The sequence below is a fragment of the Serratia sp. CY47444 genome, from assembly GCF_052168635.1.
GTDB classification, from domain to species: domain Bacteria; phylum Pseudomonadota; class Gammaproteobacteria; order Enterobacterales; family Enterobacteriaceae; genus Serratia; species Serratia bockelmannii.
The window spans coordinates 1-172,199 of the sequence record NZ_JBJNMH010000010.1; the positions used below are offsets into that span (position 1 = coordinate 1).

At 59.2% G+C, this 172,199-nt stretch carries 164 protein-coding genes, 1 other RNA gene and 1 pseudogene; 108 read left to right on the forward strand and 58 right to left on the reverse strand.

Going from position 1 to position 172,199, the window contains the following annotated elements; genetic code table 11:
- Positions 1-318 precede the first annotated feature (318 nt).
- Complete coding sequence (locus ACJ8IL_RS14155; RefSeq protein WP_025304008.1) at positions 319-1,629, forward strand: MFS family transporter; 1,311 nt, start codon at positions 319-321, stop codon at positions 1,627-1,629.
- Positions 1,630-1,665: 36 nt separating this feature from the next.
- Here the strand turns inward: ACJ8IL_RS14155 and pssA are convergent, their stop codons facing one another.
- The 4 genes from pssA to trxC form a co-directional block, all read right to left on the reverse strand.
- Positions 1,666-3,021 (reverse strand): CDP-diacylglycerol--serine O-phosphatidyltransferase, encoded by a 1,356-nt coding sequence (pssA, locus tag ACJ8IL_RS14160; protein ID WP_442516613.1) that lies wholly within the window; start codon positions 3,019-3,021, stop codon positions 1,666-1,668.
- Between the two features lie 151 nt (positions 3,022-3,172).
- Positions 3,173-5,821 carry a bifunctional acetate--CoA ligase family protein/GNAT family N-acetyltransferase gene (locus tag ACJ8IL_RS14165; protein ID WP_442516614.1) on the reverse strand — a complete coding sequence of 883 codons (2,649 nt, stop codon included), beginning with the start codon at positions 5,819-5,821 and terminating at the stop codon, positions 3,173-3,175.
- A 48-nt stretch (positions 5,822-5,869) separates the two neighbouring features.
- Positions 5,870-6,559: a tRNA-uridine aminocarboxypropyltransferase gene (locus tag ACJ8IL_RS14170; RefSeq protein WP_038629863.1), complete on the reverse strand. Its 690-nt coding sequence runs from the start codon at positions 6,557-6,559 to the stop codon at positions 5,870-5,872.
- Positions 6,560-6,674: 115 nt separating this feature from the next.
- The gene (trxC, locus tag ACJ8IL_RS14175; RefSeq protein WP_004928868.1) at positions 6,675-7,094 is read right to left on the reverse strand and encodes a thioredoxin TrxC; all 420 of its coding nucleotides are present in this window, start codon (positions 7,092-7,094) and stop codon (positions 6,675-6,677) included.
- A 207-nt stretch (positions 7,095-7,301) separates the two neighbouring features.
- Here trxC and ACJ8IL_RS14180 point away from each other — a divergent pair, with 207 nt between their 5' ends.
- Positions 7,302-8,390, forward strand: coding sequence for a tRNA/rRNA methyltransferase (locus ACJ8IL_RS14180; protein WP_025304005.1), 1,089 nt, complete (start codon positions 7,302-7,304; stop codon positions 8,388-8,390).
- A 60-nt stretch (positions 8,391-8,450) separates the two neighbouring features.
- Here the strand turns inward: ACJ8IL_RS14180 and emrB are convergent, their stop codons facing one another.
- The 7 genes from emrB to ACJ8IL_RS14215 form a co-directional block, all read right to left on the reverse strand.
- A complete protein-coding gene (emrB, locus tag ACJ8IL_RS14185) occupies positions 8,451-9,989 on the reverse strand; it encodes a multidrug efflux MFS transporter permease subunit EmrB (protein WP_043143795.1) in 1,539 nt (512 codons plus the stop codon).
- Between the two features lie 17 nt (positions 9,990-10,006).
- Positions 10,007-11,179 carry a multidrug efflux MFS transporter periplasmic adaptor subunit EmrA gene (emrA, locus tag ACJ8IL_RS14190; protein WP_043143796.1) on the reverse strand — a complete coding sequence of 391 codons (1,173 nt, stop codon included), beginning with the start codon at positions 11,177-11,179 and terminating at the stop codon, positions 10,007-10,009.
- 23 nt (positions 11,180-11,202) lie between these two features.
- Positions 11,203-12,654 carry an efflux transporter outer membrane subunit gene (locus tag ACJ8IL_RS14195; protein ID WP_025304002.1) on the reverse strand — a complete coding sequence of 484 codons (1,452 nt, stop codon included), beginning with the start codon at positions 12,652-12,654 and terminating at the stop codon, positions 11,203-11,205.
- Positions 12,655-12,681: 27 nt separating this feature from the next.
- Positions 12,682-13,200 (reverse strand): transcriptional repressor MprA, encoded by a 519-nt coding sequence (gene mprA, locus ACJ8IL_RS14200; protein ID WP_025160249.1) that lies wholly within the window; start codon positions 13,198-13,200, stop codon positions 12,682-12,684.
- 161 nt (positions 13,201-13,361) lie between these two features.
- Positions 13,362-13,709: an L-valine transporter subunit YgaH gene (ygaH, locus tag ACJ8IL_RS14205; protein WP_025304001.1), complete on the reverse strand. Its 348-nt coding sequence runs from the start codon at positions 13,707-13,709 to the stop codon at positions 13,362-13,364.
- Positions 13,699-14,445 carry an AzlC family ABC transporter permease gene (locus ACJ8IL_RS14210; protein ID WP_025304000.1) on the reverse strand — a complete coding sequence of 249 codons (747 nt, stop codon included), beginning with the start codon at positions 14,443-14,445 and terminating at the stop codon, positions 13,699-13,701. The genes ygaH and ACJ8IL_RS14210 overlap by 11 nt, the downstream gene beginning before the upstream one ends.
- A gap of 121 nt (positions 14,446-14,566) precedes the next feature.
- Positions 14,567-15,766 carry an MFS transporter gene (locus ACJ8IL_RS14215; RefSeq protein WP_442516615.1) on the reverse strand — a complete coding sequence of 400 codons (1,200 nt, stop codon included), beginning with the start codon at positions 15,764-15,766 and terminating at the stop codon, positions 14,567-14,569.
- A gap of 105 nt (positions 15,767-15,871) precedes the next feature.
- Between ACJ8IL_RS14215 and ACJ8IL_RS14220 the strand changes: the two genes are divergently transcribed.
- Positions 15,872-16,750 (forward strand): LysR family transcriptional regulator, encoded by an 879-nt coding sequence (locus tag ACJ8IL_RS14220; RefSeq protein WP_414104915.1) that lies wholly within the window; start codon positions 15,872-15,874, stop codon positions 16,748-16,750.
- Positions 16,751-16,780: 30 nt separating this feature from the next.
- Here the strand turns inward: ACJ8IL_RS14220 and proX are convergent, their stop codons facing one another.
- The 5 genes from proX to ACJ8IL_RS14245 form a co-directional block, all read right to left on the reverse strand.
- Complete coding sequence (gene proX / locus ACJ8IL_RS14225) at positions 16,781-17,782, reverse strand: glycine betaine/L-proline ABC transporter substrate-binding protein ProX (protein ID WP_025303998.1); 1,002 nt, start codon at positions 17,780-17,782, stop codon at positions 16,781-16,783.
- Between the two features lie 68 nt (positions 17,783-17,850).
- Complete coding sequence (proW, locus tag ACJ8IL_RS14230) at positions 17,851-18,957, reverse strand: glycine betaine/L-proline ABC transporter permease ProW (protein WP_043143799.1); 1,107 nt, start codon at positions 18,955-18,957, stop codon at positions 17,851-17,853.
- Positions 18,950-20,152 (reverse strand): glycine betaine/L-proline ABC transporter ATP-binding protein ProV, encoded by a 1,203-nt coding sequence (gene proV / locus ACJ8IL_RS14235; RefSeq protein WP_016929846.1) that lies wholly within the window; start codon positions 20,150-20,152, stop codon positions 18,950-18,952. Before proV ends, proW begins: the two co-directional genes overlap by 8 nt.
- 407 nt (positions 20,153-20,559) lie before the next feature.
- Positions 20,560-21,246 (reverse strand): response regulator, encoded by a 687-nt coding sequence (locus ACJ8IL_RS14240; RefSeq protein ID WP_025303996.1) that lies wholly within the window; start codon positions 21,244-21,246, stop codon positions 20,560-20,562.
- A gap of 32 nt (positions 21,247-21,278) precedes the next feature.
- A complete protein-coding gene (locus tag ACJ8IL_RS14245) occupies positions 21,279-22,871 on the reverse strand; it encodes an ATP-binding protein (RefSeq protein ID WP_142591355.1) in 1,593 nt (530 codons plus the stop codon).
- Between the two features lie 326 nt (positions 22,872-23,197).
- Between ACJ8IL_RS14245 and ACJ8IL_RS14250 the strand changes: the two genes are divergently transcribed.
- On the forward strand, positions 23,198-24,553 hold the full coding sequence (locus tag ACJ8IL_RS14250) for a 2-hydroxycarboxylate transporter family protein (protein ID WP_033635692.1): 1,356 nt from the start codon (positions 23,198-23,200) through the stop codon (positions 24,551-24,553).
- Between the two features lie 98 nt (positions 24,554-24,651).
- On the opposite strand, the gene ACJ8IL_RS14255 is transcribed toward ACJ8IL_RS14250, so the two are convergent.
- Positions 24,652-25,623, reverse strand: a complete 972-nt coding sequence (locus ACJ8IL_RS14255; protein WP_060448130.1) for a patatin-like phospholipase family protein — start codon at positions 25,621-25,623, stop codon at positions 24,652-24,654.
- Between the two features lie 206 nt (positions 25,624-25,829).
- On the opposite strand from ACJ8IL_RS14255, the gene ACJ8IL_RS14260 reads away from it, so the two are divergent.
- The 5 genes from ACJ8IL_RS14260 to ACJ8IL_RS14280 all read left to right on the forward strand — a co-directional run bounded on the left by ACJ8IL_RS14260 (position 25,830) and on the right by ACJ8IL_RS14280 (position 28,579).
- Positions 25,830-26,774 carry an MBL fold metallo-hydrolase gene (locus ACJ8IL_RS14260; RefSeq protein WP_308381423.1) on the forward strand — a complete coding sequence of 315 codons (945 nt, stop codon included), beginning with the start codon at positions 25,830-25,832 and terminating at the stop codon, positions 26,772-26,774.
- A gap of 153 nt (positions 26,775-26,927) precedes the next feature.
- On the forward strand, positions 26,928-27,668 hold the full coding sequence (locus tag ACJ8IL_RS14265; RefSeq protein WP_442516616.1) for an SDR family oxidoreductase: 741 nt from the start codon (positions 26,928-26,930) through the stop codon (positions 27,666-27,668).
- A 64-nt stretch (positions 27,669-27,732) separates the two neighbouring features.
- The gene (locus ACJ8IL_RS14270; RefSeq protein ID WP_049205216.1) at positions 27,733-27,927 is read left to right on the forward strand and encodes a DUF1289 domain-containing protein; all 195 of its coding nucleotides are present in this window, start codon (positions 27,733-27,735) and stop codon (positions 27,925-27,927) included.
- A gap of 77 nt (positions 27,928-28,004) precedes the next feature.
- Positions 28,005-28,292 carry a CopG family ribbon-helix-helix protein gene (locus tag ACJ8IL_RS14275; protein WP_038872812.1) on the forward strand — a complete coding sequence of 96 codons (288 nt, stop codon included), beginning with the start codon at positions 28,005-28,007 and terminating at the stop codon, positions 28,290-28,292.
- Positions 28,292-28,579 carry a type II toxin-antitoxin system RelE/ParE family toxin gene (locus ACJ8IL_RS14280; protein ID WP_043138388.1) on the forward strand — a complete coding sequence of 96 codons (288 nt, stop codon included), beginning with the start codon at positions 28,292-28,294 and terminating at the stop codon, positions 28,577-28,579. Before ACJ8IL_RS14275 ends, ACJ8IL_RS14280 begins: the two co-directional genes overlap by 1 nt.
- A 43-nt stretch (positions 28,580-28,622) precedes the next feature.
- Here ACJ8IL_RS14280 and nrdF read toward each other — a convergent pair whose 3' ends face one another.
- The 5 genes from nrdF to ACJ8IL_RS14305 form a co-directional block, all read right to left on the reverse strand.
- Complete coding sequence (gene nrdF, locus ACJ8IL_RS14285) at positions 28,623-29,594, reverse strand: class 1b ribonucleoside-diphosphate reductase subunit beta (RefSeq protein WP_033639549.1); 972 nt, start codon at positions 29,592-29,594, stop codon at positions 28,623-28,625.
- 8 nt (positions 29,595-29,602) lie between these two features.
- Positions 29,603-31,747, reverse strand: a complete 2,145-nt coding sequence (gene nrdE, locus ACJ8IL_RS14290; RefSeq protein ID WP_197819499.1) for a class 1b ribonucleoside-diphosphate reductase subunit alpha — start codon at positions 31,745-31,747, stop codon at positions 29,603-29,605.
- Positions 31,729-32,133, reverse strand: coding sequence for a class Ib ribonucleoside-diphosphate reductase assembly flavoprotein NrdI (gene nrdI / locus ACJ8IL_RS14295; protein WP_004928930.1), 405 nt, complete (start codon positions 32,131-32,133; stop codon positions 31,729-31,731). Before nrdI ends, nrdE begins: the two co-directional genes overlap by 19 nt.
- A 9-nt stretch (positions 32,134-32,142) precedes the next feature.
- Positions 32,143-32,373 (reverse strand): glutaredoxin-like protein NrdH, encoded by a 231-nt coding sequence (gene nrdH, locus ACJ8IL_RS14300; protein ID WP_004928934.1) that lies wholly within the window; start codon positions 32,371-32,373, stop codon positions 32,143-32,145.
- Between the two features lie 272 nt (positions 32,374-32,645).
- Positions 32,646-33,077 (reverse strand): carboxymuconolactone decarboxylase family protein, encoded by a 432-nt coding sequence (locus tag ACJ8IL_RS14305; RefSeq protein ID WP_025303985.1) that lies wholly within the window; start codon positions 33,075-33,077, stop codon positions 32,646-32,648.
- Between the two features lie 95 nt (positions 33,078-33,172).
- Between ACJ8IL_RS14305 and pdxR the strand changes: the two genes are divergently transcribed.
- On the forward strand, positions 33,173-34,606 hold the full coding sequence (pdxR, locus tag ACJ8IL_RS14310) for a MocR-like pyridoxine biosynthesis transcription factor PdxR (RefSeq protein WP_147824210.1): 1,434 nt from the start codon (positions 33,173-33,175) through the stop codon (positions 34,604-34,606).
- Positions 34,607-34,667: 61 nt separating this feature from the next.
- Here pdxR and ACJ8IL_RS14315 read toward each other — a convergent pair whose 3' ends face one another.
- Positions 34,668-34,976 (reverse strand): DUF883 family protein, encoded by a 309-nt coding sequence (locus tag ACJ8IL_RS14315; RefSeq protein WP_004928950.1) that lies wholly within the window; start codon positions 34,974-34,976, stop codon positions 34,668-34,670.
- Positions 34,977-35,205: 229 nt separating this feature from the next.
- Here ACJ8IL_RS14315 and asr point away from each other — a divergent pair, with 229 nt between their 5' ends.
- Positions 35,206-35,556 (forward strand): acid resistance repetitive basic protein Asr, encoded by a 351-nt coding sequence (gene asr / locus ACJ8IL_RS14320; protein ID WP_004928953.1) that lies wholly within the window; start codon positions 35,206-35,208, stop codon positions 35,554-35,556.
- A gap of 195 nt (positions 35,557-35,751) precedes the next feature.
- Here asr and ACJ8IL_RS14325 read toward each other — a convergent pair whose 3' ends face one another.
- Both ACJ8IL_RS14325 and ACJ8IL_RS14330 read right to left on the reverse strand, forming a co-directional pair.
- Positions 35,752-36,132, reverse strand: a complete 381-nt coding sequence (locus tag ACJ8IL_RS14325) for a DUF4440 domain-containing protein (RefSeq protein ID WP_043138374.1) — start codon at positions 36,130-36,132, stop codon at positions 35,752-35,754.
- Positions 36,129-37,511 (reverse strand): MFS transporter, encoded by a 1,383-nt coding sequence (locus ACJ8IL_RS14330; RefSeq protein ID WP_025303982.1) that lies wholly within the window; start codon positions 37,509-37,511, stop codon positions 36,129-36,131. The genes ACJ8IL_RS14325 and ACJ8IL_RS14330 overlap by 4 nt, the downstream gene beginning before the upstream one ends.
- A gap of 105 nt (positions 37,512-37,616) precedes the next feature.
- Between ACJ8IL_RS14330 and ACJ8IL_RS14335 the strand changes: the two genes are divergently transcribed.
- From ACJ8IL_RS14335 to ACJ8IL_RS14345, 3 genes are all read left to right on the forward strand, one after another.
- Positions 37,617-38,522, forward strand: a complete 906-nt coding sequence (locus tag ACJ8IL_RS14335; RefSeq protein WP_442516617.1) for a LysR substrate-binding domain-containing protein — start codon at positions 37,617-37,619, stop codon at positions 38,520-38,522.
- 90 nt (positions 38,523-38,612) lie between these two features.
- Positions 38,613-39,785 (forward strand): MFS transporter, encoded by a 1,173-nt coding sequence (locus ACJ8IL_RS14340; RefSeq protein WP_089196196.1) that lies wholly within the window; start codon positions 38,613-38,615, stop codon positions 39,783-39,785.
- 102 nt (positions 39,786-39,887) lie between these two features.
- The gene (locus tag ACJ8IL_RS14345; protein WP_025303979.1) at positions 39,888-40,226 is read left to right on the forward strand and encodes a DUF2002 family protein; all 339 of its coding nucleotides are present in this window, start codon (positions 39,888-39,890) and stop codon (positions 40,224-40,226) included.
- Between the two features lie 26 nt (positions 40,227-40,252).
- Here the strand turns inward: ACJ8IL_RS14345 and ACJ8IL_RS14350 are convergent, their stop codons facing one another.
- Positions 40,253-40,699 (reverse strand): DUF1198 family protein, encoded by a 447-nt coding sequence (locus ACJ8IL_RS14350; protein WP_033639556.1) that lies wholly within the window; start codon positions 40,697-40,699, stop codon positions 40,253-40,255.
- 67 nt (positions 40,700-40,766) lie between these two features.
- A complete protein-coding gene (locus tag ACJ8IL_RS14355; RefSeq protein WP_004928976.1) occupies positions 40,767-41,102 on the reverse strand; it encodes an MbeD/MobD family mobilization/exclusion protein in 336 nt (111 codons plus the stop codon).
- A 184-nt stretch (positions 41,103-41,286) separates the two neighbouring features.
- On the opposite strand from ACJ8IL_RS14355, the gene smrA reads away from it, so the two are divergent.
- The gene (gene smrA, locus ACJ8IL_RS14360) at positions 41,287-41,859 is read left to right on the forward strand and encodes a DNA endonuclease SmrA (RefSeq protein ID WP_261127854.1); all 573 of its coding nucleotides are present in this window, start codon (positions 41,287-41,289) and stop codon (positions 41,857-41,859) included.
- Between the two features lie 50 nt (positions 41,860-41,909).
- Here the strand turns inward: smrA and ACJ8IL_RS14365 are convergent, their stop codons facing one another.
- Complete coding sequence (locus ACJ8IL_RS14365; RefSeq protein WP_261127853.1) at positions 41,910-42,323, reverse strand: DoxX family protein; 414 nt, start codon at positions 42,321-42,323, stop codon at positions 41,910-41,912.
- Positions 42,324-42,515: 192 nt separating this feature from the next.
- On the opposite strand from ACJ8IL_RS14365, the gene ACJ8IL_RS14370 reads away from it, so the two are divergent.
- Both ACJ8IL_RS14370 and ACJ8IL_RS14375 read left to right on the forward strand, forming a co-directional pair.
- The gene (locus ACJ8IL_RS14370) at positions 42,516-42,746 is read left to right on the forward strand and encodes a (4Fe-4S)-binding protein (RefSeq protein WP_173888379.1); all 231 of its coding nucleotides are present in this window, start codon (positions 42,516-42,518) and stop codon (positions 42,744-42,746) included.
- Position 42,747: 1 nt separating this feature from the next.
- A complete protein-coding gene (locus tag ACJ8IL_RS14375; RefSeq protein ID WP_047730014.1) occupies positions 42,748-43,026 on the forward strand; it encodes a GNAT family N-acetyltransferase in 279 nt (92 codons plus the stop codon).
- Between the two features lie 32 nt (positions 43,027-43,058).
- On the opposite strand, the gene ACJ8IL_RS14380 is transcribed toward ACJ8IL_RS14375, so the two are convergent.
- On the reverse strand, positions 43,059-43,241 hold the full coding sequence (locus ACJ8IL_RS14380; protein ID WP_025303973.1) for a YodC family protein: 183 nt from the start codon (positions 43,239-43,241) through the stop codon (positions 43,059-43,061).
- 120 nt (positions 43,242-43,361) lie between these two features.
- Between ACJ8IL_RS14380 and ACJ8IL_RS14385 the strand changes: the two genes are divergently transcribed.
- Positions 43,362-43,877, forward strand: coding sequence for a DUF1543 domain-containing protein (locus ACJ8IL_RS14385; protein ID WP_350428419.1), 516 nt, complete (start codon positions 43,362-43,364; stop codon positions 43,875-43,877).
- Here ACJ8IL_RS14385 and ACJ8IL_RS14390 read toward each other — a convergent pair.
- Positions 43,872-44,798 (reverse strand): LysR substrate-binding domain-containing protein, encoded by a 927-nt coding sequence (locus ACJ8IL_RS14390; RefSeq protein WP_350428420.1) that lies wholly within the window; start codon positions 44,796-44,798, stop codon positions 43,872-43,874. The genes ACJ8IL_RS14385 and ACJ8IL_RS14390 overlap by 6 nt on opposite strands.
- Positions 44,799-44,883: 85 nt before the next feature.
- Between ACJ8IL_RS14390 and ACJ8IL_RS14395 the strand changes: the two genes are divergently transcribed.
- Positions 44,884-45,381, forward strand: a complete 498-nt coding sequence (locus tag ACJ8IL_RS14395; protein WP_141967070.1) for a GNAT family N-acetyltransferase — start codon at positions 44,884-44,886, stop codon at positions 45,379-45,381.
- A 62-nt stretch (positions 45,382-45,443) separates the two neighbouring features.
- Here ACJ8IL_RS14395 and ACJ8IL_RS14400 read toward each other — a convergent pair whose 3' ends face one another.
- Positions 45,444-46,178: a class I SAM-dependent methyltransferase gene (locus ACJ8IL_RS14400; RefSeq protein ID WP_442516618.1), complete on the reverse strand. Its 735-nt coding sequence runs from the start codon at positions 46,176-46,178 to the stop codon at positions 45,444-45,446.
- A gap of 100 nt (positions 46,179-46,278) precedes the next feature.
- On the opposite strand from ACJ8IL_RS14400, the gene ACJ8IL_RS14405 reads away from it, so the two are divergent.
- The 12 genes from ACJ8IL_RS14405 to ACJ8IL_RS14460 all read left to right on the forward strand — a co-directional run bounded on the left by ACJ8IL_RS14405 (position 46,279) and on the right by ACJ8IL_RS14460 (position 59,802).
- Complete coding sequence (locus tag ACJ8IL_RS14405) at positions 46,279-46,731, forward strand: GNAT family N-acetyltransferase (RefSeq protein ID WP_442516619.1); 453 nt, start codon at positions 46,279-46,281, stop codon at positions 46,729-46,731.
- 112 nt (positions 46,732-46,843) lie between these two features.
- A complete protein-coding gene (locus ACJ8IL_RS14410; RefSeq protein WP_212637294.1) occupies positions 46,844-47,260 on the forward strand; it encodes a DUF2946 domain-containing protein in 417 nt (138 codons plus the stop codon).
- A 71-nt stretch (positions 47,261-47,331) separates the two neighbouring features.
- Positions 47,332-48,993, forward strand: coding sequence for a DUF2534 family protein (locus tag ACJ8IL_RS14415; protein WP_442516620.1), 1,662 nt, complete (start codon positions 47,332-47,334; stop codon positions 48,991-48,993).
- 352 nt (positions 48,994-49,345) lie between these two features.
- On the forward strand, positions 49,346-49,993 hold the full coding sequence (locus tag ACJ8IL_RS14420; protein WP_147827566.1) for a hypothetical protein: 648 nt from the start codon (positions 49,346-49,348) through the stop codon (positions 49,991-49,993).
- The gene (locus ACJ8IL_RS14425; protein ID WP_055317294.1) at positions 49,953-50,177 is read left to right on the forward strand and encodes a hypothetical protein; all 225 of its coding nucleotides are present in this window, start codon (positions 49,953-49,955) and stop codon (positions 50,175-50,177) included. The genes ACJ8IL_RS14420 and ACJ8IL_RS14425 overlap by 41 nt, the downstream gene beginning before the upstream one ends.
- A 301-nt stretch (positions 50,178-50,478) precedes the next feature.
- Complete coding sequence (locus ACJ8IL_RS14430) at positions 50,479-51,399, forward strand: helix-turn-helix transcriptional regulator (protein ID WP_442516621.1); 921 nt, start codon at positions 50,479-50,481, stop codon at positions 51,397-51,399.
- Between the two features lie 9 nt (positions 51,400-51,408).
- Entirely contained in the window at positions 51,409-52,383 is a 975-nt protein-coding gene (locus ACJ8IL_RS14435) for a dynamin family protein (protein ID WP_442516622.1), read from the forward strand.
- Positions 52,384-52,397: 14 nt separating this feature from the next.
- On the forward strand, positions 52,398-54,656 hold the full coding sequence (locus tag ACJ8IL_RS14440) for a dynamin family protein (RefSeq protein WP_173888367.1): 2,259 nt from the start codon (positions 52,398-52,400) through the stop codon (positions 54,654-54,656).
- A gap of 11 nt (positions 54,657-54,667) precedes the next feature.
- A complete protein-coding gene (locus tag ACJ8IL_RS14445; protein WP_442516623.1) occupies positions 54,668-55,534 on the forward strand; it encodes a hypothetical protein in 867 nt (288 codons plus the stop codon).
- 10 nt (positions 55,535-55,544) lie between these two features.
- On the forward strand, positions 55,545-58,799 hold the full coding sequence (locus tag ACJ8IL_RS14450) for an ATP-binding protein (RefSeq protein ID WP_173888365.1): 3,255 nt from the start codon (positions 55,545-55,547) through the stop codon (positions 58,797-58,799).
- Positions 58,796-59,395, forward strand: coding sequence for an HNH/ENDO VII family nuclease (locus ACJ8IL_RS14455; RefSeq protein ID WP_173888363.1), 600 nt, complete (start codon positions 58,796-58,798; stop codon positions 59,393-59,395). The genes ACJ8IL_RS14450 and ACJ8IL_RS14455 overlap by 4 nt, the downstream gene beginning before the upstream one ends.
- Positions 59,392-59,802: an SMI1/KNR4 family protein gene (locus ACJ8IL_RS14460; RefSeq protein WP_173888362.1), complete on the forward strand. Its 411-nt coding sequence runs from the start codon at positions 59,392-59,394 to the stop codon at positions 59,800-59,802. Before ACJ8IL_RS14455 ends, ACJ8IL_RS14460 begins: the two co-directional genes overlap by 4 nt.
- Positions 59,803-59,869: 67 nt before the next feature.
- Here the strand turns inward: ACJ8IL_RS14460 and ACJ8IL_RS14465 are convergent.
- The 3 genes and pseudogenes from ACJ8IL_RS14465 to smpB all read right to left on the reverse strand — a co-directional run.
- Positions 59,870-60,433 (reverse strand): annotated as a pseudogene (locus ACJ8IL_RS14465) (IS3 family transposase); the annotation flags it as partial.
- A 231-nt stretch (positions 60,434-60,664) separates the two neighbouring features.
- Positions 60,665-61,028, reverse strand: a transfer-messenger RNA (tmRNA) gene (gene ssrA, locus ACJ8IL_RS14470).
- Between the two features lie 49 nt (positions 61,029-61,077).
- On the reverse strand, positions 61,078-61,560 hold the full coding sequence (smpB, locus tag ACJ8IL_RS14475; protein ID WP_016929804.1) for an SsrA-binding protein SmpB: 483 nt from the start codon (positions 61,558-61,560) through the stop codon (positions 61,078-61,080).
- A 161-nt stretch (positions 61,561-61,721) separates the two neighbouring features.
- Between smpB and ACJ8IL_RS14480 the strand changes: the two genes are divergently transcribed.
- On the forward strand, positions 61,722-62,156 hold the full coding sequence (locus ACJ8IL_RS14480; protein ID WP_033648948.1) for a type II toxin-antitoxin system RatA family toxin: 435 nt from the start codon (positions 61,722-61,724) through the stop codon (positions 62,154-62,156).
- Complete coding sequence (locus tag ACJ8IL_RS14485) at positions 62,149-62,433, forward strand: RnfH family protein (RefSeq protein WP_049204931.1); 285 nt, start codon at positions 62,149-62,151, stop codon at positions 62,431-62,433. Before ACJ8IL_RS14480 ends, ACJ8IL_RS14485 begins: the two co-directional genes overlap by 8 nt.
- A gap of 118 nt (positions 62,434-62,551) precedes the next feature.
- Here the strand turns inward: ACJ8IL_RS14485 and bamE are convergent, their stop codons facing one another.
- From bamE to nadK, 3 genes are all read right to left on the reverse strand, one after another.
- Positions 62,552-62,890, reverse strand: coding sequence for an outer membrane protein assembly factor BamE (gene bamE / locus ACJ8IL_RS14490; protein WP_004929101.1), 339 nt, complete (start codon positions 62,888-62,890; stop codon positions 62,552-62,554).
- Positions 62,891-63,130: 240 nt separating this feature from the next.
- Positions 63,131-64,792: a DNA repair protein RecN gene (recN, locus tag ACJ8IL_RS14495; RefSeq protein ID WP_049204928.1), complete on the reverse strand. Its 1,662-nt coding sequence runs from the start codon at positions 64,790-64,792 to the stop codon at positions 63,131-63,133.
- Positions 64,793-64,878: 86 nt separating this feature from the next.
- On the reverse strand, positions 64,879-65,757 hold the full coding sequence (gene nadK, locus ACJ8IL_RS14500) for an NAD(+) kinase (protein WP_049209576.1): 879 nt from the start codon (positions 65,755-65,757) through the stop codon (positions 64,879-64,881).
- A 125-nt stretch (positions 65,758-65,882) separates the two neighbouring features.
- On the opposite strand from nadK, the gene grpE reads away from it, so the two are divergent.
- Positions 65,883-66,467 carry a nucleotide exchange factor GrpE gene (gene grpE, locus ACJ8IL_RS14505; protein WP_025303955.1) on the forward strand — a complete coding sequence of 195 codons (585 nt, stop codon included), beginning with the start codon at positions 65,883-65,885 and terminating at the stop codon, positions 66,465-66,467.
- Positions 66,468-66,523: 56 nt separating this feature from the next.
- Here grpE and ung read toward each other — a convergent pair whose 3' ends face one another.
- The gene (gene ung, locus ACJ8IL_RS14510) at positions 66,524-67,207 is read right to left on the reverse strand and encodes a uracil-DNA glycosylase (protein WP_033635636.1); all 684 of its coding nucleotides are present in this window, start codon (positions 67,205-67,207) and stop codon (positions 66,524-66,526) included.
- A 346-nt stretch (positions 67,208-67,553) separates the two neighbouring features.
- Between ung and grcA the strand changes: the two genes are divergently transcribed.
- The 3 genes from grcA (at position 67,554) to ACJ8IL_RS14525 (ending at position 69,831) form a co-directional block, all read left to right on the forward strand.
- Positions 67,554-67,937, forward strand: a complete 384-nt coding sequence (gene grcA / locus ACJ8IL_RS14515; protein WP_004929114.1) for an autonomous glycyl radical cofactor GrcA — start codon at positions 67,554-67,556, stop codon at positions 67,935-67,937.
- Between the two features lie 183 nt (positions 67,938-68,120).
- Positions 68,121-69,083, forward strand: a complete 963-nt coding sequence (locus tag ACJ8IL_RS14520) for a phospholipase (protein WP_442516624.1) — start codon at positions 68,121-68,123, stop codon at positions 69,081-69,083.
- A complete protein-coding gene (locus ACJ8IL_RS14525) occupies positions 69,076-69,831 on the forward strand; it encodes an ankyrin repeat domain-containing protein (protein WP_049209574.1) in 756 nt (251 codons plus the stop codon). Before ACJ8IL_RS14520 ends, ACJ8IL_RS14525 begins: the two co-directional genes overlap by 8 nt.
- 52 nt (positions 69,832-69,883) lie before the next feature.
- Here ACJ8IL_RS14525 and srmB read toward each other — a convergent pair whose 3' ends face one another.
- Positions 69,884-71,206, reverse strand: coding sequence for an ATP-dependent RNA helicase SrmB (gene srmB, locus ACJ8IL_RS14530; protein WP_025303951.1), 1,323 nt, complete (start codon positions 71,204-71,206; stop codon positions 69,884-69,886).
- 99 nt (positions 71,207-71,305) lie between these two features.
- Between srmB and trmN the strand changes: the two genes are divergently transcribed.
- Positions 71,306-72,085 carry a tRNA(1)(Val) (adenine(37)-N(6))-methyltransferase TrmN gene (trmN, locus tag ACJ8IL_RS14535; RefSeq protein WP_025303950.1) on the forward strand — a complete coding sequence of 260 codons (780 nt, stop codon included), beginning with the start codon at positions 71,306-71,308 and terminating at the stop codon, positions 72,083-72,085.
- 38 nt (positions 72,086-72,123) lie between these two features.
- Here the strand turns inward: trmN and nadB are convergent, their stop codons facing one another.
- Positions 72,124-73,725, reverse strand: a complete 1,602-nt coding sequence (gene nadB / locus ACJ8IL_RS14540; protein WP_442516625.1) for an L-aspartate oxidase — start codon at positions 73,723-73,725, stop codon at positions 72,124-72,126.
- 214 nt (positions 73,726-73,939) lie between these two features.
- On the opposite strand from nadB, the gene rpoE reads away from it, so the two are divergent.
- From rpoE to rseC, 4 genes are read left to right on the forward strand one after another with little or no spacing between them, the layout of a single operon-like run.
- Positions 73,940-74,515 (forward strand): RNA polymerase sigma factor RpoE, encoded by a 576-nt coding sequence (rpoE, locus tag ACJ8IL_RS14545; RefSeq protein ID WP_004929136.1) that lies wholly within the window; start codon positions 73,940-73,942, stop codon positions 74,513-74,515.
- 30 nt (positions 74,516-74,545) lie between these two features.
- Positions 74,546-75,199, forward strand: coding sequence for an anti-sigma-E factor RseA (rseA, locus tag ACJ8IL_RS14550; protein ID WP_016929795.1), 654 nt, complete (start codon positions 74,546-74,548; stop codon positions 75,197-75,199).
- Positions 75,199-76,155: a sigma-E factor regulatory protein RseB gene (rseB, locus tag ACJ8IL_RS14555; RefSeq protein WP_141967088.1), complete on the forward strand. Its 957-nt coding sequence runs from the start codon at positions 75,199-75,201 to the stop codon at positions 76,153-76,155. The genes rseA and rseB overlap by 1 nt, the downstream gene beginning before the upstream one ends.
- The gene (gene rseC, locus ACJ8IL_RS14560; protein ID WP_025303947.1) at positions 76,155-76,631 is read left to right on the forward strand and encodes a SoxR-reducing system protein RseC; all 477 of its coding nucleotides are present in this window, start codon (positions 76,155-76,157) and stop codon (positions 76,629-76,631) included. The genes rseB and rseC overlap by 1 nt, the downstream gene beginning before the upstream one ends.
- Here the strand turns inward: rseC and ACJ8IL_RS14565 are convergent.
- Positions 76,628-77,464 (reverse strand): hypothetical protein, encoded by an 837-nt coding sequence (locus ACJ8IL_RS14565; protein WP_025303946.1) that lies wholly within the window; start codon positions 77,462-77,464, stop codon positions 76,628-76,630. The genes rseC and ACJ8IL_RS14565 overlap by 4 nt on opposite strands.
- A 519-nt stretch (positions 77,465-77,983) precedes the next feature.
- Here ACJ8IL_RS14565 and lepA point away from each other — a divergent pair.
- The 7 genes from lepA (at position 77,984) to acpS (ending at position 84,535) form a co-directional block, all read left to right on the forward strand.
- Positions 77,984-79,783, forward strand: coding sequence for a translation elongation factor 4 (gene lepA / locus ACJ8IL_RS14570; RefSeq protein WP_025303945.1), 1,800 nt, complete (start codon positions 77,984-77,986; stop codon positions 79,781-79,783).
- Positions 79,784-79,815: 32 nt separating this feature from the next.
- Entirely contained in the window at positions 79,816-80,793 is a 978-nt protein-coding gene (gene lepB, locus ACJ8IL_RS14575) for a signal peptidase I (protein ID WP_015378805.1), read from the forward strand.
- Positions 80,794-81,028: 235 nt separating this feature from the next.
- Positions 81,029-81,709, forward strand: a complete 681-nt coding sequence (gene rnc / locus ACJ8IL_RS14580; protein ID WP_004929158.1) for a ribonuclease III — start codon at positions 81,029-81,031, stop codon at positions 81,707-81,709.
- The gene (gene era, locus ACJ8IL_RS14585; RefSeq protein WP_025303944.1) at positions 81,706-82,614 is read left to right on the forward strand and encodes a GTPase Era; all 909 of its coding nucleotides are present in this window, start codon (positions 81,706-81,708) and stop codon (positions 82,612-82,614) included. Before rnc ends, era begins: the two co-directional genes overlap by 4 nt.
- Positions 82,615-82,620: 6 nt before the next feature.
- Positions 82,621-83,352, forward strand: a complete 732-nt coding sequence (gene recO / locus ACJ8IL_RS14590; RefSeq protein ID WP_004929165.1) for a DNA repair protein RecO — start codon at positions 82,621-82,623, stop codon at positions 83,350-83,352.
- Between the two features lie 71 nt (positions 83,353-83,423).
- Positions 83,424-84,155 (forward strand): pyridoxine 5'-phosphate synthase, encoded by a 732-nt coding sequence (pdxJ, locus tag ACJ8IL_RS14595; RefSeq protein ID WP_025303943.1) that lies wholly within the window; start codon positions 83,424-83,426, stop codon positions 84,153-84,155.
- On the forward strand, positions 84,155-84,535 hold the full coding sequence (acpS, locus tag ACJ8IL_RS14600; protein ID WP_004929169.1) for a holo-ACP synthase: 381 nt from the start codon (positions 84,155-84,157) through the stop codon (positions 84,533-84,535). Before pdxJ ends, acpS begins: the two co-directional genes overlap by 1 nt.
- Positions 84,536-84,579: 44 nt before the next feature.
- On the opposite strand, the gene ACJ8IL_RS14605 is transcribed toward acpS, so the two are convergent.
- From ACJ8IL_RS14605 to ACJ8IL_RS14615, 3 genes are all read right to left on the reverse strand, one after another.
- Positions 84,580-84,840 (reverse strand): YfhL family 4Fe-4S dicluster ferredoxin, encoded by a 261-nt coding sequence (locus ACJ8IL_RS14605; RefSeq protein WP_025303942.1) that lies wholly within the window; start codon positions 84,838-84,840, stop codon positions 84,580-84,582.
- Between the two features lie 91 nt (positions 84,841-84,931).
- Entirely contained in the window at positions 84,932-86,476 is a 1,545-nt protein-coding gene (locus ACJ8IL_RS14610; RefSeq protein WP_442516626.1) for a phosphoethanolamine transferase, read from the reverse strand.
- Positions 86,477-86,619: 143 nt separating this feature from the next.
- Positions 86,620-87,468, reverse strand: coding sequence for a MurR/RpiR family transcriptional regulator (locus tag ACJ8IL_RS14615; protein WP_016929788.1), 849 nt, complete (start codon positions 87,466-87,468; stop codon positions 86,620-86,622).
- A 167-nt stretch (positions 87,469-87,635) separates the two neighbouring features.
- Between ACJ8IL_RS14615 and murQ the strand changes: the two genes are divergently transcribed.
- The 3 genes from murQ to yfhb are packed head-to-tail and all read left to right on the forward strand — an operon-like array spanning position 87,636 to position 90,575.
- Positions 87,636-88,529, forward strand: coding sequence for an N-acetylmuramic acid 6-phosphate etherase (murQ, locus tag ACJ8IL_RS14620; protein ID WP_025303940.1), 894 nt, complete (start codon positions 87,636-87,638; stop codon positions 88,527-88,529).
- Between the two features lie 18 nt (positions 88,530-88,547).
- Positions 88,548-89,915, forward strand: a complete 1,368-nt coding sequence (locus ACJ8IL_RS14625; protein ID WP_025303939.1) for a PTS transporter subunit EIIC — start codon at positions 88,548-88,550, stop codon at positions 89,913-89,915.
- A gap of 3 nt (positions 89,916-89,918) precedes the next feature.
- Positions 89,919-90,575, forward strand: a complete 657-nt coding sequence (yfhb, locus tag ACJ8IL_RS14630; RefSeq protein WP_043138142.1) for a phosphatidylglycerophosphatase C — start codon at positions 89,919-89,921, stop codon at positions 90,573-90,575.
- Positions 90,576-90,620: 45 nt separating this feature from the next.
- Here yfhb and ACJ8IL_RS14635 read toward each other — a convergent pair whose 3' ends face one another.
- Positions 90,621-91,673, reverse strand: a complete 1,053-nt coding sequence (locus tag ACJ8IL_RS14635; protein WP_197781156.1) for a DUF2157 domain-containing protein — start codon at positions 91,671-91,673, stop codon at positions 90,621-90,623.
- A 117-nt stretch (positions 91,674-91,790) separates the two neighbouring features.
- Here ACJ8IL_RS14635 and tadA point away from each other — a divergent pair, with 117 nt between their 5' ends.
- The gene (gene tadA, locus ACJ8IL_RS14640; protein ID WP_033644114.1) at positions 91,791-92,297 is read left to right on the forward strand and encodes a tRNA adenosine(34) deaminase TadA; all 507 of its coding nucleotides are present in this window, start codon (positions 91,791-91,793) and stop codon (positions 92,295-92,297) included.
- Here tadA and mltF read toward each other — a convergent pair whose 3' ends face one another.
- Positions 92,298-93,758: a membrane-bound lytic murein transglycosylase MltF gene (gene mltF / locus ACJ8IL_RS14645; RefSeq protein WP_025303935.1), complete on the reverse strand. Its 1,461-nt coding sequence runs from the start codon at positions 93,756-93,758 to the stop codon at positions 92,298-92,300.
- 275 nt (positions 93,759-94,033) lie between these two features.
- On the opposite strand from mltF, the gene purL reads away from it, so the two are divergent.
- The 15 genes from purL to ACJ8IL_RS14720 all read left to right on the forward strand — a co-directional run bounded on the left by purL (position 94,034) and on the right by ACJ8IL_RS14720 (position 116,089).
- Positions 94,034-97,927 carry a phosphoribosylformylglycinamidine synthase gene (gene purL, locus ACJ8IL_RS14650; RefSeq protein ID WP_197781267.1) on the forward strand — a complete coding sequence of 1,298 codons (3,894 nt, stop codon included), beginning with the start codon at positions 94,034-94,036 and terminating at the stop codon, positions 97,925-97,927.
- Between the two features lie 887 nt (positions 97,928-98,814).
- Positions 98,815-100,251 (forward strand): sensor histidine kinase, encoded by a 1,437-nt coding sequence (locus tag ACJ8IL_RS14655; RefSeq protein WP_025303933.1) that lies wholly within the window; start codon positions 98,815-98,817, stop codon positions 100,249-100,251.
- 3 nt (positions 100,252-100,254) lie between these two features.
- Entirely contained in the window at positions 100,255-101,127 is an 873-nt protein-coding gene (gene qseG / locus ACJ8IL_RS14660) for a two-component system QseEF-associated lipoprotein QseG (protein ID WP_050505132.1), read from the forward strand.
- On the forward strand, positions 101,124-102,464 hold the full coding sequence (gene glrR, locus ACJ8IL_RS14665) for a two-component system response regulator GlrR (RefSeq protein ID WP_025303931.1): 1,341 nt from the start codon (positions 101,124-101,126) through the stop codon (positions 102,462-102,464). The genes qseG and glrR overlap by 4 nt, the downstream gene beginning before the upstream one ends.
- A gap of 130 nt (positions 102,465-102,594) precedes the next feature.
- A complete protein-coding gene (locus ACJ8IL_RS14670; RefSeq protein WP_025303930.1) occupies positions 102,595-104,217 on the forward strand; it encodes an NAD+ synthase in 1,623 nt (540 codons plus the stop codon).
- 11 nt (positions 104,218-104,228) lie between these two features.
- On the forward strand, positions 104,229-104,567 hold the full coding sequence (gene glnB / locus ACJ8IL_RS14675; RefSeq protein WP_004847623.1) for a nitrogen regulatory protein P-II: 339 nt from the start codon (positions 104,229-104,231) through the stop codon (positions 104,565-104,567).
- A 330-nt stretch (positions 104,568-104,897) separates the two neighbouring features.
- Entirely contained in the window at positions 104,898-105,821 is a 924-nt protein-coding gene (locus tag ACJ8IL_RS14680) for a LysR substrate-binding domain-containing protein (protein ID WP_015378793.1), read from the forward strand.
- 115 nt (positions 105,822-105,936) lie between these two features.
- Complete coding sequence (locus ACJ8IL_RS14685; protein WP_442516627.1) at positions 105,937-107,400, forward strand: gamma-aminobutyraldehyde dehydrogenase; 1,464 nt, start codon at positions 105,937-105,939, stop codon at positions 107,398-107,400.
- Positions 107,401-107,473: 73 nt separating this feature from the next.
- The gene (ydcS, locus tag ACJ8IL_RS14690) at positions 107,474-108,628 is read left to right on the forward strand and encodes a putative ABC transporter substrate-binding protein YdcS (protein ID WP_025303928.1); all 1,155 of its coding nucleotides are present in this window, start codon (positions 107,474-107,476) and stop codon (positions 108,626-108,628) included.
- Positions 108,629-108,681: 53 nt separating this feature from the next.
- On the forward strand, positions 108,682-109,710 hold the full coding sequence (locus ACJ8IL_RS14695; protein ID WP_015378790.1) for an ABC transporter ATP-binding protein: 1,029 nt from the start codon (positions 108,682-108,684) through the stop codon (positions 109,708-109,710).
- A 1-nt stretch (position 109,711) separates the two neighbouring features.
- On the forward strand, positions 109,712-110,656 hold the full coding sequence (locus tag ACJ8IL_RS14700) for an ABC transporter permease (protein ID WP_025303927.1): 945 nt from the start codon (positions 109,712-109,714) through the stop codon (positions 110,654-110,656).
- Positions 110,646-111,452, forward strand: coding sequence for an ABC transporter permease (locus ACJ8IL_RS14705; protein WP_004941378.1), 807 nt, complete (start codon positions 110,646-110,648; stop codon positions 111,450-111,452). Before ACJ8IL_RS14700 ends, ACJ8IL_RS14705 begins: the two co-directional genes overlap by 11 nt.
- Positions 111,453-111,487: 35 nt before the next feature.
- Positions 111,488-112,912, forward strand: a complete 1,425-nt coding sequence (gene patD, locus ACJ8IL_RS14710) for an aminobutyraldehyde dehydrogenase (RefSeq protein ID WP_197769677.1) — start codon at positions 111,488-111,490, stop codon at positions 112,910-112,912.
- An 85-nt stretch (positions 112,913-112,997) separates the two neighbouring features.
- Positions 112,998-114,908 carry an NAD(P)-binding protein gene (locus tag ACJ8IL_RS14715; protein WP_342095898.1) on the forward strand — a complete coding sequence of 637 codons (1,911 nt, stop codon included), beginning with the start codon at positions 112,998-113,000 and terminating at the stop codon, positions 114,906-114,908.
- Positions 114,905-116,089: a c-type cytochrome gene (locus ACJ8IL_RS14720; protein ID WP_368908855.1), complete on the forward strand. Its 1,185-nt coding sequence runs from the start codon at positions 114,905-114,907 to the stop codon at positions 116,087-116,089. Before ACJ8IL_RS14715 ends, ACJ8IL_RS14720 begins: the two co-directional genes overlap by 4 nt.
- Before the next feature lie 37 nt (positions 116,090-116,126).
- Here ACJ8IL_RS14720 and hmpA read toward each other — a convergent pair whose 3' ends face one another.
- Positions 116,127-117,317: an NO-inducible flavohemoprotein gene (hmpA, locus tag ACJ8IL_RS14725; RefSeq protein WP_110612416.1), complete on the reverse strand. Its 1,191-nt coding sequence runs from the start codon at positions 117,315-117,317 to the stop codon at positions 116,127-116,129.
- 357 nt (positions 117,318-117,674) lie between these two features.
- Between hmpA and glyA the strand changes: the two genes are divergently transcribed.
- Together glyA and ACJ8IL_RS14735 are read left to right on the forward strand one after the other, a co-directional pair.
- Entirely contained in the window at positions 117,675-118,928 is a 1,254-nt protein-coding gene (gene glyA, locus ACJ8IL_RS14730) for a serine hydroxymethyltransferase (protein WP_442516628.1), read from the forward strand.
- A 156-nt stretch (positions 118,929-119,084) separates the two neighbouring features.
- The gene (locus ACJ8IL_RS14735) at positions 119,085-120,230 is read left to right on the forward strand and encodes a 3-phenylpropionate MFS transporter (RefSeq protein WP_141967200.1); all 1,146 of its coding nucleotides are present in this window, start codon (positions 119,085-119,087) and stop codon (positions 120,228-120,230) included.
- Here ACJ8IL_RS14735 and csiE read toward each other — a convergent pair whose 3' ends face one another.
- Positions 120,231-121,496 carry a stationary phase inducible protein CsiE gene (csiE, locus tag ACJ8IL_RS14740; protein ID WP_442516629.1) on the reverse strand — a complete coding sequence of 422 codons (1,266 nt, stop codon included), beginning with the start codon at positions 121,494-121,496 and terminating at the stop codon, positions 120,231-120,233.
- A 182-nt stretch (positions 121,497-121,678) separates the two neighbouring features.
- On the opposite strand from csiE, the gene ACJ8IL_RS14745 reads away from it, so the two are divergent.
- On the forward strand, positions 121,679-122,314 hold the full coding sequence (locus ACJ8IL_RS14745) for a DUF1007 family protein (RefSeq protein ID WP_025303919.1): 636 nt from the start codon (positions 121,679-121,681) through the stop codon (positions 122,312-122,314).
- On the forward strand, positions 122,305-123,327 hold the full coding sequence (locus ACJ8IL_RS14750) for a nickel/cobalt transporter (protein ID WP_173888340.1): 1,023 nt from the start codon (positions 122,305-122,307) through the stop codon (positions 123,325-123,327). Before ACJ8IL_RS14745 ends, ACJ8IL_RS14750 begins: the two co-directional genes overlap by 10 nt.
- 56 nt (positions 123,328-123,383) lie before the next feature.
- On the opposite strand, the gene suhB is transcribed toward ACJ8IL_RS14750, so the two are convergent.
- Entirely contained in the window at positions 123,384-124,187 is an 804-nt protein-coding gene (gene suhB, locus ACJ8IL_RS14755; protein WP_025303917.1) for an inositol-1-monophosphatase, read from the reverse strand.
- Between the two features lie 119 nt (positions 124,188-124,306).
- On the opposite strand from suhB, the gene trmJ reads away from it, so the two are divergent.
- The 22 genes from trmJ to ACJ8IL_RS14865 all read left to right on the forward strand — a co-directional run bounded on the left by trmJ (position 124,307) and on the right by ACJ8IL_RS14865 (position 144,400).
- Positions 124,307-125,041, forward strand: coding sequence for a tRNA (cytosine(32)/uridine(32)-2'-O)-methyltransferase TrmJ (gene trmJ / locus ACJ8IL_RS14760; protein ID WP_025303916.1), 735 nt, complete (start codon positions 124,307-124,309; stop codon positions 125,039-125,041).
- A 193-nt stretch (positions 125,042-125,234) separates the two neighbouring features.
- Positions 125,235-125,729 (forward strand): Fe-S cluster assembly transcriptional regulator IscR, encoded by a 495-nt coding sequence (gene iscR, locus ACJ8IL_RS14765; protein ID WP_004941404.1) that lies wholly within the window; start codon positions 125,235-125,237, stop codon positions 125,727-125,729.
- A 54-nt stretch (positions 125,730-125,783) separates the two neighbouring features.
- Complete coding sequence (gene iscS / locus ACJ8IL_RS14770) at positions 125,784-126,998, forward strand: cysteine desulfurase (RefSeq protein ID WP_016929764.1); 1,215 nt, start codon at positions 125,784-125,786, stop codon at positions 126,996-126,998.
- 24 nt (positions 126,999-127,022) lie between these two features.
- Positions 127,023-127,409, forward strand: a complete 387-nt coding sequence (gene iscU / locus ACJ8IL_RS14775; protein ID WP_004941408.1) for a Fe-S cluster assembly scaffold IscU — start codon at positions 127,023-127,025, stop codon at positions 127,407-127,409.
- Between the two features lie 54 nt (positions 127,410-127,463).
- The gene (gene iscA, locus ACJ8IL_RS14780) at positions 127,464-127,787 is read left to right on the forward strand and encodes an iron-sulfur cluster assembly protein IscA (protein ID WP_004941410.1); all 324 of its coding nucleotides are present in this window, start codon (positions 127,464-127,466) and stop codon (positions 127,785-127,787) included.
- A gap of 62 nt (positions 127,788-127,849) precedes the next feature.
- Positions 127,850-128,371, forward strand: coding sequence for a co-chaperone HscB (hscB, locus tag ACJ8IL_RS14785; protein ID WP_043138098.1), 522 nt, complete (start codon positions 127,850-127,852; stop codon positions 128,369-128,371).
- A gap of 32 nt (positions 128,372-128,403) precedes the next feature.
- A complete protein-coding gene (gene hscA / locus ACJ8IL_RS14790) occupies positions 128,404-130,254 on the forward strand; it encodes a Fe-S protein assembly chaperone HscA (RefSeq protein WP_197781166.1) in 1,851 nt (616 codons plus the stop codon).
- A gap of 2 nt (positions 130,255-130,256) precedes the next feature.
- Positions 130,257-130,592 (forward strand): ISC system 2Fe-2S type ferredoxin, encoded by a 336-nt coding sequence (gene fdx, locus ACJ8IL_RS14795; RefSeq protein ID WP_004941417.1) that lies wholly within the window; start codon positions 130,257-130,259, stop codon positions 130,590-130,592.
- 32 nt (positions 130,593-130,624) lie between these two features.
- Positions 130,625-130,825, forward strand: a complete 201-nt coding sequence (gene iscX, locus ACJ8IL_RS14800; RefSeq protein ID WP_006327336.1) for a Fe-S cluster assembly protein IscX — start codon at positions 130,625-130,627, stop codon at positions 130,823-130,825.
- Positions 130,826-130,908: 83 nt separating this feature from the next.
- On the forward strand, positions 130,909-132,204 hold the full coding sequence (gene pepB, locus ACJ8IL_RS14805) for an aminopeptidase PepB (RefSeq protein ID WP_197781167.1): 1,296 nt from the start codon (positions 130,909-130,911) through the stop codon (positions 132,202-132,204).
- An 88-nt stretch (positions 132,205-132,292) separates the two neighbouring features.
- The gene (gene sseB / locus ACJ8IL_RS14810; RefSeq protein WP_049204939.1) at positions 132,293-133,123 is read left to right on the forward strand and encodes an enhanced serine sensitivity protein SseB; all 831 of its coding nucleotides are present in this window, start codon (positions 132,293-132,295) and stop codon (positions 133,121-133,123) included.
- 162 nt (positions 133,124-133,285) lie between these two features.
- Positions 133,286-133,711 carry a nucleoside-diphosphate kinase gene (ndk, locus tag ACJ8IL_RS14815; RefSeq protein WP_004941424.1) on the forward strand — a complete coding sequence of 142 codons (426 nt, stop codon included), beginning with the start codon at positions 133,286-133,288 and terminating at the stop codon, positions 133,709-133,711.
- Between the two features lie 236 nt (positions 133,712-133,947).
- Complete coding sequence (locus ACJ8IL_RS14820; protein ID WP_004941426.1) at positions 133,948-135,144, forward strand: bifunctional tRNA (adenosine(37)-C2)-methyltransferase TrmG/ribosomal RNA large subunit methyltransferase RlmN; 1,197 nt, start codon at positions 133,948-133,950, stop codon at positions 135,142-135,144.
- 98 nt (positions 135,145-135,242) lie between these two features.
- Positions 135,243-135,992, forward strand: a complete 750-nt coding sequence (gene pilW / locus ACJ8IL_RS14825; protein ID WP_142591384.1) for a type IV pilus biogenesis/stability protein PilW — start codon at positions 135,243-135,245, stop codon at positions 135,990-135,992.
- The gene (rodZ, locus tag ACJ8IL_RS14830; RefSeq protein WP_049204899.1) at positions 135,982-136,956 is read left to right on the forward strand and encodes a cytoskeleton protein RodZ; all 975 of its coding nucleotides are present in this window, start codon (positions 135,982-135,984) and stop codon (positions 136,954-136,956) included. Before pilW ends, rodZ begins: the two co-directional genes overlap by 11 nt.
- A gap of 45 nt (positions 136,957-137,001) precedes the next feature.
- A complete protein-coding gene (ispG, locus tag ACJ8IL_RS14835) occupies positions 137,002-138,123 on the forward strand; it encodes a flavodoxin-dependent (E)-4-hydroxy-3-methylbut-2-enyl-diphosphate synthase (protein ID WP_016929756.1) in 1,122 nt (373 codons plus the stop codon).
- A 139-nt stretch (positions 138,124-138,262) separates the two neighbouring features.
- Positions 138,263-139,537, forward strand: a complete 1,275-nt coding sequence (hisS, locus tag ACJ8IL_RS14840) for a histidine--tRNA ligase (RefSeq protein WP_442516630.1) — start codon at positions 138,263-138,265, stop codon at positions 139,535-139,537.
- Between the two features lie 13 nt (positions 139,538-139,550).
- Positions 139,551-140,171: a YfgM family protein gene (locus ACJ8IL_RS14845; RefSeq protein WP_442516631.1), complete on the forward strand. Its 621-nt coding sequence runs from the start codon at positions 139,551-139,553 to the stop codon at positions 140,169-140,171.
- An 11-nt stretch (positions 140,172-140,182) separates the two neighbouring features.
- Complete coding sequence (gene bamB, locus ACJ8IL_RS14850; protein WP_025303907.1) at positions 140,183-141,364, forward strand: outer membrane protein assembly factor BamB; 1,182 nt, start codon at positions 140,183-140,185, stop codon at positions 141,362-141,364.
- A 255-nt stretch (positions 141,365-141,619) separates the two neighbouring features.
- Complete coding sequence (gene der, locus ACJ8IL_RS14855; RefSeq protein ID WP_019452357.1) at positions 141,620-143,110, forward strand: ribosome biogenesis GTPase Der; 1,491 nt, start codon at positions 141,620-141,622, stop codon at positions 143,108-143,110.
- A 99-nt stretch (positions 143,111-143,209) separates the two neighbouring features.
- Positions 143,210-144,166, forward strand: a complete 957-nt coding sequence (locus ACJ8IL_RS14860) for an AEC family transporter (RefSeq protein ID WP_025303906.1) — start codon at positions 143,210-143,212, stop codon at positions 144,164-144,166.
- Positions 144,167-144,178: 12 nt separating this feature from the next.
- Entirely contained in the window at positions 144,179-144,400 is a 222-nt protein-coding gene (locus tag ACJ8IL_RS14865) for a zinc ribbon domain-containing protein (protein ID WP_025303905.1), read from the forward strand.
- Positions 144,401-144,404: 4 nt separating this feature from the next.
- On the opposite strand, the gene ACJ8IL_RS14870 is transcribed toward ACJ8IL_RS14865, so the two are convergent.
- The 3 genes from ACJ8IL_RS14870 to ACJ8IL_RS14880 form a co-directional block, all read right to left on the reverse strand.
- Positions 144,405-144,746, reverse strand: coding sequence for a protealysin inhibitor emfourin (locus ACJ8IL_RS14870; RefSeq protein WP_016929750.1), 342 nt, complete (start codon positions 144,744-144,746; stop codon positions 144,405-144,407).
- A complete protein-coding gene (locus tag ACJ8IL_RS14875; RefSeq protein ID WP_049296118.1) occupies positions 144,746-145,771 on the reverse strand; it encodes a M4 family metallopeptidase in 1,026 nt (341 codons plus the stop codon). The genes ACJ8IL_RS14870 and ACJ8IL_RS14875 overlap by 1 nt, the downstream gene beginning before the upstream one ends.
- A gap of 62 nt (positions 145,772-145,833) precedes the next feature.
- Positions 145,834-146,916, reverse strand: coding sequence for a LacI family DNA-binding transcriptional regulator (locus ACJ8IL_RS14880; RefSeq protein ID WP_442516632.1), 1,083 nt, complete (start codon positions 146,914-146,916; stop codon positions 145,834-145,836).
- 358 nt (positions 146,917-147,274) lie between these two features.
- Here ACJ8IL_RS14880 and ACJ8IL_RS14885 point away from each other — a divergent pair, with 358 nt between their 5' ends.
- Positions 147,275-148,585, forward strand: a complete 1,311-nt coding sequence (locus ACJ8IL_RS14885; protein WP_099816858.1) for an MFS transporter — start codon at positions 147,275-147,277, stop codon at positions 148,583-148,585.
- An 11-nt stretch (positions 148,586-148,596) separates the two neighbouring features.
- Positions 148,597-150,963: a TIM-barrel domain-containing protein gene (locus tag ACJ8IL_RS14890; RefSeq protein ID WP_442516633.1), complete on the forward strand. Its 2,367-nt coding sequence runs from the start codon at positions 148,597-148,599 to the stop codon at positions 150,961-150,963.
- Positions 150,964-150,968: 5 nt separating this feature from the next.
- Here ACJ8IL_RS14890 and xseA read toward each other — a convergent pair whose 3' ends face one another.
- Positions 150,969-152,345 carry an exodeoxyribonuclease VII large subunit gene (gene xseA / locus ACJ8IL_RS14895; RefSeq protein ID WP_308381454.1) on the reverse strand — a complete coding sequence of 459 codons (1,377 nt, stop codon included), beginning with the start codon at positions 152,343-152,345 and terminating at the stop codon, positions 150,969-150,971.
- Positions 152,346-152,515: 170 nt separating this feature from the next.
- Here xseA and guaB point away from each other — a divergent pair, with 170 nt between their 5' ends.
- The 5 genes from guaB (at position 152,516) to ACJ8IL_RS14920 (ending at position 158,830) form a co-directional block, all read left to right on the forward strand.
- Entirely contained in the window at positions 152,516-153,979 is a 1,464-nt protein-coding gene (gene guaB / locus ACJ8IL_RS14900; protein ID WP_038629838.1) for an IMP dehydrogenase, read from the forward strand.
- A 102-nt stretch (positions 153,980-154,081) separates the two neighbouring features.
- Positions 154,082-155,659, forward strand: a complete 1,578-nt coding sequence (gene guaA / locus ACJ8IL_RS14905; RefSeq protein ID WP_043138057.1) for a glutamine-hydrolyzing GMP synthase — start codon at positions 154,082-154,084, stop codon at positions 155,657-155,659.
- Positions 155,660-155,967: 308 nt separating this feature from the next.
- Complete coding sequence (locus ACJ8IL_RS14910) at positions 155,968-157,176, forward strand: tyrosine-type recombinase/integrase (RefSeq protein ID WP_024248387.1); 1,209 nt, start codon at positions 155,968-155,970, stop codon at positions 157,174-157,176.
- A gap of 284 nt (positions 157,177-157,460) precedes the next feature.
- Positions 157,461-157,691 carry a helix-turn-helix transcriptional regulator gene (locus ACJ8IL_RS14915; protein ID WP_000410046.1) on the forward strand — a complete coding sequence of 77 codons (231 nt, stop codon included), beginning with the start codon at positions 157,461-157,463 and terminating at the stop codon, positions 157,689-157,691.
- An 80-nt stretch (positions 157,692-157,771) separates the two neighbouring features.
- On the forward strand, positions 157,772-158,830 hold the full coding sequence (locus ACJ8IL_RS14920) for a replication initiator protein A (RefSeq protein ID WP_021577798.1): 1,059 nt from the start codon (positions 157,772-157,774) through the stop codon (positions 158,828-158,830).
- A gap of 1,097 nt (positions 158,831-159,927) precedes the next feature.
- Here the strand turns inward: ACJ8IL_RS14920 and ACJ8IL_RS14925 are convergent.
- The 5 genes from ACJ8IL_RS14925 to ACJ8IL_RS14945 form a co-directional block, all read right to left on the reverse strand.
- Entirely contained in the window at positions 159,928-160,254 is a 327-nt protein-coding gene (locus ACJ8IL_RS14925) for a hypothetical protein (RefSeq protein ID WP_021241842.1), read from the reverse strand.
- Between the two features lie 2 nt (positions 160,255-160,256).
- On the reverse strand, positions 160,257-161,900 hold the full coding sequence (gene trbL, locus ACJ8IL_RS14930; protein ID WP_021241841.1) for a P-type conjugative transfer protein TrbL: 1,644 nt from the start codon (positions 161,898-161,900) through the stop codon (positions 160,257-160,259).
- Positions 161,901-162,087: 187 nt separating this feature from the next.
- Positions 162,088-162,879: a P-type conjugative transfer protein TrbJ gene (gene trbJ / locus ACJ8IL_RS14935; RefSeq protein ID WP_000425121.1), complete on the reverse strand. Its 792-nt coding sequence runs from the start codon at positions 162,877-162,879 to the stop codon at positions 162,088-162,090.
- A 270-nt stretch (positions 162,880-163,149) separates the two neighbouring features.
- On the reverse strand, positions 163,150-163,374 hold the full coding sequence (locus ACJ8IL_RS14940; protein ID WP_000844753.1) for a hypothetical protein: 225 nt from the start codon (positions 163,372-163,374) through the stop codon (positions 163,150-163,152).
- A 2-nt stretch (positions 163,375-163,376) separates the two neighbouring features.
- Positions 163,377-163,586 carry a TraC family protein gene (locus tag ACJ8IL_RS14945; protein WP_000101767.1) on the reverse strand — a complete coding sequence of 70 codons (210 nt, stop codon included), beginning with the start codon at positions 163,584-163,586 and terminating at the stop codon, positions 163,377-163,379.
- A gap of 324 nt (positions 163,587-163,910) precedes the next feature.
- Between ACJ8IL_RS14945 and ACJ8IL_RS14950 the strand changes: the two genes are divergently transcribed.
- From ACJ8IL_RS14950 to ACJ8IL_RS14980, 7 genes are all read left to right on the forward strand, one after another.
- A complete protein-coding gene (locus tag ACJ8IL_RS14950) occupies positions 163,911-164,441 on the forward strand; it encodes a plasmid mobilization protein (protein ID WP_442516634.1) in 531 nt (176 codons plus the stop codon).
- Positions 164,438-166,390: a TraI/MobA(P) family conjugative relaxase gene (traI, locus tag ACJ8IL_RS14955; protein WP_021577797.1), complete on the forward strand. Its 1,953-nt coding sequence runs from the start codon at positions 164,438-164,440 to the stop codon at positions 166,388-166,390. The genes ACJ8IL_RS14950 and traI overlap by 4 nt, the downstream gene beginning before the upstream one ends.
- 133 nt (positions 166,391-166,523) lie before the next feature.
- Complete coding sequence (locus ACJ8IL_RS14960) at positions 166,524-167,531, forward strand: PIN domain-containing protein (protein ID WP_029392364.1); 1,008 nt, start codon at positions 166,524-166,526, stop codon at positions 167,529-167,531.
- Between the two features lie 185 nt (positions 167,532-167,716).
- Positions 167,717-168,541 carry a hypothetical protein gene (locus ACJ8IL_RS14965; protein ID WP_021577795.1) on the forward strand — a complete coding sequence of 275 codons (825 nt, stop codon included), beginning with the start codon at positions 167,717-167,719 and terminating at the stop codon, positions 168,539-168,541.
- Positions 168,542-168,631: 90 nt separating this feature from the next.
- Positions 168,632-168,793 carry a hypothetical protein gene (locus ACJ8IL_RS14970; protein ID WP_430407852.1) on the forward strand — a complete coding sequence of 54 codons (162 nt, stop codon included), beginning with the start codon at positions 168,632-168,634 and terminating at the stop codon, positions 168,791-168,793.
- Complete coding sequence (locus ACJ8IL_RS14975) at positions 168,790-169,488, forward strand: competence protein CoiA (RefSeq protein WP_442516635.1); 699 nt, start codon at positions 168,790-168,792, stop codon at positions 169,486-169,488. Before ACJ8IL_RS14970 ends, ACJ8IL_RS14975 begins: the two co-directional genes overlap by 4 nt.
- A 159-nt stretch (positions 169,489-169,647) precedes the next feature.
- Positions 169,648-171,756: an AAA family ATPase gene (locus ACJ8IL_RS14980; RefSeq protein ID WP_137510350.1), complete on the forward strand. Its 2,109-nt coding sequence runs from the start codon at positions 169,648-169,650 to the stop codon at positions 171,754-171,756.
- Positions 171,757-172,199 lie beyond the last annotated feature (443 nt).

Genomic DNA, 172,199 nt, shown 5'->3' on the forward strand with positions numbered 1-172,199 from the left:
AAACGCCGTAGCGCCGATGGTAGTGTGGGGTCTCCCCATGCGAGAGTAGGACACTGCCAGGCATCAAATAAAGCCGAAAGCCCTGAACTGACGTTCAGGGCTTTTTGCTATGCGTAAAATGGAAAATCCCCGTTGTAATCCGCTTCAGCTTTCATCGTACTGTTTAATATTCATCACAAAACCAACGCATTGTTTCTCTGAATATCAGATATTCTTCGTCCGCTATTAAGTTTGGCTGTTAACTTATAAATAACAATGAAGTAACACCTGGCGGCAGGACGCCGAATTTCATCATTGCTATGGCTCGGAGAAAACATCATGACAGAAACAACCTCGGCTCTTGGGGATGAGCACGGCACCGAACAGGGAGCGCTGGATAACAAGAAACGCATTTTCGCTATCGTCGGGGCTTCGTCAGGCAATCTGGTGGAGTGGTTTGATTTTTACGTCTACTCCTTCTGCTCAATCTACTTTGCTGCCTCATTTTTTCCGGCGGGCAACAGTACGACACAGCTGCTGCAAACCGCCGGGGTATTCGCCGCCGGCTTCTTCATGCGACCTATCGGAGGTTGGTTATTCGGCTACATCGCTGACAAGCATGGCCGGAAAAACTCGATGCTGATTTCGGTCTGCATGATGTGCGCCGGATCGCTGGTGATCGCCTGCCTGCCGACTTATGAATCAATCGGCAGCTGGGCGCCGGCGCTGCTGCTGATTGCCCGCCTGTTCCAGGGGTTGTCGGTAGGGGGGGAGTATGGCACCAGCGCCACCTACATGAGCGAGGTGGCAATCAAGGGGCGGCGTGGCTTCTACGCCTCGTTCCAGTACGTGACGCTGATCGGCGGGCAACTGTTGGCGCTGCTGGTTTTGGTGATCTTGCAGCAAATATTGTCCGGCGAAGAGCTGAAAGCCTGGGGATGGCGTATTCCGTTTGCCTTGGGGGCGGTGTTGGCGGTGGTGGCGCTGTACCTGCGCCGCTCGCTGAATGAAACCTCCGATGCGAAGACGCGTAACCACAAAGATGCCGGTTCGCTGACGGGGCTGTGGAAGAACCGCAAGGCGTTCCTGATGGTGCTGGGCTTTACCGCCGCCGGTTCGCTGACCTTCTACACCTTCACCACCTACATGCAAAAATACCTGGTGAACACCGCTGGTATGGACGCCAAGCTGGCCAGCGCCATCATGACCGTGGCGCTGTTCGTCTTTATGCTGCTGCAGCCGGCGGTAGGCGCGTTTTCGGACAAAATCGGCCGTCGCAGCTCGATGCTGATCTTCTCAGCCTTCGCCACGGTGTTGACGGTGCCGATCCTGTTTGCCTTGAAAGAGGTGACCAACCCCTTTATGGCGTTCGGTCTGATCGTGTTGGCGCTGTTCGTTGTCAGCTTTTACACCGCGATCAGCGGGTTGCTTAAAGCCGAGATGTTCCCGCCGGAGGTACGCGCGTTAGGGGTAGGCTTGTCTTATGCGGTGGCGAATGCCCTGTTCGGTGGTTCGGCGGAATATGTCGCGTTGTCGCTTAAATCGTTTGGCGTGGAGAACGCTTTCTTCTGGTACGTTTCCGGCATGTGCCTGCTGGCGTTGCTGGTCTCGCTCCGGTTGCATCGCAAAGGCAAGGAGATACAGCTGTAATAAAAACCCCGGCCTTGGCCGGGGTCAGAGTCCATCTTACAGGATACGGCTAATCAGCCGATCGATGCGGATACGCCGCAGACGGCGAATCAGCTTACGCACCTTGATCGGGTACTGCTGAATGCTTTGCAGCTCCTGATAATGGCCGACCACGGTGGTGTGAGTGCGGATGCATTCCAGCTCTTTTTGCCGCTGCTCGCGCATTTCCTGCTTGGGATCGTGGATCAGAATGGCGTTTTCCAGATCCAGCCGCCAGGCGCGCGGGTTGAGGTTATTGCCGGTAATCAGCTGCCACTCTTCGTCTACCCACATGCCTTTCAGGTGATAGCTGTTATCGCCATCCTTCCACAGACGCACGATCAGCTGCCCGGTGTCGATATAACGCTGCAAGCGGCTCAGAAAGCGGCGCAGGTTGATCTCGTACAGGTAGGGCAGCGCGCCGATGATTTTGAACGGCTGGTCCTCCGGAATATAGAAGTCGTTGGCGGTCTTGTCGCCGACGATGATCTCCACCTGTTTGCCCTGGCGCAGCAGATAAATGATGTTGCGCACCAGCAGCGCCGGCAGGTTGAAATAGGGAGTACACAGCGTCAGTTTCTGGTCGGCGCACGACATCAGGTGATGAATGGTTTTATTCAGCACGCTTTGCTTGCCAAGCCCAACCAGCGGCGTCAACGCCAGCTCATCGTTGCCGGCCTTGCCGCGGAAGTGGTAACCCGCGCGGCGCAGGGCGAAACGGAACAGACGGGTCTCGTTTTTGATCTCCGGGCTTTTCGGCCGATCGCTGCGATCGAGGCGTTGTACGGCGCCGGCGGTGAGCAGATGCTGCTTGATGTAATCGATCAGGGTATCGGCCAACACCTCATTGGTGATCAGCTGGTAGCGATCGTAACGGTATTTCTCATGCTGATGCAGATAAACGTCGTTGATGCTGGCGCCGCTGTAGATCACGGTATCGTCGACCACAAAGCCCTTCAGGTGCAGAACGCCCAACGCTTCGCGGGTATTGACCGGCACGCCGTAGATCGGCACCGACTGTTCCGGATGTTGGCTGGCCATGGCGCAGTACCAGTCGGCGTTGGTATTGGCGGCGGCGGCGCCGATTCGCCCGCGCTGTGCGCGGTGCCAGTCGACCAGTACGCAGATTTCCAGCTCGGGCCGACGCTGCTTGGCTTGATACAGCGCGTTGAGGATCTCGCGCCCGGCGTCGTCATGCTCCAGATACAGGGCCACCAGATAGATGCGTTGGGTGGCGTTGGCGATGGCGCTCAGCAGCGTGGTGCGAAAATCGGACGGCGCGTACAACGTACGAACATCAGCAACCGTCTGGGGGAGTTTGGGCAGTTGTGCAAGGTGTTGTTGATGTTTGCTACGTTTAAATTTTGACAACATCACAGTGCGTTTCTTCTCTCATGATTGATGGCCGGAACGCCACAGGCATAAAAACAATAACCGAATAATCGGGCGATAATACCATTAGTTGCCCCGATTGTGCGTATGTTTTGGCGTTAAGTGGTGGATTCGTAGCGCATTGCGACGCAGGTCACTGCGCGTCGGCGGCCTGCAGCGGCAGCGTCAGATTGACGATGCCGTCCTCAAGCTGCACCTCGATGCCAAAGCCCAGTCGCTGCGCCAGCGCGATCATGCCGCGGTTATTCGGCATGGTGATGCCGCTCAGGCGGGTCAGGCCATGCGCGCGCGCGTAGGCGATCATTTTCTCCAGCAGCTGACGGCCTAGGCCCACGCCTTTGAGATCGGAACGCACCAGTACGGCGAACTCGGCGTCGGTGTTGTCCGGATCGGACAGCGCGCGGGTCACACCGATGATCTCGTCTGCGCGCACCGCCACAAAGGCCATTTCTCGATCGTAGTCGATCTGCGTCATGTTGGCCAAATCGTCATGGGTAAACTCGTTGATCTCGCTGAAGTAGCGATAATAGAGGTCTTCCTTGGTCACCCGGTCGATGAAATGTTTCAGCGCCGGTTCGTCTTCCGGCAGGATCGGGCGGAACAGGCATTGGCTGCCGTCTTTCAGCGCGATGGTCTCTTCCAGCTCATGCGGATAAGGCCGAATCGCCAGCCGCGCCTGCGGATCGCCGCTGAACGGTGCGAGCTGCATCGAAACGTCCAGCAGGGTGAACTCGCTGCCGGAAGCCAGCACCGGGTGAATATCCAGCCGGGCGATCTCAGGGCAGTCAAGGATCAGGTTGGAAACCTGCACCAGCAAGCGGCTCAGCCCGGAGATATCTAAAGGCCGCAGTGCGCTGCGCCCGCGGATCTTGCCGCCTTTCACCGCCTGCAGCACCAGATAACGCGCCAGCGCCATATTCAACGGCGGCAGCGCGACCGCGACCTGATTTTCCTGGCGCCACTCTACGCCGCCTTCTCCCAGCATGATCAACGGGCCGAAAATGGCATCCTGCTCCACGGCGATGCGCAGCTCCTGGGCGCCGGCGCGGTTGGCCATGCTCTGCACCAACAGGCCGTGGATGCGCGCCTGAGGATAGGTACGCTTCACGCGGTCGAGGATCGCCTCCGCCGCGCGTTGCACTTCGGTCGCGGTGCGCAGGTAGAGCATCACGCCCTGAACTTCCGATTTGTGCGGGATATCCGGCGAGCGCAGCTTCAGCGCCACCGGGTAGCCGATCTGCTCGGCGATGTGCACCGCTTCGGCGCTGTCTTCGGCGATCCAGGTCGGCAGGGTGCTCAGATCGTAGGCCTGCAGAATGGATTGCACCTCGTGGGTATCCAACTGGGTAGCGCCTTCGGCCAGCGCCTGATGGATCAGGCGGTGAGCGTCGGCGGTATTGGCGGTCAGGCCGACCGGCAGCGCCGGGGTCTCTTTCAGTTGTTTTTGGTTGCGGCGGTATTCCACCATATGCATAAAGGCGGTGACCGCGCCTTCCGGCGTGCGGTAGGTGGGAATGGCGGCCTCGGTAAACAGCCGGCGCGCCTCTTGAGAAGAGTATTCGCCGCACCAGTTGGTCAGCAAGGTGATGCGCTTGCCGCGCGCATGGCGATGCAGCGCGTCAATCAGCCGCTGCGCCGTGGCGGTGCCCGGCGCCGCCGCACTCGGCGCATGGATCAGAAGCAGCGCGTCATAGTCGTGGCTGTCGAGCAGCGCTTCGAGAGCCGCCAGGTAGCGCTGCGGCGTGGCGTCGTCGCGCAGATCGAGCGGGTTGCCGGCGCGAATGAAATCCGGCAGCGCATCGCTCAGCGTCGCCAGGCTTTCCTCGCTCAGCGTCGCCAGCTTGCCGTTGCGGCCGAGCAGTTCGTCCAGCGCCATCGCCGCCGGCGCCGCCCCGTTGCTGACGATCATCAACCGTTCCCCCCGCAGCGGATGCATATGGCTGAGGGTTTCCACCGCGGAGAACAGCTCGTGAGTATCCTGCACGCGCAGCAGGCCGGCGCGCTGGATGGCGGCGTCATAAGCGGCGTCCAGCCCCAGCTGGCTGTTGAGCAGCAATTGCGCCTGTTGGCTGCGGCCGCTTTTGATCACCAGAATGGGCTTGTTGCGCGAGGCGCTGCGCGAGGCGGAGAGAAAGCGTCGTGCGTCGCTGATGTTTTCCAGATACAGCAGGATGGCGCTGGTCTTGCTGTCGCGCGCCAAAAAGTCGAGCAGGTCGTCGACGTCGATGTCCAGGCTGTCGCCCAGCGCGATGAAGTAGGAGAAGCCGACTTCGCGCTGCTGCGCCCAGTCGAGAATGGTGTTGGCCACGGCGGCGGACTGCGAGATAAACGCCAGCTTGCCCTTTTGGATCGGCACCGGCGAGAAGCTGGCGTTGATGCCCTGCCACGGCGCCAGCAGCCCCAGGCTGTTGGGGCCCAACAGCCGCATGGCGTGGCGCTGAGCGCAGGCCTTCAGCTCGGCGAACTGTTCCGGTGGCGAAGAGAGCACGATGGCGGTTTTGCAGCCGCGTTGGCCCAGCGCTTCAATCAGCGCCAGATTACGGCTGGCGTGGGTGCAGATGATCGCCAGATCCGGCGTCAGCGGCAGGCTGGCGACGTCGGGATAGGCCATGACGCCGCATACCGCCTTGTAACGCGGCGTCACCGGCAAGATGGGCCCGCCGAAACCGCCGGCCAGCAGGTTGCTCATCATCAGGTTGCCGGCGCGGCCCGGCTGCTGCGAAGCGCCCAGCACGGCGATCGATTTGGGACGTAGTAGCGCTTCTAACCCTCGCTGGCTCATGCACGGCTCCTTTTGGCAACGTTACGCCTGATTTTAGGCGCTTTATGGCTACATTGCTGTGACCGGTGCCTCCGGCCGGGTCGGTTTCCCCGCCAGATACTGTTGACGGAAATAGCGGAAATGCTGATTCAATCCGTCGGCGGCCGGCAGATCGCCCGCCTGTTGCAACAGGGCGGCGGCCACTTCCGCCGTGCAGTGCTGCTCGGCGCGGCTGGCTTCGCGCAGCTGATAGTCGGATGCGGCATCGACGTTGAGTGAAAACACCGGGAATTGATTGAGATACGGGCTTTTACGGAACATTTTGCGCGCTTCTGCCCAGGTGCCGTCCAGCATGATGAACAGCGGCGGTTTACCGCCGACGGGCAGCTCATTGAACACCGGCCGTTCGGCGTCGGCGTAGGACGCGGGGAACACCACATAAGGCTGCCGCGTCGGATCGTTGATGGCTGCCAGCAGGGCGGGATCGACCTCGGTACGCGACCAGAGGAACGCCTGGGTGTCCGGCAGGATATCGGCGATCAGGCGCCCGGTGTTGCTGGGCTTGAGCGGCTCGGCGCCGAACATGATCAGGCAGAAGCGGCTGCCGGCCTGCTGCGGGCGAATGGTGTCACACAGGCAGTTTTTATGCGGCAGCAGGCAACCCTGACAACGCGCCACCCGGCAACCGCGCGCCAAAAAAGGGCGGGTGGCGCGGTCTAAACGGAATTGGCGCAGGCGAAGTACGGCGTTGTCGGTCATAACGATCCTGGGGGAAAAACCGCTATTGTAACGCAGAAAAAAGCCCGCCGGGAGGGGCGGGCTCGATCGGGGCGCGTTCGCGCGCGATGGCGGGATACGGCCTATACTTGCGGAATCACACTAACTCGTTGAGCCAGTTGTCAAACGGCGCTTTTGGCATCGCGCCGTTGAGCATGTCGACCATCTTGCCCTGACGGAACACCATGATGGTCGGGATGCTGCGGATGCGGAAACGGGCGCTCAGCTCCGGTTCGGCTTCGGTGTTCACTTTCACGAAGCGCACTTTGCCGGCGCGCTCTTCGGCCACGTCTTCAAAGATCGGCGCAAAGCTGCGGCACGGGCCGCACCACGGCGCCCAGAAATCGACCACGACCGGCAGATCGTCCTGCAGCAACTGGTCCAGCGTGGCGGCGGTGGCGTTGATCACTTCACCGTCGAAGAGCTCGTGGCCGCAGCGGCCGCATTTCGCGTTGTCCGCCAGACGTTCTTCCGGCACACGGTTGGTGGCATTGCAAGCTGCACAAACTGTATTCATGTTGACCTCGGGTACTGAGAAAACCGGGTCCCCGCAACGCGGTTGCGGAGATGTTTCTTTAATGCTGACAATTATCGGCAAAACCCGGCGCGTGAACAATGAGGTTTGTTCAATGGATGTGATAGTTGGGAGCTTTTAGCGCAAGTTGGTGGCTTCGTGCACCAACATCAGGTAATCTTCGCGCCCTGCGCGTTGGTGGAGAAGACAATGAACGATTCATTTAGTGGCAAGAACGGTAAAGTCAAAGTGATGTACGTCCGCAATGACGACGACAATGGCGATGACCGCAACAAGAATAAACGTCCGGCTGGCAAAGGCCGTCCGGCTGACGGTGCGCGCTCGGGCCGCACTGGTCAAGACAAGGCGCGTGGCGGCAACGATCGCCGCGGCGCCGACTCCCGCCGCAGTGAAAGCGATCGTCCTCGCCGTCCGGCGCGCACTGAAGATCGCGGTGGCAACGAGTCACCGTGGAGAACCGTCTCGCGGGCACCGAATGAAGAGCCGGCGTTCGATCACGGTGGCATCAGTGGCAAAAGCTTCATCGATCCGGAACAGCTGCGCCGCCAGCGCGCGGAAGAAACCCGCGTTTACGGTGAAAACGCCTGTCAGGCGCTGTTCGCCAGCCGCCCGGAAGCGATCGTGCGCGCCTGGTTCGTGCAGTCGGTCACGCCGCGCTTCCGTGAAGCGCTGCGCTGGATGGCGGCTAACCGCAAAGCCTACCACGTGGTGGATGAGGAAGAGCTGGCCAAGGCTTCCGGCACCGAGCACCACGGCGGCGTCTGCTTCCTGATCAAAAAGCGTCAGGGCCTGGATGCGCAGACCTACCTGAAAACCGCACCGGCGACCGACTGCGTGCTGGCGCTGGAAGAAGTGGGCAACCCGCACAACCTGGGCGCCATCGTCCGTTCGTGCGCCCACTTTGGCGTCAACGGCGTGCTGCTGCAGGATCCGGCGCTGCTGGAGTCCGGCGCGGCGGTGCGTACCGCAGAAGGCGGCGCGGAGCACATCAAGGCGATCAACGCCGATGATTTCCTGTCGGTGCTGGATACCTTCCGCAAGGCGGGTTACACCATCGTCACCACCTCCAGCCACAAAGGCACCGCGCTGGCGCAGGCCAAGCTGCCAGCCAAGATGGTGCTGGTGCTGGGCCAGGAGCGTGACGGCCTCAGCGACGGCGCCTGGCAACAGGGCGACATGAACGTGTCTATCGGCGGCACCGGCAAAGTGGAAAGCCTGAACGTTTCCGTGGCGACCGGCATTCTGCTGGCGGACTGGTGGCGTCAGAATCAGGCGTAATCTGTTCTACGTCGGATAAAAAAACGGGCGCCCCAGGGCGCCCGTTTCGTTTATTGAAGCTTAGTGAGCGCCGCCGCCCCCACCGCCGCCAGAGCTGAACGGCGGTTTCGCCACCCATACCAGCACCAGCAGTACCAGGAACACCCCGGCCGACAGCCAGAAGATCTCGTTGGCGGAGATGATCAGGCCCTGCGCGGTGATCTCGTTGGCGATATACGCCGACGCCTGCTGCTTGCTCATGCCGAGCTGCTCCAGTTGCCGGTACATCTCCTGCGACTGCGGGTTGTACGGGTTGACGAACTCCGTCAGCTGCGAATGGTGCTGCGATTCGCGCTGCGTCCACAGGGTGGTGGTGATCGAGGTACCGATCGAGCCCGCCAGGGTTCGCGTGAAGTTCGACAGGCTCGATGCCGCCGCCATACGCTCCGGCGGCAGGCCGGACAGCGTAATGGTGGTCAACGGCATGAAGAAGCAGGCGATGGCGAAGCCCTGGACGAACTGCGGCCAGGCGGAAGCGCCGAAGTCCATGCCCGGTTCAAACGTATAGGCGCGCCAGTAGAAGCACACGGCATACATGATGAAGCTGAAGGTCACCAGCCTGCGCATGTCGAGCCGGTTGCCGAACTTGCCGATGATCGGCGACAGCAGCACCGGGATCAGCCCGACCGGCGCCGACGCCAGCCCGGCCCAGGTGGCGGTATAGCCGTACACCTCTTGCAGCAGCTGCGGCAACAGCACGATGGCGCCGAAGTACAGCATGTACGCCAGACTGATGCACAGGCAGCCGATGGTGAAGTTGCGCGACTTGAACAGCGACAGATCCACCACCGGATGGTCATCCGTCAGCTCCCAGACCACCAGGAACAACAGCGCTACGACCGCCACGACGGTCAGGGTGATGATCTCGGTCGAGTTGAACCAGTCCAGCTCCTTGCCCTGATCGAGCATCACCTGCAGCGAACCGATGCCGACGATCAGCAGCACCAGTCCAACCGTGTCGATCGGTTTGATCTCGGTTTTGGTTTCTCGCCCCTTCAGCGTCGCCATCGCCGCCATGATAACGAAGGCGCCGATCGGGATGTTGATGAAGAAGATCCAACCCCAATGGTAGTTGTCGCTGATGTAACCGCCGAGGATCGGCCCGAAGATCGGCGCGACGATAACGGTCATCGACCAGAGCGCCAGGGCCATCGCTCGCTTGGCGGGCGGGTAGTTGTTCAGCAACAGGCTCTGCGACAGCGGGATCAGCGGCCCGGCCACCACGCCCTGGATCACGCGGAAGAAGATCAGCATGCCGAGGCTGTTGGAGATGCCGCACAGCCAGGAAGCGAGGACGAACAGCGCGGTGGACCAGAGGAACAGCCGCACTTCGCCGATGCGCTTCGCCAGCCAGCCGGTGATCGGGATCGAGATGGCGTTCGCCACGCCGAACGAGGTGATCACCCAGGTCCCCTGCGAGTTGGAGGACCCGAGGTTACCGGCAATGGTGGGGATCGCCACGTTGGCGATGGTGGAGTCCAGCACCTGCATGAAGGTCGCCATGGCGAGCGCGACCGTCATCCAGGCGAGCTGGGCGCCTTCAAGCGGTTTCTGTGGCAAGATGGCCTCCCGCGCGCTTAGCCGGCGTTCGCATGGATCACGTCAGCGATCAGCTGGTTAACCGGCGCCAGATTCAACGCCAGCGCGTCGCTCTGGTACAGCGGTTTGTCGCGCACCACGTCAGAGAGCACGCGGCCGTCCAGATTGGCGGTGTCGACGGTCACCAGCGTCGAAAGACCGATGCGCAGCGGATGATCGGCCACCTGCTTGGCGTCGAGCTCAATACGCACCGGCAGACGTTGCACCACCTTGATCCAGTTGCCGGTGGCGTTCTGGGCCGGCAGCAGCGAGAAGGCGCTGCCGGTGCCCATATCGATACCGACCACTTTGCCTTGATACACCACGTCATCGCCGTAGACATCGCTGACTACCGTTGCCGGCTGGCCGATGCGCATGTTGGCGATCTGGGTTTCCTTGAAGTTGGCGTCAACCCAGATGTGATCGGCCGGCACCACCGCCATCAGCGGCGAACCGGCGGCGATCTGCGCGCCGACCTGCACGCTGCGGCGCGAGACATAACCGGTAATGGGGCTGATCACTTTGGTACGCTGCAGCGCCAGCCAGGCGTCACGCATCTGCGCGGCGGCCTGTTGGATTGCCGGCTGCTGTTCCAGCGGGGTATTCAGTACCATCGCCTGGTTGGCGTTGTATTGCTGCACCGCCACTTCCAGCGCGGCCTTGGCGCTGTCGACCGCATCGCGAGCGTGTTGCAGCTCTTCGCGGCCGATGGCGTCAACGCTGCCCAGCACCACGCGGCGTTTCAGATCGTTCTCGGCCTTGCTCAGATCGGTCTTGCGCAGGGCGATGTTGGCCTGATACTGCTTGCTGTTGATGATCAGCTGGTGGGTCTGACGCACGCTGTTGGCCAGGCCGGTTTTGGCGCGTTCAAACGCCTGCTCGGCATCGGTCGGATCGAGCGTCAGCAGTACGTCGCCCTGCTTGACGTAGTCGGTGTTGTCGAAATTGACGCTGTTCACGCTACCGGACACCTGGGCCATGATCTGCACCTGGTTGCCGGAGACGTAGGCGTCGTCGGTTTCCTGATGATGACGCAGCACCAGGAACCAATACACTAAGTAAGCCACCCCTATAACAATGAAAATAACCGTCAGCAACAGCAGCCAAAATTTACGCTGCTTCTTTTTGCCGCTCGGCTGCTGCGGGTTTTGGATTTCCGCGCTCGCGCTCATGGTGTTCTCCAAGCCTTATATTATTATGCTTTCGAATCCGCTGCGGCCGGGGCCTGATAGCCACCGCCCAGCGCACGGATCAGTCCTATCTTCGCCTGCAGTAAGTTGCTGCTGGCATTTAACTCCGCCTGTTGCTGCTGCAATAGCTGCGTCTGGCTGGTCAACAGATCGTCGCGCCCGATAATCCCTGCCTGGTAACGGGCGTTAGCGACCTGATACACCTGTTGCATCGACTGGGCCGCGGACGCCGCCTGCAGCTGCTGTTGCGCAGAACTCTGCTGGATGGTGATGGCGTCGGCGGTTTCCTGTACCGCATTCAGGATGGTTTGGTTATAGGATTCCACCGCTTCGTCATACAGCGCGGATTCCTCGCCCAGCTTGCTGCGCAGCGCCCCGGCGTGGAAGATCGGCAGCGAAATCGCCGGCATCACGTTCCAGGCCTGGCTGGCCGCTTCAAACAGATTCGGGCTGGTGCCACTGGTGTTGGTGGTCATCAGGCCGGCGAAGGCTGAAATGGTCAGGCTGGGGTAAAACTCCTTACGCGCGGCGCTGACGCGCTGGCTGTAAGACTCCACCAGCTGGCGTTGCGCGGCGATGTCCGGGCGTTTGCCCAGCAGATCCGCCGTCAGCTCGCCCTGTGGTGCCATCAGGTTGTCTGCGGGCAACGGCACCTGACGCAAGTGCTGCATGGCGTTCGGCCCTTGGCCCGCCAGCGCGGCGAGCTGGTGTCTGAGCTGTTCGATTTGCGACTGCAACTGCAGAATCTGCTGTTTGGCGACGTCGGACTGCGCCTGGGTTTGTTGCGGCACGTCGACGCCGGTCAGCCCGGCCTGATAGCGCTGTTGGCGCAGCGCGGTCAGGCGTTCATTGTTGTTCACTTCCTGCTGCAGCAGCTTTTCGAGCGCCAGATTGCTTTGCAGCTGGTAGTAGGCGGACGCCACCGAACTGGTCAGCGTCAGCGCCGCCTGTTCCTGCTCGGCGCGCGCAGCGTTCACTTGCGCTTTGGCTGCGTTCACCTGGTTGCGGTATTTACCCCACCAGTCGAATTCGTACGCCAGGTTCAACCCCAGGGAGTTGGAGCTTGAATAGATCGGCTTATGCGGATACCCCAACCCCATATTGACGTTTTGCGGCACGCGTTGACGCTGGGTGCTGGCGTTCAGATCCAGGTTCGGCCCGTTGGCGGCGTTGGCTTCGCCCACCACGCTCTGCGCTTCGCGCACGCGGGCGGCGGCTTGACGCAGGGTCGGCGAGTTTTGCAGCGTCTGCGTCATCAGGGCATCCAACTGCGGATCCTTGAGGGCGCGCCACCACTGCGGGCTGACGGCCAGCGAACTGACTTTCGGCTGAGCCAACTGCAGGCTCTGCGGATCCATCAGCGTGGATTGCGGGGCAATATTATCGGTAGAAGCACACCCGGCCAGCAGCAATACGGCGAACAGCGGGGTGAATCTCCAGTTAAATGGGGATCGCATAATAGGTACCTGAACAGAAATTGTGAATTAGGATAACTGTTCTGTGATTTCCATTTGATCCAGACGTGCCAGCAATTTGCGCGTCAGCTGTTCCAGCTGTTTTTGCTCATCGTCGGTCAGCGTGGACCACAGGAAATGCAGACATTGGTGCTGCGGCGGCAGCAGTTGACTGAGAAATTCTTCCCCCTGCGGCGTCAGATGCAGATGCAGGCAGCGGCGATCGTTATCGCTTTCACGGCGCTCGATCCAACCGCGTTTCTCCAGCTCGTCGGCGATGCGGGTCGCATTGGTGCGCGAGGAGCCTAAGGCAGAGCTTAGCTCAGAAGGTTGGATGCTGTGGCTCTCCTGCGCATCCAGGGTAATCAGCGCCATAAACAGTGTTTCGTTAATCCCCTGCGCCTTCAGCATCTTGTTGCGATTTTCCAGCAACTTGCCTTGCATGTGCATGCACAGGCGGGTCAGCAGGATTTCCTGATACGGGAAATCTTTCTGCCGGGTGGCGCGGAAATTCAGCATTTGTTCTATGGGGGCAAACGAGCTTTCCATAATTTAGGGCCTCATTAATTTCGTTCGAGATAGTAACGACGGTGACTAATAATGTAAATGTTCAGCCGTGCGGATAATTTAGCAATTCGTGTCATTTGTCAGAGTTTGTAAAGATGTGGCGCATGAAAACGCCAAAGCGAAGCCAAACGTTCGGCGCGGCGTCAGCCTGGACCGAAAAGCATTAACAGCTTTAATGTGACGCCAAAGGCCGTCGCGCCGAGCAGCGTCGACAGAATGATGCTTTTACTGCGGTAGAAGCACAGCGCCAGCGCGGCGAACCCCGCCAACGTCGGCAGCAGCTTGTCCGGTTCGCGCATCACCACCGGCGTGCTGGAGACCACCAGCAGGGCGCAGATCGAGGCGATGCCAATGCTGTCGAGTAGCAGGGCGGCTTTACCGCGTTTGAGGCCGGGCTGGGCGCGCGCCGGCGCCAGCCGCAGCGGCAGATAACGGAACAGGTAATTGGCGCAACCCACCACCAGGCCGATCACCAGCACATCAGTGTTCATGGCTGGCCTCCGCAGGGGCAGGTTGGAACAGAGCGGCGACGCAACCGGCGCCGATGCCGGCCAAAATGGCGACCGGGATGGAGAACAGCACCACGCCGAGCAGCGCACCGGCCAATGAGGCAGCGATGGTCAGGCTCTGCGGGCGCCGGAAAGCAGCCAGCAGGAAACTGAGAAACAGCGCCGGCAGCATGAAGGCCAGCGAGGCCTCGATCACCGGGAACTGCTCCAGCGGGCCGTTGCCGAACAGCGCGCCGAGCGCGGTGCCGGCTACCCAGGAAAGCCAGGAACAGAGCGCGATGCCCAGCATCCAGTTTTCGCTCCAGCTGCGGTTATTGCGCATCAGCTTGGCGGTGGCGGCGGCGAAGACCTCATCGGTCAGACCAAAAGCCCACATTGCCGTTTTACCGGGCGACATGCGCGAGACGATACGGTGACGCAGCGCCGGGCCGTACAGCAGGTGGCGCACGTCCATCGCCATCACCGTCAACGCGGAGACCCACAGCGACATGCCGGCGCTCAGCAGGGCGGTGATCACGAACTGGCTGGCGCCGGCGTAGATGATGCAGGAGAAGAAAAGGCTTTCCAGCGGGGAAAAGCCCAGTTTGACGGCGCTGAGGCCGAAGGCGAACGCCACCGGGACATACCCGATGACGATCGGCAAACTGTCGACGACGCCGTTGGCGAAGGTGGCGCTGACGGCGGGCGGATTGAGGCTGTCTGCAGCTTGGCTTTGCATGGTTGTGGATCGCAGGGTAGATAGGACTTCAATAGTTTATGCCCAGAACATTACCAGAGAGTAAGTAATGTTTATACCCTGCACCGCTAATAAATTTCTTTAGTGACTATTTGCACGATAATCAGATTGTCGCTGGCCCTTGCGGATCGTGGTGCTTGCCGAGCCACCAGGTCAGCAGGTTGAGCAGGCATAACACCCCGCCGGCGGCGGCCACGCCGTACCAGCCGGCATGCTGATAGGCCGAGGCGGAGAGCAGAGAACCGAGCGCGCCGCCGATAAAGTAGCTGGTCATGTAGCCGGCTGTCAGGCGGTTGCGCGCGTCCGGCATGATGCGGTACATCACGCTCTGGTTGGTGACGTGCACCGCCTGCACCGCCAGATCGAGGATCAGAATGCCGGCGATCAGCGCCCATAGCGACTGTTTGGCTAACGCGATAGGGATCCAGGACAGCAGTAACAACACCAGGCCGACGGTGGTGGTCAACCCGGCTTTACCTTTGTCCGCCAGATGTCCGGCGCGCGAAGCGGCCAGCGCCCCGGCGGCGCCCACCAGGCCGAACAGCCCGATCACCCCCTCGGAATAGTTGAACGGCGGCGCGGCGAGCAGAAAGGCCATTGAGGTCCAGAGCACGCTGAAGTTGGCGAACGAAAGGGCGCCGAGGATGGCGCGGGTGCGCAGCAACGGCGTGCGGCAGAACAGGCTGAAGATCGAGGCCAGCAGCTGCGGATAGTTCAGCCCGGAGTGTTGCTTATAGCGCGGCAGCGCGCGCCACAGGATCAGCGCCATCAGGATCATCAGCACGCTGGCGACCCAGTAAATGGTGCGCCAGCCGCCGAACGACGCCAGCGCGCCCGCGACGGTTCGCGCCAGCAGGATGCCGAGCAGCAGGCCGCTCATGATGATGCCAACGGTCTTGCCGCGCTTTTCCGGGTGGGCCAGCGTGGCGGCCAGCGGCACCAGGATCTGCGCCACTACCGAGAACAGCCCGGTGAGCGCGGTGCCGAGGATCATCATCGGCAGCGTGGCGGAGGTGGCGGTGATCAGCATGCCCCCGGCGGCCAGCAGCGTCATGAACACGATCAGGCCGCGGCGTTCGAACATATCGCCGAGCGGCACCAGCAGCAGCAGGCCGGTGGCGTAACCGAGCTGCGCGGCGGTGACGATAAAGCCGGCCTGGTTGACCGACAGGTTGAAACTGGTGGCGATGGTTTCCAGCAGCGGTTGCGCGTAATAGTTGCTGGCGACCGCCAGACCGGTGGCGATGGCAATCAGCACGGTCAGCGCCGGACTGAGGCCCGGATGGGCGTTTTGTTGGTTCATGTTTTTTTCATCACGGGAAGAAGATAGCGCGCAGTATCCGGCAACGCGTCTGCGGAAACCAATGTATAATTTTCATTTGATTTATCTCATTTCAAGATAGATGCCATGAACCTGAAACAGATCCGCTATGCGCTGGCGGTGGCGGAAGAACAGAGTTTCACCCGGGCGGCGCAGCGTTGCCATACGGTGCAGTCGGCGCTCAGCCACCAGATCGCCAAACTGGAAGAAGAGCTGGGCTGTACGCTGTTTGAGCGCACCTCGCGCCGGGTGCGGTTGACCCCCGCCGGCCAGGCTTTTATTCCGTCGGCGCAGCGCCTGTTGGCGGCGCAGCAGGCGCTGGTGGAAGAGGTGACCGCCGCCGGCGATGCGGTGTCCGGCACCCTGACCATCGGCACGATTTCAACCATAAACGCGATTGATCTGACCGAAAAGCTCGACAAGTTTCATCGCCACTATCCGGCGGTAAATATTCGCCTGTACGTTGGCATGAGCGAAGCCCTGCTGGAGGACGTGCGTCAGCAGAAGTGCGATATGGCGTTCGTCGGCATCTGGCCCGGCGATGTCGATTTACTGCCGATGTCGCACCGGCAGTTGACCGATGAGCCATTGGTGGCGCTGGTGGCGCCGCAGCACCCGCTGGCCAACCGCGAGCGGGTGAACCTGCAGGCGCTCGCGGAAGTGCCGCTGGTGGATTTCTACAGCGGCACCGGTGCGCGACGCCAAACCGATCGCGCCTTCCAGGCGACGGGTATCCGCCGGCACGTCAGTTTTGAAATCGATCATATCGAATGGCTGGAAAATCTGGTGCGGCGCGGATTGGCGGCGGGTATCGTACCTGTCTCGACCGCGCAACGCTTAAGTGCGCTGGTGTCGATTCCGATTGAAGACGGGCCGCGGCGCCAGGTGTATTGCATCTGGCCGCAGCCTTTGTCGAACGCCGCCGCACGTTTTTTACAGTTCAGCGGCATCGATATGGCGGGGTAGGGGCGCGGCAAAGGCGGCGCCCCTGAACGGTTACGACTTCGCCGCTTCGGCGGCGGTTTTCACCCAGCCGTCGAAGGTCGCCTGGTGCGCCTTGATCCAGCCGTTAACGTGGTTCTGGATATCGGCCTCCGAAGCCTGGCCTTCATGCATGCGCAGGTTTTGCGCATTGATGTCGGCGATCGGCAGCTTCATGATGGCGAACAGCTTGGCGGCCGCAGGATTGGCTTCGGCCCACTGCTTGTTGGCGGCGATGCGCATGGTGTTGACCGGGAAGCCGTAGTTGGCGCCGTTAGGCAGCTTGGTGTCGACGTTCTTCTGCTCGCCCGGCAGCGAAGAGAATGGCACCTGCAGCCAGACCACGTCGCGGCCCGGCACCATCACATCACTGACCCAGTACGGTGTCCAGGTGTAATACAGCACCGGTTTGCCCTCTTTGTAGCGGGTGATGGTGTCGGCGATCATCGCCGCGTAGTTGCCCTGGTTGTGCTCGACGGTATTGCTCAGGCCATAGGCCTTGATGTGGTGGTTGATCACCGCTTCGCAGCCCCAACCCGGGGTGCAGCCAGTCAGATCGGCCTTGCCGTCGCCGTTAGTGTCGAACAGCTTGGCGATCTTGGGATCCTTGAGCTGTTCGACGTTGGTGATGTGATACTGCTCGGCGGTTTTCTTGTCGATCAGGTAACCCTGCGCGGCGCCGTTGACGTAGACGCCTTCACGGTAGAACTTGGCGTCGCCGCCGGCGGCCTTGTACTGATCGGCGTGCAGCGGGTCCCAGTTGACCGCGATAAAGGTCGCATCGCCGGAGGCAATGGAGGTGTAGGCGACGTTGTAATCCACTTCACGCGGTTCCTTCACGTCGTAACCCAATTTCTCCAGCGCCTTGCTGACCAGCAGCGTCTGGAACGTCTCTTCGGAAATGGTGCTTTGCACCGGCTGTACCGCGATCCCCTTGCCGGGTAAGTCTGCCGCGATGGCGCTCTGTGAGCCAATCAGCGTCGTCAGGGCGAGAGCCCAGATGCCCGTGGTGCGCATAGTGTTTCCCTCTTTCGATGTGGTGGTGTCATAGCCCGCCGGGGCCGCAGCCGCCGGCGGGAAAAGCGTCAGGCCTGTTTGATGAACGGGCGAGTCAGCAGCCCGATGGGGCCACGGCGATACCAGCGGCCGATGCCCTTGCTGCGGCGATCGCGCCCCAGCGATTGGGTGAGGCGATCGAGAATGATCGCCAGGATCACGATGCCGACCCCGCCGACGGCTGCCAGGCCCATGTCCAACCGGCCGATGCCGCGCAGCACCATCTGCCCCAGACCGCCGACCGCGATCATCGAGGCAATGACCACCATCGACAGCGCCAACATCAGCGTCTGGTTCACGCCGGCCATGATGGTCGGCATCGCCAACGGCAGCTGCACCTTGAACAGCAGCTGCCGCGGGCTGGCGCCGAAGGATTCGGCGGCCTCGATCAGATCTTCCGGCACCTGCTTGATGCCCAAAATGGTCAGGCGCACAATCGGCGGCAGCGCGAAGATAATGGTGACCACCACGCCCGGCACGTTGCCGATGCCGAACAGCATGACGATCGGCACCAGGTAAACGAAGGCCGGGGTGGTTTGCATCGCGTCGAGCAGCGGCCTTATCACCTTGGCGGCGTGCTTGCTGCGCGCCAGCCAGATGCCGAGCGGCAGGCCGATAAGAATGCAGAAGAACAGCGCGGTCAGCACCAGCGCCAGCGTAACCATCGCCTGCGACCAGGCGCCGATGGCGCCGATGGCGACCAGGGAGAGCAGCGTGGCGGCGCCCATGCCGAGGCCCGAGACCTGCCAGGCGAGCAGCGAGAACACCAGAATGGCGATCGGCGCCGGCATGCCCAGCAGCAATTGCTGGAAGCCACTCAAGATCATATCCACCGGCACGCGAATGCCCTGGAACAGTGGACGGAAGTGCAGCACCAGCCAGTCGATGCCTTGCGTGACCCAGGAGTCGAACGGCACCCAGGCCTTATGGAACGGGTCGAGCAGGCTGAAGTGTTCAGGCTGCGCCGGGGCGCTGCTGAGCCAATCTGCGCCTTGTCCGGCGGCGTCATGAGCGGCCGGCGGCGGCGCGCTGGACCAGGCGTCGCCGGCGTTGGCGGCGACATCGTGAGCGGGTGCGGCGCCGGCATCTGCCGGTGCGGTAGCCCAGGGATCTTGGGTTTGCGTGGTATCACTCATTGGTTGAGCCCTCCTTGTCCAACGCCTGCAGCAGCATGGCCTTGGAGATGATGCCGAGATAGTTATGTTCTTCGCTCACCACCGGCACCGCGCAGGGCGCCTGGGCGACCAGGGAAATCAGATCGCTGAGCGGCGTATCGGCCGGCACGGCGGCAGGGGCTTCGAGCAGGGCATCGTCCAGCGTTTGATTGGCGGACAGCGCCTTTTTCAGCGACTCTATCGACACCACGCCAATAAATTTCTTCCCGCGTTCAACAACATAACCATAATCACGGTCCTCATCGCGCAGCAGCTGCAGCGCCGATCGGGGGCCAAAGCCGGGGGTTTTGCGGATCAGCGTCACCGGGCGCCGTTGGGCGATATCCTTGGCGCTGAACACGTGACTGATGTCCACGCCGCGGAAGAAGGTGCGCACATAGTCGTTGGCCGGGTTGTTCAGGATCTCGTCCGGTGTGCCGACCTGGATCACCTCACCGCCCTGCATGATGGCGATGCGATCGCCGATACGCATCGCCTCGTCCAGATCGTGGGAAATAAACACGATGGTGCGCTGATGCTGGGCCTGTAATTTCACCAGCTCATCCTGCATTTCGGTGCGAATTAACGGATCGAGCGCAGAGAAGGCCTCGTCCATCAATAATATATCCGGGTTATTGGCCATGGCGCGGGCTAATCCTACGCGCTGGCGCATACCGCCGGATAATTCATCTGGATAAGACAGCGCATAATTCTCCAGCCCGACCTGACGCAGGGCATCCAGCGCTTTTTCCTGACGTTCCTGCAACGGTATGCCGGCTAATTCCATACCAAAGGCGGTATTATTCAGGACATTCATGTGCGGCATCAGCGCGAATGATTGAAATACCATGCTGATCTTATTTCGCCGCACGGTGCGCAGCGCGGTGTCGGATATTTTGGCGATGTCCTCACCGTCGATCAGCACCTGGCCGCGGGTGGGTTCTATCAGACGATTGAGAAGGCGTACCAGGGTGGACTTGCCGGAACCGGAGAGCCCCATGATGACAAATATCTCGCCTTCTTCAATGGCCAGAGTGGCGTCTTTTACGCCGAGCGATAAGCCGGTTTTTTCAAACAGCCGATCTTTTGTCAGACCTTTATCCAGCAGTTTGAATGCGCGTTCCGGGTGTTCGCCAAATATCTTATACAGGTTCTTTACTTCGAGTTTAATTGCCATGCAATTTGCTGTTTCCTCTGGTTTAATTAACGCGTTATGGGCTGTCCTTAGCAAAATAAAAGAGCTTTTTACCCTAACACAGTGAATATCTGAGACAACCCTCAATGTCATTTAAATGGGATATTAGTGGTTTACATCAAGGTTTTAATTAGCTATGGTAATTTGGCCCGTGACTCAAAATTGACGGCCGTTATTCGCCATAATGGTTTGGTTTTTGAGGAAATAACGCGGTGTGGGGCGATGAGCTATTTCGGTTTTACGCCTGCCGTTCGGATAATAAAAAACCCGACCAGAGGCCGGGTAAAAAGTCATCAGTATTTCATCAGTTTTAACGACAGGTGCCGATATCGAGGGGGATATCGTCGAGCGCTATGTTATCGCCGTAATATGACAGCCAGATGGCAGCCTCAGGCCTTGCGGTACAGCCGCCGCGGATGGCCGATATTGCCGTACAACATCTCTACCCGCACGAACTGGGTGGCGACGCAATATTCCAGATAACGCCGGGCGGTGGTCTTGCTGATGCCGACCTGCTCCACCACGTCTTCCACCGCATGCGCTACCGTCGGCTGGGCGATAAACAGCGCCTGCACCAGCTCAAGGGTATTGGTTTCGATGCCTTTGGCGCTCGGCTCGCTGGAGAACTGCTTCGACTGCAGGTTGTACAGCGCATCGACGTTATCCTGATCGATGATCTTGAAGGTACGCTGGGTCTGTACGAACTGCATGAAACGTTCGAGCGAATTGCGCAGCCGCTTGTAGGACACCGGCTTGATGATGTAGTCGAAGGCGCCGTTGCGGATCGCTTGGCTGCAGGTATGCATGTCGCTGGCGGCGGTGATGAAGATCACCGAACAGGCGGGGTTCTTCACCGCCGGCTCTTCCATCAGCTCGATGCCCTGACCGTCCGGCAGAAAGTTATCCAGCAGGATCAGGCGCGGCTGATGCGCGTTGGCTTTGGCTCGCGCTTCGGCCAGCGTGGCGGCGTAAGCCACCACCCGCAGGTTGAAATTTTTCTCGATGAACTCCGCGTGCAGCGTCGCCAGTTGCGGCTCGTCTTCCACGATCAGAACGTCCAGTGCTTGGTGTGACATAATCGGGTGCTCAAAAAATCGGGTTATGGGTTTTATTTAGGGATAAATATAGAGAATATCGCGCCGTGCGGCTCGTTGTCTGACACTTCTATGCTGCCATGCGCCTGCGCCACGTGGCTGGCGACCAGATGCAGGCCGATGCCGTGGTCGCTTTTATCCGCTTTGGTGGTGACGCCCTGTTCAAACAGCGTATCACGGATCTCCTCGGCGATGCCGGTACCGCGATCCGCCACCTCGATCACCAGCTCGTCGCTACCGTCGCTGATATAGAGTTCGATCGCATCGTGCGGGGCCGGGCGGTGCAGCGTCGCCTCCACCGCATTATCCAGCAGGTTACCGACGATCGACATCAGTTCGGTCTCATTCAGCGCCGCCGGGATCTGCCGCAGCTGGCAGGCCGGATCGAAGCGCAGCTCGATGCCTTTTTCTTTGGCGCTGGAGTATTTGCCCAACAGCAGGCCACACAGCGCCGCCGAACTGAAGCGCTGCGAGATGAAATCGAGGATCTCCTGCGCGCCCTCCGACTGGGCTTCCACATAGCGAATAGCCTCGTCGTAGCGCTGCATATGCAACAGCCCGGCCAGCGTGGCGGTCCAGTTCAGCTGCTCGTGGCGCATGATGCGCAGGTTGTCGGCATAGCGTTTCACCTGGCTGAGCTGGCTGCTCAGGGTATTGATATCGTTCTTGTCGCGGAAGCTGATCACCCAGCCTTGCAGCTCCTGCTCCTGCATGATGCGCACCCGGCTGGCGATCACCCGCACGTGGTTGAAGCGGCACACCTCGTCGTGCGTATCCAGGCCCAGTTGCGCGGCGGCGAAGAAGTTCGGCTGCGCCTGGATCACGTCGCCGATTGGTCGGCCCAGCAAGCTGGCGGCGGGCTGGTGTAGATCCAATAGCTCGCGCGCCGCATGGTTGATGGTGATGATCCGCAATTGCGGATCGATGGCGATCACGCCCTCATAAATGGCTTCCAGCAGCGCTTTTTGCTGGCGCACCAGCAGCGCGATCTCTTTCGGTTCCAGCCAGAACATCTGGCGCTTGAGATTTTTCGACAGCAGCCAGGAAAAAACGAACAGGGCAATCAGCAGCAGCACGATAGAGCCGATAATTTGCGTCAACGTCCTGGCATTTAAATTATCGATATGCGATTTCAAATAACCGACGGAAACGATGCCGATCACCTGATTATTTTCATCCAGGATCGGCGCCTTGCTACGTAATGATACGCCGATGCCGCCCTTGCGAATGGAAATAATGCTTTTCCCTTCCAGTACCTCTTTATTATCGCCGCCGATCATCGGTGTGCCCAGGCGGCCTTCGTATTCGGAATGATAAAGATGGCGGGCATGATTATCGCCGATGACGATATAGCTGGCGTCGCTGCTGGCGCGGATTCTTTTCATCAGTGCGGCGATCCTGGCGGCGTCGTTGTTTTCCACCGCGTCCACCAGCGAAGGGATAAGGGCGATTTCCCGCGCCTGCACCTGGGCGCGGGCGCCGAGATCGCGGTGCAGTTGCGCATCCAACTGGTAATAGGTATAGGCGCCGATACAGGTCAGCAGCAGGCAGGAGAAGGCCACCAGGCACAGAAACAGTTTGATTTGAAATGAGAGTTTGAGGCGCATGGTGGAGCTTCACCGTAAAGAGATCCTGAAGCCTTACCCTATCACGATAAGCGGGGTCTGTAATATTGCGCTCGATCAACTTGTGATCCCTCACACGGGATTAGAGTGAACCGGACGAGAATTGTTCGTCTGCGATAAAGTTGATAAGCTTTAAAATAAAAACGGTATTAACACCATTAAAACCACGTTGGTTTTTACATAATCTTAATTAACCCCATAGAAACCATAACCACCATTAAAAACCCTTTTTAACTTTGAACATAATCACAGCAGATAATCCGTGCGCTTCTCTATGATGGCTGAACAAACTAATAAGAGGCCAGATTATGAGCACAACAGATGATTCTTACCTCGTAGCCAAAGACAAGGCCGCTGATATTCCTCTGCGTGAGAAATGGTGGCGGATACTGGACAATTATAAAGTAGGGATTATTCCGTTACCGTTCTTTATTCTGGCCGGCGTATTGATTCTGCTCGACTGCCTGGAAGGCAAATTGCCGAGCGATATCGTGGTGATGGTGGCTACCCTGGCGTTCTTCGGTTTCGCCTGCGGCGAATTCGGCAAGCGCCTGCCGCTGATCGGCAAAATGGGCGCGGCGGCGATCTGCGCCACCTTCATTCCTTCCGCGCTGGTGCACTATGGCCTGCTGCCGGACGTGGTGGTGGAGTCGACCACCAAGTTCTACAAATCGACCAACATTCTTTATCTCTACATCTGCTGCATCATTGTCGGCAGCATCATGAGCATGAACCGCCAGGTGCTGATCCAGGGCTTCCTGCGCATCTTCATTCCGATGCTGTGCGGCGAGATCGTCGGTATGCTGGTGGGGATGGGCGTCGGCATGGCGCTGGGCCTGGAGCCGTTCCAGATCTTCTTCTTCCTGATCCTGCCGATCATGGCCGGCGGCGTGGGTGAAGGGGCGATCCCGCTGTCGATGGGCTACGCGGCGATCCTGCACATGGAGCAGGGCGTGGCGTTGGGGCGCATTCTGCCAATCGTGATGCTCGGCAGCCTGACTGCCATCGTCATCGCCGGCCTGCTCAACCAGTTGGGCAAGCGTTATCCGCACCTGACCGGCGAAGGCAGCCTGATGCCGAGCAAGCAGGGCGACAGCGACATGAACGCCGTGGAAAAAATCAGCGGCAAGGTGGACGTCAGCACCATCGCCTGCGGCGCGCTGTTGGCCATTCTGCTGTATATGGTGGGCATGCTGCTGCACCGTCTGATCGGCCTGCCGGCGCCGGTGGGCATGCTGTTCGCCGCCGTGGCGGTGAAGCTGGCGCACGGGGTATCGCCACGCATTCAGGAAGGCTCGCAGGTGGTGTACAAATTCTTCCGCACCGCCGTGACTTATCCGATCCTGTTCGCGGTCGGGGTGGCTATCACGCCGTGGCAGGAGCTGGTGGACGCGTTCACCGTACAGAATCTGATCGTGATCGTCACCACCGTCAGCGCGCTGGTGGCGACCGGTTTCTTCGTCGGCAAGAAAATCGGCATGCACCCTATCGACGTGGCGATTGTCTCCTGCTGCCAGAGCGGGCAGGGCGGCACCGGCGACGTCGCGATCCTCACCGCCGGCAACCGCATGTCGTTGATGCCGTTCGCCCAGATCGCAACCCGTATCGGCGGCGCTATCAACGTTTCGCTGTCTCTGCTGGTGTTGGCCAAGTTCTTCGTATAACTCCTATAAATCCTTAGCGTTACTTTGCCTTTCCCCGCCCCCGCGGGGATTTTTTTTGCCCGCGCGCCGGCCTGACGTGCGGGCGGGGATAATACCGGTTACGCTGCCTGTTTCATGGCGGCGTCGTACCAGGCGAAGTAGCGCTCTACGCCGCGGCGGCCGGATTCGATCAGCGCGCGTTTCTTCTCCTCGCTGATGCCGAACTCCAGCGTGCCGACGTCGAGCGTATCGACATACACGGTGCGCTTCCAGTCATCGCTGTCCAGATGCACCTTGGTTTGGATGTCCAGCATCACGTTGGCCACCGCCAGGGTGAAATCAAACAGGTTGTTGACCGGCGTGCGCGGGCCGGCCTGACCGGCGGCCTGGGCGATTTCGCCGGCGGAGTCGAGGCGAAGGCCCAGGGTGCGGGTGTTGATGCGTTGGCTGGAGGCGTCGATGTAAGGCGGCGTGGCGGAGAAGTCATAGTCGAACAGTCGCACCGGGTAGTTGTCGATCATGCCGCCATCGATGCACAGGTCGCCCAGAGTATTGTTCTTCGCCACGAAGGCGAAGGGGAACGACATCGAAATGCGCAGGCCGTCCGCCACTTTCATGCGCGGCGTGGTACGGTGAGAATAAACCTCTCGCTGGCCGCTGTTGAGGTTGGCGCCGATAAAGTAAATCGACTTGAACCCTTTCGCCGCCTTCATCGCTTCGAACTGCTCGAAGGTGATATCCGGGTTGCCGGTATACTGCTTGATAATATCGCGTGACCATTGATAGAAATAATCGCCGGGCGCGATGCCGTACTGATTAAACAGGCGATAGGCATCCTGGAGCGTACCGAAAAAGCCGCCGTTATAATCGAGGAATTTTTTAAAATCCATCGCCGACAGAATCTTGGTGACGTCCGCCGAGCTGCAGCCCAGGCCGACCAGCAGCGCGGCGATGGCGCCCGCCGAGGCGCCGGAGGTTTGCTTGATCTGCGGCATGATGCCTTTGGCTTCCAGCAATTCCAGCGCGCCGCCATAGGCGATGCCTTTTACGCCGCCGCCTTCAAAGACCAGGTTTTCGAATTGGTAGTTCATGATATTTCCTCACTCGTGGTTTAGGGAGTAAGAAAAATAACGAAGTGGCGAGCGAGAAAATATTGATTGGGGTTGTGTGAGTCGGCAAACAAAATTATTCACAATAAATATATTGTTCATATATTTATCAAAGGCATTTATTAAACAGGCGCATCGGGATTTTTGCGTCAATACTTAGCGCTGTTCAATTCTCGCAAGGAGTCATCATGTTCTGGAAACGTTGTCTGCTGGGCGCGGCGCTGGCCGTTATGTCATTACAGGCCGGGGCCGCCGCGCCGCAGGCCAAAACCCCGACGCCGGGATTTTACCGCATCATGCTGGGCAATTTTGAAGTGACCGCGTTGTCCGACGGCATCATTCGTTTGCCGGCGGACAAGCTGTTGCTGAACACCACGCCGCAGCAGATCGCCGCCGGGTTGGCCGAGCGGCATCAAAGCCTGCCGGTGGTCACCTCGGTCAATGCCTATCTGATCAATACCGGCGATAAGCTGGTGATGATCGACAGCGGCGCCGGCCAACTGCTGGGCGACGGCCTGGGCAAGCTGGTGGATAACCTGCGTGCGGCGGGCTACCAGCCGGAGCAGGTGGATGAGATCTACCTGACCCACATGCACCCGGACCACCTCGGCGGCCTGACGCACGACGGCAAGGCGGTATTCCCCAATGCGGTGGTGCGCGCCGCCAGTCAGGACGCGGACTTCTGGCTAAGCGCGGACAAACTGAAACAGGCCAGCGCGGGCAGTAAAAGCAACTTCGAACGGGCCCAGGCGGTGATCAAGCCGTACCAGGCGCTGGGCCACTTTAAGCCGTTCAGCGGCGACGGTGAACTGTCGCCGGGTATTGCCGCCTTCGCCGCCCACGGCCATACGCCGGGGCACAGCGTGTATCAGGTGACCAGCCAGGGCAAGAAGCTGTTGCTGTTGGGGGATCTTATCCACGTGGCAGCGGTACAGTTGCCGCATCCGAAGGTGGCGATTAGCTTTGACAGCGACGCCAAGGCGGCGGTCGCTCAACGGCTGCGGATATTTGGCGACAGCGCGCGACAGAGCGAACTGGTCGGCGGCGCACACCTGTCGTTCCCGGGGTTGGGGTATCTGAACCGCCAGGGCGACGGTTACACCTGGGTGCCATTGAACTACGGCGCGCTGTAAGGGAGATGGCCGCCCAACGGGCGGCCATCGTAAGCGCCTTGGGGACATTGTTCGATAATTTGGGATGATGATGCCAGAGAATCGGGGCTTATTCGCCGTGATAAAGAGTGCATGATTAACGTTACCCTCGTCGTTTTCTTTAAGGATCTCCCGATGAATCAGAAAACTCCCTCCGTCGCCATCGTCACCGGCGCATCGCGCGGCATCGGTGCCGCCATCGCCGAGCGTCTGGCCATCGACGGCTTTACCGTCATCATCAACTATTCAGGCAACCCGGCGCCGGCCGATGAGCTGGTGCGCAAGATAGAACAGCGCGGCGGCCGCGCGCTCGGCGCCAAAGCCGACGTCAGCGATGCGGCTGCGGTCACCCAGCTGTTCGACAGCGCCGAACAAGCGTTTGGCGGCGTCGACGTGCTGGTCAATAACGCCGGGGTGATCGCGTTGGCGCCGGTGGCGGACATGCGTGATGAAGACGTGGATCGCCTGCTCGACATCAACCTGAAAGGCAGCTTCAATGCGATGCGCGAGGCGGCGAAGCGCCTGCGCGACAACGGCCGCATCATCAACTTCTCTTCCAGCGTGGTGGGGTTGCTGCAGCCGGGTTACGGTATGTATGCCGCCAGTAAGGCGGCGATCGAAGCGCTGACCAGCGTGCTGGCGAAAGAGCTGCGCGGCCGCAATATCACGGTGAACGCCGTCGCGCCGGGGCCGACCGCCACCGGCTTGTTCCTCGACGGTAAAACCCCGGAGCTTATCGAGCGGCTGGCGAAGATGGCGCCGCTGGAGCGTCTGGGCACGCCGGACGATATCGCTGCAGCGGTGGCTTTCCTCGCGGGGGCCGACGGCGGCTGGATCAACGGCCAAACCCTGCGCGCCAACGGCGGCATCATCTGATTGACGACGCGCCGCCGCAGGATCGGGTATCCTGTGGCGGAACTCATCACATCAAGGGCAGCGTATGGCGGGCGACAATCAGCAATTCCAGCACGGCGTGAGATCGCCCTGCGTCAGCCTGTGCCGCATCGACGACGAAACCCAGCAGTGCCGGGGATGCCGGCGCACGCGGGCGGAAATCGCCGCCTGGCCGACCGCCAGCGACGCGGAGAAACGCGCTATTTGGCGGCAGCTTGAGCTGCGTCAATCGGTGAAATAATCCTCTGCATTATTGCGCTGTCAGACTTCATGTAGCACAATTGAGCTACATGTGATTGACCGACGTTGGGAGCGATTATGTCGACGACGACCATCCGTATTCCAGATGAGCTTAAAGCCCGAGTCGCTGCCGTCGCCGAGCAGGCTGGCGTGACGTCTCACAGCTTTATTTTGCAGGCAATAGCGGAGAAAACGCAGCAAGAAGAGTTGCGCCGCGACTTTGAGAATGAAGCGGAAAAACGCTATGCCAAGATAATTGCGACGGGAGAGACGGTCTCTTGGAAAGAGATGCGCGGTTATTTGGAAAATTACGCAGCCGGTAACACTGACGCTGTTAAACCTCCGGTAAAAAAATTGGGGCGCTGATGGCAAACGTCGAGTTGGCGCCAGAGGTCAGGGATGATATCGAACGTATTCTCGCTCATTTGGCTCAGTATGGTGCCGTGGATCCAGGGCGGCGCATTCAGGAAATCATCCAGGCGATTGCGGTATTGGAACATAATCCATTGATCGGACGAGCCCTTGGCTCAGGGCTGCGTGAATTGATTATTGGGCAGCAAGTTCGCGGTTATTTGGCGCTCTACAAATATATCCCTGATATCGATACGGCGTTTGTTCTGGCGATCCGTAGTCAGAAAGAACAAGGGTATTGAATGCACGATACCGGCCTGAAAGACCGGTATCGCTGTCATGTTCTCAGAAGTCCCAGTCCTCATCCTCGGTGTTGACCGCCTTGCCGATGACGTAGGACGACCCTGACCCGGAGAAGAAGTCGTGGTTTTCGTCGGCGTTTGGCGACAGCGCCGACAGGATCGCCGGGTTGACCTCCGCCATCGCCGGTGGGAACAGCGCTTCATACCCCAGGTTCATCAGCGCCTTGTTGGCGTTGTAGTGCAGGAAGGTCTTCACGTCTTCCGTCCAGCCGACGCCGTCGTACAGCTCCTCGGTGTAGCGCACCTCGTTGTCGTACAGGTCCTGCATCAGATCGAAGGCGAAATTTTTCACCTGTTGGCGCCGTGCGGCGTCCACTTTCTCCAGCCCTTTCTGGAACTTATAGCCGATATAGTAGCCGTGCACCGCCTCGTCGCGAATGATCAGGCGGATCAGATCGGCGGTGTTGGTCAGCTTGGCGCGGCTGGACCAGTACATCGGCAGGTAAAAGCCCGAATAGAACAGGAACGACTCGAGGAACACGCTGGCGACCTTTTTCAGCAGCGGATCGTCGCTGCGGTAGTGCGCCAGAATGATGCCGGCTTTCTTCTGCAGCGCGCGGTTTTCCTCGCTCCAGCGATAGGCGTCATCCACGTCCGGCGTTTGACACAGGGTAGAGAAGATTGAGCTGTAAGAGCGGGCGTGCACCGCCTCCATAAAGCTGATGTTGGAGTACACCGCCTCTTCGTGCGGCGTCAGCGCATCGGCGATCAGGGCCGGCGCGCCGACGGTGTTCTGGATGGTGTCCAGCAGCGTCAGCCCGGTAAACACCCGAATGGTCAGCTGCTGCTCCTTCGGCGTCAGCGTGGCCCAGGACGGGATATCGTTGGACAGCGGCACCTTCTCCGGCAGCCAGAAGTTGGAGGTCAGGCGGTTCCACACCTCCAGATCCTTGTCGTCTTCGATGATGTTCCAGTTGATGGCGCGCACCAGCGGCGCCGATGTTACGGTCGTCATAAGTTGCCTCACAGCGCGCAGGACACGCAGCCCTGCACCTCGGTGCCTTCCAGCGCCATCTGGCGCAGGCGGATGTAGTAAATGGTCTTGATGCCTTTGCGCCAGGCGTAGATCTGCGCGCGGTTGATGTCGCGGGTGGTGGCGGTATCGCGGAAGAACAACGTCAGCGACAGCCCCTGATCGACGTGTTGCGTCGCGGCGGCATAGGTATCGATGATTTTTTCCGGGCCAATCTCGTAGGCATCCTGGTAATACGCCAGGTTGTCGTTGGTCATGTACGGCGCCGGGTAGTAAACGCGGCCGATCTTGCCTTCCTTGCGGATCTCGATACGCGAGACGATCGGATGGATGCTGGAGGTGGCGTTGTTGATGTACGAGATGGAACCGGTCGGCGGCACCGCCTGCAGGTTCTGATTGTACAGCCCGTGCATCATCACCGACTGGCGCAGCGCGCGCCACTCGTCGCGGCTCGGAATGGCGATGTTGGCGGCGGCGAACAGCTCGCGCACCCGCTCGGTCTGCGGTAGCCAGTCGCGCTCGGTGTACTTGTCGAAGTACTCGCCGCTGGCATAGCGAGAGTGCTCAAAGCCGTCGAACGTGCCGCCGCGTTCGATCGCCAGCCGGTTCGAGGCGCGGATGGCGTGATAGGCCACGGTATAGAAATAGAGATTGGTGAAGTCGATGCCTTCTTCCGAGCCGTAGAAGATGCGCTCGCGCGCCAGGTAACCGTGCAGGTTCATCTGGCCGAGGCCGATGGCGCGGGCGCTGCGGTTGCCTTCGGCGATCGACGGCACCGAGCGGATATCGCTCATGTCGGCCACCGCGGTCAGCGCGCGGATCGCGGTCTCGATCGCCTTGCCGAAGTCCGGCGCGTCCATGGTTTTGGCGATGTTCAGCGAGCCGAGGTTGCAGGAGATGTCCTTGCCGATGCGATCGTAGCTCAGATCTTCGTGATACGTACTGGCGCGGTTGACCTGCAGGATCTCCGAACACAGGTTGCTCATGTTGATGCGCCCGGCGATCGGGTTCTCCCGGTTGACCGTGTCCTCGAACATCACGTAGGGGTAACCGGATTCGAACTGGATCTCCGCCAGCACCTGGAAGAACTCGCGCGCGTTGATGCGCGACTTGCGGATACGCTTGTCGTCCACCATCTCGCGGTATTTTTCACTGACGCTGATTTCAGACAGCGGCGTGCCATACACCCGTTCGACGTCGTAGGGCGAGAACAGGTACATCTCTTCGTTGTTCTTCGCCAGCTCGAAGGTAATATCCGGGATCACTACCCCCAGCGACAGCGTCTTGATGCGGATCTTCTCGTCGGCGTTTTCCCGCTTGGTGTCGAGAAAACGCAGGATGTCCGGGTGGTGGGCGTTGAGATACACCGCGCCGGCCCCCTGGCGCGCGCCGAGCTGGTTGGCGTAGGAGAAGGCGTCTTCGAGCATTTTCATGATCGGAATGACGCCGGAGGACTGATTCTCGATGCGCTTGATCGGCGCGCCCACCTCGCGAATATTGCTCAGCATGAAGGCCACGCCGCCGCCGCGTTTCGACAGCTGCAGCGCGGAGTTCACCGCCCGGCCGATCGATTCCATATTGTCTTCGATGCGCAGCAGGAAGCAGGAGACCAGCTCACCGCGCTGGCGTTTGCCGCAGTTGAGGAAGGTCGGCGTGGCCGGCTGGAAGCGGCCCGAAATCATCTCCTCCACCAGATCCTGCGCCAGGGCGGTGTCGCCCGCCGCCAGCGTCAGCGCCACCATGCACACCCGGTCTTCGTAGCGTTCCAGATAGCGCTTGCCGTCGAAGGTTTTGAGCGTATAGCTGGTGTAGTACTTGAAGGCGCCGAGGAAGGTCTCGAAGCGGAATTTCTTGGCGTAGGCCTGCTGGAACAGCTGCTTGATAAACGGGAATTCATACTGCGCCAGCACCTGCGGCTCGTAGTAGCCTTCCTCCACCAGATAGCGCAGCTTTTCCTCCAGGTTATGGAAGAACACGGTGTTTTGGTTGACGTGCTGCAGGAAGTAGTGCCGCGCCGCCAGCCGATCTTTATCGAACTGGATCCGGCCTTCCGCATCGTAAAGATTGAGCATCGCGTTGAGCGAATGGTAATCCAGCGCGCCCGTCTCGGGCCTGGTCAGTTCTGTCGTTGCCAAAATGCGGTTACTCCCTGTCTAACGTTTTCAACGTCTTGCGTCGTGCCGAGCAGCTCGAAGCGGTACAAAAAAGGCACCTGGCATTTTTTGGCGATGATGTCGCCGGCGATGCCGTACGCTGCGCCGAAGTTGGTGTTCCCGGCGGCGATGACGCCGCGCAGGTATGAACGGTTTTGCGGAACGTTGAGAAAGCGGATCACCTGGATCGGCACCGCGCCGACGGCGCTGCCGCCGCCATAGCTGGGTACGATCAAGATATAGGGTTGTTCCATCAGCAATTTGCTGCGGGCGCCGGCGATCGGAATGCGGATCGCCGGCAGGCCCAGTTTCTCAACGAACCGATGGGTGTTCTCCGAACTGCTGGAGAAATAGACCAGCGGATTCATCGTCGAGCCTCAGCAGGTGAGCGCCAGCGCGCCGATTTTGTCCGGCCGGAAACCGGACCAGTGGTCGTCACCGGCGATAATGACCGGAACTTGCTGATAACCTAAGGATTTAACGTGGTTCAGCGCCTGCTGATCCTGGGTGAGGTCGATCACCTGATAATCAATCCCCTGTTTATCAAATGCGCGATAAGTGGCGTTGCACTGGACACAGTCCGGTTTACTGTAAATAATAATGCTCATGATTCGCATTTACCTTTAGGCTGAAGGAAAGGCGGGCAAGTCAGATAACGGAGCATCGTTCCTGGCGTTTCTGACGGCGTTATCAACCGAACGACATTCCCTGCGGTTGACTCATAAAATACTATATGTAGATATTTGTTTTATCAACCACGCCATATATGGTGTTTTGTGGGATTGAGTGCGCAGGCCGCGCTGGGGCTGGAAAAGGCGAGGGAAAAATTTTTTGCGGGTGAGAAATTCCCCCTCTCAGCGAAGAGGGGGAGTCGAGCGCATTACTGACGCATGCTGACGGCCAGACGATTAAAGGCGTTCATGATGCTGATGGCGAAAGTCAGATCGGCGATCTCGGTATCGCTGAAGTGCGCTTTCAGCGCCTCGAAAGCGCTGTCCGGCGCGCCGGTGGCGGCGATCAGCGTCACTGACTCGGCCCATTCCAGCGCGACGCGCTCGCGCTCGCTGAATTCATGGCTGACGCGCCAGCCCGCCAGCGTATCCAGCTTGGCATGGCTGAAGCCGCTTTCACGTAGCGCTTTGCCGTGCATGTCCAGGCAGTAGGCGCAGCCGTTGATCTGCGAAACGCGCATAAACATCAACTCGATGGTCGCCTTGTCCAGGGCGCCTTTCTCCAGCGCCATCAGCGCGCCCACCATATTTTTGTACGGGGCGGGCGCCAGCTCGGCATAGTTCAAACGTTGCTTAATCATGGTCAACCTCAATCGGTAGTAACGAAATCATGGCGCTACTTTAGCGGCCTTATGGTCTATGCTATAGGGCCATAAAATGATTATTTAACCGGGCCATGATGCCAACTTTCCTGACCTCGCTGCGGCTGGACAGCCGGCTCGCCGAGCCGCTGTACCGGCAGATTTACCAGCGGATTAAAGACGCCATTACCCAGGGCAGCCTGGCGGCAGGCAGCCGGTTGCCCTCAGTGCGCGGGTTGGCGAGCGATCTGGGCGTGGCGCGCGCTACGGTGGAAAGCGCCTACGCGCAACTTATTGCCGAAGGTTTCTTGCAGAGCCGCGGGCAGGCGGGCACCTATGTCTCGCCGCAGCTGCCACACATGCCGCCGGGCGCGGTCCCCGCTGCGCCACCGCTGGCGGCAATGGCGCCCGATCCGCTGCAGCCGCAAGGCATGCTGCAGCCTTTCCAACTGGGGGTACCGGCGCTGGACGCGTTTCCACGGGCGCTGTGGCAGCGCATTGTCGCCCGCCAGCTGCGCGGTTCCACGGTGGCTTCTCTGGCGCTGCCGCCGGCCGGCGGCCTGCCTGAACTGCGTGAGGCGATCGCCCATTATCTGCATTTGTCGCGCGGCATCAGCTGTCGGCCGGAGCAAATTTTCCTCTGTGCCGGTTATCCGGCGTTGTTGGACTGGGTGACGGAGACGCTGTTACATGCCGGCGACGCGGTATGGATCGAAGATCCCGGCTATCCGGTCACGCGTCCGCTGCTGCTGGCCGCCGGCGTCAGGCCGGTCGCTGTGCCGGTGGATGAACAGGGCATGGACGTGGCCGCGGGTATGCTGACGGCGCCTGAGGCGCGGCTGGCGGTGGTGACGCCGACCCATCAAAGCCCGCTCGGCGTCTCGCTCAGCCTGGCGCGGCGCATGGCGCTGCTCGACTGGGCGCAGCAGCGCGGGGCCTGGATCCTCGAGGATGACTACGACAGCGAGTTTCGCTATCACGGGCGGCCGCTGCCGCCGCTGAAAAGCCTCGATGTTCAGGGTCGGGTGCTGTACGCCGGCACCTTCAGCAAAACGCTGTTCCCGGCGCTGCGCATGGCTTATCTGGTGGTGCCCGTCGGTCTGACGGAAACATTCGCGCGCAGCAGCCGGCTGCGTGGCTGCGGTTGCCCGCCGCTGCTGCAGGCCGGCGTGGCGGATTTTATCCGGCAAGGGCATTTCTATCGCCACCTGAAACGCATGCGGCCGTTGTACCGCCAGCGGCGCGAGTGGCTGACGCAGGCGTTGGAGCGGCAGCTGGGGGCGTGGCTGACGACGGTGCCGCAACAGGGCGGCATTCAGCTGTTGGCCCGGCTGCGCGACGGCTTGGCGGATGCGCCGTTGGCGGCGCAAGCCTGGCAGCAGGGGCTGGCGGTGCAGGCGTTGTCTGACTGGCGAATCGACCATCCGGTAGGGCAAGGGTTACTGCTGGGGTTCGCCAATTTCAGCCGGCGAGAGGAGGCGGAGCGGGCGGTACAGGGGCTGGCACAGCTGTTTAAACACGCAAATTAAACGGCCCGCGATTTCCGCGGGCCAGACGCACATCTGTTTTATCTTTATGACTGCAGGGGTGTTAACGCCGGGCCAGCAGCACGCCGAGCACGATGCCGACGGCGGCACCGATCCCTACGCCCTGCCAAGGTTTGTCACGCACATAGCTGTCGGCTTGATCGACGGCGTCGCGCGCATGCTGTGTCAGACTGGTGGAGCCATTGAATCGCGCCCGAGCGTCGCGCAGCACGCCTTTCGCCTTGCTGTGCAGCTCTTTCAGTTCCTCTTTGGTCTTATCACCGGACTCGCGCAACACTTCATCCAGCGTATCGGCCAACAGAGTGACGTCCTGATCGATATCGCGTTCTGTTCTTTCCGCTTTCTTAAACATTCAGCTCTCCATTTCGACACATGTCTTTTAAGTGTAGACCATGCCGAGAATTGTGTGGCCGATCACGGAAAAAAACCGCCGTCACGCAGGTGTTTGCCGGTGCGTGGGCTTTGTACATTTGGTTACTCGGCGAAACCAATCACTCACGGAAGCGGCGGTTTGATTCCACTAGTATCTGTTTCAACGGCTCCACCGGGGCTTACCGAAACAACACTCTGAGGATTTAAAGATGAAAAAAGTATTAGCGCTGATCGTTGCTGCCACTATGGGTCTGTCTTCTGTTGCTTTCGCTGCTGATACCGCAGCTACTGCTCCGGCTACCACCACCGCGCCAGCTGCGACCACCACTACCGCTGCGCCAGCGGCTGCTGCTGAAAAAGCGCCAGCTAAAGCAACGCATCACAAGAAAGCTAAGCACCACAAAAAAGCGCCAGCCCAGAAAGCTCAGGCCGCTAAAAAGCACCACAAAAAAGCGCCAGCTCAGAAAGCCCAGGCTGCTAAAAAACACCACAAAAAAGCGCCAGTGCAGAAAGCTCAGGCCGCTAAAAAACACCACAAAAAAGCCGGTAAAAAAGCTTAATTAAGTGATGGTTGCGGAACCGGAAGGTTCCGCACTCTCCAGCCCGTATTCCAGACACCCGGTTCTTCCGGGTGTCTTCTTTTGAGGCGACGCACGATGATCCATCGCTATCTGTTTGAAGTCATTTTCAGCGCGGTAACCCTGTGTGGGGTGATCGTCGGTTGGGAATTGTTTTTGGCCGGCAGCTTCCTGTGATCATTGCGCTGCGGCAGTTTCGTGCAAATGCCGCCAGCCGAGCGCGTCGGGCAGGCGTTCAAACACCACCGTGGAGTAGCGCAGCGTGGCGCTTTGTCCCGGCAGACTCTGTTTTTCCCGGTAGCTGACTACCGCGCCCGTCGGCCATTCGGCCACCAGCTTCATCTCTTCTATCTCGATTTCCAATCCCGGTTTGGCGGCGCGATGCGCGCGGAAAAAAGCGCACAGCGCGGTGAAATCCAGCGGCGCGCCGTTCAGCGCGATCATGCTGAATTCCGGCGTAAAGCGCGCCAGCAGCGCTTGCTCTTCTCCGGCGCCTTTGCCCAGCCAGCGTTCAATGGCGATGTGGGCGTCGATCACTTCGGTAAAATACGGGTTCATAAAGCATCCTGTTGAGCGTTGAGTTGGCGCACGATGGCGCGGTTGGCGAGGCGCAGGCACAGCAACAGCGGGATAAATACGCTGGCGCCCGCCAGAATGAAGCAGGTTCGGTAGGCCGCCGCGGGCGGCAACACGGTCAGCAGCAGATTCAGCAGCAGGCTGAGCAGCGCCACGCCGAGGCAAAAACTGAGCTGGCGGTTGATGTTCCACAGCGCGCTGGCGTCCGCCAATTGGCCGTCGGGGATCTGCAGGAACGCGCTGCTCTGTGCGGTGCTGCTGCACAGGCTGCCGCCAAACCCCATCAGGGCGAAGGCGGCAATCTGCAACGCGTGCTGCCCGGCCAGGTCGATCTGCGCCAGCGTCAGCATGCCGGCGCCTTGCAACAGACAGCCGGCGATCAGCAGCGGCCGCGGGCCGAGGCGGTTAAAGCTTTTGCCGGTCAGCGTGATGGCCAGGAACGACGCCAGCGCCCAGGGCAGCATCAGGCCGCCGACCTGTGCGGCGGGCATCCCCAGCTGGTTTTGCAAATACAGCATCGCCACCAGGCTGACGCCGATGAACAGGCCGGGAATGCACAAATAAACCGCCATGGCGTTGCGCAGCAGCGGATCGGCGACCAGCCGCAGGTTCAGCAGCGGCTGCGGGGTACGCAGGCTATGGCGCAGATAATAGGCCAGCACCAGCAGACCGGTGGCCAGCAGCGCCGCGCCGGAAGCTTGATGGCCGGCTTCGCTCAGCCGGGTCAGGCCGAGCAGCAGCAGCGTCAGCGCCGCGCAGGCGCTCAGTAATCCTGTCGCGTCGAGCGGTTTGCGCGCCGCCGTCGGCGTTTCCGCACGCAGCCACAGCGCCGCCAGCGCCAGTGCCAGGGCCGCCAGCGGCAGGTTGGCGAAAAACACCCAGCGCCAGTCCAACCGATCGACGAGCCAGCCGCCCAGCGCCGGTGACAGCGCCGGTGCCAGCAGCCCCACCAACATGATGGCGGCCGACAGCCCGGCGCGTTCATGGCTGCGGTACAGCTGATAGGTCAGCGTTTGGCCGATGGGGATCAGCAAGCCGCCGCCCATGCCCTGCAGGGTGCGCCAGCCGATCAGCGCGCCGATGCTGTCGGCGTTGCCCGCGCCGAGGGTGGCCAGCATGAACAACGCCAGCGACAGCAGAAACACCCGCCGTCCGCCGATGCGCTGCGCCAGCCAGGCGCTGAGCGGGATCACCAGCGTCAGGCCGAGAATATAGCCGTTGCTGACCCACGCCAGTTGGCTGACCGACGCCCGCATCACCTGGCCGATGGCGGGGTAGGCGACGTTGGCGATAAACATATTGATCAGATCGACGAAAAAGCCGAGCAGATAGACGATTGCCACTTTGCTGCGATAAGACATGGTGCCTCCGGTTGAAGGCGAGCAGTGTATCGGGGGGAAAAGTGCGGATAAATCGGCGGCGGGCGATTACACTGTCAAAATGATTTTGACAATAAGGGCGGCGAAATGCTGAATTTGCAGCGCCTGGCGATCTTCGCGGCGGTGGTGGAAGCGGGCAGCTTTACCGCGGCGGCGGCGGCGCTGGGGCAAACCAAGGCGGTGGTGAGCTTTAACGTCAAGCAGTTGGAGAACGAGCTGGGGGTGTCACTGCTGGCGCGCAGCACCCGACGGCTGTCGCTGACCGATGCCGGCGAACGCTTTTACCAGCGCAGCCTGCAGCTGCTGCAGGAGGCGGAAAACGTGCTGGACGACGTGCGTCGCGATCATCACGGGCTGAGCGGCGTGCTGCGCATCACCAGCACGCCGGAGTACGGCGCGCAGGTGGTGGTGCCGGCGCTGGCGGCATTTTCGCGACAGCATCCGCGGCTGCGCATCCAGCATGTCTCTTCTTCTTATCATGCCGATCTGATCTCTGAGCGCTTCGACGTGGCGATCCGTCTGGGCCAACTGGCGGATTCCAGCCACCGCGCGGCGCTGATCGACAGCTTTGCCATTTTTCCGGTGGCGTCGCCGGATTATCTGGCCGACCGGCCGATTCATTCGCTGACGGATCTGGCGCAGGCGCAGTGGATCGCCCACAGCCGGCTCAGTTCGCCGCTGAGCTGGCAGGTGGTCACGCCGCAGCGCGAAGCGGTGCTGTTCAAGGTCGCGGACGCCGCTACGCTCACCGGCGACAGCGCCGCGGCATTGCTGGCGTTCACCCTGCATGGCGCCGGGGTGGCGCTGCTGCCGGCGTGGCTGGCGCAGCCCGACATCGACGCCGGCCGGCTGCAGCGGTTGCTGTCGGATCACCGTTTCCCCGAGCAGAGCATCTATGCGCTCTACCCGAACACCCGCCATGTGCCGGAGAAGGTACGAGCCTTTATCGATTTTCTGCGTGCGCGGGTGGCGGCAAAATCGTTAGCGAAATAATAATTCGTTATAACTCTCTCATTTATCATCAAATCTCATCGGGGTATGCTGGAGGGCTTCGTCTACCCCGTCCGATGCGAGCCACCTTCGATGACCGCAGAAAATAACCTCCAGCTGAACCGACGTATTTTGTCCGTGGTGATGTTCACCTTCGTCTGCTACCTGACCATCGGCCTGCCGCTGGCGGTGTTGCCGGGATTTGTGCATGACCACCTGGGCTACAACTCGGTGTTGGCGGGCCTTATCATCAGCGCGCAATACTTCGCCACGCTGTTCAGCCGCCCGCACGCCGGGCGTTACGCCGATCAGCTGGGGCCGAAGAAGGTGGTGCTGTTCGGCCTGGCCTGCTGCGGTGCCAGCGGCCTGTTTTACGCGCTGGCGTTCGGCGTTGACGGTTACCCGTGGCTCAGCCTGCTGTTGCTGTGTGTGGGGCGGGTGTTTCTCGGCGTCGGCGAAAGCTTCGCCAGCACCGGTTCCACGCTGTGGGGCATCGGCCGGGTCGGGGCGATGCACACCGCGCGGGTGATTTCCTGGAACGGCGTTGCCACCTACGGGGCGATGGCGGCCGGGGCGCCGCTTGGCGTGTACCTGAATCAGCAGTGGGGATTGGCCGGGGTGGCGGCGCTGATCGTGCTGGCGGTTGCGGTGGCGCTGCTGTTGGCGAGCGGCAAGCCGGACGTCTCGATCGCCGCCGGGCAGCGCATCGCCTTTAGCGCGGTGTTCGGCCGCATCTGGGCCTATGGTCTCGGTCTGGCGATGGGCACCGTCGGTTTCGGCGTGATCGCCACGTTCATCACACTTTACTATGCCGACAAAGGCTGGAGCGGCGCGGCGTTTTCGCTGACGCTGTTCAGCTGCGCCTTCGTCGGCATTCGCCTGATCTTCAGCAACGTCATTAACCGCCACGGCGGGTTGAAGGTGACGCTGGCGTCGTTTCTGGTCGAGATCGTCGGGCTGCTGTTGATCTGGCAGGCTGGTGAGCCCTGGATGGTGCAAACCGGCGCGTTGCTGGCCGGCGCCGGTTTCTCGCTGGTGTTCCCGGCGCTGGGCGTCGAGGCGGTGAAACAGGTGCCGCCGCAGAACCAGGGCACGGCGCTCGGCACCTATTCGGCGTTCCTCGACCTGGCGCTAGGCATCACCGGCCCGCTGGCCGGGCTATTGATCGGGCAGACGGGCGTGCCGTCGATCTATCTGGCGGCGGCGCTGCTGGTGGCGCTCGGGGTGTTGCTCACCCTGCGCCTGCTGCAACGCAGCCGGGCCTGATTCAGGAATAGTCCGAAACCCGGATTCCTTCCCAGAAAATCATTGTTTCGGTGAATGATTACGGTAAGGTCGCTCAGCGGTCCAGAATGAGAGGAGGAATCGATGTATTTACGGCCGGATGAAGTGGCTAAAGTGTTGGAGAATACCGGCTTTGAGCGTGATTATGTCACCGATCAGGCCTATGGTTACCGCAAGGGCGCACACTACGTGTATGTGAATCGCGAAGCGCGGATGGGCAGAACCGCGTTGGTGATCCACCCGGCGCTGAAAGAGAGAAGCGTGCATTTCGCCACGCCGACCTCCCCGGTGCGCTTCAGCGAGCAGTATCTGGAGTTTCCCCTGGATTTAAGCAGCGACACCCCGAACCAGCGCTACGGCATCGCACACGGCTTCAGCTCGCGCGAAGCGCTTTCGCGCTACCTTTACAGCATGTTCCTGTAATCGGTCCCCCGACCCGGGGGACGCTATCAGCCGTGGGCCAACGCTTCGCGGTTGAAACGCTCGTTGTAGGCGCGGCGGAATTGCGCCAGTTCAAACGCATCAATATCCAGCTCGGCGAAGTAAAACAGCGCCGCTTCGGTGTGCTCGGCGTGTAGCTCCGGTGACAGCCCGGCGCGCAGCAGCACGTCGCGCCACAGGGCAATCTGTTCGTCGTCCGCCTGTTTGATGAACGTCAGGTAGATGAACAGCAGATAAGCCGCCTGGTGCATCTCTTCGGTGTAGCCGTTGTTCAGCATGCGGATAAAGGTCTGGCTTTGGCGGCCGCCCATTTCCTGGATCATCGATTCGATCAGCATCGGTTTGACTCTCAGCAGATGGGCCAGCGAATCGATGGCTTTGCGGGTGTCGGACGTCAGGACGCGGTAACCGATAATGAATACGACGATCAGGGCGGCGAGGATGATCCAGGTCATTTAGGCTTTATTACACTCTCAATACGCCAGAAGAGGGGCGGGAGGCGCTGTGCGACAGCGCCCGCTATCAATGCTGTTCGCCGCTGAAATTACCGACCGCGCTCTGTTGGCGCAGGTGGTGATTGAAGGTGGCCGCGTCTTTGGCCAGCGCGTCCAGATGAGCGCCGAGCATTTTAATCTGCTTCACCAGCGCATGCTGTTCCGGTACCGAGCTGGCGGTGCTCAGCTTACGCGCCAGTTGTTCATTCTGCGCCCGCAGCGCGGCTTCGCGCTGTTTGGCTTCTTCCAGCAGTTGCTGCAGCGCCTGGTAGCTCTGCTGCCATTCGCGGTGTTGCCGTTCGAAGCTGCTCTGCAACTCATTCATCGCATTTTGAAACTGGATTTCCAGCTCGCGCATTGTCATGGGCTCGATCCTTTGCGGCACTCAATGATGGCTTAGCAGTATAGCGAAAACTGTTCGCAAGCTCACCCGTTGACGACAAATGAGACAAATGCCGCTGACAATTCCCGGCTTGCAACCGCGCCAAGGCGACTTACAATCGACCCCATTCCCAGCCGTAAAGGCTGCCGTTCAAGAGAGGTGGAACATGAGCGAGCAGGAAAAAGACTTTTTTGAACAGGCGATGGCGGACGTGGTGCCGCTGGAGAGCGGACGGCAGACGCTGTACCTCAAGCCGCAGGAGGCGGTGGACAAAAGCGCGCGGCGCGAAGCGCAGCGGCTGCGGCAGGAAAACTTCCTCAGCACCGATTTTCTCGAGGTGATCCCCTGCGAACAGCCGCTGGAGTTCAAAGGGGAAGGCATTCAGCAGGGCGTGCTGGACAAGCTGCGCAACGGCCGTTACCCGCCGCAGGCGTCGCTGAACCTGCTGCGCCAGTCGGTCGAAGCCAGCCGGCAGGCGCTGTTTCGTTTCATTATGCAGGCGGAGGCGCAAAACCTGCGTTCGCTGCTGATCGTGCACGGCCGCGGGCGGCAGAACGAAAGCCATCCGAATATCGTGCGCAGTTACGTCGCCAAGTGGCTGGCGCAGTTTGAACAGGTACAGGCATTTTGCCGCGCCTTACCGCGCGACGGCGGCGAGGGCGCCTGCTATGTCACGCTGCGTAAATCAGCGCAGGCCAAGGCAGAAAACTTTGAGCGCCACGCCAAGCGCAGCCGTTGAAAGGATAGCCGAAATAAAATGGCCGGCGAATATCGCCGGCCATCGATGAATTATTTATTAAATATTTTATAGTCCAGCGAATAACGGCCGGCGCCGGTTACCGCCAGCAACAGCAAGCCGCCAATGATGCTGATGTTTTTAAAGAAGTTGATTTCATTGCCCATCATTTCCATGCCGGTCATTTTCCAGAACGGATGGCCGATAAACGCGGTGCCCAACACGTATAGGGCGAAAATGACCGCGATAGGGCGAGTAAACAGACCGAGAATAAGCGCGATGCCGAAAATAAACTCCACCACCACGGCAACGATCGCCGCCAAATAAGGCATCGGCGTGCCATAGCCTTCCATCGCCGTGACGGTCGCACCGAAGTTGACCAGTTTCATCCAGCCGAAAATGATAAACAGAACCATCAGTAATATGCGGGACAGCAGAATTACGCCGTCTTTTGAGCCATCACCCATTTCGAACTCCTTAGCCACTGTCGGAATGATGTTGTCTTGCTGATTAAAGATTAGAACAATTTACGGTTTTTTCTAGCGGTGACGGGCGGTTGCGCCACTTTTTTCGGTGAGCGAGACGCGTGGTGAAGCCGGTGGCATTGCCTATACTTGAGCCTGGAGCAAAAACAATAAAACAGGCAATGTGAGGCCAAGATGGACGAGGAATTGACTGCCGCCGGTTACCGCCGTTATTCCGGCGACAAGATTGACGTTTATTTTAACAGCGCGATATGCCGCCATTCCACCAACTGTGTGCGTGGCAACGCGGCTATTTTTACCCTGAACCGCCGGCCGTGGATTATGCCGGACAATGCCGACGCGGCGGAGGTGAAACGCGTTATCGACACCTGCCCCAGCGGCGCACTGAAATATAGGGAGAAATAATATGGAACATAAAATACTGGCAGACGACAAGCGTTTTTATATCAATGACGAGCAGGGCAAGCTGATCGCCGAGATCTCTTTCGTGCCGAGCGGCGACAAGCTGACCATTATTGATCACACCTGGGTGGATGAGTCATTGAAGGGGCAGGGCGTCGGCAAAAAGCTGGTGGCGCTGGTGGTGGAGAAGATGCGCGCGGAGCAGCGTAAAATCATTCCACTGTGCCCGTTCGCCAAGCATGAGTTTGATACCACGCCGGCTTATCAGGACATTCGCGCCTGAAGCGATAACGGGGCGCGGCGCGCCCCGGTCATTCAGCAGACGCCGAAATCGCCGTCTTCGTGGTACAGCGCCACGTCGCTGGCCTGCACTTCCGTGCGCTGCTCTTTGCCCAGTTCATTCCAGCTGCAAACCAGGGTTTCGCCGTCGATCGCTACCACGGTCATCTTTGGGCCGCCGGTGGTGCGTTGTACAAAATCACCGATATTGAATGCCATGCGTTCCTCCACAACAGATTAAACCTCATCTATTGATAACACAGAATGCCGCCGCCGTTGGCAGGAGTTTCGTTATGTATTAATTTATACAGCGATTATCACTAAGGAGAGCAGACTAACATGCCGGGATTATTGATGTTTTATGTGGGCGGTACGGCGCCGGGCGCCAATATTGAGTTGCACGACGTGCAGTTCGCGGCGGCGGATCGGCCGGAAGAGGCGTATCCGCTGCTGCGTGAAAAGTGGTTCGGCGATAAGCGCAAGGTGCATGTCGACGGCTATGCGCGCATCGACTGGGCGGACGGTTACGACGTGAGCCTGGAGCCTGCGCCGTTCGCCGGTGAAGAGAAGCTGTTTTTCGTCAACGTGGGCGGCTACCGCAGCGATGAGCTGGCGGAATTGCACCAGTTCGGCCTGTTTGTGGCGCGCTCCGCCGACGAGGCGAAGGAGAAAGCCAAACGGGTACTGCTGACGGACAGCGCGCAGCAGCACAAGGATGACCTGGCCGACGTGGACGACTGCCTGCTGCTGCAGTCGCTGCAGGGCTACCACGTTCATTTGCGCGCCAACCCGCACGGCAAACCGGCCCGGCCGCTGTGGCAGGGGTATCTGCCAATCGGCGAACCCGCGTTATAACGCCGCCAGCGCCTGCAGCTGTTGCCGCAACCAGCGGCAGGCCTCCGGCCGGCCGTTCTTGCGGTGCAGGTAGATTTTGATCTGATACGGCGGCACCGGAAACGGCAGGGGATGGATATCCAGCGCCGTCGCCTGCCGCAATTTTTGCGCGGCGTAACGCGGCATGCTCATCACCAGTTCGCTGTCGGCGACGATGAACGGCGCGCCCAGCAGCGAAGGCGTGCGGATGGCGATATCGCGCTGCAGCCCCAGTTTGTCGAGCTGGTAGTCAATGACGCCACGCTGTTCGTTCCACGGTGTCACCACCAGATGACGCGCCTGCAGGTAGTTTTCCAGCGTCAGCTCGCCGTATTTCGCGCTGAACGTGGGCGAACAGATCGCCACATACTCATCCTCCAGCCAGCTCACCTCGTCGATCTCCGGGTAGCTTTCGCCATCGGTTTCGGTAAAGCCCAGCGCGAAGTCGATGCGCCCCGCCAGCAGATCGTTCAGCGCCACCTTGCGCTCGGAATAGCGCAGCTGAAACGATAACCCCGGCGCCAGGCGCTGCATCTGCGCCATCAGTGCGGGAAACACCGCGAAAGCGGTGTAATCGGTAATGGCGAAGGTGAAGCTCTCCCGGCTTTCGGCGGGGACGAAGCGCGGGCGCGGATGCAGCCCTTTGGCCAGCAGCGCCAGACTTTCGCTGACGGTCGGGGCCAGGCTGTCGGCATACACCGTCGGGTGCATGTCGTTGCCGACCCGGTAGAACAGCTCGTCCGCCAGCGCCTTGCGCAGCCGGATCAGCGCGTGGCTCAACGCCGACGCGCTGAGGGCCAGCTCCGCCGCGGCGCGCGTCACCGACCGCAGCCGATACACTGCTTCGAACACCAGCAGCAGGTTGAGATCGAGGCGTTTCAAATCCAGATGCATGATATTCATTACCTGTTGATGAAAATGCAGTTCATACAGTATTGGAGGCGCGATATGCTGGCAAGCACAGTCATTAACACACTCAGGATTTGCCATGACCATTGAGATTTACCCGGCGCAGAAAAGCGACGCCAAACTGATTCTGGATATGATTATCGAGCTGGCGGTGTACGAAAAGGCGCGCGAGCAGGTGCTGGCCAGCGTGGAAGATATCGAACGCAGCCTGTTTGGGCCGGGCGCCTGTTCCGAAGCGCTGATTTGTACGGTGAACGGCGAGCCGGCGGGTTATGCGGTGTTCTTTATGAGTTACTCCACCTGGCTGGGTAAAAACGGCATCTATCTGGAAGACCTGTACGTGGCGCCGAAGCATCGCGGCGCGGGCGCAGGTAAAAAGCTGCTGCGGCACATCGCCCAGCTGGCGTGCGAACGGCAGTGCGGTCGCCTGGAGTGGAGCGTGCTGGACTGGAACCAACCGGCCATCGATTTCTACCTCAGCATCGGCGCGCAGCCGCAGGGCGAGTGGGTGCGCTATCGTATGGAAGGCGAGGCGCTGACGCACTTCGCGGCGCACGGGGTGGCGTTGCCGGCATAATAGCCGTTGGGGGGAGGCGGCCTCCCCAACTGTGGTGGTTTGAACGGTTTACTGCGGATCAATCAGGCGGGTTTGCGGGCGGCGAGAATGAAGATCATCGGGCGCTCCTGCTCTTCGTCCAGCGCCGGATTAGCGGCGATTTGCTGCGCGCTGGGGCCCCATTCGTTCAAATGCTGGATGATAAACCCTTGCTGCGCCAGCGGGTTGATATAGCCGCCAAGCGTGCGGTGCTGCTTGATGACGCCTTCCGCCAGCCAGTTGGAAACGCGCTGGCCTTCTCGCTGGTAACCGTTGACCGGCCAGGATTTCTGCCCGTTGCCGTCGGTCAGCCAGCCCTGCTGCGCCGGGGCGGTGTAGATCGGGTGTTCGGCGGTGAAGATGAACTGCCCGCCGGGTTTCAGTGCGGCGTACACCGTGGCGAACAGCGCGGGCAAATCCTCGAGGTAGTGCAGCGTCAGCGAGCTGTAGACCAGATCGTAACTTTCCGGCGGCAGCTGCAGCTGCGCCAAATCCTGCCGACGGTACTCGATGCCCGCGTCGGCGGTCATTTCCCGCGCTTTGGCCAGCATCTTTTCCGAGACGTCCAGCCCCAGCACGCTGACTGCGCCCTGTTCGCGCGCGCTGCGGCAGAACCAGCCGTAGCCGCAGCCGAGATCGACCACGCTTTTGCCCTGTAAATCCGGCAGGATGCGGCGGATGGCGGGCCATTCCGGCGCGCCGTCCAGGCCGTGCTGCGAGCGGCTGAGCTGCGCATAGCCGTCGAAGAAGGCCTGATTGTCATAGATGTTTTGCGTCATGATGACTCCTTGGGGTGAATGACGGCGGCGGAATGCCGCTGCCATACCCTGCATATTGCTGCATAATTCTACGCTGACAACATGAATAACGGGAATGACGATGGACATGATTTCGGTGCGGCAAGCGCCCGAGCTGGCGCCGTGCGCCATTGCGTATTTTCAGCGGCACTGGGCCACGGCAGAGACGCTGATGATGTATGAAGACGCCATCAACCGCAGCCTCGGCGCCGCCAACCCGCTGCCGCAGTGGTACCTGCTGATGGAAAATGACCAGATCCTCGGCTGTGCGGGGCTCATCACCAACGACTTTATCAGCCGTGGCGAGCTGTATCCCTGGCTGTGTGCGCTCTACGTAGAGGAAACGCAGCGCGGCCGGGGCTACGGCGCCAAACTGATTGAGCATGTGGCGGCGGAAACCCGCCGGTTGGGCTTCCCGCAGCTGCACCTGTGCACCGATCTGGAGGGCTACTACGAGCGCAACGGCTTCGTTTATAACGGGCTCGGGTATCACCCCTGGGGCGAAGCCTCGCGGGTCTATTCGCGGGTGCTGTGATCGCCCTCGCCGGGGGCGTGTAAGACAAACCTGACTTTTCTTTCACCTCATTGCGCAACGCGGGTTACACTGGCCGCTTGTTCGCCACCGACCGGGTTAATTCGCCGCCGCGATGAGAGTGCCACGTCAGCTACAGCAACGCGTTACCGCCTGCATCGCCATTATGGCGGTGCTGTTGCTGTTTGTGGCGCCGGTGGTGTCGAAATCGCTGATGCACCACCCGATGATGGGCGGCATGATGCAAACGGACGCCGCTATGCCGCACGACATGCACGGGATGGCGATGCCCGCCGCCGAGCATGCCGGCCACCACGGCATGGATCCTGCGGAGATGATTTTCTGCGGCTATTGCGAGCTGCTGATCCACGTGCCGCTGCTGCTGTGGGCATTCGTCCCGCTGCTGTGGCTGATGGCGCGCATCGCGCGCCTGCCTTGCGCGCCGCGCATCGTTTCTCCGCCCCTTCGGCGCCTGACTCTGCGTCCGAGCCCGCGCGGGCCGCCCGGCCAACCGTTTTTCCCTATTGCTTGATCATGGGTAACGCCGTCCGTATCGCTGCGGACGGTTTGCCTGCGCGCACAGTTTGAAAAACGAGAAAGGCCATGTCTTCAATAACCAAAACTCCACCTGCCGCATCGCCGCGTGGCGCGATGCTGAACCTGATCAGACGGCTGCATTTTTATATCGGCCTGCTGGTCGCTCCTTTTATTCTGGTCGCTGCACTGACCGGCACGCTGTATGTGCTGACGCCGCAGCTTGAAGAGGCGCTGTATCGCGATGCGCTTTTCACCGAACCGCACGGGCAGGCGAGATCGCTGGCTGACCAGATCGCCGCCGCCCGCCGTGCGGCGGGTGACGAGGCGCGCATTTACGCCGTGCGTCCGGCACCCGGCGCAATGGACACCACCCGCGTGCAGTTCGCGAGTGCCGATCTGGGCGCCTCCGAGTCGCGCGCGCTGTTTGTCGATCCTTACACCCTGGCGATCAAGGGCGACATGACGGTGTACGGCACCTCTGGCGTGCTGCCGCTGCGCACCTGGCTGGACAAGCTACACAGCAGCCTGTTGCTCGGCGACCTGGGGCGCAACTACAGCGAGCTGGCGGCCTCCTGGCTGTGGGTGGCCGCGCTGGGCGGCGTGGCGCTGTGGCTGGCGACGCGGCCGAAGCGCAAGCTGAAAAGGGTGAAAGGAGGCTTTGCCGCCAGCCGCCATTGGCATATCACGCTGGGCGTGGCGCTGCTGGCCGGGCTGCTGTTCTTCTCGGCTACAGGGTTGACCTGGTCGCAGTGGGCCGGCGGCAACATCGACGCGCTGCGAGCCAACCTGGGCTGGTTGACGCCGCAGGTCAACACCAGCCTGCAGGCCGATGCGCCGCAGACGCCGGCCGATCCGCACGCCGAGCACCGCGGGATGATGCCGGGCATGAAGATGAACCCTGCCGCGCAAAGCAATGCGCTGAACGGTGATTGGGATCGGGCGCTGCACGCTGCGCGCGCCGCCGGGATCGACGCCGCCAAGGTCGAGCTGCGCCAGCCGAAAGGCGAGGGCAAAGCCTGGACGGTAACCGAAGTGGATCGCAGCTGGCCGACGCAGGTGGACGCGGTTGCCATCGCGCCGCAAAGCTTCGCCGTCATCGATCAGGTGCGGTTCGACACCTTCCCACTCATCGCCAAGCTGACCCGCTGGGGCATCGACGCCCACATGGGCATTCTGTTCGGCTTGCCGAATCAGCTGCTGCTGGCGGCGTTCGGCCTCGGGCTGTGCCTGATGATTGCGCTGGGTTACCGCATGTGGTGGAGTCGCCGCCCGGCGGCGGGTGCGCAGCATCCGGTGCATACGCTGGTTGCCGCCTGGCTGGCGCTTTCCCTGCCGGCACGCGTCGTCACGCTGCTGTTTGCAGCCGTACTGGGTTATTGCCTGCCGGTAATGGGCGTGAGCCTCGCGGCGTTGCTGCTGGTGGACGTGTGGCGCTGGCGCGGCCAGCGGCAAGGCCAGCGGGATGAAACGCCGGAAGCGGCCGCCCGCCGCGCCGAGGTGCGCAAGTTCCGCGCGGCGGTGGCGACAGTGGCGGTGGCGGTCGGCTGCGTGATGGGCCGAGCGATCCTCGGTGGCACCGTCGAACAGTTTCAGCTGCCGATCGGTGACTGGAGCGCACAGATGGTGATCATGCAGAGCCTGATGGTGCTGCTGTATACGCTGGTGTTTACCCTGCTGCTTTCCATTCCGCTGTGGTATTTCTTCCTGGGGGAGAAAGAGGGGCGGTGAGGTAGCGTCCGGCATGCCTGCGGGCATGCCGGATATTTGGGAATAGGGCTTAAGCGCGTATCATCTCACCAGATAGGCAATTTCCACTGAAAGGAAGCGAACGATGACGTTTGAATAAGTGTGGGATATGTATAACTAAGTGTATTTATTAATATTTTTGTGCTGTGCTCTATCCATCTGCGCAATTTTGTTCAGAAAGATTTTTCAGTTCTGATCTTCTATAAAATATCCCATCGGGCCGTGCCAAGCCTGGGGCTTTGGCGTACTCCCAAACTGAAAAATGCGTGAATTGGTAATCGCTCCCTGGTTTGGTTATTCTCTGAGCTGGACACATTTTGCTTAAGGAAAGCGAATGGACGCAAAGCAAATTGCACATGGAATTTTGGATGGAATTTCGACTATTCCCAGCGGGATGTATCATGGTGTCGTTCGCACTTGGCAAGGAGCTGGATTGGCTGGTAGCAACCTTAAGACTAGAAACCAAGAAGAAACAGAACGTTTCGCCCGTATGGTCAAGTCGATGGGTAACAGTGAAGAGCCCTTACGACGCCTGATTACTATTGTGATCACTGATTTCTATCAGAAATTAGACGCTAGCGGCAAAGAGTCCATCAATAATAAACTAGCCTATGGTGCCGGTCGTCTTGGTGGACGAACTGGGGGCCAATTTGCATTGGCGCAATTTGTGGCTCACATGATGCTAAGGAAAGCGACCTCTGCATTAGCCTATAAACAATTTGTACGCTTTGGCGCTTCGTTCACTCTCAACCTTGTAATGTTACAGGGACTTATCGAAGAGGCAGCCCAAGCATCCCGACGAATGCAAGTTAAGTTTCCTCAAACATACCGGAAGGTGTCGGCGTTAAATTTAGATATGGCATATTTCTTGGTTGAGGCGCAACTAGAGCCATATCTCCAATTCATTAACAGCCACCCTATGCTTTGTAAAGGTATTCAGAATGAACTCTGCAAAATCCTCTCTAACCAGAAAACTCACTAAGTATATAGGGTTAGGTGCTTCACATGCTTTGGAAGCCATAGTAACCGGCGTTTGCGCGATTGCTGCTTTCATGTCGCTGTTCTTACTTGATGGGGCAGTGATGAAGGTTGCTGGCTTTGTTGGTTTCTTCGTTGCCGGCTATCTAATCACCCTGGCGATTGCATGGCTGCGCGGGGAGCGGTAACAAAGTGGCGACGTAATTTTCTTGTCGCCATTACAAATGGTTCCACTGTGCTCATTACTTCACATACTGTATTCCCAAAGCTCTCGGGGGACTGTTTTTTTACTGGATCTGTGCGGAGCCTTGGCTTGTTCCCTTGATCTCTTCCCTGAAAACAGTACCAGTCTAAACTAAAGCCGGGATGCTTACCTAATCAGCACTAGGCGGAATAAGTTATTGTTGTCTCATAAACTCTTAGTTACGCTAGCAAGTAATTTTTCAACCGTGACATAACCTGTCAACCTGCTCATGTAAGATCGTAAACATGATGAACAACACGGAAGTGAAAATGAGTAAGAAGAATCTCTTATTGGCCACGCGGCTTGCGGATATCTTGCTACGTTTAAACCGTGGAGAGACGTTAACGCTTAGCGGTCTGGCAGAAGAATATGGTGTGCATCAACGTACCATCCGTCGCGATATAGAGGAACGGCTCGCCGTTGCGGGGATAGAAAAAGACGTAGAGCTAAATGGCTACACTCTGCGGCCTGAGTATCTCGGCAAGTTTGATGCGTCAAGTATTGATACTTTTGCCAAAGTAGCTGGGGTTAAAGGGCTGTTTCCCGTGATGGACAGAAAAATGCTCCAGTCCATTTTTTACCCGACAATAGCACCGAATATTCTGGTTAAAGGCCATCATTATATTAAGAATGAGCAGCAAACCGAGAACTTCGTGCGTTTGCAGCAGGCGATTGATGAGCGCCGCCGCGTATCATTTAGTTTTTATAAGCGTGCTGAGCAGAAAATCTACACCGTAGAGCCTTACCAGCTGATTAACCATAACGGAGTCTGGTACCTCGCCGCCAAGCATCAACAAAAAATTAAGAAATTTACGCTTGGTAAAATATCAGCTCTCAACTGCACCTTTGATCTTTTTGAATGTTCACCTTTGTTGCTCAAAGAGTTGGAAAACGAAGAAAGCGTGTGGAGTAATGAGCAGAAATTTGAAGTGGTAATTAAAGTTTCCCCCGCTGTGGCTGAATATTTTCAGCGCCGTGCTCTTGTGGTTGGACAGGTTATCGAAAAAGAACTACACGATGGTGGATTAATTATCTCAAGTAATGTTTCGCATAAAAATGAGGTTTTTCCTGTGGTGCAATATTGGCTCCCTCATTTGAGAATTATTTCACCTGAAAGTTTACAGCAAGAAATGGAAACAGAGATTAAAAAATATCTGGGTATATAAGGGAAGGGCATGGCAGGAAAGAAAAAGGGTAAAAATGAATTTACCAAAAAAATATTAAAGGTGGCTGAGCATTACAATGTGATTGTTGCGGCCACGATGAGTGCGGGAAAATCCTCCCTTATTAATGCGCTATTGGGTAATGAAGTTCTTTACTCAGCCAATGAAGCCGCAACTGCGACGCTGACGCGTATTACCCATAATAGAAATTTACGCAAGCGAATAGAAGGGGTGAGCTACACCCAACAGGGTGAGCGCCATGAACGTAGTAAAAATGTGCAAAGTGCGACCCTTAGGGAGTGGAACGACAATCAGGCAGTGAAGTATATAGAGCTGGATTGCCGTATTGAGGGCCTGTGTAAAACGACTAAGCCGCTGGCTATTTACGACACCCCTGGGCCGAACAACAGCCAGGATGCTAGCCATAAAGCCCTGCTAGAGGCGGCTCTGACGCTACCGGGGAAAAAACTGCTGGTCTACGTGCTCAATGCAACCCAACTGGCGACTCAAGACGACAAAAAACTGCTACAGGAGATTAAAGATAGTCCGGCCTTGGCTTCAGGTAACCAGATTATTTTTATCCTTAATAAAGTAGATCAGCTTGATGACGAACGTGGCGAGACGATCGAGCTTTTCCTTGAAAAAACCCGGAACTACCTGGAGAAAACGGGATATTCACGGCCAGTGATTATCCCGGCGATGGTGCAAATATCCTTAATTGCAAAAAAAGTGCTCAACAGAAAAAACATTACCCGTAATCAAAAACATCGCCTGCAGGCTGAGCTTCAACGATTTAGGGAGAGTAAATTTAACCTCAATGAAGCGTCGCATGTACCTCTCGCTATTAAACGTCAGGTTCGTGCTGAATTAAAAGGAAGTCAGCCTGTAAATGCGCAGTCCGACATTTTTGATAAAACTGAGTTGACACAGTTTATTGCCTGCAGCGGTATTCGTACCCTGGAAATTTTTCTTTCACAGCATAATTAATTATTCGGAGAACTATGAACAGTATTTATCTGGAACATAACCCCTTTACCGTTGAAACAATATTTCTGGTTAACGGTGTAGAGCCTGCGTCAGGCTGTAAACTCTCCAGTTATAAAGAAGCACGTTTGCAGCTTTGGGTAGAATCATTGTTTGCTGAGTTGCAGGCGCTGCTAAACGGCGAAACGCAGCTTGACGTGGAGTTCAAAGGCGTTGAATCCGACTTTATGGATGTGCAGGATGCTGCTGCTGTAGCCCGCGATAACGGTATGGAAATCAATCTGCGCTGGCAGCCAGTGCGGGCAACAGAAGATCGCCTGGACGAGATTAACGCGCTGATGGAGGAGGCTAAGCTCAACCCGCAGTTCAAGGACTACATCGTTAACAATGAACAGGTGCGTAACGATTTTCATGAGACGTTCAACAACGATTTTAACGTGTATGTGGTTGCGACCATGTCGTCGGGTAAATCTACGTTAATCAATGCCATGCTCGGACAGGATCTACTACCAGCGGCGAACGAAGCCACCACGGCGACTATTGCACAAATCATTGATGATAAAACGACGGGGAATAGTTTTGCCGCGCGCCGTTTTTCCAGCAGCGGCGAGGAAGAATCGCGGCCCGAAATCAATGCCGATACACTCAAAGAGTGGAACCAACGGCCAGATACCCAGGAAATTGAGCTACGTGGCAATATCGTGGCGATGCAGCCACGTGATCATGTTCGCCTGGTGCTAACCGACACGCCGGGGCCAAACAACAGCCAGGATGCGGATCACGCACTGAAAACGATGAGCTTCATCAAGGACTCCAGGCGTAACCCGCTGATCCTCTATGTGTTAAATGGCACTCAGTTAAGCACCGACGATGATAAACGATTGCTGAGCCTGGTTTCGGAAACTATGCAAAAAGGCGGTAAGCAAAGTAAGGACCGCTTTATTTTTGTGGTGAACAAGATGGACGCCTTTGACCCGGAAAAAGGCGAGTATGTCGGTGCCGCACTTGAGCGGGTTAAAGAATATCTTGAGAATAATGGTATCAATAATCCGCAAATTTACCCTGTCTCTGCACAGTTAACTTACCTGTTGCGGAAACATCCTGACAGCTTGACTCGTAAAGAGCGCGGAGATTTAAACGGCATGACGGACCTGTTCCTTGAAGAGTCTACTATGAACTTCCCGGAATACATGCCGCTCACCTCGCGTGTGCGCCGGAGCCTTGAAGAACGTGGCCTTACCAATGCTCTCAAACGCAGCGGTCTGCCAGCCGTAGAGGTCATGATTGATGAATATATCGATAAATATAACGTTCCCACGCGTTTGAATCGTGCTTATGCTGCTCTGCGTCGTGCAATCGAGCTGGGGATGAAAGAAACTCAACTGGCTGAACAGCTTAAGAAAGATGAGAAAGAGCTGATGATGATTAATGATGAAATTAATCTTCTGCAGGAACGGCATAAAAAAGGGCTGGATACTGAAGCGTATAAAGAACAGATTCACCGTGAAGGGAAAGGATTACCACCATTCGTTGCTGATAAAATCACCCATGAGGATAACAAGTTCCGAAGCCTAATAAAGGCATTGACTAATGACATTTCCCCTCTGGGCGAGGTGGATATAAACCGAGCAAAAATTGAATTAGAAAATGCCGAGCGGAAACTGACCTTTGCCAGTAATGATGTGATCGGTAATCTTGAAATCGCCTTCTCGGATGCCCAACAGTATATCAAAGATGAATTGCAAAAAGAGTATCTGAATTTTATCGCTGAGATATTCGATGGAGCCCGCACGCTGGCTTTGCCTATGCTGCAGGGACTCAAAGAGAGTATGGAGGATATGTCGCTTAACCTGAGTCTCAATGAGCGCAATGTTAAGACCAAAGAGGAATGCTATAACGGCCGCGGGGTCAGTGATTCCAACTGGTATAACCCTTTCTCCTGGGGGCGCACCCGTATCGTGTACGATTATCGCACCGTTGAATATGTCGATATGAATGAAACCTGGAAAGAGAAACGAACCATTATCGAAAGTGAGTTTAATGACTTCCGGGCGAGCGCGCTGAAAAAAGTGGAATCCGATAAAGACAAGCTAGTGGAAAGCTATCTAGCCTTTATTGAGCGTGAATTCAATGAAAAGTTTGACGCTTTAATCGGCACTATGCAAGAGCAGCTAAATAATAAAGCAGTTCGAGAGCAGACCATCGCAGAGGCGAGAGAGCAGCAGCGCTGGATTATTGATTTCAAAGCGAAGCTTGATAACACGCTGGCCATTTAATAAAGGGAATCATGATGGACGATAAAGCAAAAAATCGGCAAACCCTGCGCCAAAACCTACTGGAACAGCTAACCCGTAATGAGCTGGAAAGCGGTGAAATACGTCAGATTGTTGCTTCCAGTGTCGCTATTGCCGATTTTTTTGATGACTACCAGGTCAACGAGATCTTCGCTGCCATTGAGCCAGATGAACTTGACTGGAACGCAGGTTATTTCGACCGCCAACGCAAACTGGCGCAGTACAACTTCGCTGAGAAGCGGGTCAGTCATCTTATTGATGTCCGTGAGTATCTTATTAGTAATGGGATTGCTGGATTTGCAAAAGCCCCGCTTGCAGGGCGCACTGAGGAAGCGAAAACAATGAATATGCAAGGTTACACACCTGGTGCAACATTAGCGAAAATGGTTGAACACGGCACTACCAGTCAGGCTCGTTCAGCGCTTATTAATGAACTTGAAGATAATAGACTTGATGATGCTGAAATCGAACGAGCTGTCGTATGGGCTCAGTCACAGGTCGCCGATTTGTTTGTCGATTATGAAGAAAATACGTTGGCTGGGAAGATGAATAACGATCCTGAACAATGGGATGAGAATTACTACTACCAGCAAACTTCCAATATCAATGTCAACTTTGCCAAAGTTCGTTTTGAACATTTGATTACAGTGCGCAATACGCTGCGCCAGCGTGGAGTGAAAGGCTTTGAGCGCATTATCCTCAAGCCCAAAGCTCAACCACAACCCCAACAGGCGCAGACAACTCCTCACCCGCGCCATGATTCCTCTTCTGCTCCCACTCAGTCGGGCTTCTTGCGCGTTGCGCTGATGGTGGGGGGGGCGCTTGCGGTGCTGGCGGCGCTGGTGATTTCTTTACTCTAAAGGTGGATTTATGTCGCAAAAAATGATGACACCGTCGCGCCTCAAAGAGCTTGAGCAGCGCACAGATGTGACTTTGCAATCGGCAAGAGTGCTTATCAACCGCAGTTATCTGGCGGAGATGAAAAACTACCCTTTGCAGTCCGTTTCTACCCAGACAGGGCTGTCCGTCAACCGTGCCGGGGATATCCGTATATTCCGCATTGAGCGCATCGTGCAGGAAAACAAACAATCGGTGCTTGAAAGCACCACCGCTGCCTATACTGCGCTGGGAGCAGCCGGTTATGCCGTGTTTCTGTTCCTGAAGTCCGATGGACGCGAAACCAATTTGTACATTGGTACGCGTGGTACGCCGGGCAAAATGCTGGGGCATAATTCTGGCGAGCTGCTTAAAGAAACCTTTAAAGGGCATTTTTCCGGTAGTAGCCTGGTGCCGCTAGCGGCAGATGAAACCGACGAACTCCTTGAGGGGGCGCTGGCGCAGCAGGATGAGCCTTCGGCAACCATCACCGCCGTTACCGGTGTACCGTCCTTGTCCACGGATAATCATGAACATTTCATGCAGGGGCTGGAACATTTTATCGACGCTGCGGAAAGCCGGGTTTATCAGGCTCTGATCCTCGCGGAGCCGGTTTCGCCACAAAATCTGGACGTGATTCGCACAGGTTATGAGCAGGTGGCGACCCAGCTTTCCAGTCTGGCAAAAAGGCAGTACTCGTTTGGCGTTCAGGACAGTGAAAGCGTAGGTTTGAGCATCAGCGAGGGGTTAAGCCAGTCGCTGGGCGAAAGTCTGGGAATGACCGAAACTAAAGGTACCTCGGATACTACCAGTAAATCGACCAGTAAAAGTTGGGGAGAGTCGCAAACCGTCAGCACGTCCGATGCTTTTACTCGCACCTATGATGAATATCACCAGGCACGTGCTAAGGGCGATAGCATGGGGATGGCTCGCGGTATTGGAAGCTTGCTGAAAAACGCGGTGTTACCAAGAAATATTTCTGGCAGCATAAATAGCGGCGGCTCGGAAAGTCTTTCCGAAAGCCATACTGACAACCTGTCGCAAGCCAGCAGCACAACGACAAGCAAAACCGATACTACCAGCCGCACCGGTAGCCACTCTCTGAACAAAACCCAGGGCAGCAGCCAGCAAATCTCGCTGGAAATAAGTGACAAGACCATCGAAAAGATGTTGGAAAAAGTTGACCACCACCTGGAGCGCGTAAACGAAGCTCGTACCTATGGCGGCTGGCAAACCGCGGCCTACTTTATCGGTGACAGCGCCGCCTCGTCTGAATCCTTAGCGAGCATTTTCCTCGGGCTAATGCGTGGCAGTCGCTCCAGTACTGAAGACTTTGCTCTGACGACCTGGCAGTCTCAAAACAAAAGGGTGGTTCTCGATTGGCTAGCTACGCTTACGCACCCGCGTCTTACTCCAGCCTTCTCTGAAGGAATCAATATTGATTACCTGACGCCCGCTACGCTGGTGTCGGGTAAAGAAATGGCGATTCAGCTTAGTCTGCCGCGCCGCTCAACCTCCACTGTGGCGGTACTTCAAACTCAGGCTTTCGGACGTAAAGTTCAGCGTCTTGATAGCAATAGGGAGAGAACGCGTGCCGATCGTGAAATCAGCCTCGGTTCTATACGCCACTTGTGGAATGATTTGCCGCAAACCATCAATCTGGATGTCAACCAACTGGCGAGCCATCTTTTTGTTACGGGCTCAACCGGGGCCGGGAAAAGTAGTACCATTTATGAGCTTCTTTCCCAACTAGGCCGCCATCAGGTGCCGTTTATGGTGATTGAACCGGCAAAAGGTGAGTACAAGCATATGTTTGGTCACCGTAGCGACGTCCGGGTGCTAGGTAGCAATGCGAAGTACAGCGAGCTGCTGCGAATCAACCCCTTCCGTTTCTCGGATGAGACGCACGTCCTTGAACACATCGATCGGCTGGTGGAGATTTTCACCATGTGCTGGCCGATGTATGCCGCGATGCCTGCCATCCTGAAAGAGGCCATTCTGCAAAGCTACAGCGAATGTGGTTGGAATATGGTCAGTTCTGTTAACCGTTTCACCCCGGCTTTGTTCCCGACGTTCAACGATCTGCTGGTGCAGTTGAAAGCCGTGATCGATGATTCTGCCTACTCCCAGGAGCTTAAAAGCAATTATACCGGCTCGTTGGTGACGCGAGTGAAATCATTGACCAACGGACTAAATGGGCTGATTTTCTGCGGTGAAGAAATTGATAACGCAGAGCTGTTCGACAGAAACGTGATTGTCGATCTCAGCCGTATTGGTTCTCAGGAAACGAAATCCCTGATTATGGGGATCCTGGTCATCCGCTTGAGTGAACATCGTGCTGCATTTTCAGGCATGAATCAGCCGCTAAAACACGTCACCGTGCTGGAAGAGGCACACAATATCCTCAAGCGCAGCATCTCCGGCGGCGGTGGGGAAGGGAATGACATTACGGGAAAATCGGTGGAAATGCTTTCCAACGCGATTGCCGAGATGCGTACGTGGGGAGAAGGATTTATCATTGCCGATCAGTCACCTTACGCCGTTGATATTTCAGCGATTCGTAATACCAATACGAAAATTATTATGCGTCTGCCGGATGAAGCCGACCGACGTATCGCGGGGAAATCCGCTGGATTAAACGACGATCAGCTTGATGAGCTTGCGCGTCTGCCAAAAGGAGTGGCGCTGGTTTACCAGAATGACTGGCTTGAGCCTGTGCTGTGCCGGATTAATAAGTTTGCCGGGAAAGAAGTGGCCTACCGCTATGAAGCCGCCGCGGTGAGTTCGGACGGCACCCAACGTTTTAACCAGCAACTGATTGCCTGGCTGATGTCTTCGCGTCTGCGGCAGCCGCTGGCGATCTCGCTGGAAACTCTGGAGGCCGGGTTGGAAGGTAGCCCGCTGGCAACCGGGCAAAAAATTGTGCTGAAAGCACTATTTGAAGAGTTCCGTGCAACTGGAGAAATCAGACTCCAAAACGAACAGCATTTTGCCAGCCTGGCAAAGCTAGTCGTTAACCTGCTGGATTGCACCTCCGCTATTGAACGATGCGTTCGTACTACGTCGGGCTTTGATGAATTGGCGCAGTCGTTCCGTCAACTTATTGTTAAGCAAACCGGTGAATTGTCTACGGGGCTTGAACTGGCGGTACAGCAGTGCTTCATGCGTGAGCTGGCTGGCAGAAATGATGAATACCTGAAGGTATATGCCGCATGGCGTAAACACGTCATCCCGGAGACTGTAGCATGATTGAGATGACCGTTTTAAAAGAACTGGTGGCGGAGTCGCTGGGGGAGCTGTTGGAAAGCGTGAAGGATATACGCATTGAAGACATTAATGTCGAAGAGCTCGACAAGCCTGTTGATCTGGAACTGCCGCGTAATGAGTTGACTCCGCTATCCGAAGAAACCAAAGAGGTCTTAAGCGAGGAAGGGTACACAGATGAGGTGGTCGAAAGTATCAACAGCGAAGAGGAGGCAGCAATTTATCGGGATGCAGGTCTGGAATGTCAGACTGTTAACGGTAATGACGCATTAATTAATACTGAAATCGACCTGGATCAAACTGATGCGTTGGGTGACACCAATCTCGAACGTATGGAAAAAGGCAAGTCGCCGTTGGATGCAAATGGTAAACCAATTGAGTTACATCACGTTGGGCAGAAGGCTGATTCCCCGCTGGCGGAGCTGACGCACGCGCAGCACATGGAAGGTGGCAATAACACCATTTTGCACGACACAACAAAAGAGTCTGAAATCGATCGTGGCTCGTTTGCCAAAGAGCGTGAGGCGCACTGGAAAGCACGAGCTGAAGAGATTAAACAACGTCAGGAGGAGGCAGCATGAAGAAGTTAGCGCAACAAGTTGCGGCGCAAGGTGCCGATATTCGCCCTGCCGAAGAGAATGAAATTACCACTGCGGAACAGGTGTTACGGATGCAATTTTCCCCAGAGTATAAAGCCTATTTGTCTGAGTTCGGTTTGATTGCCTTTGGGGCAACTGAGATTAGCGGCCTTGGGGTTCCTGCGACGTCGCATCTGAATATTCTGAGCGCGATAGAGCCGCTTCGTGAGGGTAAGGACTATCCGCCCCAGGCTGTACCGCTTTGTGATATTGGTGATGGATACTATTACCTTTATGATAATCAGCAGCACAAAATCCTCACTTGGTCGATGATTAACGGAGTAGTAGAAACGAGTGAGGAGAAGCTGGAAGCCTTTCTGCTGCGTATCATCTTTGACGTTGAGTCATAAAAACTGACGCATTATTCTTTTATAGTACAAACCCACCAGTCACGAAAAACTGGTGGGTTTGAAGTGGTCAACAAAAACTGGCTACCGCGTCAGAGTTTTTCCAGTATCGGTTTTCCGATTCGTTTGGTGGTAACCCACCATTATATTCGTGCGGTCTTAGTACGCTGTAATATCTAACGATATAGTCCGTTATTGCGTGAACTGCATCGCTGAAGCTTACATAGCCCGTCACCGGCACCCATTCGTTCTTCAGACTCCTGAAGAAGCGCTCCATTGGGCTGTTATCCCAGCAGTTTCCACGCCGACTCATACTCTGCTTGATCCGGTATTTCCACAGTAATTGCCGGAACTGCCTGCTCGTATAATGACTGCCTTGATCGCTGTGGAACACCACTCCGACGGGCTTACCACGCGTTTCCCATGCCATTTCCAGCGCTTTCATGGTGAGTCGGCTGCCCGACGAGAACGACATTGCCCAGCCCACTGGTTTTCTTGCGAACAGATCGAGAACAACTGCGAGGTACGCCCAGCGCTTACCAGTCCAGATATAGGTCACATCACCGCACCACACCTGGTTTGGCTCCGTTACGGCGAACTGTCGTTCAAGATGATTCGGGATGGCAATGTGCTCATAACGGAGAGAGGTTTGTCTTGCCATTGCCGGGTTTCCATAGTTTTAGGCACCTCAAAAACAATATAGATTTATGAGGTGCCTAACAATGTGCCTAAAAGGTTCGGATTTAATTAGTTTTCTTCGGACTTTGCAGGACAAATTGAGGGCACAAAAAAGCCCGCAGGGCTTGCGCCGTGCGGGCTCTTAGGACTTCATCGAATGACTCTGGTAATCACCGATGGAGAATTTTGGTGGAGCTGGGGGGATTTGAACCCCCGTCCGAAATTACTACACCGTCGGCACTACATGCTTAGTCCAATCTTTACATTCGCCGGCCAGCTGCGGATGGACACGCTACTGACAGACTAGCCTGATTGAGTTTAACGCTTCAGCCCCAGGCAGGACGTCCACGCGATCTCTTTTGGGTTTGACCTCTCTTGATCCCCGTCCTAAGAGCGGAGGCTAGGGAGAGAGGGCTCTAAGCAGGGTATTAAGCTGCTAAAGCGTAGTTTTCGTCGTTTGCGACTATTTTTTTGCGGCTTTTTACGAGGCCAACCGCCCCTCGGCATGCTCCTAGGGCTTCGCAAATCCCGTCGAATCCAGAATCAGCCCCAAGTAACTTTGTGTAGTATACCAGAAGTTTACCTCGATAAGCCAGCGGCTTAACGATTGGCGTGCTTCATGATACGGGCTTTCGCCGTCTGCCATTCGCGATCTTTGATGTCATCGCGTTTGTCGTGCTCTTTCTTGCCTTTGGCTACGCCGATCTTGATCTTGCTCCAGGCATTTTTCCAATACAGGGACAAGGCCACCACGGTGTAACCGTCGCGGTTGACGCGGCCGAGCAGGGTGTCCAGCTCGCGTCGGTTCAGCAGCAGTTTACGGGTACGCGTCGGATCGCACACCACATGCGACGAAGCCACGTTGAGCGGGGTGATGGTGGCGCCAAACAGATAGGCTTCACCGTCACGGAACGTCACGTAGCTGTCGCTGAGGTTGGCTTTGCCTGCACGCAGCGATTTAACTTCCCACCCTTGCAGCGACAGGCCCGCCTCGAACTCTTCTTCAATGAAGTATTCGAAACGCGCGCGCTTGTTTTGGGCAATGGTGGCGGAACCGGGTTTGTGTGCTTTTTTCTTTGTCATAGTGCGTTCATTATACTGGATGCTTCAGCGAAAGAAATCCTTTCCCGTTCAGCACCTGCGCAATTTTTCGCATTTTTGGTTCCCTCATCCCGTAGCAGATTTTTTGTTTGCCGCCAGATAAATGGTATTATCTGTACGTTTTATGTCTTACAGGAAATGATATGCCCCAGATCAGTCGGTCTGCATTAGTGCCGTTCAGCGCCGAGCAGATGTATCAGTTGGTTAACGATGTTCATTCTTACCCCGATTTTCTGCCAGGCTGCACCGGCAGCCGGGTGCTTAATGCTACCTCCAACGAGATGACCGCCGCGGTGGACGTCGCCAAGGCCGGTATCAGCAAGACTTTCACCACGCGCAATACGCTACTGGATAACCAGAGCATCAATATGCAGCTGGTCGATGGCCCGTTCCGCAAGCTGATGGGCGGCTGGCAGTTCACGCCGCTGAGCGAAGAGGCCTGCAAGGTGGAGCTGCACCTGGACTTCGAGTTCACCAACAAACTGATTGAGTTGGCGTTCGGCAAGGTATTCAAAGAGCTGGCGGGCAACATGGTGCAGGCATTCACCCAGCGGGCGAAAGAGGTCTACAGTGTCTGACATCCAGGTCGAGGTGGTGTACGCCTTGCCGGAGCGGCAGTACCTGCGCAAGGTGAAGCTGGCCGAAGGCAGCAGCGTCGAGCAGGCGATCCAGGCTTCGGGCCTGCTGGAGCTGCGCCAGGATATCGATCTTAAAAGCAATAAAATCGGCATCTACAGCCGCCCGGCCAAGCTGGGCGATAGGCTGAACGATGGCGACCGGGTGGAGATTTACCGGCCGCTGATCGCCGATCCGAAAGAGCTGCGCCGGCAACGGGCAGAAAAGGCAAAAAAATAAGGCGCTTATAGCGCCTTATTTTTTTATCTGAAACTGATTTTCTCTTCCGCGTTGCAGCCTGCGACTGTCATGAGGAACACCATGCCCCCTCATGGGCCGGAAGAGCGGGCGGCGCCGATTACTTGGTCAGCGCCGGTTTGTTCTGGATATCGGTCAACACGCCTGCGCTGTCGAAGGTCAGCGTCAGCGTCTGCTGGGTGATATCTTCATGGCCAGGCTGCTGGCGGAACACATAGAACCACGTCTGAGTTCCGAACGGGTCTTGCAGCATTGGGGTACCCAATGTGTAAGCGACCTGTTGTTGGGTCATCCCTTTCTGAATTTTCGCCACGTCGGTCGACGTCAGGTAGTTCCCCTGGTTGATGTCAGGACGATAAACCACCTTTTCAAAAGTAGAACAGCCTGCAGTCAGCATCACAAGAACTACAGCGGCGGCAGTCAGCGTTTTACAGCGCATAGTAATCACATTCCTTTAGGGCATAGGATGCCGATGATAATAGACCTTGCGGCAGTTGGAAACCTTTATACCCTTCATCTTTCACGTTGCGACGCATTGGCTTTCCTTTAGCACCTCAAGCGCTTGACCTGTTTCGGGCCGTTGAGGAGGCTTAAGATCACCGCCGCGCCGCACTTTAGATATATTTCGGGTCAACAGCGTCACTGTCAGACCGCAGGAAAGTGAAAAAGTTGAGCTTTTTTATGCCGCCAGCAGTTCTTTGGCGTTCGCCAACGTATTGCGGGTGACTTCGCTGCCACCGAGCAGGCGCGCCAGCTCCTGCAGCCGGGCGCGTTTATCCAGCGGCGCCATCTGGGTTTCGGTGACCGTGCCGTCGGTCTGCTTGCTGACGAACAGGTGCTGATGCCCGCATCCGGCCACCTGCGGCAGGTGAGTCACGCACATCACCTGGGTGGATTCGCCGAGCTGGCGCAGCAGACGGCCGACGATGGCGGCGGTCGGGCCGCTGATGCCCACGTCCACCTCATCGAAGATCAGCGCCGGGGTTTCCATCTTGCGGGCGGTGATCACCTGAATGGCCAGCGCGATGCGCGACAGCTCACCGCCGGAGGCGACCTTCGCCAGCGGTTGCAGCGGCTGCCCCGGGTTGGTGGAGACGCAGAACTCGGTGCGGCTGGCCCCTTCGGCGCTCAGATGCTGCGGTTCGAAGCGCACGTCGATGTTGAATTTGCCGTGCGGCATGGAGAGCGCCTGCATGCTGTCGGTGATGAGCGTGGTCAGCTCGGCCGCGTAGTGCAGGCGTTTCTGGTGCAGCTCTTCCGCCAGCGCCAGCGCCTGCTGATGATGCTGGGTGACCGCCTCGTTCAGGTGCTCATGATCGCTTTCCTGCTGTGAAAGCAGCTGCTGTTCATCCAGCAACTGCTGATGCAGCTGCGGCAGCTCTTCCGGCGCGACCTGGTGTTTGCGCGCCAGGCTGATTTGGCGCGACAGGCGCTGTTCCAGCTCGTGCAGGCGGTTGGGATCGAGATCCATGCGATCGGCGTAGTGGCGCAGCTCGTCGCTGGCTTCGCTGATCTGGATAGAAGCCTCTTCCAGCATGTCCAGCAGGCCGCTGAGCTTGTCGTCCAGCCCGGCTAGCTCAAGCAGCAGGTGTTTGGCGCTGTAGAGCTGGCTGAGCATGTTGTTCTCGTCGCTGTCGGCCAGCAGCTGCAGCGTCTGCTGGCTGAGGGTCAGCAGCTGGCCGCTGTTGGCCAGGCGCTTGTACTCGGCGTCAGTCTGTTCGAACTCGCCGGCCTGCGGCGCGAATTCGTTCAGCTCTTTCAACTGGTATTGCAGCAGCTGCTTGCGCGCTTCGCGCTCGATGGACTGCTGCTGATGATGCGCCAGCTCGCGGCAGCTCTGGTGCCAGCGTTGGTAGGCCTGGCTCATCGCCGCCAGCAGGGCGGGTTCGTCGGCGTAGGCGTCGAGCAGCGCTTTTTGGTGCTCCGGCTTGAGCAGCAGCTGATGGGCGTGTTGGCCGTGGATTTGGATCAGGCGTTGCCCCAGCTCGCGCAGCTGCGACAGCGGCACGGCGGTGCCGTTGATAAAGCCGCGTGAACGGCCGTCGGCGTTGATCACGCGGCGCAGCAGGCATTCGTTGCTGTCGTCCAACTGGTTTTGCTCCAGCCACTCGCGCGCAGACGGGGTGTCCGCCAGCGAGAAGCGGGCGCAGAGGTCGGCGCGGGCGGCTCCCAGGCGCACCACGTTGCCGTCAGCGCGGTTGCCGAGGCACAGCCCCAGCGCATCGATGGCGATGGATTTGCCGGCGCCGGTTTCACCGGTGATCGCCGTCATACCCGGTTGAAAATCGATTTCCAACTCACGAACGATAGCAAAGTTGCTGATGGTTAATTGCGCCAGCATGGGAACCTTCCTGTGTATAAACACATAACTGTAATTTAATACAGTATAAACTGGTTTTATATACAGTAAAGTGGCCGGCGCAGATTTTAGAACAATTTTTTCGACCAGCCCAGCTTGGTGCTTAACGTGTTGAAATAGCTGTAGTCCTTCGGGTGAATCAGATTCAGGTGGAAATCGCTGCGGCGGATCAGCACTTCTTCGCCTTCCTGGATAGGCAGCGCGATCTGGCTGTCGCAGCTGATCTCCAGATCGCTGCCGATCTGCGAGAATTTCAGGCGGATGGTGCTGTCGCCGTTGATCACCAGCGGCCGGGCGGAAAGGGTGTGCGGGAACATAGGCACCAGCGCGATCGCCTCCAGCGACGGGGTGAGGATCGGCCCGCCGGCGGAGAGCGAGTAGGCGGTGGAGCCGGTCGGCGTGGCGATGATCAGGCCGTCGGAGCGCTGCGAGAAGGCGAAGCGATCGTCGATGTACACCTCGAATTCGATCATGTGTGCCACTTTGCCAGGGTGCAGCACCACTTCGTTGATGGCGGTGCTGATGCGGCACTGCTGGTGCTCTTTATGCACGATGGTTTCCAGCAGGAAACGCTGTTCGTCGATGTATTCGCCTTCCAGCACGTCCGCCAGCTGCTGCAGGGCGTTGTCGGGATCGAGGTCGGTGAGGAAGCCGAGGTTGCCGCGGTTGACCCCGATCACCTTGATGTCGTAGCGCGCCAGCACGCGCGCAGCGCCGAGCATGTTGCCGTCGCCGCCAACCACCACCGCCAGATCGGCCCGCTGGCCGATATCCGCCAGGCTGCCGGTCACGGCGTCTTTCAGCCCCAAATCATGGGCGATTTGGCGTTCGATCATCACCGAATAGCCGCGGGCGACCAGCCAGTGGAACAACATCTCGTGGGTTGCCAGCGCTGAAGGGTGACGCGGGTGGCCAACAATGCCAATACAGGCGAATTTTTTATTCATTTGTTGTGATTTTCCTCACCGGGACCCGTTTATGCCCCACATTGTGACCGGTTGACTTGAAACCCCGGTTTTGATCCCCATAATAAGCCAAGTTGCGAGATTAATGCTAAAACGCGGAGATATTCATGAGTAGTAAAGAACAGAAGACGCCAAACGAGCAAGTCTCGGAAGAAATGGAACAACACGCTCATCACGATGATACGCTGCCGGAAGCGGCGGAAGGCGTCGATCTGCGCGATGCGCGTATCGCCGAACTGGAAGCCCAACTGGCGGAAGCGCAGCAGCACGAGCGCGACAGCCTGCTGCGCGCCAAAGCGGAAGCGGAAAACATCCGCCGCCGCGCCGAACTGGACGTCGAGAAAGCGCACAAATTCGCCCTGGAGAAATTCTCCGGCGATCTGCTGCCGGTGATCGACAACCTGGAGCGCGCGCTGGATCTGGCGGATAAAAACAACCCGGAACTGGCCGCGATGATCGAAGGCATCGAGCTGACGCTGAAATCGCTGCTGGACGTGGTGCGCAAGTATGGCATCGAAATCGTCGGCGACGTCAACGTGCCGTTCAACCCGGAAGTGCATCAGGCGATGAGCATGATGGAATCCGCCGATCACCAGCCGAACCACGTGATGATGGTGATGCAGAAAGGTTATACGCTGAACGGTCGCCTGCTGCGTCCGGCGATGGTCGCGGTCTCCAAAGCCAAGGCGTAATCGCCCCGGCAACGGCATAAAGAAAGGCACCCGAGGGTGCCTTTTTTGTCTCTGGACTATGCCTGCGGCAGGCGCGGCATCCAGTCGATCGGCGTGAGCCCTTGCTGCTCCAGCAGCTGATTGGCCTGCGAGAAGTGGCGGCAGCCGAGGAAACCGCGGTGCGCGGAGAGCGGTGACGGGTGCGGCGCCTTCAGCACATGGTGGCGGTTGCGGTCGATAAAGTTGCCTTTCTTCTGCGCGTGCGAGCCCCACAGCAGGAACACCACGCCTTCGCGGTTCTCATTCAGGGCGGCGATCACCTTATCGGTAAAGGTTTCCCAGCCCAGGTTGGCGTGCGAGTGCGCGCGGCCGCCTTCCACCGTCAGCACGGTGTTGAGCAGCAGCACCCCCTGTTCAGCCCAGCTTTGCAGGTAGCCGTGATCCGGGCGTTCGAAGCCGGGAATGTCGGTCGCCAGCTCTTTATACATGTTCACCAGCGACGGCGGCGCCGGCACGCCGGGGCGCACCGAGAAAGAGAGGCCGTGCGCCTGATTGGGGCCGTGATACGGATCCTGGCCGAGAATGACGACCTTGACGTCCGCCAGCTCGGTATAGCGGAAAGCGTTGAACACGTCCTTCTGCGGTGGATAAATGGTCTTACCGGCCTGGCGCTCAGCGGCAACAAAGGCGAGCGTTTCAACAAAATAGGGCTGCTCTTTCTCTTTGCCGATCACGTCATGCCAGGTGAGGGAGGTGGCCATAAACGCTCTCCTTTGTTTTCTTTAGCAATTCATGGGCTATAGCTTACCGTTTCGGCACGCGCAGCGAAACCCGCTTTTCATTTCTCACTGTCACGCGTAATGCAATTATTTTTGAAAATTTACAAAAATAATTGGGTTTTGCCACAGTGGGAAAATTGATATAAAACATAAATTTGCCCCTTCATGCCCTGTGCCTACCCGGTAAAAATTGACTTTAATCAAGGAACTGGCCCGGTCAGGCTGGTATACAGAACAACAAGACAACAATGGTTTTACCAAATGGCCGAAACCAGAATTGGGTTTTCTCACGACGTGAATTTTTACGCCCTTGTACGGAGGCAACATAATGATTACCGGTATTCAAATTACCAAAGCGAACGACCAGGCGCTGGTGAATTCTTTCTGGCTGCTGGATGATGAAAAAGCGGAAGCTCGCTGCGTGTGCGCCAAGGCCAACTATGCGGAAGATCAGGTTGTCGCAGTCAGCGACCTGGGCCAGATCGAATACCGTGAAGTGCCGCTGGAAATGCAGCCGACCGTGCGCGTGGAAGGCGGTCAGCACCTGAACGTCAACGTGCTGCGTCGCGAAACCCTGGAAGACGCGGTCAAGCACCCGGAAAAATACCCGCAGCTGACCATCCGCGTGTCCGGTTATGCGGTACGCTTCAACTCTCTGACGCCGGAACAGCAGCGCGACGTTATCGCCCGCACCTTTACCGAAAGCCTGTAATTTGCGGCGCAGTCAATCAGGGAGCTTCGGCTCCCTTTTCTGCGTTTGGTGGCCGAAAACCGAACGCGGATCACATTCTGTACAAAGATAAGCATTTCTAATACAGAACTCATCCGACCTGCCGATAGCTAAATCAGTACCTATTCAGGTGCTCAATGAAAAGTCTATCGACAAGGAGTCGGCATGAGTATGCCTTTAAGTTTTACCTCTGCAGTATCCCCGGTGGCCGCGATCCCTACACCTCGCGCCGCTGCCGAGACGGCGACGGCGGCGCAGCCTGCGGCAGCGCCGGCAAATCCAGCGCCGGTGGCCACCCCTTCTCAGAACACGCTCAATGCGCAGAACCTGTTGAATACGCTGGTCGGCGATATCTCCGCGACGGCCCCTACAGCGGCGGCAGCGCCGGGCGTGACACGGGGGCAACAATCGCAGGAAGGTGATTATGCGTTGGCGCTGTTGGCCAAGGACGTTTATTCACTGAACGGCCAGGGCGCTGCCGGGTTCAATCGCCTGAGCGACAGCGCACTGCTCGGTTTTGGCATCGATCCCGCCAGCCTGCACGACGCGGGCAGCGGTTTCCAGGCCGGGGTTTACAGCAACGACAAACAGTATGTGTTGGCGTTCGCCGGCACCAACGACTGGCGCGACTGGCTGAGCAACGTGCGGCAGGCGACGGGCTATGACGATGTGCAGTACAATCAGGCGGTTGCCGCTGCCAAAAGCGCCAAGGCGGCCTTTGGCGATGCGCTGGTGATCGCCGGTCATTCGCTTGGCGGTGGCCTGGCGGCCACGGCTGCGCTGGCGACCGGTACCGTCGCGGTCACCTTCAACGCGGCTGGGGTTTCGAATTACACCCTGAATCGCCTGGGTATCGATCCGGCGGCGGCGAAGAAAGATGCCGAAGCCGGCGGCATTCGCCGCTACAGCGAGCAATATGACATGCTGACCAGCACCCAGGAGTCGACTTCGCTGATCCCGGACGCCATCGGCCATAACATCACCTTGGCCAACAACGATACCCTGACCGGTATCGATGACTGGCGGCCGAGCAAGCATCTGGATCGCAGCCTGACGGCGCACGGCATCGACAAGGTGATAAGCTCGATGGCGGAACAAAAGCCGTGGGAGGCGAAGGCCAATGCCTGAAGGGCGTCGCTTGCGGCGGGCGCTGGCGATAGCCTTACTGGCGCTGGTCGCGGTGACCGGTTTACTGATGATGGCTAAGGAGCAACAGATGGGGCAGGAGATTTCGCCGTTTGACGGCCGCAGCAATCTGGCGCTGGCTCAGGCGGTGGCGCGTGGCGATACGCAGGGTATCCGTGCGCAGGCCACGCAGGATCGCTTGCGCGAACGGGGCGATCGGCAGGTCACGCTGTTGCAGTGGGCGGTGCTTTCGCAGCAGCCGGGTAGCGTGCAGGCGTTGCTGGCGCTCGGGGCAGACCCGGCGGCAGCGGGGCTGGACGGCAACAGCGCGTTGCACACCGCGGCGATGTTGCAAGATGCGCAGTACCTGCGGCTGTTGCTGGCCGAAGGGGCACAGGTGAACGTGCGTAATGCCGTTACCGGCGCCACGCCGCTTGCGGCGGCGGTGCTGGCCGGGCGCGAAGAGCAACTGCGGCTGTTGCTGGCGGCCGGAGCGGACACCACGTTGAGCGATCGGCTGGGGGATACTCCGCTGCATCTGGCGGCGAAGATTAACGCGCCGCACCTGGCGCTGCTGCTGTTGCAGGCCGGGGCCGATGCCCGGGCACGCAACCAGCAGGGCGTCGTGTTCCAGTTTTACTTCTCGCAAACGCCGGCGCATTTGCAGAATGACGAGCTGAAGGCGCAGTTCCGCGAACTGGATAAATGGCTGCAGGGGCACCGTCTGGCCACGCACTACGCGCAGCAGTAAACGCCCATAAAAAAACCGCCTGTACAGGCGGTTTTTTCTTAGGCAGCGGTGGTTATTCCGCGTCGCCGGCCGGTTTGGCCTTCGCCTGACGGCGTTTGCCGACGTTTTTGGCGTCGCGATGGCGCACTTTCACCTTGGCCTTTTCTTTGTTCTTCGCCTTGTCTTCCGCGCGCTTGGCCAGCACTTTCTTCGACGGTTTACCGTTGCTCTTCTCGTTCGGCACCTTGGTTTTCGGCCGCAGTTCGTCGATCACGCGCGCTTTCAGCGGCTCGTTCAGGTAACGGCCCACTTTGCCCAGCAGCAGATGGTCGTGCGCTTCCACCAGCGAAATGGCGGTGCCTTTGCGCCCGGCGCGGCCGGTACGCCCGATGCGGTGCAGGTAGGTATCCGCCGTGCGCGGCATGTCGAAGTTGAACACGTGGGTGATATCGAGGATATCCAGGCCACGTGCGGCAACGTCGGTGGCGACCAGCACGTTAACCCGGCCATCCATCATGCGTTTGACCGCCTCGTTGCGTTTGGCCTGCACCATTTCGCCTTCGAGATAGCAGGTGTTGATGCCCGCTTCGCGCAGCCAGGTGGCCAGCTCATGCACGCGCTCGCGCTTGCGCACGAAGATCACCGATTTCTGCACGTCTGGCTGCTGCAGCAGGTGGATTAGCAGCGCGGTTTTGTGCTGCACGTCATCGGCGCGGTAGTACCACTGCAGGATCTTTTTGCGTTCGCGGCGCGACGGATCGGCCTCCACTTCCACCGGCTCTTTCAGGATGCGCTCGGCGAATTCGCGGATCGCTTCGCCTTCCAGCGTGGCGGAGAACAGCAGCGTCTGGTTGCGCCAGCGGGTTTCGGCGGAGATGGTTTCGATGTCCTGCGCGAAGCCCATGTCGAGCATGCGGTCGGCTTCGTCGAGGATCAGGGTTTCCACCGCGCGGCAGTCGAAGTTCTCTTCTTTAATGTATTGCAGCAAGCGGCCGGTGGTGGCGACCACCACGTCCTGGTTTTCGCTGAACACTTCCGCGTGGTTCATGTAAGCGACGCCGCCGGTGATGGTGGCGATATCCAGCGAGGTATGAGCAGCCAATTCACGCGCCTGGTCGGCGACCTGCATCGCCAGTTCACGCGTTGGCGTCAGGATCAGCACGCGCGGCGGGCCGGATTTTTTGCGTGGAAAGTCCAGCAGGTGCTGCAAAACGGGCAGCAGGAAGGCGGCGGTTTTGCCGGTGCCGGTCGGAGCCGAACCTAAGACGTCGCGCCCGTCCATCGCCGGCGGGATCGCTGCGGCCTGAATGGCGGTGGGGCGATCGTAGCCTTTGTCGCGCAGCGCGTCGATCAGGCGGTCATCGAGTTCGAGTTCGGAAAAAGTGGTTGCTGTCATGGTCTACCTCTACTTGGGGCGCCGATTATAGACGGGTTGGCCGCGATCTTCACCTATTTAAGCGGAAAGCCGCTCTTTTCCCGCCGATCAGATTGCCTTATGCTACGCCAGTTTTATAGCCAGGTGGTGAGTGTGAGCAAGCGATCGAAAGCCGATTTTACCCCGCGCCGCGGGGGTTTTACCTTTAAACAATTCTTTGTCGCCCACGATCGTTGCGCCATGAAAGTGGGCACCGACGGGGTGCTGCTCGGCGCCTGGGCACCGCTGGGGCAGGCGCGCCGGGTGCTGGACATCGGCTGCGGCAGCGGGCTGATCGCGTTGATGCTGGCGCAGCGCAGCGGCGACGAAGTGACCATCGACGCGGTGGAACTGGATGAAGCCGCCGCCGGCCAGGCGCGCGAAAACGCGGCGGAATCGCCGTGGCCACAGCGCATCCGCGTGCATGCGCAGGATATTCATCATTATGCGCAGCGGCATGCCGCTGAATATGATCTGATCGTCAGTAATCCGCCGTATTTCGAGCCGGCGGTGGCCTGCCGCGACCAGGCGCGCCACAACGCGCGCTACACCGAAACCCTGACGCACGGCGCGCTGTTGGCCTGCGCGGCGCAGCTGCTGGCGGAACAGGGGACGTTCTGCGTGGTGCTGCCGCACGACGTTGGCGCCGAATTCGAACGCCTGGCGCTGCAAAGCGGCTGGCATACGGCGGTGAAAGTGAACGTCAGCGACCGGGCCGATACGCCGCTGCACCGGGTGTTGCTGGCGCTGACACGGCGGGAAACGCCGCTGCAGGCGCAGGCGCTGGCGATCAAACAGGCCGATGGCAGCTACACCGACGATTTCCGCCGATTGATCACCGACTTCTACCTGTTCTACTGAAAAGAAAAGGGCGCCGATAAGGCGCCCTGTCGCAGAGTTTAAGGCTGCAAAATGGTCGGCAGCGCTTCCGGCAGCAAATCCGGGTAGTCCAGCGTGTAGTGCAGGCCGCGGCTCTCTTTGCGCGCCATGGCGCTGCGCACGATAAGCTCGGCCACCTGCACCAGATTGCGCAGCTCCAGCAGGTTGTTGGAGATGCGGAAGTGCGCGTAGTACTCGTCGATTTCCGCCTGCAGCGTGTTGATGCGGCGCAGGGCGCGCTCCAGCCGCTTGGTGGTGCGCACGATGCCGACGTAATCCCACATGAACAGCCGCAGCTCGTGCCAGTTGTGCTGAATCACCACCCGTTCGTCCGCATCATCCACCCGGCTTTCATCCCAGTGCGGCACCTGTTTGGCCTGCTGGATGAATGGCAGGCGCTGCAGAATGTCTTCCGCTGCCGACCAACCGTACACCAGGCACTCCAGCAGCGAATTCGACGCCATGCGGTTGGCGCCGTGCAGGCCGGTATAGCTGACTTCGCCGATGGCGTACAGCCCGTCGAGATCGGTGCGGCCGTGCTGATCGACCATCACGCCGCCGCAGGTGTAGTGCGCCGCCGGGACGATGGGGATCGGTTGCCGAGTCAGATCGAAGCCCAGCGTCAGCAGCTTCTCGTGGATCATCGGGAAGTGCTGGGTGATGAATTCCGCCGGCTTGTGGCTGATATCCAGATACATGCAGTCGGCACCCAGGCGCTTCATTTCATGGTCGATGGCGCGGGCGACGATATCGCGCGGGGCCAGTTCGCCGCGCGGGTCGACATCCGGCATAAAGCGGCTGTCGTCCGGGCGCTTCAGGTAAGCCCCTTCGCCGCGCAGCGCTTCGGTCAGCAAAAAGTTGCGCGCCTGCGGATGGAACAGGCAGGTCGGGTGGAACTGGTTGAACTCCAGGTTGGCGACCCGGCAGCCGGCGCGCCAGGCCATGGCGATGCCGTCGCCGGAGGAGATATCGGGGTTGGTGGTGTATTGATACACCTTGGCCGCGCCGCCGGTCGCCAGCACCACCGTTTTGGCGCGGTAGGTTTCCACCCGCTCCAGCTCGCGGTTCCAGACGTAAGCGCCCACGACTCGGCGGGTGCCCGGCAGGCCGATTTTATTCGAGGTGATAAGGTCAACCGCGTTGCGGCGCTCCATCACGCAAATATTGGGGTGAGCGCTTGCTTTCCCCACCAGCGTGGTCTCTACTTCCTTACCGGTCGCGTCCGCGGCGTGCAGGATGCGGCGATGGCTGTGGCCGCCTTCGCGCGTGAGGTGATAATGCGCCTCGCCCTGCGCGTTGATCTCGGTGTCGAACAGCACGCCCTGATCGATCAGCCACTGCACGCAGTGGCGCGCGTTGCCGGCGATGAATTCGACGGCCTCTTTGTCACACAGGCCGGCACCGGCAATCAAAGTGTCATCAACGTGTGAGGCAATGCTGTCCGTCTCATCGAACACCGCGGCGATCCCGCCCTGGGCGTAAAAGGTGGCCCCCTCGCTGAGCGGCCCCTTGCTGAGAACGGTAACCTTACAATGCTGCGCCAGGCGCAGCGCCAGTGACAGGCCCGCAGCGCCGCTGCCGACGATCAGGACATCGCTAACATGTTCAGATGATGGTTGCATAACGTATGATGTGTGCAGAAGAAGAGTGAATTTCATGTTAGCCTAACTGTCCGGGCAAAAGCCACGGATAGGGTGACATCAACAGAAAAAACAATGGCGATATGGAACTTCGTGTTCTATATGAACTCCAAGCGAGTGCTTGCTCAGGAAAATAATGTATGGCTGGCAGTACAATTTTACGCGTGGAGACGGATTTGGGGAGAGTTTACCTCGGATGAGCGAGCAGTTAACGGATCAAGTTCTGGTCGAGCGGGTCCAAAAGGGCGATCAGAAGTCGTTTAACCTACTGGTAGTGCGCTATCAGCATAAGGTGGCGAGTCTCGTTTCCCGCTATGTGCCGCAGGGCGATGTGCCCGATGTGGTGCAGGAGTCGTTTATCAAGGCCTATCGCGCACTGGAATCGTTCCGTGGCGACAGCGCTTTTTATACCTGGTTGTATCGAATCGCCGTGAACACGGCAAAGAATTATCTGGTTGCTCAGGGGCGCCGTCCGCCATCCAGTGATGTGGACGCCAACGATGCGGAAAATTACGAAAGTGCGGGCGCACTGAAAGAAATTTCGAACCCTGAGAACTTAATGTTGTCAGAAGAGCTGAGACAGATAGTTTTCCGTACCATTGAGTCTCTCCCTGAGGATCTTCGCATGGCGATTACCTTGCGGGAGTTGGATGGTCTAAGCTACGAAGAGATAGCCGCCATCATGGATTGCCCGGTCGGAACCGTACGTTCGCGTATTTTCCGCGCCCGGGAAGCTATCGATAATAAAGTTCAACCGCTGATCCAGCGTTAGCAATGGCGGGCACAGGAAGGGTACTTAGGCATGCAGAAAGAAAAGCTTTCCGCTCTGATGGATGGTGAATCGTTCGACAGCGAGCTGTTGAGTTCTCTGTCGCAAGATCGAACGCTTCAACAAAGCTGGCAGAGCTATCACCTGATACGTGACACACTGCGAGGTGATGTCGGACAAGTGATGCATCTCGACATCGCCGATCGCGTAGCCGCTGCACTTGAGAAAGAACCCGCCCGGCTGGTACCTTCCGCCGTTCAGGAATCTCAGCCGCAGCCTCACACCTGGCAGAAAATGCCGTTCTGGGACAAAGTGCGTCCTTGGGCGAGCCAGATTACGCAAATCGGTATGGCGGCCTGCGTGTCTCTGGCGGTGATCGTCGGCGTGCAGCAGTACAACCAGCCTTCTGCGCCATCGAACGCGTCCGAATCGCCGGCCTTCACTACGCTGCCGATCATGGGCCAGGCCTCGCCGGTCAGCCTGGGCGTGCCTGCCGACAGTTTCTCTACCGGCAGCGGTCAACAGCAGCAGGTGCAGGAACAGCGTAAGCGTATCAACGCCATGCTGCAGGACTATGAGCTGCAACGTCGCCTGCATTCGGATCAGCTGCAGCTTGAGCAAGGCAACCCACAACAGGCTGCCATTCAGGTTCCCGGAACTCAGTCTTTAGGAATGCAACAGCAGTAATGAAGCCAATCTGGTTCTCCGTTTGTTTATTGACGGGCAGCCTGCTCTATTCCAGCATCGCCCCGGCGCAGCCAACTGCGTCCGGGGCGTTATTGCAACAGATGAGCAGCGCCAGCCGTTCTCTCAATTACGAGCTCGCCTACATCAGCATCAGCAAGCAGGGAATCGAGTCGTTGCGCTATCGCCATGCGGTGATCGGCAACGTGCCGCTCGGCCAGCTGCTGCATATGGATGGCCCGCGTCGCGAAGTGTTGCAGCGCGGCGGCGGGATCAGCTACTTCGAACCCGGTCTGGAACCGTTCACGCTCACCGGCGATCACATCGTCGATGCGCTGCCGGCGATCGTCTATGCCGATTTCACTCGTCTGGCCAAGTATTACGACTTCATCTCCGTGGGCAGCACCCGCATCGCCGATCGGCCGTGTGAAGTGCTGCGCGTAGTGGCGCGCGACGGTTCCCGCTACAGTTACATCGTCTGGATGGACGAAGACACCAAGCTGCCGCTGCGGGTGGATTTGCTCGATCGCGACGGCGAAACGCTGGAGCAATATCGGGTGATCTCCTTCGCGGTCGGCGCCGACGTGCAGGGCGCGATGCAGGGGCTGCTCAAAGCCAACCTGCCGCCGCTGCTGTCGCTGCCGGCGGTGGAAAACGTCCAGCTGAGCTGGAGCACCGGCTGGTTGCCGGCCGGCGTGGACGAGGTGGCGCGCAATCGCCGCAAATTGCCGAATGTCGCCGTGCCGGTTGAATCCCGGCTCTACAGCGACGGCCTGTTCAGCTTCTCGGTCAACGTCAGCCCAGCGGGCAGCGGAGCCGGGCAGCAGTACTACCGTCAGGGGCGCCGCACCATTCAGACCGAAGTGCGCGCGGGCAACGAAATCACGATTGTGGGCGAATTGCCGCCGGCGACGGCCAAGCGCATCGCCGACAGCATTTCTTTCAAGGTATCGCCGTAATGATGAAAGAGTGGGCCACGGTGGTTTCGTGGCAACAGGGCGTAGCGCTGCTGCGCTGTGAACCCAAGGCCGGCTGCGGCAGCTGCACCGCGCGCTCCGGCTGTGGCGCGCGTGCGCTGAACGAGCTGGTGCCGGAAACCGAGCATCAGCTGCAGGTGCATATCGAGCAGCCGCTCGAACCGGGGCAGCGCGTCGAGGTCGGCATCGCGGAAGGCAGCCTGCTGCGCTCCGCCATGCTGGTTTACCTGACGCCGCTGCTGGGCATGATGTTGGGCGGCACGTTGCTGCAATATTGTTTCGGCAGCGACGCCTCGGCGGCAGTCGGCGCCGTACTGGGCGGCGGGGCGGCCTTTATGCTGGCGCGCCGCTTGGCTCGACGTCTGGGTGAGCAGGCCGATTACCAGCCGGTGGTGCTGCAGATTGGGTTGCCGCCTACCGCGATGCGCATGCAGGCGGAAAACTCCCCGCTGATTTAAACCGACGGTCGCGTCATCGCCGGGTTGTGATAGGCGGTGATGCGGTTGTGGATCATATGCTCCAACAGCGCGATGAACAGATCGGCGCTGAGCAGCGAATCGTAGTTAATCGCGAACAGCAGATTTCCCTGGCCGTCGAGCAAGCGGATGCCGCGCTGCGGATGGTTTTCCAAGGTGCGGATCTGCTCGATCGGCACGTTTCCCCGTTCAGTCGTCAGCAAGGTGGCGCTCAGCCGCAGCGTTTCGGTCGGCGTGCCTTGCCGCTTGCCGAGCAGCAGCTGCCACAGCCAGCGCGCGTCGCCCTCAACGGTGTGAAACGACACCGTCTCCCCTTGATAGAGCGCATTCAACGCCAGCGGCCCGCGCTGTTGCAGCTGTTGGTCGACGATCACGTCCGCCAACCGCCACGAATGGGCGATATTGCTGAAAACCGTGCACCAGGGCTGATCTGCGCCGGTGCGAAACGCCGTGACGTCAAACAGCCCGCCAAAAGCCTTGCCGCCGCGAAAGCGATAGATATCACCGATCTTCTCAAACGGGATGAAACGCTCTTTGTGATGGTGGTCGTCAAAGACCCGCACGCCGTGCTCGTACAGGCGATAGGTCAGCGTCGGACGCAGATAATGCCGCAGCGCCAGCAGCGTACAGCCGAGTAAAATCGTGCCCGCGCCGGCCTGCAACAGCGTGATGACCTCGCTCTCGTCAATGCTGCTCAGCAGCGGCAGCACCAACAGCGCCGCCCCCACGCTAAACAGCAGCGCCGCCGCTGCCAGAATGCCCCAGTTGACCTTCGAAAAATCGTGCCGGCTCAGCATTTGCCCTTTATCGATCATAATGCACCTTCCAATCAACGTACGCAGATATGCTGGTGAACCCCGGTGGGCTGCCGATGTAGTGCCCGGAATAATGTTTTGTCGCGGAGTTCACGCCCTTTCTATCCGAGGGACGGTGGTGGCGTATATGGGGTTTTTCCTAAAGGATGGGGGGCAAAATCGAATTCTAAGAGGTTGATCCAAATATTCTTTTTCGATAATTTCAGAAGGGGTTTATTGCGCTGCGGCCGGTTATGTATTAGCACCGGAGTTTGATGGCCACGGAGCACCGGCAAGCCTCGGGTTCAGGCTGTATCGTCCGCGTTAACATCTGTTTTCACCCGCCGGGGCGACCTGTAACATTTAGCGGCGCATAATAGAATGCCTTCACTGCACCGATCGCTAGGTTTTCAGTGGTGTGGCATGTAGAATGCAGCGATTCAGGTGCAAGACGGCCTCACCCATTCACTGTCGCTTTAGGTCCATGCGGGTTTCTATAGGCGAGTAATTCAGAAATACCAAGGCAGAAAAACTTTTATAATGAAGCATATACGAAATTTCTCCATTATTGCCCATATTGACCACGGTAAGTCGACGCTGTCTGACCGCATTATCCAAATCTGCGGTGGCTTGTCCGACCGTGAAATGGCTGCGCAGGTGCTCGATTCCATGGATCTGGAGCGCGAGCGCGGCATCACCATCAAGGCGCAGAGCGTAACGCTGGATTATAAAGCGCTGGATGGGCAGACCTATCAGCTTAACTTTATCGACACCCCTGGCCACGTTGACTTCTCCTATGAAGTCTCCCGCTCGCTGGCGGCCTGCGAAGGCGCGCTGCTGGTGGTGGACGCCGGTCAGGGCGTAGAAGCCCAGACGCTGGCCAACTGCTACACCGCGATCGAAATGGATCTGGAAGTGGTGCCGGTGTTGAACAAAATCGACCTGCCGGCCGCCGATCCGGATCGCGCCGCGCAGGAAATTGAAGACATCGTCGGCATCGACGCTACCGATGCGGTGCGCTGCTCGGCCAAAACCGGCGTCGGTGTGCCTGAGGTACTGGAGCGTCTGGTGCGCGACATTCCTGCGCCGCAGGGCGATCCGGATGCGCCGCTGCAGGCGTTGATCATCGACTCCTGGTTCGATAACTACCTGGGCGTCGTGTCTCTGGTGCGCGTCAAGAACGGCACGCTGCGCAAGGGCGACAAGATCAAGGTCATGAGCACCGGCCAGGTGTATAACGCCGATCGTTTGGGTATCTTCACGCCGAAGCAGGTCGATCGCGATGTGCTGAACTGCGGCGAAGTGGGCTGGCTGGTCTGTGCGATCAAAGATATCCTCGGCGCGCCGGTGGGCGATACCCTGACGCAGGCGCGTCAGCCGGCGGATAAAGCGCTGCCGGGCTTCAAGAAAGTGAAGCCGCAGGTGTACGCCGGTCTGTTCCCGATCAGCTCCGACGACTATGAATCTTTCCGTGATGCGCTGGGCAAGCTGAGCCTTAACGACGCGTCCCTGTTCTACGAGCCGGAAAGCTCCACCGCGTTGGGCTTCGGCTTCCGCTGCGGCTTCCTCGGTCTGCTGCACATGGAGATCATTCAGGAGCGTCTGGAGCGTGAATACGATCTGGATCTGATCACCACCGCGCCGACGGTAGTCTACGAAGTGGAAACCACTGGCAAAGAAGTGATCTACGTCGACAGCCCGTCCAAGCTGCCGCCGCTGAACAACATCCAGGAACTGCGCGAGCCGATCGCCGAATGTCACATGCTGATGCCGCAGGAATACCTGGGCAACGTCATCACCCTGTGCGTTGAGAAGCGCGGCGTGCAGACCAACATGGTCTACCACGGCAACCAGGTGGCGCTGACCTATGAAATCCCGATGGCGGAAGTGGTGCTCGACTTCTTCGACCGCCTGAAGTCCACGTCGCGCGGTTATGCGTCGCTGGATTACAACTTCAAGCGTTTCCAGGCCTCCGACATGGTGCGCGTGGACGTGCTGATCAACAACGAGCGCGTGGATGCGCTGGCGCTGATCACCCACCGCGATAATTCGCAGTACCGCGGCCGTGAGCTGGTGGAGAAGATGAAAGAGCTGATCCCGCGTCAGCAGTTCGACATCGCGATTCAGGCGGCGATCGGCACGCACATCATCGCGCGTTCCACCGTGAAGCAATTGCGTAAAAACGTGCTGGCGAAATGCTACGGCGGTGACGTCAGCCGTAAGAAAAAGCTGCTGCAGAAACAGAAAGACGGTAAGAAACGCATGAAGCAGGTCGGCAACGTCGAGCTGCCGCAGGAAGCGTTCCTGGCCATTCTGCACGTCGGTAAAGACGGCAAGTAACCGCGACGAGTTCGCGAAACGAGGGAGTTTGCATGGCGAATATGTTTGCCCTGATCCTGGCGTTGGCCACCCTGGTCACCGGGATCATCTGGTGCTTCGAGCGCTTTAAATGGGCGCCGGCCCGCCGCGCGAAGATCGCGGCGGTCAACGAGCAGACCGCGGGCGCCGTAGACGATAAAACGCTGGCGAAAGTGGCGAAGCAGCCTGGTTGGGTAGAGACTGGCGCATCGGTGTTCCCGGTGCTGTTGCTGGTCTTTGTGGTGCGTTCGTTTATTTACGAACCGTTCCAGATCCCGTCCGGCTCAATGATGCCGACGCTGTTGATTGGCGATTTCATTCTGGTGGAGAAATATGCCTACGGCATTAAAGATCCGATTACCCAGACCACGCTCATTGAAACCGGCCATCCGAAGCGCGGCGATATTGCGGTATTTAAATATCCGCTGGATCCGAAGCTCGATTATATCAAGCGCGTGATTGGCCTGCCGGGCGATCGAATTACTTACGATCCGGTGAATAAGCGCGTTACGGTGCAGCCGTCCTGCAACAGCGGGCAGTCCTGCGATACCGCGTTGGCGGTGACCTACGCCGACGCGCAGCCGAGCGACTTCGTGCAGCTGTTCAGCCGTAGCGGCATGGGCGAGGCCAGCAACGGCTTCTACCAGATCCCGCTGAACGACAACGTGCCGTCGGGCGGCATTCGCATGCGTGAGCGCCAGGAAAGCCTCGGCAACGTCACGCATCGCATCCTGACCGTGCCGGACGCGCAGGATCGGGTGGGCGCTTACTACCAACAGCCGGGTAAACCGCTGGCGGAGTGGGTGGTGCCGGCCGGGCATTACTTCATGATGGGCGACAACCGCGATAACAGCGCGGACAGCCGTTACTGGGGCTTTGTGCCGGAGAAGAATCTGGTGGGTAAAGCCACGGCCATCTGGATGAGCTTTGAAAAACAGGAAGGTGAGTGGCCTACCGGCGTGCGTTTCAGCCGGATCGGCGGTATTCATTAATCGCTGACTGATTCCCTGTTAATTTCACGCCGCAGCCTACTGCGGCGTGAAAGATTAAGGGGATATAAACACAGCATTATGTTTCCACTCGTTGTAGAATACTTTCTCGAGCGATAAAAAGTTGGCCCCTGCTGGGAGCCACTGCAAACGAAACAGCTTTGGATCGGCTTTCGGCGAAGCAGGCCTGTTCCGTATGCTGCAAGTTTTTGACGCATTCTTGATCTATTGGTAACTCATGAACCCCATCGTAATAAACAGGCTGCAGCGGAAGCTGGGCTACACTTTTCAACAGCAGGAGCTTTTACTGCAGGCTTTGACTCACCGCAGCGCCAGCAGTAAACACAATGAACGTCTTGAGTTTCTGGGTGACTCGATTCTGAGCTTTGTCATCGCCAATGCGCTCTATCATCGCTTTCCTCGCGTAGACGAGGGCGACATGAGCCGCATGCGCGCCACGCTGGTGCGCGGCAATACGCTGGCGGAGATGGCACGCGAGTTTGACCTGGGCGAATGTCTGCGGCTTGGGCCGGGCGAATTGAAAAGTGGTGGGTTCCGCCGCGAGTCAATCCTGGCGGATACGGTGGAGGCATTGATCGGCGGCGTGTTCCTGGACAGCGACATCCAGACCGTCGAGCGCCTGATTTTGGACTGGTATCGCAGCCGGTTGGACGAAATCAGCCCCGGTGATAAGCAGAAAGACCCGAAAACCCGTTTGCAGGAATTTTTGCAGGGGCGTCATCTGCCGTTGCCTTCTTATTTGGTGGTGCAGGTTCGCGGTGAAGCGCACGACCAAGAGTTTACCATCCACTGCCAGGTGAGTGGTTTGAGCGAGCCCGTGGTGGGCACCGGCTCAAGCCGCCGTAAAGCCGAGCAGGCGGCAGCGGAACAAGCGCTGAAAAAGCTGGAGCTTGAATGAGTGAAGTAAAACAACACTGCGGTTTTATCGCCATCGTCGGCCGCCCGAACGTGGGCAAATCGACGTTGCTGAACCAACTGCTGGGGCAGAAGGTTTCCATTACGTCGCGTAAGCCGCAGACGACCCGTCACCGCATCATGGGCATCGACACCGATGGCGCCTATCAGGCGATCTACGTCGATACCCCTGGGCTGCACATCGAAGAAAAACGTGCCATCAACCGTTTGATGAACCGCGCGGCCAGCAGCTCGATCGGCGACGTCGAACTGGTGATTTTCGTGGTCGAAGGCACCAACTGGACCGCCGACGACGAAATGGTGGTCAACAAGCTGCGCAGCCTACGCTGCCCGGTATTGCTGGCGATCAACAAGGTCGATAACGTCACTGACAAATCCAAGCTGTTGCCGCACATCGCCTTCCTCAGCCAGCAGATGAATTTCCTCGATGTGGTGCCTATCTCCGCCGAGAAAGGGATGAACGTCGACACCATCGCCGGCATCGTGCGCAAGCTGCTGCCGGAAGCGGAACACCACTTCCCGGAAGACTACATCACCGATCGCTCCCAGCGCTTTATGGCGTCCGAGATCATCCGTGAGAAGCTGATGCGTTTCCTGGGCGAAGAGCTGCCCTATTCGGTGACGGTAGAGATCGAACAGTTCGTGGCCAACGATCGCGGCGGTTACGATGTGCACGGCCTGATCCTGGTCGAGCGCGAAGGCCAGAAGAAAATGGTCATCGGCAACAAAGGCGCCAAGATCAAAACCATCGGCATCGAAGCGCGCCAGGACATGGAAAAGATGTTCGACGCCAAAGTGCATCTGGAGCTGTGGGTGAAAGTGAAATCCGGTTGGGCGGACGACGAACGTGCGCTGCGCAGCCTGGGCTATGTTGACGATCTGAAGTAACGACCCGTGGACGGCTGGGAGCGCGCTTTCGTCCTGCATGGGCGGCCGTACAGTGAAACCAGTCTGATGCTGGATCTGTTTACCGAAGGTCATGGGCGGGTGCGCTTGCTGGCGAAAGGCGCGCGCAGCCGCCGCTCCAATCTGAAGGGTTGCCTGCAGCCCTTTACCCCCCTGTTAGTGCGCTGGGGCGGGCGTGGCGAAGTGAAAACGCTGCGCAACGCCGAAGCGGTCTCCCTTGGTTTACCCCTCAGCGGCATGATGCTCTACAGCGGCCTGTATGTGAACGAGCTGCTGGCGCGCGTGCTGGAGCAGGAAACCAACTACTCGGTGCTGTTCTTCGACTACCTGCAATGCCTGCAGGCGCTGGCGGCGGAAGACAGTTCGCCGGAACAGGCGCTGCGTCAGTTCGAGCTGGCCCTGTTGCACCACCTGGGTTACGGCCTCGATTTCCTGCACTGCGCCGGCAGCGGCCTGCCGGTGGATGATGCCATGACCTACCGCTACCGCGAAGAGAAGGGCTTTATCGCCAGCCTGGTGGTGGATCACTACAGCTTCACCGGGCGCGAACTGCGCGCGTTGGCGGAGCGTCAGTTTCCCGATGCCGAGACGCTGCGCGCCGCCAAGCGTTTCACCCGCATGGCGCTGAAACCCTACCTCGGCGGCAAGCCGTTGAAGAGCCGCGAACTGTTCCGTCAGTTTGTGCGCAAACAGCCGAATACGCCGGTCGACGACGCCTGACCTTTTCCCCTTTTGCCGCCCTGCGCCCGCGTGTAAACTGCTGACACTGAAAATCGTATTTAGAGGTTGTCATGGCTGATTTGCTGCTGGGCGTCAATATCGATCACATCGCCACGTTACGTAACGCGCGCGGAACCCAATACCCGGATCCGGTTCAGGCGGCATTCATTGCCGAACAGGCGGGGGCCGACGGCATTACCGTGCATCTGCGCGAAGACCGCCGCCACATCACCGACCGCGACGTGCGCTTGCTGCGCCAGACCATCCAGACGCGCATGAATCTGGAGATGGCGGTGACCGACGAGATGCTGGATATCGCCATTGAGCTGAAGCCGCATTTCTGCTGCCTGGTGCCGGAAAAACGCGAAGAAGTGACCACCGAAGGCGGCCTGGACGTCGCCGGCCAGCTGGACAAAATGAGCGTGGCGGTTGAGCGCCTGGCGCAGGCGGGCATTTTGGTCTCGCTGTTCATCGATCCCGATCATCGCCAAATCGACGCGGCGGTGGCGGTGGGCGCCCCGTATATCGAAATCCACACCGGTGCCTACGCCGAAGCGCAGGGCGAGCTGGCGGTACAGGCCGAGCTGCGCCGCATCGCGGTCGCCGCCGCCTACGCGGCCGAGAAGGGGCTGAAGGTCAACGCCGGCCACGGCCTGACCTATCACAACGTGCAGCCGATCGCCGCGCTGCCGGAAATGCACGAGCTGAACATCGGCCATGCGATTATCGGCCAGGCGGTGATGAGCGGGCTGCCGGCCGCGGTTGCCGACATGAAAGTGCTGATGCGGGAAGCGCGCCGGTAATGGCGGTGCTCGGGCTGGGTACCGACATCGTCGAGATGGCGCGTATCGAAGCGGTGGTGGAGCGCAGCGGCGATCGTCTGGCGCGCCGCGTGCTGAGCGATGCCGAGTGGGCGCTGTATCAGCAGCACCAGCAGCCGATTCGCTTTCTGGCCAAACGTTTCGCCGTGAAAGAGGCCGCTGCCAAGGCGTTCGGCACCGGCATTCGCAACGGCCTGGCGTTCAATCAGTTCGAAGTGTTCAACGATGCGCTGGGCAAGCCGAATATTCGTTTGCACGGCCGCGCCGCCGAGCTGGCGGGGGAGATGGGGGTCACCGCGATCCACGTTTCGCTGGCCGACGAACGGCGTTATGCCTGCGCGACGGTGATCGTCGAAAGCTGAAAAGAGAAAGGGCGCCTATGGCGCCCTTGTCAGTCCTGCGGCGATTAAATGCGATCGGCGTGGTGCAACACCACGAACTTGTCCCACAGCTGTTCGTTGCTCTCGCGGTGCTGCGGATCGGTAATGATGGTGTTGTCGATCGGGCAGACCTGCTGACAGGTCGGCGTATCGTAATGGCCGACGCACTCGGTGCAGCGGTCGGTATCTATCTGATAAATTTCATCGCCCATCGAAATTGCCTGGTTCGGGCATTCCGGCTCGCACATGTCGCAGTTGATGCATTTCTTGGTAATCAGCAGTGCCATTGTCAGTTATCTTTCCATCGGTGTGCTCGGGCTGGCGCGCAATCTATCATAGAATCGCCGCGCAACGGGCACTTTTTCGTCATCTTACCGCTTAGGGTAACTCAGGCGGATCGTCAGCCAACTGATCGAAATCAACCATTCTCTGCCCGTCAAACACCCAGCGTTTATCTGCATCTGCGATACGTATCGTAGGCATCACTTCGGGATGGGCAATCCGTATTCCCGCCTCTTGGGCAAACAACCCGATAAAATCGAACGCGCTTAAGGGATCATCAATGATCTGGTGCTGTTGGTCGCGATCGCTCAGCACCAGCAACGGCACCTGGTAATTCTGCCGGGTATCGCCGCTGTGGCGTAAAGAACGCCCACCGCCGATATCCTTGTGGGAAAGGCCGTGATCGGAGAAATAGAACAGTTTAAACGGTGTGCCACTCTGTTTCAGGCTGTGATAAACCTGCTCGATAAAACGGTCGGTCTTGCGGTAGGTAGAGAGATAGCAGGCCAGTTCCTTATTCGGCGACTCGACGCTCGGCGGTTCGCCGTTAAGCCGCTCGCAAAAGTCGGCGTGCGAGCCCATCAGATGCAGCACATACAGATTGCCTTGTCCCTGGCGACGCAATAATGGGTCAAATATCGGCAGCAGCGCATCGTCATCGGTATTGCGCGATTGGAAGTCGCCTTTCTTCAGGAAATAATGGCTATCGCTGAACATGGCGATTTTTGATACCGGCGTATCGAATTGTCCGAACATGCCCTGATTGGACAGCCAGTGGGTTTTGAGACCGGCGGCTTTTGCCAGGGTGATGATATTATCTCCGATGGCAATGTTGTGGCCGTTGCTCAAAGCCAGCGTGCGAGGAAGCGATTCGAACGTATTTGGCGCAGTGGAAATATAATTGCTGTAAAATCGTCCATTGGCATTATCCAGAAACGGCGTAGTGGACACCGGATAATCAAATAAGGACATATGATCCTTGCGCATACTTTCGCCGACGATAATGACATAGTTTTCATTCGTCGGTGCGCCTGCGGTTATTGACCAAGTATCTGGTGTTGTAGCACCGGCACTTAATTCATCAACCTGCTGTTGGTATTGATAGTAAGCCGAGTAGAGGGATAAAAAGAAGTCAGGCAATTTAAGATTCGCCACACCGCCATTGAAGGCTCTGGCGATAATGATAACCATCAGCAGGGCTAGCAAGGGAAGTATAGTTTTTTTTGAAATGGCTTGCCGCCAAATAAATAGGCCGAGAATGGCCAGCATAACCAGAATGGCGGCGGGCAGCAGATAACAACTGGCCGGCAGGGTCTGCAAAAACTCCCTCGCTTCTATGAGGTTGGTTTGTAACAGGGCGGACATCACGGCAGCGGAAGGGGTACCGTAAATGGCCCCGACCGGCGCATACAGCGCGCACAGCAGAATAAACGGAATAATCAGGCCGTATCGGGTAAGTGAATGAATAGATAATAATAGCAAAGTAAGCGCAATAAAAAGAATATCAATACCTTTTCCACCGCTGTATCCCATCGCCTTGATTAGAATCAATGCAGTAATGACATAGAGCAAAAAGGTACGCAGAATCGGATGCGTCACGGAATGCCGCAACTTATCTAAAATAACAGTGTGTGTATTCATAATGGTATCGTTAAATAATGCTGTCCATGCACGCTCAATTATTGATCGATAATTGAGCAGGTCACCGCCCGCACATTATTTTTCGAATGCAGAGAAGGGAAATAATTGAACTGGCGGCGTTTTATCGGCCGCCATTATACGCGTCAAACCAACTTTTTCATTAACTGTTCGCTGTGCTTGATGCGATCGCGGGCATGATCGAGATCGTGCTGGATCAATGCCATAAACAGCAGGTCGGTGAGGGCGAACTGGGCGGTGCTGGAGGAGATGGCCGCGCTGCGGGTATGGGGCTCTTCGGCGATGGTATAGAGACAGTGGTCCGCGCGCTGCTGCAGACCATTGGGCGAGAAACTGGTCAACGCCAACACCCTGGCGCCGGCCTGGCGCGCCTCTTCCGCTGCCAGATTGATTTCACGCCGTTCACCGCTGAAGGAGATCGCCAGCAGCAGATCGCGCTTGTCCAGCGCCTGCACCGCTGCCAGCTGAACGTGCATGTCCGCTTCGGCCACCGCCATCACGCCGATTTTCAGCAGCTTGAAGGAAAAATCCTTGGCCACCAGCCCGGAGGCGCCGATGCCGATCAGCATCACCCGGCGCGCCTGGCGCAGCATATCCAGCGCCTGATGCAGCCGCTCTTCGCTGTTGATGTCCAGCGTCGCGCGCAGCGCCGCCTGCTTTTCCGCCAATAGCTTTTCACCGACGGTTTTCAGCGTGTCGCTGCTGAGGATGTGGTTGTGGACGGTCACTACCGGTTCTGCCTGCGGCTGGGCCAGCGTTTCGCTCAGCGCCAGCTTCAGCGCCGGGAAACCTTTATAGCCCAGTTTTTGGGCGAACTTGACCACGCTCGACTGGCTGATGCCGGCCAACTGGGCCAGCTTTTGCGAGCTGAGATGGCGCGCCTGCTCGGCGTTATTCAGCAAAAAGTCCGCCAGCTTGCGGTCGTTTTGCGCCAGTGTCGGATACATCTGGCGAATGCGCAGAAGGGTACTCATTGTTCTTTCCCTGGAAACCAGCGGCCATTTTGCCATGCAGAGGGCGAAAACGCGCGGTGAAAATTTTTGTGAGCTCACCGTTAAAATAGCAAATAGCGCTCGCTTTGTTGAATAAAATATTCAAATATTGATTTAATTTTGTGAATTAAAAATTCAAAGGTGAACAGATGAACTTAGGCGCACTGGTATCGGAAACCCGCAACCCGGCCACCATGGGGCTGGATGAGATGTCGACGTTGGACATGGTCCGCTGCTTTAACCAGGAAGACCGCAAGGTGCCGGAGGCGATTGAAAAGGTGCTGCCGGCGATTGCGCAGGCGGTCGATTTGGCTGCGGCGGCGCTGAAGGCCGGCGGCCGGCTGATTTATTTGGGCGCCGGCACCAGCGGCCGCCTGGGCGTATTGGATGCCTCCGAGTGCCCGCCGACCTTCGGCGTGCCGCACGGCGTGGTGGTGGGGCTGATCGCCGGCGGGCCGGGCGCGCTGCTCAAAGCGGTGGAGGGGGCGGAAGACGACGAGGCCCTGGGCGAAGCCGATCTCCGGGCGCTGAACCTCACCGCCGTCGATATGGTGGTGGGGTTGGCGGCCTCCGGGCGCACGCCTTATGTGATTGGCGCACTGCGCTATGCACGCGGGCTGGGCTGCCCGACGGCGGCCATCTCCTGCAACCCGGATTCGCCGATTGCGCACGAAGCGCAGGTGGCGATTTCGCCGGTGGTGGGGCCAGAGGCGCTGACCGGTTCGACGCGCCTGAAATCCGGCACCGCGCAGAAACTGGTGCTCAACATGCTGTCGACCGGCGCGATGGTCAAGCTGGGCAAGGTCTACCAGAACCTGATGGTGGATGTGAAGGCCACCAACGTCAAACTGGTGGATCGCGCCTGCCGCATCGTGGTGGAGGCCACCGGTGCAGAACGCGCTCAGGCGGAGGCGGCGCTGGCGCAGACCGGTTTTGAGGTTAAACCGGCGATCCTGATGATCTTGGCCGGCGTCAGCGCTGAAGAGGCGCAGCAGCGGCTGCAGCGGCACGACGGCTACCTGCGCGCGGCGTTGGTGCGTTAATTGACGGTGGGGGTGGCGATGGACAAGACAACGGCATTGGCGACACAGATCTTGGCGGGTGTGGGGGGCGAGGGCAATATCCTCAAACTGGAGAACTGCATGACGCGGGTGCGCGTTGAGGTCAGCGACGAGCAGCGTCTGGACCTGGCCGCCCTCAAGCAGCTGCCCGGCGTGAAAGGCTATATCAAACAGGGTGAGCAGCATCAGTTTATCGTCGGCCCGGGCGCCGCCGCCAAGGTGGTGGACGCCATGCGCGGGCTGTTGAGCGGCAATGCACAGCCCGCTGCCGCCGTCGGTGATGCGGCGCGCACCAAGGCGCAGGCTAAGCAAAAATACGCTGCGCCGATGAGCGGCGCGCTGAAAAAGCTGGCCGATGTCTTTATTCCGCTGATCCCGGCGTTTATCGCCTCGGGGCTGATCACCGGCATCATCAACCTGCTGAAACGGCCCGACATCGCCGGTCAGTTGGCCGTGGACTACCCGAACGTGCTGGGGCTGCTGGCGATATTCGGCAGCGCGGTATTCGCCATCATGAACATTCTGGTTGGGGTGAACGCCGCGCGGGTGTTCGGCGGCTCACAGGCGATGGGCGGCGTGATGGCCGGGATCCTCTCCAGCCCTGCGCTGGCGCAGATCACGTTGTTCGGCGAGGCGCTGCAGCCGGGGCGCGGCGGGGTGATCGCCGTGCTGCTGGTGGTGGCGTTGATGTGCTGGGTGGAGAAACGCCTGCGTACGCTGTTGCCGGAGTCGGTCGAACTGATCCTTAACCCACTGCTGACCACGCTGGTCACCGCCTCGTTGGCGATCCTGATCCTGCAGCCGGTCGGGGGGGTTATTTCCGATGCCATCGCCCACGGCGCCAATCTGGCGATCGACAAGGGCGGGCTGCTTGTCGGGGCGCTGCTCTCGGGGCTGTTCCTGCCGCTGGTGCTCTCCGGCCTGCATCAGGGGCTGGTGCCGATCCACGTCGAGCTGGTGCAGGCGCACGGTTCCAACCCGCTGCTGCCGATCCTGGCGATGGCCGGCGTCGGTCAGGTGGGGGCGGCGCTGGCGGTGCTGTTGAAAACCCGCAATGCGCGGCTGAAGAAGGTGATCAAAGGGGCGTTGCCGGTCGGCATTCTCGGCATCGGCGAGCCGCTGATCTTCGGGGTGACGCTGCCGCTGGGGCGGCCGTTTATCGGCGCCTGCCTCGGCGGTGCGGTCGGCGGCGCGCTGATCAGCTACTGGAAGGTGGCGACGGTCATCACCTTCGGCATTTCGGGGCTGCCTTTGGCGTTGACCATCGTCTCAGGTAAGGTGATGTTGTATCTGGCGGGGATGCTGATTACGATTATCGCCGGTTTTCTCTTCACCTGGATGATGGGGTTCAACGATCCCGAGGAGTAGCGTTTGAGCGACAAGCAGCAACCATCGGCCGCAGAAGGGCGCCGCGTGGTCTTTTTCGATCTGGACGGCACTCTGCATCAGGAGGATATGTTCGGCAGTTTCTTGCGCTTCCTGCTGCGCCGTTTACCGCTGAATCTGCTGCTGGTGATACCGCTGTTGCCATTGATTGGCCTGGCGCTGTTGCTGCTGGGGCGCGCCGCGCGCTGGCCGATGAGCCTGTTGCTGTGGGCGATCACCTTCGGGCGCTCCGAAGCGACGCTGAAGGCGTTGGAGCGGCAGTTTATCGAGGTTTTCCGCCAGAAGGTGACCGCGTTTCCGGTGGTGCAAATGCGCTTGCGGCAGTATTTGGATGAGCACGATGCCGAGGTGTGGCTGATTACCGGCTCGCCGGAGCAACTGGTGGCGCAGGTCTATCGGGATTCGGCGTTTCTGCCGCGGGTGCGATTGGTCGGCAGCCGCATCGCGCGCCGCTATGGCGGCTGGGTGCTGACCTTGCGCTGTCTGGGCGTACAAAAAGTGGTGCAGCTGGAGCAACGGCTCGGTGCGCCGCTGAAGCTGTACAGCGGTTACAGCGACAGCAAGCAGGATAACCCGCTGCTGTTTTTTTGCGAACACCGCTGGCGGGTAAGCAAGCAGGGCGAGCTGCAGCAGCTGGAATAAACAAAGGGCGGAGAATTCCGCCCTTTGCTGTTATCGCTACCGCGATCAGTCGTCGGTTACGTCGTGCGGTTTGCGCCCCAGTTGCCAAATCTTCTCCGCATAATGCCCCAACGCCCACAGACTCAGACCGAGCAGCGCGAAGAAAATCGCCTTCGGCATGCTGTCCCAGAAAAACTCGAACAGGCGGGTATAGAGGTTGATGCCGAGGAATGTCAGCCCGAAACCGCGCAGCATGGCGTCGTCATGCTTCAACCCCAGCCAGATGGCGGCGAGGGCGGCCAGCCCGAACAGCAGGCTCCAGTGGAACAGCTCAATCTGGCGCGCGCGGTACCAGCTGTCGAGATCGCCGTAGTTGCCAAAGATGGATAGCAGCCACAGCGCGATGAACAGGTACAGCAGGCCCATCGCCAGCGACACCCGCTGCAGGCCGCGCTGCGCCAACAGCGGCCGCAGCAGCAATGCGGCGGCGATCAGCACCGCGCCGAAGGCGATAAAGCGAATCGGGTAGCTCATGCCGAGCCAGTAGGCGCCCCAGCCGGACAGGTAGCCGGTTTCGGCGCCGAAGGCATTGCCGAGCGACAGCAGGGCGAACCACCACACCAGCCCGGAGCGGCTGAACCAGCCGATCGCGCCGTACAGCAGCGCGGCGACCAGCAGCAGTACGGAAACCCGGCCGCTGCCGTTATCCAGCCAGACCCCCAACTGCCATAAGGCGCAGGCGGTGAGCAACACGGCGACAAACAGCGCCGCCTCATTGCCGTAGCGTTTTTCCGGGTGCCGTTGGCGGCGGCGCAGCGCCCAGACGTAGGCCAGCGCCGCCAGTGCGCCGGCGATCGCCATGCGCACCGGCGCGTCGAAGCGGAACAGTTCGCTCAGCCATTCAAGCAGTGCGCTGTCGGCGAACAGGCTGGTGACGGCGATCAGCAACGAGGCCAGCGCGGCGAGAAACGCATAGCGCGCCAGCCGCCGCCAGTCGAAAGGCTGCACGTCCACATGCTGCAGCAGTTGCTGCCGTTGTTCGGGCGTCAAGGCGCCTTCCCCAACCCAGCCGTCCAGCGCCTTGCGCACCACGGTGGCGTTCTTTTTACTGAGTTTCATGTTTCTTGTCCCTGAATCACACGCTGATTCGGCCAGTATAGCCATTGGCGGGCGGCTACGACAAAGGGAGGCTAGTGTGTATAATGCCCGCCGCAAAAGCGCACGAGGAATTATGCGATGACTGAATATAACGATGAGTACTGGATGCGTCAGGCATTGCAGCTGGCCCTGCGCGCACAGGAAGAGGGCGAGGTGCCGGTGGGTGCGCTACTGGTGCTGGACAATCAGGTCATCGGCGAGGGCTGGAACCGCCCGATCGGTCGACACGATCCAACCGCGCACGCCGAGATCATGGCGCTGCGCCAGGGCGGCGCGGTGCTGCAAAACTACCGCTTGTTGAACGCCACGCTGTACGTCACGCTGGAGCCCTGCGTGATGTGCGCCGGTGCGATGGTGCACAGCCGTATCCGCCGGTTGGTGTATGGCGCCGCCGACGAGAAAACCGGCGCGGCCGGTTCGCTGGTGGACATTTTGCGCCACCCGGGCATGAACCATCAGGTGGAGATCGTCTCGGGCGTGCTGGCGGACGAATGCGCCGCCACCCTGAGCAATTTCTTCCGCCTGCGCCGCGAACAGAAAAAAGCGCTCAAGCTGGCGCAGCGGGCGGCGGATAAGCCGGAATAATCAGTAGTTGAGCGCCAGTTCCGGCATCACCGTCGGATAGCCTTTCCCCAACGCTTCCTGCTCGGCGGCCGCTTGCGCCGCCTTTCTCTCTTTTTCCTGCAGATAACCCACCAGGCTGACCTGGTAGCGGCGGATGTTCTCTACATAGTTGTAGGCTTCACGCCCGCGCGCATAGCCGTAGGTCAGCTGCGGGTAGTAGCGCTTTTGGCTGAGCATCGGCAGGCGCTGTTTGACGTCGACCCAGCTGTCCGGATTGCCTTTTTGCGTTTTGGTCAGCTTGCGTGCGTCCAGCATATGGCCCCAGCCCATGTTGTAGGCCGCCAGCGAGAACCAGATGCGTTCGTCTTCCGGCACGCTGTCCGGCACCTTGGCCATCAGTCGCTGCAGGTAGAGCGCGCCGCCCTGAATGCTCTCTTCCGGATCGAGGCGGTCGTTGACCCCCAGGCCGTCGGCGGTGGCGCGGGTCAGCATCATCAGGCCGCGCACGCCGGTGGGGGAGGTGGCCTGCGGATTCCAGTGCGATTCCTGATAGGCGATGGCCGCCAGCAGCTTCCAGTCGATCTCGTTGGCGTGCTTCTCGAACAGCGGGCGGAAGTTGGGCAGCACCGAGTCGATGGCCGACAGGAAGGTTTTGGTGTCCACATAGTCGAAGCTGCCGACGTGGCCGAGGTATTTCTCCTCTAGCCGCGCCAGGGTGCCGTCGTCCACCATTTGACTGTAGAAATCCAGCATCGCTGCGTACAGGCTGTCGTCGCCGTCACGTTTGAGATACCAGGTTACCGGCTCTTCGTCGGTGACGTCGAACGCCACCGCCAGCTGCGGATGGATGCGCTGCAGCAGCGCGATGGTCACCGAATCGCCGAGGGTGTAGTCCAGCTTGCCGTCGGCAACCCGCTCCAGCAGCTCTTTGGAGGTGAGATCGCTGGAGGACTCCCAGGTGAGATCCGGGTATTTATCCTGCTTGAGCTGTTTTAGCGTGCTGACGTGCGCGGAACCGGAGGCGACCGCCAGCTTGCCTTTGATGTCGGCGAAGCTTTTCGGCCGCGGGGTGCCCAGTCGGTACACCAGCTGTTGGGAAACAGAGTAGTAGGCCGGGCCGGTGCGTGCGCGGCTCAGGCGTTCCTGGTTGTAGATAAGGCCTGCCGCCAGCAGGTCGGCGTCGTCGTCGTCCAGATCGTCGAACAGGTCATTGATGTTCTGATGGGGGATCACCACCAGCTTCACCCCGAGGTAGTTGGCGAAGCGCTTGGCCAGTTCGTAGTCGAGCCCACCCGGCCCTTGCTTGGTGTTGAAATAGGTCAGCGGGGAGTTCAGCGTGCTGATACGCAACTCGCCGCGGGAAATGATCTCCTGGAGTTGCCCGCCCTGGCCGCTGCGCCAGGTGATATTGGGCCACAGCGCGAGAGCCAGAAGCAGGGTGACAACGCCGATGAGGATGTAGTTTATTTTAAGACGTTTCAAATAGTTATCCAGTGGTGGCACAGGTACACCGGCGACGACAACCGCGACTTTTCTCATGGTTAAATCACCAGTGCGGGGGGCATTTTGCGCAACAAAACGCCAGTGTGCAACTTTATTGACACGTTATGACAATTCGTCGGTGCGGCACGCTTTTATCAATAATCCCTACGCAAACGGTTTCGTCGGCGGCGAGGATTCTCTATAATGACGCGCGTTTTCCCCTGTTGCGCCCAATGAAGCGTCTTATCCGTCGCTTCGAAGACGAGAGAACTTTGATTATGGAAATTCTGCGTGGTTCGCCCGCTTTATCGGCTTTTCGCATTACCAAACTGCTGTCCCGCTGCCAGGACGCTCACCTGCCCGTCAGTGATATCTACGCCGAGTACGTCCACTTTGCCGATGTTAGTGCACCGCTGAGTGCCGAAGAACACGCCAAGCTTCAGCGTCTGCTCAAGTACGGTCCTTCTCTCGCCGAACACGCTCCCGAAGGCCGGTTGCTGCTGGTTACGCCGCGTCCGGGCACCATTTCTCCCTGGTCTTCCAAAGCCACCGATATTGCCCACAACTGCGGTTTGCAACAGGTGCTGCGGTTGGAACGCGGCCTGGCGTTCTACGTCATGGCACCCGAGCTGACGGAAACCCAGTGGCGCCAGCTCGCCGCGCTGCTGCACGATCGCATGATGGAAACCGTCTTCAGCGAGCTGCAACAGGCCGAACAGCTGTTCGCGCACCATCAGCCGGCGCCGTATCAGTCGGTCGATGTGCTGGGCGCAGGGCGCACCGCGCTGGAGCAGGCCAACGTCCGGCTCGGCCTGGCGCTGGCGCAGGACGAGATCGACTACCTGCTGAATGCCTTTACCGGTTTGGGGCGCAACCCGACGGATATCGAACTCTATATGTTCGCGCAGGCCAACTCCGAGCACTGCCGCCACAAGATTTTCAACGCCGACTGGATCATCGACGGCGAACAGCAGCCTAAATCGCTGTTCAAAATGATCAAGAACACCTATGAGCAGACGCCGGACTACGTGCTGTCGGCGTATAAAGACAACGCCGCCGTGATGGAAGGCTCGCAGGTCGGTCGCTTCTTCGCCGCGCCGGAGAACGGCACGTACGATTACCATCAGGAAGACGCGCACATCCTGATGAAGGTAGAAACCCACAACCACCCGACGGCGATCTCACCGTGGCCGGGCGCCGCGACCGGCTCCGGCGGCGAGATCCGCGACGAGGGCGCCACCGGCCGCGGCGCCAAGCCGAAGGCCGGCCTGGTGGGCTTCTCGGTGTCCAACCTGCGCATTCCCGGCTTTGAACAGCCGTGGGAGCAGGATTTCGGCAAGCCGGAACGCATCGTCACCGCGCTGGATATCATGACCGAAGGCCCGCTGGGCGGCGCGGCATTCAACAACGAATTCGGTCGTCCGGCGCTGCTGGGCTACTTCCGTACCTATGAAGAGCGCGTCAACAGCCATAACGGCGTTGAGCTGCGCGGCTATCACAAACCGATCATGCTGGCGGGCGGTATCGGCAACATCCGCGCCGATCACGTGCAGAAAGGGGAAATCACCGTCGGCGCCAAGCTGGTGGTGCTGGGCGGCCCGGCGATGAATATCGGCCTGGGCGGTGGCGCAGCCTCGTCGATGGCGTCAGGCCAGTCCGATGCCGATCTGGACTTCGCTTCGGTGCAGCGCGACAACCCAGAAATGGAGCGCCGCTGTCAGGAAGTGATTGACCGCTGCTGGCAGCTGGGCGACCAGAACCCGATCCTGTTTATCCATGACGTCGGTGCCGGCGGCCTGTCCAACGCCATGCCGGAGCTGGTGAGCGACGGCGGCCGCGGTGGCCGCTTCGAGCTGCGCGATATCCTCAACGACGAGCCGGGCATGAGCCCGCTGGAAGTGTGGTGCAACGAATCGCAGGAACGTTACGTGATGGCGATTGCCCCGGCGCAGATGGCACAGTTCGACGAGATTTGCCGCCGCGAGCGCGCACCTTATGCGGTGATCGGCGAAGCGACCGAAGAACAGCACCTGACGCTGAACGACCGCCACTTCGACAACCAGCCGATCGACATGCCGCTGGACGTGTTGCTCGGCAAGACGCCGAAAATGACCCGCGACGTGACCCGCCTGCAGGCGCATGGCGAGGCGGTGCAGCGTGAGAACATCACGCTGGCCGACGCGGTGAAACGCGTGCTGCATTTGCCGGCCGTTGCGGAGAAAACCTTCCTGATCACCATCGGCGACCGCACCGTTACCGGCATGGTGGCGCGTGACCAGATGGTCGGCCCGTGGCAGATCCCGGTGGCCGACTGTGCGGTCACCACCGCCAGCCTGGACAGCTATTACGGCGAAGCGATGTCGCTCGGCGAACGCGCGCCGGTGGCGCTGCTGGACTTCGCCGCCTCCGGCCGCCTGGCGGTCGGGGAAGCGCTGACCAACCTGGCCGCCACGGAAATCGGCAGTCTGAAGCGCGTGAAGCTGTCCGCCAACTGGATGGCCGCCGCCGGCCACCCGGGTGAAGACGCCGGCCTGTACGAAGCGGTGAAAGCGGTGGGCGAAGAGCTGTGCCCGGCGCTGGGCATCACCATTCCGGTGGGTAAAGACTCCATGTCGATGAAAACCCGCTGGCAGGAAGGCAATGAACAGCGTGAAATGACCTCGCCGCTGTCGCTGGTCATCACCGCCTTCGCCCGCGTGGAAGACGTGCGCCACACCGTGACGCCACAATTGCGCACCGATAAGGGCGACAGCGCGCTGCTGTTGATCGACCTGGGCAACGGCCATAACGCGCTGGGCGCCACCGCGCTGGCGCAGGTTTACCGCCAACTGGGCGACAAACCTGCCGACGTGCGCAACGTTGCGCAGCTGGCGGGCTTCTTCAACGCCATGCAGCAGCTGGTGGCCGATCGCGCGCTGCTGGCTTACCACGATCGCGCCGACGGCGGCCTGCTGGTGACGCTGGCGGAGATGGCCTTCGCCGGTCACTGCGGCGTAGAGGTTAACCTCGATGGCCTCGGCGACGATGCGCTGGCGGTGCTGTTCAACGAAGAGCTGGGCGCGGTAATCCAGGTGAGCGCCGAACGCCTCGACGACGTGAAGCGGGCGTTCGCGCAGCACGGTCTGACCGACAACGTGCATCACATCGGCAGCGTGCAGGCCGGCGATCGTTTCGTCATCACCCAGCACGGCAAGGCGCTGTACAGCGAAAGCCGCAATACGCTGCGCACCTGGTGGGCGGAAACCACCTGGCAGATGCAGCGCCTGCGCGATAACCCGGCGTGCGCCGATCAGGAACATCAGGCCAAGCAGGATGAACAAGATCCTGGCCTGAACGTGAAACTGACCTTCGCACCCGAGGAAGACATCGCCGCGCCGTACATCGCCAAGGGCGCTCGCCCGAAAGTGGCGGTGCTGCGCGAGCAGGGGGTGAACTCCCACGTTGAAATGGCGGCGGCGTTCCACCGCGCCGGCTTTGACGCGGTGGACGTGCACATGAGCGATCTGCTGGCCGGGCGCCGCGATCTGCAGGACTTCCACACGCTGGTGGCCTGCGGCGGCTTCTCTTACGGCGACGTACTGGGTGCTGGCGAAGGCTGGGCGAAGTCTATCCTGTTCAACGAGCGGGTGCGTGACGAGTTTGAGGCGTTCTTCCACCGTCCGCAGACGCTGGCGCTGGGCGTATGCAACGGCTGCCAGATGATGTCCAACCTGCGCGAGCTGATCCCGGGCGCCGAACACTGGCCGCGCTTCGTGCGCAACCTGTCGGATCGCTTCGAGGCGCGCTTCAGCCTGGTGGAAGTGGCGGCCAGCCCGTCGCTGTTCATGCAGGGCATGACCGGTTCGCGCATGCCGATCGCCGTTTCCCACGGTGAAGGGCACGTCGAAGTGCGCGATGCGGCGCATCTGGCGGCGCTGGAAAGCCATGGTCTGGTGGCGCTGCGTTTCGTCAACAATGCCGGTCAGGTGACGGAAGCTTACCCGGCTAACCCGAACGGTTCGCCGAACGGCATTACCGCCGTAACCAGCGCCAACGGACGCGCCACGGTGATGATGCCGCACCCGGAACGCGTGTTCCGCACGGTGAGCAACTCCTGGCACCCGGAAGAGTGGGGCGAGGACAGCCCGTGGATGCGCATGTTCCGCAACGCCCGTAAGCAGCTGGGCTAAAAACGGCCACCACCGTACAGAGGGCGCAAGCAATTGCGCCCTTTTTTATGGCCGGCGTTCGCCGACTGGCGGCAGTGTCTGCATTTTGCGACAGGCGCCATTTTTCCTGTCGCTAAATGGAGACATTTAACTGTTTGATTTTATTGATGGTAAGCGGGTTTGGCTTTAGTTGTCTGCATTTGGCGACAGCGCGGCGTTTTTTTCATCACTCATCGGTGCGTGATGCGCAAAGAAATTTGCTGATATAATTTTATTTTTTAATAAAATCATGTGATTATAATTTTAATTGCAAAGTTGGCACGCAGCGTGCATTATTCTCGTCAGTTGCTCATTCAACTTTTTATGACGGCGCCGTCATTAGACGGCAAATCGCCTCATAAGCCTCCGAATGATGCCAAAGAAATGGTGCCTATCGTCCAACTAAACCGATAACAGACCGTGCAAGCGGCTTTATCAAGCATCGGGCGACACGTGGAGTGAGGCACCGCCTGTATCCAACTGTGATGAAGGGTTCATCAATCCTGGATACTTACGGATGCTATTCGTCCTGTTCGATGCCAGCCGCTGCGCTACATCACCCTGGGGACGAGGTTCAAGGGCATCCACACTTTCCTTGCGTTGGGGCAAGTTTCTTGCCCCGATGTCAATTCTCAACGCTGCGCTTATCCCTGTTTCGTTGCCTATGCCCTCGAACGCAGACGTTCTCCCTATACTCTCGCTTTCGCACCGGTTGATGCTGCCGGGGCCGCATGTCGTCGGCAGGCCAGGCCTATGGGCGCGGTTCACCGATCCCACGGTTTTTTCCTGGCGCGTTCAGGATTCTCCCTTGCCGGGCTTTTCTCTTTCCGGCGAGTCAGTTAGCATCGTGACAGAGCTGAGAGAATGAGATGATTTCGTTGAAAAAATGGCGTTTATTCCCCCGTTCGCTGCGGCAATTGGTGCTGCTGGCCTTTCTGTTGGTGCTGCTGCCGCTGCTGGTACTGGCCTATCAGGCCTACCAGAGTCTGGATCACCTCAGCGCGCAGGCGGCGGACATCAACCGCACCACGCTGGTGGACGCGCGGCGCAGCGAGGCGATGACCAGCGTGGCGCTGGAGATGGAGCGCAGCTACCGTCAGTACTGCGTGCTGGTCGATCCTACGCTGCAGAAGCTGTACCAGAACCAGCGCAAGCAGTATTCGCAGATGCTGGACGCCCACGCGCCGATTCTGCCGGACGAGCGCTACTACCAAACGCTGCGTCAGTTGCTGACCCAGCTGGCGGCGATCAAATGCCATAACAGCGGGCCGGACCAAGAGGCTTCGGCCTTGCTCGAATCGTTCTCCCGTTCCAACGCCGAAATGGTGCAGGCCACGCGCGCGGTGGTGTTCTCGCGCGGCCAGCAGCTGCAGCAGGCCATCGCCGAGCGTGGCCAGTTCTTCGGCTGGCAGGCGCTGCTGCTGTTCCTGGTCAGCGTGCTGCTGGTGGTGCTGTTTACCCGCATGATCATCGGGCCGGTCAAAGCCGTGGAACGGATGATCAACCGCCTGGGGGAAGGGCGCGCGTTGGGCAGCACTGCATCGTTCAAAGGGCCGCGCGAGCTGCGTTCGCTGGCGCAGCGCATCATCTGGCTGAGCGAGCGGCTGGCGTGGCTGGAATCGCAGCGCCACGAATTCTTGCGCCATATCTCGCACGAGTTGAAAACGCCGCTGGCCAGCATGCGCGAAGGCACCGAGCTGCTGGCCGACGAGGTGGCGGGGCCGCTGACTTCCGATCAGAAAGAGGTGGTGACGATCCTCGACAACAGCAGTCGCCACCTGCAGCAGCTGATTGAACAGCTGCTGGATTACAACCGCAAACTGGCCGATGGCCCGGCGGAACACGAGAACGTCGAGCTGCGCGAGATGGTCGATTTGGTGGTCGCCGCGCACAGTTTGCCGGCGCGGGCGAAGATGATTTCCACCGAAATCGTGCTGGAGGCGGAAATCTGCTGGGCAGAGCCTACGCTATTAATGCGCGTGCTGGATAATCTCTACTCCAATGCGGTGCACTACGGCAAGGAATCCGGTAACATTTGGATCCGCAGCCGTCAGGTTGGACAACGGGTGCAAATCGACGTCGCCAATACCGGCACGCCGATCCCCGAGGCTGAAAGAGCCATGATTTTCGAGCCTTTTTTCCAGGGTAGTCACCAGCGAAAAGGGGCGGTAAAAGGAAGCGGACTGGGGTTGAGCATCGCTCAGGACTGTATCCGTCGCATGCGCGGTGAGCTGCAACTGGCGACGGTCGCCGGTGCAGACGTCTGCTTCCGCATTGAACTGCCGTTAACCGCCGAGAATGAATAAATAATGTACACATGGTCTAAGCGCCTTCGTCTTTCACAGACCGAACGTTCACCGCGTGCCACGCACAGAGCGCCGCTCGGCAAACGCCCGATCAGCTGGTTGGGCGCCGTCTTCTTTATGCCGCTGTTGCTGGCGGGCTGCGTCGATCGCGCCGTCAGCGGCGGCCTGAACTCTCAGCAGCAAGAGGCGATCCCGGATACCAAGGTGATCGATTACCGCACCGCGGCTTGCGATACCCTGTGGCAGTTGGACGACAAGGATGCGCTGGATAATGCGCTCTACTGGCTGCGCGCGATGGACTGCGCCGATCGCATCGGGTCGACCCAGGCGCGCGCGCTGGCGAAAACGGTGCCGGGTGACAGCTGGTCCGGCGTTTTCAAACAGAGCATCCTGCTGGGTAGCGCACAGCCGACCTCCGGCGAACGCCGCCAGATGATCGACAGGATCAACAGCTACCGGATGGAGTTCCCCGGCTCGCTGCGTCCACTGACGCAGCTGTGGCGCCAGCAGCAGATGCTGCAGATCACGCTGTTCGATGAGAAAGCGCGCTATCAGCATCTGCAGGAGAGCAGCGACAGCCAGATCGATTCGCTGCGCCAGAGCCAGGCGCGTTTGCAATCGCAGCTGCAGGACACCTCGCGCAAGCTGGAAAACCTGACCGACATCGAGCGCCAGCTCTCTTCGCGCAAGCAGTTGCAAGGGGAAATCCCGGACAACGGCGCGGGCTCCCAAAAGGGCGAAGCCGCCGGTAAAAACGGCGCGGCCGCCAAAGGGGCTGAGCCGCAGGACGAGCCGGAAAAGGGCACCGCGCTGCCGGTTGAACCGGAAGACACCTATACGCCGCCCCCTGCCAATAAGGAGTCCCACGCGCAATGACCGCACGCAAACCGGCCAACCTGTTATTGGTTGACGACGATCCCAGCCTGCTGAAGCTGCTGGGCATGCGCCTGACCAGTGAAGGTTTTCACGTCACCACCGCCGAAAGCGGCCAGGAAGCGCTGCGCCTGCTGGCGCGCGAACAGATCGATCTGGTGATCAGCGATCTGCGTATGGACGAGATGGACGGCATGGCGCTGTTCGCCGAGATCCAAAAACATCAGCCGGGCATGCCGGTGATCATTCTCACCGCGCACGGTTCGATTCCCGATGCGGTGGCCGCCACCCAGCAAGGGGTGTTCAGCTTCCTCACCAAACCGGTGGATCGCGATGCGCTGTACAAGGCCATCGACGAGGCGCTCGCGCTGTCGGCCACCCCGGCCGGCGACGAGGCCTGGCGGGAAGACATCGTCACCCGCAGCCCGCTGATGCTGCGCCTGCTGGAGCAGGTGAAAATGGTGGCGCAGTCCGACGTCAGCGTATTGATCAACGGCCAGAGCGGCACCGGCAAAGAGGTGGTGGCGCAGGCGATCCACGCCGCCAGCCCGCGCGCCGGCAAGGCGTTCATCGCCATCAACTGCGGCGCGCTGCCGGAGCAGCTGCTGGAGTCCGAACTGTTCGGCCACGCCAAGGGCGCCTTTACCGGCGCGGTCAGCAGCCGCGAAGGGCTGTTCCAGGCGGCGGCGGGCGGCACGCTGTTCCTCGACGAAATCGGCGATATGCCGCTGTCGCTGCAGGTGAAGTTGCTGCGCGTGCTGCAGGAGCGCAAGGTGCGGCCGCTGGGCAGCAACCGCGATCTGGACATCGACGTGCGCATCATCTCCGCCACCCACCGCGATCTGCAAAAGGCGATGGCGAAGAACGAGTTCCGCGAGGATCTCTACTACCGCCTCAACGTGGTGAACCTGAAGATCCCGGCGCTCAACGAGCGCGCCGAAGACATTCCGCTGCTGGCCAACCACCTGTTGCGCGAAGCGGCTCAGCGGCACAAGCCGTTCGTGCGCAGCTTCTCGACCGACGCCATGAAGCGGCTGATGACCGCCAGCTGGCCGGGCAACGTGCGTCAGCTGGTCAACGTCATCGAGCAGTGCGTGGCGCTGACCTCGGCGCCGGTGATCAGCGAAGCCCTGGTGGAGCAAGCGCTGGAAGGGGAAAACACCGCGCTGCCGACCTTTGCCGAAGCGCGCAACCAGTTTGAGTTGCACTACCTGCGCAAGCTGCTGCAGATCACCAAGGGCAACGTGACCCAGGCCGCACGCATGGCGGGCCGCAACCGCACCGAGTTTTACAAATTGCTGTCGCGTCACGAGCTGGACGCCAACGATTTCAAAGAATGACAGATTCCCGCCGGTGCCTGCCACGCAGGTTCTCAACAAATCCGGCGGAATGATTTACACTCCGTTCTCTTTGCCGCGGCGCGCCCCGGCGTAGAGCACCATGGAACGTATTAAGCGGGATCGTACACAAATGAGCAGATCACTTTCCATCGCCCTGGCCCAGCTGAACCTGCTGGTCGGCGACATTGAAGGCAACACCGAACGCATGTTGCAAATCGTGCAGGAGCAGCAGAAGGCGGGAGCCGATCTGGTCATGTTCAGCGAACTGGCGCTGTCCGGCTACCCGCCGGAAGACCTGCTGTATCGCAATGACTTCTATCAGCGCTGCGACGCGCAGCTGCTGCGCCTGCAACAGGCCTCCGCCGAGACGGCGATCCTGGTCGGCCACCCGTGGCGCGAAGGCGACAAGCTGTATAACGCGCTGTCGCTGTTTGCCGAAGGCCGCCTGCTGACCCGCTACTTCAAGCAGCAGCTGCCGAACTACGGCGTGTTTGATGAGAAGCGCTATTTCCACGCCGGCAACGACACCTGCGTGGTGGAGTTGAAAGGCTATCGTCTGGGGCTGCTGATTTGCGAAGATCTGTGGTTCCCTGAGCCGATCGACGCCGCCAAGGCGGCCGGCGCGGAGATTATCCTGTCGATCAATGCCTCGCCGTATAACCGCGAAAAACCATATATCCGTAAAACGCTGATGGCCGGCCACTGCCAGCGCACCCAGCTGCCGCTGGTGTACCTCAACCAGGTCGGCGGCCAGGATGAGCTGATCTTCGACGGCTGCTCCAAGGTATTCGACGCCGCCGGCACCATGACCCACCGTCTGGCGGCTTTCGACGAGCAGGTGACTCGTCTGGAATTCAACGAGCTGGCCGTGGTGCCGATGGCCGATCCGGCCGCTGAACTGCCGCAGCTGGCGCAGGTGTATCAGGCGCTGGTGCTGGCGGTGCGCGACTACGTGACCAAAAACGGCTTTAAAGGCGCGGTGCTGGGGCTGTCCGGCGGCATCGACTCGGCGCTGACGCTGGCGATCGCCGTGGATGCGTTGGGTAAAGACAAGGTGCAGGCGCTGATGATGCCGTTCCGCTATACCGCGGATATCAGCATCGCCGACGCCAAGGAAGAGGCGGAAATCCTTGGCGTGGAGTTCGATATCGTCTCCATCGAACCGATGTTCGACGCCTTTATGGGCCAGCTGTCGCCGATGTTCGCCGGCACCGAGCGTGACACCACCGAAGAAAACCTGCAGGCGCGTTGCCGCGGGGTGGTGCTGATGGCGCTGTCCAACAAACGCCGCAGCATCGTGCTGACCACCGGCAACAAGAGCGAAATGGCGGTCGGTTACGCCACGCTGTACGGCGATATGGCCGGCGGTTTCGACGTGCTGAAAGACGTGCCGAAAACGCTGGTGTTCAAGCTGTCCGAATACCGTAACACCGTCTCCTACGTGATCCCGCAGCGGGTGATCGATCGTCCGCCGTCCGCCGAGCTGGCGCCGGATCAGGTCGATCAGGACAGCCTGCCGCCGTACGATATCCTGGATGCGATCCTGGAAGGCTACGTTGAGCGCGACAAGTCGGTCGCCGATCTGGTGGCCGAAGGGTTCGACGAAGCGATCGTGCGCAAGGTGATCCGCCTGGTGGATATCAACGAATACAAGCGGCGTCAGGCCGCCGTCGGGCCGCGCATCACCGCCCGTAACTTCGGCAAAGACCGCCGCTACCCCATCACATCCGGTTTTGGCCGCAAAAATTGGTAAAAGGAAAGAAGATGAAAAAGATCGACGCGATTATCAAGCCGTTCAAACTGGATGACGTCCGCGAAGCGCTGGCCGAAGTGGGCATCACCGGCATGACGGTCACCGAAGTGAAAGGCTTCGGCCGCCAGAAGGGCCACACCGAGCTGTACCGCGGCGCCGAATACATGGTCGACTTTCTGCCTAAGGTGAAGATCGAGATTGTGGTTGCCGACGACATCGTCGACACCTGCGTGGAAACCATCATGCAGACGGCGCAGACCGGCAAGATCGGCGACGGCAAGATCTTCGTCTTCGACGTGGCGCGCGTGGTGCGCATCCGTACCGGTGAGCAGGACGAAGAAGCGATCTGATCCTCCGCAGGATCATCGGCCATCAGGGCGCAGCGTGCTGCGCCCTTGTCATTTCTGTCCCCCGCGCATCATGCTTCTTCGCCTCGCCGTTTCCCCCTTTTTGCCTGTCAGCATTCTAAAAAAGCGAACGCTATCGCGTTTTTGATACTTTTCCCGATCGCTTTTCTCGCGGGATCTACAATCAATCTAACTATCTTGATTGAGGTGATCCCCAATGAATTTCAAGTTGCGGCTAGGCGGCAAGGGCGTGCATCCCCAGGAGCTTACTCAAGTAAGTGACTGGGGTAAGCGCACGCAGACAACAACGCAGCGGCTTGAAAGGCGATGGGGATGATGACGTTACGCCAAATCCGCCACTTCATCGCCGTGGCGGAAACCGGGTCGATCTCCGCCGGCGCCCAGGCGGTGTTTGTCTCCCAGTCTTCGCTGACGCTGGCGATCCAGCAGCTGGAAACCGAGATCGGCGTGCGGCTGTTCGATCGCCACGCCAAGGGCATGACGCTGACCCATCAGGGGCACCAATTTTTGCGCCAGTCGTATCTGATCCTGGCGACGGTGGACAACGCCAAGCGCAGCCTGCAGATCGGCACCGAAAGCCTGACCGGCAAGCTGACTATCGGCGTCACCAGCCTGGTGGCCGGTTACTTCCTGGTGGAGTTGCTCACGCGCTTTAAATCGGCTTATCCCAACGTCACCGTGCAGGTGGTTGAAGACGAACGTCCGTACATCGAGCATCTGCTGGTCAGCGGCGAGATCGATATCGGCGTGCTGATCTTGTCGAATATCGAAGACCGCGACGCGTTGCAGACCGAGGTGCTGATGCACTCGCCGTATCGTCTGTGGCTGCCGCCGCTGCACCCGCTGCTGGAGCACGAGAGCATCAGCCTGGCGGACGTGGCCAAACAGCCGCTGATCCAGCTCAACGCCGATGAAATGGACGTGCACGCGCGGCGCATCTGGGCGCGCGCCGGGCTGAAGCCGGAGATCGCCATGAAGACCGCCTCGACCGAGGCGGTGCGCAGCCTGGTGGCGGCGGGGATGGGCGTCTCCATCCAACCGGACATGGCGTACCGCGCCTGGTCGCTGGAGGGCAACATGATCGAGGCGCGCAAGCTGGACGATTTGCTGGAGCCGCTGGATATCGGGTTGGCATGGCGGCGCGGCAGCGCGCGGCCGGAGCTGGTGACGCCGTTCCTCACCATCGCGCGTGAGAACGGCAGCAAACACGCCGCCGGGCTTAAGCATTCGATTTAATCGAACGCGGCGTTCAGTATTTAGAATTTGTTGCCCGCCAGAGGCTCGCTTAGGCTGATTAAAACTAACTTATTCACATTTGGTTAACGTTTTTGTCACTTGGGGGCGTCAGGCGATGGCGGATGTGCAGGTTCTCTCAGGTTTGTCCTGTCAGCAGTTCATTAACGGTCAGCTTATCGACGGCGAAGGCCAGCAGGAGTGCATCGTCAATCCGGCCAACGGCGAGACGCTGATCGCCCTGACCGAAGCCTCTGCGGCGCAGGTCGGCAGCGCGGTGAAAGCCGCGCAGCAGGCGTTTGGCCATTGGTCGCGCACTACGCCGGCCCAGCGCGCCACGCTGTTGCTGCGCATCGCCGACGCCATCGAGCGGCAGGCGCCGCAGTTGGCGCAGCTGGAAGCCCTCAACTGCGGCAAACCGCTGCATCAGGCGCTCAATGACGATCTGCCGGCGGTGGTCGACGTGTTCCGCTTCTTCGCCGGCGCGGTGCGTACGCAGCAAGGGCAACTGGCCGGTGAGTATGTGCCGGGCCACACCTCGATGATCCGCCGCGATCCGATCGGCGTGGTGGCCTCGATCGCCCCCTGGAACTATCCGCTGATGATGGCGGCGTGGAAGATCGCGCCGGCGTTGGCGGCGGGCAATACCGTGGTGTTCAAACCGTCCGAGCACACGCCGCTGACCATTTTGGCGCTGGTGCCGGCGCTGCAGGAGATCCTGCCGCCGGGCGTGCTGAATATTGTCTACGGCGGCGGGGAAGGGGTCGGCAGCCAGCTGGTGGGGCACCCGCAGGTGCGGCTGGTGTCGGTCACCGGCGATATCGTCACAGGGCAAAAAATTCTCCAGGCGGCGGCCAAAAGCGTCAAGCGCACTCATCTGGAGCTGGGGGGCAAAGCGCCGGTGATCGTCTGCGACGACGCCGATCTCGACGAGGTGGTCAACGGCATTCGCACCTACGGCTATTACAACGCCGGCCAGGACTGCACCGCCGCCTGCCGCATCTACGCGCAGGCCGGCATCTATCCCAAACTGGTGGACGCGCTGGGCGAGGCGGTCGCCAGCCTGCGCTTCGCCCGCAAGCGCGATCAGGACAACGAGATCGGCCCGCTGATCAGTGCCCGCCAGCGCGATCGCGTCGCCAGCTTCGTCGAGCGCGCGCTCAGCCAACCGCATATCGAATTGATCACCGGCGCCGCGGCCCACTCCGGGCCGGGGTTCTACTACCAGCCGACCCTGCTGGCGGGCTGCCTGCAAAGCGACGAAATCGTGCAGCGCGAGGTGTTTGGCCCGGTGGTCAGCGTCACGCGCTTCGAGCATCTGGAGCAGGCGGTCGAGTGGGCCAACGACTCGGAATACGGGCTGGCTTCGTCGGTGTGGACGCAAAATATCGATCGGGCGCTGCACATTGCCGCCCATCTGCAGTACGGCAGCACCTGGATCAACACCCATTTCACCTTGGCGAGCGAGATGCCGCACGGCGGCCTGAAACGCTCCGGCTACGGCAAGGATCTGTCCAGCGATTCGCTGCAGGATTACAGCGTTGTCAGGCACGTAATGGCGAAGTTCAAAGCCAGCTTCTAGCGGTTCTATAAAGCAAAATCGGGCGGCAGCCGTTCCCTGCCGCACACAGATACGCAACACAGGGGTAATTACGATGAGAAAAACTACCGCAGTCACCACCACCGTCTCCGCGCTCTGTCTCACCGTGCTGTGCGGCCTGGCCCAGGCGGCCGATCTGCCGCAGTCACTGGGCAAAGGCGAAGGCCGGCTGGATATCATCGCCTGGCCCGGTTACATCGAACGCGGCCAGTCCGACAAAAACTACGACTGGGTCACCCAGTTTGAGAAGCAAACCGGCTGCGCGGTGAACGTGAAGACCGCCGCTACCTCCGATGAAATGGTCAGCCTGATGGCCAAAGGCGGCTACGATCTGGTGACCGCCTCCGGCGACGCCTCGCTGCGCCTGATCTTCGGCAAGCGGGTGCAGCCGATCAACACCGCGCTGATCCCGAACTGGAAGAACATCGATCCGCGCCTGCTGAACGGCGCCTGGTACACCGTGGACGGCAAAACCTACGGCACGCCGTACCAGTGGGGGCCAAACCTGCTGATGTACAACACCAAAACCTTCCCGACGCCGCCGGACAGCTGGGCGGTGATCTTCCAGCAGCAGAACCTGCCGGACGGCAAGAGCAACCAGGGGCGGGTGCAGGCTTACGACGGCCCGATCTACATCGCCGACGCGGCGCTGTTCCTGAAGGCCACCCAGCCGCAGCTCGGCATCAGCGATCCTTATCAGCTCAACGAAGAGCAGTATCAGGCGGCGCTGAAGCTGCTGCGCAGCCAGCACGCGCTGATCCACCGCTACTGGCACGATACCTCGGTGCAGATGAGCGACTTTAAAAACGAAGGCGTGGTGGCTTCCAGCGCCTGGCCGTATCAGGCCAACGCCCTGAAGGGCGAGGGGCAGCCGATCGCCACCGTGTTCCCGAAAGAGGGCGTGACCGGCTGGGCGGATACCACCATGTTGCACAGCGACGCCAAACACCCGAGCTGCGCCTACCAGTGGATGAACTGGTCGCTGGAGCCGAAGGTGCAGGGCGACGTGGCGGCCTGGTTCGGGTCGGTGCCGGCTTCGCCGGCGGGCTGCAAGGCCAGCGCGCTGCTGGGTGAGAAGGGCTGCGAAACCAACGGCTTCAACCAGTTCGACAAAATCGCCTTCTGGAAAACGCCGCAGGCGCAGGGCGGCAAGTTCGTGCCGTACAGCCGTTGGACCCAGGACTACATCGCCATCATGGGCGGCCGCTAAGCCGCGGGGCGCAGCGCGCTGCGCCCGAATCACATCCGTATGGAGCACAGAAAATGACCATTGCCGTGCAATTCATCGATGTTTCGCGGACTTTCGGCGATGTTCGCGCCGTGGATCGGGTATCCATCGATATTCAGGACGGGGAATTCTTCTCCATGCTCGGGCCGTCCGGCTCGGGCAAAACCACCTGCCTGCGCCTGATCGCCGGCTTTGAACAGCTCACTTCCGGCTCGATTCGCATCCACGGCCAGGAAGCCGCCAACCTGCCGCCGTACCAGCGCGACGTGAACACCGTGTTTCAGGATTACGCGCTGTTCCCGCACATGTCGGTGCTGGAAAACGTCGCCTACGGCCTGATGGTGAAGGGCGTCGCCAAACGCGAGCGGCTGGCGCGGGCGCAAGAGGCGCTGGAGAGCGTGGCGCTCGGTTTCGTCGCCGAACGCAAGCCGGCGCACCTGTCGGGCGGCCAGCGTCAGCGCGTGGCGTTGGCGCGCGCGCTGGTCAATCGGCCGCGGGTGCTGCTGCTGGACGAGCCGCTCGGCGCGCTGGATCTCAAGCTGCGCGAGCAGATGCAGGGTGAGCTGAAGAAGCTGCAGCGCCAGTTGGGCATCACCTTTATCTTCGTCACCCACGATCAAAGCGAAGCGCTGTCGATGTCCGATCGGGTGGCGGTGTTCAATAACGGCCGCATCGAACAGGTGGATACGCCGCGCGAGCTTTACATGCGGCCGAAGACGCCGTTCGTCGCCGAGTTCGTCGGCACTTCCAACGTGGTGCGCAGCGAACTGGCGCAGCGCCTGCTCGGCGAAAGCCGAACCTTCTCGATCCGGCCGGAGCATATTCGCCTGCTGGAGCAAGGCGGCGCGGCGCAGGACGAGATCCAGGTGCAGGGCACGCTGCAGGAAATTCATTACCAGGGCGCGGCCACGCGGTATGAAATCGCGCTGAACGGCGGCGAAAAGCTGCTGGTCAGCCAGGCCAATCCGCAGTGGATCGCCGAAGGGCAACAGCGGCAGATCGGCCAGCCGATCGTTGCCTGCTGGCCGCGCGCGGCGATGGTGCCGCTGCTGGAGGAGAGGTGAGATGGACATGAGCATCGATTCCCCTTCGGCGCGCGGCGGCACCGTGCGCGCGCTGTCGACCTGGCTTTATCGCCGGCCGACGCTGTATCTGCTTTTGCTGCTGGTGCCGCCGCTGCTGTGGTTCGGCGCGGTGTACCTCGGTTCGCTGCTGACGCTGCTGTGGCAGGGGTTTTACACCTTCGACGATTTCACCATGGCGGTGACGCCGGACCTGACCTTCGCCAACCTGGCGGCGCTGTTCAACCCGGCCAACTACGACATCATCCTGCGCACGCTGACCATGGCGGTGCTGGTGTCGCTGGCCAGCGCGGTGCTGGCGTTCCCCATCGCCTATTATATGGCGCGCTACACCAGCGGCCGCGTCAAGGCGTTCTTTTATATCGCGGTGATGATGCCGATGTGGGCCAGCTATATCGTTAAAGCCTATGCCTGGACCCTGCTGCTGGCGAAAGACGGCGTGGCGCAGTGGTTCCTGCAGCACCTGGGGCTGGAGCCGCTGTTGGCTTCGCTGCTGACGGTGCCCGGCGTCGGCGGCAACACGCTGTCGACCTCGGGGCTGGGGCGTTTTCTGGTATTCGTCTATATCTGGCTGCCGTTCATGATCCTGCCGATCCAGGCGGCGCTGGAGCGCCTGCCGCCCTCGCTGCTGCATGCCTCAGCGGATCTGGGCGCGCGACCGGCGCAGACTTTCCGCCACGTTATTTTGCCGCTGGCGGTGCCGGGTATCGCCGCCGGATCGATCTTCACCTTCTCGCTGACGCTGGGCGACTTTATCGTGCCGCAGCTGGTGGGGCCGCCGGGCTATTTCATCGGCAGCATGGTGTACGCCCAGCAGGGCGCGATCGGCAATATGCCGATGGCCGCGGCCTTTACGCTGGTGCCGATCGTCCTGATCGCCATCTACCTTTCCATCGTCAAACGTCTGGGGGCTTTCGATGCACTCTGAACGCGCGCCCTTAGGGCTGAAGCTGGCCGCCTGGGGCGGACTTGTCTTCCTGCATTTCCCGTTGGCGATCATCGCCATCTATGCCTTCAACACCGAGGATGCGGCCTTCAGCTTCCCGCCGAAGGGCTTCACGCTGCACTGGTTTAACGTCGCCGCCGGGCGGCAGGACATCCTCGATGCGGTACTGCTGTCGGCGCAGATCGCCTGCCTGGCGACCGCCATCGCGCTGGTGCTCGGCACCCTGGCGGCGGCGGCGCTGTATCGGCGCGATTTCTTCGGCAAGGACAGCATTTCGCTGCTGCTGCTGCTGCCGATCGCGCTGCCGGGGATCGTCACCGGCCTGGCGCTGCTGGCGGCGTTCAAGGCGCTGAACATCGAGCCGGGCATCCTGACCATCGTCGTCGGCCATGCGACGTTCTGCGTGGTGATCGTGTTCAACAATGTCATCGCCCGGTTCCGCCGCACCTCGTACAGCTTGATCGAAGCGTCGATGGATCTCGGCGCCGACGGCTGGCAAACCTTCCGTTACGTGATCTTGCCGAACCTCGGCTCGGCGCTGCTGGCCGGCGGCATGCTGGCGTTTGCGCTGTCGTTCGACGAAATCATCGTGACCACCTTTACCGCCGGCCACGAGCGCACGCTGCCGCTGTGGCTGCTGAACCAGCTCGGCCGCCCGCGCGACGTGCCGATCACCAACGTGGTGGCGCTGTCGGTGATGCTGTTGACCATGCTGCCGATCCTCGGCGCTTACTACCTGACCAAAGGTGGAGAAAGCGTCGCCGGCAGCGGCAAATAATTTCCTTACCCGACCTCTGATAAAAGGATAACCCTATGCAAAGCCAACTGTTGATTGACGGCCAACTGGTGAATGGCCAGGGCGCGACCCAGCCGGTGTATAACCCGGCGACCGGCGAAGTGATCGCGCAGGTGGCGGAGGCCAGCCCGGAGCAGGTCGATCGCGCGGTGCTGGCGGCGGATGCCGCGTTCGTCGCCTGGGGGCAAACCACGCCGAAGGAGCGCGCCGAGCATCTGCTCAAGCTGGCAGATCTGATCGACGAGCATGCCGAGACTTTCGCCAGGCTGGAGTCGCTCAACTGCGGCAAGCCTTATCACTGCGTATTGAATGACGAACTGCCGGCGGTGGCCGACGTGTTTCGCTTCTTCGCCGGGGCCAGCCGCTGCCTGACCGGCATGGCCGCCGGCGAGTATCTGGCCGGGCATACCTCGATGATCCGCCGCGATCCGCTCGGCGTGGTGGCTTCGATCGCCCCGTGGAACTACCCGCTGATGATGGCGGCCTGGAAACTGGCGCCGGCGCTGGCGGCGGGCAACTGCGTGGTGATTAAGCCTTCGGAGCAGACGCCGCTGACCACTTTCAAACTGGCCGAACTGGCCGCCGGGCTGTTCCCGCCGGGCGTGCTCAACGTGCTGTTCGGCCGCGGCGCCGGCGTCGGCGATCGACTGACCGGGCATGACAAGGTGCGCATGGTGTCGCTGACCGGCTCGATCGCCACCGGCGAGCACATCATCGCCCACACCGCCGCCGGCATTAAGCGCACCCATATGGAGCTGGGCGGCAAGGCGCCGGTGTTGGTGTTCGACGATGCCGATCTGCAGCAGGTGGTGGACGGCATTCGCGGCTTCGGTTTCTACAACGCCGGGCAGGATTGCACCGCCGCCTGCCGCATCTACGCGCAGAAAAGCATTTATCCCGAGCTGGTGAAGCGGCTGGGCGAGGCGGTGGCCAGCCTGAAGATTGGTGCGCCGGACGACGAGAGCACCGAACTGGGGCCGTTGATTACCGCCCAGCATCTGGAGCGGGTGGCCGGTTTTGTCGAGCGCGCCAAAGCGTTGCCGCACGTGCAGGTGGTGACCGGCGGCGAGAAGGTGAAAGGGCCGGGTTACTATTTCCAGCCGACGCTGTTGGCCGGCGCGCGCCAGGACGATGAGATCGTGCAGCGCGAAGTGTTCGGCCCGGTGGTGACGGTGACGCCGTTTGACGATGAAGAGCAGGTGCTGGCCTGGGCGAATGAATCCAACTACGGGCTGGCGTCGTCCGTGTGGACCCGCGACGTGGGCCGCGCGCATCGCTTAAGCGCCCGGCTGCAATATGGCTGCACTTGGGTGAACACCCACTTCATGCTGGTGAGCGAAATGCCGCACGGCGGCCAGAAACTGTCCGGCTACGGCAAGGATATGTCGATGTACGGGCTGGAGGATTACACGGCCATTCGTCATGTGATGTTCAAACATTGATTTTACAATAATTATCCGCACAATAGCGCGGCCTTCGAGCCGGCTCCGGCCGGCTGATGATAATAAAAATTGAAAGGAAGCCTATATGGGTATCACCAGACGCGATTTTCTCAACGGGGTGGCGATCACCATCGCCGCCGGGTTGACGCCGCTGCAAATCTTGCGTGCGTCGCCGCAAACCGCCAATCAAACCCTGTACTACCCGCCGGCGCTGACCGGGCTGCGGGGTAACCATCCGGGCTCGTTCGAGCATGCGCATCAACTGGGGCGCGACGGCAAAACCTTTGATTTCGGCAGCGTACCCGCCGTTGAAGAGTTCGATCTGGTGGTGGTCGGTGCCGGCATCAGCGGGTTGGCGGCCGCCTGTTTCTGGCAGCAGCTGAAAGGCGAGCAGCAGCGCATTCTTTTGATCGACAACCATGACGACTTCGGCGGCCACGCCAAGCGCAACGAATTCAACACCGACGACGGTATGCTGCTCGGCTACGGCGGCAGTGAATCGCTGCAGTCGCCGCGCTCCAACTTCAGCCCGGTGGCGATGGGGCTGCTGCACAAGCTCGGCGTCGATATCGACCAACTGGAGCAGGCGTTTGACACCACCTTCTACCCGGATCTTAACCTGAGCCGCGGGGTTTACTTCGATCGCAAGAACTTCGGCGTCGACAAGGTGGTGAGCGGCGATCCGGGCCGCACAGTGGCGGACGACATTCCGCGCGATCGCCTCAACGGCCGTTCGTATGAAGCGTTCATCGGCGATTTCCCGTTGCCGGAAAGCGATCGCCAGGCGCTGATCGCACTGCATACAGTGGAGAAAGATTATCTGCCGGAGATGACGCTGGAGCAGAAGGTCGAGTGGCTCGATACCCACAGCTACACCCAGTTCCTGCGTGAAAAAGTGGGCCTGAGCGAGCTGGCGATCCGTTATTTCCAACAGACCACCAACGACTTCCAGGCGGTGGGCATCGACGGCACGTCGTGCAGCGATGCGCGCATCTGCGATCTGCCGGGCCTCGGCGGCATGAATCTGCCGCCGCTGGACGAAGAGTCGCAGGCGGATCTCGACGATCCTTACGTGTTCCACTTCCCGGACGGCAATGCCACGCTGACGCGCCTGATGGTGCGCAAGCTGATCCCGGCGGTGGCGCCGGCCGGCAAAGACATGAATGACGTGGTGCTGGCCAAATTCGACTACAGCCAGCTCGATCGGCCGGAGTCGCCGGTGAAGCTGCGTTTGAACAGCACCGGGCTGCACGCGGCCAACGTCGGCGACAAGGTGGAAGTCACCTATATGACCGGCGAGAAGATGACCAAGGTGCGCGCCGGGCAGGTGGTGATGGCCGGCTACAACATGATGATCCCGTACCTGGTGCCGGAGATGTCGCACGAGCAGCAGGAGGCGCTGAAGCAGAACGTCAAGGCGCCGCTGGTGTACAGCAAGGTGGTGATCCGCAACTGGCAGCCGTTCATCAAGCTGGGCGTGCACGAAATTTATTCGCCGGCCGCACCGTACAGCCGCGTGAAGCTGGACTACCCGGTGAGCATGGGTGGATACCAGCACCCGCGCGATCCGGCTCGGCCAATCGGCCTGCATATGGTCTATGTGCCGACGCTGCCGGGCAGCGGCCTCAGCCCGCGCGAGCAGTCGCGCAAAGGGCGCGCGCTGCTGCTGGGCACGCCGTTCGAGGTGCACGAGCAGATGATCCGCGAACAGCTACAGGGCATGCTGGGCGAGGCCGGTTTCGACCATCAGCGCGACATTCAGGCGATCACCGTCAACCGCTGGTCGCACGGTTACTCCTACTTCCTCAACGGGCTGTTTGACGACGAAGACGAAGCCAAGAAAATCATCGAAACGGCGCGGCAGCCGATCGGCAAGATCGTTATCGCCAACTCCGATTCCGACTGGAGCCCGTACGCCAACTCGGCGATCGATCAGGCGTGGCGCGCGGTGAACGAACTGGCCTACGGCAAGGTTGTCGCCAAGGAGGGAGCATGAGTCTGCGTTCGCTGTACCTGTTGAGCCTGCTGGCGGCCGGCGGCTCGGCCCAGGCGATGTCGGCCGGGGAATACGTCGCCAAAGCCGGCGACTGCACCGCCTGCCACACCGCGCCGGGCGGCGCTGAACTGGCGGGCGGCATGAAGTTCCCGACGCCGCTCGGGGCTATCTACGCCACCAACATCACGCCGGACAAGCTGCACGGCATCGGCGCCTATTCGTTCGAGGAGTTCGATCGCGCCATGCGCCAGGGGGTAGCCAAAGACGGCCACCGGCTCTACCCGGCGATGCCGTACACCTCCTACGCCAAAATGAGCGCGGAAGACATGCGCGCGCTGTATGACTACCTGATGAATGAGGTGCCGGCGCAGAACGTCGCCAACCGGGACAGCGACATCAGCTGGCCGCTGTCGATGCGCTGGCCGCTGGCGGTGTGGAACTCGCTGTTCCACGACGACCAGCCGTATCAGGCAGATCCGCAGCAAAGCGCCGAGTGGAACCGCGGCGCCTATCTGGTGCAGGGCGCGGGCCATTGCGGCAGCTGCCACACGCCGCGCGGCTGGGCGATGCAGGAGAAGGGCCTGGATGGCAAGGAGCCGGTATTCCTGAGCGGCGCCGAGCTGGACGGCTGGTACGCCTCCAATCTGCGCGGCCTGCCGCCGGAAGAGGTGACGGCGCTGCTGAAAACCGGCCGCAGCCGCCATGCGGCAGTCGCCGGGCCGATGAGCGAGGTGGTAACCCACAGCACGCAGTATCTCAGCGACGGCGATCTGAACGCCATCGCGGTGTACCTGCGCAGTCTGGCGCCGGAAACCGCCGCCAAAGCCGCTGCGCCAGCCACGCAGGCGGATAACCCGGGTGGCAAGGCGACCTATGCAATGTACTGCTCGACCTGCCACGGCAATAAGGGGGAGGGTACCGACTTCGCCATTCCGGCGCTGGCAGGCAATGCCACGGTAACGGCGGACAATCCGCTGACCGCGCTGCGGGTGGTGCTGGAGGGGGCGCATACGCCGATCACGCAGCAGGCGATGGCGTTCGACATGCCGGCTTACGGCTGGGCGTTGAACGATCGGCAGGCGGCGGATCTGATGAGCTATCTGCGGGGAAGCTGGGGCAACCAGGCGGCGCCGGTGACGGTGCAGCAGGTCCAGGACGCGCGCCAACTGCAGGCGAAATGAAGAGGGAGCGCGGTCTGACGGCCGCGCTCCGCAAGCATTACAGCACCTTATGCGGGCCGAAGCATTCGTAGTGGATGCGTTCGGCCTCTACCCCCATCTCCAGCAGCTGTTTGCCCACGAACTGCATGAAGGCCACCGGGCCGCAGAAGTAATAGTGCATCTGCGGATCGGCCAGGCTGCCTTGCAGCGCGCTCAAATCCATCAATCCGCGGCTGTGGTAGTCGCGGCCTTCCACGTCATCGGCACCCGGCTCGCGGTACCACACATGGCGGCTCAGATTTGGCATACGGCCGGCAATATCCGCTACCTCATCGGCAAAGGCGTGTACGCTGCCGTTTTCCGCCGCGTGCAGCCAGTGGACCTGCGCCTGATGTTGGTTGTCGTGCAGGGTGTTGAGCATGCCGAGCATCGGGGTTTGGCCGACGCCGGCGGAGATCAGCGCCACCGGCGTGGTCGGCGCCACGTCGAGGAAGAAGTCGCCGTGCGGCGGGGCGATGTCGATCACGTCGCCTTCCTGCGCCTGCTGGTGCAGGTAGTTGGAGACTTTCCCCTGATCTTCGCGCTTCACCGCGATGCGGTAGAACTCGCCGTTTGGCGAGGTGGTCAGCGAGTACTGGCGAATTTCCTGATGCTCCAGGCTGTCGTGCTTGATGTAGACCGCCAGGTATTGCCCCGGTTTGAAGTCCGCCACCCGGCCGCCGTCCACCGGCGCCAGCACGAAGCTGCAGATCACGTCGCTCTGCGGCTGTTTCTTCAGGATGCGGAATGCGCGCAGATCGCGCCAGCCGCCGTTGTCGGTTTCGCTCTGCTGATAAATCTGCTCTTCACGCTGGATAAATACGTTGGCCAGCACGCCGTAGGCCTTGCCCCAGGCGTCCAGGACTTCCTGGCCCGGGCTGAACATTTCGTCCAGGGTCGCCAGCAGGTGACCGCCGACGATGTTGTACTGCTCCGGCTGGATATTGAAGCTGGTGTGCTTCTGCGCGATGCGCTCCACCGCCGGCAGCAGCGCCGCCAGGTTCTCGATGTTGGCAGCATAGGCGCAGATGGCGTCGAACAGCGCCTGACGCTGATCGCCGTTGCGCTGGTTGCTCATGTTGAAAATGTCTTTCAATTCCGGGTTGTGCGCGAACATGCGATCGTAAAAGTGGGCGGTCAGCTTCGGCCCGGTCGCAGCCAGCAGGGGAATGGTGGATTTCACGGTGGCGATGGTTTGGCTATCCAGCATGGAAGCGCTCCTTGGGTTGGGATCTTGACGATAATTGTAATGATGTATTTTAAATGCATCTTATTGGGTTCCGCGTCGCTTGTAAATACCCTTGTTTTCGTTGCGGTGTTCTTCGGGCGTCGATCGCGCTCACAGAACATGAAAAAAGCGCATTGTTCGCATGAGGAAATGTCCGTTGATAAACGGCGGCATTTAGCGGATCAAAGCCTTGCGCCACCTTATGCCAATCGTTTGCGTAAAAACCTCTGTCAAGACCTATCTTCGGTGGGGCGAAACGGTTTACACTGTGGCCCAGAACCCAAACGGGTAGTTATTTGGTGATTTTTTAGTTAGCTGATTTAAGTCAGGAGATGCCGGATGTTAAAGCGTGAAATGAACATTGCCGATTACGATGCGGAACTGTGGCGTGCCATGGAGCAGGAAGTGGTGCGTCAGGAAGAGCACATCGAGCTGATCGCGTCTGAGAACTACACCAGCCCGCGCGTGATGCAGGCTCAGGGTTCCCAGCTGACCAACAAATACGCTGAAGGCTATCCGGGCAAGCGTTACTACGGCGGCTGCGAATACGTGGATATCGTTGAGCAGCTGGCTATCGATCGTGCCAAAGAATTGTTCGGCGCCGATTACGCCAACGTGCAGCCGCACTCCGGCTCCCAGGCTAACTTCGCCGTGTACACCGCGCTGCTGCAGCCGGGCGACACCATTCTGGGCATGAACCTGGCGCACGGCGGCCACCTGACCCACGGTTCCCCGGTTAACCTGTCCGGCAAACTGTATAACGTGGTGCCTTATGGCATCGACGACAAAGGTCAAATCGACTATGACGATCTGGCCAAACAGGCGCAAACCCACAAGCCGAAAATGATCATCGGCGGCTTCTCCGCATACTCCGGCGTGGTTGACTGGGCCAAAATGCGCGAAATCGCCGACAGCATCGGCGCTTACCTGTTCGTCGACATGGCGCACGTGGCGGGCCTGATCGCCGCCGGCGTGTACCCGAACCCGGTACCGCACGCGCACATCGTCACCACCACCACCCACAAAACCCTGGCGGGTCCGCGCGGCGGCCTGATCCTGGCGAAGGGCGGCGACGAAGAGCTGTACAAGAAGCTGAACTCCGCCGTGTTCCCTGGCGGCCAGGGCGGCCCGCTGATGCACGTGATCGCCGGCAAGGCGGTGGCGCTGAAAGAAGCGATGGAGCCTGAGTTCAAGGTTTACCAGCAGCAAGTGGCGGTCAACGCCAAGGCGATGGTGGACGTGTTCTTGCAGCGCGGTTACAAAGTGGTCTCCGGCGGCACCCATAACCACCTGTTCCTGCTGGATCTGGTCGATAAAAACCTGACCGGTAAAGAAGCGGACGCCGCCCTGGGCCGCGCCAACATCACCGTCAACAAAAACAGCGTGCCGAACGATCCGAAGAGCCCGTTCGTTACTTCCGGCGTGCGTATCGGCACCCCGGCCGTGACCCGTCGCGGCTTCAAAGAGGCTGACGTGCGCGAACTGGCCGGTTGGATCTGCGATGTGTTGGACAACATCAACGATGAAGCCACAATCGAACGCACCAAGAAGAAAGTACTGGATATCTGCGCCCACCTGCCGGTTTACGCATAATCCCGCTTTTGCCTGATAAAACCCGCTGCGGCGGGTTTTTTTGTGGCCGCTCTCGGTAAACTGTGAGCTGTCTTGCACTCTAACGCATTGAAGTGGAATGAAGATTGCGGGGCGGTGTGAGCTCTGTCAAAGTATTGCCCTCACTCCGGAGGGATCATGGTTCTGCAATCCACGCGTTGGCTCGCGCTCAGCTATTTCACCTACTTCTTTTCCTATGGCATCTTCTTACCGTTCTGGGGCGTGTGGCTGAAAGGCGAAGGCATCGCGCCGGAAACCATCGGCATATTGCTCGGCGCCGGTTTGGTGGCCCGCTTCCTCGGCAGTTTACTGATTGCACCCCGCGTTAAAGATCCCTCTCATTTAGTCTCCGCCCTGCGCCTGCTGGCGCTGCTGACACTGGCTTTCGCGGTTGGCTTCTGTTTCGGCAACGGTTGGGGCTGGCTGATGCTGGTGATAGCGGGGTTCAACCTGTTCTTCTCGCCGCTGGTGCCGCTGACCGACGCGCTGGCCGGCACCTGGCAAAAGCAGATTCGTATGGACTACGGCCGGGTAAGGCTGTGGGGCTCGCTGGCGTTCGTCATCGGCTCGGCGCTGACCGGGCAGCTGGTGGCGGTGTGGGGCCATAACGCCATTCTCTACAGCCTGATCTTCAGCGTGCTGGCGATGCTGCTGGGCATGTTGCTGAAGCCGAGCGTCATGCCGCAGGGCGAAGCACGCACGCACAGCGATACCGAACGTTCGCTGTGGGCACTGCTGAAAGAAGGGCCGGTCTGGCGCTTCCTGCTGTGCGTCACGCTGCTGCAGGGGGCGCACGCCGGCTACTACAGCTTCGGCTCCATTTACTGGCAGGAGGCGGGCTATTCGGCCTCGACCATCGGCTATCTGTGGTCGCTGGGCGTGGTGGCGGAGGTGATTATTTTCGCCAGCAGCAACGTGCTGTTCCGCCGCTGGAATGCGCGCAACCTGCTGTTGCTCTCCGCCTGCTGCGGCGTGTTGCGCTGGAGCCTGATGGCCTATAGCACCGAGCTGGGCTGGCTGCTGCTGATCCAGATCCTGCACTGCGGCACTTTCACCGTCTGCCATCTGGCGGCGATGCGCTTTATCGCCGCGCGCCAGGGACAAGAGGTGATCCGGCTGCAGGCGGTGTATTCGGCGCTGGCGATGGGCGGCGGTATTGCCGTCATGACGGTCATTGCCGGGTTCCTGTTCGAACATTGGCAGGGTGGGGTATTCTGGGTGATGGCGGCGGTCGCGGTGCCGGCCTTGTTCATCCGGCCGCCGGCGGTCAGCGTCAGCCGCTGATTAAGGCGCTTCCAGCAGCGCGCGGATGGCCTGGCGCTGCCGTGTTTCCAGCGGCAGTTCGGTATAGATCAACGGCGGGTGCGGATCGCTGTGCACCGCCGCATAAGGGGTGATCACCAGCATGACGCCCTGCGGCGCTCCGCCGCGCAGATAGTCGCTCAACGGCAGATACTTGATGTTCAGCGGCAGCAGCGTGAGCTCGCGGATCTGGTATTCCACTTCCTCTTCCAACTGCGGGTTATCCAGCGTCAGCAGCAGCACCTGTTTTTCCTGCAGCGCGTTGTCCTGCATCAGCCAGGCGCCGAAGCTGATGGCCACCAGGCCCGCCTCCTCGTTGGAAAAATGCACGCCGTATTCCTGTTCCAGCGGTATCAGCGCTTCCTGCGTGGTGCGCATTAGCCGCGGGTATTTGCGCACCACTTCTTCCAGCAGCATATTGTCGATGCCGATGGCGAAACGGCAGCGCTCCAGCGCCGGCGCCAGGTGGGCGAACAGCTGGCTGACCAGCTCCGTCTTGCTGCTGAAGGCCATGCCGGAAAGCTGCTGGAAACGCTCGACCATGCTGTCGATCGCCGCCATCAATCTCTGCTCTTGCGCCGAGTCATTGCTGTGGTAGCTGTGATTTTTCAACATGGTGAAGGTCAGCGCCAAAAAATCGCGCTCGTCTGCCTGCGGCGGCTGGTTAAACAGCCGGTTGCAGGCCTGATGCAGCCAGGCGGCGGCTTGCTGCTCCGGCTTTTGCCGCAGCCAGTCGCGTTGAACGGCGTCGAAATGCGGATGGCGCTGCAGGCGATTTTGCCAGGCGCAGTAGAGCAGGTAATGCTCCAGGAATTGGCGGTCGCGCGCGTCAAAGTGGCGGCTGAGCAGTGGCTCGCAGGCGTCGATCGCTTGAGCCAGCGCAGACGCTGGGGCGGCATCTGCCGCCAGCGCGTGCCGCAGGCGCGGGGCGAAATCGCCTTCAACAAACTGCGGGCTGCAGCGCAGGGCCCGCCGCAGCCAATGGATCAGGCACAGACGTTGGTTGAGCGCGCCGCCCCGCAGGTGGTAGCCATGGTCGGGATCGACGGCGATCTCCAGGTGATGGAAACGCTGGATTTCACTGGCCACCTCGGCTATATCTTGCCGGGTTATCGGGGGGGCAACGCCGTTGATTCGGCTTAGGGTCTCCAGCTGTAACTCGGGCTCCGGCGTGTACAGCATCAGCAGCAGATGGCAGCGCCGTTGTTGTCCGGAGAGCGCGGGCACGGGAGAGGTGTCCAGGCTCATTATCACCTTCCGGCATAAAAGGTTGCGATTATGCCTAAGCATAGCAAAAGGCTTTGTGACGGCAGGGTTACCGCGCAGCTTTTACTTCGGCTTACAACTTTCGTCACAAATATCGCCGGGAGAGGCGGGCCGTTCGGTATTTATTTGTGTTACGTTATAACAAATACAGGTAAGGCAGGATAATGATGAAGTTACGTCGTCTTTTGGCTGCTTTCGGCGCCGTGTTCAGCGCCGGTGCGATCGCGCATCCGCACAGCTTTATCGACATGAATACCACCTTCGTCGCCAAAGACCAGCGGCTGGTCGGCCTGAAAATGGTGTGGGTGATGGATGAAATCACCTCGGCGGATCTGCTTTACGATGCGAAAAACGCCAAGAGCGATTCGGAAGTGTGGAAAAAGCTGGCGGCGGAAGTGATGGCCAACGTGCTGGGGCAGCACTATTTCACCGATCTTTACCGCGACGGCAAGCCGGTGAAATATCTGAACTTGCCCAGCGAATATCACCTGTCGCGCCAGGGCAATCAGGCGGTGCTGGAGTTCGTGCTGCCGTTGGCCGAACCGCAGCCGCTGGCGGGCAAGCCGTTCGAACTTTCTACTTACGATCCGACTTATTTCGTGGATATGACCTATAAAGACCAAAATGCACTGCATCTGCCGCCGGAGATGGCGCCGCTGTGCAGTTACAAGCTGATGACGCCGCAGCCGAATGCGTCGCTGCAGGCCTATGCGCTGTCGCTCGACAAGAACGACTCGCCCGGCGAAGACCTGGCGCTGGGGCAACAGTTCGCCCAGCGGGTGACGCTGCAATGTCGTTAAATCTCTCACAACCGACGGCGAGCCGGCGTCACTGGGCCTTCGGCCTGTGGCCGCTGCTGCCGTTCACACTGGTGCTGGCGGCCGCCGCGCTGCTGGCGTGGCACTATTGGCCGCAGCTGCTGATGCAGAGCGTGGTGTGGCAAAAAGCGCTGCACCAGCAGATGGCGGGGCTGTTGCAGCAGGTGAAGGCCGCGCCGCAGCAGGCCGGACTGGCGCTGATGCTGTTCAGCCTCGGCTATGGCGTCTTGCATGCGCTCGGCCCCGGCCACGGCAAAGTGGTGATCGCCACCTACCTGGCCACCCATCCGGCGCGGCTGAAAAGCAGCCTGAAGCTGACCTTCGCCGCTTCGCTGGTGCAGGGCGGGGTGGCGATCGCGCTGGTCACGCTGATGCTGGTGGTATTGCAGCTCTCTTCGCGCCAGCTGCACCAAAGCAGTTTCTGGCTGGAGAAGGGCAGCTTTATCCTGGTGATGCTGCTTGGCGTGCTGCTGAGTTGGCGCGCGCTGAAACGCCTGTTTGCGGCGATCAAGGCAATGCGCCCGGCGCCGGCGCTGCGCATCAACAGCCTGACGCCGCTGGCGGCGGATCATGTGCACAGCGCCAATTGCGGCTGCGGCCACCGGCATCTGCCGAGCGACAGCGAGCTGCAGGCGGGAAGCGACTGGCGCACTCAGGCCGCCATCGTGCTGGCGATGGGCATGCGTCCCTGTTCGGGGGCGATTTTAGTGCTGCTGTTCTCCAAGGTGATCGGCGTGTTCGGCTGGGGCGTGATCTCCGCGCTGGCGATGGCGTTCGGCACCTCGTTGACCATCTCCATGCTGGCGCTGCTGGTGCATTACAGCCGCCGGCTGGCGGTGCGCCTCAGCCGTTCGCGCGCGCCCGCCGCCTGGAGCGCGGTGGCCTGGGGTTCGCTGGCGCTGGCCGGCGGTCTGATCCTGTTGGCCGCCGGGCTGTTGCTGTATGTCAGCGCGCAGCCGGAATTCGGCGGCGGCATCCGCCCCTTCTCCCGCTAACGGGCATAAAAAAAGCGCTGCATCGGCAGCGCTTTTTTTCAATTCGCTTCTGGCGATTAACGCTTCAGCGCTTCGCTCAGTTCTTCACGCATGGTGGCCAGCATGGCTTTCACCACGCGCGGGTTACCTGCGACCAGGTTACCTGAGCTGAAGTGGTTGTGGCCGCCGACGAAGTCGGTCACCAGGCCGCCGGCTTCACGTACCAGCAGCTCGCCCGCGGCGAAGTCCCACGGCTTCAGGCCGATCTCGAAGAAACCGTCTACGCGGCCGGCGGCCACATAGGCCAGATCCAGCGCGGCGGAACCGGTGCGACGGAAGTCTGCGCACTGGGTGAACAGCTTGCCGACGATGTTGATGTAAGGCGTTGCGTGCTGTTTGACTTTGAACGGGAAGCCGGTCGCCAGGATGGTGCCATCCAGATCTTTGGCGTTGGTACCGCGCAGGCGGTAGCCGTTGAGCTGTGCGCCCTGACCGCGCGTGGCGGTGAACAGTTCGTTGCGCATCGGATCGTAAACCACGGCCACTTCAGTACGGCCTTTGATGCGTACGGCGATGGAAACGGAGAAATGAGGGAAACGTTTGATGAAGTTTGCAGTGCCATCCAGTGGATCGATCACCCATTGCACATCGCGATCTTCGCCGATCAGCTCACCGCGTTCTTCGCTCACGATACTGTGTTGCGGATAAGACTTGCGGATGACGTCGATGATCAGATGCTCTGCATCGCGATCGACGTTGGTGACGAAGTCATTGGTCCCTTTCTGGCTCGCTTCTACAGCGTCCGGGGTTTCGTAGTTTTTGGCAATCAGGTTACCGGCCTTGCGCGCAGCGCGCACGGCGATAGTCAGCATCGGATGCATGGGTATCTTCCAACTAGGATGTTAAAGAACAGGAAACGGCGCGAAGTATAGCAGCTGTTCGGCAAATTGCCTACGGCTGTGTTAAGATGCTGCGATTTTCCGCCACGCTCAGAGTTTGTATGCTGCACAATATCCGCATTGTTCTGGTAGAGACTTCACATACCGGCAACATGGGCTCGACCGCCAGAGCCATGAAAACCATGGGTTTAACCAACCTTTATCTGGTTAATCCGCTGATCAAACCCGATTCTCAGGCCATCGCCCTGGCCGCCGGCGCCAGCGACGTGATCGGCAACGCCACTATCGTCGATACCCTCGATGACGCCATCGCCGGCTGTAGCCTGGTGGTGGGCACCAGCGCACGTTCTCGCACCTTGCCGTGGCCGATGCTGGAGCCGCGTGAATGCGGCGTGCGCGCGGTACACGAAGGCGAACACGCGCCGGTGGCGCTGGTGTTCGGCCGCGAACGCGTCGGGCTGACCAACGATGAATTGCAGAAGTGCCACTACCACGTCGCCATTCCGGCCAACCCGGACTACAGCTCGCTGAACCTGGCGATGGCGGTGCAGATCCTGGCGTATGAAGTGCGCGTGGCTTACCTCGATCGCCAACAGGCGGGCGCGCCGCAGCTGGAAGAGACGCCGTATCCGCTGGTGGATGACCTCGAGCGTTTCTATCAGCACCTGGAGCAGACGCTGCAGCGCACCGGCTTTATTCGCCCGTCCCATCCGGGCCAGGTGATGAGCCGCCTGCGCCGGCTGTTCACCCGCGCGCGCCCGGAAGGGCAGGAGCTGAATATCCTGCGCGGCATGCTGACGTCGATCGAGAAACAGGATAAACATCAAGGTAATTAATTGATGTGGCATAACGGTGGGCGACAATAGTATTAGTTATCCAAAGGTTATAACATGTATTTTATATACCTTTGTTCTTGCTAAGTTCAAAACGTGCTAATACTTGAGTCAATTACTAGGTTAAATAGTTGACTGTTTTACTCAGGAATGTCAGACTTTCGGCCATATTTGACCAACAGGTAACCATTGAGCTATGAGACTGACATCCAAAGGCCGTTATGCCGTAACCGCTATGCTTGACGTAGCGCTGCATTCCCAGGAAGGGCCGGTACCACTGGCGGACATTTCCGAACGCCAGGGTATTTCGCTCTCTTATCTGGAACAATTATTCTCCCGTCTGCGCAAGAATGGCCTGGTGGCCAGCGTGCGCGGTCCGGGCGGTGGTTATCTGCTGGGTAAAGACGCGGGTGAGATCGCCGTTGGCGCTGTCATCACTGCCGTCGATGAATCGGTAGATGCAACCCGTTGCCAGGGCAAAGAAGGCTGTCAGGGCGGCGATCGCTGCTTGACCCACGCCCTGTGGCGCGATCTGAGCGAGCGCATCAGCGGGTTCCTGAACAACATTACGCTGGCAGAACTGGTCAATAACCAGGAAGTGCTGGTGGTGGCGGATCGTCAAAACAACGATACGCGCCGCACGGCCAACGGTCGTCCGCAAGAAACTATCAACGTTAATCTGCGCGCATAAGCAGCTGGCGAAATTATTTTAGTTTTTGGAAGTGATGTACGGAGCACAAGAGCAATGAAATTACCGATTTATCTGGATTACTCAGCAACGACGCCGGTTGACCCGCGCGTTGCTGAGAAGATGATGCAGTTTTTGACCCTGGACGGCACTTTCGGCAACCCGGCTTCCCGTTCCCACCGTTTCGGTTGGCAGGCGGAAGAGGCGGTAGACATCGCCCGTAACCAAATCGCCGAACTGGTGGGCGCCGACCCACGCGAAATCGTCTTCACCTCCGGGGCGACCGAATCCGACAACCTGGCGATTAAAGGCGCTGCCAATTTCTACCAGAAAAAAGGCAAGCACATCATCACCAGCAAAACCGAACACAAAGCCGTGCTGGACACCTGCCGTCAACTGGAGCGCGAAGGGTTTGAAGTCACCTACCTGGCGCCACAGAGCAACGGCATCATCAGCCTGCAGGATCTCGAAGCGGCGCTGCGCGATGACACCATCCTGGTCTCCATCATGCACGTCAACAACGAAATCGGCGTGGTGCAGGACATCGAAGCGATCGGTGAAATGTGCCGTGCGCGCGGTATCATCTACCACGTTGACGCCACCCAGAGCGTGGGCAAACTGCCTATCGATCTGAGCAAGCTGAAAGTCGACCTGATGTCGTTCTCCGGCCACAAAATCTATGGCCCGAAAGGCATCGGCGCGCTGTACGTGCGTCGCAAGCCGCGCATCCGCATCGAAGCGCAGGTACACGGCGGCGGTCACGAGCGCGGCATGCGTTCCGGCACCCTGCCTGTCCACCAGATCGTCGGCATGGGCGAAGCTTACCGCATCGCCAAAGAAGAGATGACCGAAGAGATGGCGCGTCTGCGCACCCTGCGCGATCGTCTGTGGAACGGCGTGAAAGATATGGAAGAAGTGTATCTGAACGGCGATCTGGAGCACGGCGCACCGAACATCCTGAACGTCAGCTTCAACTACGTTGAAGGCGAGTCGCTGATCATGGCGCTGAAAGACCTGGCCGTTTCTTCCGGTTCAGCCTGTACCTCCGCCAGCCTCGAGCCGTCCTACGTGCTGCGCGCGCTGGGCATGAGCGATGAATTGGCGCACAGCTCGATCCGTTTCTCCCTGGGGCGTTTCACCACGGAAGAAGAGATCGACTACACCATTCAACTGGTGCGTAAATCCATCGGCCGTCTGCGCGATCTGTCCCCACTGTGGGAGATGTTCAAGCAGGGCGTGGACATCAACAGCATCGAATGGGCGCATCATTAATTCTCAGGTTTCAGGAGCAAGGTCATGGCTTACAGCGAAAAAGTAATCGATCATTATGAAAACCCGCGTAACGTGGGTTCTTTCGACAACGAAGATCCTACCGTCGGCAGCGGCATGGTAGGGGCGCCGGCTTGCGGCGACGTGATGAAGCTGCAAATCAAGGTTAACGATGAAGGCATCATCGAAGACGCGCGCTTTAAAACTTACGGCTGCGGTTCCGCCATCGCCTCCAGCTCGCTGGTGACCGAATGGATGAAAGGCAAGTCGCTCGATCAGGCTGAAGCGATCAAAAACACCCAGATCGCCGAAGAGCTGGAATTGCCGCCGGTCAAAATTCACTGCTCGATCCTGGCTGAAGACGCCATCAAAGCAGCGATTGCCGACTATAAGAGCAAGCATAGCGCCAAGTAATTTGTCTGAATCGGCCCGGCCGCGCCGGGCTTTGATGTGAAGTGTGAGGTTGTGATGTCTATTACCATGAGCGACAGCGCTGCGCAGCGTGTTCAGGCGTTTTTGACGAACCGCGGCAAGGGTCTCGGCCTGCGTCTGGGAGTGCGAACTTCCGGCTGCTCCGGGATGGCCTATGTGCTGGAATTTGTTGACGAAGCCAACGATGACGACATCGTGTTTGAAGACAAAGGCATCAAGGTGATCATCGACGGCAAGAGCCTGGTCTACCTTGACGGCACCGAGCTTGATTTCGTTAAGGAAGGCCTGAACGAAGGCTTCAAGTTCAACAACCCGAACGTCTCAAGCGAGTGCGGCTGCGGCGAGAGTTTCAACGTCTGACAGTCCATCGTGCTCCCCCGTTTCGGCGGGGGAACTTCATCCGCTAACGCCCAGAGCACGCTATGGATTACTTTACTTTATTCGGGCTGCCCGTTCGCTACACCGTGGACGGCAGCCTGCTTGCGTCCCGCTTCCAGGATCTGCAGCGCCAATTCCACCCCGATCGTTTCGCCAACCAGCCGGAGCGCGAACGCCTGATGGCGTTGCAGCAGGCGGCGACCATCAACGAAGCCTACCAGGCGCTGAAGCACCCGTTAAAACGCGCGGAGTATATGCTATCTTTGCACGGCTTCGATCTGGGCAACGAACAGCATACGATGCGCGACACCGCCTTTCTGATGGAACAGCTGGAGCTGCGCGAAGAGCTCGACGCCATTGAGCGCAAGCCGGAGGCGGAAAGCCTGCTGGCCGATTTCGGCGCGCGGCTGGCCACCTCCATCAAGCAGCGCAGCGCGCTGATGCTGCAGCAGTTGGACAGTGAACAGTGGGCGGATGCCGCCGACACCGTGCGCAAGCTGCGCTTTTTGGACAAACTCCAGCAACAGGTTGAACAACTCGAAGAAAAACTGCTGGGTTTTGAGTAACACCTTCTGATTCTGATTGTGGAAGCTTCAACATGGCCTTATTACAAATTAGTGAGCCTGGCCTCAGCGCCGCGCCGCACCAGCGACGCCTGGCCGCCGGCATCGACTTAGGCACCACCAACTCGCTGGTCGCCACGGTGCGCAGCGGGCAAGCGGAAACACTGGCCGACGATCAGGGACGCCATTTGCTGCCTTCGGTGGTGCATTATCAGGCGGACGCGCAGCGCGTCGGCTGGGATGCGCGCCAACAGGCGGCGCAGGATCCGGCCAATACCGTCAGCTCCATCAAACGCATGATGGGTCGTTCGTTGGCGGACGTGCAGCAACGTTACCCGAACCTGCCGTATCAATTTCAGGCCAGCGACAACGGCCTGCCGCTGATCGTCACCGCCGCCGGCCCGGTTAACCCGGTTGGCGTCTCCGCCGATATCCTGCGGGCTCTGTCCGCGCGCGCGCAAGCGGCGCTGGAAGGCGAGCTGGACGGCGTGGTGATTACCGTTCCCGCTTACTTCGACGACGCGCAGCGCCAGGGCACCAAAGACGCGGCGCGTCTGGCCGGCCTGCACGTCCTGCGCCTGCTGAATGAGCCGACCGCGGCGGCGATTGCCTACGGGCTGGATTCCGGTCAGGAAGGGGTGATCGCGGTTTACGATCTGGGCGGTGGCACCTTTGATATCTCCATTCTGCGCCTCAGCCGCGGCGTGTTCGAAGTGCTGGCCACCGGCGGCGATTCCGCGCTGGGCGGCGACGATTTCGATCACCTGCTGGCCGACTGGCTGCGCGAGCAGGCCGGCGTGGCCGATCGCAACGATCACGGTGTGCAGCGCCAACTGCTGGACGCCGCCATCGCCGCCAAAATCGCGTTGAGCGATGCCGACAGCGTGTGCGTTGAGGTAGCCGGCTGGCAGGGCGAGGTGACCCGCGCCCAGTTCGAAGCGCTGATCGCTCCGCTGGTGAAACGTACGTTGATGGCCTGCCGCCGCGCGCTGAAAGATGCCGGCGTCGCCGCCGACGAGGTGCTGGAAGCGGTGATGGTCGGCGGTTCCACCCGCGTGCCGCTGGTGCGTGAGCAGGTGGGGGCCTTCTTCGGCCGCACGCCGCTGACGTCGATCGATCCGGATAAAGTGGTCGCCATCGGCGCCGCGATCCAGGCCGACATCCTGGTGGGCAACAAGCCGGACAGCGACATGCTGCTGCTGGACGTGATCCCGCTGTCGCTGGGCCTGGAAACCATGGGCGGTCTGGTGGAGAAAGTGATCCCGCGCAACACCACCATTCCGGTGGCGCGCGCGCAGGAGTTCACCACCTTTAAAGATGGCCAGAGCGCGATGATGATCCACGTGCTGCAGGGCGAGCGCGAGCTGGTGCAGGATTGCCGTTCGCTGGCGCGCTTCACGCTGCGCGGCCTGCCGCCATTGCCTGCCGGGGGCGCGCACATTCGCGTCACCTTCCAGGTGGATGCCGATGGTCTGCTGAGCGTCACCGCGATGGAGAAATCCACCGGCGTTGAAGCCTCGATCCAGGTCAAGCCGTCATACGGCCTGTCGGACAGCGAAATCGCCGGCATGATCAAGGATTCGATGGCCAACGCGCAAAGCGACGTGGGCGCGCGCAAGCTGGCGGAGCAACGCGTGGAAGCCGCGCGGGTGCTGGAAAGCCTGCAGGGTGCGCTGGCCACCGACGCCGCGCTGCTGAGCGAGGCGGAAAGCCAGGCGATCGCCGCCGCGACCCAGGCGTTGCAGCAGGCGGCGCAGGGTGAAGATCCCGCCGCTATCGAAGACGCCATCAAAACATTAGATGCACAAACGCAAGATTTTGCCGCGCGCCGCATGGACGCTTCCATTCGCCGCGCGCTGGCTGGCCATTCTGTGGATGAGGTTTAACCATGCCTAAAATTGTTTTCCTGCCCCATCAAGACCTTTGCCCGGAAGGGGCGGTTCTGGAAGCCGAAAAAGGGGAGTCGATCCTCAACGTTGCGCTGCGCAACGGCATTGAAATCGAGCACGCCTGCGAGAAATCCTGCGCCTGCACCACCTGCCACTGCATCGTGCGTGAAGGCTTCGATTCGCTGGAAGAGAGCAGCGAGCTGGAAGACGACATGCTGGACAAAGCCTGGGGGCTGGAGCCGGAAAGCCGTCTGAGCTGCCAGGCGCTGGTCGCCGACGAAGATCTGGTGGTCGAAATGCCGCGCTACACCGTCAACCACGCGCGTGAGCATTAATTGTTAGCCGCAGCGTCAACCCGGAGATCATAATGGGACTGAAGTGGACCGACAGCCGTGAAATCGGCGAAGCCCTGTACGACCAATACCCGGACACCGATCCGAAAACCGTGCGTTTTACCGACATGCATCAGTGGATCTGCGATCTCGAAGAGTTCGACGACGATCCGCAGGCTTCCAACGAAAAAATACTGGAAGCGATCCTGCTGGTCTGGTTAGATGAAGCGGAGTAAATAGCGTAACGGGCTGCCATGAGCGGCCCGTTTATTTTGTATCCGACAAGATTAATAAAAGAATAATCCGGAGTAAGAAGGCTATGACAACAGAATTCATGCAGATCACGCTGTCGCAACAACCTGCCGACGCCCGCTGGGGCGAGAAAGCGCTGCTGAGCACCAATGGCGAAGGGATGACCATCCACCTGACCGGGGCCGACAAGCTGGGCGCGATCCAGCGCGCGGGCCGCAAAATTGATGGCCAGGGCATCAAAAACGTCAAGCTGGCCGGCGACGGTTGGGATTTGGAAAACAGCTGGGCGTTCTGGCAAGGCTATCGCGGGCCGAAAGGGCAGCGCAACGTCGAATGGGCTGAACTGCCGGAAGCCGCGCGTCAGGAGCTGGATAAGCGCCTGAAGATCGTCGACTGGGTGCGTGACACCATCAACATGCCGGCGGAAGAGCTGGGGCCGGAGCAACTGGCGACCCGCGCTGTCGATTTGATGTGCGACGTCGGCTGCGATGCCGTCAGCTACCGTATCACCAAGGGCGAAGATCTGCGCGAGCAGAACTATGCTGGCATCCACACCGTCGGCCGCGGTTCCGAACGCCCGCCGGTGCTGCTGGCGCTGGACTTCAACCCGACCGGTAACCCGGACGCGCCGGTGTTCGCTTGCCTGGTCGGCAAGGGCATCACCTTCGATACCGGCGGTTATAGCCTGAAACAGAGCGCCTTTATGGATTCGATGAAGGCTGACATGGGCGGTGCGGCCACCATCACCGGCGCCCTGGCGCTGGCGGCGGCGCGCGGCCTGAAGCAGCGCGTGAAGCTGTACCTGTGCTGCGCCGACAACATGGTCAGCGGCAACGCCTTCAAACTGGGTGACATCATTCGCTACCGCAACGGCAAAACCGTTGAGGTGATGAACACCGATGCGGAAGGGCGCCTGGTGCTGGCCGACGGCCTGATCGACGCTTCTGAGCAGAATCCGCAGCTGATTATCGATTGCGCCACCCTGACCGGCGCGGCCAAAACCGCAGTGGGCAACGACTACCACGCCCTGTTCAGCTTCGACGATGCGCTGGCGCAGGAACTGTTGAGCAGCGCCGCCGCCGAGCAAGAGCCGTTCTGGCGTCTGCCGCTGGCCGAGTTCCACCGTAGCCAGCTGCCGTCCAACTTCGCCGAGCTGAACAACGTAGCCGGCCCGGCCTACACCGCCGGCGCCAGCACCGCGGCGGCCTTCCTGTCGCACTTCGTCAAGAATTACCAACAGGGCTGGCTGCACATCGACTGCTCCGCCACCTACCGCAAAGGCGCGGTGGATCAGTGGTCGGCCGGCGCGACCGGTTTGGGCGTGCGTACCCTGGCCAACCTGCTGCTGAGCAAAGCCAAATAATTGAACGCCCGCCGCATCGGGCGCTAGAATGCGCATTATCTTCGGGGCCCAGCATGCTGGGCCTCGCTATTTGATCCTGGAGTTTGCCATGAGTGCCCATCATCACGATGCCGCCCCGAGCGAGAACGAACTTGAACGCCTGCTGAAGCTGGCGGTGACGGAGCCGGCCCACCGCCCGGCGTTCTTCCGTGAACTGCTCGAGGCCACGGTGCTGATCCTCGGCGACAGCGAACAGGTGCAGCAGGACGGCGACATCACGCTGAACGCGGATACGCCGGTCAATATCCAGCATTGGGAAAAGCAGGACGGCGGCAGCATCATTCCGTTCTTCACTTCGCTGGAAGCACTGCAGAAGGCCGTTGAGGACGAACAGCCGTTCATCGCCATGCCGGCGCGGGTGCTGTTTGAAATCACCCAGGGCGCGGATCTGTTCCTCAACCCGAAGGCGGAGTACGGCAAAGAGTTCTATCCGGAAGAGGTGGCGATGCTGTTGGCGACCGGCGGCGTCGTCAAACCGGTGGAGCATTACGTCGATAAAGAGACCCAAATCCTGCTGGGGCAGCCCGAGGAGTACCCGTCGGCGATGGTGGATGCGTTGACCACGCTGTTCAGCCAGCGCAAACCGGTGCGCCGCGCGTTCCTGGCGCTGATGCACGACCAGGTGGCGGACGAGAAGCCGAATCTGCTGATCGGGCTGGAAGTGGACGCCGAGCCGGCGGAGATCGAGGCGTTGATCAACGAGGCCGGCAGCGTCGCCAGCGAAACGGCGCCAAACGACGAACCGGTGGATTTCTGCCTGGTGTCGGAGAACGAGCGCGGCATCAGCCACTATCTGATCGCCCATACGCAGCCATTTTACCAGCGCCGCTGGGGCAGCTGGCTGCGCAATTTGATCCCGTCTACCGACAAGACCCAGTAGCGCCGCCGCGTGGTCGAAAATGCCCCATGAAGATCATATTTTTTTAATGAAATGTTGATTTTCCCGTAGGCAAGCGTTAACGGCGCACATATAATCTGCGCCACTTGAGAAGGCCGGCAACATTGCAGACCGGCCTGTTTTGGAAGTCATACAGAGGCCATCATGACCGTAGAACGTACCTTTTCCATCGTTAAACCAAACGCTGTAGCCAACAACGACATCGGCGCTATCTACGCGCGTTTCGAGCGCGCCGGTTTCAAAATCATCGCCGCTAAAATGCTGCGTCTGACTCGCGAACAAGCTGAAGGCTTCTACGCTGAGCACAAAGGCCGTCCATTCTTCGACGGTCTGGTTGAGTTCATGACCTCTGGCCCAATCATGGTGCAGGTTCTGGAATCTGAAAACGCCGTGCAGCGCAACCGCGACATCATGGGCGCAACCAACCCGGACAACGCACTGGCCGGCACCCTGCGCGCCGACTACGCGGACAGCTTCACCGCTAACGCCGTTCACGGTTCCGACTCCGTTGAATCCGCACAGCGCGAAATCGCTTACTTCTTCAACGAAAGCGAAATCTGCGCACGTTAATCGCGTGTTTCTGAGCTGATAGCCAGGCATTCACCGGCTGAAACAATAAAAATGCCCTGAATGCCTTTCAGCCATAGAAACCCGCTACTAAAATTTGTACAATGCCGCGCCCCTGATAAGACGACTTGTCAGGGGCGTGTTTTTAGTGCCGCCACCCGAATCTCGCGGGCTGAAATGCACAACTTACTGTCCATTCTTTAGCGCCATAACGTGTAATAACGAGGCCAGAGATCATTATGTTAGAACCCATCACGTCCGAGCACACCGTGTCTGAAAATAATTCGCTGACTACCCCCTCCGTTAACGTGGAGCAACCGGCTGCGGCCAAAATCAACCTGCTGGATCTGAACCGCCAGCAAATGCGCGAGTTCTTCGCCGAAATGGGCGAGAAGCCGTTCCGCGCCGATCAGGTGATGAAGTGGATTTACCACTACTGCTGCGACGATTTCGAGCAGATGACCGACATCAACAAAGTCCTGCGCGGCAAGCTGCAGCGCGTGGCGGAAATCCGCGCGCCGGAAGTGGCGGAAGAACAGCGTTCGGCCGACGGCACCATCAAGTGGGCGATTAAAGTCGGCGATCAGCAGGTTGAAACCGTGTACATCCCGGAAGCCGACCGCGCGACGCTGTGCGTCTCCTCGCAGGTAGGCTGCGCGCTGGAGTGCAAATTCTGTTCGACGGCGCAGCAGGGCTTCAACCGCAACCTGCGCGTGTCGGAAATCATTGGCCAGGTGTGGCGCGCGGCGAAAATCATCGGCGCGCTGAAGGTGACCGGCCAACGTCCGATCACCAACGTGGTGATGATGGGCATGGGCGAGCCGCTGCTCAACCTGAACAACGTGGTGCCGGCGATGGAAATCATGCTGGACGACTTCGGCTTTGGCCTGTCCAAACGCCGCGTGACCCTGTCTACTTCTGGCGTAGTGCCAGCGCTGGACAAGCTGGGCGACATGATCGACGTGGCGCTGGCGATCTCGCTGCACGCGCCGAACGACACCATCCGCGATGAGATCGTGCCGATCAACCGCAAATACAACATCGAGACCTTCCTGTCCGCAGTGCGTCGCTATCTGGAGAAATCCAACGCCAACCAGGGCCGCGTGACCGTCGAGTACGTGATGTTGGATCATATCAACGACAGCACCGACGATGCGCATCAGCTGGCGGAAGTGCTGAAAGACACGCCGTGCAAGATTAACCTGATCCCATGGAACCCGTTCCCGGGCGCCCCCTACGGCCGCAGCTCCAACAGCCGGGTGGATCGTTTCTCCAAGGTGTTGATGGAATACGGCTTTACGACTATTGTTCGTAAAACCCGTGGTGACGATATCGACGCCGCCTGCGGGCAACTGGCGGGTGAAGTGATCGACCGTACCAAGCGTACCCTGAAGAAGAAAATGGCCGGGGAACCTATCAACGTACGGGCGGTCTGAATCCTATAGCACCATTTTTTGTTATCTAACAGCCTGTTATGCGCAAGCATGTCGCTGGCGGGCGTTAGCTGACGGCCGATAAGGAAATGAATGCGGGCATGAAGCTGAAACTGTGGGGTATGTGGCTGGCGGCCGGGTTGTTGGCCGGGTGTTCCGGTTCAGCGCCGGAAAAGGAAGCACAAGTCTCTGAGGCGGGCCAGACGCGGTTGCAACTGGGCCTGGAGTACCTGCAGCAAGGCGACATGGACGCCGCGCGCCAGAACCTGGAAAAGGCGCTGGACGCGGCCCCGCAGGATTATCGCACGCAGTTGGGCATGGCGCTCTACGCGCAGCGGAACGGTGAAAACACCGAGGCCGAACAGCGTTATCGGCAAGCGCTCAAACTTGCGCCGGGCAATGGCACCGTATTGAATAATTACGGTGCGTTTCTTTGCGGTTTAGGGCAGTATGTACCGGCGCAACAGCAGTTTAGCGCTGCGGCGCTGGTGCCCGATTATGGTCAGGTCGCCGACAGCCTGGAAAACGCAGGTTACTGTTTTCTCAAGGCCGGACAAAACGATGAGGCGCGCACGCTGTTGAGCCGCGCGCTAAAAGTCGATCCGGACAAAGGCACTCCGCTGTTGGCGGAGGCCGAAAAGCAATTTGGAGAAGGGAAGCGCGCCCAGTCGCAACTTTTATTGGATGTTTATCAGCATGTTCTGCCGGCCAGCGCCAGCAGCTTATGGTTACAGATTCGTTTCGCCGCGTCAGCCGGCCGCCAGGATAGCGTTCAACGCTATGGCAAGCAGCTAGCGCGAAGTTTTCCACAATCCAAACAGTACCAGCAGTTCTTAGCTAATGAATACTGAAGCCTCCCAAGATAAAACCGTATCCATGACGACGGGCCAGCGCCTGCGTCAGGCCCGTGAGCAACTCGGGCTGAGCCAACAGACCGTTGCAGAACGCCTGTGTCTCAAAATGTCCACCGTGCGCGATATCGAGGAAGACAGCGTGTCTGCTGACCTCGCGTCCACCTTCGTGCGCGGCTACATCCGTTCCTACGCCAAGCTGGTGCATCTGCCGGAAGACGAACTGCTGCCGATGCTGGCCAAGCAGGCGCCGTTGAAGATGGCGAAAGTGGCGCCGATGCAAAGCTTCTCGCTGGGCAAGCGCCGCAAGAAACGCGACGGCTGGCTGATGAGCTTCACCTGGCTTATCGTGTTCGTGGTGATCGGCCTGACCGGCGCCTGGTGGTGGCAAAACCACAAGGCGCAGCAGGAAGAGATCGCCACCATGGCCGATCAATCCTCGGCGCAGCTTTCACAGAATAACGAAGGGCAGTCCGTGCCGCTGACCGACGGCAATGCCGACGCCGGCACCAACGTGCCGTTGACCGACAACAGTGCCGCGCCGGCTGATACCGGCGCAGCGGCTCAGACGCCTGCGGCGACCGCCCAGGCGCCGAGCGCGGCCCAGCAGCAGCCTGCCGTGGTGTCGCCAAGCCAGACAACCCTGCCGGAAACCGCGCCGGCGGCACAAGCGCCGTTGCCGACCGCCGATGCGGGCGTGGCTGCGCCGGCGGCCGATCCGAACGCGCTGGTGATGGATTTCTCCGCCGACTGCTGGCTGCAGGTGACCGACGCGAGCGGTAAAACGCTGTTCAGCGGCACCCAGAAGCAAGGTGGCAAGCTGAACCTGACCGGCACTGCGCCGTATAAACTGACCATCGGCGCGCCGGCGGCAGTTCAGATCCAGTATCAGGGTAAACCGGTTGATTTAAGCCGGTTCGTTAAGTCAAACCGTGTTGCTCGCCTGACCGTCGCCGCGCAGTAATCGCGCGGCTGGTCGTGATGTCAGAGCAGCAATGGAGAGTAAGTAATGCATAACCAAGCGCCCATCAACCGTCGAAAATCTACACGCATTTACGTCGGCAAGGTGCCTATTGGTGATGGCGCGCCGATTGCCGTGCAGTCGATGACCAACACCCGTACCACCGATGTTGAAGCAACGGTTAATCAGATCAAAGCGCTGGAGCGCGTGGGCGTCGACATCGTCCGCGTTTCGGTTCCTACCATGGACGCCGCCGAGGCGTTCAAACTGATCAAGCAGCAGGTCAACGTGCCGCTGGTCGCCGATATCCACTTCGATTATCGCATCGCGCTGCAGGTTGCCGAATATGGCGTAGACTGCCTGCGCATCAACCCGGGCAACATCGGCAACGAATCGCGCATTCGCTCGGTGGTGGACTGCGCCCGCGACAAGAACATCCCGATTCGCATCGGCGTCAACGGCGGCTCGCTGGAGAAAGACCTGCAGGAAAAGTACGGCGAACCTACGCCGGAAGCGCTGTTGGAATCCGCCATGCGCCACGTGGACATCCTCGATCGTCTCAACTTCGACCAGTTCAAGGTCAGCGTCAAGGCGTCGGACGTGTTCCTGGCGGTGCAATCCTACCGCTTGCTGGCGTCGCGCATCGATCAGCCGCTGCATCTGGGCATCACCGAAGCCGGCGGCGCGCGCAGCGGGTCGGTCAAATCGGCCATCGGCCTGGGCATGCTGCTGTCTGAAGGCATCGGCGATACCCTGCGCATCTCGCTGGCGGCGGATCCGGTTGAAGAAGTGAAGGTCGGTTTCGACATTCTGAAGTCGCTGCGCATCCGCGCGCGCGGCATCAACTTCATCGCCTGTCCGACCTGTTCGCGTCAGGAGTTCGATGTGATTGGCACGGTGAACGCGCTGGAGCAGCGCCTGGAAGACATCATCACGCCGATGGACGTCTCGATCATCGGTTGCGTGGTGAACGGCCCGGGCGAAGCGCTGGTGTCCACCATGGGCGTGACCGGCGGCCACAAGAAGAGCGGCTTCTATGAAGACGGCGTGCGCCAGAAAGAGCGTTTCGACAACGAACAGATGATCGACCAGCTGGAAGCGAAAATTCGCGCCAAGGCCGCGATGATGGACGAAAGCAACCGCATCACGGTCAACCTGCTGGAAAAATAAGCGTTATCGCTACACGGCGGGCCAGTTGGCCCGCTTGTTTATGAGCCTGAAGGGCAGAAAACCGCATCCGCGTTGAATACCGGGCGGCAAAGTCCCTATAATCGGGTTCATTTTTACAGACAACGGACAGAGAACTCACGTGGCAAAGAACATTCAAGCCATTCGCGGCATGAACGACTACCTGCCGGAAGAAACGGCATTATGGCAGCGTATTGAAGGCACCCTCAAGCAGGTGCTGGGCGGCTACGGTTACAGCGAAATCCGGTTGCCGATTGTAGAGCAGACCCCGTTATTCAAACGCGCGATCGGCGAAGTGACCGACGTCGTGGAAAAAGAGATGTATACCTTCGAAGACCGCAACGGCGAAAGCCTGACGCTGCGTCCGGAAGGGACGGCCGGCTGCGTGCGCGCCGGCATCGAACATGGTCTGCTGTACAATCAGGAACAGCGTCTGTGGTACATCGGCCCGATGTTCCGCTACGAGCGCCCGCAGAAGGGCCGCTATCGCCAGTTCCATCAGCTGGGCGCAGAAGTGTTCGGCCTGCAAGGCCCGGATATCGACGCCGAGTTGATCCTGCTGACCGCCCGCTGGTGGAAAGCGCTGGGCATCGCCGAGCACGTCAAGCTGGAGCTGAACTCCATCGGTTCGCTGGAGGCGCGCGCCAACTACCGCGACGCGCTGGTGGCGTTCCTGGAGCAGCACGTCGAGGTGCTGGACGAAGACTGCAAACGCCGCATGTACAGCAACCCGCTGCGCGTGCTGGACTCCAAGAATTCTGAGGTGCAGGCGCTGTTGAACGACGCGCCGCGCCTGTCCGAGTACCTGGATGAAGAATCCCGTGCTCACTTCGCCGGTCTGTGTGAACTTTTGGCGCAGGCAGGTATCCCATATACCGTTAACGAGCGCCTGGTGCGCGGTCTGGATTACTACAACCGCACCGTGTTTGAGTGGGTGACCACCAGCCTGGGCGCGCAGGGCACCGTCTGCGCGGGCGGCCGTTACGACGGCCTGGTCGAGCAATTGGGCGGCCGCGCCACCCCGGCGGTCGGTTTCGCCATGGGCCTCGAGCGTCTGGTGTTGCTGGTGCAGGCGGTCAACCCGGAATTCAAGGCGCCGTCGGCTATCGACGTGTACGTCATCTCTTCCGGCGCGGGCACCCAGAGCGCGGCGATGCAGCTGGCTGAACAGGTGCGCGACGCGGCGCCGCAGCTGAAGCTGATGACCAATTACGGCGGCGGCAACTTCAAGAAGCAGATCACCCGTGCGGACAAATGGGGCGCGCGCATCGCGCTGATCCTGGGTGAGAGCGAAGTGGCGGCGCAGCAGGTGGTGGTGAAAGACCTGCGCAGTGGTGAACAAGAAACGCTGGCGCAAAGCGAAGTCGCGGCGCGTCTGGCTTTGATGTTAGGTTAAGGAGAAGGACACCGTGGAAGTCTATACCACTGAAAACGAACAAGTCGACGCACTGCGTCGGTTCTTTGCCGAGAACGGCAAAGCGCTGGCGGTGGGCGTGGTGCTCGGAATTGGTGCCCTGGTTGGCTGGCGTTACTGGCAGAGCCATGAAAACTCCAACATGATGGCGGCATCGCAATCCTATCAGGAAGCCAGCGATCGTCTGGCGGCCGGCAAGCCGGATGACGTGGCTGCCGCAGAGAAATTTGTCCAGGCTAACGGCAACAGCTACGGCGTACTGGCCGCGCTGCAGTTGGCCAAGCACTTTGTCGAACAGAATGATTTCGCCAAGGCGGAACAGCAGCTGGTGCTGGCGCAGGGCCAGACCAAAGACGACAACCTGTTGGCGATGATCGACCTGCGTCTGGCGCGCGTCCAGCTGCAGGAGAAAAAGCTGGATGAAGCGCTGAAAACGCTGGATGGCGTGAAAGGCGAAGGCTGGGCGGCGATGATGCAGGATGTGCGCGGCGATGTATTGCTGGCCAAGGGCGACGCCAAGGGCGCGCGCGAAGCTTACAGCAAAGGCATTGAGTCCAATGCTTCTCCGGCGCTGCAGGTTCTGCTGCGCATGAAATTGAATAACTTGTCCAGCTAAGGGGAATTCCCATGCAATTGCGTAAAACACTCTTGGTCGGACTGGTTTCCGCTGCCTTGCTGAGTGGTTGCTCGCTGTTTAACAGCGAAGAAGACGTGGTTACCATGTCGCCGTTGCCGAAAGTTGAAAATCAGTTCACGCCGAGCAAGGCGTGGAGTACCTCGGTGGGCGACGGCATCGGTGAGTATTACTCCCACCTGCGTCCGGCCTATCAGGACAGCACCATTTACGCCGCCGATCGCTTCGGCATCGTGAAAGCGATGGACGCCGACAGCGGCAACGAGAAGTGGAAGGTCAACCTCTCCGAGAAGACCGGCTTCTTCTCCAGCAACCTGTCTGCGCTGCTGTCGGGCGGCCTGACGGTTGCGGGCGACAAGGTTTATGTCGGCAGCGAAAAAGCGGTGGTTTACGCATTGAACACCGCCGACGGCGCCATCGCCTGGCAGACCAAAGTGGCCGGCGAAGCGATTTCACGTCCGGTTATCAGCGACGGCATGGTGTTGGTGCACACCTCCAACGGCATGCTGCAGGCGCTGAACGAAGCCGACGGCGCGGTGAAGTGGACGGTTAACCTGGACATGCCTTCGCTGTCGCTGCGCGGTGAATCCGCGCCGGCCGTCGCCTTTGGCGCCGCCATCGTCGGCGGTGACAACGGCCGCGTCAGCGCCGTGCTGATGCAGCAGGGCCAACTGATCTGGCAACAGCGCATTTCTCAGCCGAGCGGCGCGACCGAAATCGATCGCCTGAACGACGTGGACACCACGCCGGTAATCGTTGACGGCGTGGTCTACGCGCTGGGTTACAACGGCAACCTGACGGCGCTGGATCTGCGTTCCGGTCAGATCATCTGGAAACGCGAGCTGGGTTCGGTGAATGATTTCATCGTCGACGCGGGCCGCATCTACCTGATCGACCAGAACGATCGCGTGGTGGCGCTCAGCACCGAAGGCGGCGTGACCGTGTGGACGCAGAGCGATCTGCTGCACCGCAACCTGACGCCGCCGGTGATGTATAATGGTTATCTGGTGACCGGTGACGCCGAAGGCTATCTGCACTGGGTCAACACCACCGATGGCCGTTTTGTCGCCCAGCAGGAAGTGGACAGCTCCGGCTTCCTGTCTGCGCCGATGGTGGCCGGCGACAAGCTGGTCATCCAGGCTCGCGGCGGGAAAGTTTACGCTTTCACCCGCTAACGCCGCTCGTCGTGATCCTTCTTGCGCCCGAAAGATTTCGGGTTGCAGCCAGGCGGCAAGCGCATGAGTCCTCGGGAGCTTAGTGAGCTAAGTGACCGAGGCGAAGGTGCGCAGACAACGCCGCTGTGGCGCGAAAGATGAAGGGGAAAACGGCTCCTGAATGTTCAGGGGCCGTTTCGTATTTTATAAGCTGCACCGCTGGTGTCTATCCACAGTGCAGTAACGCATTGATTATTAAGTAATGAGGCTTCAACAATGATACCTGTCGTCGCGCTGGTCGGGCGCCCGAATGTGGGTAAATCCACCTTGTTCAACCGTTTAACCCATACGCGTGATGCGCTGGTGGCGGATTTCCCGGGGCTGACGCGTGACCGCAAGTATGGTCGTGCTGAAATCGAAGGCAATGAATTCATCATCGTCGATACCGGCGGTATCGACGGCACCGAAGACGGCGTCGAAACGCGCATGGCCGGTCAGTCGCTGCTGGCGATCGAAGAAGCGGACATCGTGCTGTTCATGGTCGACGCCCGCGCCGGCCTGATGCCGGCGGATCAGGGCATCGCCCAGCACCTGCGCAGCCGCCAAAAGGCGACCTTCCTGGTGGCCAACAAGACCGACGGCCTGGACCCGGACACCGCCACCGCCGATTTCTACTCGCTCGGCCTGGGTGAAGTGTTCGCTATCGCCGCTTCTCACGGCCGTGGCGTGACCCAGCTGATTGAACACGTGCTGGTGCCGTTCGTGCCGGAAAAACCGGAAGACGTCGAGCTGACCGAGGAAGAGGCCAATGCCGCTTACTGGGCCGAGCAAAACGGTGAAACGCTGGAAGGCGAAGAAGACGAAGAGCCGGAAGAAGAGTTCAACCCGCAGGACCTGCCGATCAAGCTGGCGATCGTCGGCCGCCCGAACGTTGGTAAGTCTACGCTGACTAACCGCATCCTCGGCGAGGAGCGCGTGGTGGTGTATGACATGCCGGGCACCACCCGCGACAGCATCTACATTCCGATGGTGCGCGACGAACGCGAGTATGTGCTGATCGACACCGCCGGGGTGCGTAAACGCGGCAAGGTGACCGAAACCGTCGAGAAGTTCTCGGTGATCAAGACCCTGCAGGCGATTGAAGACGCCAACGTGGTGCTGCTGGTGATCGACGCGCGTGAAGGCATCTCCGATCAGGATCTCTCGCTGCTCGGCTTTATCCTCAATAGTGGGCGCTCACTGGTGATTGCGGTCAACAAGTGGGACGGCATGAGCGAAGAAGATCGCGAGCACGTGAAAGAGATGCTCGACCTGCGTCTGGGCTTCGTCGACTTCGCGCGCGTGCACTTCATTTCCGCGCTGCACGGCAGCGGCGTCGGCAACCTGTTCGAATCGGTGCAGGAAGCCTACGAGTGCGCAACCCGTCGCGTAAACACCTCGATGCTGACCAAAATCATGCAGATGGCGGTTGACGATCACCAGCCGCCGTTGGTGCGCGGCCGCCGCGTGAAGCTGAAATACGCCCACGCCGGTGGTTACAACCCGCCGATCGTGGTGATCCACGGCAACCAGGTCAGCGATCTGGCCGATTCCTACAAGCGCTATTTGATGAACTACTTCCGCCGCTCGCTGAACGTGATGGGGACGCCGATCCGCATCCAGTTCAAAGAGGGGGACAACCCGTTCGCCGGCAAACGCAACCTGCTGACGCCGACCCAGATGCGTAAGCGCAAGCGCTTGATGAGCCACCTGAAAAAGAGCAAGTAATTGCTCATGAGGGGCGCGGCAGTGATGCCGCGCCCCTTTTTTATTGGCCCGAAATCGTTTTATTATCTGAAGATTACCTCGCCTGTCTGAAGGAACACCATGTCCTGGGAAACCTGGAGTTTTGCGTTCAACGTCACCGTGCCGAATCTGCTGATGATGCTGCTGGGGATCCTGCTGCGCCATTGGCGCCTGATGGATGACCGCTTTGTCGACGGCGCGACCCGCCTGGTGTTCAATCTGGCGCTGCCGTGCCTGCTGTTTTTCAGCATCGCCACCAACCACCCGCAGCTGCTCGGCAACCTGCCGCTGGTGCTGTTCGGCGCGGTCGGCACGCTGGCGACCTTCCTGCTCTTGGAGCTGGCGGCCAAGTGGCTGGTGAAAGAACCGCGTGAGCGCGGGGTGTTCGTGCAGGGCGGTTTCCGCGCCAATACCGCCATCGTCGGCCTGGCCTACGCCATGACCGCCTATGGCAGCGAAGGCATTGCGCTCGCCTCGCTGTACCTGACAGTGACGGTGATCCTGTTCAACATACTGTCGGTTATCACCCTCACGCGCAGCCTGCAGGGTGGGCAGGGCAAGAAAATCAGCCACCTGTCGCTGCTGCGGAGCATCGTTACCAACCCGCTGATCATCGGCCTGGTGTGCGGGCTGCTGTATGCGCAAACCGGGCTGGGCATCCCGACCGTGATCCGCCAGACCGGCAGCTATATCTCCGCGCTGTCGCTGCCGCTGGCACTGCTGTGCACCGGCGCCAGCCTGGATTTTCGCGCCATGTTCCGCTCGTCCAACGTGGCGGCGCTGTCGTCGGCGGCCAAGCTGTTTCTGGTGCCGTTCCTGATGACGCTGGCCGGCTGGCTGTGCGGGTTTCAGGGTGCGGCGCTGGGCATTATCTTCCTGTTTTCCGCCACGCCGACCGCTTCGGGCAGTTATGTGATGACGCGCGCCATGGGCGGCAACGCCACGCTGGCGGCCAACATTATCGCCATCACCACCGTCGGTTCGTTCTTCACCACCGCGTTGGGCATCTATTTCTTGCGCTCATGGGGTGCGATTTAATCTGGAGTCGTTATGGAAGCGCACTGTCCGCACTGCCGTCAGACCATGAAGTGGGTAGCGGGTCATTACCATTGTGAAGCCTGCCTCTGCGATTATCGGCAGCTGGCGAGCTGCCCGGAGTGCGGGCAGCCGCTGCAAGAATTGAAAGCCTGCGGGGCGGTGGATTACCTGTGCCAGAACGGGCACGGGCTGATCTCCAAAAAACGGGTGAATTTCAGCTATCAGCCGCTGTAAGCCCTCACTCATCCACCTGGCCGGTTTTCCACAAATCCACCAGCGCCTGCGGCGCGCTGCTTTCCGGGATTAACAGCACGATCTCGGTGCTCAGGGTGGGGCTGGTGTAGTTGATCTGTACGCGGTAGTAGCGCTGGTCGCCGCAGCCGGGGGAGTTGGGTTGGCCCTCTTCCTGGGCGTACGGCAGCGTCTGATTCAGCAACTGATTCAGGCGCTGCCGCTGCTCCGGCGTGATATCGGCCAGCGCAATGCGGCGCTGGCCCGCCAGTTTGGGAATGTAGGCGAAGCCTCCCTCGCGCGCCAGCTCAATGACCGTATCCTGATTGAGCGTCGGCAGCGGTTTCATTATTCCACCCCCACCTGATGCCAGGCCTGTTGCACCTTGTCCGCCACGCTTTGATCGAAACGCGCTAGCGCATGTTTCACCGTGGCGCGGGCGAAGGTGGCGAAGTCGGCGTTTTGCGGCAGCGCTTTGTCGCACACCGTGTCATACCAGACGTAGCCTGCTTTTTCCCAGGCGAAGCCGCCCAGCGCGGTTGCCGCCAGGTAGAACGCGCGGTTGGGAATGCCGGAGTTGAGGTGTACGCCGCCGTTGTCTTCCTTGGTCTGGATATAATCCTTCATGCTGGCGGGCTGCGGGTCTTTGCCCAGCAGCGGGTCGTCGTAGGCGGTGCCGGGTGCCGACATCGAGCGCAGCCCTTGGCCTTTGATGCCCTTGGCGAGCAGCCCGGCGCCGATCAGCCAGTCGGCTTTATCCGCGGTTTGCTGCAGGTGGAACTGCTTGACCAACGAGCCGAATACGTCGGACAGCGACTCATTGAGCGCGCCGGACTGCTGGTAGTAGATCAGCCCAGCCTCGCTCTCGGTCACGCCGTGCGCCAGCTCGTGGCCGACCACGTCGATGGCGATGGTGAAACGGTTGAAGATCTCGCCGTCGCCGTCGCCGAACACCATCTGCTGGCCGTTCCAGAAAGCGTTCTGGTACTCCTTGCCGTAGTGCACGCTGCCGACCAGCGGCAGCCCTTTATTATCCAGCGAATTGCGCCGGTAGGCCTGCCAGAAGAAATCGTAGGTGACGCCGAGATAGTCGTAGGCCTCGTCCACCGCCACGTCGTGGTTGCTGGGCTGCCCCTCCTTGCGCACCTGTTTGCCGGGCAGTTGGGTGCCGTTCTGGGCGTCGTAGATATCGCGGAGCGCTTCGCCGGCTCGGGCGTTTTTCTCGGTCGGTGAACGCAGCGGCTTGTTGCCGAGTAGGCTTTGCACGTGGTTCAGGGTGTGCAGCGCGCAGTCGCGCTGCGGGGCGTTACCGTGTTCAATGATGCGGCGCAGCATGTAGGGAGGAATGACGGAACGCATGCGCTGGGCTGGCATAGTGGCTCTCCTTAGGCAAAAAATTTACCTCATCGAATGAATGCACTGAGCCTAAGTGTAGCCTACTCGTCATAAAGCCTGTGGTCATGCGTGCTCACCGCCGGCGCGGTCTTGTGCGGGCTGATGCGCCGCACCGAGGCGCGTACCGCCAGCCGGCCGTGCAGCAACAGATTGCACGGCGGCGCGTCGGCGCGCAGCATGCGCCGCTGCAGCAGCTGGATCGCTTCGTAGCCCAGTTCGTCGCGCGGCACCTGCACCGAGGTCAGCGGCACGTCGTGGATTTCCGCCAGATTGAAGCCATCGGTGCTCATCACCGATACGTCGCCCGGTACGCTCAGCCCCCGCTTGTTGAGCGCCTTGACCGCCCCGACCGCCATGTAGTCGCCGCCGGCCAGGATCGCCGTCGGCAGCGGGGAGTGGCCGTGGATGCCATCGAGATAGGTGGTCAGCGCCTGCTCGGCCTCTTCACTGCCGAAGCCGGAGGTGGTGACCAGATGGCTGCCATCGTCGAACGGCAAATGATGCCGGGCGTAGGCCTGCCGGATGCCCGCCAGCCGCAGCTCCATGGTGTGGCGGCGCAGACACTGCAGATTGAGGATATGGCTATGCCCCTGCTGAAACAGGTAGCGGGCGGAATAGTCGCCGATCAGCTGATGATCCGGCGAGACGCTGTCCAGCCGCATCTGCCGATCGCTGCAGTTGATCAGCACGCAGGGCTTGTGCAGATCGGCCGCCAGGGTATGGATGTGTTCGTCGTCGATGCCGATGATCAGCGCCGCTTCGGTGTGCGGATCGCTCATTTTTTCCAGAAACAGCGCGCCGTCGCTGTGCTGCTCTTCCAGGCCGCAGTAACGGATGCGCACCTCGTGCTGCATCAGTGCGGCGGTGATGCCCTGAATGACCTTGTAGTAGAAGATATCTGTGCGCACGTCGAACGCGCGCTGCGGTGCGAACACCATCACGTTGTTCAACATCAGTCGGCCGCTGGAAATGCCCTGTAGAATGCCGTTTTGCTGCGCACAGTCCAGCACCTTGCGGCGCGCTTCGGCGCTGGTGTTGGCCTTGCCCGCCAGCACGCGGGAAACGGTGCTGATCGACAGCCCGGTTTGGCGGGCGATCTCCTGGATTTTCAGCTTTCCGTTCATTTTGTGATCTCCTTCAAATTCGTCCATGAGAATATTTTCACTACGGCTTTTCAGCACTTTGACTGGATCCTGCGGCCATTATGGCTATTTTTTCACCCACCTGTGAAAATATTTGCAAAAAACCCCGTTTCGCTGCGCGCTCTCGCTGAGTAGTCTGCATTGGTACACCAATTTTAATGACTTGTCAGTCCAATTTTAACGGTGTGCGAAAAAGAAAACAAAAAATAAATCATGGGGTTGTGATTGTCTGTCGGTCAATGCTACGGCGCCGGCCTGGTTTCACCGCCCCGTGTTTGATGGCACAACGTACCCTACCAAAACGCACGCGCCGTAGCCGGCGGCTGCGGGGAGAGAACCGATGAGTGTGGAGATCAATCAGGCGGTCGCGCAGAGCGGCCGGCGCAAGTTCAAATCGCTGCGCTGGTGGATGCTGGCGCTGTTCTTGCTGGGCGTCACGGTCAACTACATCACCCGCAACTCGCTGGGCATTCTGGCGCCGGAGCTGAAAACCAGCTTGAACATGAGCACCGAGCAATATGCCTGGGTGGTGGCGTCGTTCCAGCTGGCCTACACGGTGTTTCAGCCGATCTGCGGCTGGCTGATCGACGTTATCGGCCTGAAAATGGGCTTTCTGATCTGCGCCGGCATTTGGGCGGTGGTATGCATGCTGCACGCCGGCGCCGGCAGCTGGCTGCAACTGGCCATTCTGCGCTTCTTCATGGGGGGGGCGGAGGCGGCGGCCACCCCGGCCAACGCCAAGGCGATCTCCGATTGGTTCCCGAAGAAGGAGCGGCCGATCGCTGCCGGCTGGGCGGGCGTCGGTTTCTCCATCGGCGCCATGCTGGCCCCGCCGATCATCGTCATCGCTCACGTCTCCTTCGGCTGGCAAGGCGCCTTCCTGTTCTCCGGCGGGCTGGCGCTGATCTGGGTGGTGCTGTGGTGGTTGTTCTACCACTCGCCGCAGCAGCACCCGAACCTCAGCCAGCAAGAGCTGGATCTGATCCGCGAAGACAACGAACCGGTACTGCCGAAGCTGCCGTTCCTCACCTCGCTGGCCAGCCTGTGCAAGAACAAGAAATTCTACGGCATCGCCATCCCGGCCTTTCTCGCCGAGCCGGCCTGGGCGGTCTTCAGCTTCTGGGTGCCGCTGTACCTGGCCACCGAACGCGGTATGGATCTGAAACAGATCGCGATGTTTGCCTGGCTGCCGTTCCTGGCGGCGGATATCGGCAGCGTCGCCAGCGGCTATCTCACCACCCTGTACCGCAAATGGTTCGGCTGCAGCCGCGTTAACTCGGTGGTCGCCAGCTCGGTGACCGGCGCTTTCCTGATGGTGTCGCTGGCGTTTGTCGCGATCACCCAGGATCCCTATGTGGCGATCGCGCTGATCTCGATCGGCGGCTTCGGCCATCAGGTGATCTCCTGCATGCTCAGCGCGCTGGTGGTGGAGTCGTTCGATAAAAACCAGATGGCGACGGTGAACGGCATGCGCGGCTCCAGCGCCTGGATCGCCAGCTTCCTGTTTACGCTCCTGATCGGCGCAGTGTCCGACACCCTCGGCTTCAACCCGCTGTTCATCGCCATGGGTTTCTTCGACCTGATCGGCGCCCTGTTCCTGATTGCCCTGATCGCCGAACGCGGCGGTAAGAAAACACCTTCACACAGCTAAGTGGAATGCTTATGAAAACCTTGAAAAACTGGACGTTGGCGGCGCAGCATGCCGACCACGTTGAGCTGCTGGTCGATGAACGCCACCGTTTCTGCCTGTACGTGCTGGAAAACGATCTGTTCCGCGTGTTGATCAAACGTGAGGGCGAGCTGGCGCTGGATCGCACCTGGAGCATCGCGCCGCAGGAGGATGTGCCCTGGGAGGGGCGCGATCGGCTCAGCGTCGCCGGCTTCAGCCTGCCGGGCTATCAGCTGCGCCAGGAGGGCGATCGGCTGTTGGTCAGCACGCCGCGTCTGCGCGTAACGGTGCATCAGCCGCTGTGGCTGGAATGGGCGTACTGCAACGCCGCCGGCGAGTGGCGGCCGCTGGCGGCGGACCGGCCGACCAGCGCCTACCTGCTCAATGCGCACGGCGACGGCGTGGCGCACTACCAGCGCCGTTTCGCCGATGAGCGCTATTACGGCCTGGGGGAAAAAGCCGGCGATCTGGAACGCACCGGCCGCCGCTTCGAGATGCGCAATCTGGACGCGATGGGCTATAACGCCGCCAGCACCGACCCGCTGTACAAACACATTCCGTTTACCATCACCCGCGGGCCGGAGGCGAGCTTCGGCCTGTTCTACGACAACCTGAGCAGCTGCTGGCTGGATCTGGGCAACGAGATCGACAACTACCACGCGGCCTATCGCCGCTATCAGGCCGAAGCGGGCGATCTGGATTACTACCTGTTCCTCGGGCCGAAGGTAGTGGACGTCACCAAGGCCTTCGTGCGCCTGACCGGCCGCACCCACTTCGGGCCGAAGTGGAGCCTGGGCTACAGCGGCTCGACCATGCACTACACCGACGCGCCGGATGCCCAGCAGCAGCTGCAGCAGTTCATCGCGCTGTGCCGTCAACACGCCATTCCCTGCGACTCCTTCCAGCTGTCGTCGGGCTACACCTCGATCAACAACAAGCGCTACGTGTTCAACTGGAATTACGACAAGGTGCCGCAGCCCAAGCAATTGAGCCAGGCGTTTCACGACGCCGGTCTCAGGCTGGCGGCCAACATCAAGCCGTGCCTGCTGCAGGATCACCCGCAGTATCAGGCGGTGGCGGCGCAGGGGCTGTTTATCCGCGATTCGCAAAGCGACGCACCCGAGCGCTCCAGCTTCTGGGACGATGAGGGATCGCACCTCGACTTCACCAACCCGGCGGCGGTGCGCTGGTGGCAGCAGGGTGTCACGCAGCAGCTGCTGGAGATGGGCATCGATTCGACCTGGAACGACAACAACGAGTACGAAGTGTGGGACGGCGAAGCGCGCTGCCACGGCTTCGGGCGGCCGATCGCCATCAAGCACATCCGCCCGGTGATGCCGCTGCTGATGATGCGCGCCTCGATGGAGGCCCAGCAGCGCTTCGCGCCGCAGAAGCGGCCGTACCTGATCTCGCGCTCCGGCTGCGCCGGCATGCAGCGCTACGTGCAGACCTGGAGCGGCGACAACCGCACCAGCTGGCAGACGTTGCGCTACAACATCCGCATGGGGCTGGGCATGAGCCTGTCCGGGCTGTATAACCTCGGCCACGACGTCGGCGGCTTCTCCGGCGACAAACCGGACGCGGAACTGCTGGTGCGCTGGGTGCAAAACGGCGTGATGCATCCGCGTTTCACTATCCACTCCTGGAACGACGACGCCACGGTCAACGAACCCTGGATGTACCCGGCCGCCACCCCGGCGGTGCGTGAGGCGATCAACCTGCGTTATCGGCTGCTGCCGTATTTCTACACCCTGCTGTGGCAGGCCTGCGCGGACGACGAGCCGATGCTGCGCCCGACCTTCCTCGACCATGAACAGGATGCGCGCGCCTTTGGCGAGAACGACGATTTTCTGATCGGCCGCGATCTGCTGGTGGCCAGCGTGGTGGAACCGGGGCAGCGCCGGCGTTCGGTGTATCTGCCGGACAACGGCGAAGGCTGGTACTGCTTCTACAGCGGCCAGTGGTTCGGCGGCGGCCAGACGGTAACGCTGGCGGCGCCGCTGGAGCGTCTGCCGCTGCTGGTGCGCGCCGGGGCGGCGCTGCCGCTGTCGCAGCGGCTGGCGCATGTGGACGTGGCCGCCGACGATCGGCGCGAGCTGCGGCTGTTTCCGCTCAAGGGCTGCGGCGCAAGCAGTGGGTTGTTGTTTGAGGACGACGGTGAAAGCGACGGCTGGCGTCAGGGCGATGCGCTGTGGCTGCGTTGGGAAATGCGCTGCGACAATCAGCGCATCATGCTGGATATCACGACGGAAGGGCGTTTCCGCCCGGCCTGGCGCACGTTGGCGCTCAGCCTGCCGGAAGGCGAAACGCGCGCGCTGTGGGTGAACGGCGAACCGAGCGAGCGTTTTACGCTGGAGTAGGAGGGTTACTCGGCCGCGCGCTTCTTGCGCGGCTTTTTGGCGACGGTGATGGTTTTCACCTCGCTTTCCACCCAGCCATCCTGCAGGCGGGTTTTCAGCAGTTCGCCGACCTGCGCCTGCTTGGTGGTTTTCAGCAGCTCGCCGCCCGGGGTTTGCGTCACGCTGTAGCCGCGCGCCAGCGTCGCCAGCGGGCTGACGGTCTCCAACTGGCTGCAGGCCACGCCGAAGCGCTGGCGGTAGGCGTTGAGCTGGCGCTCCATCGCCTGCTGCAGACGGTATTCCTGCTGCTGCACGCGCTGTTGGTAGCGGTGAATGCGGCCTTGTGGCTGCACCTGTGCCAGCCGCTGCTGGGCGCGTTCGCTGCGGCGGGCGGCCAGGCGCAGCTGTTGCTGCATGCCGTCTTCCATCCGGCGCTGCAGCTTGAACAGCAGCGTCTGCTGGCGCGCCAGGCGCAGATGCGGATGCTGCTGCTGTAAACGGTGGTGAATGCGGGTGAACTGCTGCTGGCGCTGCGCCAGGTAGTAATCCATCGCCATCTCCAGCCGCTGCTGCTGCGACTGCAGCTGGCGCAACAGCTCAAGCTGATTGCGGCTGACCAGTTCGGCGGCGGCGGAAGGGGTCGGCGCGCGCAGATCGGCGACGAAGTCGGCGATGGTGACGTCGGTTTCATGGCCGACGGCGCTGACGATCGGAATGCGGCTGGCGAAGATCGCCCGCGCCACGCGTTCGTCGTTGAAGCTCCACAGATCTTCCAGCGAACCGCCGCCGCGGCCGACGATCAGCACATCGCATTCATCGCGGCGGTTGGCGGCCTCGATGGCGCGCACGATCTGCATCGGCGCTTCCGCGCCCTGCACCGAGGTGGGGTAGATGACGATCGGCAGCGACGGATCGCGCCGCTGCAATACCTGCAGAATATCGTGCAGCGCCGCGCCGCTGGCGGAGGTGATCACCCCGACGCGTTTGGCCGGGGCGGGCAGCGGCTGCTTGAACTGCTGATCGAACAGCCCTTCGGCGCTCAGGCGCTGTTTCAGCTGCTCGAACTGTTGCTGCAGCAGGCCGTCGCCGGCGGGCTGCATGCTCTCGGCGATCAGCTGGTAGTCGCCGCGCGGTTCATACAGCGTGATGCTGGCGCGCACCAAGACCTGCTGGCCGTTTTGCGGCCGGAAGGTGACGCGGCGATTGCTGTTGCGGAACATCGCGCAGCGTACCTGGGCGCGGTCGTCTTTCAGGGTGAAATACCAGTGGCCGGAGGCGGGCTGGGAGAGGTTGGAGATCTCGGCGGAGAGCCAAATCTGCCCCATTTCCATTTCCAGCAGTTGGCGAACCGTCTGATTCAGGCGGCTTACGGTAAAAATGGAAGGCGAAACAGGTAGCGACATGTGACCCAGATCAAATTTCAAAACAATCACTTAATTGGTCGATACTACATGGCTGAAAAAGGTAATCAAGACTTTTTGTAAGAAAGTGCTGGAGGCAACCGATTCCGCTCTGTATAATGCCGCGGCAATATTTTATCTTTTTCACAGCCCACCCTGGTGAGATATTGCCCATGCTACGTATCGCTAAAGAAGCTCTGACGTTTGACGACGTCCTCCTGGTTCCAGCCCACTCCACGGTTCTGCCTAACACCGCAGAGCTCGGCACTCAACTGACCAAAACCATCCGCCTGAACATCCCTATGCTGTCCGCAGCCATGGATACCGTGACCGAATCCGGCCTGGCCATCGCGCTGGCGCAGGAAGGCGGCCTGGGCTTCATCCACAAAAACATGTCCATCGAGCGCCAGGCTGAAGAAGTCAGCCGCGTGAAGAAGCATGAAAGCGGCGTAGTTACCGACCCGCAGACCGTTACCCCGTCCACCACGCTGCAGGAAGTGAAAGAGCTGACCGCGCGCAACGGCTTCGCCGGTTACCCGGTCGTTACCGAAGACAACGAGCTGGTCGGCATCATCACCGGCCGTGACGTGCGCTTCGTGACCGATCTGTCTCAGCCGGTGACTGCGGTGATGACGCCGAAAGATCGCCTGGTCACCGTGAAAGAAGGTGAAGCGCGTGACGTGGTGCTGCAGAAGATGCACGAAAAGCGCGTAGAAAAAGCGCTGGTGGTGGACGACAGCTTCCACCTGCTGGGCATGATCACCGTTAAAGACTTCCAGAAAGCGGAACGTAAGCCGAACGCCTGTAAAGACGAGCACGGCCGTCTGCGCGTGGGCGCGGCGGTCGGCGCCGGCGCCGGCAACGAAGAGCGCGTTGACGCGCTGGTGGCGGCAGGCGTTGACGTCCTGCTGATCGACTCCTCGCATGGCCACTCCGAAGGCGTGTTGCAGCGCATCCGCGAAACTCGCGCCAAATACCCGGATCTGCAGATCGTCGGCGGCAACGTCGCGACCGCAGCGGGCGCCAAAGCGCTGGCTGAAGCCGGCGTGAGCGCGGTGAAAGTGGGTATCGGCCCTGGCTCCATCTGCACCACCCGCATCGTGACCGGCGTGGGCGTACCGCAGATCACCGCCATCGCCGACGCGGTGGAAGCGCTGGAAGGCACCGGCATTCCGGTTATCGCCGACGGCGGCATCCGCTTCTCCGGCGACATCGCCAAAGCGATCGCCGCGGGCGCATCCTGCGTGATGGTCGGCTCTATGCTGGCGGGCACCGAAGAATCCCCGGGCGAAATCGAGCTGTATCAGGGCCGTTCGTTCAAATCTTACCGCGGCATGGGCTCGCTGGGCGCGATGTCCAAAGGTTCTTCCGACCGTTACTTCCAGACCGATAACGCCGCCGACAAACTGGTGCCGGAAGGTATCGAAGGCCGCGTCGCCTATAAAGGCATGCTGAAAGCCATCGTGCACCAGCAGATGGGCGGCCTGCGCTCCTGCATGGGCCTGACCGGCTGCGCCACCATCGACGATCTGCGCACCAAGGCGGAGTTCGTGCGCATCAGTGGCGCCGGCATTCAGGAAAGCCACGTGCACGACGTGACCATCACCAAAGAGTCGCCGAACTACCGCATGGGCTGATGCCTTAACCTCTCCTGAGTGAGAGGCCGGGGTGGGGCGCCAAGCCCCATCCCGAAACACACATTTTCGCTCTTTTTCTCTTGTTGCTGGAATTCGCCTCACATGACACAAAATATCCATAAGCATCGCATCCTGATACTGGACTTCGGTTCGCAATACACTCAACTGGTCGCCCGCCGCGTGCGCGAAATCGGCGTTTACTGCGAACTGTGGGCCTGGGACGTTAGCGAAGCGCAGATCCGCGAATTCAACCCAAGCGGCATCATCCTGTCCGGCGGCCCGGAAAGCACCACCGAAGCCGGCAGCCCGCGCGCCCCTGACTACGTGTTCAACGCCGGCGTGCCGGTGCTGGGCGTGTGCTACGGCATGCAGACCATGGCGATGCAGCTGGGTGGCCATGTGCAGGGTTCCAACGAACGCGAGTTCGGCTACGCGCAGGTGGAAATCGTCAAAGAGAGCGCGCTGCTGCGCGACATCGAAGACGCCATCAGCCCGGCCGGCAAACCGCTGCTGGACGTGTGGATGAGCCACGGCGACAAAGTGACCGCAATCCCGTCCGACTTCGTGACCATCGCCAGCACCGATACCTGCCCGTTCGCTATTATGGCCAACGAAGAAAAACGCTTCTACGGCGTGCAGTTCCACCCGGAAGTGACCCACACCCGTCAGGGCCAGCGCATGCTGGAGCGCTTCGTACTGGACATCTGCCAGTGTGAAGCCCTGTGGACCCCGGCCACCATCATCGAAGATGCGGTCGAGCGCATCCGCGAGCAGGTGGGTGAAGACCACGTGATCCTCGGCCTGTCCGGCGGCGTCGACTCCTCCGTGACCGCGATGCTGCTGCACCGCGCCATCGGCAAACGCCTGACCTGCGTGTTCGTCGACAACGGCCTGCTGCGCCTGAACGAAGCCAAGCAGGTGATGGAAATGTTCGGCGACCACTTCGGCCTGAACATCGTGCACGTTGAGGCGGAAAACCGCTTCCTGACCGCACTGGCGGGCGTGGACGAGCCGGAAGCCAAGCGTAAAATCATCGGCCGCGTGTTCGTTGAAGTGTTCGACGAAGAAGCCTGCAAGCAAGAGCAGGTGAAATGGCTGGCACAGGGCACCATCTACCCGGACGTGATCGAATCCGCCGCTTCCGCCACCGGCAAAGCGCACGTGATCAAGTCGCACCACAACGTGGGCGGCCTGCCGAAAGAGATGAAGCTGGGCCTTGTCGAGCCGCTGAAAGAGCTGTTCAAAGACGAAGTGCGCAAGATCGGCCTGGAGCTGGGCCTGCCGTACGACATGCTGTTCCGTCACCCGTTCCCGGGCCCGGGTCTGGGCGTGCGCGTGCTGGGCGAAGTGAAGAAAGAGTACTGCGATCTGCTGCGCCGCGCCGACGCCATCTTCATCGAAGAGCTGCACAAAGCCGATCTGTACAACAAAGTCAGCCAAGCGTTCACCGTGTTCCTGCCGGTGCGTTCGGTCGGCGTGATGGGCGACGGCCGCAAATACGACTGGGTGGTCTCACTGCGTGCGGTAGAAACCATCGACTTCATGACCGCGCACTGGGCGCACCTGCCGTATGACTTCCTCGGCCGCGTCTCCAACCGCATCATCAACGAAGTGGACGGCATTTCCCGCGTGGTGTACGACATCAGCGGCAAGCCGCCGGCGACGATCGAGTGGGAGTGATCCCGCGTCCGGCACAGACTGGCACCAAGAAGCATTAAAACACCCCTAAGCCCGCGTAATTGCGGGCTTTTTTCGTTCTTGGCGTAGCACTGTCTGGCAAATTTTCGCATCGCCAAGCACACCGTTTCTATGGCATGGTAGATGGTACGATTTGAACCTGATGCCATGTTCGGCACTCGATACCATGCCGCCTCTGATGGGGTGTTCATGGTATCGAATTTAGGTAACGCATTGTCCTTAAAGAAGTTTTTTGAGGATTTGTGGGGCTTTTTGAGCATGGTATTTTTGAGAGGAAACCCAACCCGACCATGCTGACTGATACCAAGCTGCGCAACCTCAAGCCAAAGGACAAGCTCTACAAAGTGAATGACCGTGACGGCCTCTACGTGGCCATCACCCCTGCGGGTTCGATTTCGTTCCGCTACAACTACTCGATCCACGGCAGGCAAGAGACCATCACCTTCGGCCGCTATGGTGTCGGAGGGATCACGCTAGCGGAAGCTCGCGAACGGCTGGGCGAAGCCAAGAAGATGATCGCCGCAGGGAAATCTCCAGCCAAGGAGAAAGCGCGGGACAAAGCCCGCGTCAAGGATGCTGAGACATTCGGCGCGTGGGCCGAGAAGTGGTTGCGCGGCTATCAAATGGCAGATTCCACCCGCGACATGCGCCGTGGAACATACGAGCGAGAGCTAAAGCCGAAATTCAGCAACAGGAAACTGATAGAAATTACCCACGAGGACTTGCGGGCGCTGACTGATGCCATCGTGGAACAAGGCAGGCCATCAACGGCCGTGCTTTGCCGCGAAATTATGATGCAGGTCTTCCGCTGGGCTATCGAACGCGGACAGAAGGTTGAGAACCCGGCCGATTTGGTGCGCCCGTCAACTATCGCCAAGTTTGAGCCGCGAGATCGAGCACTGACGCCCGAGGAAATTGGCTTGATGTACCAGTACATGGAGCGTATCGGCACCACACCTTCAATTCGAGCGGCTGCCAAGCTGCTGTTGCTAACGATGGTTCGCAAAAGCGAACTGACCAACGCAACGTGGAACGAAATCAATTTCACCGACGCGCTCTGGACAATCCCCAAGGAGCGGATGAAGCGCCGCAATCCCCATTTGGTGTTCCTGTCGAGGCAGGCGCTGGATATTTTCATCGCGCTGAAGACCTTCGCCGGCGGTTCGGAATACATTCTGCCATCACGTTATGACTCAGACTTGCCGATGAGCAGCGCAACGCTCAATCAGGTGCTTACCCTTACCTATCGGCTGGCCCAGAAGGAAGGGCAGTCACTTGGCAAGTTTGGACCGCACGACTTGCGGCGCACAGCCAGCACGCTGTTGCATGAGGCGGGCTATAACACCGACTGGATCGAGAAGTGCCTTGCGCACGAACAGAAGGGCGTTCGTGCCATCTACAACAAGGCCGAGTACCGCGATCAGCGCCGGGCGATGCTCCAAGATTGGGCCGACATGATCGACGAGTGGACAATCAGGAAGACCCGCCTCAAGGACTGATTCGGAGCCTAGAGACCTGCATTCTGTAGCGAAATGCCCACTTCGGTGGGCTTTTTTTTGTCCGAAAAACGATGAATTTCCGGACGCGATAAATTGGGTTTAAGTGCCTATTGCAAACCTAATTAAAACAGCGGTTTGCGTTATCAAGATTGTCCGTCAAACGTTGAATTTACGGACACTAAGTAATTGATTTAATTGAAAAAATATGATCGTAGATGCTGGAATTTTCCGGAATTGTGTAGCAATAATTAAACCTCGGATGATGACAAAACGAGGTATTCGGTGTGGAAAAAGAATTAAGGAGAGCAAGTAAAGTTCTCATTAGCAAAAAGCAGCTGCTGGAGATGATTCCGCTGTGCGAGCGCACGATCTACAACTTTGAAAAGCAGGGGAAATTTCCTCAGCGCATTGCGCTCAGTAGCCGCAAGGTCGTGTGGGATTTGGCGGAGGTCGAGGCATGGATTGATGCGTGCAAACATTCCAGCCCGGCCCCTCGTCCCGGAATGGGGGCCTGAATTGTGGCGGCCAACTTGCAGGCGACATTTACGAGTAGACCGCTTGTACTGGGCTTAATACAGCTCCGGTTGGGCCGTGCATGAGTAGCCGAAACAGCGGTCTTAAGCCCATAGGCGCGGTAATAGGCGACTCTGGCGGGCTACTGGAACGCCTTGAAAATATCAGGAAGCGGAACAGTGACCGAACTCCGGCTGCTGAACGCGGTAGACCGTCTAACGTCTCGACCGTGCATGAACAGATGGAAAGGGCAAAAGAGCGGGACAAAGCGTTGTCACTTGTCCGCAAGCCTCCACAAGGCGACGCTCAGCCAGATTTTTTTGCGCCCAGCCTTTATGACGTGGGCGGCCGCGACAATCGCAGCGTCATGGATGTGGCCGTGTTCCGTTTATCCAAGAAGGACAAGCGAGCCGGAGAACTGATCCGCTACGACCTGCCGGATGGATACGTGGAAGTGTCCGCAGGAGCGCACGGAATGGCCTCCATTTGGGACTACGACATTGTGCTGATGATGGTGTCTCACTTGACCGAAGCTATGAACCGCTATCGAGAAGGAAAGGGTGGCAAGCCGGGGAGAGTGTTTCGGCTGCATGTTAGCGACATCCTCAGATTTGCCCGACGTGGTAACGGTAGTAGTCAGGTTAAGGGAGTGGAAGCCGCGCTAGATCGGTTGCGGGGTACTACCATCAAGACAGTGCGCGAAAGCGGCAAGTTCCGGACAACCGAAGCCGAGGGGCTGATCGCGCGCTATCGTGTTCTGTCACGCACGGACACCAAGAAGATAAGTTCTGTCGAGATTGAAGCCCCGGAGTGGATTTATCGAGAAGTCACCGAGGGCAAGCGGCCGGAGGTACTTACAGTACACCGGGACTACTTTCTGATCGAGCCGGGCATAGGACGCTTTATCTACCGACTGGCTCGCCGTGCCGCAGGCAGGGATAGCGCTAAATGGGCTTTCAAGACCCTTTACGAACGCAGTGGAAGCGGTGGCTCGTTCAAAAAATTCTGTTTCTTCCTTCGCGGGATCATCAAAGCCGATGACCTGCCTGAATATGCCTTGTGCGAAGAAGCGGGGAAGGATGGCCCTCTACTGGTCATGAGGCACCGCAATTCCTCGTCGGAACCGCTGGGCGGTTCCTAATAGACGGTGAGTGAGATCGCAAAAGAGCCCCGTTGCGGGCTTTTTTCATTTTGATTGACGGACAGTTGGCGGACAAAGTGGGAACAACCCGCCACGCTGTGGATAGAGTGTCTATTAGGAACCTGAAACCGTCTATTAGGAACCGTTTCGCCGTCTATTAGGAACCGGTATCCGTCTATTAGGAACCGGCATCGCGCGTAATCCATTGAATTAAAAGATTAAATTTCCTTCTTTTTACGCTAAATCTTTTAAAACTATATATAAAACTGTTTAAAACCCTTTTGCCTGTGCATAAGTCGATGGCCCCCATCCGTTAGTTCGGAACTCCTATTCGTGCGAAATCGCGCCACGATCCAAAAGCGTGGCCCCTTGCGGGGTTCCCACCGCTTCGCGGCAGCTCCCCTCCCTCATGAAAGGCGTTCGCTCCGCCCCAAGGCGCTGGCCGAGCTTGCTGCCGTGGGTTGGAGGCTGGACGAGTACGCTAAGGGCAAAGGAGAAACGGGCGACCCAAGGCATCCGACCGTAACGCCGCTCCCCCCCTGTTTAACGGCACCCCACCCCCTGTTTAACGGCACCCGGCCGGTTTCTGAAAACCCAGCAACGGCGGGCGTTTGCGGGCCGTTCGCAAATTCCATCTAAGATTCTCTAAGAATCTCCAGCATGCGCGCTAAGTGCCGCGCCTTGATGGCGCAGCTCCTAGCTTGCTGCTCTTGGTCGGCCTACGGCCGTTGGGCACCAAAAAAGGTAGGGCGGGCCTGCCGTCGCCGACGCGGCTAGTTCCGTGGATTACCCACCGGTCGCAGCACCTGGTCGAGCCGTTGAAACCGGCAAAAAGACGATCAGGCACCAAAAAGGGAAGGGCAGGGCCAAAATCGACATAAGGCCTCTTACGGCCTGCGAAAGCGTCCAAAATCCCTCCTGTATGGGCCGTGGCGGCGTTTTTTCAGTGTCGGAATGTTGTTGACTGTCATGTGTGAAAACTTCTCACAGAGCGATACAGGCCGTTTTTGCGGTGTGTAATAGACGGAGATGCTGCGGCAGGAAAACAAAACCCCGCACTCAGGCGGGGTTGTGGGTGATGGAACTGGCTGTGCGCGTCAGCGATCGATGACCCTGCGTCGCTGCCGTTCTTCCTCTTCCATCTGAAGGATGGCCATTCTCACACGCTCTACCAATACCACCTGATTCTTGCTGCCGAAAAGTGGCATGCGATTAAGCATACCCATGCCGCCGTAGAAATGCGCAGCGGCAGGCAGAGCCAATCGGTTCACCCGATGCTGTAGTGCCGTGTACTGCTTATCCAGTGCATCGAGCTGCGGGCCAAAGCCTTTGCGTCGGAGCCATTGGCCAAGCGCCCACATACCAATACCGAGAACAAAAAAGCCGCCGAGCATCATCAGGCCAAAAAATACATCGTTCATCATGATTACGCCTCCGATTGAGAGTTAACGCCAGAATCCATGCCGGGCACATTGAGCGCGCCGACATTTCCGGTCCTAGCTGTGTCCGATGTCGGACGAATAATGTTGGATTCCGCTTGTGTAGTCGGCTCTGCGCCGTCGTCAGGCGTTGGACTGTCGCCGCCGGGGACGGGAGGGGGAGACCCGGTGCCCCCGAGCGAAAGCCCGTGGGAGCTTTCCATACCGGGTACGCTGATAGCGCCCAGCACGCCAAGCGCCCGTGTGGCCACCTCGGCGCCCTGCGCAACAGCCTTGCCGTTGCCGCCGGTCCCTTCTTTTGGTGTCATCTGCCGTTGCTGAGCGACGGCCTGCTGATCCGTATCGTCGTCACCGCCCTTGGCCGCTCTTCCGGCCTGTTTGGCGGCTTGTTTCAAGCCGCTGCCTGCTTCTTGGCTAGCTGGCGAAGCGGCCGCCGACACTGGATTCGCCGATCCTGACGCGGCACCACCCCCGACGCGAGAACCTGCGGCCTTTGCGGCCGCACCGCTGCCCCCTCCTGTGCTTGCGCCAATTCCAGCGCTGCTGACGCCCGTCGCACCACCGATGCCCCCTGCGGTACTGCCGCCTGCCATGCTGGCGTTCAGTGCGGAGGCCAGTCCACCACCCGCGGCACTGGCAGCGCCTCCGCCAGTTCCTGCGGCCCCTAGTGCTCCTGCGGCCGGGGCTGCTGCCCCTGCTGTTGCAACAGTAGCGACTGCGGCCGCCGCACCGGCTGCACCGGCTGCGGCCATGCCCCCAATTGCAGAGCCGCCGCCCATCGACGTGCCGCTAATCATGCCGCCGATCAGTTCAGGGATGGTTTTGGTCAGGTAGGCGCACACCAAAGACAGGCCGACCAAGGTCATCAACGACGCTTCGTCGTTGGTGTAGGCTGCCGACCATTCTGCGGAAACCTGCATGATCAGACCCACAATCAGAGTCAGGACAAACAGCTTGGCCCCTACCGCAACGGCATAGCGAATGGGAGCCAGTGCATATTCGCGTGTCCATTGAGAGCCACCGAAACCCATAAACAGGACGGCGGCATTGATGATGACGTAGGCCTCTACCAGCGTCACGAACACCAGAGCCGCTATAAACGTAAAACACATCAGGACGATCAATGCAGATACGGCCACCACAACCGATGTGATTGGGCTGAACATCGAAACACCGGCCGTCAGCACCTGCCGTGAAAAGTCCACAGCAGTTGAGAACATATCCCCCGGCATCAGCTCCGCACTACCCAACCCTGCCGCGTGCGCCCCGGCCTGCCGGAAGCTGTTGACGATGGCCCCGCCCCACTCGGTCGCGTGATCGAGCATCGCATAGAAGAACCCTATCACGAGGATGAATTTCACCAGCTCATGGAGGATGTCGCCCAGTTCAGCTCCGCGCATGACCAAAGGAGCAAAAGTCCAAACTAACTGGATGACGGCAAGGCATCCCAAGAGCCACAAGGCGTAGTCATGCAGGCGCGGTGCCCATTGGTTTGAAGCGTTCTGAATCAGCCGCAGAAGGCTGTTCATAGACGTGTTGCTCTGCGCCAAATCGACCCCGGCAGCCATCGCACTAGTTGCAGATAGCAAGAGCACCGCGCCGACAAGCGCGAAAACGGTTGAACGTCGCATAGTCAGAACCCCTCAGACGGGCCGCGAGTGTTTGGGCGGCTGCGGAATTGGTCATCCTGATGGCCATTGCCGACAGCTGCGCATTCCGGCGCGGCGGTGTTCGTGACGACTACGGCCGTCAGTGCCGACCCACCAAGGGCCGAGACGAGGCAGAGGGCGGCAATCAGCGCCTTAGAAATCATCATGGTCAGAACCCCTCAGACGGGCCGCGTGTATTTTCACGGCTGCGGAATTGCTGTTCGGAGGCATCGCTAACGGACTGTCGTTCGTTTTGCTGCGCCATGTAGTTGCCTTGCAGGGTGATTTGCGTGGCCACCAGATCGCGCAGTTTCTGGAGCTGCTGCACGTTCTGCGCCGCAATCTCGTTCCCGGCTTGAATGGCCTGCTGACGGCCAACGGCCGACTGCGAACGGCTCACCAACTGATCCAGCATCGCGTTCTCATCCTCGAATGTGCTGGTATTTACGCCAGCGGCCTGCATGGCCGTGCGGGCGTTATCGAAGCCGGATTGTGCCCAGTCCCGATAGCGCTGCGGCATGTTGTTTTGCCCTTGGCCAATGGAGTTCAGATAGCTGTCATAGCCCTTGAACTGCTGGCGAAACTGTTCGTCCAGATTGCTGATGTTGCGGCCGAGCGACTGCGCCGAGTTGTAGACGCTGGCCACGCGCTGAAGGTCGCCAGTGATGGTGTTGAACATGCGGCTGGGCAGTGACATGCCCTGCTTAATCATGTTGTCGTACTGCTGGATCTGCGTCTGCAACTGCTGGGCCGTGTTCAGTTGCGTGTTGACCGCTTCGGCGTACTCGTACATCTGCTGATAGAACGTCGAGCAGTTCGAGCAGTAGATGGCATAGGCCGGGGCCGGTGCCATGTAGAGACTTACACCAAGGCCTGCGCTTGCCATTGCCAGAGCGAGCGCCGCGCCTCGACCGAATTTTCGGGCGGCATAAGCCGACGTTTTTTGCGATTCCATTTCCATACCGAATACCTCATTTTGTCATCGTCCGAGGTTTGATTATTGACCGATATGGAGCGGTTTTAAATATGCGGATAATCTTGTATCCGCATAGAATTCAATGAATTATGTCCGTAAACTGTCCGTCAATCTTCATGAGATTGTTTCTCAACACTATGATTTTGATCGCGTTTTTTTCATGACGAGCGGAAAGGGCTTGGCTATCCGTTTTGATACGTTTTGCGGACAAAAAAAGCCCACCGAAGTGAGCTTTTGATAAGCCGGTGCGTGGCGTCAGTGGGCCGCGTAATAGGGATTCTGTACGCGATAGAGGTCACGCTCTGTTTCAGGGATGTGCAACGTTTCAAGGTGCCACTCTTCGAGTAAAGAAGCCAGCTCGGCCGCAATGCGCTGGGCTTCCATAACGCTCTTGCTAGGCCGCCCACTGGCTCGACCGAGGCAGGCTTGCAGTTCGTTGAGTTGATTGGCCAATGCGCTGATGCGGTGAGCTGTCTTCATAATCAATTCCCCTTGCTGATCCTTTCCACGATTTTATCGAATTCTTCCCGGACTTGATCGTCCGTAAGCTCAAGATTAACCAATCCTGACTTTATTGCAATTCTTCCGATTCTTTCTGCTGCCTCATTGTCGAGTTTTGCCAATCTGGCTTTCGCCATTTCAAGCTCTGAAAGGGCATCAGAACGGCGCTCTGCGAGGGTTTTTCGTGCCATGATTACTCCGTTGTTTCTTGATGATCGAGTTTCGAAAAAAAGCGCGTAAACGGAGGCTATGTTCTCACCCGAGTCGAGCAATTTACAAGACTTAGATTTGGCTGGTCTAGCTGATGGTCTCTCAAAGCCCCCTCCTTTTGGTGTCAGTCCGTCCCTGATGCTCATGAACTCAGTCGGAAACGCGTTTTTATGCGAATGTATGCGATTCTATGCGATTAGAAGAATTGATTAATGCGATGCTACGCGAATGTATGCGAATTAGCGCGAATGTACGCGATTACGCCATATTTTACTGGCCATTCTGCTCCAGTCGCATAGAATCGCATGAAGCAGTACGGCAAGATGTGTGTTGTACCGGTACGGGCAAGCCCGCACCAGTCCAACACCGCCCCTTACTCACCTGCGGTTCGACGGCATCTTGCTCTGCGAGGCTGTCAGTCGCTCCGCGATATTTACACCAAAGAGGAAAGGCTTATGGCCGGTGAAAATGCGATTGAGGCTATCAAGCCGCATTCGCGTGGGACACGTCCACGGCGGGAGCGAATTGAGGTTTGGGTCAGCATTGATGAGAAAAAAGAGTTAGCCGAAAGGGCCGATCAGGCGGGATTGTCGAATGCCGCTTTCCTTCGCGCTGTTGGGCTGAATCTGCCTATAGGTTCACGGGCCGATTTGGAAGCTGTCCGCCAGTTGGCAAAGGTGAATGGCGACCTAGGCCGGGTGGCCGGATTGCTGAAATTGTGGCTCGCTGAGAAACGCGGTCAGGGCGCGCGACCGATTGACGTAGAAGCGATGATGATGGATTTCCGCGCAATCCAAGAGGACATGCGGGCGCTCATGGGGAGGATTTCCAAATGATCGCACATCGCATCAACCGTGAACGCAAGGCCTCAAGCCCAGCCCGGTTAATCAAGTATATGGTGGCGGCCAAGGGCGGCATTGACCCGACGAGCTGGGAGCGCACGGCCGATTACATTCTGGATTCCGCCAATGGCACGACCGAGGGCGAGAAGGTCGCCAGCTACCGCGTTACCAACTGCGGTACGGATGATCCGGCAGATGCCGCAATCTTGATCCAAGCCACGCAAGCGGCTAACACCAGGTCGAAGGCGGAAAAGACCTACCACTTTGTCTATTCCTTCCCGCCCGGCGAGCAGCCAGACCTTGAGACGCTGCACGCCATCGAAGACGAACTATGCGCTGCCATCGGCCTCGATGAGCACCAGCGTGTATCAGCGGTTCATATCGACACCGATAACCTGCATGTGCATGTGGCCATCAACAAGGTTCACCCGACCGGGTTACAGAACATTGAACCCTATTACGATCAGTTCCGCCTGATGGAGGCCTGTGAGCGTCTTGAGGTAGAGCATGGCTTGCAAAGAACGTTTCATGGTCTGGAGGCAAAGCAGCGGCATCAGAACCGCGACATTGAGCTGTTGCCAGCGAAAGCCCCAGAGCAGCGCGACAGCCTATTCCGGGAACACCTTAGAAACGCTTACGACCTCAGCATATCGAAGCCTCCTGAAGCCAAAACCCTGAACGGGTTGCGCAAGCTGTCCGATACCCGTCTACAGAGACAGTCAGCAGATAAAGCGGAGCCAGTCCGCATCGGCGCGAAGGTGGCCAGCGTGGAGGCGCAGTCCGGCATCGAGACGCTGACCGGGTACGCGGCCCGCGAGCTGGCCCCGGCGATGCGACAGGCGACGAGCTGGCAGGAGCTGCACGACGCAGCGGCCGAACACGGCCTAGAGGTTCGCCAGCGCGGCGCTGGCCTTGTCATCGGCGAGCCAGATTCAGGCATTTGGGCGAAGGCCAGCAACGTCGGCCGCGACCTTTCCATGAAGGCCCTAACTGACCGTCTTGGCCCGTTCCAGCCTTCCGAACGGCAGGCCGAGGCGAAGGCGAACCGCAAGCGGTACGAGCCACGACCCCGGCGGCCGGATAACCCGACGACAGCGGGCCTGTTCAACCAGTACCAGCGCGAGCGACAGGCGGCCATTCTGGCCCGCCGTCAGGGCCTCGACCAGATCAAGCGCGAGAGTGCGGCTTTCAATGCGCAGGTTAAGCAGTGGAGCCAGACAGAGCGAATGCTTTTGAAGGTCGCGGGCAAGGGGCCGACTAAACGCCTGATGTACGGCACTATCAAACAGCAGGCCGACGCCTCGCGCCAAAAGAACCGGCAGAGCGCAGACGCTCGCCGTCAGGCGCTGTTCAAACAGACGACGATGCCCACTTGGGCCGACTGGCTGACGCAGCAGGCCGAGCGCGGCAACGCCGAGGCGCTGGCCGTGCTGCGCGACCGCGAGGAACGGACACGCCGCTGGAACGGGGAGCTACTGACCGCCGACCGGGCCGACAAGGCCAAGGCTGTTGTTCTCGACAAGCTCAAGCCCAAGGCCCGGAAAGACGGGACGATGGCGTACAGCACCATCGACGGCGGCATGGTGATCGACCGGAAGACGCACGTTCAGGCGCAGAAAGCCACGACCGGCGCGGCACTGGTTGCGCTCGAACTGGCGTCCAAGCGGTTCGAGGGCCAAGCCCTCATCGTGGAAGGCACAGACGAGTTCCGGCTTGAAGTCGCCCAGCTCGCCGGTATGCACGGCCTTAAGGTCACGTTCACCGATCCGGCGATGGAGCGTATGCGCCGCGAGACGGCCGAGCATAAGGAAATGGAGAGGGCCTTTCAGACCGAGGTATACGCTCCGAAGGACACCAAAAAGGGAGAGGCGAGCGATATGCCAGGCGTGGCCCCACAGCGTAGGCAGATGCAACCGAAGGACCGCTCTAATGGACTGATATAGCTGAAAACATCGTTCAATGACTCGTCAGAAAGTAGGTTGTCCTGCGTTTATTGGCACTGTTCTATGCTGACGAGGCATTATCCCATAAAGTGTATGGGTTGAATCTTGGAAAGAATAATTAGTAGGAGCTTTAATGCATCTAATAATGCTCGATACATGTGTTTGGCTTGATATTTCGTCTCAAAAAGCTGAATTGCCGATGCTTACTGCCATAGAACATCTGGTGCAGGATGGGAGTATCAAAATACTACTGCCCGATCTGATACGTGCCGAGTACGAACGAAATAAAGATAGGGTGATTGAGGCTACGCGAAAACGGCTCGCCAGTGAATTTCGAGTAATTAAAGGGGTGGTTGAGTCGTTTGGCGGTGAAGGTAAAGAGACTGCGCTCAAAACCTTGGATGATGTTAATCACAGGCTGCCTATTCTTTCCGAAGTAAATCAAAACACAGTAAATCGTGTTACCAAACTTTTTGACATGGCCCACGAAGTTGTAATCTCTGATGTCGCAAAAATCAGAGCAGCAGAGCGGGCTATCGCTAAGAAGGCACCGTTCCATAAGCAGAAGAATAGTGTTGCTGACGCAGTGTTAGCAGAGACTTTCCAAGAGTTTCGGGTGTCACACGCAAGTGAGTACGAAACCTTTAGATTTGTCACTCATAATGTCACGGATTTTTCCGGCAAAGACCACAGGCAGCCACACGACGATTTCGCAGATATTTTTGACGGCAGCAGCTCTTTATTCTTTAACGCCACAAGCTCTGCCATCGAGGATTTGCTCGATCTTGAAGAATTTCACTATGAGAATAGCTTTGCTTGGGAGGACGAAACTCGTGGGCTTCAGGAAATCATGTCTGCGATGGACGAGTTGTTCGATAAAGTTTGGTACAACCGCCATATGAACATGATGTATCACCTAGATAATGGTGACATAGAGGTCGTCCCCGCTGGCACAAAACGCTACGGCAATGATGTGATTCACGAAGATATCCTCGGCCAAGCAGAAATTGCAGCTCAACGGGTCAGGGATAAATATGAAGATACTGGGCCTTGGAGCGACTTTGAATGGGGGATGCTCAATGGGAAGCTCTCTGCCCTACGATGGGTCTTGGGGGATGAGTGGGACATGCTCGACACGTAAGTAAGGATGATATCGCTTCTTATCTATCCCAATGCAAATCCAATTGAGAGCGTGAGTGTCCCGATATTTTATGTCGATAGCCGTATATCCAGCGATTTCATTTGTCAGATGTTCGATTGGATTGTGCAATCCAATCGAACATTCATAATAATTAGTCTATAAATACTGCCGTGCTGAGGACGCAAATGGGCAATGTAACAATCATTACCAATGCTATTGGGCGTTTTGCCAACGCCATGCGGCTCTATGGTGAAGCCTTCATCAGATATCGAGGGCTGGCAGCAATCGACCGTGAAGAGGCTATCCACAACCTCGACCGAGCATTTGAGCAAAATCTTGAGAGTTTTCATACGTTATATGATGTATCGCAAGGGGTGTTTGACTTTCATGCTCATCCGGATACCAGTCTCCTAATTGCTATTCGTAATGCTCTTCATCATCGTGACCATCCTTTATTCCATAGTCTTCTTCAGACTATTTGGTTGGACGGGGAGCCAGAGCGTCTGCTTGGAGCGGAGTATTTAATGGCTAGGCATCGAACGACGGGTGGCAATCCCCCGCCGATGATGCACTTGATCAAGTTGGAAGATATATACAGTCGGCTCGACCCACGTCGTGAATCGGTGCACATAAATCCAATGGGTAAGAGCAATGCTTTATCTAGATTTATCACTCTGGAAAATGGCCTTGCCTTCGAGAGAGTATGGGCCAAAGCAAAAAAAGATCGCTATCCTACCAAGCAGGTGTATTTGGACTTGTTGCCGATATTTAATTCTGCGGTTTCGAGAGTTTTTGCTGCATTGGATACGGCGGGAGTGCCGTTTCAAGGGTTTGATGCAAACGCCTATAAATCTACATTTATTGATGAATTAGAGACAGACCTTCAACATTTCGATTTCTTTGGTCTGCGTATGCATGCGCTACAGATAGAATTAGGCCCGAAGTTCACAATCCAAGAGGCCTCTATCAAACGGGGCTGTACCTACGAAAAGGTGATGGAGGACGAATAGACGTCTATTATCGGGGTAAGGATGGTGCAGATATCATGACCCGGGCTAGGAGAATGGCATCAAATGAAAGACAGACCACATAGAGAGGCCATGGCCGAGTACTTCCGAGCCGATCCGACCTATGCAGCGGAGTTGCTTGCCGAAGTCCGTCGTGACGGCAACCCGAACGAGCTGGCAATTCTGTTGCGGCAGATGGACGAGGCGTTCGGGAGCGACTGCAAACGTTCGGGCTCTCCGGTGAGACAACTATGACGCAAGCAGCTTGGACACTCGACGGACGGCCGGTAGATGCGGCTTCCATTTCCGGCGCCGAGTGGGAGGCGTTGAAACAGACGGCGCAGTTAGGTGACTTTGTCATGCCGTGCTGCAAGGCACCGGCAGTACTCAAGACAAGCATCAATGGTTTACCTTTCTTCGCTCATCTGTCGGAGGAGTGCGGCACTGCGCCCGAGACTAAATGGCATAAGTCGGTTAAGGCAGCAGTGATGGCCGCCTTAACCGGCATGGGTATCGAAAACCGTGACGAGGTGCCGGGCCGATCACCAAGCGGCGACAAGTGGGAGGCTGATGTTCTCTTCTCGGTTTCCGGTCGCACCATCGTCATCGAGCTGCAACGTTCCTACCAGCATCTACGCGACTTCACGCGTCGGCAGGAGCGGTACGTTGCATCGGGCGTTGAGTGCTACTGGCTGGTTCGCAAAGAGATATTCATGACCTTAGGAAAGGCCACGTCACGCCTATTGTTGAAGCGTGATTTCGGCAACGTGTTTCCGGCTAGTGGAATCGGTACTGGCATGCTGCCCGAGTTGCCGGTGGCGATACTGGACACCGAGGGCGAGCAACCGGTTCAGTTCGGCGGGTTTAAGACCGCGACTGTGCCTGTGTGGTTGGCTGGCATCCTTGATGGTGCATACCAATATCGCGGCGGCTCTTGGAACCTTAATTGACTGAAAGGGGGGGATTGAGCGCACGCCATACGGCGCGTTAAAAAACTGAGATGAGAGTACTTCTCAAGTTTTCTAATAGAATGCGTTTTATATATTTTAATAGTGCATAAATTCTGCAATTTATAAATGTATCTTTATAAACTGTAAGGGGGGGAAGGGATGTCTGCATTTACGATTCAGATAAAAAACTGCAACAGCATCGAAAGTGCTGAGATTCGGATCAATAAGGGCACGCTTAATATAAAGTACGGCCCTAATGGATTGGGGAAAAGCTCAATAGCGAAAGCAATCCTAGCATCCGTTAGCGATGATGGAACGCTTCAAAAATTGAAGCCCTTTAAACATCGTGCGTTTGCAGGGCAGTTTGATCCGTCTGTGGTTGGGGTTGAAGATATAAAGTCGGTTTTGGTTTTTGACGACACCTATGTGTCGCAATTTGCATTCCAGCGGGATGAAGTACTCAAGAATAGTTTTGAAATATTCATAAAGACAGATGATTTTCTTGCTGCTATGCAGGAGATAGAAGGACTATTCCAAGGAATAAAGGCGGCTTTCGACGGAAATGAGAACTTGGGCAATGCTATATCAGACCTGAAAGAACTTCGTGATGCATTTGGAGTTACAAAAACGGGGGCGCTTTCCAAGTCAAGCAAGGGATATAAAGCATTTGGTTCCGGAAATAAAATTGCAAATATTCCAGAACATCTCAAGCCATTTGAAGAATTTATAAAAAGTGATCAACCGGCGACGTGGATAGCTTGGCAGACTAAAGGTAATTCCTTCTTGGAATTGTCGGATAACTGCCCTTATTGTTCTTCGAGTTTTCAAGGTACTGATAAGAAGGACGTGGCGCAAGCAGTTGCCAAAGAATACGATTCAAAGTCCGTTGAGCATTTGAGTGCGTTACAGGCAATCATTGCAAGATTGGGAAAATATTTTGATGATGCCTGCCGTGAGAGCTTGGAGAAAATTACAAAATCAAAGGTTGAGCTTTCGTTAGAAGAAACTAATTTCCTAAGCGCCCTTAGAGGCGACGTTGAAACGCTCATTGCAAAACTCGAAGGGTTGCAATCTATCTCGTTTTTTGCACTTCGAGATGTTGAGAAAATTGAAGACGAAATCAGCAAGCTAAGAATTGATCTCGGCCTTCTTGGGAGGCTTAATTCGGCAGATACTAAATCTGTGGTTGATCCCGTAAATGCTAAGCTCCAAGAGTTGGCGGAGAAGGTGGGAGAACTTAAAGGTAAGATCAACAAGCATAAAAAGCTAATTGAGAGAACCGTCGCGGAAAATCAAGATGGCATTAATGGATTTCTGAAGTCAGCTGGCTACAAATACAGCGTGGTTATCAAGTCTGAAGCCGAGTCTTACAAGATGAAGCTGGTACACCAAGACCATGACGAACATATTGAGACAGCGGCCCAGCACCTAAGCTATGGAGAAAGGAACGCCTTCGCTCTTATTCTATTCATGTATCAGGTTCTGAGGGAAAAGCCTGGGTTGGCGGTCTTGGACGATCCTGTCTCAAGCTTTGATAAGACGAAAAAATTCGCCATTCTGAACGAGTTGTTTAGAGGCAAGGCAAGTCTTCGTGATACGACCGTCCTTATGCTGACACATGATATTGAACCTGCAATAGATGTTATACGCGGCGTTAAGCGATTATTCCAACATCCTAAGCCAACGGCATATTTTCTGGCGTCGAAAGCGGGTGTAGTGTCCGAGGTGGAGATTAGAGAGGAAAATATTCAAACATTCGCGCAGATATGTAGTGATAATATTCACGAACTTGATGATGAGGTCATAAAGTGCATATATTTGCGGAGGCATTTTGAAATCATCAATGATCTAGGTGCGGAATATAATTATTTGGCCAATCTTTTACACGCTAGGGACGTGCCAATTCTAAAATCTGCCGTGGGCGATATCGCTATGAATGCTGAACAGATTATGAACGCTGAAGCTGGCATCAAGAAATTCATCCCGGCTTTTGATTACTCGGCGGTGATTGCTGCGATTAAAGATAAAGCAGAGATGAAGCGTCGCTTCACAGAAGCTACCGTTGGGTACGACAAAATCCAGCTTTTCCGCATCTTTAAGGAAGTGCATGGTTCCGCCAATGGGGAGCAGGATAGCATTCTTCAGAAATTTGTGAACGAGTCATTCCACATCGAGAACGAATATGTGATGCAGCTAAATCCCCACAAGTTCGATAATGTGCCGGAGTATGTCGTTTTGGAATGTGATAGGGCCATTCTGGCGTCCTAACCCTGTCACCAAATCTATGTGTGGAGACGTGGTATTAATCATGGTATTTTATTTAAATGTTAATGTAAATGTATGAATTTAATGATTTTTTTCATCCAAAATACCATTGAGTGGGAGTGATTTGACACTTCCCGCAGCCTGTTCGTAACTAGGCCGAAGTGACTGAAACCCTCTGTTTTTACAGAGGGTTTTTCTTTATATGACCAAACATTTTCTGCCTGTTGTCAGTCATTGAGGTAAGTTATAGGTAAAGCAGATTATTGTTTGTGGTCGAAATATAGCCTATGTTCAGACCTTGGTATGATTGATAGCGCCAGGGGATACTGACCTGCTCCCCGTTGATTAATACACACCGATGTTAGTAATGTCTTCATAAGCCACATGAGGACATCCCCATGAAGAAGCGTTTTTCCGACGAACAGATCATCAGTATCCTCCGCGAG

What these genes read in the sequence shown, in the direction of transcription:
- ACJ8IL_RS14275 (WP_038872812.1), top strand. Translation starts at nt 28,005, where the DNA reads ATGTCGACGACGACCATCCGTATTCCAGATGAGCTTAAAGCCCGAGTC.
- iscS (WP_016929764.1), top strand. Translation starts at nt 125,784, where the DNA reads ATGAAATTACCGATTTATCTGGATTACTCAGCAACGACGCCGGTTGAC.
- nrdI (WP_004928930.1), bottom strand. Translation starts at nt 32,133, where the DNA reads ATGAATCCGCTGGTCTATTTCTCCAGCAGTTCGGAGAACACCCATCGG.
- ACJ8IL_RS14250 (WP_033635692.1), top strand. Translation starts at nt 23,198, where the DNA reads ATGAGCACAACAGATGATTCTTACCTCGTAGCCAAAGACAAGGCCGCT.
- ACJ8IL_RS14270 (WP_049205216.1), top strand. Translation starts at nt 27,733, where the DNA reads ATGGCGGGCGACAATCAGCAATTCCAGCACGGCGTGAGATCGCCCTGC.
- smpB (WP_016929804.1), bottom strand. Translation starts at nt 61,560, where the DNA reads ATGACAAAGAAAAAAGCACACAAACCCGGTTCCGCCACCATTGCCCAA.
- ACJ8IL_RS14965 (WP_021577795.1), top strand. Translation starts at nt 167,717, where the DNA reads ATGGGCAATGTAACAATCATTACCAATGCTATTGGGCGTTTTGCCAAC.
- ACJ8IL_RS14355 (WP_004928976.1), bottom strand. Translation starts at nt 41,102, where the DNA reads ATGACAATGCGCGAGCTGGAAATCCAGTTTCAAAATGCGATGAATGAG.
- grpE (WP_025303955.1), top strand. Translation starts at nt 65,883, where the DNA reads ATGAGTAGTAAAGAACAGAAGACGCCAAACGAGCAAGTCTCGGAAGAA.
- ACJ8IL_RS14400 (WP_442516618.1), bottom strand. Translation starts at nt 46,178, where the DNA reads ATGACGCAAAACATCTATGACAATCAGGCCTTCTTCGACGGCTATGCG.
- iscR (WP_004941404.1), top strand. Translation starts at nt 125,235, where the DNA reads ATGAGACTGACATCCAAAGGCCGTTATGCCGTAACCGCTATGCTTGAC.
- hscB (WP_043138098.1), top strand. Translation starts at nt 127,850, where the DNA reads ATGGATTACTTTACTTTATTCGGGCTGCCCGTTCGCTACACCGTGGAC.
- ACJ8IL_RS14610 (WP_442516626.1), bottom strand. Translation starts at nt 86,476, where the DNA reads ATGAATACACACACTGTTATTTTAGATAAGTTGCGGCATTCCGTGACG.
- ACJ8IL_RS14395 (WP_141967070.1), top strand. Translation starts at nt 44,884, where the DNA reads ATGACCATTGAGATTTACCCGGCGCAGAAAAGCGACGCCAAACTGATT.
- ACJ8IL_RS14365 (WP_261127853.1), bottom strand. Translation starts at nt 42,323, where the DNA reads ATGGGTGATGGCTCAAAAGACGGCGTAATTCTGCTGTCCCGCATATTA.
- rnc (WP_004929158.1), top strand. Translation starts at nt 81,029, where the DNA reads ATGAACCCCATCGTAATAAACAGGCTGCAGCGGAAGCTGGGCTACACT.
- glnB (WP_004847623.1), top strand. Translation starts at nt 104,229, where the DNA reads ATGAAAAAGATCGACGCGATTATCAAGCCGTTCAAACTGGATGACGTC.
- hscA (WP_197781166.1), top strand. Translation starts at nt 128,404, where the DNA reads ATGGCCTTATTACAAATTAGTGAGCCTGGCCTCAGCGCCGCGCCGCAC.
- qseG (WP_050505132.1), top strand. Translation starts at nt 100,255, where the DNA reads ATGTACACATGGTCTAAGCGCCTTCGTCTTTCACAGACCGAACGTTCA.
- ispG (WP_016929756.1), top strand. Translation starts at nt 137,002, where the DNA reads ATGCATAACCAAGCGCCCATCAACCGTCGAAAATCTACACGCATTTAC.
- ACJ8IL_RS14880 (WP_442516632.1), bottom strand. Translation starts at nt 146,916, where the DNA reads ATGAACGGAAAGCTGAAAATCCAGGAGATCGCCCGCCAAACCGGGCTG.
- ACJ8IL_RS14945 (WP_000101767.1), bottom strand. Translation starts at nt 163,586, where the DNA reads ATGGCACGAAAAACCCTCGCAGAGCGCCGTTCTGATGCCCTTTCAGAG.
- ACJ8IL_RS14445 (WP_442516623.1), top strand. Translation starts at nt 54,668, where the DNA reads ATGATGGACGATAAAGCAAAAAATCGGCAAACCCTGCGCCAAAACCTA.
- ACJ8IL_RS14695 (WP_015378790.1), top strand. Translation starts at nt 108,682, where the DNA reads ATGACCATTGCCGTGCAATTCATCGATGTTTCGCGGACTTTCGGCGAT.
- mprA (WP_025160249.1), bottom strand. Translation starts at nt 13,200, where the DNA reads ATGGAAAGCTCGTTTGCCCCCATAGAACAAATGCTGAATTTCCGCGCC.
- glyA (WP_442516628.1), top strand. Translation starts at nt 117,675, where the DNA reads ATGTTAAAGCGTGAAATGAACATTGCCGATTACGATGCGGAACTGTGG.
- ACJ8IL_RS14210 (WP_025304000.1), bottom strand. Translation starts at nt 14,445, where the DNA reads ATGCAAAGCCAAGCTGCAGACAGCCTCAATCCGCCCGCCGTCAGCGCC.
- bamB (WP_025303907.1), top strand. Translation starts at nt 140,183, where the DNA reads ATGCAATTGCGTAAAACACTCTTGGTCGGACTGGTTTCCGCTGCCTTG.
- ACJ8IL_RS14350 (WP_033639556.1), bottom strand. Translation starts at nt 40,699, where the DNA reads ATGACCTGGATCATCCTCGCCGCCCTGATCGTCGTATTCATTATCGGT.
- lepA (WP_025303945.1), top strand. Translation starts at nt 77,984, where the DNA reads ATGAAGCATATACGAAATTTCTCCATTATTGCCCATATTGACCACGGT.
- patD (WP_197769677.1), top strand. Translation starts at nt 111,488, where the DNA reads ATGCAAAGCCAACTGTTGATTGACGGCCAACTGGTGAATGGCCAGGGC.
- asr (WP_004928953.1), top strand. Translation starts at nt 35,206, where the DNA reads ATGAAAAAAGTATTAGCGCTGATCGTTGCTGCCACTATGGGTCTGTCT.
- nrdH (WP_004928934.1), bottom strand. Translation starts at nt 32,373, where the DNA reads ATGAGCATTATTATTTACAGTAAACCGGACTGTGTCCAGTGCAACGCC.
- ACJ8IL_RS14960 (WP_029392364.1), top strand. Translation starts at nt 166,524, where the DNA reads ATGCATCTAATAATGCTCGATACATGTGTTTGGCTTGATATTTCGTCT.
- ACJ8IL_RS14565 (WP_025303946.1), bottom strand. Translation starts at nt 77,464, where the DNA reads ATGATCGATAAAGGGCAAATGCTGAGCCGGCACGATTTTTCGAAGGTC.
- der (WP_019452357.1), top strand. Translation starts at nt 141,620, where the DNA reads ATGATACCTGTCGTCGCGCTGGTCGGGCGCCCGAATGTGGGTAAATCC.
- nadB (WP_442516625.1), bottom strand. Translation starts at nt 73,725, where the DNA reads ATGCAACCATCATCTGAACATGTTAGCGATGTCCTGATCGTCGGCAGC.
- ACJ8IL_RS14890 (WP_442516633.1), top strand. Translation starts at nt 148,597, where the DNA reads ATGAAAACCTTGAAAAACTGGACGTTGGCGGCGCAGCATGCCGACCAC.
- traI (WP_021577797.1), top strand. Translation starts at nt 164,438, where the DNA reads ATGATCGCACATCGCATCAACCGTGAACGCAAGGCCTCAAGCCCAGCC.
- ACJ8IL_RS14720 (WP_368908855.1), top strand. Translation starts at nt 114,905, where the DNA reads ATGAGTCTGCGTTCGCTGTACCTGTTGAGCCTGCTGGCGGCCGGCGGC.
- trmN (WP_025303950.1), top strand. Translation starts at nt 71,306, where the DNA reads ATGCTACGCCAGTTTTATAGCCAGGTGGTGAGTGTGAGCAAGCGATCG.
- guaA (WP_043138057.1), top strand. Translation starts at nt 154,082, where the DNA reads ATGACACAAAATATCCATAAGCATCGCATCCTGATACTGGACTTCGGT.
- trxC (WP_004928868.1), bottom strand. Translation starts at nt 7,094, where the DNA reads ATGAATACAGTTTGTGCAGCTTGCAATGCCACCAACCGTGTGCCGGAA.
- ACJ8IL_RS14305 (WP_025303985.1), bottom strand. Translation starts at nt 33,077, where the DNA reads ATGATTAAGCAACGTTTGAACTATGCCGAGCTGGCGCCCGCCCCGTAC.
- ACJ8IL_RS14680 (WP_015378793.1), top strand. Translation starts at nt 104,898, where the DNA reads ATGATGACGTTACGCCAAATCCGCCACTTCATCGCCGTGGCGGAAACC.
- ACJ8IL_RS14970 (WP_430407852.1), top strand. Translation starts at nt 168,632, where the DNA reads ATGGCCGAGTACTTCCGAGCCGATCCGACCTATGCAGCGGAGTTGCTT.
- ACJ8IL_RS14440 (WP_173888367.1), top strand. Translation starts at nt 52,398, where the DNA reads ATGAACAGTATTTATCTGGAACATAACCCCTTTACCGTTGAAACAATA.
- ACJ8IL_RS14920 (WP_021577798.1), top strand. Translation starts at nt 157,772, where the DNA reads ATGAGTAGCCGAAACAGCGGTCTTAAGCCCATAGGCGCGGTAATAGGC.
- proW (WP_043143799.1), bottom strand. Translation starts at nt 18,957, where the DNA reads ATGAGTGATACCACGCAAACCCAAGATCCCTGGGCTACCGCACCGGCA.
- ygaH (WP_025304001.1), bottom strand. Translation starts at nt 13,709, where the DNA reads ATGAACACTGATGTGCTGGTGATCGGCCTGGTGGTGGGTTGCGCCAAT.
- ACJ8IL_RS14420 (WP_147827566.1), top strand. Translation starts at nt 49,346, where the DNA reads ATGGACGCAAAGCAAATTGCACATGGAATTTTGGATGGAATTTCGACT.
- iscA (WP_004941410.1), top strand. Translation starts at nt 127,464, where the DNA reads ATGTCTATTACCATGAGCGACAGCGCTGCGCAGCGTGTTCAGGCGTTT.
- ACJ8IL_RS14425 (WP_055317294.1), top strand. Translation starts at nt 49,953, where the DNA reads ATGAACTCTGCAAAATCCTCTCTAACCAGAAAACTCACTAAGTATATA.
- ACJ8IL_RS14170 (WP_038629863.1), bottom strand. Translation starts at nt 6,559, where the DNA reads ATGACCGACAACGCCGTACTTCGCCTGCGCCAATTCCGTTTAGACCGC.
- pepB (WP_197781167.1), top strand. Translation starts at nt 130,909, where the DNA reads ATGACAACAGAATTCATGCAGATCACGCTGTCGCAACAACCTGCCGAC.
- nadK (WP_049209576.1), bottom strand. Translation starts at nt 65,757, where the DNA reads ATGAATAAAAAATTCGCCTGTATTGGCATTGTTGGCCACCCGCGTCAC.
- nrdF (WP_033639549.1), bottom strand. Translation starts at nt 29,594, where the DNA reads ATGACGACCGTAACATCGGCGCCGCTGGTGCGCGCCATCAACTGGAAC.
- ACJ8IL_RS14605 (WP_025303942.1), bottom strand. Translation starts at nt 84,840, where the DNA reads ATGGCACTGCTGATTACCAAGAAATGCATCAACTGCGACATGTGCGAG.
- ACJ8IL_RS14405 (WP_442516619.1), top strand. Translation starts at nt 46,279, where the DNA reads ATGGACATGATTTCGGTGCGGCAAGCGCCCGAGCTGGCGCCGTGCGCC.
- ndk (WP_004941424.1), top strand. Translation starts at nt 133,286, where the DNA reads ATGACCGTAGAACGTACCTTTTCCATCGTTAAACCAAACGCTGTAGCC.
- ACJ8IL_RS14520 (WP_442516624.1), top strand. Translation starts at nt 68,121, where the DNA reads ATGAGTATGCCTTTAAGTTTTACCTCTGCAGTATCCCCGGTGGCCGCG.
- ACJ8IL_RS14195 (WP_025304002.1), bottom strand. Translation starts at nt 12,654, where the DNA reads ATGCGATCCCCATTTAACTGGAGATTCACCCCGCTGTTCGCCGTATTG.
- ACJ8IL_RS14910 (WP_024248387.1), top strand. Translation starts at nt 155,968, where the DNA reads ATGCTGACTGATACCAAGCTGCGCAACCTCAAGCCAAAGGACAAGCTC.
- rseB (WP_141967088.1), top strand. Translation starts at nt 75,199, where the DNA reads ATGAAGCCAATCTGGTTCTCCGTTTGTTTATTGACGGGCAGCCTGCTC.
- ACJ8IL_RS14155 (WP_025304008.1), top strand. Translation starts at nt 319, where the DNA reads ATGACAGAAACAACCTCGGCTCTTGGGGATGAGCACGGCACCGAACAG.
- ACJ8IL_RS14735 (WP_141967200.1), top strand. Translation starts at nt 119,085, where the DNA reads ATGGTTCTGCAATCCACGCGTTGGCTCGCGCTCAGCTATTTCACCTAC.
- rodZ (WP_049204899.1), top strand. Translation starts at nt 135,982, where the DNA reads ATGAATACTGAAGCCTCCCAAGATAAAACCGTATCCATGACGACGGGC.
- ACJ8IL_RS14705 (WP_004941378.1), top strand. Translation starts at nt 110,646, where the DNA reads ATGCACTCTGAACGCGCGCCCTTAGGGCTGAAGCTGGCCGCCTGGGGC.
- ACJ8IL_RS14325 (WP_043138374.1), bottom strand. Translation starts at nt 36,132, where the DNA reads ATGAACCCGTATTTTACCGAAGTGATCGACGCCCACATCGCCATTGAA.
- xseA (WP_308381454.1), bottom strand. Translation starts at nt 152,345, where the DNA reads ATGTCGCTACCTGTTTCGCCTTCCATTTTTACCGTAAGCCGCCTGAAT.
- hmpA (WP_110612416.1), bottom strand. Translation starts at nt 117,317, where the DNA reads ATGCTGGATAGCCAAACCATCGCCACCGTGAAATCCACCATTCCCCTG.
- ACJ8IL_RS14700 (WP_025303927.1), top strand. Translation starts at nt 109,712, where the DNA reads ATGGACATGAGCATCGATTCCCCTTCGGCGCGCGGCGGCACCGTGCGC.
- ACJ8IL_RS14435 (WP_442516622.1), top strand. Translation starts at nt 51,409, where the DNA reads ATGGCAGGAAAGAAAAAGGGTAAAAATGAATTTACCAAAAAAATATTA.
- ACJ8IL_RS14865 (WP_025303905.1), top strand. Translation starts at nt 144,179, where the DNA reads ATGGAAGCGCACTGTCCGCACTGCCGTCAGACCATGAAGTGGGTAGCG.
- ACJ8IL_RS14245 (WP_142591355.1), bottom strand. Translation starts at nt 22,871, where the DNA reads ATGCGCCTCAAACTCTCATTTCAAATCAAACTGTTTCTGTGCCTGGTG.
- sseB (WP_049204939.1), top strand. Translation starts at nt 132,293, where the DNA reads ATGAGTGCCCATCATCACGATGCCGCCCCGAGCGAGAACGAACTTGAA.
- ACJ8IL_RS14875 (WP_049296118.1), bottom strand. Translation starts at nt 145,771, where the DNA reads ATGCCAGCCCAGCGCATGCGTTCCGTCATTCCTCCCTACATGCTGCGC.
- proV (WP_016929846.1), bottom strand. Translation starts at nt 20,152, where the DNA reads ATGGCAATTAAACTCGAAGTAAAGAACCTGTATAAGATATTTGGCGAA.
- era (WP_025303944.1), top strand. Translation starts at nt 81,706, where the DNA reads ATGAGTGAAGTAAAACAACACTGCGGTTTTATCGCCATCGTCGGCCGC.
- ACJ8IL_RS14280 (WP_043138388.1), top strand. Translation starts at nt 28,292, where the DNA reads ATGGCAAACGTCGAGTTGGCGCCAGAGGTCAGGGATGATATCGAACGT.
- recN (WP_049204928.1), bottom strand. Translation starts at nt 64,792, where the DNA reads ATGCTGGCGCAATTAACCATCAGCAACTTTGCTATCGTTCGTGAGTTG.
- ACJ8IL_RS14820 (WP_004941426.1), top strand. Translation starts at nt 133,948, where the DNA reads ATGTTAGAACCCATCACGTCCGAGCACACCGTGTCTGAAAATAATTCG.
- ACJ8IL_RS14870 (WP_016929750.1), bottom strand. Translation starts at nt 144,746, where the DNA reads ATGAAACCGCTGCCGACGCTCAATCAGGATACGGTCATTGAGCTGGCG.
- rseA (WP_016929795.1), top strand. Translation starts at nt 74,546, where the DNA reads ATGCAGAAAGAAAAGCTTTCCGCTCTGATGGATGGTGAATCGTTCGAC.
- srmB (WP_025303951.1), bottom strand. Translation starts at nt 71,206, where the DNA reads ATGACAGCAACCACTTTTTCCGAACTCGAACTCGATGACCGCCTGATC.
- ACJ8IL_RS14925 (WP_021241842.1), bottom strand. Translation starts at nt 160,254, where the DNA reads ATGATGAACGATGTATTTTTTGGCCTGATGATGCTCGGCGGCTTTTTT.
- ACJ8IL_RS14635 (WP_197781156.1), bottom strand. Translation starts at nt 91,673, where the DNA reads ATGAAACTCAGTAAAAAGAACGCCACCGTGGTGCGCAAGGCGCTGGAC.
- ACJ8IL_RS14460 (WP_173888362.1), top strand. Translation starts at nt 59,392, where the DNA reads ATGAAGAAGTTAGCGCAACAAGTTGCGGCGCAAGGTGCCGATATTCGC.
- rpoE (WP_004929136.1), top strand. Translation starts at nt 73,940, where the DNA reads ATGAGCGAGCAGTTAACGGATCAAGTTCTGGTCGAGCGGGTCCAAAAG.
- ACJ8IL_RS14220 (WP_414104915.1), top strand. Translation starts at nt 15,872, where the DNA reads ATGAACCTGAAACAGATCCGCTATGCGCTGGCGGTGGCGGAAGAACAG.
- murQ (WP_025303940.1), top strand. Translation starts at nt 87,636, where the DNA reads ATGAACTTAGGCGCACTGGTATCGGAAACCCGCAACCCGGCCACCATG.
- ACJ8IL_RS14750 (WP_173888340.1), top strand. Translation starts at nt 122,305, where the DNA reads ATGTCGTTAAATCTCTCACAACCGACGGCGAGCCGGCGTCACTGGGCC.
- ACJ8IL_RS14415 (WP_442516620.1), top strand. Translation starts at nt 47,332, where the DNA reads ATGTCTTCAATAACCAAAACTCCACCTGCCGCATCGCCGCGTGGCGCG.
- ACJ8IL_RS14940 (WP_000844753.1), bottom strand. Translation starts at nt 163,374, where the DNA reads ATGAAGACAGCTCACCGCATCAGCGCATTGGCCAATCAACTCAACGAA.
- ACJ8IL_RS14260 (WP_308381423.1), top strand. Translation starts at nt 25,830, where the DNA reads ATGTTCTGGAAACGTTGTCTGCTGGGCGCGGCGCTGGCCGTTATGTCA.
- tadA (WP_033644114.1), top strand. Translation starts at nt 91,791, where the DNA reads ATGACTGAATATAACGATGAGTACTGGATGCGTCAGGCATTGCAGCTG.
- csiE (WP_442516629.1), bottom strand. Translation starts at nt 121,496, where the DNA reads ATGAGCCTGGACACCTCTCCCGTGCCCGCGCTCTCCGGACAACAACGG.
- ACJ8IL_RS14265 (WP_442516616.1), top strand. Translation starts at nt 26,928, where the DNA reads ATGAATCAGAAAACTCCCTCCGTCGCCATCGTCACCGGCGCATCGCGC.
- ACJ8IL_RS14950 (WP_442516634.1), top strand. Translation starts at nt 163,911, where the DNA reads ATGAAGCAGTACGGCAAGATGTGTGTTGTACCGGTACGGGCAAGCCCG.
- ACJ8IL_RS14525 (WP_049209574.1), top strand. Translation starts at nt 69,076, where the DNA reads ATGCCTGAAGGGCGTCGCTTGCGGCGGGCGCTGGCGATAGCCTTACTG.
- ydcS (WP_025303928.1), top strand. Translation starts at nt 107,474, where the DNA reads ATGAGAAAAACTACCGCAGTCACCACCACCGTCTCCGCGCTCTGTCTC.
- ACJ8IL_RS14180 (WP_025304005.1), top strand. Translation starts at nt 7,302, where the DNA reads ATGAACGATTCATTTAGTGGCAAGAACGGTAAAGTCAAAGTGATGTAC.
- pilW (WP_142591384.1), top strand. Translation starts at nt 135,243, where the DNA reads ATGAAGCTGAAACTGTGGGGTATGTGGCTGGCGGCCGGGTTGTTGGCC.
- ACJ8IL_RS14455 (WP_173888363.1), top strand. Translation starts at nt 58,796, where the DNA reads ATGATTGAGATGACCGTTTTAAAAGAACTGGTGGCGGAGTCGCTGGGG.
- trbL (WP_021241841.1), bottom strand. Translation starts at nt 161,900, where the DNA reads ATGCGACGTTCAACCGTTTTCGCGCTTGTCGGCGCGGTGCTCTTGCTA.
- ACJ8IL_RS14885 (WP_099816858.1), top strand. Translation starts at nt 147,275, where the DNA reads ATGAGTGTGGAGATCAATCAGGCGGTCGCGCAGAGCGGCCGGCGCAAG.
- ACJ8IL_RS14375 (WP_047730014.1), top strand. Translation starts at nt 42,748, where the DNA reads ATGGAACATAAAATACTGGCAGACGACAAGCGTTTTTATATCAATGAC.
- suhB (WP_025303917.1), bottom strand. Translation starts at nt 124,187, where the DNA reads ATGCATCCGATGCTGACTATCGCCGTGCGCGCTGCGCGCAAGGCCGGT.
- ACJ8IL_RS14410 (WP_212637294.1), top strand. Translation starts at nt 46,844, where the DNA reads ATGAGAGTGCCACGTCAGCTACAGCAACGCGTTACCGCCTGCATCGCC.
- ACJ8IL_RS14335 (WP_442516617.1), top strand. Translation starts at nt 37,617, where the DNA reads ATGCTGAATTTGCAGCGCCTGGCGATCTTCGCGGCGGTGGTGGAAGCG.
- ACJ8IL_RS14625 (WP_025303939.1), top strand. Translation starts at nt 88,548, where the DNA reads ATGGACAAGACAACGGCATTGGCGACACAGATCTTGGCGGGTGTGGGG.
- emrA (WP_043143796.1), bottom strand. Translation starts at nt 11,179, where the DNA reads ATGAGCGCGAGCGCGGAAATCCAAAACCCGCAGCAGCCGAGCGGCAAA.
- ACJ8IL_RS14450 (WP_173888365.1), top strand. Translation starts at nt 55,545, where the DNA reads ATGTCGCAAAAAATGATGACACCGTCGCGCCTCAAAGAGCTTGAGCAG.
- rseC (WP_025303947.1), top strand. Translation starts at nt 76,155, where the DNA reads ATGATGAAAGAGTGGGCCACGGTGGTTTCGTGGCAACAGGGCGTAGCG.
- ACJ8IL_RS14615 (WP_016929788.1), bottom strand. Translation starts at nt 87,468, where the DNA reads ATGAGTACCCTTCTGCGCATTCGCCAGATGTATCCGACACTGGCGCAA.
- lepB (WP_015378805.1), top strand. Translation starts at nt 79,816, where the DNA reads ATGGCGAATATGTTTGCCCTGATCCTGGCGTTGGCCACCCTGGTCACC.
- ACJ8IL_RS14715 (WP_342095898.1), top strand. Translation starts at nt 112,998, where the DNA reads ATGGGTATCACCAGACGCGATTTTCTCAACGGGGTGGCGATCACCATC.
- bamE (WP_004929101.1), bottom strand. Translation starts at nt 62,890, where the DNA reads ATGCGCTGTAAAACGCTGACTGCCGCCGCTGTAGTTCTTGTGATGCTG.
- ACJ8IL_RS14980 (WP_137510350.1), top strand. Translation starts at nt 169,648, where the DNA reads ATGTCTGCATTTACGATTCAGATAAAAAACTGCAACAGCATCGAAAGT.
- ACJ8IL_RS14165 (WP_442516614.1), bottom strand. Translation starts at nt 5,821, where the DNA reads ATGAGCCAGCGAGGGTTAGAAGCGCTACTACGTCCCAAATCGATCGCC.
- trmJ (WP_025303916.1), top strand. Translation starts at nt 124,307, where the DNA reads ATGCTGCACAATATCCGCATTGTTCTGGTAGAGACTTCACATACCGGC.
- ACJ8IL_RS14380 (WP_025303973.1), bottom strand. Translation starts at nt 43,241, where the DNA reads ATGGCATTCAATATCGGTGATTTTGTACAACGCACCACCGGCGGCCCA.
- ACJ8IL_RS14330 (WP_025303982.1), bottom strand. Translation starts at nt 37,511, where the DNA reads ATGTCTTATCGCAGCAAAGTGGCAATCGTCTATCTGCTCGGCTTTTTC.
- glrR (WP_025303931.1), top strand. Translation starts at nt 101,124, where the DNA reads ATGACCGCACGCAAACCGGCCAACCTGTTATTGGTTGACGACGATCCC.
- ACJ8IL_RS14655 (WP_025303933.1), top strand. Translation starts at nt 98,815, where the DNA reads ATGATTTCGTTGAAAAAATGGCGTTTATTCCCCCGTTCGCTGCGGCAA.
- ACJ8IL_RS14745 (WP_025303919.1), top strand. Translation starts at nt 121,679, where the DNA reads ATGATGAAGTTACGTCGTCTTTTGGCTGCTTTCGGCGCCGTGTTCAGC.
- ACJ8IL_RS14390 (WP_350428420.1), bottom strand. Translation starts at nt 44,798, where the DNA reads ATGAATATCATGCATCTGGATTTGAAACGCCTCGATCTCAACCTGCTG.
- grcA (WP_004929114.1), top strand. Translation starts at nt 67,554, where the DNA reads ATGATTACCGGTATTCAAATTACCAAAGCGAACGACCAGGCGCTGGTG.
- ung (WP_033635636.1), bottom strand. Translation starts at nt 67,207, where the DNA reads ATGGCCACCTCCCTCACCTGGCATGACGTGATCGGCAAAGAGAAAGAG.
- ACJ8IL_RS14255 (WP_060448130.1), bottom strand. Translation starts at nt 25,623, where the DNA reads ATGAACTACCAATTCGAAAACCTGGTCTTTGAAGGCGGCGGCGTAAAA.
- ACJ8IL_RS14685 (WP_442516627.1), top strand. Translation starts at nt 105,937, where the DNA reads ATGGCGGATGTGCAGGTTCTCTCAGGTTTGTCCTGTCAGCAGTTCATT.
- proX (WP_025303998.1), bottom strand. Translation starts at nt 17,782, where the DNA reads ATGCGCACCACGGGCATCTGGGCTCTCGCCCTGACGACGCTGATTGGC.
- ACJ8IL_RS14430 (WP_442516621.1), top strand. Translation starts at nt 50,479, where the DNA reads ATGATGAACAACACGGAAGTGAAAATGAGTAAGAAGAATCTCTTATTG.
- ACJ8IL_RS14240 (WP_025303996.1), bottom strand. Translation starts at nt 21,246, where the DNA reads ATGTCACACCAAGCACTGGACGTTCTGATCGTGGAAGACGAGCCGCAA.
- iscU (WP_004941408.1), top strand. Translation starts at nt 127,023, where the DNA reads ATGGCTTACAGCGAAAAAGTAATCGATCATTATGAAAACCCGCGTAAC.
- ACJ8IL_RS14670 (WP_025303930.1), top strand. Translation starts at nt 102,595, where the DNA reads ATGAGCAGATCACTTTCCATCGCCCTGGCCCAGCTGAACCTGCTGGTC.
- pdxJ (WP_025303943.1), top strand. Translation starts at nt 83,424, where the DNA reads ATGGCTGATTTGCTGCTGGGCGTCAATATCGATCACATCGCCACGTTA.
- acpS (WP_004929169.1), top strand. Translation starts at nt 84,155, where the DNA reads ATGGCGGTGCTCGGGCTGGGTACCGACATCGTCGAGATGGCGCGTATC.
- guaB (WP_038629838.1), top strand. Translation starts at nt 152,516, where the DNA reads ATGCTACGTATCGCTAAAGAAGCTCTGACGTTTGACGACGTCCTCCTG.
- ACJ8IL_RS14340 (WP_089196196.1), top strand. Translation starts at nt 38,613, where the DNA reads ATGACCGCAGAAAATAACCTCCAGCTGAACCGACGTATTTTGTCCGTG.
- ACJ8IL_RS14370 (WP_173888379.1), top strand. Translation starts at nt 42,516, where the DNA reads ATGGACGAGGAATTGACTGCCGCCGGTTACCGCCGTTATTCCGGCGAC.
- ACJ8IL_RS14385 (WP_350428419.1), top strand. Translation starts at nt 43,362, where the DNA reads ATGCCGGGATTATTGATGTTTTATGTGGGCGGTACGGCGCCGGGCGCC.
- ACJ8IL_RS14860 (WP_025303906.1), top strand. Translation starts at nt 143,210, where the DNA reads ATGTCCTGGGAAACCTGGAGTTTTGCGTTCAACGTCACCGTGCCGAAT.
- iscX (WP_006327336.1), top strand. Translation starts at nt 130,625, where the DNA reads ATGGGACTGAAGTGGACCGACAGCCGTGAAATCGGCGAAGCCCTGTAC.
- ACJ8IL_RS14345 (WP_025303979.1), top strand. Translation starts at nt 39,888, where the DNA reads ATGTATTTACGGCCGGATGAAGTGGCTAAAGTGTTGGAGAATACCGGC.
- ACJ8IL_RS14215 (WP_442516615.1), bottom strand. Translation starts at nt 15,766, where the DNA reads ATGAACCAACAAAACGCCCATCCGGGCCTCAGTCCGGCGCTGACCGTG.
- fdx (WP_004941417.1), top strand. Translation starts at nt 130,257, where the DNA reads ATGCCTAAAATTGTTTTCCTGCCCCATCAAGACCTTTGCCCGGAAGGG.
- pdxR (WP_147824210.1), top strand. Translation starts at nt 33,173, where the DNA reads ATGATGCCAACTTTCCTGACCTCGCTGCGGCTGGACAGCCGGCTCGCC.
- trbJ (WP_000425121.1), bottom strand. Translation starts at nt 162,879, where the DNA reads ATGGAAATGGAATCGCAAAAAACGTCGGCTTATGCCGCCCGAAAATTC.
- ACJ8IL_RS14315 (WP_004928950.1), bottom strand. Translation starts at nt 34,976, where the DNA reads ATGTTTAAGAAAGCGGAAAGAACAGAACGCGATATCGATCAGGACGTC.
- ACJ8IL_RS14480 (WP_033648948.1), top strand. Translation starts at nt 61,722, where the DNA reads ATGCCCCAGATCAGTCGGTCTGCATTAGTGCCGTTCAGCGCCGAGCAG.
- ACJ8IL_RS14975 (WP_442516635.1), top strand. Translation starts at nt 168,790, where the DNA reads ATGACGCAAGCAGCTTGGACACTCGACGGACGGCCGGTAGATGCGGCT.
- smrA (WP_261127854.1), top strand. Translation starts at nt 41,287, where the DNA reads ATGAGCGAGCAGGAAAAAGACTTTTTTGAACAGGCGATGGCGGACGTG.
- pssA (WP_442516613.1), bottom strand. Translation starts at nt 3,021, where the DNA reads ATGTTGTCAAAATTTAAACGTAGCAAACATCAACAACACCTTGCACAA.